The organism is Sphingomonas radicis (genome assembly GCF_051400635.1).
In the GTDB taxonomy this organism is placed as follows: domain Bacteria; phylum Pseudomonadota; class Alphaproteobacteria; order Sphingomonadales; family Sphingomonadaceae; genus Sphingomonas.
This window is the reverse complement of record NZ_JBLFFG010000004.1, coordinates 1-230686: the sequence shown is the minus strand read 5'-3', so window position 1 is coordinate 230686 and position 230686 is coordinate 1. Positions and strand designations below refer to the sequence as shown.

Sequence of the window (230686 nt, the reverse complement as noted above, 5' to 3'; positions counted from 1 at the left end):
TCGCATTCGCTTCGAATTGCTCGAGATAATGGCCGAGGTTGGCGATCACATGGTCCTTGATCGCCGCTGCACGCGTCCGCGCCGCCTCGAAATCGGGGAAGGCGGCGACCGCCACCGCGCGTTTTGCCTCGGCGGTCCCTGCGGTGCGCTCGACTGCGATCTTGAGCACCGGATCGGCGAGCGCCGCCGCCGCGCGGTCCTTAAACCCGCTCATCCTTCCTCGCCGATCGCCGGACCCGCGCCCATCCCGGCGAGCACTTCCACCGTGTGCATCGCGCGCACCGCCGAACCGCGGCGGTGGAGCTTGCCGGCCATGTTCATCAGGCAGCCGAGATCGCCCGCGAGCAGCAGCCCGGCGCCGCTCGCTTCGATCGCGGCGGCCTTCTCGTCGGCGATTGCGTTCGAGATCGCGGGGTATTTGACGCAGAAGGTGCCGCCGAAGCCGCAGCAGGTCTCCTCGCCCACCAGCGGGGCAAGCGTGAGGCCATCGACGCCGCGCAGCAGCCGGCGCGGCTGGGCCTTGATGCCCAGCTCGCGCAGCCCCGAGCAGCTGTCGTGATAGGTCGCCGTGACGGGGAGGGTGACGCCTTCGGGCCGCCAGCCGCATACCTCGTCGAGGAAAGCGAGGATTTCCCAGGTGCGTGCCGAGAGCGCTTCGGCGCGCGCGAGCCACTCGGGATCATCCACGAACAGCTCGGGATAATGGACGCGGATCGTCCCTGCGCACGACCCGCTGGGGACCACGACATGGGGATAGCCCTCCAGCGCCTCGATCGTCCGACGCGCGATTGCCGCGGCGTCACGCCGGTCGCCTGAATTGAGCGCGGGCTGGCCGCAGCAGGTCTGCGCCTGCGGGACATGAACGTCGCACCCCGCGGCTTCGAGCACGTCGATCGCGGCGAAGCCGATCCGGGGGCGCATCGCGTCCACCAGGCAGGTCACGAACAGCGCGACCTGGCGGCGCTCGCTCATCGGCAGGCCGCACTGCCCAGCGGCGTCGTCCGCGTCAGGTCGGGACGCTCGGCGAGCACCTTCTCGGCCACAGGAACCTTCAGACCTTTCAGCTCCTGCGCGACGAGATCGGCCATCGCCCGGCCGCCCAGTTCGCTGAAGTGCGTGTCGTCGTCGATCCCCTTGGGATAGGCAGCGACGCGATCCTCGGGCTTGTAGTGAAGATAAAGCGCCTTGGCCTTCTCTGGCCCGAGCCGGTCGAGCAGTGTGCGCGAGCGCGCTTCCAGATCGATCAGCGGCGTGCCGGTGGTCACCACCAGCTCGCGCATCACCTGGCTGTATTCGGCGAAGTCGGCCTTGGCCTTGCCGTCCTCGAACGAGCGGCGGGCAGGGGGCGTCACCAGCACCGGGACCAGCCCCTTGCCGCGCGCTTCCCAGATCATCCGCAGCAGATTGTCGCGATAGAGTCCCGCCGCCGGGGCATAGCGTTCGGGGCGGTTGCTGCTCGCGTCGTTATGGCCGAACTGGATCAGCACCAGATCGCCCGGCCGCGCATCGGCGACGAGCTTGGACCAGCGCTCCTCGGAGATGAAGGTGCGCGTGCTGCGCCCGCCCATCGCGCGGTTGACCACCTCGACGCCGGGCGCCAGGCCGCAACCGAGCATCTGCCCCCAGCCGGTCTGCGGATAGCGATCTGCGCCATAGCCCTGCGCGGTGGAGTCGCTCGCGATGAAGATCCGCTCATGCGCCGCCGCGGGCAGCGCCAGCAGCATCGCCGCGGCGGCCGCGAGCAGCCTCATTGCAGGTTCACGAACGCGCCGCCATCGACCAGCAGCGCTGCGCCGGTGACATAGGCCGCCATATCGGACGCAAGGAACACGATCGGCCCGGCAAGGTCCTCGGCCTGGCCCAGGCGGCCGAGCGGCACGCGGGATTCCATGTATTTGCGCTTCTCGGCGTCAGCGAGATCGTCCTTGTTGATCTCGGTCAGGATCGTGCCCGGGAGCACCGAATTGCAGCGGATCCCGTATTTGCCCAGCGCGATCGCCGTCGACTGCATCAGCGAATGGAGCCCCGCCTTGGTAGGGGTGTAGTGCGTCTGATACTCGCCGCCGACCAGCGCCGAGATCGACGACACCGCAATGATCGCGCCGCCATGGCCCTGCTTGACCATCTGGTTCGCCGCCGCCTGGCACATGAAATAGCCGCCGAGCAGGTTGACCTGCACGGTGCGCTGGACGGTCTCGACCGGCATGTCGAGGAAGCTGTGGAAGGGGCAGATGCCGGCGTTGGAAACCATCACGTCGACCTTGCCGAACGCCTCGACCGCCTTGGCCACGAACTCGGCGGCGGTTTCCGGCCGAGCCACGTCGCCCTTCACCGCAAGCCCGCGGCGCCCCGCCGCCTCGATCTCGGCGACGCAGGTCGCGGCGTCGTCGTCGCGGCTGTGATAGTTGATCACCACGTCCGCACCCGCCTTGGCGGCGCCGACCGCGGCCGCGCGGCCGATACCGGTCGAGGCGCCCGTGACGAGCACGGTCTTGCCTTCCAGAAGCTTCACTATGCTCTCCTAACTACCGTCGAACCCTTCGGGGCGCGCGCACGTCCGGGCTCCAGCCCAGGTCGCCGCTGATGCGCTGCGCCGTCTCGCGCACGTCGGCGCTGAGCTCCGCCATGCGATTGTCGTCCATATACTGCGCCGCGCTCGACACGCTGATCGCGGCGACGATCTTGCCCGAAACGTCGCGGATCGGTGCGGCGACGCAGCGGATCAGATCCTCATTCTCCTCGAGGTCGAAGGCGTGCCCCGCCTCGGCATAGCCGCGCATCCGCTCGAACCACTGCTCGCGGTCCGCCCTGGGAGCGCCGTGCGACTGGTCGGCGCGGAACAGACGATCCCATTCGGTCTCGGTCTCGTCGATCAGCAGCGCCTTGCCGAGCCCGGTCGAGGTGAGCGGCTGGCGATCACCGATGCGGCTCGAGATCTCGACGCGGCGGCGACCGGGAATCTTGTCGAGGTAGAGCGCCAGGTCGCCGTCCATCCGCCCCAGGTGCACCGTGTCTTCGGTGGTGGCGGCAAGGTCCTCCATGCGCGGGCGCGCGATCTGGACGATGTCCGCCTGGCTCTGCGCGAGGAAGCCGAGCTGGATCAGCTTGGGCCCGAGCTGATAGCCGTCGCGCGGCAGATAAGTGAGGAACCCGCGATCGATCAGCGCATTGGCGAGCCGGTGCGTGGTCGAGCGCGTCAGCCCCATCCGCTGCGAGAGTTCGGCCAGCTTGACGGGGCCGTCGACCGCCTTGTCGAGCATGTCGAGCCCGCGGACGAGCGTCTGGCTTCCCTGCACCTTGGGCGCGGTTTTTGCCTCGGTTGCGTCCGATTCAGCGTTTGACGTGTCTCGTCTCATCAAGTAACATCCTATCCCATAAAGTGAGAAAGTAAAGCATCGGAGGGGTTGAAAAGCGGCGGGCCTCTCGGTTCCGGTTCATCCCAAACATCAGCAAAGTCGGTTTGCGGTATCACATAATGGTATCGTGGGCCTGGAATTTTTCACATTGTCAATGCGCGTCCGGCAATCTGAAACGGGCGGAGCAGAAGGGGATCAAAAGAGGTGGCTTCAGCCGGGCTTCCCAAGATCAAGCAGGTTCGCGCCTTCACCGTGCGCGGCGGCGGTGCCGATTACCACGACCAGGGCGGCGGCCACTGGATCGACGACCATATCGCCACCCCGATGTCCAAATATCCCGAGTACCGCCAGTCGCGGCAGAGCTTCGGCATCAACGTGCTGGGCACGCTGGTGGTGGAGATCGAGGCTGATGACGGCACGATCGGCTTCGCGGTGACCACGGGCGGCGAGCCCGCCGCCTTCATCGTCGAGAAGCACCTGTCGCGCTTCCTCGAGGGCCGCAGCCCCACCGAATATGAGAAGATCTGGGACCAGATGTACTTCTCGACGCAATATTACGGCCGCAAGGGGCTGGTGGTGAACGCCATCTCCGGTGTCGACCTCGCGCTGTGGGACCTGCTCGGCAAGCTTCGCGGCGAGCCGGTGTATCAGATGCTCGGCGGCGCGGTCCGCGACGAGCTGCAGTTCTACGCCACCGGCGCGCGTCCGGACGTCGCCAAGGAACTGGGCTTCATCGGCGGCAAGCTCCCGCTCCATCACGGCCCCGCCGAGGGGCTGGAGGGTATGCAGAAGAACATCGAGCTGCTCGCGGACATGCGCGCCAAGGTCGGCGACGATTTCTGGCTGATGTACGATTGCTGGATGGCGCTCGACGTCGACTATGCCACGCGCCTCGCGCACCGCGCCTACCACGAATGCGGGCTCAAGTGGATCGAGGAGGCGATCAGCCCCGACGATTACTGGGGCTATGCCGAACTGAAGCGCAACGCGCCCAAGGGCCTGCTCGTCACCACCGGCGAGCATGAGGCGACCCGCTGGGGCTTCCGCATGCTGATGGAGATGGACTGCTGCGACATCATCCAGCCCGATGTCGGCTGGTGCGGCGGCGTCACCGAGCTGCTCAAGATCTCGGCGCTGGCCGACGCGCGCGGCACGCTCGTCGTGCCCCATGGCTCGTCGGTCTACAGCTATCACTTCGTGATCACGCGCCACAACTCGCCCTTCGCCGAGTTCCTGATGATGCACCCCGGGCCGACCGAAGTCGTGCCGATGTTCCACCCCCAGCTGATCGGCGAGCCGGTGCCCCACAACGGGCGCCTGCGCGCGAGCGCGCTCGACAAGCCGGGGTTCGGCGTCGAGCTCAACCGCGACCTGCCGATGCACCGCCCCTACACTCACTGAGCCGAAAGAAGAGCAAAGATGAAATTCTGCCGTTACGGCCCTCGCGGACAGGAAAAGCCCGGTCTGATCGACGCCCAGGGCGCGATCCGCGACCTGTCGGGCAAGATCGACGATCTGACCGTCGAGGCGATCGCCTCGCTCGGCACGATCGATCCGGCGACGCTCCCCGTGGTGGAGGGGGAGGTCCGCTACGGCGTGCCCGTGAAGGGCATCTGCAAGATCGTCGCGATCGGCCTCAACTATGAGGATCACGCGATCGAATCGAACCTTCCGATCCCGACCGAGCCGGTGATGTTCATGAAGGCGCTGTCGAGCCTCACGGGCCCGAACGACGAGGTCATGATCCCCAGGGATTCGACGCACAGCGACTGGGAAGTCGAGCTGGGCGTGGTGATCGGCAAGACCGCGCGCTACGTCGACGAAGCCGATGCCCTCAGCCATGTCGCCGGCTACACCATCGCCAACGACGTTTCCGAACGCTTCAACCAGAAGCAGCGCGGCTCGCAGTGGAGCAAGGGCAAGGGGCACGACACCTTCTGCCCGGTCGGTCCGTGGCTGGTGACGCCCGACGAAGTCGGCGACCCGCAGGATCTCGACATGTTCCTCGACGTCAACGGCGCGCGCATGCAGACCGGCAACACCCGCACGATGATCTTCAACGTCGCCGAGATCATTTCCTACGTCAGCCGCTATGTGACGCTCTATCCCGGGGACTTGCTCATCACCGGCACGCCGCCGGGCGTGGGCGAGGGCAAGAAGCCCGACGCGGTCTTCCTCAAGGTCGGCGATACGATGCGGCTCGGCATCGCGAAGCTCGGCGAACAGCAGCAGCAGGTCGTCGCCTGGCGCCACCTCGGTGACGAGGTGCTCGGGTGAGCCTCTACGCCGATCGCTTCGCGGGGCGGACCGCGATCATCACCGGCGGGGCATCGGGCCTCGGCCGCGCAGTCGCCAAGCGTCTGGTCGCCGAGGGCGGCAAGGTCGCGCTGTGGGATGTCAACGCTGACGCGCTGGCGGAAGCGGCGGGCGAGGTCGGCGCGACGCACACCGCGCAGGTCGACGTCGCCGATGCGGAGGGCGTCACCAAAGCCGCCGCGGAGAGTGCCGCGGCGCTCGGCCGGGTCGACATCCTCGTCTGCTCGGCGGGCATCACCGGTGCCACTGCGCCCGTGCACGAATACCCGATCGACAGCTGGCAGCGCGTGGTCGACATCAACCTCAACGGCCTGTTCTACTGCTGCCGCTCGGTGATCCCGCACATGCTGGCGAACGGCTATGGCCGCATCGTCAACGTCGCTTCGGTCGCCGGCAAGGAAGGCAATCCCAACGCCTCGGCCTATTCGGCGTCGAAGGCGGGCGTGATCGGCCTCACCAAGTCGCTCGGCAAGGAGCTGGCAGGCAAGGGAATCATCGCCAACGCGCTGACTCCGGCCACCTTCGAGAGCCCGATCCTCGATCAGCTCCCCGCGAGCCAGGTCGATTACATGCGCTCGAAGATCCCGATGGGCCGCCTCGGCGAAGCCGAGGAGAGCGCCGCCATGATCCTGTTCATGGCGAGCGAGGAATGCAGCTTCACCACGGCGTCGACTTTCGACACCTCGGGCGGCCGCACGACCTACTAGGGACGGATCGACATTTAGATTTTTGGCCCCGTTTCCCAGAATACACCGTCATCCCGGACCTGTTCCGGGGCCCACTCCGCCGCACCGGCTGCCTTGGAGCCTCTTGTCCGGCCGCTTGTCTCCCGGTGGGCCCCGCAACAAGTCCGGGGTGACGGGTGATATGGGCTGATCCGACATGCTCCGGCCTGAAGATCAATCCGCCCTGGGTCGGGTTCCAAAGACCTGGGCCCAGTTTTGAACCCCGTTATCCCCCAGCCGGCACGACAACCAGCTCGATCCGACCGCCGGCAGGCAGCGGGTTGCGCGTGTCGGTGATGAACAGCAAGCGCCCCCGGCCGTCTTCGATCCGGGCCTGAACCGCATATTCGGCAGGGCCGGAGGAACGGTCCGCAGCGTAGCGAAGCTCGAACGGGATCGGCACCTGGCGCGCCCGCGTCGGCACACGGACGCTTCCGATCGTGCGCGACGGTGCGTCCATCTTCGCCACATCGACGATGCTGACCTCGACCACCGCATCCGGCGGCAATGCAATGCGCTGCCGGTAGGTAACCGTTCCGCTGAGCTTGCCGGCCGCCAGCCCCGGCGGCAGTGTCGGGCTGCCGCCATTTTGCATGCAGGCCCCGGTCAATAGCGCAGAGCAGAGAATAGCAACGAACTGTCGACGTCCCACGGCACATCTCCCGGCTGCAAGGTCGTTTCCCGCGGCGATCTAACGACGCTTGGCCGCCGATTGCAAACCGACTGCTTCTAGAGCCCGTCCAGATCGCGGCGAATGAGCGGGAAAGGCGGAAAGCGATCATTCCCAATAGCCCGTCATGCTGAACTTGTTTCAGCATCCACCGTGCCACAAACGCCGAACCGCGATTGGAGAAGTGGACCCTGAAACAGGTTCAGGGCATGGAATAGACGCGCTAGTATCCGCGTCGTTTCCCCCAATGTCTGAGGTTGGATGGTTAGGCGACAGGCGGCTTTCGGGCGATCGGTAGAACATTGCAGACCCCCGATATGGCGCTAAGCTCGTTCAATGCGCGAGCCAGACTTCAACATCGACGGGTGGTGCCTTGATGACGGGGAGGCTTACCACGCCGAAGCACCCGACACCTTTTGGATACCTGAGCGGCATAGGCGAGAAAGCCTTGGCCCCGGTGACCTTGCCAAGCTCATCTTTCGCATCAGCATCGACAACGCGGACGAGCGTGTTTCCGTGGAACGCATGTGGGTCCTTGTTCGAGAGCGGACCCCGGACGGGTATCTCGGTGTCCTTGATAACGAGCCCGACGCCATCGCTGAAAACGACGAGCTTTGGCTTGGCACCGAGCTCCCCTTCTCCGCCAAGCACGTGATCAATATCGAACAGCGGGACGCGCACACCATTGAGCTCGCCTTGAAGGAGCCGCGCACGCGCTGGTCAGGCTGACTGCTGCTCGCGTCCGGGTTCCGGGCGCGGCGACGGGTCATTGAACGACCAGAAGTGGAGCGTAAGCAGACACCTCAAATCCGCTGGAAAAATAGGATTTGATCTGCTTTTGTTCCTGTAATGGGCAGCAAGCGGAATCCCCTCGGGCGGTACGGCGTAGCGTGGGCGGCGCCTCGGCGTCGCGTGCGTGGCGCGTCGGTGACGCGTCCCTGTCGCCTGCGTGTCGCGTGGGTGATGCGTCAGTGGCGCGTCGCTGCCGCGTCAGTGTCGCTTGGGTGTCGCCCCGGTGTCGCCTCAATGTCGCGTGGGTGTAGCGTGACTGTCGCTTCGCCGTCGCTTCGCTGGCGCGTCGCTGTCGCTTCGGCTGAAAACCCGTTATCGAGTCAACCGCGTCAACCGCCCGCCGCGGGAAGCAGCACCGTCGCCCCCTGCGTTTCGCCCGCTTCGAGTCGGCGGTGGGCCTCAGCCACGTCCTCGAGCGCGAAGCGTTGACCGATCTCGGGGCGGAGCGCGCCTGCGATGATCAGATCGAACAGGCGCGCGGTGCCCGCCTGCCGCTCCTCCGCCGTCACATAATAATCGCCCATCTTGGGACGCGCGACGAACAGCGATCCGTGCTGGTTGAGGGTCGCCAGCTTGACGCCCTCCACCGGTCCGCTCGCATTGCCATAGCTGATGACGAGCCCGCGGCGGCGCGTGGCGGCGAGCGATGCCTGCCAGGTCGCCGCGCCGACGCCGTCGAACACCACCGGCACGCCTTCGCCGCCGGTGATCTCGCGCACCCGCGCGGCGATGTCGTCGCGGCGGGAGAGGAGCAGATGGTCGGCGCCCGCGGCGCGGGCACGCTCGGCCTTTTCCTCGCTGCCGACGGTGCCGATCACCGTGGCACCGACATGCTTGAGCCATTGCACGAGCAACTGGCCGACGCCGCCCGCCGCTGCATGCACCAGCACCGTCCAGCCTGGCTCGACGCGCGCGCAGCGCTCTACGAGGAACTCGACGGTGCAGCCCTTGAGGAGCGCGGCCGCGGCAGTCTCGTCGTCGATCGCGTCGGGCAGGCGGAAAAGCCGGTCGGCGGGGACGTTGCGCTCGGTCGTATAGGCGCCGAGCCCCGCATCCCAAGCGGCGACGCGGTCTCCGGGCGCGAAGCCCTCCACGCCGGGGCCGACCGCGGCAACCACCCCGGCCGATTCCAGCCCGAGCCCGCTCGGCAGCGGCACCGGGTAAAGGCCCGAACGGTGATAGGCGTCGATGAAGTTGAGCCCCGCCGCGGTCGTGCGCATCCGCACCTCGCCCGCGCCTGGAGCGGGCAGGTCGCGCTCGACCCATTCGATGACTTCGGGGCCGCCGGTGCGGGTGATCTGGGCGAGACGGGGCATTGCTTCGATCCTTGTTCGTTACTGCGGCAGGGAATGCTCGAGCCCGTCGAGATCCTCGGGCGTGTTGATGTTGATCGGGTGAGTGGCGGTCTTGACCATCCGCGCGCCGATCCGTTCGGCGAAGCCGTAGACCGAATGCCGGGCGTCGCTGAACAGCAGCTCCTCCAGCGCGCCGGCCGCGCGTGCGGGCCACAGCCCGATCACTGGCTGGTCGGCGAGGCAGGCGGGTGCGGGATCGAGCAGCGTGCGCAGGTCCGCGGGCAGACGGACGCAATCGACCGGGCTGGTCAGCACCTGATCGAAGCCGTGGCGCAGCGCATGGTCGAGCGCACCGCCCAGGCCGCCGAGCGGGCCCATGTCGGGGCCCGGCCAATCCTCCACCGAAGGAGCGAGCGGCGAGCGGCGGCCGACGATCACCAGCGCATCGCAGTGCGGCCGCAGCGCCTCGACTGCATGCTCGATCAGTGCGCGGCCGCGGAGCATCGCTTCGGCCTTGTCCGATCCGAAGCGGCGCGCCTTGCCGCCGGCGAGGACCGCGCCGAGCGTCCTCACCCTGGCCGTCGCTCGGTAAATCGGGGAAGGAAACGCGGCTGCATGGGTGCGCATCTAGTCCGCGCGCGGCCATATTTCGAGAGCGGGTTGCGAAAGATGCGATGCACAACGCGCTTGCATCGCTACGGCGCTGTCAAATATGGCTATCGCAGCCGTAACATTCGCCTGCGGCCGGGGAGAGCGATGTCGGGCCGTCCCACCATCAAGGAAGTCTCGAAGATCGCGGGGGTGTCGTTCAAGACGGTCTCGCGCGTGCTCAACAACGAGAAGCACGTCAGCGAAGAGACTCGCCGCCGCGTCGAGGAAGTCGTCGCGCGGCTCAATTTCCGGCCCAGCCACGCCGCGCGGACGCTCGCCGGGCGGCGCTCGTTCCAGGTGGCGCTGCTCTACGACAATCCCAGCCCTTATTACGTCTATCACATCCAGGCGGGCGCGCAGCAGCGCTGCACCGAGCTGGGGTTCCGTCTGCTGCTCCAGCCGGTGGACAGCCAGTCGCCCGATCTGGTCTCGAATGTGCTCGCGCTCATCGACGAGACGCACCTCGACGGGCTGATCCTTTCGCCGCCCGTCACCGAGGCGACCGCGCTGCTCGACGAGCTCGATCGGCGGAACATCTCTTATGTCCGGATCGCGCCGGGCATCCGCAAGGGCGCCGGGCTGGCGGCGACGATGGACGACATCGCTGCGGCGCGCGAGATCACGCGGCATCTGGTGGGATTGGGGCACCGCGCGATCGGTTTCATTCGCGGGCCCGAGAGCCATGTTTCGACTTCGGACCGGCTCGCCGGGCATCGCGCCGAGCTGGAGGCGCACGGAATCGCCTTCGACCCTGATCTGGTGGTGGCGGGCGACTATAGCTTCGCCTCGGGCGGTGAGGCGGCGCGCAAGCTGCTCCAGCGCGAGCCGCGCCCGACGGCGATCTTCGCCGGCAACGACGATATGGCCGCGGGTGCGCTCGCGGTGGCGCACGAGATGGACATCGCCGTGCCCGATGCGCTTTCGATCGTCGGCTTCGACGATTCGGATCTCGCCAAGGCGGTGTGGCCGCCGCTCACCACGATGCGCCAGCCGGTGCGCGAGCTCGCCTATGCCGCGGCGGAGCTGATGCTGTCGGGCAATGCCGAGGAACCGCAGGTCACGCTGGCGCACGAGCTGGTGGTGCGGGCGACCACCGGGCCGGCGCCCACGGGCTGAGGAGGCGGCTGTCCCGGGTTTAGACGGTGTTAACCATCATTGCGGTGATCCGAATCGTAAATGACGCGTTAACCTCCTCGCCATGCAAAGCGAGCTCCAGATCCCGGGCCCGTCCCGCCGCCACCCGATCCGCCGCCACGTCCGCCGTGCGGCGGCGATCCAGCAGAAGGCGCGCGACGACAGCGACGTGAAGCTGTTCGCGCTCAGCTTCACTGCCTTCTTCGTCTGCTTCTACACCTTCCTCCTCTAGGGGATCAGGTCCGGTCCGTGGGGCAGGCGCTCGGCCAGATGCAGGCGCCAGGCACAGAAGGCCGAGGCGAAGCAGAGCAGCACCACCACCCAGATCGCATCCTCGACGCTGACCCCGGGGATCTGCGTCACTCCCAATATGCCCACCGATCCCGCCACCATCGCCCCCGAATTGACGATGTTGTTCGCCGCCACGGTCCGCGCCGTCTGTGATTTCTCGACGGTGGTAGTGAGGAACGCATACAGCGGCACGACGAACATCCCGCCGGTGATTGCGATCATGCCAAGGTCGAACAGCACACGCCACGCGGCGGGCATGACGATGAAACGCGCCGTCTGGAGCAGCGGCCCGTCATTGACCGGCCAGAACACCGCGGCGAAGCGGAAGTCGATCACGAACACCGACATCGCAAGCACCGATGCGACTGCATAGCGCGCCGACACTTCGCCCTTGAGCAGCCGGTTGATGATCACCGATCCGATCGCAATGCCGACCGAGAAGATCGCCAGGAACACGCTCGCCACGTCCTTCTGCGCATGGAACACGTTCTTGACGAGCGGCGGGAAGAGCACGCCCAGGATCGCGGCGATCGTCCAGAAGACGCTGATCGCGACGATCGCCAGGTAGAGCCGCTTGATATGCATCGTCGCGGCGATCAGCCGGTAGGACGAGCGGAAGATGTTGAAATCGAGCTTGAGCTTGGTGAGCGGCGGCGCGGGCGGGATCTTGAGCGACGAGAACCAGCCGGTGAGCGCCACTCCGACCACTGCGAAGGCGGCGACGGTGGGGCTGATCACGCCGCCTGCGATCGTGCCGCACAGGATGGCGATATAGGTGCCCGCCTCGACCATTCCGGTGCCGCCCAGCACTTCGTCTTCGTTGAGGTGCTGGGGCAGTACCGCATATTTGATCGGCCCGAAGAAGGTGGAGTGGATCCCCATGCCGACGAGTGCGACCAGCATCAACTCCAGGCTCTTGAGGAAGATCCCCGCCGAGCCGACGAGCATGATCAGGACCTCGGCGGCCTTGATGATCCGCATGATCTTCGCCTTGTCGTAGCTGTCGGCGAGCTGGCCTGCGAGCGCGGAGAAGAGGAAGAAGGGGAGGATGAAGATGCCGGTGGCGATCGCGCTGAACTGCGTCTCCTGCTCCACCGAATTGAAAATCTGGTAGGTCGCGAAGAAGATCATCGCGTTCTTGAACAGATTGTCGTTGAAGGCGCCCAGGAACTGCGTGACGAACAGGGGGAGGAAACGGCGCTCCCTCATCAACCCGAGCGCACCGATCATTCCGCGAAACCCCTGAAGCGGCGGTTATCCCCGCCCGAACGACGCGGCCCGCATAGCCGAGGCGGGACGAGGGCGGCAACGGAAATTCCCTCCCGCTCCTGTGCGGGTGGTGCTAATGCCGGACCCGATGTTGACGCTCCCCAATATCCTGACGCTTTCGCGCATCCTTGCCGTACCCCTCCTCGCCGCCTTCCTGTGGTGGCCCGAGTGGAGGGCGGGATACGGGATCGCCTTCGCGCTCTACTGCCTGATGGGCATCACCGATTATTTCGACGGCTATCTGGCGCGGGCCAAGGGAACGGTCTCGAAGCTCGGGGTCTTCCTCGATCCGATCGCCGACAAGATCATGGTCGCGGCGGTGCTGCTGATCCTGGCAGGCCGCGGCGTGATCGCCGAGATTCACCTGATTCCGGCGCTCGTCATCCTGGTCCGGGAGATCGCCGTATCGGGGCTGCGCGAGTTCCTGGGCGGCCTCCAGGTCTCGCTGCCCGTATCGCGCCTCGCCAAGTGGAAGACGGCGCTGCAGCTCGTGGCGCTCGGCGGGATCATCCTGGCGGGGGCGCTGCCGGAGATCTGGTGGCTTGCGCACGTGGCGATGGCCGGCTTCTGGATCGCCGCCGCGCTCACGCTGATCACCGGCTGGGACTATCTCCGCGTCGGTCTGAAGCACATGGACACCTGATGGACGTGCTCTATTTCGCCTGGGTCCGCGAAGCGGTGGGAACGGGTCAGGAGCAAGTCGACCCTCCCGCGGGCGTGCAGACCGTCGTCGCGCTCATCGAATGGCTCGCGGGGCGCAGCCCTGGCCATGCCGAGGCGCTGGGCGATCCCGCCCGGCTGCGTGCCGCGATCGACCAGCAGTTCGTGCCGCTCGACACTCTGCTCGGCAGCGCGCGCGAAGTGGCGATCTTTCCTCCGGTGAGCGGCGGATGATCCGGGTTTCGGTCGATCCTGCTCCGATCGAGCTGGCGGTCGAAGTCGCCGCGCTCGAGGAGAGGGGCGCCGGTGGCGTCGCGACCTTCACCGGAATCGTCCGCGGCGACGATGGCGTCACTGCGCTCGAGCTCGAACATTATCCCGGGATGACCGAGGCGGCGCTCGTGGCGCTCGCCGAGGCTGCCACTGCCCGCTGGAACCTGCTGGGCGCGACGATCGTCCACCGCGTCGGCCGCATGGCCGTGGGGGAGCGGATCGTCTTCCTCGGCACCGCCGCGCTCCATCGCCGCGAGGCGCTCGACGCCTGCGCCTATCTGATCGACCGGCTCAAGACCGACGCGCCCTTCTGGAAACGCGAGCATCGCGGCGACGCCACCCGCTGGGTCGAAGCCCGCGCCACCGACGAGCAGGCCGCGGCACGCTGGCGCTAGCGCGGTTGACCCGGTTGACTCGATAACGCGTTTTCGGGGCGAGGCGGCAGGTACGCGGCACCTACGCAGCATCCACGCGGCAGGTACGCACCACCGACGCGGCGGGAACACGGCACCCACGCAGCAACGAAGCGGCGACGCGGCAGGCGGCACCGGCGCTTCGGTCACGCGGCACCAACTCGGCGGGGCGCGATCGATGCGGATTCTGCTGCTTTCCCGTGGCGAGAACAAAAGAAGATCAAATCCTATTTTGCCAGCGGGATTCACCGTCAACTTCAGATCCGGTCACGGATGTTGGACCGATGGGCGTTCAGGCTGGGTGCGCCCCGCTTCCTCCCGGGTCGTTCCTCCGAAAGCCGGGGTCTTCCCGCATGGTCTGGCTCCGTCAGACCACTACTCCTGATCGATATCCGCACCGATCGGGACAGGTGATGCGACTGCAACCGGGCTATCGAACAAGGTTTTCTGCGATCTCGCTGGCGACGGCGGCTCTGGTGCTGACGAGCACGGCCGGGCCCGCATGGGCGCAAGACACATCCACTGCCACGAAGGCGACCGAGCAAGTCGGGCCTGTCGATCCGAACCCGGCCGCGCAGGCCGATGCCGAAGAGAAACCGAAGCAGAGCTTCTTCCGGCAATTCTTCGACGAGGAGGATGGCAAGTTCGATTTCTCCAACATCCTCGCCAAGGGAGGCTTCCTGCCGATGCCCGTGATCATCACCGAGCCGGCGGTCGAAGGCGGGTTCGGGATCGTCGCCCAATTCATCACCATGCCGAAGGACGATCCGCGGCGCATCACTCGCCGGATGGTTGGTGCGATGAAGACGGGCAACGGCTCCTACGGCTATGGCTATTTCCAGTCGGGCCATGCCTTTGACGGCAAGCTCAACTACAAGTTCGGAGTGGGGCGCGGGAAGATCACGCTGAAGGCATTTCCAAGCTTCGCGCCCGCGGGCATCGAATACACCAACCATTATGACTATGGTATCATCGGTTCGGCGTTCTGGCGCCTCGCCGACGAGCGCTTTTCGATCGGGCCGATCATCGACTTCCGTCAGCTCAGCTCCGAGCTCGACATCGAGGGGCTACCCGATGACTTCGCTCGCGATTTCGATCGCAAGATGAACACCGGTGCGCTCGGCGCGGGATTCCACTTCGACAATCGCGACAATGCGATGACGCCGACCGAAGGCGTCAACGCCTATGTCGAGGCCAAATTCAACCGGGGCGCATTCGGCAGCGACCGCGATTTCGAAGTCTACGACCTCGACCTTTACGCCTTTCACAAGGCGTCGTCCCGCTGGCGGATGGGCATCAAGATGGAGATCGACGCCGCGCGGGGGCGCTTCCCGTCCTATTTCGCGCCCGCGATCGACCTGCGCGGCGTGGAGGCACAGCATTATCAGGGCATGGACGTATTCAGCTCTGAGATCGAAGTGACGCACCAGCTGAGCGACCGCTGGGCGCTGCTCGGCTTCGCGGGGCTGGGCTTTGCCGAGCAGGGCAGCAGGCGCCTCTTCCACGATTCGGGCGCCATCGTGGCCGGGGGCGGAGGCTTCCGCTACCGTATCGCGCGCAAGCTGGGGCTCGATGCCGGAGTGGACGTTGCCGTCGGGCCCGGCGGGGCCGTCTTCTACCTGCAGTTCGGTCATGCCTGGAGCATGGGAATGGATTGAGCGTCGTCCGTTGCCGCGGCCGCTCCTGCTCGGGTGCGGTCAGCCCTTCGACAAGCTCAGGGCAAACGGAACTTACATATGCGACAGCCCTGCCCTCAAGGGGAGAGGGAAGAGGCTATGCGTTGCCGAAGCGCTTGGGCCTGGGCCGGCGAGACATTGCCGAGCACGCCCTGCACTTCGGGAGGCAAATGGCCCATCGGATCGCCGTTTGCCCGGAAGACGAACGCATCGAACATCGCTTGCCACGCTGCGCGCTGCTCCTGGGGAAGATCACGCACGGCGAGCAGCGCGTGGAGAAAGCTGTCGAGCGCCGACGGCGCGTCGCCGCGCGCATCGTTCCACCAATAATTGACGAGGATGTTCACCGCATCGAGCGAGCGGACGTGGTGCCACCACATATAGGGAATGTAGAGAGCGTCGCCTGGGGCGAGGTCCGCGACCTGCGCCGCCTCCATCGCGGCAGCGAAGCGCGGGAAGCGCGCGAGATCGGGCGCGTCGAAATCGACGAGGCTCACCGGTGCGCCGGCCGGAGTCGATTCATAGGGGCCGATGTAGAGATTGGACACCTGATCGGGCGGAAACAGCGTGAAGCGGCGTCTCCCTGCGACCACACAGGCGATGTTGGCCGCAGTGTCATAATGGCAGGCGACGATCACGCGATTGCCGATCCACATCCGCGGCGCGACTGCCGGATCGAGCAGGTCCAGGCGGTTCTCGGCCTCGAATCCGGGAAGGACGTCGGGAATAACCAGCGCCTGCGCGGCGATCGCGGGAGGCAAATCCTCGTCTGCCGCGCGTGCCAGCCGGTCGAGCACGGCGGCGAGCGGCGCGATGCGCTCCTGGAAATTCATCACGCCGAGATGGTCGCCGTAGAAGAAGCGGCCGCCGCTGCGGGGCGATCCGATCAGTACCGCGCAGTCTTTGCCGAGATCGAAGTGAGCCAGATAGTCGCCGATCGATCCCGCACCCGCGCGGCCCACTGCGACCGCGGGCCAATCGCTCGCGAGCCCGCGCAGCACCGCCGGCGCGCCGAGCGGCCTTATCTCGTGGCGGAAGCGGTCCCGGTCCACATCATGCCATTCGCGGACGGGGCAGGCCGCAGGGAGATTCACGAGCGGGGCCCGTTGCCCGTCAGGCCGCTCTCCGAATGGGCGGAGCGCGCCTCCGCCAGTACCCCGGCGAGCAGCCGAAAATCGCGTTCGCGCGGGCTCGCTTTGCGCCAGACGAGCGCGATGTGCCGCGCGGCATTGTCCGCCTCCAGCGGGCGCGCAGTCACCTGCGTATGATCGAGGATGCCGGCGTCGACCGCCATCTCGGGCAGCATCGTCACGCCCAGCCCGTTATCGACCATCTGCACCATCGTGTGGAGCGAAGTGCCAAGCATCGTCGCCTCGGCGCGCAGCTCGGGCCGGTTGCACGCGGCGAGCGCATGGTCCTTCAGGCAATGCCCGTCCTCGAGCATCAGCAGCCGCGTCTCGTCGATATCCGCGGGCTTGATCGCAGGCGTGGGGTCCATCTCGCCGTCGCGGAACGCGACGAAAAGCCGGTCATCAAACAGCGGCGCGGCTTCGACCTCGCCGCAGGCGAAGGGGAGGGCGAGCAGCACGCAATCGGTGCGGCCGTGGTGCAGCCCCTCGCACGCCTGACCGCTCGTCTCTTCGCGCAGATAGAGTTTGAGATCGGGATAGTCGCGCCGGAGCCGAGGCAGGATGTGCGGCAACAGGAACGGCGCGATCGTGGGGATCACGCTCATCCGCATCTCGCCCGAGAGCGGCCGGCCGGCGGCGCGGGCGAGGTCGCCCAGCTCGTCCGCTTCGCGCAGCACGCGCCGGGCCTTCTCGACGATTCGCTCGCCGAGAGGCGTGAAGCGCACCACGCGGCGGGTGCGCTCGACCAGCACGACGCCGATCAGCGTTTCGAGCTCGCGGATGCCGGCGGAAAGCGTCGACTGGGTGACGAAACATGCCTCCGCCGCGCGGCCGAAGTGGCCGGCGTCGTGCAGCGCGACCAGATACTGGAGCTGCTTGAGGGTAGGGAGGTAGGTCTGCGCCACTGATCGCCCCTGTCGATGAGTGGTCGATATATAAGCGGAACGGGCGATCAATAAACCCCCGTTCGTGCTGAGCTTGTCGAAGCGCCGTTCTTCCGTCCAAGAAGAACTGCCCTTCGACAGGCTCAGGGTGAACGGGTCAAATCACGCCGCTTCCTCTAGCTCCGCGGGGAGGCGGATGAGGTAGTCGAAGGCGGACAGCGCCGCAGTCGAGCCTGCGCCCATCGCGATCACGATCTGCTTGTACGGCACCGTCGTGCAGTCGCCCGCCGCGAAGATGCCGCGCTGCGAAGTCTCGCCGCGCGCGTCGATCTCGATCTCGCCGCGGTTCGAAAGCGCGATCGCGTCCTTGAGCCACTCGGTGTTGGGCACCAGGCCGATCTGGACGAAGATGCCCTCGAGCTCGATCTGATGCTCGGTGCCGCTGTTGCGGTCCTTGTAGGTGAGGCTGGTGAGCTTCTCACCGTCGCCGGCCACTTCGGTGGTGAGCGCTGAGGTGATCACCTTGACGTTGGGCAGGCTGCCCAGCTTGCGCTGGAGCACCGCATCGGCGCGGAGTTGGCTGTCATATTCGATCAGGGTGACGTGCGCGACGATGCCCGCCAGGTCGATCGCGGCCTCGACGCCCGAATTGCCGCCGCCGATCACTGCGACGCGCTTGCCCTTGAACAGGGGGCCGTCGCAGTGCGGGCAATAGGTGACGCCCTTGTTGCGATATTCCTCCTCGCCGGGGACGCCCATCGTCCGCCAGCGCGCGCCGGTGGAGAGGATCACGGTGCGCGCATGGAGGCTCGCGCCGTTCGTCAGCACCAGCTCGTGGAGGCCACCCTCGTGCTTCGCCGGGATCAGCTTCTCGGCGCGCTGGAGGTTCATGATGTCTACGTCATAATCCTTGACGTGTTGCTCGAGCTGGGCGGCGAGCTTCGGGCCCTCGGTGTGGCTCACAGAGATGAAATTCTCGATCGCCATCGTGTCGAGCACCTGGCCGCCGAAACGCTCGGCCGCGACGCCGGTGCGGATGCCCTTGCGCGCCGCATAGATCGCCGCCGCGGCACCGGCGGGGCCGCCGCCGACCACGAGAACCTCGAAGGGCTCCTTCTTCGCGATCTTCTCCGCCGCGCGCTTCTCGGCGCCGCTGTCGATCTTGGCGACGATCTGCTCGAGCTCCATCCGGCCGCTGGCGAAGGGTTCGCCGTTGAGGAACACGCTCGGCACCGCCATCACCTTGCGCGCCTCGACTTCCTCCTGGAACAGCGCGCCATCGATCGCGGTGTGTTTGATGCGCGGGTTGAGCACCGCCATCAGATTCAGCGCCTGCACCACATCGGGGCAGTTCTGGCACGACAGCGAGAAATAGCTCTCGAACTCGTAATCGCCGTCGAGATTCTGGACCTGCTCGATCGTCTCCTGCGCGGCCTTGGACGGGTGGCCGCCGACCTGGAGCAGGGCGAGGACGAGGCTGGTGAACTCATGGCCCATGGGCAAGCCCGCGAAGCGGACGCCGATATCGGTGCCGGAGCGGCGGATTTCGAAGCTCGGCTTGCGCTTGTCGTCGCCGGCGACGACCGCGATCTTGTCCGAAAGCGCGGCGATCTCGCCCAGCAGATCGCCCAGCTCGCGCGACTTGGCGTCGTCACCCAGCGAGGCGACGAGCTCGATCGGTTCCCGGATGTTGACCAGATAAGCCTTGAGCTGTTGCGTCAGATTGGTGTCGAGCATGGGGTTACTCCTGAGAAACACGCGATTGCCGGTGTCTCTGCCGTTCGAAAACAAAACGGCCCGGGATGAACCGAAATCCACCCCGGGCCGAATGGGCGCCCCCAACAAAGGGGGAGGGGAGGGGCGCCTTAGATCTTGCCGACGAGGTCGAGCGAGGGCGCGAGCGTCTCGGCGCCTTCTTCCCACTTCGCCGGGCAGACTTCGCCCGGGTGCGCGGCGATATACTGCGCAGCCTTGATCTTGCGGAGCAGCTCGGCCGCGTTGCGGCCCACGCCCTCGCTGGTGATCTCGACGAGCTGGATCACGCCCTCGGGATCGACGACGAAGGTGCCGCGGTCGGCCAGGCCCTGACCCTCACGGAGCACGTCGAAGTTGGTCGACAGGACGTGGTTCTGGTCACCGAGCATGTAGTAGTTGATCTTGCCGATCGCGGGCGAGGTGTCGTGCCAGGCCTTGTGGCTGAAGTGGGTGTCGGTCGACACCGAATAGACCTCGACGCCCATCTTCTGGAGCTGCGGATAGATGTCCGCGAGATCTTCGAGCTCGGTGGGGCAGACGAAGGTGAAGTCTGCGGGGTAGAAGAAGAACACCGCCCACTTGCCCTTCACGTCCGCATCGGTGACCTGGACGAACTTGCCTTCCTTATAGGCCTGCGCAGTGAACGGTTTGATCGTGCTGCCGATGAGCGCCATGTGGGTGTTTCTCCATTTTGTGCGTTGCCGCACGGTTTGTTGTGCGACGCCGCATATAGGGGCGCAAGCATCCGGCGTGAAATTGGAAGCTTCGTTCGGGGTGATCGATTGTATCACTCAATAGCGGTGAATAGATCGACGCGATCGAAGCTCAGGTCAGCGCGCGATAGAGGCTGTACGCGCTGGTCAGGGTGAGCACGACGCCTACGAGCGTGAGCAATGTGCGGGTCGGCACGCGCTTGGCGAAAAAGGCGCCGAAGGGCGCAGCGATGACGCCGCCGATCAGCAAGCCGATCACCGGGTGCCAGAAATCGAGCGTGAACCCCTCCGATCCGATGTGGAACAGGAAGGTCGCCGAAATCGTGAGGGTGAGGAAGAATTCCACTGTGTTAACAGTGCCGATCGTTGTGCGCGGTTGCGCGCCCTGGACCAGCAGGTTGCTGGTGACTACCGGCCCCCAGCCGCCGCCGCCCGCCGCGTCGAGGAAGCCGCCGACGAGCCCCAGCGGCTCGACGATCTTGGGCTCGCGGTGGTGCGGCGGGAAGCGTACTGCGCGGATCAGCAGGTAGATGCCGATGCAGGCGAGATAGCCCATCACGAACGGCCGCGTGATCGAAGCGTCGAGCGAAGTGAGCACATAGGCGCCGATCACGCCGCCGATGATCCCGGGGATCAGCAGCCGGACGAACAGCCGCCAGTTCACGTTGCGGTGCAGCGCATGGCTGATGCCGGAGACGCCGGTGGTGAAGCTTTCGACGATGTGGACGCCGGCCGATGCAGTGGCGGGAGGGACCCCCAATGCGCTCACCAGCAGCGTGCTCGAGATCACGCCGAACGCCATGCCGAGCGCGCCGTCCACCAACTGGGCGGCGAATCCGACCGCGATATAGGGCAGGAGATCGATGAAATTGAGACCTTCGAACATCCAGTGCCCTCTTACCGTGCGATCGAAGCCAAGGGAAATGGCGTGCGGTTCTAACTCCCACAAGACAGATAGTGTTTAGCCGCGACAAGTGCCGAAAGGGATGTTCTGGAAAAATCGCCGCCCACGTACTAAATGTCGCGCGAAGGGGTCCGGCCATGTTCCAGCGTCTCAGGACGTATCTCGATTCGATCCGCGTGCGCGATCCCGCGCCGCGCAGCCGTGCGGAAATCCTGCTCTACCCGGGCGTGTGGGCGGTCGCCTATCACCGGATCGCGCACCGCTGCTACCGCAACGGCTGGTTCTTCCTCGCCCGCGTGGTCAACCATTGGTCGCGCTGGATGACGGCGATCGACATTCATCCGGGCGCGAAGATCGGCCGCAACTTCTTCATCGATCACGGCTTCGTCGTGATCGGCGAGACCGCCGAGATCGGCGACAACGTCACCATCTATCAATGCGTCACGCTGGGCGGTACCAGCCCGGACAATGGCGTAGCGGGCAAGCGCCACCCGACGATCCTGGACGGCGTGATCATCGGCTCGGGTGCGCAGGTGCTCGGCCCGATCACCGTTGGCGATCGCGCGCGGATCGGTGCCAACGCAGTCGTCACGCGGGACGTGCCCGAAGGCGCGGTGATGGTGGGGATCCCCGCCAAGCCGACGCTCGTCGAGGCGGGGACGTGGCAGAAGGATTTCGTGCCTTATGGCACGCCCTGCAACGAGATATTTGACCCGGCGACCCAGAAGTTCGAGATCATGCGCTGCGAGCTCGAGACGCTGCGCAAGCGGCTGGACGCGATGATCGAGGAGCGTGAGGCGCGCGAGGCAGACCGGCGCGGTCGTGGATAAGCGCGCCGACTGATGGGAACTATCACACCGCTGCCGATCGGCCGGCCGTCGCAGGTCGGCTTCGATCGCCTCGAGCTCACCCGTATCCTCGATCTCTACGGACGAATGGTCGCCGCGGGCCATTGGCGCGACTATGCGATCCAGCTGGATCATGACGCCGCGATCTTCGCGGCCTTTCGCCGCGCTGCCGAACGACCCGAGCTCCGCATCGAGAAGCGCCCCGCGCTGCGCAACCGCCAGGGCATGTGGGCGCTGGTGAACGAGGCGGGCGCGGTGCTCAAGCGCGGGCACGAACTGGGCCCGGTGCTGGCGCCGGTGGAGCGCCGGCTGATGAAGCTCGTCGGTGAATAGAGAACGGGCCCGGGAGCTGCCTCCCAGGCCCTCTCGTTGCTAGGCCGCTGTAACTCAGGCCATCGCGAGTTGCCGCGCGGGCGGCAGGCGGCCCTCCATGCCGGCACCGAGCAATCCCACCACCGCGCGGCGCATCGGCTGCCAGAAGGCCGAGAGGCTGAGCAGCGCCGATCCGATCACCAGCGCGGTGAGCGCGGCTGCGAGCTCGACCGCGCCGCTCTTCTCGAACAGCGCGTACATCGCCCAGAGCACATAGACGAGGCTCGAGACCAGCAGCGCGCGGCGATCGACCGCCAGCGCCACGAAGGCGAAGGCGACGTAGAGTGCGAGGACGAGCGCGGCCATCGGTGCGCTGACCGTCTCGTCGAACACGCCGAGCATGTGGAACACCGAATGCGCGATCAGCGGCGCGGCGCCGAGATGCAGCCAGAAGGCCACGTCCGAGCGGCGGGTGCGGCGTTCGCGATCCGACATGTCCCAGCGCATTGCGAAGAGGAAGACGAGCACGCCCGCGGCGAGCAGCATCGGGTTGATCGCATTTTCCGTGCCGGGGACCAGCGTGACCACCAGGCCCACCGCAACCGCGACCAGCGCCAGCGCGCCCACCGCGACGGTGATCGGCACCATGAAGCGGCGCCAGTGGAGCCACGTCACGCCTGCGGTGACGATGCCGGTGATCATCGTGCTCGCGCCGGCAAGCTGACGGTGCTGGAGCTCGGTGGTGGCGCCGAACTGTTCGGCGAGCCACGGCGCATTGGCGCCGAACACCGCACCCAGCCCGACGAAGAAGCCGCCCGCATAGCCGATCAGCAACAGGATGCTGGGCAGCGCCATACGGCGCCTCTTCGTGAAATATTCGGCGAGCAGCCAGCTTGTGCCCGAGACGGCGAAGGCACCGAGCGCCGCCGAGACGCCGATCTGGCGCGGGCCCTCCACGGCGTCCAAGTCCATGATCTGCGCGCCGATGTAGAAGCCGATCCAGCCTACCGCGACCAGGATCAGCGCCGCGGCGATCGCCACGAAGACGTCGTTGAAGCCGGTGAGCAGCCGGAAATGCTCTTCGTCGACGGCGGGCGTCGATCGGCCGGTGGCCACATGGTTCCGGAAGGCGTTCGCTGCCGCGGGGGAGAGCACTCCCGCCTCGACCGCATTCGCCAGGTCGCTTTCGCTGTACATCGGCAATCCTCCTTCTGCCGAGAGGATAGCACTAGTGTATTAGTGGTGCAATACAGCGTTACTCCGGCTCAATTTCGAGGCTGGTGGTGAAGCCGAGCCGCAGCGCCACCCGATCGCTGATCTTGATCCGGATCCGGCGGTCGCGCGTCATCGGATCACCCTTGGGCGGGTTTCGCCGGACCCAGGCCGCGGCGCGGTCGGCGCAGACGACGACTTCTTCCCCTGTCGACTCGCAGCTCGGCCTAGCGAACAGCCGTGAAGGGATGGGGACTTCGTCGGTGTCGACGGCCTGGACCAGGATGAGCAGTGGCAGGAGCATGGGCAGCCTCCGTCGGCGCGGCGAGGCTGCACCGTCCCGGCTGCGGTGGCAAGCGGGCTATTGCTGCAGCCGCTGCATGATCCGCATCGTCTGCTCGGCGCCGGAGCCGGGGACGGTCTCGCCCTTGCGGTCGACGATCTCGGCCCATTGCGCAGCGACGCTCTCGGGCGTGAGCTCCTGAAGCTTCGCGCCCGGCGTGAGGGTGACATAGGCGGCCTGCACCACGCCGCCGCCGGCGCCCAGGATCATGTTGCTCGGCGCATCTTCCGAGACGAGGAACAGCGCGGCCGGCGCGACATTCTCCGGCTTGAAGACGGCGAAGGCGGCCTCGGGGAAGATGTCCTCGGTCATCCGCGTGCCTGCCACCGGGGCGATCGTATTGACCTTGATCCCGTATTTCGCGCCTTCGAGGTGGAGCGTCTTGGCTAGGCCGACGAGGCCGAGTTTGGCGGCGCCGTAATTGGCCTGGCCGAAATTGCCGTAGAGACCGGTGGAGGACGCGGTCATCAGGATGCGGCCGTAGTTCTGCTCACGCATCGTTTCCCATACGGCCTTGGTGCAGTTGGCCGAGCCGATCAGATGGACCTTCACGACGAACTCGAAGTCCGCCGGCTCCATCTTGGCGAAGCTCCTGTCGCGGAGCACGCCTGCGTTGTTGATAAGAATGTCGACGCGGCCCCAACGCGCCTTCGCGGCTTCGACCATCGCGACCATCTGGTCGTAGTCGGTGACGCTGCCGGCGTTGGCGATCGCCGCGCCGCCCAGCGCTTCGATTTCCTCGACCACCTTCGCCGCAGCGTCGGAATGGCCGGTGCCGTCGCGGGTACCGCCGAGATCATTGACCACCAGCTTGGCGCCGCGGCGTGCCAGCTCGAGCGCATAGGCGCGGCCAAGCCCGCCGCCCGCACCGGTGACGATCGCCACCCGGTCCTGAAAACTGATGGTCATCGCAAACCCCTCCCCCAAAATATTTGATGCTTTCCTAGGGCGGGGAGGGAGCCGGCGGAAGCGTCAAACCGCTCCTGCCGGGAAAGGGGGGCCGATCAGCGGCCGCCGCGCTGGCGGCACTGATCCGTCACGGTCTTCGAACAGGGCGGATATTCCTTGGGAGCCGCAGTGGGCGGCGCGGGCGAAGTCGCCGTCGTGGCATCGGGTGCCGGAGGCGGCGGCGCCGGAGGCGTGGTTGGCGGCGCCGGATTGGCGGGCGGCATCGGCGCTGCCGGATCGGCCGGCGTCTGAGTGGGGGGCGGCGTCTGCTGGTCCTGAGTGGCGGGAACGTCCTGCGCTGCCGCGGTGCCGCCCAGCGCGAGCGCGGCGGCCATGATCATCCATTTCATTCACGCATTTCCTTGTGCAATCATCTGCACGAGGAACAACGTATGTGCCGGGCGGCACGTTGCGCGCCCGGCACGGTTCGGCTTGGTAACGAAGGCGTTCGTCTCAGCGCCTGCCGCGCTGCATGCAATCGTCGAACTGGCCGCGCTTGCAGATCGGATATTTGTCGAGCGGGGCCGGCGGCGGGAACGCCACGTTCGGGTCCGGCGAAGCCTGGACGGTCACCTGCTGGCCAGGGGCCGGCGGCGCGCCGGTGCTGAACGGCGAACCGCTGGGCATATAGCCGCCGCGCGGGTCCGCGCCCGGCGTCGCGGTCGTAGTGGGTGCCGCGGTCGTGGTCGGCGCCGTAGTCGTAGCAGGCGGCGTGGTCGTAGGCGCGGTGGTCGTAGTCGCAGGCGGGGCCGTGCTCGGTTCGGCAGCGGTGCCGGCGCCGGTGGTGCCGGGATCCGGCTCGGTGGGTGGCAGCGTGTCCGGGCCCGGGCTGGCCGGTTCGGACGCGGGCGGCGGAGTCTGTTGCGGCGTTTCCTGCGCGATCGCAGTCCCGCCCACGGCAAGCGCAGCCGCCAAGGCAATCAGCTTCATTGGTCGGTCTCCTGAATTGCTGTGCATGCGCATCGTTCGCGCGCACCCCAGCAACGCAGGAGCCCGGCTTTTTCTCCGGGCGGATTTCGGGCGCCGGGCCGATCGCCGGCCTGGCGCTACGGCGGGATGGGGCGGGCTGCGCCCTATGCTCGATTATCCGGGAACGCTCCACGTCGCGGTGGATAGCGTGCCGGCGAAGCTGGAGATTGACGCACTATCGGGCGGGCGAGGGATATTCAACCGGACGGTTGAGCTTTGCGCGGCGACCAAGCGGTGTGCTTGACTCGTTGGTTGTCCAAGAAACTGTTTATTTGCAGCCGCATACGGTGCTTCTCGTATCGAGGCGCGGCGCGATGTCCAACCAAATGGTTGGATGATTGGTTGACTCGTTTGCGCGTTTTTACCGGCCGCGAGTCAACCGCCGACGTAGCGCCGTGCCGTAGCGCATGTGGGAGGATCACGAGGTCAAAGAGCGGCGAGACCCTGGCCCCGCACGGCGAGCGCAGCAGGCGAAATCCTATTTTGCAAGCCAGCCATTGCCGCTTAGCGCCCCGGAGTTGCTGATCTCGAAATCCGCTGTTTGTTCATTTGGCTCGCGGCGCAGTCCGGAACAGCTGCGTGGGAACTTTGACGCTGTCAGCTATCTCTCGCTGTATGTGCAAAGGCATACTGCCCAAGTCCAACACTTAATAGGTTGACGATACAGTATATCGTCTCGTACTCGCCCGCCCGAACGAGGGTGGAGTAACAGAATCATGGGTCTTGGCATCAACCGAAGCGCAGCGGCGCTGCTGGCCACAGCGGCAATGGTGATTGGAGCGCCATTGCCTGCCTGGGGCCAGACAGTTTCGGACGAGCGAGAAGAGCGCGAACGCGAAGAGCGAGGGGCCAGCGACATCATTGTCACCGGCCGTTCGCTCAAGACCGAAGAAAGCGCGTTGCCCGTGCAGGTGCTTGCCGGCGAGGAGCTGGTGCATCGCCGCCAGGGTGGCCTGGGCGAGACGCTCGCCGGGCTTCCCGGCGTCCATCTCGACAATTTCGGCGGCGGTGCCTCGCGTCCGGTGATCCGCGGCCAAACCCTGCCGCGCATCGAAGTGCTGACCGATGGCGCCAATCTGTTCGACGTGGCCTCGGTCTCCCCCGACCACGCCATCACCACCGATCCGCTGCTGCTCGATGCGATCGAAATCCAGCGGGGGCCCTCCGCCGTTCGCTATGGGGGGAACGCGACCAATGGCGCGATCAACCTGATCGACAGCAAGGTGCCAAAGGCGGTTCCGAGCGGCGGACGGACTGGCGGGACCGAGGTGCGCTACGGCACCGGCGACGAGGAAAAGACGATCGTCGGCCGCGTAACCGCCGGTGTCGGCCAGTTCGCACTCCATGCTGAAGGCGCGCGCCGTGCGGCGGAGGATTACGACGTGCCGGACGCCTATGGTTCGGACAAGCTGCGCGACTCCTTTGCCGAGAGCACCAGCTATGCCGTCGGCGCATCCTGGATCACGTCAAAGGGCTATATCGGCGCTGCCTATTCGCGGCTGGAAAGCGACTACGGTCTGCCCGGGCATAGCCACCGGAACGGCGTCTGCCATACGCATGGCCTGGACCTGCACTGCGCAGCGCATGGTGGCTTCGACGACCCGTTCGGCGGGCCAGATGATCATACCGCATCCATCAAGCTGCGCAGCGACCGGGTTGATCTCCGTGCCGATTACAACGATCTGCTGCCGGGATTTTCCAGCACGCGCCTGCGCGCTTCCTATACCGACTATGCGCATGACGAGATCGACGGCGACCTGCTGTTCAGCCGCTTCACCAATGAGGTCTGGGACGGGCGCCTCGAGCTGACCCACAAGCCGATCTTCGGCTTCACCGGCACCGCGGGCGTGCAATATACCGACGGCAGGTTCGGCGGCATCAATGCCAACAACCTGCACAAGCCATTCCCCGAGGGCGCCTATGGCTTCGATGGGAGCCCTGAATACCTCACCGAGAATATCGGGATTTTTCTCTCCGAGCGTCGTTCGTTCGGCGCGGTCGACGTCGAAGCCGCTGTGCGCAAGGATTGGCGCAGGATCGACGTTTCGGCGCCGCCCTGGCGCTCCACGCTTGGACCGGAGACGGAGGCGCTCTTTGCCGAATGGTTGGGACCTGATTGGCAACAGGTTCTCGAAAGCGAAGACGTCGAAGCGTTCCGGTCGAGGAATCCCACCGTACGGCACAATCCATTTTCGGCGTCGCTCAGCGCCACTTGGAATGTCGGGCAGGGATATGCATTCGGGCTTTCGTTGGGGCATACCGAACGTGCGCCGAGCGTGCGCGAACTCTACGCACGCGGAAACAATCTGGCGACGAACAGCTACGAACTCGGGCTTGCAGTCGGCAATCCGATCCTGGGCGAGAGCGGCCTATCGGCTGAAGATGTCCTGGAGACCACGGACGCGATCAACCTGACGTTCCGCAAGATGGATGGTCCGCTCGAATTCGAAGTCGGCCTGTTCTACCAGAACGTCGATGATTATGTGTTTGCGCGGCTGCAGGAGACGGAAACCGAAACCGGCATACCGCACAACTTCCTCATCTACACGGCAGCCGACGCGCGCTTCGCCGGCATCGATGGGCAGGTAAGCTACGCCTTCAATCCGTTTTCGCGCATCACGGTGTTCGGCGACTATGTCGATGCCGACCTCAAGAGCGAGAATGACAATCTGCCGCGGATCCCGCCCGGGCGTCTCGGTGCGCGCTACGATCTCGCCGCGGGTCCGGTGTCGGGAGACGTGGAATATTACCATACCTTCGCCCAGAACAAGTTCGCTTCGTACGAGACGCGCACGCCGGGCTACGACATGCTCAACGCCACGCTCAGCTACCGCTTTGACCTGGGTCAGGCGAAGGCGGTGGAGCTGTACATACGCGGCACCAACCTGCTCAACGAACTGGCCTTCGCGCATACTTCGTTCGTGAAGGACCAGTCGCCGCTGCGCGGTCGCAGCGTCGCGATCGGCATGCGCCACTCCTTTTGACGCCAGCGGCCGGCGCGCACTTGCGCGCCGGCCGGAAGTGAGAGCTGAACGAACGGCCGGTTTTCAGGCGCTAAGGAAGTTTAGGTGTAACGACCTGACGCTGGTACGAAAGCTGACCGGCCGATTACAGACCTGCGTCCTAATTCCCCGAGTCGAGCGCGTAGCCGGCCGAGCGGACCGTGCGGATGATGTCGGGGCGGTCGCCCTGGTTGATCGCCTTGCGCAGGCGGCGGATGTGGACGTCGACGGTGCGGCTCTCGATGTCGCTGTCGTGGCCCCACACCGCGTCGAGCAGCCGTTCGCGCGAGAAGACCCAGCCGGGGTGCTCGAGGAAATGCTTGAGCAGGCGGAACTCGGTGGGGCCGAGCGAGATCACTTCGCCGCCGCGGCGGACCTTGTGGCCCACCGTGTCCATCTCGATGTCCGAATAGGTGAGCGCTTCGCCGGCGAGCGCGGGGCGCACGCGGCGCAGCACCGCGCCGACGCGCGCGACCAGCTCGCGCGGGGAGAAGGGCTTGGTCACATAATCGTCGGCGCCGGTCTCGAGCCCGCGGACGCGGTCTTCTTCCTCGCCGCGCGCGGTGAGCATGATGATCGGGATATTGGCGGTCTCGCTCATCCGGCGCAGGCGGCGGCACACCTCGATGCCCGACAACCCCTCGACCATCCAGTCGAGCAGCACGATATCGGGCGTCGCTTCCTTGGCGAGCAGCAGCGCTTCCTCGCCGTCGGGCGTGTGCTTGACCTCGTAATCCTCGCGCTTGAAGTGCCAGGTGACGAGCTCGGCGATCGCCGGATCGTCCTCGACCAGCAGCATCTTAACTCGGGCCATATTCTACCTCAGCTCCCAGCCGCCTCGCCCGGTTCCGCATCGCTCAGATAGCGGCCGGTGGCGGCAAAATAGACCATTTCGGCGACGTTGGTTGCGTGATCGCCGATCCTCTCGAGATTCTTGGCGACGAACAACAGGTGCGCGACCTGGCTGATCGTTCGCGGATTCTCGACCATGAAGGTCACGAGCGTGCGGAAGATGCTGTCGTAGAAATCGTCGAGCGCGCTGTCGCGCTCGCACACCGCGTTCGCTCCGTCGGCGTCGCGCGCCGAAAAGGCATCGAGCGCATCGTGCACCATGTCGCTGGCGAGCTGGGCCATCGCGGGCAGGAGCGCGATCGCTTCGATCCGGTCCTCGCCCTCGTTGTGGATCATCGGCACGCGCTTGGCGATGTTCTTGGCATAATCGCCGATGCGCTCGATCACCGCGGCGATCTTGAGCGCGGCGATCACTTCGCGCAGGTCGTCCGCCATCGGCGCGCGCAGCGCGATCAGCCGTACGACGAGCTTCTCGACCTCGGCTTCGATCGCGTCGATCTGCTTGTCCTTGCGGCGGACATCCTTCGCGAGCGCGGTGTCGCCGCGCTGGAGCGCCTTCATGGCGTCATGGATCGCCTGTTCGGCAAGCCCGCCCATCTGCGCGATCAGCCCGCGCAGCTGGCCGATGTCCTGGTCGAACGCCTTGACGGTATGCTCGTGACCGGTCGCCATCAGCCGTACCTTCCAGTGATATAGTCCTTGGTGCGCTCCTCGCGGGGCGCTGTGAAGATATTGTCGGTTTCGCCATATTCCACCAGCGTTCCCAAGTGGAAAAACGCCGTGCGCTGCGAAACGCGTGCCGCCTGCTGCATGTTGTGCGTGACGATCACGATCGCATAGCGGCCGCGAAGCTCGTGGATCAGCTCCTCGATCTTGGCGGTGGCGATCGGGTCGAGAGCGGAGGCAGGCTCGTCCATCAGGATGACTTCGGGGTCGACGGCGATCGCGCGGGCGATGCACAGCCGCTGCTGCTGGCCGCCCGAGAGCGCAGTGCCGCTATCCTGAAGCCGGTCCTTGACCTCTTCCCACAGGCCGGCGCGCTTGAGCGAGCGCTCGACGATCGCGTCGAGATCGGCCTTGGACGCGGCCAGCCCGTGGATGCGCGGGCCATAGGCTACGTTCTCGAAGATCGACTTGGGGAAGGGATTGGGCTTCTGGAACACCATGCCGACGCGCGCGCGGAGCTGCACCACGTCCATCGACGAGGCGTAGATATCCTCGCCGTCGAGCATGATCTGGCCCTCGACCCGCGCGCTCGAGATGGTGTCGTTCATGCGGTTGAGCGTGCGCAGGAAGGTCGACTTGCCACAGCCCGACGGGCCGATGAAGGCAGTCACCTTGTCCATGTCGATGTCGATCGACACGTTCCGCACGGCCTGCTTGTCGCCGTAGAAGACGCTCACGTCGCGCGCGGACATCTTGTGCTCAGTGGGAGTGGCGTCGTTCATCACCAGCGGGTCTCGAATTTGTTGCGGAGGTAAATGGCGAGCCCGTTCATGGCGAGCAGGAACGCCAGCAGCACGATGATCGCGGCGCTCGTCTTCTCGATGAAGCCGCGGCTGACTTCGTCGGACCAGAGGAAGATCTGGACCGGGAGCACGGTGGCGGGATCGGTGAGCCCGCCGGGCGGCGTGACGATGAAGGCGCGCATGCCGATCAGTAGCAGCGGCGCAGTCTCGCCCAGCGCGCGGGCCATGCCGATGATCGTGCCGGTGAGGATGCCGGGGAGGGCGAGCGGCAGGACGTGGTGGAACACCACCTGAATGCGGCTGGCGCCCACGCCCAGTGCGGCGTCGCGGATCGAGGGGGGCACGGCCTTGACGGCGTTGCGCCCGGCAATGACGATCACCGGCATGATCATCAGCGCGAGCGTGAGCCCGCCGACGATCGGCGCCGAGCGCGGCAGCCCCAGGAAGCTCAGGAACACGGCCAGCCCGAGCAGGCCGAAGATGATCGAAGGGACCGCGGCCAGATTGTTGATCGAGACTTCGATCAGATCGGTCCAACGGTTCTTGGGGGCATATTCCTCGAGATAGATCGCCGAGAGCACGCCGACCGGGAAGGCGATCAGCAGCGTGACCAGCATCGTCAGCAACGAGCCCTTGAGCGCGCCCCAGATGCCCACTGCGGTGGGATCGGTGGAATCGGCGTTGCGCAGGAAATCGGGGTTGAAGCCGCTGGTGAGCGCGCCACTCTTCTCGAGCCGCGCGACGATCGCCTCGGCCTCCGGGCTGCCGGTGCCGCGCGCGGCCTGGTCGATCTCGGTCGAGACGGGCACGTCGATGGTGGCGGGGCGGGTGAGCAGGTCGGGATCGTCCTTGATCGCCTCGCGCACGGTGAGCCAGGCCTTGTCCGAGATCACCTCTTCGCCGCTCTCGCCGAACGCCTGGGTGGCGGCGGCGCCGACGGCATTCTCCAGCCCGGCACCGGCAAGCGCCAGATCGGCGCCGCGCGTGCTGAGCTGCTCGCGCTTGACCTCGACTCCGGCAGCCGGGAGGTCGAGCGGCAGCGCCACTTCGGTGCGCATGAAGCCGCGCGCGCCGCTGGCCATCATGGTGATGATCAGGAAGGCGAGGAACGCCGCCGAGAGCACGACCGCGCCCAGCCCGACCAGGCGGAAGACGCGCTCGCGCCGATAGCGCTTGCGGATGCGGCGCTGCATCGCCGCCGCCTTCCAGTCGGTCGGCGTGCGATCGAGGGGAGCGGTCTTACTCATAAGCCTCGCGGTAACGCTTCACCACGGTGAGCGCGACGATGTTGAGGAGAAGGGTGACGACGAAAAGCGTGAGCCCCAGCGCGAAGGCGGCGAGCGTCTTCGGGCTGTCGAACTCGGCTTCGCCGGTGAGCAGGTCGACGATCTGCTTGGTGACCGTCGTGGTGCTCTCGAACGGGTTGAGCGTGATGTTGGCGGCGCCGGAGGCCGCCATCACCACGATCATCGTCTCGCCGATCGCGCGGCTGACGGCGAGCAGCACGCCCGCGACCACGCCGGGGAGCGCGGCAGGGACGAGCACCTTGGAGATCGTCTCGGACGTGGTCGCGCCCATCGCCAGGCTGCCGTCGCGCATCGCCTGGGGCACCGCGGCGAGCGAATCGTCGGCCATCGAGGAGACGAACGGGATGATCATCACCCCCATCACCAGCCCGGCCGCGAGCGCGCTCTCGGACGAGGCATAGGTATAGCCGAGTGCTACCGCGAAATCGCGGATCGCCGGGGCCACGGTGAGCGCGGCGAAATAGCCGTAGACCACGGTCGGCACGCCGGCGAGGATCTCGAGGATCGGCTTCATCCACTTGCGCACCGAAGGCGCGGCATATTGGGTGAGGTAGATCGCACTCATCAGCCCGAACGGGATGGCGACGATCATCGCGATCACCGCGCCAATGAAGAAAGTGCCCCAGAAGAGCGGGACCGCGCCGAGCGACGCGCCCGGATCGCTGGCGCTGATCACCTGCGGGCTCCAGTGGGTGCCGAACAGGAAGTCGATCGGCGAAACGATCGAGAAGAAGCGCACCGACTCCCACAGCAGCGACAGGAAGATGCCGAGCGTGGTGAGGATCGCGATCAGCGACGCGAGCAGCAGCAGCACCATCACCGAGCGCTCGACCCGGTTGCGCGCCCGGAAGGCGGGCTTGACTCGGGTGAAGGCGAAGGCGCCGCCGGCAAAGGCGAGGATGATCGCGACGATCGCGCCGATCCAGCCGTAGAAATTCTGCGCGGCGCGCATCGCCGGGGCGATCTGCTCGGCCACCGGGTTGAACGCGCCGCGGCCCGGATCGTCGGCGAGCACCCGCGCCTCGGCGAGCGCGGCGGAGCGCTCGAAGCCGAAGTCGGGCAGCGCCGCGGCGGCCGGGTGGCGCAGCACTTCCTGGGTGATGAGCTGCGGGCTGAGGATCGACCAGGCGATCAGGAACAGCAGCGGCGGGACGATCGTCCATACCGCGACATAGACGCCGTGCTGCCCCGGCAGCGAGTGCCGGCGATCGGGCCCGGCCGAGGCGAAGCGCGCGGCGCGGCCGCGGCCGACGAGCCAGCCGATCAGGCCGAGGCCGGCGACCAGGAAAAGGAGCGTGCTGAGGTTCACGGGAAGCCTTCCGCCTGCGCCGGGATCAGTGCAGCGCCGCGGGGTCGAGCGGCGTGCCCTTCTCGACGATCGCAGCCGATGCAGCGCGGATGCCATCCGGCGCAGCGATGAGCCCGCGCTTCACCAGCTCGCCGTCAGGGCCCCACATCTGGGCATATTGCCCCAGGAACTCGGACAGGCCCGGGACGGCGCGGATGTGGCGCTTCTTGACGTAGAGGTAGAGCGGGCGCGCGCCCGGATAGCTGCCGTCGACGATCGTCTGATAGCTGGGCGCGACGCCGTCGACCGGCGCGCCGATCAGCCTGTCGGCATTCTCCTCGAGATAGGAATAGCCGAACAGCCCCAGCGCATTGGGATTGGTCGAGAGGTTCTGGACGATCAGATTGTCGTTCTCGCCCTTGTCGACATAGACGCCGTCCTCGCGCAGCCGCGTGCACTGCGCTTCGTATTTTTCCTTATCACTGTCCTTCAGCGCCTTGACCTCGGGCGTGGCAGCCTCGCAGCCCGGCGTCATGATCAGCTCGACGAAGGCATCGCGCGTGCCGCTGGTCGAGGGCGGGCCATAGACCTGGATCGGAACCGCGGGGAGGGCGGGGTTCACGTCCTTCCACATCTTGGCGGCGTTGGGCTTGCCCCCCGGATTGGCGGCGAGCGCCAGATAGACGTCCTTCTTGCTGAGCTGGAGCTTGAGCCCGTTCTTGCTCTCGGCGAGGGCGATGCCGTCGATGCCGATCTGGATCTCTTCGATCTCGCCGACGCCGTTCGCCTGACACGACTCATATTCGGATTTCTTCATCCGACGCGAGGCGTTGACGATGTCGGGGTGCTGCGAGCCGACGCCCGCGCAGAATAGCTTCATGCCGGCGCCCGTGCCGGTCGATTCGACCACCGGCGCCTTGCGGGCGGAATCGCGGTTTACAAAGGCTTCGGCGACCGCGGTGGTGAAGGGATAGACAGTCGAGGAACCAACGATCTTGATCTGGTCGCGCGAGGCGCCCGAATCCTGGCAGCCCGCGAGCGCCGCCGCCGCGGCCGTCACCAGAAGAATGCTGCGAAGCATCGAAGTCCCTTTGTCAGAGCGAGTCGTGCGGAGGGGCTAGTCCCCCGTCAAGCCGCCCCTGTTACAGGACCGTTGCGCTTTTATGACACGCGCTTCGCCGGCAGCAGGATCGTGACCGTCGTTCCCTTGCCCACGCTGCTGACGATATCGAGGCGGCCGCGATGACGCTCCACCACATGCTTGACGATCGCGAGCCCGAGGCCGGTGCCGCCGAGCGAGCGGCTGCGTCCCGAATCGACACGATAGAATCGCTCGGTGAGCCGCGGGATGTGCTCGGCCGGGATGCCTTCGCCTTCGTCGCTGACGCTCAGCCGCACCATCGATTCGCCCTCGGGCGCGAGCGTGACGGTGACCGGGGTGCCTTCGCGCCCGTATTTCATCGCGTTGCCGATCACATTGTGGAGCAGCTGGCTGAGCTGGGTGCGGTCGCCGAGCACCGGCGACACGTCTGATACCTGGGTGACCAGATCGCCCGCGCGCTTGCTGCCCGAAAGCTCCGTACGGACTTCCTCAATCATTGTGCTGAGGTCCACCGACTGATCGGGGACGCGATATTTCTCCGCCTCGATCCGGCTCAGCGAGATCAGGTCGTCGATGAGCCGCTGCATCCGCCGCGCTTCATCGTGCATGATCCGCAGGAAGCGGCTGCGCGTATCGGCATCATCCCCGGCGTCGTCGCGCAGCGTCTCGACATAGCCGAGCAGCGCGGCGAGGGGAGTGCGCAGCTCGTGGCTCGCATTGGCGACGAAATCGACGCGCATGCGCTCGGCCGCATAATTGCCGGTGCGATCGATCAGATGGACCACGCTGCGGCCGTCATCGAGCTTGCGCACGCGCATTTCCCAGCGCTGGTCGCGCGCGCCCAGGCCCACCAGATGGATCGGCGCGCCGGTGGCATCACCCGGGTTCATCAGCTGCTCGGCTGCGGCAGGGTGGCGGATCGCGACGCGGACGTCCTCGCCCAGGATATGCTCACCCAGAAGCTGGCGTGCGCCCTGGTTGGCGGCTTCGACGCGGTTGTGCGCGATCACGAGCAAGGGCTCGGCCACGGCTTCGATCACGTCGCCGATCGGCGGCTCGCGGTGGGTGCCCGGCAAGGGCGCGACCGCCGAAGCCGGCTCCGCGCCGCCCGTGTCGGCGGCGATCAATACCGCGGCGACGGCGCATACCAGCACCGCGAGGCAGGCCTGAATGTCACCGGTGATCAGCAGGGCCGCCAGCGCTGCCAGCGCCGCGACGCCGAACGCAAGTAGAGTGCGCGTGCCGAAAAGGTTCATGCATCTGTCTTAGGCGGGGAAACCCGAATACGAAAGCCGCGCCATCAACCGCCCAGCAGCTGGTGATCGACCCAGATCTTGGCGCCGATGGCGATCAGCATCAGTCCGCCGGCGATCTCCGCCTTGCGGCCGATGCGTGCGCCCGAAGCCGCGCCGATCAGCACCCCGGCGAAGCATAGCGCGCCGGTCACGATTCCGATCGCCGCGCATGCGAGCAGCACCGGCGCGCCGAGCACGGGAAGCGTGATCCCGGCAGCGGCGGCATCGACGCTGGTGGCGATCGCCGCGCTGAGCAGTGCCCAGCCGAACAGCGGGCGGGCTTCGCCTGCTTCGTGCAGCCCCTCGCGGATCATCTTCGCGCCGAGGAAGGCGAGCAGCGCGAAGGCCACCCAGTGATCGACGTTGCGGATCGTGTCGTCGAATGCCGTTCCCAGCGCCCAGCCGCCGAGCGGCATCACGCCCTGCGCGACGCCGAAGGTCAGCCCGATCCGCGCGGCGTTGCCGGGCCCGGGCCGGCAGCATGCACCCTGCGCCACCGAAACCGCGAAGGCGTCCATCGCGAGGCCGAACGAAAGCGCGGTGAGCGACAGGAAGGGGAAGTGCGCCCAGTCGATCATGATTTCCCCAGACGCCGCAGGGTCGGGACGAGCTCGTCGAAGCGATCGATCACTGCGTCAGCCGTCAGCTCCTCCACCGGCTGCATCAGGAAGCCGAAGCTGACCGCCACCGCGGGGATGCCCGCCGCGTGCGCCGCCTGAATGTCCAGGATCGAATCGCCGACGAAGGCCGCGCGCCCGCCGCCGCAGCGGCGGATCATCTCGCGGATCGGGGCGGGCGAGGGCTTGGCGTTGCCCGGCCCCATGGTGTCGCCCCCGATCACGGCGGCGAACCGGTGCTGGAGCGCGAGCTCGGCGACCAGCTTCGCCGCGAGGCTCTCCAGCTTGTTGGTGACGATCGCGAGCTTGACCTCCTTCGCCTCCAACGCGTCCATTGCTTCGATGAGTCCGGGGAAGGCCCGGGTCTCGCGCGCGATGTTCGCTTCGTAGAAGCGCAGCAGCTCGGTGAAACAAAGGTCGAGCTCGGCGGGCTCGAAGCCGCCCGACACAGCCAGCCCGCGTTCGAGCATGTGGCGGGCGCCGCGGCCGATCATCGGCCGCACGGCGTCCACCGCCAGCGGCGCGCGGCCGAGCCCCGCCAGCGCATGGTTGAGCGCGGCCGCCAGATCGGCGCTGGTATCGAACAGCGTACCGTCGAGATCGAAGCCGACGATGTCGAAAGGGAAGTCGGTCATTGCCGCGCCCCGCTGCCAGCAACGCTATGGAATTGGCAAGGCAATCATGGCAGGGGCAGGCGCAAGGAATGCGTTTTTCCAGCCGCCCGGCGGCTGGACAAGGGGATGTTCGTCACGGTGCCCGATCGATCGATTGCCGCGATAATCCTTGCCGCGGGCAAGGGCACGCGAATGAAATCCGACACGCATAAGGTGCTGCACCCGATCGCCGGGCGGCCGATGCTCCTCCACCTGATCGACAGCGTCGCGGCGCTCGCACCCGCGCGGACGATCGTGGTGGTGGGTGCCGGGCGCGAGCAGGTCGAGGCGGCAGTCGCGCCCCATGGTGCCGAGACCGCGCACCAGGCCGAGCAGCTCGGCACCGGCCATGCGGTGCGGCAGGCGGAGGCGGCGCTCGCGGGCTTCGACGGCGACGTGCTCGTGCTGTTCGGCGACGTGCCGCTGGTGACCACGGCGACGATGAAGCGCATGCTCGAAAGGCTGCACGGCAGCGACGATCCGGCGGTTGTCGTGCTCGGCTTTCGTCCGGTGGATCCGGGTGCCTATGGCCGGGTGATCGCCAATCCCGACGGCAGCGTCGTCAAGATCGTCGAGTTCAAGGACGCCACCGCCGAGGAACGCGCTGAAACCCTGTGCAATTCGGGGCTGATGGCGGCCCGCTCCCGTGATCTGTTCGCGCTGCTCGCGCGCGTGACCGACGACAATGCCGCGGGCGAATATTATCTGACGGACCTGCCGATGCTCGCCGCCGCGGACGGCCGCCACGCCGCGGTGATCGAAGTTCCGGCGCATGAAGTCAGCGGCGTCAACAGCCGCAGCGACCTCGCCCACCTCGAAGCCGAATGGCAGCAGGCCCGCCGCGCCCGGGCGATGGCCGATGGCGCGACGCTGATCGCGCCGGAGACGGTGTGGTTCTCCCATGATACGCGGATCGGCCGCGACGTGACGATCGAGCCCAACGTGGTGTTCGGGCCTGGCGTCGAAGTGGCGGACGGCGTGACGATCCACGCCTTCAGCCACATCGAGGGGGCGACGATCGGGCGGGGCGCGTCGGTCGGTCCCTATGCGCGGCTGCGGCCCGGCACGGTGCTGGGCGAGAATGCCAAGGTGGGCAATTTCGTCGAGATCAAGAAGGCGGTGCTGGGCAAGGGCGCCAAGGCCAACCATCTGACCTATCTGGGCGACGCCAATGTCGGTGCCGGCGCGAACATCGGCGCGGGCACGATCACCTGCAACTATGACGGTTTCTTCAAATACGGCACCGAGATCGGAGCGGGGGCCTTCGTCGGATCGAACAGCGCGCTGGTGGCGCCGGTGAAGATCGGGGACGGCGCGATCGTCGGCGCCGGTTCGGTGGTGACGCAGGACGTGGAGGCCGATGCTCTGGCGCTCACGCGGGCGCGGCAGGAAGCCAAGCCCGGCTGGGCACGGCGTTTCCGCGAGATGATGAAGGCAAGGAAGGCAGCCAAATGACCGATCGTTATGCCGGGAAGCCGTTCCTGAGGCTGGTCGACAGCTATGTGCTCGACGCGATCGGGCATCTCGATCCTGCGGCCGATGCGGCGCTGACTGCTAGGGAGCCCGAGTTTCACTCTATCTTCGGCGCCGAGGGCAGCTGGCGCGAGATCGTCGAAGCGCGGATGACGTTTCCTGACGGCATGCGCGGCGCGATCCGCGAGGTCTGGGACAAGGGGCGCGTCCGGTTCGTTGCGGCGCAGGGGCGCGAGCCCGATCCGATGGAATTCACCACGGCTTTCGTGGACACCAAATTTCCGCACTGATGCGGCGGAGGACTAGCCTGATATGTGCGGAATTGTCGGAATCGTCGGCAGCGAGGATGTCGCGGAGCGTTTGTTCGAGGGGCTGAAGCGGCTCGAATATCGCGGCTATGATTCGGCGGGCATCGCCACGCTGCACGCGGGTGCGATCGAGCGCCGCCGGGCCGAGGGCAAGCTGCTGAACCTCGGCAAGCGGCTGGCCGAGACACCGCTCCCGGGCAGCATCGGCATCGCGCACACCCGCTGGGCGACTCACGGCGCGCCGACCGAGGACAATGCGCATCCGCACATCGTGGGTGACGTCTCGATCGTCCACAACGGCATCATCGAGAACTTCAAGCCGCTGCGCGACGAACTCATCGCCGAAGGGCGGACCTTCCTCAGCCAGACCGACACCGAAGTGGTGGCGCATCTCGTCGCGCGTGAGCTCGAGCGCGGCAAGGCCCCCCGCGACGCGGTCGCGGCGGTGCTGCCCCAGCTCCACGGCGCCTTCGCGGTCGCCTTCCTCTTCCGCAACCAGCCCGACATGCTGATCTGCGGCCGCCTGGGCGCCCCGCTCACGGTCGGCTATGGCGAGGGCGAGAATTATCTGGGCTCGGACGCGCATGCGCTCGCGTCGCTCACCCGGCGGATCGCCTATCTGGAAGAAGGCGACTGGGCGGTCGTCACGCGCGAGAAGATCGAGATCTTCGATCGCGACAACAATCCCGTCGAGCGGCCGATCGTCCATTCGGGCGCGAGCGCCGCGCTGATCGACAAGGGCAACCACCGCCACTTCATGCAGAAGGAGATCTACGAGCAGCCGGTCGTGGTCGCGCAGACGCTGCAATCGTACATCCGCCCCGTCGAGCAGAAGGTGGCGCTCCCCGACATGAGCTTCGATCTGAGCAAGGTCGAGCGCGTCACGATCGTCGCCTGTGGCACCGCCAGCTATGTCGGCATGATCGGCAAATACTGGATCGAGCGGTTCGCGCGGCTGCCGGTCGAAGCCGATGTCGCCTCCGAGTTCCGCTATCGTGATCCGGTGCTGCTGCCCAACACGCTGGGCGTGGTGGTGAGCCAGTCGGGCGAGACGGCGGACACGCTGGCCGCGCTTCGCCACATGAAGGCGAACGGCGTCACCACCGCGGGGATCATCAACGTGCCGACCAGCTCGATGGCGCGCGAAGTCGACCTGTTGCTCTCGACGCATGCGGGGCCGGAGATCGGCGTCGCCTCGACCAAGGCCTTCACTTGCCAGCTCGCGGTCATGGCAGCGCTCGCGGTCAATCTCGCGCGCGCCAAGGGGCGGCTGAACGAGGAGGAGGAGCGCGAGATCGTCCGGCACCTGATCGAGGCGCCCGCGGGGATCAATGCCGCGCTCGCGCACGACGCCGATATCGAAGCGATGGCGCACACGATCGCCTCTGCGCGCGACGTGCTCTACCTCGGTCGCGGCCCCGACTTTCCGCTGGCGCTGGAGGGCGCGCTCAAGCTCAAGGAAATCAGCTACATCCACGCCGAAGGCTATGCCTCGGGCGAGATGAAGCACGGGCCGATCGCGCTGATCGACGAGCATGTGCCGCTGATCGTGCTCGCGCCCTCAGGCCCGCTGTTCGACAAGACGGTGTCGAACATGCAGGAGGCCAAGGCACGCGGCGCACGCGTGGTGCTGATTTCCGATGCCGAAGGGCTTGCGCAAGCGGGCGAGGACGCGATCGCCACGATCGAGATGCCGAGCGTCCACCCGCTGATCGCACCGCTGGTCTATGCCGTACCGGTGCAGCTGCTCGCCTATCACGTCGCAGTCGCCAAAGGCACCGACGTCGACCAGCCCCGCAACCTCGCCAAATCAGTGACCGTCGAATAGCCGAGCTGATCGCTCCCTCTCAGGGATCAGGAAAACCAAAAGCTGAGTCGCGCCGGCCGAAGCGATGTTCGCGCGGCCCCGCGCTGGACGTTCGCCGCGAACGTCGAGGCACAGCTTCTAAAATACAAGGTCGTGTCGCGTCGCTATCTGAACCCTGTTACAGAAGCGGCCTATGCAGGGGTGCGGGGGCGTAGTTGACGGACGATCCTGACGCGGCCCTGGTCTTTGCCGCGGCGGCGGGGGACCGCGAAGCGTTCGCTGCGCTGCTCGACCGCCATTATGACCGCATCCATGGCCTCGCGTGGCAGCTCACCGGATCGCGGGCCGATGCCGAAGATGTCGCGCAGGACGTGTGCTGCGCGCTGGTCCAGAAGATCGGCAGCTTTCGCGGGGAGGCGAAGTTCACCACCTGGCTGTGCGGCATCGTCGTCAATGCAGCGCGCGATCTGCATCGGCGGCGGCGCTCGCTGCGCGGATTGACCGAGCGGCTGGCGGTGGTGGCGGGGCTCGCCAAGGCGCCGGACGGACGCGATCTGCACGATGCGATGTGGGTGCGCAGTGCAGTGAGCCGGCTGAAGCCTGCCTATCGCGATGCCGTCGTCCTGGTGGTGGGTCAGCAACTGAGCCATGCCGAGGCCGCGGAGATACTGGGTGTCGCTGAAGCGACCATATCCTGGCGGATGCACGAGGTGCGCCGGATGCTGGCGGCCGAACCGGAAGACTGACGCCCGACCAGATTTTTTCTCGACCCTGCCCAAGGATCTGCGCGCGAGCCGCGTCGAAGGGACATGCGGGCGATTTTGCCACGCTGATCCAAGGGGAGTGTCCATGTCCCGTATCCGTCCAATCATTGTCTCCGCGGTCAGTGCCGCGGTGCTCGTCTCATGCGCAGGGACGAAGGTCGAGCAGCCGATGGCCAGCGCGTCCGCGGAGGATGCCGTCGTGGTAACCGCCACGCGCGCCGACCAGCATGCAAGAGGCGACGGCGTCGTCGCAGAGGATATCGGCGCTATTTCTTCCTATGCGAACGTGGCCGCGCCGCCGCCACCTCCCGCGCCGGTTGCGCAGGCGATGATGCGGGTGTCGGGGGCGGTGTTTGCCCCCGAACCACGACCGGTGCCGCATTATCAGGATTTCGGGCGCGACAAGTTCGCCACCGTCGCCCAGAACCCGTTCAAGGTGGTGCGAGAGGAGCCCGTCTCGACCTTCTCGATCGATGTCGACACCGCGTCCTATTCGTTCGTGCGCGCCTCGCTGACGAGCAATGTGCTGCCGCAGCCCGCGGCGGTGCGGGTCGAGGAGATGATCAACTATTTCCCGTATCAATATGCCGCGCCGCGCTCGGCCGAGCAGCCGTTCAGCACCAATGTCGCGGTGATGCCGAGCCCGTGGACGCCCGGGCGGAAGGTCGTGCGGATCGGCATCCGCGGCTATGACGTCGCACCCGCGACGCGCCCGCGTGCGAACCTGGTCTTCCTGATCGATACCTCGGGATCGATGAACGCGCCGAACAGGCTGCCGCTGGTCAAGCAGTCGCTGGGTATGCTGCTCGATCAGCTTGATGCCAATGATCGCGTGGCAATCGTCACTTATGCGGGAAGCGCAGGCACGGCGCTGGAGCCGACGCCGGCAAGCGAGAAAGGCAAGATCCTGGCAGTGCTCGACAGGCTCGGCGCGCGAGGCAGCACGGCAGGCGCCGAGGGCATCCGCCAGGCCTATGCGTTGGCCGAGCAGAACCTCGATCCGCGCGGAGTCAATCGCGTCATCCTGGCGACCGACGGGGATTTCAACGTCGGCATCACCGATCCGGGCGAGCTGAAGGGCTTCGTTGAGCGCGAGCGCGGCAAGGGCGTCTTCCTCTCCGTGCTCGGCTTCGGCATGGGCAACTACAATGATGCGCTGATGCAGACGCTGGCGCAAAACGGAAATGGCGCGGCCGCCTATATCGACACGATCGCGGAGGCGCGGAAGACGCTGGTCGACGAGGCGCGCTCGACGCTGTTTCCGATCGCCAAGGACGTGAAGATCCAGGTCGAGTTCAATCCTGCCACGGTCGCCGAATACCGGCTGGTCGGGTACGAGACGCGGATGCTCGCCCGCGAGGATTTCGACAACGATCGCGTCGATGCCGGCGAAGTGGGATCGGGGCAGACGGTTACCGCGATCTATGAGATCGTGCCGGTGGGCGGGCCGCGTGCGAATGGCGATCTGCGCTATGCACAGCCTGCGCAGCGGGTGCCGGCGAGCGCGGAGGAATATGGCTTCGTCAAGATCCGCTACAAGCTGCCCAAGGCGGAGAAGAGCCGGCTGATCAGCACGCCGATCGGCCGCACCGCCGAGTTCGCCCGCCTGGAGGATGCGCCGCAGGAGGCGCGTTTCGCGGTGGGGGTCGCGGCGTTCGCGGAGCTGCTGCGCGGCGGCAAATATAGCGGCGGGACCAGCTATGACGACGTGCTGCGCATCGCCGGCGCTGCGCGCGGGCAGGACCCGTTCGGCTATCGCGCCGAGTTCGTCCAGCTCGTTCGCCAGGCAAAGACAGCGGCGTCGATGGCGAGCATGCGGCGCTGACACGGGCGATCGGGTGCGGCGGCGCGATATGTGCCGCCGCACCTCGCCTCGCCGCGATGCTGCATTCGCGCCGCCTCCGATTGCGGCTATAGGCTTTGGGAAGATGCATCGCTTGCCTCTCCGCACCCATGAACGCCTGTCTGCTTGTCGAGCGGAAGGAGCGGTTGCGTGAACGAACGTGGCGATCTGCCGCGGGCGCTGCCCGACGCTCCACCGCCACGGCCGGCGCAGCGGCGCGCGGCGATCGAGAAGGCGATGGCCCGCTTCGACGGGCGCGAGATCGAGACGCCCGCGCATGCGGAGGCGCCGAGGGCGAGATCGAGGTTGCGCTGGCCGCAATTGTCGGCGCTGGCGACGGCGGCGCTGGTCGGCGTGGTGAGCGTGTCGCTATGGAACTCGAGCGACTATCACGGGGCGCCGCCGCCGCGTTCGTCCGCGCCTGCCGTGGAGGAGCAGGCCGCCGCGCCGGCCGAGGCGCCGGCTCCTGTACGTGAGCTCGTTCCTGAAGAGCCTGCGCCTGCGGTAGTTGCCCCGTCACTCAAACGCGGGCCCGGAATTCCCGCCGCGCCTGTCACCCAGCGGGCCGCGGAGGCGGTCGCGCCGCCGGCGCCGGCTGCCGTTGAAGTGTCGGCGCCCCCACCGCCGCCGCCAGCGCCCCCGCCGCCGGCGAGTGCTGCCCGCGCGCGCGGGGAAACGGTCGTTGCCGAAGATATCGGCTCCTTCCCCGATGCTGACGGGATAGTCGTCACTGGAACGCGGATGCGGGGCGCGTTTCGAGCGCAGTCGCAGCCGGATGAACCCATGCCCCAGGCGCGGGTCGCGTCAGGCCGCGGCGATTGGAACGCCTGCACGATCGACGATCCGGCGCGCAGTCTTGCCGCGTGCCGTTCCGTGGTCGATCCCGCCGCTCCGGGCAAAGCCGGCCGGGCGGACGCGCAGATCGCCGATGGGCTCACGCGCGCCTGGGCGGGCGACCACGACGGCGCGATTGCGGCGTTCGACCGCGCGATCGATCTCGCAGGCAAGTCGTCGTTCGCCTATCTGAACCGCGGTCTGGTGCGCGAACGGAGCGGCGATGTGCGCGGCGCACTCGGCGACCTGGACAAGGCGGTGCGCCTGTCCCCGCAATCAGCGCGCGTCTATTACCATCGCAGCCTGGTGCGAGAGCGACGCGGCGACACTGGTGGCGCGCGCGCCGATGCGAAGCGCGCGGTTGCGCTCGATCCCGCCTATCGCGCCGTGATCCGCTGACTGCGTATCCCCCTGGCATCAGGATGGCCGGATCACCTCGCCGATGCGAACGGCATCGAGCCCGAGCCATGCAGCGACCCGATCGAGTTCGACCCCGAGCCGCGCCATCGTATCGACCGGGGCGCCAGTTTCGAGCGTGATGCGGCGCGCGAGCAGGACGCCGACCTGGCGATCGGCCTTGAGATCGACGCGCGCGACGAGTGCCTCGTCCAGGAGGAAGGGCAGCACGTAATAGCCATGGGTGCGCTTGTCCGGCGGTACATAGATTTCGATGCGATAACGGAATCCGAACAGGCGTTCGGCGCGGCTGCGCTCCCAAATCAGCGGATCGAACGGAGCGAGCAAGGCCGCAGCCTGCACGCGGCGGGGCAGGCGGGCTTCGCGATGCATCCAGGCCTTCTGGCTCCAGCCTTGGACGCGTACCGGGACGAGAGTGCCCGCTTCCGCTTCGGCGGCGATCGCGTGATCCGCTTCTTCGGGCTTGAGCCGGAAATAATCGCGCAGGTCCGCGGCAGTCGCAACGCCGAGCGCACGTGCGCTGCGTTCGATCAATGTGCGCTGCGCACTCGCTGCATCGGGGGTGGGCAGATCGAGGATGGCTTTCGGCAGCACACGCTCGGGCAAGTCATAGACCCGGGCGAAGCTCCCGCGGCGGGCCGCGGTGGTGATCTTGCCCGACCAGAACAGCCACTCCAGTGCGTGCTTGGTGTCGCTCCATTCCCACCAGCCGCTTTTGCTCGACCCGTTTTCGAAATCGGCGGCGGTCAGCGGCCCCTCGGCGGCGATTCGATCGAGCACCGCCTGCGCCTCGGATCGTCGCTCGACCGCGAAGCGCTTCAGGCGCTGATAACCGATCTCGCCGCGTTCGGCGCGGGCCATCCGCCAGCGCAGCGCGGGGTGAAGGTCTAGCGGAAGAAGGGAAGCTTCGTGCGCCCAATATTCGAACAGACGCCGGCGGCGCCTGGGGCCCCAGGCATCGCGTTCGAGCAGTGCACGATCATAGCTGCCCAGGCGTGAGAAGGCAGGCAGATAATGCGCCCGGGTCAGCACGTTCACGCTGTCGATCTGGAAGAGCCCCAGGCGATCGAGGGTCTTTCGTATGTGTGTGGCGGCCGGCCGCTCGGGGCGTCGGATGCCGAAGCCCTGTGCTGCGAGCGCAATCCGCCGGGCGTCTTGAAGGGAGAGAGTGATCGTCACCAGCTGCTGCTTGAGCGCGAGGTGCCGAGAGCGTCAACCCGCGATCGGGCTGCGCGCGCGCTCGATGAATATCGATCCGGCCTCGCGGGCCCGGGCCGCCTGTTCGACGATCCAGTCGCGGAAGGCGACGATCTTGCGGCTGTGCTGTCGCGAGATGGGGTATACCAGCCAGAAGGAGCGGCCCGCGGCTACGACCACGTCATGCGCAGGCACCAACCTGCCCGCCGCGATCTCTGCGCCGAAGAGAATCGGGGAGGCGATCACGACGCCGTGCCCGGCAAGCGCCGCGGCAACATCGAGATGCTCGGCCGAAAGCCTGGTGCCGAAACGAGCGGGGGGCAGGCCGCCTGGCAGCCCGAGCTTTGCATACCAGGCCGCCCACCAGTCCTGGCGGCCGAGGAGCGGGATCGAAGGTGCAACGCCGGGCCTGCCGAGCTGCGCCGCGGCGTCTCTGAGCTCGGGCACGCAAAGCGGCATGAAGATGCTCGGAAAGAGTTCGACGGTCCTGAGCCCCGGCCAATGGCCGCTGCCGTTTCGAACCGCTGCGTCGAACCGGCCCGTGGTTAAATCCTCGGCCGCTTCGGACACGTCGAGCTCGACGGCGATGTCCGGATGGCGCGCGCGAAACAGCCCCAGCTTGGGCGTCAGCCAGCTCGTCCCGAACGTCGGCAGCGTCGTCAGCGAAAACCGTCCCTCTTCGAGATCGGCTGCGCGCGAGAAGCTCGCCCGCAGCCCGTCGAAGGCCTTCGACGTCTCGGCCGCCACTAGCGCTCCCGCCTCGCTGAGCTCTACGCGGTGCGGATGGCGCAGGAACAAGGTGACGCCGAGCTGCGCCTCGAGCCGGCGCACGTGATAGCTGACCGATGCCGAGGACGTGCCCAGTTCCTCGCCCGCACGCGTGAAACTCCCCAGCCGCGCCGCCGCCTCGAAGGCGCGGATGGCGATGAGCGAAGGGAAGCCTCGATCGAGCACAAATATGACTTAGCCTCTGGCCGAAAGCTTTGCATAGCCTGGAGTGGCCCGACCCTGTCATCTCTTCCCGGCACTTCGGCGGGAGAGAGGGATGCGGCTCGGACGAAGAGTTATGATTTTCGGCGCGGGCGCGGCCGGTCTGTCAGGCGCGATCGGACCAGCGCGCGCGGCGCGCCTGTTCCGCAGTGAAAACGGTTCCGCGCACGTGCGCGATTGGGACTGGCTGGTGGGCAATTGGGATGTATGGCACCGGCGGCTCAAGGAAAGATTGGCCGGAAGCACCGAGTGGGAGGAATTCCCCGGCAAGAGCGCGCTCTGGCTCGCGCTCGGCGGCCTCGGCACGATCGACGACAATATCGTCGACATTCCGAGCGGCACCTATCGCGGGCTCACCGTCCGCGCATTCGACCCGGCAAGCGGCAAATGGTCGATCTGGTGGCTCGACGGGCGCAATCCCACACGGATCGACGCGCCAGTCCGCGGCGGTTTCGAAGGTGACAGTGGCGTCTTTCAGGGCCCGGACGTCTTCAAGGGGAAACCGGTCCTGGTCCGCTTCCGCTGGCTCGACATCCACAGCAGCCGGCCGCACTGGGAACAGGCCCTCAGCGCCGATGGCGGGGCGCGCTGGGAAGTGAACTGGGAGAATTTCTTCACGCGCACTGCAGCCGTCCCGACTCCACTACAGAACCATGCGGATCATCAGCGGGACTTCGATTTTCTCCACGGCAGCTGGCGCGTCCGCCATCGCCGGTTGAAGCAACGCCTGGCGGGGAGCGCCGATTGGGAGGAGTTCCACGGCACGCTGGTGAACCGGCCCGTGCTGGGAGGCCAGGGCAATATCGGCGACAATCTGTTCGCGCGTGCTTCGGGCGCGCATCGCGGGATCGGCATGCGCGCCTTCGATGCGGCACGCGGGGAATGGCTGAGCTGGTGGCTGGACGGGCGTGCGCCCACCGGCTTCGGGCCGCCGCTGCGCGGCCGGTTCGCTGACGGCATCGGGACCTTCGACGGGGAGGATATGCTGGATCACCGGCCGGTGCGGATACGCGTGCGCTGGTCGCGAATCACGCGCAGCACGGCGCGGTGGGAACAGGCGATGTCCGGCGACGGCGACGCCAACTGGGAGACCAACTGGATCAGCGATTTCGTTCGTGGGGATTGAAGCGATGATCCATCTCTTCCCGCTCCTCGCGCTCATGGCAGGCGCGGCACCGGCGGCCCCACCGCAGAAAGTGGAGATCGTCGGTACGGCCGAGCCCTTCGCACCCGGTATCGCTTCGACCGGCTATTCCGAGATCCGGCTGACGCTGAGCCCCGACGGCCGCACCGCGCTGTGGTTCAGCCGCGATCGACCCGGAGGGGCCGGCGGCTACGACATCTGGATGTCGCGCCTTGGGTCCAGCGGCTGGGGACCGGCACGACCGGTCTCCTTCAACAGCGTGGGCCGCGACTTCGATCCCGCCTTCTCTGCCGACGGCAGATTCGTCTATTTCTGTTCGGATCGGCCGGGCGGAGCGGGGGGCGACGACATCTATCGCGTGCCGGTCCGCGGCGCCGGCTTCGGGAAGCCGGTCAATCTCGGCGCCCGCGTGAACAGCGCGGGCAACGAGTTCGCTCCCATGCTGTCGCCCGACGGAGCGACACTGCTCTTCTCGAGCGATCGTGCCGGGGGCGCGGGCGGCCACGACCTCTTCACCGCCCGGCAGCGCGCGCATGGATTCGCAACCGCGGTTGCGCTCCCGGGTGCCGTGAATACGATCGCGAACGAGTTTGACGCGACCTTCCTGCGCGACGGAACGACCATCGTCTTTGCGCGCGCCATGGATTTCCGGAAGGACAGGGTAGATCTGTTCCAGACGGCACTGGAGCGAGGGGGCTATGGCGCCGGCACCATCCTTCCGAACAGCGTCAATAACCAGTCGGATACCTATGGGCCGATGCTCGACTGGTCGGAGCCAGATCGGCTGACCTTCTCCGGCCAGCGAAACGGATCGGCCGGCATGGACCTGTACCGAATCCGCTACAGGCTCTAGCCTGACGACGTGCGAGCGGGCGAACCGAGCAGAAGGCGGGCCTGCGTGCCCCAGCCGCCGATGAACAGGTCCTCGGCGCCGTCGCCGTTCACGTCGCCTGCGGCCATGCTCCAGCTTCGGCCAGTGGTTTCCGCGGGGATCGTGGCGGCCGTGACATCGCGGAAGCGGCCCTGGCCGTCATTCGCATAGGCGCGAACCTGGAGCGGCTTGAAACCGGGGACTTCGATCGCGCCCACGATCAGATCGGGATCGCCGTCGCGGTCGAAGTCGGTGACGATGCCGCCCCAGCTGGAGAAGCGATTGGCGGGCAGCCGCGCTGCGGTCTCGTCGACGAAGCGCCCCGACGCGTTCTGGATCAGCAGCCGCGCCTGCGGGTCCTTCTCCCATTTGCCCGCATTGCTCGTCAGGTTGAGCAGCAGGATGTCCGGCCGCCGGTCCTTGTTGGCGTCGAATACATGGACTTCGCGCGTCTCTAGCGGTGTCACCTGATCCAGCCGGTCCGATGCTTCGGCGAAGCGGCCTTTGCCGTCGTTGATCAGCAGGCGGGTGGGCGGCGCCTCGGTGGCCACTGCCATGTCGAGATCGCCATCGCCGTCGAGATCGGCGAGCGCAACGCCCTGCGCCTTGTTGCGGACCTGGGGCAAATGCGTGGCAGTGGCGTCGGTGAACCAGCCGGGACGACGCGGATCGTTGAGCCATAGGAAATTGCGCCCGCCGTCCTCCTGCTCCTCGCCCGAGATGCCCGTGTTGCCGACGACGATGTCGGGCAGGCGATCGCCGTTCACGTCGCCCACCGCCAGCCCGTTGCCCACGCTTTTCGCGGGCAACCGGGCGCTGGCATCGATGAACCGTCCGCCGCCCTGGCCCAGGAAGAGCTGGTGCGTTCGGTCGTCCTCCGCGACGAAGACCACGTCGATGTTGCCGTCGCGATCGAAATCGGCGACGCGCACATGCTCGGTATCATGGGCAACTTGCCCGAACGCGCCCTCCTGCCAGGTGAAGCGCCCCTGGCCGTCGTTCAGATAGAGCCGGTTGGCCGCGCCCTCCACCGCCAGCGCCGCATCGAGGTCGCCGTCCTTGTCGAAATCGGCGAGTGCGATGTCTAGCGCGTGCAGCTCGGGCGCCTGCGGGAGGTGTGTGGCAGTGACGTCGCGGAACAAGGCTTGCGCGGCCGGCTCCGGGGGCGTCTGCGCGTTGCAGGCCCCCGTGCCGAGCAGCATCGCCGCCCATAGCAGCGGGAGGCGGTACCGGGGATCGTCAGCAGTCGAACCCATTTCCCGTCTCCCGTTCCGTCAGCCTCAGATCGCGCCTGCCTTCATCTGCTTGACCGCGTGGTCCGCAGCGCGCGCGGTGAGCGCCATGAAGGTCAGCGACGGGTTCACGCACGAGATCGACGCCATCTGCGCACCATCGGTGACGAACAGGTTGGCGGCATCATGTGCCTGGCTCCATTTGTTGAGCACCGACTGGCGAGGGTCGAGGCCCATGCGCGCGCCGCCCATCTCGTGGATGGCGTCGCCGGGAACGTGCTCGCTCCGGTTGCTGGTCACGTTGAGCAGGCCGGCTGCCTTGAGCATCTTCTCGCCCTCGGCCCGCGCGTCGTCCATCATCTTGATCTCGTTGTCGCGGAAGGTGACGTCGAAGCGCATCAGCGGAATGCCGAACCGATCGACCTTGTCGGGGTGCAGGCTGACGCGATTGTCCTCATAGGGCAGGCATTCGCCGAACGCACCCATGCCGAACTTCCACGGGCCGTAGCCGCGCATGCCGTGCTTCATCGAAGCGCCGAAGCCCTCCGGCGGCAGCGGATCGCGCCGCGCTCCGCCTTGATAGCCATAGCCGCGGCGGAAGCCGACGCCTTCTTCGCCGCCGACGTTGCGGAAGCGCGGGACATAAACCCCGCCCGGGCGGCGGCCGTATTCGATATATTCGGTCAGGCCCGGGATCTCGCCCGAGACGCCCACCCGGAAGATGTGATCCATCACATAGCGGCCCAGTGTGCCGCTGTTGTCGAAATGGCTCTTGCCGGTTCCGGGGATCCGCGAGTTCATCAGGATCTGGGTCGAGGCCATCGCCGAGGCGCAGAGGAACACGATCCGTGCAGGGATGATCTCGGCCTGGCGGGTCTTGGTATCGACGACGCGGACGCCCGTGACCTTCTTCGTCTTCGGATCATATTCGAGGTTGGAGACGACTGCGTCGGAGCGCAGCGTCAGCCGGCCCGTGGCGCGGGCGGCGGGGAGGGTGACCGCCTGGGTCGAGAAATAGGCGCCGAACGAGCAGCCGCGTCCGCACTGGTTGCGGAACTGGCACTTGCTGCGGCCCTGGTCCGGCTTGTCCTCGGTCATGTTGGACAGGCGGGTGTTGATCAGCTTGCGGCCCGGCGAAGTCGCCTCCAGCCGCTCTTTGAGCCACTTCTCGGCGACATTCATCTGCATCGGTGGCTGGAACGCGCTGTCCGGCAGCTGCGGCAGGTTCTCGCGCGAGCCTGACACGCCGATGTACTTCTCGACATAGTCGTACCAGGGGGCGAGGTCGTCGTAGCGGATCGGCCAGTCAATCCCGACATTCTCGCGCTTGTTGGCTTCGAAATCCTCCGGGCTCCAGCGGAAGCTCCAGCGGCCCCAGATCAGCGACTTGCCGCCCACTGCGGCGGGGCGGATCCAGTAGAATTTCTCCCCCTCGTCATATGCGTAGGGGTTCAGCCGGTCGTTGTTGTAATATTTCTGGGTGCCGGGCGAGACATAGCCGTGCTTGGCGATGAAATAGTCGCTCTCGACCAGCTGCTTCGGCATCATGTCGCGCGCCGGGATCTCGTACGCGGGCTTGCCGTCGTAGTCATAATCCTCGCCGTGCTCGACCATGATCCCCCGGTCGAGCATCAGGACCTTGAGGCCCTTTTCGGTCAATTCCTTCGCCGCCCATCCGCCGCTCACTCCTGAGCCGATGACGATCGCATCGAACATGTCCGCCATGACAATAATCCTCGAATAAATGCTACGCGCCGAGCCGGCTGAGCGTGGCGAAGCTGGTCTGAATGTCGGGAAGATAAGGCGCGGGCGACTGATCGTTCTCGACGTAGAAATGCTTCACGCCCGCGGTCTGGTTGAGCGTGAAGATGTCGGCGAAGTCGATCACGCCCTTGCCGACGCTGGTCATCTTGCCGTCGGCGGTGCGATCCTTGACGTGATAGGCATAGATGCGACCCGGGAGTCGCTGGATGATCGCCTTGGGATCCTCGCCCGCGGCGATTGCCCAGAACAGGTCGAGCTCGATCTTGACCAGCGCCGGATCGCCTTCGGCCACCAGCGTGTCGAACAGGCTCCGCCCGCCCGGCTTCACCGTGAACTCGAAATCATGGTTGTGATAGGCGAAGTCGAGCCCGGCCTTCTTGAGCCGCTCGGCATAGCGGTTGAAATCGGCCACCGCCGCCTTCCAGCCCTCGGCCGTGCGGTGCGCGTCGCCCATATACGGCACGATCACCGTATCGGCGCCGAGCGTCTTGGCCATCTTCACCGCACCGTCGAAATCGGCGGTCAGCGCTTCATAGCCGACATGGATCGAGGGGGAGGTGAGGCCCAGCCGGTCCATCGTCTTGCGGAGCGCGGCATGATCCATCTTGTCATAGCCGCCACCGCCATATTCGACTTCGCGATAGCCGATCGCCGCCACCTTCTCGAGCGTGCCCATCGGGTCCGGGGCGAAGAGCTCGCGGACAGTGTAGAGCTGCAGGCCGATCGGCCTGCGGCTCGCCTGTCCCAGGGCAGGGCCCGCCGCCAGCGCCGTCGCCAGCGCCGCGCTGCCTGCCATCCATTGCCGTCGGCTGATCATCATGACGAAAACACCTTCTTGACCTGCGAATAGGGATAGGCGCCGTCGTACCGCCCGGGGACAGGCAGATATTCGCGCTCCTGGGTGATGCCGACCTCCGACGTGAAATAGCCGGTGACCACGAGCTGGCGGAACTTCTCGAAGAAGTCCTTGCCGCCGGGCAACTTGTCTTCCATCGCCAGCGTCAGCAGCGCGTCCTGCTGCGCCGGCGTCGCCTTGGACGCTGCCACCTTGTAATCGTCCTGGCTGCGCTTCTCGATCGCATCGAGCCCGGCGAGGATCGGCTTGCGATCGTCGGGCAGCGACCAGTCGGCGAGCAGCTTCTCGATGAAGGCGGGAACGCCGGCGGTGATCGCGCCCGGCGTGTCGGTGGTCGGTATCACGCGCTCGCTGAGCGCGGACACCAGCGCGCGCTGCTCGGCGCTGAATACCGGCGAACTCGGCGGGCCGCTGCTGATCGGCGTCGCCTGTGCCCCTGCCGCGCGGGCGATGGGAGCGAACAAGCTGGCTCCGAACATGGCGACGATGCCGGCCAGCGCATCTCTGCGGTCGATGATCATTTTACGGTGCCCTCGAAGTCATAGCTCGCCGCTGCCTCGGGCAGACGGCGCACCCAGATGTTGCGGTACGATACCGGTGAATCGTGATCCTGAAGCTGGATCGGCGCGGCATCGCCATGCGGTTCATACTTGCCCACCTTGCGCCAGATCGTGCCGCCCAGCCACGGCTGGCGGTTCTGCACCAGCACGCCGTTCAGGAAGGCGGTGATATAGGCCGGGCGCAGCAGCTTGCCGTTCGCCCCGAAGCGCGGACGCTCGAAAACCACGTCGTAGCTCTGCCATTCGCCGGGTGCGCGCGAGGCGTTCACCAGCGGCGGCTTCCAGCCATAGATCGCGCCGACGGTGCCGTCGGCATAGGTCGGGTTGTTGTGCCCGTCGAGGATCTGGATCTCGTAGCGCTGCATGAACCAGATGCCGCTGTTGCCGCGATCCTGCGAGCTCTTCTCGGGAGGATTGGGCGAGCGGAACTCGAGGTGGAGCTGCACGTCCCCGAAGCTCTGCTTGCTGACCAGCGCGTTCTCGCCCGCCCCAGGTGCACGCGGCGGCACGGTCAGCACGCCGTCCTTCACCGACCACGGCCCGGCCTGCGGCTGCCATGCATCGAGCGACGTACCGTCGAACAGCACCACTGCGTCCGAAGGTGGGGCGCCCAGCACGGGCCCCGGCGTCACCACTTCCGGATAGGGCCGATCGGCATCATGGACTCGCCATTTGCCGCCGGGCAGCATCGGTGTGTCCTTGAACCCCGGCTTCTCCTGCGCCGCGGCGGGGCTCCCCGCCGCGCAGGCGACCGCGATTGCGGCGCCCCATGCGATACGCTTCACTCGTTCCTCCCTCATGCCGCGTCGATCTCGCGATAGGCGGCGACCAGCCGCTCCTCGCCAGCGCGCCCATCTATCGAATTGCCGTGCTCCATGCCGATCACGCCGGCGAACTTCTTCGCGCGCAGCCAGCGGACCACGTTGCGATAGTTGATCTCGCCGGTGCTCGGCTCCTTGCGGCCCGGATTGTCGCCAAACTGGATGTAGGCGATCTCGTCCCAGCAGCTTTTCAGCGTATTGATCAGGTTCCCGGCCTGGATCTGCTCGTGATAGAGGTCCGCCAGCACCTTCACCGCCGGGCTGTTCGCGCCTTTGGCGACGGCGAAGCCCTGGGGAATGGTCTGCAGGAACACGCCCGGATGGTTCACCAGCGTGTTGAGCGGCTCCATCACCATGACCAGCCCGTGCGGCTGAACGATCTCCGCGGCGCGGCGCATCGTATCGACGATCCGGCCGGTTTGGATCTCGACCGGCAGCTTGCGGTCGAGGAAGCCGGGGACCACCGTCATCCACTTGGCATTGATCCGCTTGGCGACGTCGATCGAGGCGCGGACATCGGCGAGGAACGCCTGGCGATCGGCATCGTCGTCGACGCCGAGCAGCGGGCGGAAATCGGCCCATCGCGGCATGCTCGCGACGAACACGCCCATCGTCATGTTCCGTTGCTGGAGCGCACGCGCCATCGCGGTCTGCTCCGCCACCGTGCGGCCCGCCGCCTCATTGTCCTCCCAGGCGGTGAAGCCCATGTCGGCTGCATACGCGATCTGCTCGAGCCGGTTGCCGCGGCTCTTGAAGCTGCCCTCGTGCGGCGCATAGCCGAGCGAGAAGCGCGCGGCGTTCTGCGCACGCGCCCCGTTCACCACCGTCGTCGCGGCAGCGGCCACCGCCGCGCTACCGGCCAGCACGGTGCGACGCGAGACGCTCATGCCGCCTCACCCGCGAGCGCCGCCCGCGACTTGCCGCGCTCGCGCAGCCAGATGAAGCCGAACACCGCGAGCAGGATCACCGGCAGGATCGCCAGCCGCTGGAACGAAACCGACGCCGCCGCGTCCTCGACCGCCAGCTTCGCCGCGCCGGTCAGCTGCGCAAAGGCTTCGGGCCCGCCGGCGAACTCGATCTTGGCCTGATCGAACATCGCACCGAGCCGCGGCAGCACGAAGAAGCTCGCGAGCGCGCCTGCCGAACCGACCAGCCCCATCGCCCAGGACCCGCCGCGCGGATAGCGCTCGGCGACCGAGGCGAGCATCGTCGGCCACATCACGCACACGCCCAGGCCCCACACCGTGGAAGCGAGGATCGCCGCCACCGGCGACTGCGCCTGGCTCAGCATGAACAGTCCGATCGCAGCGAGCAGGCTCGACACCCAGAGCAGCCCCGGATTGGAGATCTTGTTGGCGAGCCGCCCCGCGAAGTGGCGGAACACGAACATCAGCGCGTTGACGTAAACGAGCAGCAGGATGCCGCGCATGCCCACCCGATTCGACAGGGCGACGTCGATCCACTGGCCAGGCGCCAGCTCGGACGCGGCGGTCAGGAACATCGCGCCGAACCAGATGAAGAAGCTGGGGCGGCGGAACACTTCGCTCACCATCTCGCCGAAGCTCACGCCGCTCTCGCTGCGGAGCGGGGGCGGGAAGGTGGTGGTCGCGGCGATCACCACCGTCGCGACGGCGGGGATCATCACCAGCGCCATGATGCCCTGCCACGGCAGGGTCGCGGAGAGGAAGAAGCCGGCGAGCCCGCCGATGATGATGCCGCCCGGGAACCAGGCGTGGAGCACGTTGAGCCGGTGAGTGGTGTCCTCGGGATAGAGCTGCGCGGTCAGCGGATTGATCGCCGCCTCGGTCAGCCCCCAGCCGATGCCGCTGAGCAGCATGCCGAGCCAGACCAGGGTGTAGACGGTCATGCCGGTCGCGAGGTTGCCCGCGGTGATGATCAGCAAAGGACCGAAGACGAAGCACAGGCCCGCGCCCAGCAGGCAGCGCTTCATGCCGATCTGGTCGAGGAACGCGCTGGCGACGAACAAGGTGATCGCGAAGCTGAGGAACGCCGCGCCGAGCGCGGCGGCGAGCAGCTCGCCCGCCTGCAGCGGCGCGATCGGATCGATCCATTCGGCCTTGAGCCCGCTGGCGATCGCGCCGCGGATCGCGAGGCTGGAGGCGGCGGTGAACAGCGCCAGCACGCCCAGCCAGAACAGCCTTGCCTTGTTCAATGTCGTGGCCATTTGGCGCTTCCCTCCCCTTATCGTTCTTGCCCGCTCGGTCTTGCCGTCAAGTCAGGCCCAATAGCTTGCGGTTGAGCCCCGGATCGCCGCCGCCCGCGAAATCGTCGAATGCCTTGTCCGCCCGGCGGATCATATGCGCCGCGATGAACGGGGCACCCTCGCGCGCGCCATCCTCGGGATGCTTGAGGCAGCATTCCCATTCGAGCACTGCCCAGCCTTCGTATCCATACTGTGTCAGCTTCGAGAAAATTCCGCCGAAATCGACCTGCCCGTCACCGAGCGAGCGGAAGCGGCCGGGGCGGTCGACCCAATCCTGGAAGCCGCCATAGACGCCCGAGCGCCCGGTGGGGTTCAGCTCCGCGTCCTTGACGTGGAACATCCGGATCCGCTCGTGATAGATGTCGATGAACGACAGGTAATCGAGCGCCTGCAGCACATAATGGCTGGGATCGTAGAGGATGTTGGCGCGCGGATGGTTGTCCACGCCCGCCAGGAACCGCTCGAACGTCACCCCGTCGTGCAGGTCTTCGCCCGGATGGATCTCATAAGCCACGTCGACGCCCTGTTCCTCGAACGCGTCGAGGATCGGCCGCCAGCGCTTCGCCAGCTCGCTGAACGCCTCTTCGACCAGCCCCGCCGGGCGCTGCGGCCAGGGATAGAGATAGGGCCAGGCGAGCGCACCCGAGAAGGTCGCATGGGCCTTCAGCCCCAGCCGCCGGCTCGCCTTGGCGGCGAGATGAAGCTGTTCGACCGCCCATGCCTGACGCTCGCTCGGCTTGCCGCGAAGCGCTTCGGGCGCGAAGGCGTCGAACGCAACGTCATAGGCCGGGTGCACCGCGACCAGCTGTCCTTGGAGATGCGTCGATAGCTCGGTGATCTCGACGCCTGCCTCACGGCAGATGCCGGCGAGTTCGTCGCAATAATCCTGGCTTTCCGCAGCCTTGCGCAGATCGATGCAGCGGCTGTCCCAGGTCGGAATCTGGACGCCGACATAGCCGGCATCCGCCATCCAGCGGGCAGCGGAGGGCAGGGTATCGAATGGCGCCGAATCGCTCATGAACTGCGCGAGGAAAACCGCCGGACCCTTCATGCCGCCGCTCCTTTTCGATCCCAGCTCACTTCGCGGTTTCGGCCTTGAGATAGGCGATCAACGCAGCGCGCTTGGCGGGGTCGGACACCTTGATCACCATCCGCGTGCCGGGCACCTTCTGCGTCGGCGCGGCGAGATACTGATCGAGCGTCTTCGCGTCCCAGACGATGTTCGATTTCTTGAGCGCCGGGCTGTAGTTGAACCCGGCGACCGAGCCTGCCTTGCGGCCGAACAGTCCGTGGAGATTCGGGCCCATCGGACTCTTCGTGCCCGCCTGAAGCGTGTGACAGGCGCGGCACGCGGCGAATGCCTGCGCGCCGGGATTGGCTTGGGGCTGCGCCGCAACGGACGGCAACGCTGTCAGGGCTACTGCAGAGAATGTTGCCGCCACCGGCAGCAACGCGATCAGAGATTTCATTACCCTCTCCGGTATGGCAACGATCGGTCGGCGCCCATCTAAGCGGTTGCCGGCGCGCGGCGCAACCATTTATCAGATATGAAAGCGACCGGCCGTTGGTCGCGAACATCCAGGAGCGGACCCCAATATGGCGACGAGCACGCAACCGAAGATTCGATATGGCATGGTCGGCGGCGGCGAAGGCGCGTTCATTGGCGCGGTGCATCGCATGGCGGCCGCGCTCGATGGGGAATATGCTCTGGTATGCGGCGCGTTCAGCAGCGATGCCGGTCGCAACGCGCGGAGCGCCGCGGCGCTGGGTCTCGATCCGTCGCGCGCCTATCCGACGCTCGAGGCTCTGCTCGCCGGAGAGGCCGCGCTGCCCGAGGATCAACGGATGCAGGCGCTGGCGATCGTGACGCCGAATCACCTGCACGCGCCTGCGGCGATCGCCGCGCTCGATACCGGCTTTCACGTCTTTTCCGAAAAGCCGATGGCGCTGGATCTCGCCGAGGCGCTCGCGATCGAGGCAGCGGTTGCGCGCAGCGGCAAGCTCTATGGCCTCACTTTCACCTACAGCGGCTATCCGCTGGTCGAGGAGGCGCGGGTGCGCGTCGCGCGCGGCGACTTCGGCACGATTCGGCTGGTGCAGGCCGAATATTGGCAGGGCTGGCTGAGCCAGCCGATCGACCGCGACGGCCAGAAGCAGGCCGAATGGCGCACCGATCCGGCGCGTGCCGGGCTCGGCGGCTGCCTGGGCGATATCGGCACCCACGCCTTCCAGCTCGCCGAGCATGTCTCCGGCCTGGCGGTCGAGGCGCTCAGCGCGGACCTCACCATCCATGTTCCGGGCCGACGCCTCGACGACGATGTCGCGGCGCTGCTGCGATTCGAAGGCGGCGCGCGCGGCGTGCTCAAGGCGACGCAGGTCGCCGCGGGCGAAGAGAATGGGCTGCGCCTGCGCGTCTATGGCGAGAAGGGGGGTCTCGAATGGTCGCAGATGGAGCCCAACACGCTCACGCTGCGCTGGCTCGACCGTCCGGCCGAGATCGTCCGCGCCGGAGGTCCCGGCCTCGATCCGCTGACAATGGCGCGGCTGCGCACCCCCTCCGGACACCCTGAAGGCTATATCGAGGCGTTCGCCAACCTCTACCGAAGCTTCGGGCAGGCGATACGATCCGGTGCGGAAAGCCCGCCGGCGCGCGGCGTGGCCGGCTGGTTCCCCGGCATCGGCGATGGTCTCAGGACGATGACCTTCGTCGAGGCGATGATCGAGAACAGCGGCGGCGCGGCCAAATGGACGTCGCTCGCAAGCGTCCTCGATGCGCGCCGCGGCCAGTCCTAACGCGATTCGCCGAACAGGCTGGCGGCGGGCAGCACCTCTGACGCGCCTGAATGGCGCGTCACGGCATAGGTGAAGCCGGGCAGCAGCGCATAGGCGCCGATCCGGCCATCGTGGCCGAGCGCGAGGAAGCCGACCTGCAGCCCCTTGATCGCATCGCCGCGCAGGGTGGCGATGTGGCGGACCGCTTCCTCGCACGCCGCCTGGGGCGACAAGCCGGCGCGCATCGAAGCGACGACGCGGGCGGTGCCGGCGATGCGAGTCACTTCCTCGCCGACACCGGTCGAGGCGGCGGCGCCGACCTTCTTCTCGATGAACAGTCCGCTGCCCGCCTGCGGCGAATCGCCCACGCGCCCGCGCATCTTGAATGCCATGCCCGAGGTAGTGCACGCCGCGGCCATGCTGCCGTCGAGCCCGCGCGCGAGAATGCCGATCGTGTCGTGGTTGAGCGATGAACCCGGCGGCCCCGGCAGCTGGTTCTCGATATTGGCGACGGGCCGGTAGCGCGCGGTCTTCAGCCATTCGCGCCATGCCTTCTCGGCCTCCGGCGTCAGCAATTTCGTCCGCTTCATCCCCTGATCGAGCGCGAACCGCGTCGCCCCTTCGCCGACGAGAAGCGTGTGCGGGGTCTTCTCCATCACCAGCCGCGCGACCGAGACCGCGTGGACGACGTCCTCCAGCGCGGCGACCGCGCCCACGCCGCCGTGGTCGTCCATAATGATCGCGTCGAGCGTTACATGCCCGTCGCGATCGGGATAGCCGCCATAGCCCACCGAATGATTGGCCGGGTCCGCCTCGGGCACCCTGGCGCCGGCCTCGACTGCGTCGAGCGCGGAACCGCCGGCCTTGAAGCGCGCCAGCGCCGCCGCGTTCGCTGCCTTGCCGAAATCCCAGGTCGAAACGACTGCGACCGGATCGTCCCCGCCAGCCGCTCGGGCCGTGCCCGCGCCCAGCGCCGCCGCGGCGCCCAGCCCCAGCGCACCACGCCTTGAGATTCGCTCGCTCATCTTCCTCCCTCTTCGGCAAGCGCCGCGCGCAGCCGCGCCACGGTCGCGCGGTCGGTTTCGCGCCGCGGACCGGTTGCGAACCCCAGCCGCAGCGTCGCCGCATCGGGCAGGGGGCCGGAACGGCTCGCCGATCCGTGGACTTCACGCACCCCGGTCTGCGCGACGATCTGCGCAACATTCTCGGGAGTGACGCCCGAACCGGCGATGATCGACAGCCGCTCCCCGGCCGCGGCGACCATCGCGGCAAGCGTCGCCATGCCCTCGGCAGCAGTGGCAGCGCCGCCCGAGCTGAGGATCTTGTCATAGCCCAGCGCGACGGCTTCGCGCACCGCGCCAACGGGATCTGCCACGAGATCGATCGCGCGATGGAGCACGATCACGGCGTCACGTGCCGCCTCGCGGAAACGGCCGAGCGATTCCTGATCGAGCTCGCCATCGGGCCGGAGCGCGCCCACGACCACCCCTGCAACGCCGCGCGAAACCGCGTGGCCGATCTCCGCTGCCATCAGCGTGGCCTCGCCCTCCTCGAGCACAAAGCCGCCCGAACGGGGCCGGATCATCATGTGCACCGGGCAGCCGCTTCGCACCGCCTGCTCCACCAGCGCAGCCGAAGGCGTCAGCCCGCCCAGCTCCAGCGCCGAACAGAGCTCGATCCGGTCGGCGCCGCCCGCGATGGCTTCCCGAAACCCTGCCGGCCCGTCGACGCAGATTTCCACGATCGCCCGCACGGTTCTGCTCCCAGTGGTTGCTTCTTCGTCGAAGCGTCAGCCCAAAATCGTCACTTGCGCGACGATTCGGTGGAAAATGGCCGCGCGCTCTTTGCCGTAGCCCATTTCCGGTTCGGCTGCGCCTGCATCCGGAAGCGCAGCTCGCCGCCCGCCGTGATTTCCTGATGCCGCAGATAGCTGCGATCGAGCGGCCGTCCATTGAGCGACACCGAGCCGACATAAGGCCGCGCGCTGTCCAGCCCCTCCGCGACGATAGTGAAGCGCTTGCCGTTGGGCAGGTTCAGCACCGCCCGATCGACGAACGGCCGGCCGATGACATACTCCAGGCTCCCTGGCGCCACCGGGTAGAAACCGAGCGAGGTGAACAGCAGCCAGGCCGACATCTGGCCGAGATCGTCGTTGCCCGAAAGCCCATCGGGCGTGGGCTTGTACTGGCTCTCCACGATCTGCTTGAGCCGCTCCTGCGTGCGCCACGGCGCGCCAGCATAATTGTAGAGATAGGCAACGTGGTGGCTCGGCTCGTTGCCGTGGATATATTGGCCGATCAGCCCGGCGATATCCTCGGCATGGCTGTAGTCGATCTTCGAATTGTCGAACTCGAACATCCGGTCGAGCTTGTCGATCACCGCCTTGTCGCCGCCCATCAGGCGGAACAGCCCGGCCTGATCGTGCGGCACGAACCAGCTATATTGCCAGGCGTTGCCCTCGGTATAGTCCGACCCATAGTTGATCGCGGTCGGATCGAACGGCTCGCGGAAGCTGCCGTCTGCCTTGCGCGCGCGGACGAAGCCGGTGCCCTTGTCGAAGCTGTTGCGCCAGTTGCCGGCGCGCTTCTCGAACTGGGCGGCGACGTCGGTCTTGCCCATCGCGCGCGCCATGCGGGCGATGGTCCAGTCGTCATAGGCATATTCGACGGTCTTGGACGCGGCTTCGGGTTCGCGGTCGATCGCGACATAGCCGTTCGCCATATAGTCGCCGAGCCCGCCATAAGGGGCGTAGCTGGCGCTCTTGACCATGGCGTCGAGCGCAGCCTCTGCGTCGAAGCCGCGAATGCCCTTTAGATAGGCGTCCGCGATCACCGGTACGGAATGATAGCCGATCATCGTCCAGGTCTCGCGCCCCTGAAACTGCCAGACCGGCAGGATGCCGTGCGGGCTCGCCTGCTGGCTGGCGAGCAGCGAACGGACCATGTCGCTGTTGACCTTCTCGGGCTGGATCAGCGTGAGCAGCGGATGCTCGGCACGGAAGGTATCCCAAAGCGAGAAGGTCGAGCGGAAGGTGAAGCCTTCGGCCTTGTGGACCTGATCGTCCGGCCCGCGGAAACGTCCGTCGGCGTCCCCGGCGATCGAGGGGGCGATCAGTGTGTGATAGAGCGCCGTGTAGAGCATCCGGCGCGTGGGCGCGGGGGCGTCGATCTCGATCTCGCCGAGCTCGCGCTTCCATGCCGCCGCCGTGCCTTGACGGATCGCGTCGAAATCGCCCGGTTCGGCGGCAAGATTGGCGAGCGCGCCGGCTTCATCGACCGACGAGAGCGCCACCTTCACTTCGAGCGGGCGATCGAGCTTGCCGAAGTCGAGGCGCGCCACCAGTGCGCGGCCGGCCTTCTCGGGCAGCACGTCCGATCCGCGGCCGGGGCCCTGGAATCCCTTGTATTCGACCTTCTCTTCCTTGTTGAACAAGGCGTGGCCGGCGAGCGGTGCCGAGAAGCGCATCGCGAAATAGAGCTTGCGCCCGGCCGCCCAGCCGCGCGTCTCGCGCATGCCGGTGACCGTGCCGTCCGGATGTACGCGGAGCGACGACCAGAGGATCTTGCCGGGATAATTGTAGAGCGACGAGCGAAGGTCGAGCACGAGGTGCGCGTCATCGGTGGGGCGGAAGGTGTAGCGATGGACGCCCACGCGCGTACCCGCGGTCATCTCTGCCCGCACCTGCGGATCGGCGAGCGTCACGGCATAATAGCCGGGGGTCGCGGTTTCCTCGCTGTGTGAGAAGCGCGAGCGATAGCCCGATCCCGGCGTCTCGGCGTCGCCAGGTTCGAGCGGCACCGAATCGCCGCTCACCGGCATGACCAGGAAATCGCCCAGGTCCGAATGGCCTGCGCCCGAGAAATGGGTATGCGAGAAGCCCTGGATCGTCGGATCCTCATACCGGTAGCCCGCGGCGTGATCGTAGCATTCGCGGATCACGCACGTCGTGTCGGTATCGGGGCTGAGCTGCACCATGCCGAACGGCGCGACGGCTCCGGGAAAAGTATGTCCTTCGCCGCCGGTGCCGATGAACGGATCGACGTCCGCCGTTCCGTCACGGGCGGGCTGCGCCGCGTCATCGGAGCCGGGCGCTGCGGCGATCAGGCCGAAGGCGAGGGCGGCGATGCAGAGCTTGCTGGTGACACGCATGCAGATCAGGACCTTTTGCGATTCGAGGATGCGGGGTGGCAGGCCGGCGATGTAGCCGGCGGGGTCAGGCGCGTCACGGTGCGCCGGCAGGGCTGGGGCAAACTATCGAAGGCATATGCGATGCACTGCGGGGGCGGTGATTCGTCCGGGAATGGGCGGCGCAGATACTCGTGACCTCCGGTTCGCTGTCATTTTCCCCTCCCGCCGGCGCAGTCGTGCTGTTTGGTTTCGAACGCTGGCACGGCTGTCGAATTCACCAAATTGCTTTCCCAATTGCGCCTGATCCTCCTGTCCCCGCGGCAGCCGCATCGACATTTCTTCTTTCCGGAGAGGCGTTGAATCCAGGCTAACGAAGCCCGGCGGCTTTTCAATTGACAAAATGGTTTATTTAAATGATTTCTCCCGGCAAGGATCGCTTGAACCGGCATGTGGCCGCGCAGAAGACGATCCGGGGAAGGGGAGGCGGCACTCCCCTCGACATTGTGGGGAGGGACTGATGGGTTCGCGGCGGTCGCAATTCTCTTCTTTGACGGTGGCGGCGCGCTTGTGCCTGCTCGCGTCGGCAGCGGTGGTGCTCGCCGGCGGGCCGGTCTCGGGGCAGACGCGCCCCGCTTCTGACAAGTCGAACGAGCCAGTCGACCAGGCCAATCCGCTGGTCGGCACCGCGCCGCTCGACAGGCCCGAGCTGATCGGCAATGCGCCGCCTGCTGGCGAGCCGCTCTATTCGGGTATCACGTCGCCGGGCGCACGGCTGCCGCACAGCGCGGTCGAGGCGGCGCCGGTCAATCTCAACGTCGAGCTGAGCTACCCGACCGGCGTTGCGACGCCTTATTATTACACCAACCCCACGATGATCGGCTTCACCGGCGGCGGCGGGCCGACTTATGGCGCGCGCGCCACGCCGATGCTGATGCCGGTGGTCGGCGACTGGACGGTGCCGCCGGTCTATACCCAGGCTTGGTACGACAAGGCGCACGAAAAGGCGGCGCCCGGCTATTATTCGGTCTTCCTCGACAGCTTCAAGACCAAGGTCGAGCTGACGGCGACGCAGGCGACCGCGCTGATGCGCTTCACCTTCCCGGCGACCGAGCGCGCGCACGTGATCCTCAACCTGCAGGGCCGCGGCGGCGAAGTGGAGATCGTCGGCGACCGCAAGGTGCGCGGCGTGATCGCGAACCGGAACGACAACGAAGCGCGCGATGGGCGCTATTTCGTCGCCGAGTTCTCCAAGCCCTTCAAGAGCTACGGCACCTTCCGCAAATCGCCGGGCAACGCCCGCGGCTATGGCATCGGCGACAAGGACGTGCTGCCCGGCGAGCGCAAGATCGAAGGCGGTTTTGCGGGCAGCTATCTCGATTTCACGACGCGCCAGGGCGAGGAAGTGCTCGTCAAGATCGCGCACGGCGCCAGCTATGAAGTCGCCGAGGCGCGGCTGCGGACCGAAAGCCCGGGCTGGGACTTCGACGGCATGCACGGCAAGGCGCGTGCCGCATGGGCGGAGCTGCTCAATCGCGCGCAGGTGAGCGGCGGCACCGACAAGCAGCGCATGCTGTTTTATTCGACGCTGTTCCAGTCGTTCGCCAGCCCGCGGCTGGTCGCGCGCAAGGGCGAGCAATTCACGACTGCGAAGGGCGCGGTGCAGACCGCGGCCTATGACCGCTACGGACCGGTGCCCTTCTGGGATACCGGGCGCAACCAGATCGTGCTGCTCGAGCTGATGGAGCCCGAGACGGTGCGTGACATCATGCAGTCCGAGCTCGACATGGCGCGCGAGCGCGGCTTCATGAACACCTCGTTCCACGCCGACAACGCCGTGTTCCTGTACCTCGGCGCGATGCGGCGCGGCATCCCGTTCGATTACACCGCGGCCTACGAGTATCTTCGCAAGAACGCGACCGATCCCAAGGGGCCGCGCGACTTCCTCGCCGAATATGACAAGCAGGGCTGGATCTCGGACGAGATTCCGAAGGGCAATCCGAGCCCGCCCTATGCCGGCGGTAAGGCGGGTGTCGCCAAGACGATCGAATATTCGTGGGACGATCATGCGATGGCCGAGATGGCCGAGCGGCTCGGCAAGCACGACGACGCCCGGCTGTTCCGCAAGCGCGCGGGCAATTGGCGCAACGTGTTCGATCGCTCGATCGGCTTCGTTCGCGGGCGTACTGCCGACGGCAAGTGGATCGCGCCGTTCGACCCGGCCGAGCCCTATTACAACTTCATGATGAAGGAGGCCTCGGGCTGGTCGACGCTGTGGCTGGTGCCGCACGACGTGCAGGGGCTGATCGATGCGCTCGGCGGGCGGGCGGCGTTCAACGTCAAGCTCGATGAATTCTTCACCAAGCCCTACAACCCCACGGGCATCTGCCGCGATTGCACCGGCATGATCGGCCAGTACGTCCACGGCAACCAGCCCGACCAGCAGGCGCCGTTCCTCTATGCCTGGAGCGGCCAGCCATGGAAGACGCAGGAGCTGACCCGGCGCATCCTGGCCGATCTCTATGGCAGTGACGCCAGCGGCTACGGCTATTCGGGGATGGACGATCAGGGTGCGACTTCGTCCTGGTATGCGATGGCCGCGCTCGGCTTCTATCCGGTCGATCCGTCGAGCGACGAATATATCATCGGCAGCCCGATCTTCGATCGTTCGGTGCTCCAGATGGGCAACGGTAAGGCGCTCGAGATCGTCGCGCGCAACAATTCGGCGAAGAACCTCTACATCCAGTCGGCCACCCTCAACGGCCGGCCCTGGACCAAGCCGTGGTTCCGCCATTCGGACATCGCGAACGGCGCGAAGCTGGTCCTGGTGATGGGGCCGAAGCCCAGCACCTGGGGCAGCGCACCCGGCGATGCGCCGCCATCGATGTCGCAGCGTTAAGGGGAACAAGCATGCACAAGATGATCCTGGCTTCGATGCTGGCCTTCCTTCCGGCGACTGCGGTGCTGGCGCAGGAAGCGCCCGCCCAGCGCGCCGACGCCGTCTACACCGGCGCGATCACCACGCGCTGGGGCAAGGCGGTCACGCCCGAGAACGCGTGGCGCAGCTATCCGCGTCCCCAGCTCCAGCGCGACAAGTGGCTCAACCTCAACGGGCTGTGGGATTACGCCATCGTCAAGGCCGGTACGCCGCAGCCGCAGGCGATGGACGGCAAGATCCTGGTACCTTTCCCGGTGGAATCGCGCCTCTCCGGCGTCGCGCGCCGGGTGCTGCCCGAGGATCGCGTCTGGTATCGCCGCGAGTTCACCGTGCCCGCCGACTGGGCCGGTCAGAACGTCAAGCTCAACTTCGGCGCCGTCGATTACGAGGCAGTCGTCTGGGTCAACGGCGCCGTGGTCGGCGCGCACAAGGGCGGATCGGACAGCTTCGGCTTCGACATCACCTCGGCACTCAAGCCCGGGACCAACGAAGTCGTCGTCCAGGTCGCCGACCCTACCAGCGCGGGCAGCCAGCCGCGCGGCAAGCAGATCCTCGAGCCCGACGGCATCTGGTACACTGCGTCGAGCGGCATCTGGCAGACGGTGTGGCTCGAGCCGGTCTCCAAGCTCCACATCGCCGACGTCCGCGCGACGCCCAACATTGATACCGGCAGGATCGAAGTCGATGTCGCGCTGAGCGCCTGGGCGAACGACACCGATGCGGTGCGGCTCAGCGTCAAGTCCGGCGGGCAGACGATCGCCTCGACGATCATCCGCGCCAACCGCCACGCCAGCATCGCAATCCCGAGCGCGCATCTCTGGTCGCCCGAGGACCCGTTCCTCTACGATCTCGTCGCCGAGCTGGTGACGGTGAAGGACCCCTATGCCGGCAAGCCGGAGCGCGACCGCGTCGCTTATGACTCGCGCTTCACCACCGGCGAAGTCGATGCCTATGCGAAGGCACAGGTCGATGGCGCCCCGCGCGACACGGTCAAGGCCTATTTCGCGATGCGCAAGATCTCGGTCGGGCCGGGCCATGTGACCGGCCAACCGATGCTGCTGCTCAACAACAAGCCCTATTTCCAGAACGGCACGCTCGATCAGGGCTGGTGGCCGGACGGGCTGCTGACGCCGCCCTCCGAAGAGGCGATGCGCTACGACCTCGAGTTCCTGAAGAAGGCCGGATTCAACATGGTCCGGAAGCACATCAAGATCGAGCCCGCGCGCTATTATTACGACGCCGATCGCATGGGCATGCTGGTGTGGCAGGACATGCCCTCGGGCGGCGGCGAGGACCAGTTCCTCGCCGGCACCAGCCAGAGCCAGGCCGTGCTCTCGTCCGACGTGATGAGCGATCAGCAGGTCGAGCTCTCGCAGATGATCGGCGATCTGCGCGCCTTCCCGTCGATCGTGATGTGGGTGGTGAACAATGAGGGCTGGGGCCAGTATGATTCCGCCACCCTGACCAAGCTGGTGAAGGGCATGGATCCCAGCCGGCTGGTCAATTCCGACAGCGGCTGGCTCGATGTCGCCGGGCGCGACTCCGACGTGTTCGACATCCACACCTATGAGGATGTCCCGCGGGTTCCGACGCGCAGCAGCGAGCGCGCCATCGTGATCGGCGAATATGGCGGCGTCGGGCGGCCGATCGAAGGCCATCTGTGGCGCGCGGGCAAGCGCAACTGGAGCTATCAGGTCGCGAAGGACGCCGACGACTATGTCGCGCGCTACCGGCGCAAGTTCGACGAGATCGTCCGCCAGGCGAAGGTCCACGGCCTCAGCGCCGCGGTCTACACCCAGACCACCGACGTCGAAGGCGAGATCAACGGTCTGCTGACCTATGATCGCGCGGTCGCCAAGGCCCCGGCCGAGGCATTCGCGGCAATGGCCAGGCCGCTGTGGGAAGAGGAGGAGGGCGCCGCCGCGCAGCGGCCAGCCCCCTGACGAGAAGCTAAAAATCCGCGCCCGGCGACGGCTTGTTCAACGAGTCGTCGGGGGCGCGGCACAAATTGCCCCGATCCAATTGACAAATTGCTTTTTATATTCAGGATTGGTCGGGTGAGTGCGTAGCGGCGCGTGAGCCGCACAGTCGAAAACAGGCCGAAGGCGAGAACGCCACGGCACAGGGAGGAGAGACGAGATGAAGTTTCAGCAGATCGAGGGGTCGAGCAGCGCACGCAAGCGAATCGCGCGTGACCTGATGGTTTCGGCCAGCGTGCTGGTCGTGATGTGTGGTACGGCGCATGCGCAGGACGCGGCGGCGACGCAGGGTGCGGGCACTGCCCAGCCCGCGGTGCAGGACCCGACAGCGGCCGAGGCGCCGCAGGAAGACATCGTCGTGACCGGTTATCGCCGGTCGATCGAGGAGAGCCTCCAGCAGAAGCGCGAGTCGAATTCGATCGTCGACGTGATCACGGCCGAGGACATCGGCAAGTTCCCCGACAAGAACGTGGCCGACGCGCTCCAGCGCGTGCCGGGCGTGGTCATCACCCGTGACGGCGGCGAAGGCAGCCGCGTCAGCATCCGCGGCCTTCAGCCGGGGCTGACGCAGACGCTGCTCAACGGCAATTTCATCGCCGGCGCCGACAGCGGGGATCCCCAGCGTTCGTTCAACTATGTGATGCTGCCGTCGAACTTCATCGCCAGCACCGAGGTCTACAAGTCCTCGGAAGCGCGGCTCGAGGAAGGCGGCGTCGGCGGCACGATCATCCTCAACACCCGGCGTCCGTTCGACGTGCCCTCCATGTCGGGCTTCATCTCGGCGGAAGGGACCTATTCGGACACCACCGAGAAGTTCGAGCCGCAGCTCGCCGGCCAGTTCTCGTGGAAGAACGAGGACGAGACGCTCGGCTTCCTCGTCGGCGGCGTCTGGCAGAAGCGCTCGAACCGCGAGCTGCGCTCAAACACCGAGACCTGGCGCTGGTGGAGCGACCGTGACGCGGACGGCAACGTCATCACGCCCGCGACCGACGTCAACGGCAATCCGTTCGAGAACGACGACGCCATTTCCTATTGGCCCGGCGAAGGCGTGACCGCACAGGACGGTACGCATTATTCGGGTCATTGGGCGCCGCAGTCGGTCAATGCCGAAGTGTTCAACCAGGAGCGCGAGCGCTACGGCATCCAGGCGACCGCGCAGATGCGGCCGTTCGACAACCTCACCGTGACGTCGAACTATTTCCGCTTCGAATATACCAGCGACTTCACCAGCAACGTGCTCAAGATCCCCGAATGGGGCTATGGCAACTTCTTCACCGGCGCGACCTTCGACAAGAGCGGGACGATCTTCCAGTCGGCGAATTTCCAGGTGCCGGCCGCAGGCACGGCCTGCCTTGCCAATACGCCCCCGTGCACGATGGAAACGCCGCAGATCGCCGGCACCTACAGCCGCGAGAAGCAGACTTCGGACACGTTCGAGACCGAGGTCAAGTACGAGCAGGACAGCTTCGAGGCAGTGCTCAAACTGGGCAAGACCAGCGCGCGAGGCGGTCCGTCGATGCGGTTCGGCGTTGCCGCCAAGCCGCGCCTGACGGTCACCGGCGCCGAGCAGAACGGCAACTTCCTGAGCTCGTGGGACATTTCTGACGGTATCGCCAACTTCGAGTTCTCGCCGGAGCTTCAGCAGAACATCAAGAACGGCATCGCGCAGATCGACGTCGGCTCGACGGGCTCCAGCTTCACGAACAGCGAGCTCAGCCAGCGCTATGCGCAGCTCGATCTCACGAAGCGGTTCGAAGGCAGCTTCATCAGCTCGGTCCAGGTCGGTGCAAAGTGGCGTGATCTCAGCATCCATCGCGAGACCGGCCGTAACGAATGGTACGCCGATCCGGCCACGCAGCTGCGCTATCAGGATACGCCGGCCGGCGCAGTGGCGCGTCCCGAGTATTTCTACGATCAGCCGATCGACAACATCCCGGGCGGCTTCAACGCCAATGTCGTCCCCGGCATCGATTTCGAGCGGTATCTCGCCTACATCAACTCGACCTATGGCCCCTCGGTGCGCGTCCCCGAGCCGAACAACGTCTACAATATCGGCGAGCGCGTCTGGGCGGGTTATGCCCAGGTCAATTTCGAGACCGGCGGCCTCCGCGGCAACATCGGCCTGCGCGTCGCCAACACCCGGCAGGACGGCGTTACTTCGGATCGCCTCCAGTATCTGAACGACTATTGCGTGGACGGTCCCGAGGGACCCTTCGATCCCGATCGTCCGGTGGGGCCGGACGGCAACTGCCAGGTGCGGCCGCTCGACGACCGGGAAGATATCGTCAACACCCGCGTCGAGCAGACCAAGACCTACACCAATTGGCTGCCGAGCTTCAACATAGCCTATGAAGCCACGCCCAACCTCGTGTTCCGCGGCGCGGTCGCCAAGGTGATGGCGCGTCCCTCGATCAACGATCTCGGGAGGCAGCGTTCGCTCACTTATCGCTCGGCGGCCTATGCCTTCGATCGCGGTCAGTTCGGCGAGTTCGAGGGCTGGTCGGGCAGCGGCGGCAACGCCGATCTCAAGCCCTTCTCGGCGTGGCAGTATGACGTCGGTGTTGAGTGGTATTTCAACCCGGGTTCGGTCGTGGGCGCCACGCTGTTCCGCAAGGACGTGTCAGACTTCGTCGTGCCGCTGGTGCTCGACGTAACTCGCGAAGTGGCCGGCGAGCAGGTGCTGATCCAGCCCTACGACACCGTCGCCAATGGCTCCAACGCCCGCTCGCAGGGCATCGAGCTCTACGCGCAGCATACCTTGTCCTTCGGCCTCGGCGCGCAGGTGAACTTCACCTACAACGATACCTCGGTGGCCGAAATCTCGCTCGATGGCGAGAATGTGGGCAGCTCCGCGCTGGTCGGCAGCGCGAAGACGCAGATCAACGCCTCGGTCTTCTACGAGAATGACTCGATGCTGCTGCGCGCTTCGTACAATCGTCGCGGTGAAGTGGTCGGTGGGCTCGCCTCGGGCCTGAACGAGTATACCGCCCCGTATCAGCAGATCGACCTCAATGCTTCCTATGCGATCACCGACAAGCTCAACCTGACGGCTTCGGTGATCAACCTCACCAAAGAAGAGGAGCGGCGGCACCTGGGCAACGATACCGACGCCCGGTTCACCTACCGCAACTATTTCGGTCGCCGGGCATACATCGGTCTGACCTACAACTTCTAAGCGTATAACTGACGCGCCTGCGAAGCCCCCTCCCAGGCGTCTTTGGAGGTGACCCTTCCCCCAGGGTCACCTCCACCTTTCTTTGGTCGCGAGCGGGTTGGTTGACGACGCGGAACGCGGCACATTGGGGGCAGGAAGAGAAGCGGCATGAAACGATTGATCTATACCGGGCTCACCGCTGCGGCGGCGCTGCTGGTCGCGGGCTCCGCGCCTGCACCGAACCCGGTTGTGCCGGGCTGGTATGCCGATCCGGAGATCCATGTGTTCGCCGGCCGCTACTGGATCTATCCGACCTATTCCGATCATTTCGGCGAGCCTGCGACCCCGTCGCGCATCTCGCCGGCGCAGGCGGAGCTGCGCAAGCAGAAGATGGTCCGCCCGTCCTACGGCTATCAGACCTTCTTCGATGCCTTCTCGTCGCCCGATCTGGTCCACTGGACCAAGCACAGCCGCGCGTTCGACATCGAAAATGTCGCCTGGGCCGCCTTCGCGATCTGGGCGCCCTCGGTGATCGAGGCGAACGGCAAATATTACATGTTCTTCAGCGCCAACGACATCCAGAAGGATGGCGAGCTCGGCGGCATCGGGCTGGCGGTGAGCGACAAGCCCGGCGGTCCCTTCAAGGACGCGATCGGCAAGCCGCTGATCGGCCAGTTCCATAACGGCGCGCAGCCGATCGACCCCTTCGCCTTCCGCGACAAGGACGGGCAGGTCTATCTCTATTACGGCGGCTGGAAGCACTGCAACGTCGTCAAGCTGAGCAAGGACCTCAAGTCGATCGTCCCGCACGAGGACGGCTCGCTCTTCAAGGAGATCACGCCGCCCAATTATGTCGAGGGCTCGTTCGTGATCGAGCGCAAGGGCGTCTATTATCTGATGTGGTCCGAAGGCGGCTGGACCGGCCCAGACTATAGCGTCGGCTATGCGATGGGGCCGAGCCCGGTCGGGCCGTTCAAGCCGATGGGCAAGATCCTGGCGCAGGACTTCAAGATCGCGCGCGGGGCGGGGCACCATTCGGTGGTCAATGTCCCCGGCACCGACGAATGGTACATCGCCTATCACCGCCGCCCGCTCGATACCGATCGGGGCGAGCATCGCCAGGTCGCGATCGACCGCATGGTCTTCAACGCAGACGGCACCATCCGCCCGGTCGTGATGACCAACGAAGGGGTGGCGCCGCGGCCGCTCACGGCCGCGCGCGCGAACAAGCACTGAAAGGGAGCAGGACTTTGAGGACCAATATGGGGAAGCTTCTGCACGGAGCCTCGGTCGCGCTGCTGGCGACGAGCTTGTGCCTGCCGATGCCGGCCGCGCTGGCGCAGGAAGGCGCGGCGCCGCAGGAAGGCGAGGCACTGGTCGACCTCGTCAACCCGCTGATGGGTACCGATTCCAGCTTCGAGCTTTCCTACGGCAATACCTATCCCGCGGTCGCCGTGCCCTGGGGGATGAACTTCTGGACGCCGGTCACCGGCGAGATGGGCAGCGGCTGGGGCTATACCTATGACGCGCACAAGATCAGCGGGATCAAGCAGACTCACCAGCCCAGCCCGTGGATGAACGATTATGCCGCCTTCGAGCTGATGGCGGTCACCGGTCCGCTCCGCATCAAGCAGAAGGAGCGCGCCTCGTGGTTCAGCCACAAGGCCGAGGAGAGCAAGCCCTACAAATATCAGGTCTATCTCGCCGATCACGATGTGACCGCGGAGGTGGTCCCCACTAGCCGCGCCGCGCAGTTCCGCTTCACCTTCCCCGAGAGCGACGACGCGCACATCGTCCTCGATGCGTACAACGAAGGCTCGATGGTGACGGTGGACGCCAAGCGCCGCCGCATCACCGGCTATGTCCGCAACAACAGCGGCGGCGTGCCGGCCAATTTCCACAATTACTTCGTGCTCGAGTTCGATCACGACTTCACTGTCTCGCGCACCTGGGACGAGAACTGGCAGCTTCGCGATACCCCCAAGAGCGAAGGCGCGCATGTCGGCGCGGTAGTGAGCTTCAAGACGAAGAAGGGCGAGCAGGTCGGCGTCAAGGTCGCCTCGTCGTTCATCAGCCTCGAGCAGGCCGAACGCAACCTCGCGCGCGAAGTGGGCGGGGACAGCTTCGCCCAGACCGAGGCCAAGGCGCGCCAGGCATGGGAGACCGAGCTTTCGCGCATCCGCGTTACCGACGCCGACCTGCGCAACCGCCGCATCTTCTATTCGGCGCTCTACCGCATGCTCCAGTTTCCGCGCCCGCTTCATGAGATCGATGCCGCGGGCAAGACCGTCCACTACAGCCCGTATGACGGCAAGGTGCACGACGGCTATCTGTTCACCGACAACGGCTTCTGGGACACCTGGCGCGCGGTCTTCCCCTTCTTCGCGCTGATGTACCCCGAGCTCGACAGCCAGATCATGCAGGGGCTGGTCAACACCTATAAGGAGTCCGGCTGGCTCCCCGAATGGGCGAGCCCGGGCCACCGCAACGTGATGATCGGCTCCAACTCGGCGATCCTCATCGCGGACGCCTATTTGAACGGCGTCCGTGGCTTCGACGTCGAGACGCTGTACGAAGCGATGGTCAAGAACGCGACCACTTCAGAGGGCCGCCCGCGCGACGAGCGCGGCCGGGTGCTCACCGCGGTCGGCCGCGAAGGCGTCGAATATTACAACCGCCTCGGCTATGTCCCCTATGACGTGGGCATCAACGAGAGCGCCGCGCGCACGCTCGAATATGCCACCGCCGATTTCGCGCTCTCCCGCCTCGCCGCCGCGCTCGGCAAGAACGAGGATGCGAAGAAATACGCGGCCCAGGCGCAGAACTATCGCAAGCTCTACGACAAGCAGTCGGGCTGGATGCGCGGCCGCAACCAGAACGGCAGCTGGGCGACGCCGTTCAACCCGCTGAAGTGGGGCGATGCCTTCACCGAGGGCAATTCGCTCCACTACAGCTGGTCGGTGATGCAGGACGTGCAGGGCCTCGCTGACTTGATGGGCGGGGACAAGGCGTTCGTCGATCGCCTCGATTCGATCTTCACCACGCCGCCGCTGTTCGACGACAGTTATTACGGCCAGACGATCCACGAGATCCGCGAGATGCAGATCGTCAACATGGGCCAGTATGCGCACGGCAACCAGCCGATCCAGCATATGCCCTATCTCTACGACTGGGCCGGCGCGCCGTGGAAGACGCAATATCATGTGCGCAACGTGATGGCGAAGCTCTACTCGCCCGAGCCCGACGGCTATCCGGGCGACGAGGACAACGGCCAGACTTCGGCCTGGTACGTCTTCTCGGCACTGGGCTTCTATCCGGTGACGCCGGTGGTCGGCCAATATGCGATCGGCAGCCCGCTGTTCCGCAATGCCGAGCTCAAGATGCCGAACGGCAAGACACTGAAGATCGAGGCCGAGAACAACGGCCCCAAGAACGTCTACATCCAGTCGGTGACCTTCAACGGCCAGCCGCACGACAAGACCTGGCTCGATCGCGCGGCGCTCCAGCAGGGCGGAACGCTCCGCTTCGTGATGGGGCCGACGCCCAACAGGGCATGGGGCGCGAGCAAGGGTGCCGCACCCTTCTCGATGAGCGCACCGGGAGAGGCTAAATGAACCGTCGTGAAGTGATCGCGGGCGCAGGGACGCTCGCGCTGGCGGCCGGGCTCCCCGGCGTGGCGTTCGCGCAGCAGGCCACCAAGCGGCCCCCCAAGGCCGAACGCCGCTTCACCAGCAAGGCGGTCGAGGCCGAGATCGTTCGCGTAAAGAAGAAGATCGCCGACCCCGAGCTCGCCTGGCTGTTCGAGAATTGCTACCCCAACACGCTCGACACCACCGTCACCCTCGGCGAGGTGGACGGAAAGCCCGACACCTTCGTGATCACCGGCGACATCGATGCGATGTGGCTGCGCGACAGCTCGGCGCAGCTTCAGACCTATGTGCATCTGACGCCCAGGGACGCGGACCTGCGCCGCCTCTTCCATGGCGCCATGCAGCGCCAGGCGCGCTGCATCCTGCTCGATCCCTACGCCAACGCCTACACCCGCGACCCCACTGCCAAGTCGAACCTGCCGGCGATCAACGACAAGACCGACATGAAGCCGGGCGTCGCCGAGCGGAAGTGGGAGATCGACTCGCTCTGCTATCCGATGCGCCTCGCGCATGCCTATTGGACGGCGACGCGCGACAATGCGCCCTTCGACGATCTCTGGGCCAAGGGCATGGCGCTCGCCGTCGCGACCCTGAAGGAGCAGCAGCGCAAGGATGGTCCCGGCGGCTATCATTTCCAGCGCGTCGATCCCTCGCCCACCGAGACCTTGATGTTCGGCGGCTATGGTGCGCCCACTAGGAAGGTAGGCCTGATCCACTCGGGCTTCCGCCCCTCGGACGACGCCTGCGTCTTCCCCTTCCTGATCCCGTCCAACCTGTTCGCGGTCTCGGCGCTCAGGATGCTCGCGACCGTGCTGCGCGAGGCACGCGGCGATGCCGCCGGCGCACAGGCCGCGGAAGCGCTCGCCGCCGAAGTCAAGCAAGCGCTCGATGCGCACGGCAAGATGCCCGACGGGCAGGGCGGCGAAGTCTGGGCCTTCGAAGTCGACGGCTACGGCAACGCGATCTTCATGGACGACGCCAACGTTCCCAGCCTTTCGGGGCTGCCGCTGCTCGGCTCGGCCGACCGCAACGATCCGCTCTACCGCCGCACCGCCGCGCTCGCGTGGAGCCCGCGCAACCCCTATTTTTTCTCCGGCACCGCGGGCGAGGGGATCGGTGGGCCTCACATCGGCATGGACATGATCTGGCCGATGTCGCTGATCACCCGCGCGCTGATCAACGACGACGAGGCAGTGGTCCACCAGTGCCTGCGCACGCTCAGGAACACCCACGGCGGCACCGGCTTCATGCACGAGAGCTTCCACAAGGATGATCCAGCGAAGTTCACGCGCAGCTGGTTCGCCTGGGCCAACGGCCTGTTCGGCGACCTAATCCTCGACATCGAGAAGCGCCGTCCCACGCTGCTCGCCCAGCGCTATTGACCGGCAGGAGAAAGCCATGATCGCCGCCAATCGCCGCCAGCTGCTTGCCGGCGCGGGGTTCGCCGCGCTGACCTCCGCGGCGCCGGGGTTCGCGCGGGGGCAGGGGGCGGCCACCTCCGCCAAACCCAATCTGTTCATCGGCACCGGCGGGCATGGCCATACCTTCCCCGGCCCGTCGCTGCCGTTCGGCATGGTCCAGCTGGGTCCGGACACCGACAACAGCCGCTGGGACGCCTGCTCGGGCTATCACCGGACCGACGGCTCGATCATGGGCTTCTCGCACACCCATCTCTCGGGCACCGGCATCGGCGACATGCTCGACGTGCTGGTGGTACCCACCCGCGGCAAGCTCGAGCTCGATCCCGGCAAACTCGACAACCCCGACCTAGGCTATCGCCAGCGGTTCTCCGAGGAGCATGCCGAGCCGGGCTATTATCGCGTGAAGCTCGAGTCCGGGGTGCTCGCCGAGCTCACCGTCACCGAGCGCGCCGGGCTCCACCGCTATCACTTCCCCGCGGGTCCCGGGCACATATTGATCGATTTCGCGCACATGATCCTCGACGTGTGGGACAAGGGCACGATCGTCGACCAGGCCTCGCTGGCGATCGACGCGAACGGCCTGCTCACCGGCAGCCGCCGCGTGCATCGCTGGGCCAAGGGCCGTCACGTGCATTTCGCGATGCAGCTCTCACGCCGCCCGAGCCGCGTCCAGTTCTTCGGCGACGACAACAAGCCCGCCCCGGAAGGGGCGAGGGGCGTCACCGGCAACAAGCTCAAGGCGGCGCTGTTCTTTGACGATGCGGGCGGCGATCCGATCCTGATCAAGACCGGCATCTCGGCGATCGATGTCGCGGGTGCCAAGGCCGCGCTGGCAGCCGAAGCCCCGGGCTGGGGCTTCGACGGCGCCGCGACTGCCGCGCGCCGCGCCTGGGCGAAGGAGCTGGAGTGCGTCCGTGTCGAGGGCGGCACCGCGGACCAGCGCACGATCATGGCGAGTGCGCTCTACCATTGCTTCCTCGCGCCCACGCTCTTCACCGATCGCGATGGCCGCTACGTCGGCATGGACAAGCAGGTGCATCAGGCGGGCGCCGACACGCCCGCGTTCAGCACCTATTCGCTGTGGGACACCTATCGTGCGCTGCATCCGCTGCTCACGCTGGTCCAGCCCGAACGCGCGGCGATGTTCACGCGGGACCTGATCCGCCAGACCCAGCAGAGCCCCTATGGCCCGCCCGTCTGGCAGCTTCAGGGGGTCGAGACCGGTTGCATGATCGGCTGGCATTCGGTCTCGGTGCTCGCCGAGGCCAAGGTGAAGGGCATCGAGGCGGACTATGCCGCGGCATGGCCCAACATCCGCCGCCGCGCCTTCGATCGCGACTATAAGGACAGCGACGGCTCGCTCGGCCGCGGCTATTATTACGACCTCGGCTACATCCCCGCCGACAAGATCTGGGAGTCGGTCAGCCGCACCCAGGAATATGCCTATGACGATTGGGCGATGGCGGTGCTCGCCGAAGCAGCGGGCGCGCAGGACGACGCCGCGGCGCTCCGCAAGCGCAGCCGGAACTACCGCAACGTGCTCGATCCGAAGACCCGCTTCGCGAAGCCGAAGTTCTCGGACGGAAGCTGGTGGGCGGATTATGACCCGATCCAGATCGGTCACGACGTCAAGAAGCACCGCGATTATACCGAGGCGAACGGCTGGCAGGCGACCTTCCTCAACCAGCACGACGTCTATGGCCTGATCGAGCATTTCGGCGGTGATGCCGCGTTCGAGAAGCAGCTCGACGCGCTGTTCAACGCACCTTCGACGCTGCCCGAGAACGCGCCGCCCGACATCTCCGGGCTGGTGGGCCAGTATGCGCACGGCAACGAGCCCAACCACCACGTCGCCTATCTCTATGCCTATGCCGGTGCGCCGTGGAAGACCCAGGCGATGATCCGCCGGCTCTGCGTCGAGATGTACAAGAACGATCCCGACGGCGAGATCGGCAACGACGATTGCGGCCAGATGAGCGCCTGGTTCGTGCTGAGCGCGCTGGGCTTCTATCCGGTCGATCCGGTGAGCGCAGTCTATGTCTTCGGTTCGCCGTTGTTCGATTCCGGCGAGATGCAGCTGGGGCAGGGCAGGACGCTCCGCGTCGTCGCCCGCAACAACGGTCCGGACGCGCCTTACGTCCAGTCGGTGCGCTGGAACGGCAAGCCCTGGACCCGCAACTGGATCAGCCATGCCGATCTGGCCAAGGGCGGAGAGCTCGAATTCGTGATGGGAACCAGGCCCTCCCGCTTCGGCACCGCCAAGGCGGACCGCCCGCCCTCGTTCGGGCGGACGCCAGGCTAGGCGCGACACGGCCGCTGTTGGTGGTCGACCGCCGTCCCAACGATCCGTCATGCTGAACTTGTTTCAGCATCCACCGTGTCACAAGCGAAGACATCGCGAGTGGAGGAGTGGACCCTGAAACAAGTTCAGGGCGACGAAAAGAAGGGCTGATAGCGCGGAAGTTGGCCACAAGCGGGCCGGCTATCGTCGGCGGCGGAACGGCCCAACGCCGATCAGGCGGCGAGTATCGAAAAGATCAGCGGCAGGTTGAGCCGCTGCGGGCAATAGGGTTCGACCTCCCCCGCCTCTATGCGCGCTTCCAGTCCGTCCAGGAACCGCATCGGGTCGGCGCTATCCAGACCGGCGAAGTCTGCGACATGATATTGCCACCAGGCGACCCTTTCGATCCGCTCGATCACTTCCTGCGGGAATCGATAGCGTATCAGTCGCGCCGGCGTACCGCCGACGATCGCGAATGGCGGCACGTCCTTCGATACCACGGCACCGGCAGCGATGACCGCGCCATTGCCGATGGTGATGCCTTGGCGCAGCAGCACATTATGGCCGATCCAGACGTCGTTGCCGATGACGACGGGTCCGCGATCCGGTTCGAACGGCGGCGGTTCGGGAGCACGGCCGAAGCGTCGTTTGATGTCGTCGGTGAAATAGCTCCGATAGGTGAACAGATGCGTGCTGATGTGGTCGAGCGGATGCTCGTTCCCCATCACTTCGCATCCTGCCGCGACGCTGCAATAGCGGCCGATCACCGTCCTCTGCGGCAGCGCCGCATAGCTGTACGAGAAGGCACCGGAATTCCAGAAACTCGCGCCCTGAAAGGTCGCGAACGGCTCCACATAGATCGGCCGTTCGAAGCGCAGCGTGCTCCCCATCGCAATCAGCCCGTCGACCGCATTGTGGTTGCGGAGGAACAGGGGAGTCTCATGCAGGAACCGGCGCATGAAGTCGTTGTACTGCACTTCCAACGGATACTGGATCTCAGGTACCATCTTCGCTCCCAACGGCCGCGGGCTCGATCGCAGCGCACGGGGCGACAACCGAATTCCAGTGCTCTCTTGAAGTTTAGAGGGCGGGAGCCCGGGACCCAAATTGGCGGGGGCTTCTCCGGCAGCGAACCCGGTCTTCTGGCCCAGCTTGGAAAGGGCCATCCTTGAGCTGCGCCACCCATTTCCGCTGGAAAAGTAGGATTTGTTCTGCTTTCGTTCGAATGTGCGCAAGCAGCAAAAGCCCCTTCCTCAACCCGCGTCGCAGAGCTGCCGCGCGGCTGCCGCGACGATGGCGCGAAGGCGGTGCGTCGGTGCCGCGTGCGCGTCGCGTTGGTGGCGCGTCAGCGCAGCGTCACTGCTGCGTCGACGCCGCGTGGGTGTAGCGTCACTGTCGCGTCGGTGGCGCGCCAGTGTCGCGTGGCTGCCGCGTGACTGCCGCTTCGTGGCTCGTCGCTGCCGCTTCGGCCGAAGAAACGCGTTATCGAGTCAAGCAAGTCAACCAACCGAGTCAATTTCGGCCTGCACTTCTTCCGTTCCACCGGAAATTGGTCGTTGCCGTGCCAAGGTCGCGGCTCACCTCTACTCAGGTCGGTGCCTTCCACAGCGCCGCCTGCTTCGGCAGCAGGAAGTGGCTGAACGGCAGGATCGCCGCGCCCACCGCGGGGGCATCCTCCGAGAGCGCGGCGCGAATCACCGGCGCGACGGTCGGCAGGATGCTCGTGCGTTCCTTCATCAGCTCGTTGGCACGCGCCGCGAGCCGGTCGAGGATCGCCGTTGGCAGCCTGCCGCCGACCAGCACCGCGGCTGGATTGATCAGGCAGTTGATCGCGTCGAGCGGCACGATCAGCTGGCGTGCGGCATCTTCGATCCACGCGCTGACGCAGGCCGCGGTCGCCTTGTCCGGGTCGGTGCCGCGCATCACGTCGGCGAGCCTGCACCCGTTGCGTTCCAGGTGGCGCGCGAGGCCGGAGAGCGAGACCATCCGCTGGATCTCTTCGCCCGGCGCGGCCCCGTCGCCTGCGCGCATGAAGCCCAGCTCGCCGCTGCGCCCGTCCGCGCCGCGCAGGTACGAGCCGTCGACCACCAGCCCGCCGCCCAGGCCCGAGGAGATCAGAACGTAGAAGAAGCTGTTGTTCTTCTGGCCGAGCCCCAGCTGCATCTCGCCCATCGCCGCGGCGGCCGCATCGTTCTCGACGAAGACCGGCAGGTTGAGCGGTTCGCGGAACAGCTCGGCGATGTCGATGCTGTCCCAGGTTGCGTAATCGGTGGGGCGGCCGGGCAGGTCGACAAGCCCGAGATCGTCGGGGATCGCCACGCCCACGCCCACCACCTTGGCCACGTCCACGCCGGCCTTGCGCAGCATGTTCTTGATCGAGCGGCGATAGAGCGCGCGGACATGGTCGGGCAGTGCGAAGTCGACTTCCTCCGAGACGCGCATCAGCGTCTCTCCGGAGAAGTCGACCAGCACGAGCGTGATGTGATCGCGGTCGATGTTGACGCCGATCGAATAGCAGGCATCGGGGCGCACCACGAGCTTGGTGGGCGGCTGGCCGCGCCCGCCGCGGCGCTGGCCCGCTTCATCGATCAGCCCGTCCTGGAATAGCCGCTTAGTGATGTTGGCGATCGCCGGGCCGGTGAGCCCGGTGATCCCGGCGAGCTCGACCCGGGTGAGCGGGCCGAGCACGCGGATGGCGTGGAGCGTCACGCGCTGGTTGTGGTCGGCGGCACGCTCGAGGTTGGTACCGGAGAGGCGGGGGCGGGTGCGGGGCGTGGCCGTCATGCGATAGCGCTACCAGCGGTCGAAGCCGTATTTTTCATGCCTGTCATCCTCGGCCCTCGACTGTCCTTTCCATGGTTTCCAGCGCGACACCGCGGGTCTCGGGGAAATAGCGCCAGATCACTACAGCCTGCACCAGCATCGCGCCAGCGAACAGCCAGAATGGCAATGCTTGGGTATATTGTGCCACCACGGGAAAGCCAAAGGCGATCAGCGCATTCATGCCCCAGTGCGTGGCGCTGCCGAGCGACTGGCCTCGCGCCCGCACCGCGGTCGGGAATATCTCGGACAGATACACCCAGATCACCGCGCCCTGCGACACGGCGAAGAACAGGATGAACCCGATCAGCGCGAGGAGCAGCCATGCCTGGCCCTGGCCCGACGAATAGATGCCGGCGACTGCCGCGAGCGCCGCGGCGGTGCCCACTGCACCGACCAGCAGCAGTGGCTTGCGCCCGACCCGGTCAATGATCGCCATGCCCAGGATCGTGCCGAACAGGTTTGCCACCCCGATCGCCACCGCCTGGATATCGGCAGAGACCGTATCGAAGCCTGCCGCCGCGAAGATGTCGCCCAGATAATAGAGAATCGCGTTGATGCCGGAGAGCTGGTTGAACATGGCGAGCGCGATTGCGAGCAGGATCGGCCGCCGGTGCTGGCGCCAGCTGAGCTTGCCGCTGCCCGGCTCGCCGGCGCCCTCCGCAAATTGTGCGAACAGTGCGTCGGGGTCGCCCATCGACAGCGTCTCGATCGCTTCCCTGGCCTCGGGTACCCGGCCGCGGTGGAAGAGCCAGCGCGGGCTTTGCGGAATGCGCACCATCAGGGCCAGGAATATGAGCGCGGGGACCGCCGCGACGCCGAGCTTCAGCCGCCACGCCAGCTCGCCGCCGCTCGCCAAGCCTATCAGGAAGTTGCTGACATAGGCGCCTAGAATGCCGAGCACGATGCTGAGCTGGAAGAATCCGACCAGCATGCCGCGCCGCCGGGCAGGACTGATCTCGGCGATGTACACCGGTGCCAGCACCGAAGATCCGCCGATCGCAAGCCCGCCGAGGAAACGGAAGGCGACGAGCATGGCAAGGTCGCTGCTCAGCGCCGAGCCGATGGCGGAGACAATATAGGCAACGGCGATCCAGAGGAGGATGGTGCGGCTGCCATAGCGATCCCCGGGCCGGCCCGCCCCCAGCGCGCCGACCAGCGTACCCACCAGCGCGGCGGAGACCGCGGCGCCGAGCTGGGCCGGCGAGAGGCCGAAGCTGGTGCGCAGCGCATCGGTCACCCCGGCGATCACGGCGGTATCGAAACCGAACAACAATCCGGCGAGGCTCGCCGCAATTATCGCCGAGGGGTTCAGCTTGCCGTTCAATGCGCTCACCGCAATCCTCCCATCGACCGTTGAATTATGTAATTTGGATTATTAATGCCGATCGAGGGCCGCACAAGCCCAAGGTTTTCACACGCGGGTACGGCCGCAAGGAGGGGGAATGGCGAAAGGTTTCGGTTCGTCGGAGCAGGCGAGTGCGCCGCGTGACGCTTCGGACGAACGGCCTTGGGCGGGAGTCGAGCTGGGCGGCACCAAATGCGTGTGTACGCTCGCCTTCGGACCCGACCGCGTGGTCGACCGGCATACCGTGCCGACGACCAGCCCGGCCGAGACACTCCCGGCGCTGCTTGAGGTGCTGCACGAATGGAAGCGGGAGCATGACTTCACGGGGCTGGGTATCGCTTCGTTCGGTCCGATCGAGCTCGATCCCCGCTCGCCGCGCTATGGCCAGATCCTCGCGACCAACAAGCCGGGCTGGCCCGGCACCGACGTGCGCGGCGTGCTCTCCGCGCCTTTCGCGGTTCCGGTCGGCTTCGACACCGACGTCAACGGCGCAGCGCTGGCCGAGATCGCCTGGGGCTGCGGTCAGGGTATGGACGATTTCGCCTATGTCACCATCGGCACGGGCATCGGCGTGGGGCTGATCGTCCACGGGCGTCCGACACGTGGCTTCGCACATGGCGAGTGGGGGCATATCCGCCTGCCGCGTGCTGCATCGGACGATCACCCCAGCGTCTGCAAATACCATACGGATTGCGTCGAGGGATTGGCCTCGGGCACGGCGCTCGTGTCGCGGCTGGCCGGGCGGGCCGTGCACGAGCTGGACGCGGACGATCCGGTCTGGGAGCCGATCGTCGGCTATATCGCCGCAATGGCGCATGCGCTGGTCTGCGGCGCCGCGCCGCGCCGTATCGCCATCGGCGGCGGGGTCCTGACCGCCCAGCCGCATCTGCTCGCCCGGATCGAGCAGGCGCTGGTCGATAGCCTCAACGGCTATATGCAGCTGCCCGACGGCGAAGCCTATGTCACCAGCCCCGCCCTGGGCGACATGGCGGGCCCCCTCGGCTCCATAGCGCTCGCGGCGGCAGCGGCTTCGGCGGAGGCCTAGCAGGGCCGCCACCTCATCGCGCGAGCAGCACCTCGAGGACGGCTTTCACATCGTCCTCGCGATAGGGCTTCTCGATCAGCGGCGCCTCGTCATAGCCCTCGGGCGGCGCGCCATAGCCGCTCGCGAAGCTGAAGGGCACGTCGCGCAGCCGGAGCAAATCGGCGACGGGAATGCTCGTGTCGCGCCCCAGATTGATGTCGAGGATCGCGGCGTCGAGCGGTTCGGTCTCGGCCAGCGCCAGCCCCTCGGCCAGCCGGGACGCGGGACCGACGATCTCGCAGCCCAGCGCCGCGAGCATGTCCTCTAGCGCCATCGCGACAACCGGTTCGTCCTCCACCACCAGGATGCGGCGCCCGGCGATTTCAGTCACGCGCGCTCTCCGGCAGCGGCGCGTCGACCGTGCAGACCAGCCCTTCCGGGCGGAAGTCGATCTTCACCGTCCCGCCGAGCTCGGACGCGAGGCCGCGCTCGATCATCCGCGTGCCGAAGCCGCGGCGCGTGGGCGCCTGCACCACCGGCCCTCCGCGCTCCTCCCAGACCAGCGAGAATCGGGGAACGTCGCTGGCCTCGCTGCGGCCCCAGCGGATCCGCACGCGGCCTTCGGCTCGTGAGAGCGCGCCGTGCTTCACGGCGTTGGTCGCCAGCTCATGGATGGCGAGAGCGAGGCTGATCGCGGTCTTGGGCTGGATCGCCAGATCCGGCCCCTCCAGCTCGAAAAGCCCGGCATCGCCGCCGTGCGGCGCCACGGCATCGCCGATGATCTGCGTCATCGAGACCGCCCCCCAATGCTCGCGCGTCAGCAGATTGTGCGCATTGGAGAGCGCAGCCAGCCGCCCTTCGAACGCTCGACGCGCTGCGGCGGGGTCGACCTGCCCCTTGAAGCTCTGCTGGGCGATTCCCTGGACGATCGCCAGCATGTTCTTCACGCGGTGGTTGAGCTCGTCGATCAGCAGCCGCAGATGCGTTTCCGAGCGCTTCGCCTCGGTCATGTCGCGTCCGATCGCGTGCAGGCCCTGGGGGTGGCCCTGCTCGTCGAGGCTCAGCCAGGAATTGATCTCCCAGATCCGCTCGCGGCCGTCCTTGGCGCGGACCTTGAGCGTGAAGCGCGTGGTCCCGCCTTCGACGAGCTTCTGCTGAACCGCCGCGCGCGTGATCTCATATTGACTGGGGTCGATGAAGTCACGGACATGGCGCCCAACCATCTCCTCGGCAGTATAGCCGAGCGCGGCCGACACGGCGGGGTTCACCGAAGTGATGTGCTGGTCGATCGTCGTGGTGATCAGGAAGTCGTTCGCCTGCTCGAAGATCGTGCGGTAGCGCGCCTCGCTCGCGCGCAGTTCCTCTTCGGCACGCCTGCGTCCGGTGATGTCGAGCGCCACCGCGAGCACCCCGAACGGCTCGCCGTCGGGCCGCCGGATCACCGACACCGAATTATTGACCCACACGATGCCGCCGTCCTTGCGGATGTAGCGCTTCTCGTGCGTGTAGGGCGTGCCTTCGCGCACCGCGCGCTCGAACAGCGGGATATTGGCGGCAAGATCGTCGGGATGCGTGATGTCCTGCATCCGCTTGCCCATCAGCTCCTCGCGGCTCCAGCCGGCGATCTCGCAGAAACGATCGTTCACCAGCGTGAAGCGGCCCTCCAGATCGACCTGGCCGAACCCCGCGGTCGCCTGGTTGATGAAGGCCGAGAGCTGCGCTTCGCGCTCGCGCAGCGCCAGCTCGGCCTCCTTGGCTTCGGTCACGTCATGCGCGACGCCGATGAAGCCGATGTGCTTGCCCTGCGCGTCGCGCCGCGGCGAGGAGGTGGAGTGGAGCCACCGCCACTGCCCGTCGGCGCGGCGATAGCGGCCCTCGAGCTCGAAGGTCTCGAGCCGCGCCTCGCCCGCCACCGACTCTGCCAGGATCCGCGCCGCGTCATCCGGATGGATGATCTGGCGCCAATCGAAACGCAGCGCCTCTTCATAGGAGACGCCCAGGAACTCGACATAGGCGCGGTTGACGAAGCTGCGCGTGCGATCGAGCCGCGTGACCCAGACGGCGACCGGCGCGCTGTCCGCGATCAGCCGGAACTCGTCCTCCCCCACGGGAAGCGATTCACGCCCCGTCTCGGCCTCGATCATCGGGATAGCACGCCCCCTTTTGAACTCGTTCCAGAACCTAGCCGTAACTATCTGGGAATCAACTCGGGTCTCTCCGCATCGCCAACACTGCCTGCGCGCGCTTGAGATGCGGCATGTCGAGCATCGCGCCGTCGAGCCCGATTGTTCCAGCCCCAGGGCTGGCGGCGAAGGCGGCGACGATCCGCTCGGCGCGCGCGATCTCGGCTTCGGAAGGCGAGAAGGCGCGATTGATCACCGGCACCTGATCGGGGTGGATCGCCATCATCCCGCGGAAGCCGGCGCGGCGTGCCTTTGCTGCGACCTTCTCCAGCCCGGCGAGATCGCGGAAGTCGCCGTGGATCGTCTCAATCGGCGTCACCTGCGCCGCCGCCGCGCCCGCGAGGCACAGCGCGCGGAAGAGCTGATAGGGGAAGTCGTACTCGCCGCTCTCGTCGCGGTTGTCGGTCGCGCCGAGCGCCGTCGCGCTGTCCTCGGCGCCCCAGGTGAGCGCGGCAAGGCGCGGGCAGCCGGCGTAGTCGCCGAGGCCGAACAGGGCCGGGGCAGTCTCGGTCGCCACCACGATCGTGCGGATGCCGCCCTGGGGAAGGCCGGAGGCTACCTCCAGCGCCGTCAGATAATGGTGGAGCCGCTCGGCCTCGGCGCGGGTCGCCTTGGGCAGCATGATGCCGTCTGGCCGCGCCGGCACCACCGCGGCGAGGTCGGCCAGCGCATGTTCGGTGTCGAGCGGATTGATCCGCACCCATTGCGGCTGGACGCGTTCGGCGGTGCGCAGATGCTCCGCGACCAGCCGCCGCGCCTCGGCCTTGCCGGCTTCGGCGACTGCGTCCTCCAGATCGAGCAGCACCAGATCCGCGCCGCTCGCACCCGCCTTGGCCAGCTTGCGCTCCGAATCGCCGGGCGCAAAGAGCAAGGATCGGGCGATCAGCGGGTCGGTCAATGCATCCTCCTGTTTTCGGGAAGCAGGGGTAGTGCGCGGGGGCGCGGGGGTAAAGCGGCGCGGCGCGGCCCGACAGGGCGCCGCACGGCCTGCGATCGGATGCGGGCGCCCCCGAAATTCACTCGATTGGTTGACTTGCTTGACTCGATAACGCGTTTTTCGGCGAAGGCGACAGGGAAGCGACAGCGAGGCGACGTCGAAGCGACAGTCAAGCGACACCGGCGCGACACGCGCACTACATCGGAGCGACATCCACGCGACGCTGGCGGCACAGCGAAGCGACAGCGAGGCGACACCGACGCGCCATGCACACGACAGCGACACGCCACCCGCGCCGCATTTCCCAACCAAAAGGTTCGATGCTGCTTCTTGCTCACGACGAGAACAAAAGCAGGTCAAATCCTATTTTTCCAGCGGATTTTGCGATGTAGGATTCGCCTAGTTTTTGCCGTTCAGCGCGTTTGCGGCGATGCCCCGCAAGCTGCCGTTTGTTCAGCTCAGTGGGAGATCAGTCAGCGGACATCGCTTTCAGCCGGCGGGCAGCGGTGCCAGGATGAAGTTCAGTACTTTCTGACCGCGCGCATTAGTCTGTTCGGAGACGAGTAAGTATTTCTTCTGCTTCGGCACAGCCCACATTTTGACAGCCGCGCCGTCGGGTCCCTTCGCCGCTCCTCTTATCGCGCCCGGATGACGCGCAGCCCAAGCATCGACCAAGGAAACCCCCTGTGTAAACGTCATACTGGGCGGAGACTGAACCAAGCACACCCGAGGCGCATCCGACACGCCTAGGATAAGTTCGCCCTGAACCAAGACAGGGTGCCCGCCTACTTGATCACTTTTGAAGCCGTCAGCCTTGGCAGCTTTCGTGATCTGCGCTGCCGTTGATCCTGCAATCAGCGGTTCGCAGTATTGGTTCAATGCGCTCTCTGCCGCGATCGGCGGAGAGCCAGGTGAGGGCATGCCACTTGCTATAGTCAAGCTAAGAACCGAGGCGCTTAGAACGAATGTCATGAGCGGTTCCATGCAAAAGGATCGCCCGACATTAGCGGCGGACCCGCTAAAGCAAACTTAATCTCCCGCCGTCTGATCGAACGCTACCGTAACCCTTGACCCATGCGAACAGAAATCCTGGCAGCTACCGGCCTCCAGCTTCCAGAAGCAGCCCGTCTGAAAACCAGCCAATCCGGACGTTGGGAAAAGGGACGCCGAACGCAGTCGGTCGCCGATGTGCCAATCGCGGTATAAAGCCCTTTTCCGCAGCGGGAGAGGGAATGGACGCGAGCGGCCGATAGCCCCTTATAGCCATCATGGCGTGCTCCTGCGAAAGCAGGAGCCCAGGATAGCGCAGTACACAACCACCCTGGGCTCCTGCTTTCGCAGGAGCACGAGAGAACCAAGGTCCGCTATCTACCAATAGCGTCCGACCGGATTATCCCAAGTCGCCAACAGCGCTTTTTTAACCTTGAGTTCGTTCAGGGTCCGATTCTCCGCTCGCAATCCCATTGCTCGTGACACGGTGGATGCTGAAACAAGTTCAGCATGACGGGTCATTGGAGATGGCGGCTGGCGGCGCGGTTGCGGACCTGAGCCCCTCCCCTTCAGGGGAGGGGTTTGGGGTGGGGCATGTAAGCCTCACCGGATCGCTGTCTGTGTTGACAGGCCCCACCCCCAACCCCTCCCCTGAAGGGGAGGGCTAGGCAAGGGTATGAGCGTTTCCCGCTGATCTGGCCTCGTACTTATCTAGGTGCGGGCGGGCTCGCACGCCTGGATGGCGTGCAGCACCGGTTCGGCCCATTCCTTGCGACAGATCAGCAGGTCGGGGATGCTGGTCGCGCGCTGGTTGTAGACGAGGGGCGATCCGTCGATGCGCGAGGCGTGGAGGCCGGCGGCGAGGGCGACGGCGGCGGGGGCGCAATTGTCCCATTGGTGCTGGCCGCCGGTGTGGAGGTAGATCTCGGCCTCGCCGCGTACCACTGCCATCGCCTTGGCGCCTGCCGAGCCCATCGCCACCGGCTCGGCGCCGATCCGATCGGTCACCGAAGCGCAGAGCTGGCTCGGCCGGGTGCGGCTCACCAGCAGCCGCGGGGGCGTGTGCGCCGGGGGCAGGGGCGGCGGGGCGTCGGTTGCGAGCGTGAGGCCGATCCGGGGAAGCGCCACCGCGCCGGCGACCGGGGCGCCGTCGATCGCGATCGCGACATGCACGGCCCAGTCGGCACGGCCTTCGGCGAACTCGCGGGTGCCGTCGAGCGGGTCGACGATCCAGACGCGGCGGCGGTCGAGGCGGACCAGGTCGTCGGCCGATTCTTCCGAGAGGATCGCATCGTCGGGCCGCTCGGCGCGCAGCCGGGCGAGGATCAGCGCATTGGCCTCGCGGTCCCCGCGTGCGCCGTCCGCACCGTCGGCCTGGACGGCGAGAAGGAGTGCGCCTGCCTCCTCGGCGATGGCATGCGCCAGTTCGGCGTCGGTCAAATCACCGGGCTCCAGCTTCCCATGATCGTCTCCACGATACGTTCGGCCGCTTCTTCGGGCGTTTCGCGCGTCGTGTCGATCCGGATCTCGGCGCTCTCGGGCCGCTCATAGGGGCTGGAAATGCCGGTGAAGTTGGCGATCTCGCCCGCGCGCGCCTTGCGATAGAGCCCCTTGGGGTCGCGAGCCTCGGCGACTTCAATCGGGGTGTCGACGAAGATCTCGACGAACTCGCCCTCGGGCAGCATCGCGCGCACCATCTCGCGCTCGGCGCGGAAGGGCGAGATGAAGGCAGTGAGGACGATCAGCCCCGCATCGGTCATCAGCTTGGCGACTTCGCCCACGCGGCGGATGTTCTCGACCCGATCGGCATCGGTGAAGCCCAGGTCGCGGTTCAATCCGTGGCGGATATTGTCGCCGTCGAGCAGGAAGCTGTGCTTGCCGAGCGTGTGCAGCCGCTTCTCGACCAGATTGGCGATCGTCGATTTGCCCGAGCCGGAGAGGCCGGTGAACCAGAGAAGCTTGGGCTGCTGGCCCTTTTGCGCGGCATGCGCCTCACGCGTGACTTCGATCGCCTGCCAATGGACGTTCTGCGCACGGCGCAGCGCGTGGTGGAGCATGCCCGCGGCGACGGTGGCGTTGGTCGCCTTGTCGATCAGGATGAACCCGCCGAGATCGTGGCTCTCGGCATAGGGTTCGAAGACCAGCGCGCGATCGGCAGCGATCTCGGCGACGCCGATGTCGTTGAGGCCCAGCGTCTTGGCGGGAGTCTTCGCGAGCGTGTTGACGTCGATCGTGTGCTCGGGCTCGCGGATCACGGCGCTCACCGTCTGGGTGCCGAGCTTGAGCCAATAGGCGCGGCCCGGGAGCAGCTCCGCCTGGTCCATCCAGACGATCGTCGCCTTGAACTGGTCGGAGACTTCCGGCGGCGCGTCGGCTGCGGCGATCACGTCGCCGCGCGAGCAATCGACTTCGTCGGCGAGGGTGAGGGTGACCGATTCGCCTGCGACGGCCTGCTCGCGGTCTCCGCCGAACGCGACGATGCGCGCGATCCGGGTGGTGCGGCCCGAAGGCAGGATGCGCACCGGGTCGCCGGGGCGGACGGTGCCGCTCGCGATCAGCCCTGCGAAGCCGCGGAAGTCCAGGTTGGGGCGGTTGACCCATTGGACGGGCAGGCGGAAGGGCCTGGCCTGGTCGGCATCTCCATCGACCTCGACGGTTTCGAGATGCTCGACCAGGGTCGGCCCGGCGTACCAGGGCATCGCATCGGTGCGCGCGGCGATGTTGTCGCCCTTCAGGCCCGAGAGTGGGATCGGAGTGAAGCCGGCGATGCCGATCTCGTCGGCAAAGGCGCGGTAATCGTCCACGATCGCTTCATAGGCAGCGCGATTGTAGCCGATCAGGTCCATCTTGTTGACCGCTAGCACGATGTGCCGGACCCCGAGCAGGTGCGCGAGATAGGAGTGGCGCCGGGTCTGGGTGAGCACGCCCTTGCGCGCGTCGATCAGGATCACCGCGAGGTCGGCGGTCGAGGCGCCTGTGACCATGTTGCGCGTATATTGCTCGTGGCCGGGCGTGTCCGCGACGATGAACTTGCGCTTCTCGGTCGCGAAGAAGCGATAGGCGACGTCGATCGTGATGCCCTGCTCGCGCTCGGCGGCGAGGCCGTCGACGAGGAGGGCGAAGTCGATCTCCTGGCCCTGGGTACCGAGGCGTTTGCTGTCGGCTTCGAGCGCGGAAAGCTGGTCCTCGAAGATCATCTTCGAATCGTAGAGCAGCCGCCCGATCAGCGTCGACTTGCCGTCGTCGACCGATCCGCAGGTGATGAAGCGCAGCAGCGACTTGTTCTGGTGGAGCGCGAGATAGGCCGAGATGTCCGACGCGATGAGGGCGTCGGGCACATAAGCCCTCTCCCCCCCGGGGAGGGGGTTGGGAGAGGGGGAGTGCGAGGCGGAGGCGTTCGGCGACTGCCCCTCTCCCCGACCCTCTCCCCGGAGGGGAGAGGGAGAAGTAGCCGTGGAGGTCATCAGAAATAACCCTCCTGCTTCTTCTTCTCCATGCTCGCGGCCTGGTCATGGTCGATCGCGCGGCCCTGGCGCTCGGAAGTGGTGGTGAGCAGCATCTCCTGGATCACTGCCGCGAGCGTGTCCGCCTCGCTCTCGACTGCGCCGGTGAGCGGGTAGCAGCCGAGGGTGCGGAAGCGGATCGAGCGCTCGACCGGAGTTTCGCCGGGGAGGAGGCGGAAGCGCTCGTCGTCGACCATGAGGATCAGCCCGTCGCGCTCCACCGTAGGGCGCGGCGCGGCGAAATAGAGCGGGACGATCTCGATCCCCTCGGCAAGGATATATTGCCAGATGTCGAGCTCGGTCCAGTTCGAGATCGGGAAGACCCGCATGCTCTCACCCTTGTTCTTGCGGGCGTTGTAGAGATGCCAGAGCTCGGGGCGCTGGTTCTTGGGGTCCCAGCGGTGGCTGGCGGTGCGGAAGCTGAACACGCGCTCCTTGGCGCGGCTCTTTTCCTCGTCGCGCCGCGCACCGCCGAAGGCCGCGTCGAAGCCATATTTGTCGAGCGCCTGCTTGAGCCCTTCGGTCTTCCACAGATCGGTGTGGAGGCTGCCGTGGTCGAAGGGATTGATCCCTTGGCGCAAGGCATCGGGATTGCGGTGGACGAGCAGCTCCATGCCGGCGTCGCGCGCGGCCTTGTCGCGCAGATCGTACATCGCGCGGAACTTCCAGGTCGTGTCGACATGGAGGAGCGGGAAGGGCGGGGGGGCGGGGTAGAAGGCCTTTTTGGCAAGGTGCAGCATCACCGCGCTGTCCTTGCCGATCGAATAGAGCATCACCGGCCGCTCGGCCTCCGCCACCACTTCGCGCAGGATGTGGATGCTCTCGGCCTCGAGCCGCTGGAGGTGCGTCAGGCGCGCAGGCGTGATCGCGCCGCTGGTTTCCACGCGATCTCGTCCGCCGGTCAAGGTGCTCGATTGCAGCATGACGAGGGATTTAGAAAGGGACGCGCGCGGCTGCGATCTAGTTATTGTTTAGCGCGTCATACCCTCAGGCTGCGCGGGGCTTGCCCACGCCCACCAGCCGGAGCCCGGCGCGTTCGGCTTCCGCCGGCGGATAAATGTTGCGCAGGTCGACCAGTAGCGGCTCCTTGAGCGTGCCAGCGATCCGCTTGAGGTCGAGCGCGCGGAATTCGTCCCATTCGGTGACGATCACCAGCGCATCGGCGCCCTCGGCGGCGACATAGGGGCTCGGGCAGAACTCGACGTCGCTGAGCAGCGGCCGGGCCTGCTCGACGCCTTCGGGATCATAGGCGCGCACCTTGGCGCCCGCGTCCTGCAGTGCCGCGATCACCGAAAGGCTGGGCGCGTCGCGCATGTCATCGGTATTGGGCTTGAAGGTGAGGCCGAGCACCGCGACCGTCTTGCCATGCGCGTCGCCGCCCATTGCCTTGATCACCTTGCGCCCCATCGCGCGCTTGCGGGCGTCGTTCACCTGCACGGTCGCCTCGACGATACGCAGCGGCGTCTCGTTGTCGGCCGCGGTCTTGAGCAGCGCGAGCGTGTCCTTGGGGAAGCACGAGCCGCCATAGCCCGGGCCGGCGTGGAGGAACTTGGATCCGATGCGGTTGTCGAGCCCTATGCCGCGCGACACTTCCTGCACATCGGCACCCACCGTCTCGCACAGGTCGGCGATCTCGTTGATGAAGGTGATCTTGACCGCCAGGAAAGCATTGGCGGCATATTTGATCAGCTCGCTGGTGCGGCGGCCGGTGAAGACGATCGGCGCGCTCTGGTTGAGCGAGAGCGGGCGGTAGATCTGCCGCATCACCTCGCGCGCATCTTCGTCGTCGGTGCCGACAACGACGCGGTCGGGCCGCTTGAAGTCCTCGATCGCCGCGCCCTCGCGCAGGAATTCGGGGTTGGAGACCACTTTGGCGCCGCTCTGGGGCGCGACTTCGGCGATGATCCGCTCGACCTCGTCGCCGGTGCCGACCGGGACCGTCGATTTGGTGACGATCACCGAAGCCTTGGTGAGGTTCTCGGCGATCTCGCGCGCGGCGGCGAAGACATAGGAAAGGTCGGCGTGGCCGTCGCCGCGGCGGCTGGGGGTGCCCACAGCGATGAAGATCGCATCGGCGTCCTTCACGCCCTCGGCCAGATCGGTGGTGAAGGTGAGCCGTCCCGCGCGGACGTTCGACGCCACGAGCTCGGCAAGGCCCGGCTCGTAGATCGGCATCACGTTCTGATGCAGCAGCTCGATCTTGCGCGCGTCCTTGTCGACGCAGACGACCTCATGGCCGAAGTCGGAGAAGCAGGCGCCGGAAACCAGGCCCACATAGCCGGTGCCGATCATTGCGATACGCAAGGCAAATTCCCCTTCGGGTGAACGATGGAAGACGCCTTAGCGAAGCGCGCCGCGGGAGCAAGGGCGGCGCCCGTGGAGACGGTGCCGAGCGGCGCAATAAAAAAGCGGCCGCGAGGCCGCTTCTTGCGTTTGAATTATCCGGACCGACCAGCGCCCTCTTGCGAGGCTGCCTCACCGGCCCGGAAATCGCGAAAGCTCAGAAGGGGCGAATGTTGTCGCCGCCATTGTCGCGAAAAAGAAGGTTGAAAACTTGCATTAGAGGTCTCCCCGTCGTGCGACCCGGTCGGACGCGGGTGAATGGTTAAAACTTCGTTAAACATGAATCAATCAGGATTTCTGCGGAATATCTTTCGTTCGAAGTGCCTTCCGCACACTGCTTAACGGTTCCTTCAAGGGTAGCCGCTATCGCTCGGAACGATGTCGGCACGAACCGGACTTCCGGCGCATTTGGCGCCCGTCACCGCGGAAGCGGTGGTAAGCGTCGGCGAATCCATCGGATTCTCCGGAAGTGCGGAAGTGCATCCGGTATTGGGGGCAAATGATCGTGCCGCATCTTCAAGGCGCGAAGCGGCATCTGCGCCCGGCCAGATAGGCCCGGGCGACCGTCCCAAAGCAAGACGCACCGATGTGGATTGCGACGACGCGGGCGTCTGGCGTATTCTCTGCCTTTGCGAGGTAATGAATTTCGCGGCGCTTCGCCGCCATCTCGGCCGGCCGCGCGCGGATCTGCTGGCCGCGGACATCGCGCTGCGTCTTGTCGAGCATTGTCCCGACGCGCGCATTGTGTCGGCGGGGCGAAACCTGGTCGAGATTGCATTCGAGCGCGAAACCGCCGCTGCTGCGGGCGCTGAGGTCGAAATGCTGCGCGAGGCGATGCACCTGCCATTCGATCTCGAGGGCGAGCAATTCTATCTGGAGATGCAGTTCGGATTCGCCGTGGCCCCTGCGGGTGACCATGACGAGGTTCGCCTGAGCGAGGCAGCTGAATCGGCGCTCGCCGAGGCGCGCGCCGAGCGCCGCGTGGTGATGCTCGATCTTTCGCGCGACGATCTAGCTTTCGATCGCCTGGCGTTGATGCGCGAGCTGCCCCAGGCGATCGCGAACGGCGAGATGTTCCTTCAGTACCAGCCCAAGGTACACGTCCGTCGCCAGGCAGTCGCGAGCGCCGAAGCGCTGGTGCGCTGGCAGCATCCCACCCGCGGCCTGATCCTGCCCGGCGACTTCGTCTCGGCGGCCGAAGAAGCCGACGAGATCGCGTCGCTCACGCTCTGGACGCTGCGCCAAGTGATCGCGGACCAGAAGCTGCTCGCCGCCGACGGATACGACCTGACGCTGTTCGTCAATATCTCGGGCACGCTGCTCGCCGATGTCCGCTTCGTCGAGGAAGCCTGCACGATCGTTGCCGAGAGCGGCGCCCGTCTGGGGTTCGAGATCACCGAGACCGCGGTGATCCGGGACCCCGAGGTGGCGATTCGCCACCTTCAGCGCTTCGCCGATATCGGCGTCTCGCTGGCGATCGACGACTATGGCGCCGGCCTCTCCTCGCTCGCCTATCTCAAGCAACTGCCGGCCAAAGAGCTCAAGATCGACAAGATGTTCGTGCTCCAGCTCACGAGCAGCAATCGCGATCCGCTGATCGTCCGATCGACGATCGATCTCGCGCATGCGCTCGAAATGGAAGTCACGGCCGAAGGTGTGGAGACTCCCTCTGCGCTTGCGCTGCTCAGCGTGATGGGGTGCGACATGGTGCAGGGCTTCCTCATTTCGCGGCCGCTCGGGATCGCCGCGCTCCGCACCTATCTCGCCGAGGATGGGCAGGTCGTTTCCACCGCGAACGCGCATGCCCTCTTCCACCGTCCCGAGAGCTTTTGGAAGCGCGCATGAGGCGCGCTGCCCCGTTCATTCTTCTAATGACGATCCTGGTGTTCGGCAGCATTCCATTCGCCTGGGGAGCGCCGACCAAAGACGCTGCAGTAGGTAAGACCCAGGACATCGTCGCGCATATACGGCAGGCAATGGTGGGATCTCCGAGAGAAGCGGAGCGCCTCGCGAAGGAGGGCGAGCGTCTCGCGGCGAAGATCATCGACCCCGATCAGCGGCAGCTTACGGCTATCACCTTCAAATGGATGCGGGGTGAAGCGCTCGTCCGGCTCGGCAAGCCGGCCGCGGCGCGCCCGATACTTCACCAAGCACTCGCGCTGATCGAACCCGTTCAACGGCCGGTGAAATTGCGTGGCGACATCCTGATGTCCATCGCCAATCTTGATGAGGCCGAAGGGCGTGCTGCCGGCGCGCTAGAAAAATACCAGCAGTCGTTCGAAATCTTCCGGGTGCTCGGTGAACGTCGTTCTCAGGCTATCGCGCTCCAGAACATCGCCATGCTGTATTATTCGGCGAATGACCCGTCGCGGGCCGAGCGCTACTACCGGCAAGCTGCGGAGACGTTTGAAGGCGATCCCGTTCTGTCGCTCTCGCTGCACAACAACAGAGGCAACGTCCTGCTCGGGCTCGAGCGGCACAAGGAAGCCGAACGCGAGTATAATATGGCGCTCGCCGCGGCCCGTACGCTCGCGAATCCGCTTCTTGAAGCCAGAGTGCTCGGAAATCTCGCTCGTACGTACGTAGACCTGAAGGATTTCTCCGCAGCGGAGCGCGTCCTGACCCGCGGCTTGGCGCTTGTCCAAGATGCCGGATCCGGCATGGTGCGCCGCAACTTGCTTGCAACCGCGGCCCGTGTGGCAATGAACCGGGGCGACTTTTCCGAGGCCTCCGCGCTGATGCGTCAGTGCTTTGAAGGTATCGACCTTGCGACCACATCGACCGAATTCCGCAGCGCCCACATCTACGCTCATGAAATCTTCGGCAAGACCGGCAACAACGGCCTGGCGCTCAAGCACCTCGAAGCCCTGAAACGCCTCGATGACGAATCCGCCAAGGTCGCCACTACCACCGGCGCGGCGCTGATGGCGGCGCGCTTCGATTATGCGCAGCAGGAAGCGAAGATCGCCAATCTGCGGGCCGAGGAGGCGCGGCGCACTGCGGCGTTCCAGCGCACGCTTTTCCTCATCATCGGCGGCGCGGCGCTGCTTGCGGTGGTGCTGCTCGTGATCGCGCTCGTCACGATCCGCCGCAGCCGCAATCAGGTGCGTGCCGCGAATGTGGTGCTTGCCGATACCAATATCGCGCTGGAGAAGGCGCTCAAGGCCAAGACCGAGTTCCTGGCGACGACCAGCCACGAGATCCGCACGCCGCTGAACGGCATCCTGGGGATGACCCAGGTGATGCTCTCCGATGCGCGGCTCGATCCGCTCGTGCGCGACCGCATCAGCATTGTCCATGGGGCCGGCGTCACGATGCGCAGCCTGGTTGACGACATCCTGGACGTCGCCAAGATGGAGACGGGCAACCTCACCGTGGAGGCCGCGCCGGTGGACCTGTGCGCCACCCTCCGCGACGTCACACGGCTGTGGGAGGAGCAGGCACGCGCGAAGGGGCTGGGCTTCACGCTCCATCTCAGCCGCGCGCCGCAATGGATCGTCAGCGACGCGGGGCGGCTCCGCCAGATCGTCTTCAATCTCCTCTCGAACGCAGTGAAGTTCACTGAGAAGGGCAGCATCGCGCTGCGCGCTCTGGAAGAGGGAGAGGGCCCCGCGCGGCGCCTGCGGATCCGCGTGACCGACACCGGCATCGGCATCCCGGCCGACAAGCTGGAGGCGATCTTCGAATCCTTCCGGCAGGTGGACGCCAGCACCACGCGGCGGTTCGGCGGCACCGGCCTGGGGCTCACGATCTGCCGCAACCTGGCGCAGGCGCTGGGCGGCGAGGTGACGGTGGAAAGCCGCGAAGGCGAGGGGGCCTGCTTCACGCTCGATCTGCCGCTGGTTCCTGCCGAGGCGCCCCTGGCGCCCGAAGGCGGCGGGAGCTCGGGCGAGGACATGCTGATCGTCGAGCGCAATCCGATCGCGCGGAGCATGCTGCGCACGCTGTTCGAGCCGCACATGGCGACGCTGCGCTTTGCGGCTTCGCCCGCCGAGGCGCAGGAAGCCCTTGCAGCTGCACCGGCGGCGCATCTTCTGATCGACGAAGCGACGCTCAAGGCGGCGGGAGGGGACATGTTCGCGGCTCTGCGCGAGCTCGTGTCGGCTGCCGGTCCCGGCACAGCTGGCGTGCTCTGGAGCGGCCCCGATGTGGACACGCGCGAAGCGATTCTGGCGGCGGGCATCGGCCATCTGCTCGAAAAGCCTATCTCGGGCGGGGCGCTCCTCGCCGCGTTCGTTCCGAAGACCCAACAAAAATCCGCGCCGGAGGGTGCGGACCCGCTTGTGTCTCGGGCGGCATAGGGCGATAGCACACTTCAAATGATAAATATGGTCGCTACCCCGCTCTCTCACGGCTTCGGCTGCGGACGATGAACATTCTCTTCATCGAGGACGATCCGATGAACCGTCGGGTCGTGAAGGACATGCTCGACGTCGCCGGCGCGACGATGGCCGAGGCTAGCTGGGCCGAGGAAGGGCTGGCGATGATCGACGCCGATACTTTCGACGTGATCCTGGTCGACCTGCGCATGCCCGGCACCGATGGTTTCGAGACGATCCGCCGCATCCGCGCGCGAGGTGACACGAAGGGCGAGCTGCCGATCATCGTCGTGACCGCCGACACTGCGGTGGACCTGCGCGAGCGTTGCCTGGCGATCGGCGCCGACGACGTGCTGTTCAAGCCGGTGGCGATGGACGCGTTGTTCGATTCGATCGGCCGCGTGCTCGCGATGCGCGGCGGGGGCCTGATCGCCTAATCCTCGACGATCTTCGAGTGCAGCCGCGTGTCGCGCATCATCAGATAGGTGACGAGCGACACGCCGATCATCCCGGTCACATACCAATAGAAGCCGCGCTCCCAGCCGGCATCCTTGAACCAGAGCGCGACATATTCGGCGGTCCCGCCGAATAGGGCGTTGGCGAGCGCATAGGGCAGCGCCACGCCCAGCGTGCGGATGTGCGCGGGGAACATCTCGGCCTTCACCACTGCGTTGATCGAAGTGTAGCCGGTGACGATCACCAGCGCGCCGAACATCAGCAGGAAGGCGAGCCAGGGGCTGCGAACACCCTCCAGCGCGGTGAAGATCGGGTAGGTGAGCAGCACGCCCAGCAGGCCGAATGCCACCATCAGCGGCTTGCGTCCGATCCGGTCCGAAAGCGCGCCCGCGAGCGGCTGGAGCAGCATGAAGCCGAACAGCGCGGCGGCGTTGATCTGCGACGCGGTCTCGCGGTCGAAGCCCGACGTGTTGACCAGGAACTTCTGGAGGTAAATCGAATAGGCGTAGAAGGCGAGCGTGCCGCCCGCGGTGAGCAGCATCACCACCGCCGCCTCGCGCGGATGCTCGGTGAGCAGCGCCCAGAAGCCCGATCGTCCGCCTGCCGCCTTGGCATTGTGGAAGCTCTCGGTCTCCGCCAGCCGTCGCCGCAGCCAGAAGACGACCACCGCCAGCACGCCGCCGATCGCGAAGGGGATGCGCCAGCCCCAGGCCTCCAGCGCCGCCTCGCTCATCGCCGACTGGAGGACCAGCAGCACGAGCAGTGCCACCAGCTGTCCCGAGATCAGCGTGACATACTGGAAGCTCGAGAAGAAGCCGCGGTGCCGCTTGCCCGCCATCTCCGAAAGATAGGTCGCGCTCGCGCCATATTCGCCGCCGACCGACAGCCCCTGCATCAGCCGGGCGACCACCAGCAGCACCGGCGCGAGCGTCCCGATCGTCTCGTAGCCGGGGGTCACCGCGATCAGCAGCGATCCGGCGCACATCAGCGAGACCGAGAGGGTGAGCCCGGCCTTGCGGCCGTGACGATCGCCATAGACGCCCATCAGCCAACCGCCGATCGGGCGCATCAGGAAACCCACCGCGAACACCGCCGCCGTGTTCAGCAGCTGCGTGGTCTGGTCGCCCTTCGGAAAGAAATGCGGTGCGAAATAGAGGGTGAAGGCGGCATAAGCGTACCAGTCGTACCATTCGACCAAGTTGCCGGCGGAGCCGCCGAGAATCGAGCGCAGCCGGTGGCCCGCGAGTGGTTTCGATGCCATCGGCGCCTTATAGCGGTGCGCAGCCGGTCGGGAAGGGACCAGGCTGCGGAACTGTGGCAGCGCCGCCACACTGTCGCGGACTCCTCCGGGTCGCGGGGCTAAAGGTACAGATTCTGCGGTCGGCGAGCGTTGCACACCTTGTAAAATGGGATTTCCGCTGATAGGTGGCCGCAACGACGCCGCAACCCATGTTCCGGCGAACCCTATTCTATTGTATCGAGATCGGAGCTGTACGGCCTTATGCAAATCATCGTTCGCGACAACAACGTCGACCAGGCGCTGCGGGCGCTCAAGAAGAAGCTGCAGCGTGAAGGCGTCTATCGCGAGATGAAGCTCCGCCGTCACTATGAGAAGCCAAGCGAGAAGCGTGCCCGCGAGCGTGCCGCAGCGGTTCGCCGCGCGCGCAAGCTCGAGCGCAAGCGCGTGGAGCGCGACAGCGCCCGCTGATAGCGATCCGGCGCGCTCCCTCTAGAGCGCGCTGGACGATGTTTGTTGCTTTCCGGCGGGGTCCTCCCGCCCCTCGGGTGAGACTGCCATGTCCGTGACCGCCGTTCCGCTCCAGCCCGTCAAGCGTGCCTACAAGGTCTGGTTGTGGATCGGCGTTCTCGCTGCCCTCGCGCTCGCCTTCGCCCTGGCCTGGATGGGTACGCGCACCGCAGTCGTGGCGCGCTACACGCCGGAAGAGTTTCTTGCCTGGCACAAGGGACAGGCGGGCGTCCAGACGACCGCATCGGGCCTGCAATATCAGGTGATCCAGGCCGGAGAGGGGCCGACCGCGGCCGAGCAGGACGGCGTTGTCCTCGAAATCCAGGGCAAGCTGCGCGACGGCACCGAGTTCCAGCCCAAGACTCCGATGCGCTTCCAGATCGGTCAGCCGATGATTCCGGGCTTCACCGAAGGCGTGAAGCTGATGAACAAGGGCTCGAAGTACCGCTTCTGGCTGCCGCCCAAGCTCGGCTATGGCGCCGAGCCGGGCGGCCAGAACGAACTCGCCAAGGAAGTCCTGATCTTCGACGTGGAGATGAAGGAGCTCGTCCCGGCATCCGTTATCCAGCAGATGATGATGCAGCAAATGATGCAGCAGCAGATGCAGGGTCAGGGCGGCCAGGGTGGGGCGCCGGAGGGCGGCGCACCGCAGCCCTGATGTTGCTTACTGCCGGTCGCCTTGGCGCGGCCGGTCTGGCTGGCCGGATCGCAGCAGGCCGAGCCATCTGATAGCCAGCTTGAATCCGGTCGTGCTGATCCGTGCGCCAGGCGCCGGCCACGACCAAAGCGTTGCCGCTTTCGGAACCCCGATCAGCAAGGGGGAAGTGCCGCTAGCATTTGGTCCACCCGAGTTGAAGCAAGCGTTTCCCAGGCGAAGGCCCAGGCCGGCCGGTATCGTCATGGTCTCGAGAGCACCCCGCGTTTCGTTGAGGGGCATTGCAACTGGAGCCCGGCCTTCGCCGGGGAGCCGCTCAAATCAAATGAATCCGATTCTAAGCGGCTGAGCGGCTCTCGTCGCTCGTGTCGAGTACCCACCGCATGCCTCCCTCGAAGCCCATCGCCGTGAGGTTGCCGCTCGCATAGGCGCCGGTGTCGAGGCCGATCCGATGCGGCTTCAGCTCCACTTCCTCGGCGACGGTGTGGCCGTGCACGATCACCTTCTCGAGCGTCCCGCGATGATCGAGGAATTCGGATCGGATCCATCGCAGGTCACTCGTCCGCTGCTCGGCGAGGGGCTGCTCGGGACGAATCCCGGCGTGGACGAACGCATAATCGCCGATGACGATCAGGTCCTCGAAGCGGTTGAGGAACGCGACATGCTCCGCAGGAACGCGGCGCAGCAAAAGCTCCAGCAGGGTGGGGTAATCGCAGTCGCGATATTCCTGTTCCGAGACGCCGTAGCTCAGGATCGTCTCGCGGCCGCCGATGCGGCAGAAGAAGGCGAGGGACTTGAGATCGCCGCTCAGCGCCTTGAGGAACACTTCTTCGTGGTTCCCCAGAAGGAAGCGGCAATTGTGGTCGCTGTGGTCGAGTTCGATCGCGCGGGCGATCACCTGTGCAGATTGTGGGCCGCGATCGATGAGATCGCCGAGCAGGATGATCTCGGTTTGGGCGGGGCCTCGCGCCCCGTCGTCACGATCGATCTTCGCAAGCAGGCTATCAAAGAGATCGAGCCGTCCGTGAATGTCGCCGATTGCATAGACTCTCTTCCCGGGAGGGGTCGAGGTTTGGAGGCGACGGGAAGCGGCGCGAGTTCGAAGAAAGCGCGCGATCATGTCCAGAGAAATCCAAAACGCAGGGTTGGCACGCGATTACCTGTTCTCAACCCAAAACAAAAGTGGCGGCCCTTCCGGGCCGCCACTCGTAACTTCGGAAACCGAACAGCTACTAGGGGCTGTCGGGATCGTCGTCGTTGTCGGCCAGAACGACCGCGCCACCAATGATCGCGACCGTGGCGAGCACGCCAATGATCACGGCCGGTGCCAGCTCGCTATCCTTCTCGCTGGCGGTCGCAGCGCGCGACAGCGACAGCATGGAGGCCGGGGCCGCAACGACCGGGGTCGCCGCCATGGTGACGACGGCAGCTGCCGTCAGAAGCTTTGACAACATTCTTCTACTCCCTCTTCAAGCTCCGGTGCTCTCGTCCGATGGTCCTATGACACAGGAGCCCCCGTACAGCAACACCTCAAAACTCAAGCCACGACAAGAAAATTCTGCCGTTGCCTGAACGCAACACCGGGTTCGGTTGAGCCCCGAACTTCTCTGCTCACAATCACGACCCGTGCTGCGAGCGCTCGGTGTCTATAGCGCGGCGCACCATTTGAGCCAAGTGGGTTAAGGAAACATGTTCAGATCGCTCCAGTTGCGCATAGAAGGGCGTCGTTCTGCCGGAGAGTGAAGGAAAACGCAGGAATGGGCACTTTGCCGAGAAGCTGGAAGGAATCGGGTCGTTCGCTTGCGCGGATGGTTGGCGCGGCGGTCGCCAGCGCGATTCTTTTCGCAGCCGCACCAGAATCAGCGGCGCAGTCCGGCGCGAGCGAATCATCCAAGTTGCTGGAGTCGGTTCGCGAAGCGGATGTCAGGCTGGCGCGGATCGGCTGGCGGCTCGCGGCAGCCAATGCCGCGCTTTGCGACAGGCTCGAGCCGGGGACCGGCCTTCAGCTCCACACGCTCGATCAGTTCGATTCTGCCAATCGGTCGGATGCCGAGAAGCATTTCGGCTTCGCCACCGGCGTGGCGATAGAGGGCGTGGTTCCTGGAAGTCCCGCCGAACGGGCGGGACTTAGGCCCGACGATTCCCTGGTCCGCATAGGCCCGGTGCGGATCGATGCCATCGAAGGCAAGCCGGGAACCACGCAGCGCCTGGTCAACACACAACTGGCGATTGCTGCGCTGCCGCTCGACACGCCTATCGAAGTGGAAGCCATCCGCGGCGGTCAACCGATCAGCGTCGCGATCCAGCCAATCCCGATATGCAAGTCTCGGTTCGAGCTGCGGTTGGCCGATGATTTCAACGCCTCGGCGGACGGAACGATGGTCCAGATCAGTTCGCGCTTTCTGGAGGACTATTCGGAGGAGGAGCTTGCGGCCGCGGTAGCGCATGAATTCTCGCACAATATTCTCCACCATCGCGATCGGCTGGAGGCTCGCGGTGTGGACTGGGGCTTGCTGTCGGGCTTCGGCGCCAACGTCAAATACTTCCGCCAGACGGAGGTCCAGGCGGATTTGCTCTCGGTCTATCTGCTCGCGAATGCCGGCTATTCGCCGCGCGCTTCGATCGCCTTCTGGCGCAGGTTCGGGCCGAGCAATGCCGGCGGAATCTTCCGCAGCCGCTCGCATCCGCACTGGCGCGACCGTATCGCCACGCTCGAGGCGGAGATCGCGCGGCTCGAAACCATGTCGGTCCGCCCCATGGTTCCGGCGCTGATCGCCGAGCGCGATCAGCCTTTGAGCGGGGACTGGCAGTCCATCCTCGTGCGGAGCCGCTGATCCACCCGAGCATTCCTCAGTGGTCGAAGCTCTTCGCGATGATCGCGGCTATCCGTGGTGCCGCCGCGCCGTCCCCGAACGGATTGTGCGCCCGTGCCATGGCGGAATAGGCCGGGGGCTCGTCCAAGAGCGTGGAGACTTCGGAAACGATCCGGTCGGGATCGGTGCCCACTAACCTGGCGGTGCCCGCGGCGACGCCTTCCGGGCGCTCGGTGGTTTCGCGCATCACCAGTACGGGCTTGCCCAGGGCGGGAGCTTCTTCCTGCACGCCGCCTGAGTCGGTGAGGACGATGTCGGCCATGCCAAGCGCGCGGATGAAATGCGGGTAGTCCAGCGGCTCGACCAGCGCGATCTCGGTCCGCCCACTGAGCATTTTTCTCATGACCGAATCCACGTTCGGGTTGGGATGCACCGGAAAGAGGATTGCCGTGTCGCCGCGATCGGCAATGCGGCGGATCGCCTCGGCAATGTTCGCCATTCCGTCGCCGAAATTCTCGCGCCGATGTGTGGTGACCAGCAACAGCCGTTTGCCCGTGAAACGTGCCGCAACCGGGTCCAGACCCGCCGCGAGCGCCGGATCGGCCTCGATCCGCGCGCGCGTGGCGTGCAGTGCGTCGATCACGGTGTTGCCGGTTATATGGATCGCCGCCGGATCGACATTCTCGCGGCGCAGCGTCTCCGCGGCAGCGGTTGTAGGTGCGAAATGCTGATCGGCGATCTGTGTGACGATGCGGCGGTTTACTTCCTCGGGCCAGGGCTGATGGATGTCGCCGGAGCGGAGGCCGGCTTCCACATGGCTCGCCGGGATCCTGCGATAATGCGCAGCGAGTGCGCCCGCCATCGCTGTGGCAGTGTCGCCCTGCACGATCACGCGGTCCGGTTCCTCGGCGTCGAGCACTTCGCCCAGCCCGATCATGAGCCGCGCCGTGAGTGCGTCGAGCGACTGGCCCGGGATCATCAGATCAAGGTCGACCTGGGGCGTGATACCGGCAATCGCTAGCACCTGATCGAGCAGGCCGCGATGCTGCGCGGTGACGCAGCTGCGCACGTCCAGCCCCCGCTGCTCCTTCAGCGCCCGTATCACCGGGAACAGCTTGATCGCTTCCGGGCGGGTTCCGAAGATGACGAGGATCTTGCCCAGCGTGGTGCTCCGTCGGCCCGGGGAAGGCTTGGGACAGCTTCTGCGTTTGTGGCGTGCGGGTCTAGCTTGATCGTCGCGGCGCCACCGGGCATGGCGGCCCACAACAGGACGCGCGAGGCGCAGGAGAGAGACGAATGATCAAGCCGCTTCGCAAGGCAGTTTTCCCGGTTGGTGGCCTTGGCACGCGTTTCCTTCCCGCGACCAAGGCGATGCCCAAGGAGATGCTGCCGATCGTCGATCGCCCGCTGATCCAATATGCCGTCGAGGAAGCGATGGAAGCGGGGATCGAGCAGATGATCTTCGTCACCGGTCGCGGCAAGAGCGCGATCGAAGATCATTTCGACATCGCTTTCGAGCTCGAGGCGACGATGAGCGGGCGCGGCAAATCGCTCGACATCCTGGATGCGACCCGGCTCAAGCCAGGCGCGGTCGCCTATGTCCGCCAGCAGGAGCCGATGGGCCTCGGCCACGCCGTATGGTGCGCGCGCGACATCGTCGGCGATGAGCCGTTCGCGGTTCTGCTTGCCGACGATTTCATGCTCGGGAAACCCGGCTGTCTCAAGCAGATGGTGGAGGCCTATAACAAGGTAGGCGGCAACCTGATCTGCGCCGAGGAGGTGCCCGAAGATCAGACGCATCGCTACGGCATCATCACGCCGGGCGCGCGCGAAGGGGCTCTCACCGAAGTGAAGGGGCTGGTCGAGAAGCCCGCCCCGGGTACTGCGCCGTCCAACCTCTCGGTGATCGGCCGCTACATTCTTCAGCCCGAAGTGATGCGCGTGCTCGAAGGGCAAGAGACGGGCGCGGGCGGCGAGATTCAGCTCACTGACGCGATGGCGCGGATGATCGGCGACCAGCCCTTCCACGGCCTGACCTTCCAGGGCACCCGGTACGATTGCGGCGACAAGGCGGGCTTCATCCAGGCCAATATCGCCGTCGCACTCTCGCGTACGGACATCGGTCAGGCGGTGCGGGAGTTCATCGCGCGCAGCGTGTGAGGCCGGGGCTCAGACGCGGTAGTGCTTGCGGTACCAGTCGACGAAGCGGGGCACGCCTTCGCTGGGCGGGGTCGACGGCACATAGCCGGTCAGGCGCTGCAACAGATCCGATGACGCCTCGGTCGCAACCAGATCGCCTTCCTGCAGCGGCAGGAAGGTCTTGGCCGCCTTTCGGTCGAGTGCCTTCTCGAGCTCTGCGATATAGTCCATCAGCTCGGTCGATCGGCCGCCGCCGATGTTGACGATGCGGTGCGGGCTGACAGGGGACAGGCTGTCGCCTTGCGCGGTATCACTGCCGGGGATTTTGTCGGCGAGCAGCAGAATGGCTTCGACGAGGTCGTCGACATAAGTGAAGTCGCGCTTCATCCGGCCATCGTTGTAGACCTCGATCGGCTCGCCCGCGAGGATCGCGCGGGTGAATTTGAACAGCGCCATGTCAGGCCGTCCCCACGGGCCATAGACCGTGAAGAAGCGGAAGAAGGTCATCGGGATGCCGAACAAATGGCTGTAGCTGTGGCCCATCAGCTCGGTCGCGCCCTTGGTGGCGGCATAGAAGCTCAGCGGCGTTTGGGTGCGCTGAGTCTCGGTGAAGGGCATTTCGGTGTTCGCGCCATAGACCGAGCTCGTCGACGCGATCAGCAGATGCTCGACCGGATGGTGCCGCGCGAGCTCGAGCAGGTTGAACGTGCCGACGATGTTCGCGCCCACATAGCTGCGCGGTTCTTCCACGCTGTAGCGGACGCCAGCCTGGGCGGCGAGATGGATGACACGATCGGGGCGGAATGCGCGCCAGACGGCACCGAAGGCGTCGGCGTCCTCGATCGAGAGTCGGGCCAGCTCGAAACTGGGATAGGCCTCCAGGACGGCGTTCCGGGCCTCCTTGAGCGCGACGTCGTAATAGGAAGTGAAGGCGTCGAGGCCCAGCACGGTCGCGCCTTGTTCGAGCAGCCGGCGGCACGTGTGGAATCCCACGAAACCGGCCGAACCGGTCACCAATACGCGTTTTCCGGTACCGTTCATCTGTTCCGCCTGCTTCGCGACTTCCGCATCTGGACCGCGCTACCAGCCCTTGCGGGGCAATGTGTCAACTGGTCCATTCCGACTCCCGTGATCGTCTCGGATGGTTTAACGGGCAAGTAACTGAGAAAAGAGGGGAGACGGCCATGAAGGAGCTGTCGAACGAAACGCCTGCTCCGCGGGCGCTTGCCCAGATCGAGGAGCGCGCGGAAGCGCCGGCTGTCGGGCAAGAGAACCGTGAGAGCCAATCCGAAGTATATTCCTTCGACGGCTGGGGCCTCGTCCCGCTCGATCTTCACCCGCACTGAATCAGGCTCGGGCGCTGCAAGCGGGGCAGCCAGGGTCCTTCGGCAGCTTGAGCGTGCGGAACCGGAGCGCCAGCGCGTCCACCAGCAGCAGCTTGCCGGCGCTGTCCTCACCGAAGGGCACGCAGGCGCGGATCGCTTCGAGCGCGGCGAGGCTGCCCATCACTCCGGTGAGCGCCCCGAGGACGCCCTGCTCAGCACAGGTCATCTCCGGCCGCTCGGGATCGGTGCCCACGAAGCAACGGTAGCAGGGCTTGTCGGCTTCCCAGCCGCGGAACACGCCGAGCTGGCCCTCGAACTCCGCCACGGCCGCGGACACGAGCGGGATGCACAGGCGCAGCGCGGCATCGGCCACCGCCAGTCGTGTCGCGAAATTGTCCGAGCCGTCGAGGATGACCTGGGGCGCCAAGTCCGGGAGCAGCGCTTCTATATCGTCTGCGCTGATGCGTTTCCGGATGCTTTCGAAGCACACGCCGGGATTGAGGCGCTGCACTGCCTCCGCCGCGGCGACCACCTTGGGTATGCCTATCTGTCCGGTGGCGTAGAGCGTCTGGCGCTGGAGGTTCGATAGCGCCACTTCGTCGTCGTCGATCGCAGTGATCCGGCCGACGCCCGCTGCGGCGAGATACTGGATTGCCGGCGATCCGATGCCGCCGGCACCGATCAGCACGGCATGAGCGCCGCGCAAGCGCATCTGCCCCGCACCGCCGATCTCGCGCAGCACGATATGGCGGGCGTAGCGCTCCAGCTCCTCGTCAGTGAGGCTCATTGGCGCCAGGTGAAGCTGAGATTGGTGCGATACCAGCGGGATTCGCTCGAGGTGCGCGGCAAAAGATTGTTGCGTGCGAACCCGGCCGCGAGTGCGGCGCCATATTGCTCGATGGTGGGGCAGTCGATCGCGCGCGGCACGACGGTGCGGATACCGCCGCTCTCGTCGACCAGGATCGCGATCTCCACTCGCAGCGTCAGCACGCCCGCGCGTGGTTCAGGGGCGGGGCATTTGCGCTCCCGCACCTCGCGCCCGACGAAGGCATGCATGTCGGGGGTGATGATCGGTGGCGTGCGATAGGGAAGGGGCGGCAGCGCGTCCCAGTCGATCGCGCCCGTCTGGAGGGCGGCAGCGATGGCGAACGCTGCGATCATGTACCGGTCGAGCCGAAACCCCCGCTGCCCCGTTGGGTGTCGTCGAGCGATTCCACTTCCACGAGCGCCGCATGCTGCACGGGGGCAGGCACGAGTTGCGCTATCCGGTCGCCGCGCGCGATGGCGAAGGGCATGTCGCCCAGGTTGGCCAGAATCACCTTCACTTCGCCGCGATAGTCGCTGTCGATCGTCCCGGGCGTGTTGAGGCAGGTGATGCCGTGCTTGAGCGCGAGGCCCGAGCGCGGGCGGACCTGCACTTCGAACCCTTCCGGTATGGCCATCGCAAAGCCGGTCGCGACTGCGTGGCGAGCGCCTGGCGCCAGGGTCAGCTCCTCGGCCGCGACGACATCCATGCCGGCGGCACCTGCGGTCGCATAGCTGGGTAGCGGGAGCCCTTCGCCGTGCGCGAGACGGCGGAGCGCAATCCGTATCGGAGGGAGCATCAAATCTTCCCTTGCAACGCCGCGGCTAGACGTTCTGTGGCGGCGAGCACCTCGGGATCATCGAGAAGCCCGTGGCCTTTGCCCGGAACGATCCGATAGTCGGTAGCGACACCGCGAAGCGCAAGGGCTTCGGCATAGGCGCGCGAGAATTTGACTGGAGTCACGGCGTCGTCGGCGCCGACGACCACGGCCGCCCGCAGCGTAGGCGCGATGCCGCCCGCAGTCTTGAGCGGATCGAGGCCCGCGGACGTCGCCGCCGAAATCATGTTTGATCCCTGCCCCTTCATGTGGGCGCGCCATTCGGGGAGCGCACACGGGCAGGATACCAACACGATCCCGTCGACGAGCTGCGGCTGGACCCCTGCCAGATTGGCGGCGAGCGCGGCGGCGCCTGAATCTCCGACGATTACGATCCGCGCCTTGGGATACCGCGCGCGCAGCGACACGATCGACTCGCCTGCTGCGGCGACGACGCGGGTGCCATAGCCGTCCGCAGCCGGATCGAGCCCGTCGATCGGCGGCAGCGCGACGGCGGCGCTGGTGGGAATCGCACGGGCGGCGGCAGCGGCGAAGCTCCGGTTGTGCGCGGGCGTGTCCAAGGTATTTGCCTCTGCGAGCACGACGATGACCGTCTCGACTCTGGTTCCGCGCGCAGGTCCGTAGACATCGCCGTCAACTTTGGCGGTCTGCGGGCCTGGGGAGCCGGTGGCGCAGGCGGCCAGCAGGAGCGGGAGCGCGATCGACGCCGGACCTCGGCGGCACGCCTTTGCTGCCGGAAGGGTGGGAGTAGAGGTCATTGCAAACCGCAAGCAGAAGAAATCCCAAATTGGAAGCCCCGGCACTATAGCGCGCCAGCGATCCGCTCGGCCAGCCGGGCCGCCACTTCGCCCTTGGGCAGCCGTTCCCAGCTTTCGACGCCCTGGGCAGTGACGAGGTGGATGGCGTTGCTCCCGCCCCCCATAACATCCCCCGAAACGTCGTTCGCTACAATCCAGTCTGCGCCCTTGCGATTCCTTTTTGCGGTGGCGTGCTCGATCACCTTCTCGGTTTCGGCCGCAAAGCCCACCACCAGGGTCGGCCGATCCGGCCGGGCCGCGACGCGCGCGAGGATGTCGGGGTTCTCCGACAGGCGCAGCACAGGAGGCGAATCGCCCTTTTTGATCTTCTGTCCAGCAGCTTCCGCGCGCCAATCGCCGACCGCTGCGACCATCACCGCCGCATCGGCAGGAAGCGCTGCATCGACCGCATCGGCCATCTCGCGCGCAGTTTCGACGTCGATCCGCGTCACGCCCGCAGGCGTGGGCAGCGCTACCGGCCCGGATACCAACGTCACCCGGGCGCCGAGCCGCACAAGCGCCTCGGCAATCGCATAGCCCTGACGGCCCGACGAACGATTGGCGATGTAGCGCACCGGATCGATTGGCTCGTGCGTGGGACCGGCAGTGACGAGGATGTGCTTGCCCGCGAGGCTCGGACCGGTGGGCGCGAGCGCACGCTGGATCGCGGCGAGGATCGCCTCGGGCTCGGGAAGGCGGCCGGGGCCGTATTCGCCGCAGGCCATCGGCCCTTCATCGGGATCGAGGACGGTGACGCCGTCCGCGCGAAGCTGCGCGACGTTGCGCCGCGTCGCCGCATGCTGCCACATCCGTACGTTCATCGCCGGCGCGGCGAGCACCGGTTTGTCGGTCGCGAGCAGGAGTGTGGTCGCCAGATCGTCCGCCATTCCGGCCGCCATCTTGGCCAGCAGATCCGCGGTGGCAGGCGCGACGACGATCAGATCGGCCTGACGGCTGAGCTGGATGTGACCCATCTCGGCCTCGTCCTTCAGATCCCACAGCGTCGTATAGACCTGGTTCTCGGAGAGGGCCGCGAGCGTCATCGCAGTGACGAAATGCTGCCCCCCTTCGGTAAGCACACATGTCACTTCGATCCCGGCCTTGCGGCACAGGCGAACGAGCTCGCATGCCTTGTACGCGGCGATGCCGCCCCCGACGATCAGCAGGATGCGCTTCATCGCGACACTATCTGGACGCGCAGGCGCCGCCTGTCGAGGGCTGCGGCCAGCAGGTCGCGAAGCGCGTCGGGCACGAAAACCAGCCCGACGAGGAAGGCCGGGGCGATCATCAGCGCCCAATAGAAAGTATCGGTGCGCGCGAAGACGCCGAGCAGGACCGCAAAGGCCGCGAACAGCAAAACGGTGCGGGTCGCCAGCGGATCGCGCCACGCAGTCCAGCCGAACAGCGCGAGGCCCACGAGAATCGCCTCGAACCAGCCGGGCAGGATCATCAGCGCGGTAGACGCAGCGATCGCCCTGACGAAGAAACCCAGTCCCAGCAGCCCGGACCAGCCCGGCGACACCGTATCCAGCGAGGTGACGACCTTGCCGACGGCCGCCGCGTGGAAGCCGAGCACGATCCCAAATAGTGCGAGCGCGAGCACCCAGCCGAACGCTTCGCGACGCGCGCCGTCACGCCAGGCGAGCACGGCCATCAAAAGCAGGTAGATCGCCGCGGTTTCGCGCACCAGCGCGGCGATGAGCCCGATCGCGACGGCATCGATCCAGCGCGTCGTCCGCCGCAGGGCCAGCGAAAGCGCCACCAGCAGCCCGGCCCATATCTCGTGGAAGGGCCAGAGCGCGCTCTGGACGAACACCGCCATCCCGCCCGCCAGAAAGAGGAGCGCCGCAACGCGCGCCGGCCATCCGCGGAGCACTTCGATCAGCCGCACCGACCAGGCGAGCGCCGTGATCGCGGCAAGCAAATAGAGGCAGATGGGAATCGCGATCGGGGGGATGTGCGCCTGCACCATCGCAAGCGTGGGCAGGCGGAAGGTGATGAACGGCCGCAGCGGATAATTGCCCTGGCGCAATTTCTCCGCGGTGACGCTGTAATATTCGCCGCCATGGCGCACCGAGGCGACGATCGATTCATAGAGCAGCACGTCACGCTGCTCCTCGCTGCTCGCGCTGGTTGCCGGCTGCGCGGTCGACAGCGGGCTGCTCCACAAGGCGCTGAGCGAGGTGAGGAGGAGCAGCGCCAGCAAGGCGAGGACGAGCCGCGCACGACTGCGCGGAAGTCCGGCATAGCGGCTGGGCTGTGCAAGCCAGTGGAACGCTCGCCTGCCGGCCGCGGCCGACGCGTGCTGCCTGCGCGGCCGCTTCACACGACCACCAGCACCGCGGCCGCGCCGACCGCCGCGGCGAGCACCGCGACCAGCGCATAGCGCCAGCCGCCGCCGACGCGCACGACTTCGATCTCGCGAAGCGGGGGGGCAGGGGGGGCGCCGCCGGGGGCGGGGTAGCGCAGCTCGATGTTGCGGATGAGCTGGGGAAGGCGGGCGAGGGTGCGCAGATCGGTGATGATCCGGTCGGCGACCGCGGCCTCCGGGCCGAGCTCGGTGCGGATCCATTCGCGGACGAACGGCGCCGAAGTCTCCCAGAGATTGATGTCGGGATCGAGCCCGCGGGCGACGCCCTCGACCATCACCATCGTCTTCTGGAGAAGGAGGAGATGGGGTTGGGTCTGCATGTCGAAGTCGCGGGTGATGTTGAACAGCCCGTCGAGCATCGCGCCGACCGACATGTCCTTGACCGGAAGCCCGCGCATCGGCTCGCCCACCGCGCGCAGCGCAGTCGCGAACTCGTCGACATTGTGGTGCGGGGGAACATAGCCCGCCTCGAAGTGGATCTCGGCGACGCGCTTGTAGTTGCCGGTGATCAGTCCGTAGAGAATCTCGGCGAGCCATACGCGCGCGCGCCGATCGATCCGGCCCATGATGCCGAAGTCGATCGCGGCGATACGGCCGTCGGGGAGTGCGAAGAGGTTCCCCTGGTGCATGTCGGCGTGGAAGAAGCCTTCCGCTATCGCCTGGCGCAGGAAGGCGCGGATCAGCTTGCCGGCAAGCGCGGTGGTGTCGTGACCGGCGGCGATCAGCGCGGTGCGGTCCGAGAGCTTGATGCCGTCGAGCCATTCGAGCGTCAGCACCTTGCCCGTGGTGCGCTGCCAATCGATTGTGGGCACGTAGAAATCGGGCTCGGCGGTCATGCCTTCGGCGAGCTCGGAGGCCGAGGCGCCTTCGCGGCGTAAGTCGAGCTCGCGTGCGGTCCAGCGTTTGAAGGTCTCGATCACCAGGCGAGGCCTCAGGCGTGCAACTTCCCCGCCGAAGCTCTCGACCTGGGCGGCCGCCCATTCATAGGTGTCGATTGCCCTGGCGAACTCGCCTTCGATCCCGGGGCGCAGGACCTTGACCGCGACGCTGCGGCCATCGGTGGTGATTGCGCGATGTACCTGGGCGATCGAGGCGGCGCCGACCGGAGCTTCCTCGATCTCTGCGAAAAGCGCGTCGAGCGGACGATCGAAGCTGGCCTCGATCCGCTGGCGGATCACCCCGAAGGGGAGGGGGGGAAGCGCGTCCTGCAGGCGTAGCAGATCATGCGCGGCGGCGTCCCCCACCAGATCGGGGCGTGTCGCGAGCGTCTGCCCGAGCTTGATCGCGGCGGGGCCGATTGCCTGAAAGGCATCGGCGTAGCGGGGCACTTCCGGCACGCGTGCGCCGAAACGGGCGACGCGGGCGAGCCGCCGAACAGGCCTGGGCGTGTTGGGATCCCGCTCGATCCCGCGCAGCGCGCCGTGACGCGCGAGGATGCGGCCCCATTTGAGCAGGCGCCAGAGATGGATGGCGGGGGCGGTCATGCGGAGCAGCCGTCATCCCGGCGAAAGCCGGGATCTCGTGCCGCAAGCTGCTCGCTCCACTTCATGAGATCCCGGCTTTCGCCGGGATGACGGAAATCGCTCAAACGCGGCACCGGACTCAAATCTTCCAGCCGCTGTGGATCGCGACGAGGCCGCCGAGCAGAGGCTCGACTTTGGTCTGAGTGAAGCCGGTCTCGCGGATCATCGCTTCGAATCGCGGCATGTCCGGGAAGCGGCGGATCGATTCGATCAGGTAGCGATAGCTTTCGGCATCGCCCGCGAGCAGCTTGCCGAGCCGCGGCACGAGATGGTGCGAATAGGCGTCATAGGCCTGGCCGAAGCCCGGCCACTGCGTCGTCGAGAATTCGAGAACGAAGAAGCGCCCGCCGCGCTTGAGTACGCGGTGCGCTTCGCGGAGCGCCGCGGGGATGTCGGTGACGTTCCGGATGCCGAAGGCGATCGTATAGGCGTCGAAGAACTTGTCGGGAAACTGGAGCGTCTCGGCGTTGGCCTCGGTCCACACCATCCCGTCTATCCCGCGCTGCGCGGCGCGCTCCATGCCCACCGCGAGCATCTCGGGATTAATGTCGGCGACGGTGATCGCCGCGCCCGAGGGCGCCATGCGGAAGGCGATGTCGCCGGTGCCGCCGGCCATATCGAGGATATGCTCGCCCTCGCGCGGCTTCACGCGGCGAACGAACAGGTCCTTCCAAAGCCGGTGCAGGCCGCCCGACATGGCGTCGTTCATAAGATCGTAGCGCGAGGCGACATTGGAGAAGACCGCGCGGACGCGGCGGGTCTTCTCTTCGGGGGCGACGTCTTCGTAGCCGAAGGAGACAGTGTCGGGCATGGGGGGTGCTCTAGGGTCCAGACCCATAAACCGCAATGGCCGGGACCGAGCGGATTTTGGCGCATGGGTAGGAGCGAGGAGGGAGCGATGCCGAAGCATCGTGACCGACGAGCGACGCCCTCCATGCGCCAAAATCCGCCCGCCACTTCGTGGTTGCCCTGTCGCGCCCGCCGGCTGCGTCGCGGCACTTGCGCGTAGCGCCGCTACGCGCTGCGCACCGCTCCCTGCCGGACGAACACGACAGGGCAATCACGACCGTTGCCGCTTATGGGTCTGGACCCTAGCGGGGGCGGCGGACGGCGGCTAGTGGGTTGGCATGCCCGAGCTCCCCGAAGTCGAGACCACCGTCCGCGGACTGACTCCCGTGCTGGCGGGGCAGGAGATCATGCGCGTGACGCTGCGCCGTTCCGATCTGCGGCGGCCGTTTCCCGACGATCTGGGCCAGCGGCTGACCGGTGCGCGCGTGACTGCGCTGGGGCGGCGCGCCAAATACGGGCTCATCGACACCGATCGGGGCGATACGCTGGTCTTCCATCTCGGCATGTCGGGGCGGTGGCGAATCGATCCGGCGGAGCTTGAGAAGCACGATCATTTCGTGATCGAGACCGCGGCGCACCGCCTAGCGCTCAACGACACGCGGCGCTTCGGCTCGCTCGACCTGGTGCCGACGGCGGCGCTGGAGCAATGGCCGCCCTTCGTCGCGCTCGGCCCCGAGCCGCTGGGACCCGATTTCACGGCAGCCCATCTTGCAAGGATGTTCGAGGGGCGGACCGCACCGGTGAAAGCGCTGCTGCTCGACCAGCGAATCGTGGCGGGTCTGGGCAACATCTATGTGTGCGAGGCCCTTCACCAGGCCGGGATCGCGCCGTCGCGCGTGGCCGGCACGATCGCGAAGCAGCGACTCGGCAGGCTTGTCGATGCGATTCGCCAGGTGCTGGGGGCAGCGATCGTGGCGGGCGGATCGACGCTGCGCGACTATGCCCAGCCCAGCGGCGAGCTCGGCTATTTCGCCAGCCAATGGCGCGCCTATGGCCGCGAAGGCGAGGACTGCGTATGTGGCGGGACGCTCCGGCGGTCGGTCGATGCCGGTCGCTCGACTTTCTGGTGCCCGAAATGTCAGCGGTAGAGCTTCCAGCTTCGCTGGATCGGAACCGGCCCGCTCCCCCATCCGACCACCCAGAGGATACTGGCGTGGGTGGCCGGGTGGGGAGCGGGCCGGTGCCGGCTTTGCTGAAACTAACTCTAGCGGTTGACCCGAATCACCTCGGGCGTTAAGGGGCCCGTCTTTCCGGGCGTGGGCTAATACCCGCGCCTTCCCAATTTCGAGCAGGAACGAGACACGGCATGGCGAATACGCCGCAGGCGAAGAAGCGTATCCGGCGGAACAACCGCCGCGCGGAGATCAACGGTGCGCGCGTGAGCCGCATCCGCACCTTCATCAAGAAGGTCGAGTCGGCGCTCGATTCGGGCGACAAGGCTGCTGCTGCCGCCGCGCTGAACGAAGCGCAGCCCGAGCTGGCGCGCGGCGTCGCAAAGGGCGTGCTTCACAAGAATACCGCTTCGCGCAAGTTCTCGCGTCTCAACAAGCGCGTCCAAGCACTCGCGTAATAGTCACATTTTCGTAACGATCACCCCGTCGGAGCCTCTCCGGCGGGGTTTTTCGCGTGTGCACAAAGCAACTTGGACTGCACAGTTCAGCAGGTTCGGGTAAGTGGCGGGAATCCCGCGATTCGCATCCCGTCGAAGCCGAGTCATCGGCATAAGTTATTGATTTTAAAGTATCGAAATTGAAAATCCACGGTTTTCCGCGGGTTGTGCCGAGTCAACAAAACTATTTCAGTTTCTTTGCACGTCGGCCACTTGATCGACTCGATTTTGCGTCCCTAAAACGTCTCTCCCGGTCGCGTTTCATACCGGGCGTTTAAGCTCAATGCGCCTGCCCGCGGGGGGCAGATCCGGCAGCGGCGAGCCTTTGTTCGAATCGGATTTACGCGCGGGAAGGCTGCTTCCCGCGATGGAGAGGTGCGTCGTCGTGACTCAGGTGCAGGCCGTAGAGCGGAGCGAGATGGAGGCGGTCAGCAAAGCCTGGAATCATGTTCGCGGTAATCTGCGCCGGTCTGCCGGGCAGCGGCTGTTCGATCAGTGGCTGAAGCCGGTCGAGCTGATTCGCGGATCGACCGCCGAAGCGATTCGGCTGGGCCTGCCGTCGGCCTTCATGACCCAATGGGTGAAGAGCCATTATTCGGAGCGGCTGCTGCTCGAGTTCCGCAGCGTGCTCCCCGAAGTGGCGAGCGTGACGATCGAGACGCTGGCGGAGGAGCCGCAGCGCGTGCTGAGGGCCGAGCCGGTCGCGGCGCCTGTCGCCGAGCGGCCGGCGGCGGAACGCCCGGTCTTCGACGCGCGCTTTACCTTCGAGCGCTTCGTGACCGACACGACCAACCGAGTCGCGTTCAACGCCGCGAAGGCGATCGCGCAGCCGGGCGTGCCGCAGTTCAGCCCGCTCTACCTCCACGCCGGGACGGGCCAGGGCAAGACGCACCTGATGCACGCGATCGGCCAGGCGTTCCTCGCGGCGAATCCGAATGCGACAGCGATCTATGTGACTGCCGAGCGCTTCATGTTCGAGTTCGTCCAGGCGCTGCGCAACAGGGACACCCACGCGTTCAAGACGCGGCTGCGCTCGGTCGACCTGCTGATGATCGATGACCTGCAGTTCATCGGCGGCAAGGACGCGACGCAGGAAGAATTCTTCCACACGGTCAACGAGTTCATGGCCTCGGGCAAGCGGCTGGTGGTCGCCGCCGATCGCGCGCCGCAGTCGCTCGAGGGCTTCGAGCCGCGGCTCGCGGGCCGGCTCGGCTCGGGGCTGGTCGCCGACATCAAGCCCGCCGACCTCGACCTGCGTCGCCGCATCGTCGTGCGCAAGCTCGAGGACATGCCCGCGGTCGCGATGCCGGATGAAGTCATCGACCTGCTGGCGGCGCGGATCACCTCGAACGTTCGCGAGCTGGAAGGCGCGCTCAACCGGCTGGTGGCCTATGCCAATCTGTCGAATGAGCCGATCACGATCGACTTCGCCGTCGCGACTCTCGGAGAGGTGCTGCGCAGTGCCCAGCGCCGGATCACGATCGACGAGATCCAGCGCGCGGTCTCGACCCATTTCGAAGTCAAGCAGATCGACCTGATCTCCGAACGGCGCGCGGTGGCGATCGCACGGCCGCGCCAGATCGCCATGTATCTGGCCAAGCGGCTGACGACGCGCTCGCTTCCCGAGATCGGCCGCAAGTTCGGCAACCGCGATCATTCGACCGTGATCCACGCGGTGCGCCGGATCGAGGAGCTTCGCGGCAAGGATATAGAGATCGACGGAGCCGTCCGCGCGCTGATGCGCACGCTGGAGGGCTGAGGACGACAAGCTTCCCACCCATGTGGTGGGCGGGGTGGAGGAGCCGAGAGCGGGGCAACGCCAAGGTCACGCCTCCACCCCGATGGCCTCCTCAGGGCACGATCCGGAACCAATAGCTGTAATCGGTCGAGACGCCGCCGACGCTCACGCGCGCGATGCTGACGTCGTAGATCGTGTTCGCCTGCAGTCCGGTGACGAAGAACTGCAGGTTGTTGGGCAGGCCATAGCCTTCGTTGTCATGGGCAACGCGCGAGACCGTGAGCGTGCCGCCGCCGCGCTGGCGCACAGTGACCGCTGCGTTGGCGAAGCTGACGTTCTGGTTAGCCCAGCGGTTCGAAGGATTGGCGACCACGCCGAACGAAAGCAGCGCGCGGGTATCGAAGAGCCGCGCCGGATAATCCTCGAACGGATAGGCGACATAGGCGGGTAGGGCGCCGCTCGGCCCCGCGGGGCCGGCGGTATCGAACACCTTGATCACGGCAGCGTCGGTGCGGGTGTAAGTGTCATGCCCCCCCGCCACCCGGCCATAGGCCACGGAGCCGAGGAACGGATCGAGCAGCCACCGGCGATGCCCGACATTCTCGGCGGTGAGATTGTCGATCTCGGTGAGCCAGCCTGCGAAGACCTCCTCGTCGCTGAGCAGCCGGAGGCCGGATCCGAGCCCGCCGTAGAGGTTGCTCGCACCGGCGGCAGCGGCACCCGCGGCGGTGTAGCAGCGCCAGCTGGTGGGCGGAGTGTGGCTGAGCTGGGCGTTCGCGGCCATCATCAGTGCCGCCTGTTGCGCGCCCGGCTCGTCGGCGCTCGAATAGGCGACCGGGGGCAAGCGGTGCAGCGCGCGGATCGCGTTGAGCGTCTGGAGCGTGCGGGCAGTGATCTGCGCCGACAGCTGTCCGGGCTGGCACGCCGCGACATCCGGCTGGGCCGCATACATCGCCGCGACCTGCTGGAAGAAATCGCCGCTGCCCGGGGCAGGCGCGGGGAAGGGGACCGGCGCAGGCGCGGGGGCCGGTGCCGGCGTGGGGGCGCCAGTGGTGGGCGGCGGCGTGTTCACCGTCCCGCTCCCGCCGCCTCCGTCGCACGCGACCAGAGCCAGCAACGGGAGCATCGTCAGGGCGGCTAGTTTACGCATCGCGATACCTCGACTGGGGAAGCGCATCACGCTGCCCGGCCTCGGGGGTAACGCCGCGCACAGTGCAGCGTTTCCGTGGAAGCCCCCGTTTGCGGGAGAGTGGCACTCAAAATCGTCCCCCGCCAGTGGGAGGTGTCGCAAGACGACGGATGGGGGCGGAGGCGCGACGAGAGTTGGCCGCCGCCCTTCCTCTGGCGAGAGACGATTGAGAGAAGCTAGACCTGCAGCCCCACTGCCTGCTGCGCAGCTTTGAGAGTGGGTGCCGCGAGCGCGTTGGCGCGTTCGGCTCCGCGGGCGAGCGCTGCGCCGACCGCGGCGCGATCGTCGAGCAGCTTCACCAGCCGTTCGCGCACGGGGCCGAGCACCGAGACGGCCAGATCGGCGAGCGCCGGCTTGAATGCGCCGAAGCCCTTCCCTGCGAATTCATCGACCACCGATTGCGGCGTGCGATCGGCGAGCGCAGCGAAGATCGTCACGAGATTCTTCGCCTCGAGCCGCTCCGCGAGCGCGTCGAACGATTCGGGCAGGGGTTCGGGATCGGTCTTCGCCTTTCGCAGCTTCTGGGCGATCGTGTCGTCGTCGTCGATCAGGTTGATCCGCGACATGTCCGAAGGATCGGACTTGGACATCTTCGCGCTGCCGTCGCGCAGGCTCATGATCCGCGGTGCTTCCTTGCTGATCATCGGCTCGGGCAGCGTGAACAGCTCGACACCGAAATCGGTGTTGAACTTTGCCGCGATGTCGCGGGTGAGCTCCAGGTGCTGCTTCTGGTCCTCGCCCACCGGCACGTGCGTGGTCTGGTAGAGCAGGATGTCGGCCGCCTGGAGCACGGGATAGGTGAACAGGCCCACCGCGGCGCCCTCGCGGTTCTTGCCGGCCTTGTCCTTCCACTGGGTCATGCGATTGAGCCAGCCCATCCGCGCAGTGCCCTGGAGGATCCAGCACAGCTCGGCATGTGCGGGGACACGCGCCTGGTTGAACAGCACCGAGCGCTCATCGATCCCGGCGGCCATCAGCGTGGCGGCCATTTCGATGGTGGAGTTGGTGAGCTCGGCGGGGGTAATGTTGCCGGTCAGCGCATGGAGGTCGGCGAGGAAGAACAGGCACTCCCCCGGCTGCTGCGTCTCCTGCATCGCCCCCCACTGCTTGATCGCGCCGAGATAGTTGCCGAGGTGCAGGTTGCCGGTGGTCTGGATGCCCGAAAGGACACGCATCGTCGTTCACTCCACGCGCCCGGGTTGACCGTTCGGCCGTTGGACGGGCCGCGGGTCCTGGACGGCGGGAGCGCTGCCGCACGATGATGTCGAGGACAGGCGCGGCACTAGCGGGTGCTGCCGCGGATGAACAGCCTCAGCGGACGGCGCGGCGGCGGATGAGCGCCTTGAGATCGGAGAGCAGGAACGCGCGGGTGACGAAGCACGCGACGCCATAGATCGCCACGCCCGCGCCGACGAGCACCACGAGCGCCGCATAGCGCTGCCAGATCAGCCCGTTGAGCCAGGGATCGAGCAGCCGATCAAAGCCGAAGATCGCCGCGCCCATCAGCACCGCGGCGAGCGCGAGCCGGGGGAGACGGCGCTTGAGCTGCGCGTCGGCGACGAAATGGCCGCGCTGCGCGAGTGCGCGGTAGAGCATCCACACATTGACGGTCGAGGACAGCGCCGTCGCCAGCGGCGGGCCGATATGGCCGATGAGCGGAATCAGCGCTAGGTTCGCGGCGATATTCACCACGACCGATATCGTCGCGAACCGCACCGGAGTCCGCGTGTCCTGTCGCGCGTAGAAGCCCGGGGTCAGGACCTTCACGAGCACATAGGCGGGCAGGCCGATCGAAAAGCCCGCGAGCGCCCACGCGCATTTGACCGTGTCGTCGGCAGTGAATTCGCCATATTGGAAGAGGCCGCGGACGATCGGCTCGGCTGCGACGATCAGCGCCACCATCGCGGGGATGGTGAGGAACAGCGCCAGCTCCATGCCGCGGTTCTGCGTCTCCATTGCCTGCGCTTCCTCTCCCGCGCCGAGCAGGCGCGAGAGGGTGGGGAGCAGGATCGTGCCCAGCCCGATGCCGATCATGCCGAGTGGGAGCTGGTTCAGCCGATCGGCATAATAGATGTACGAGATCGAGCCCTCGGCGAGCAGATAGCCCGAGAGCGCAGTGGAGATGACGAGATTGAGCTGCACCGCGCCGGCACCGAGCGCCGCCGGCAGGATCAGCTTCATCAGCCGCCGAACTTCAGGATCGAGCCTGGGCAGGCGCGGGCGCAGCGACACGCCGGCGCGGCGGCAGGCGGCCCAAAGCCAGGCGAGCTGGAGCAGCCCGCCCAAGGGAACCGCGATCGCCTGCGCACGCGCAGTTTCCTCGGGCGTGCCGTGGAAGGCGAAAAGCGCCGTCACCATCGCGATGTTGAGCAGGATCGGCGCGGCGGCATTGACCCAGAATTTGTCGAGCGAGTTGAGAATCCCGCCGAGCAGCGAGGCGAGGCAGATCAGCATCAGATAGGGGATGGTGATCCGCGAAAGCTCGACCGCGAAGGCGAACTGCTCGACCGTCGGCTGCTGCTCGTGGAAACCGCCGGAGAGCAGCCACGTCAGCGGCCACACGGCGACGAGCATCACCACCGTCATGACGAGCAGGAAGGCGAAGAGCACCGCCAGCGCGCGCTCGGCGAAATCGAGCGCGGGCGCGCGCTCGCCGCCGCTTTCGGCGAGCTTGCGGTTGAACATCGGGATGAACGCCGACGAGAATGCGCCTTCGGCGAAGAAGGCGCGGAACATGTTGGGCAGGCGGAAGGCGACGAGGAAGGCGTCGGACGCGAAATTGGCGCCCACGTAACGCGCCTGGAGCGAGTCGCGCACCAGCGCGAGCACGCGGCTCGCCAGTGTCAGGCCACCGATCGAACCGAGGCTGCGGACGAGCTTCATCGCGGCGTCAGCATCTCATCGAGTGGGGTAAAGGGGGAGAAGCGGCCATGGTGCGCGCTTGCTCCCCCCGGATCCGATGTCAGGCTTCGCCCGCGGGCTGGCCGTCGGCCAGGCTCTGCTGCTGCGCGCGCTGCGCCATGTAGATGCCGCCGAAATCGATCGGCTCGAGCATCAGCGGCGGGAAGCCGCCGTCACGGACCGCGTCGGCGAGCACACGGCGCGCAAAGGGGAAGAGAATGCGCGGCGCTTCGCCGAGCAGGAAAGCGTCGAGCTGGTCGGCCGGGATGTTGCGCAGCCCGAACAGGCCGGCGTAGCTGAGGTCGACGAGGAACGCGGTCTGGCTCTCCGCCTGCGCCTTCACTTCGATCTTCAGCACCACCTCATAGACGTCCTCGCCCACCTGGCCCGAGCCGATGTTGAACTGAACGTCGATCGCCGGTGCGACCTGCGACTGGTAGATCGCAGGCGCGTTGGGGTTCTCGAAGGACAGGTCCTTCACATATTGCGAGATCACCCCTGCGGCCGGCGCAGTGTCCGCGCCGTTGCTCGCGGGTTCGCCGAATTCGGCAGGGGTGTCGTTCTCAGCCATCGAAGATTCCTCGTTCATCGGAAAGTTTCGCGCGTCTGGCGCGTTGGTTCGAGTGCGCGCCTAGCAGGGGCGTCGCAGCAGTTCAATCGGCGGCGGTGGCGGCGATTTGAAACCGGCGGCACTAAGGCCTATGTAAGAGTGCAAAGCTCTGGAGGCTCAGTGTTCTACGTTATCCTGTTTGCGATGATCGCCGGTTTCCTGGCTCTCCGACTCTATTCGGTGCTCGGGAAGCGCACGGGCCATGAGCAGCCGCTTCCCAAGCCGGCGGAAGAGCGCGTTGCGCCCGCGCCGCTGCCGCGCACGATCGACGTCAAGCCCGAGGTTCGCGAAACCGGCGGCCGCACGATCGAGGCGGGCGCAGAGAACGGGCTGCGCGCCGTGGTCTCCGCCGATTCGAGCTTCGACGTCGCCCAGTTCCTGGAAGGCGCCAAGGCGGCCTATCGCATGATCCTCGAAGCCTATTGGAAGGGCGATGAGGAAACGCTCGGCTGGCTTGCCCAGGAGGATGTTCGCAACGCCTTTGGCGAGGCGATCCGCGCCCGCAACGAGGCTGGGCATGTGCTCGACAACCGCCTGATCACGATCGAGCGGGCGATGATCTCCGACGCTGTGGTGGAGGGCAAGACCGCCCGCATCACCGTGCGTTTCGACGCAGACATCGCCGCAGTGACGCGCGATCAGGACGGCAATGTGATCGCGGGCTCGCTGAGCGACGCGGTGGAGACGCACGACGTCTGGACCTTTGCGCGCAACCTGCGCAGCGACGATCCCAACTGGAAGCTGGTCGAAACCGACGAAGCATAAGGAGAGCGGCTGGATGCGCGTTTGGGGGGGAGGCGCGTCCGCGCGCCTTGGAGGCATTGCCGCGCTTGCGTTGCTCGGGGCTTGTTCGGGGAGCATCGTGCCGCCGGGATCGGCCGGAACCCCCGGCACGAAGCCTGCGCCAGCCGCCAGCCCCACGCCTGCACCCCGGCCATCCGCACTCCCTGAGACGCCGGCGCACCTGCCTGCGCGTCAGCCCACCCCCGCCACGCCGTTGCCGGCGGCACCGGCTCCCGTCGTAGCGCCGGGCGCGACCACCGCGGCTGCGGCGGGTATCGCAGCGGGTCCGGCGGTCGACCGGCTCCCCATCACCCAGGAGGCGGCGGAGCGTGCGTTGGCGGCATTCCGGCTGAGCTGCCCGGGCCTCCAGCGCCGGACCGACGGGAGCGGGCTCACGCGTGGGGCCGATTGGGGGCCCGCATGCCAGGCTGCGGCGAACTGGCCCGCGCGCGATGCGCGTGACTTCTTCGCCGAGCATTTCAGCGCTGTGCAGATCGGTGACGGCCAGGCTTTCGCCACGGGCTATTACGAGCCCGAGATACACGGATCGCGCGAGCGCCGCTCGGGTTATGAAGTGCCCATCTACGGCATTCCGAGGGATCTGATCGAAGCCGATCTGGGCGATTTCTCCGACGATCTGAAGGGCAAGCGCATCCGCGGCCGCGTCGATGGCACCAGCTTCGTCCCCTATTTCGATCGTACCGCGATCGAAGAGGGCGCGCTGGACGGCCGCGCCGAGATCATCGCCTGGGCGGCGGATCCGGTGGAGATATTCTTCCTCCAGGTCCAGGGTTCGGGTCGGCTGCGGCTGCCCGACGGCGGCGTGATGCGGATCGGCTACGCCGGGCAGAACGGGCGCGGCTACACCGGCATCGGCAAGCTGATGCGCGACCGCGGGCTGCTGGGGCCGGGGCAGGCATCGATGCAGGGCATCATGGCGTGGCTGCGCGCGAACCCCGAAGAGGGGCGCAAGATCATGCGCGAGAACAAGAGCTTCGTCTTCTTCAAGGAACTGACCGGGGCCGGTCCGCTTGGAGCGATGGGCTATCCGGTGACCGGCTGGACCAGCGTTGCAGCGGACCCCAAGTTCGTGCCGCTGGGGGCGCCGGTGTTCCTGTCGATGGACCGGACCGACGCGACGGGGCTGTGGGTGGCGCAGGACACGGGCGGCGCGATCAAGGGCGCCAACCGGTTCGACACCTTCTGGGGCGCGGGTGACGACGCGCGGGCGATAGCGGGCGGCATGTCGGCGCGCGGAACGGCCTGGCTGCTGCTGCCCAAGGCCGCTGCGGCGCGGCTCCAGGCGGCTGCGCCCATTCCTGCACAGTGAACGGGCGGGGCCCCGGTTCCAAGGTTCGCGCGCTCGCTCCCGAGGAAGCGGCGCTGTGGAAGCGGGTGATCGCGACGGTGAAGCCGCTGAGCTCGGCGCGGGTTCCGGCGCGGCCTGCGGCTGTAGTAGACGTCGCTCCGACTGTTGTTCCGACCGAGGAGGTAAAGGCGCGCCCTGCGGCGAAGCCGGCCCGACCGGTGCGGCCAACTCCGCCGCCGGTTCCCGCGCCGCCGCCGCAGACGCTCGACGGCTCGTGGGACCGCAAGCTGGGGCGCGGAATGGTCGCGCCGGAATCGAGCATCGACCTTCATGGCCACACGCTTGCTTCGGCCTATGATCTGCTCGACCGCGGCCTAGATGCCGCAATCCACCGCGGGGACCGCGTGCTGCTGCTAATCACCGGCAAGCCGCCGCGGCCCGAATCAGAGCGGCCCCACGCCCGCGGGGCGATCCGCGCCGCGGTGGGCGACTGGCTGGCGGCGTCGCGCCATGCCGATCGGATCGCGGCGATACGGGGCGCGCATCCGCGGCACGGCGGCAGCGGCGCGCTCTATATCGTGCTGCGCCGTCCCCGCACGCCCGCTCAACGAAATTATTAACTTCTCTCTGACAAGTTGCTGGTGATTCGAGGCGTCGGGGGGCGCCCGCTGGTGGGGATCGGCAGCCGAGGTGGAAGGGGTTACGCTGAAAAGCCGCGCAATCGTATTTGCGATTTGCGCCGGGGCGACGGCGTTCATCCTCGCGCTGACTGCGGCTTCGCCTGACCATGTGACCGTGGAAAGTGCCACCAGCGCGCTCGTGGCGGCGATCGTCTGCGGCGTGCTGAGCTGGGCGTCTGCCGAGCGTAGCTTGGCGTCCACCGCCGGCGCGATCGATGCCGCGATCGATCGGATGGCGATTGCCGCCAAGGGCGACCTGAAGGGTGGCACCCCCGCGGAGGTCCGCGATTGCGTTCCCCAGCTCGCCGATGCCATGGACGCGCTGTTCAGCCAGCTGCACATGCATTTCGATCATGTGCAGCGGCTGGCGATGTTCGATCCCGTCACGAACCTGCCCAACCGCAGCTATTTCCGCGAGACGGCAGAGGCGGCGCTTGCCGATCTGCCGCGCGACCATGAGGCGGTGCTCTATTTCATCGATCTCGATCGCTTCAAATCGATCAACGACACGCTGGGGCACGCACAGGGTGACGTGCTGCTCGGCATGGTTGCTGCGCGGCTCCGCGGGTTCGTCGAGCAGCTGGCGGCGGGGGAGCCCGGCTATGCGGCGCTTGTCGGACGGCTCGCGGGCGACGAATTCACGCTGTTCGTGCCGCGCCTTCCGAACCGGGTCGCCGCCGACCGGATCGGGCAGGGCATCCTGCTGGAACTCTCCCGGCCCTTCGAGCTCGCCGATCAGCAGGTGACGATCGGTGCGTCGATCGGTATCGCCACCTGGCCGCGCCACGGCACCACGCTTCACGAGCAGATGCGTGCGGCGGATGCTGCGATGTACCATGCCAAGTCGCTGGGTCGCGGCCGGGTCGAGCATTTCACCGAGGCGCTGGCGGCGCGGATCGAGGAGCAGGCACAGCTCGAGAGCGAGCTGCGGACAGCTGTCGAGAAGGAGGAGTTCTCGCTGGTTTTCCAGCCGCAGGTGAGTGCGCAGGATGGCAACATCGTCGGGGCGGAGGCGCTGCTGCGGTGGCGGCACCGGGACGGAATCAAGCTGCCGGGCAGCTTCATCGAGCGGGCCGAGGAGACCGGGCTGATCGTCGAGATCGGCGCCTGGGTGGTGACGCGTGTGGCGCAGACGATTGCCCGCTGGGAGCGGCTGGGGATCGAGCAGCGGCTGGCGGTGAACATCAGCCCGCGGCAGATCGACCATGCCGGCTTCTTCCGCCAGCTCCGCGCCGCGATGCACGCCGCCCGGGCGCCCGCTTCGCTGCTCGAGCTCGAGATCAGCGAGACGCTGGCGATGCACTGTTCGAGCGAAGTGCTCGACGCGATCGCCGCGCTGCGCGCCGACGGCGCCAGCATCGCCATCGACGATTTCGGCACCGGCTACTCCAACATCGCCCGGCTGCGCGAACTGCCGGTGGACCGCGTCAAGCTCGACCGGTGCCTGGTCGAGCATGTCGTCTCCCAGCCCGAGGCGCGGACGATTGCCCAGGCGATCGTCGGGCTGATCCACGGTCTCGGTTGCCAGGCAGTGGCCGAAGGCGTGGAGAGCGAGGACCAGGCCGCGGTGCTCCGCGTGATCGGCTGCGACGTGCTCCAGGGCTATGCCGTGGCCGCGCCGATGGCAGAGGCCGAGTTCCTGGACTGGACGCACCGGTTCGAGCCGCGCCGCGCCACCTCCTAGGCGTAGACTCGCTTCAGCACCTCCTCATACACATCGGCGAGCGCCGTCAGGTCGGCGAGCGCCACTGCCTCGTCGAGCTTGTGCATCGTTGCATTGAGGAGGCCGAACTCGACCACCGGGCATAGCTTGACCAGATAGCGCGCGTCCGAGGTGCCGCCACTGGTGGAAAGCTCGGGCACCACGCGCAGCTTGGCCTCGATCGCCCCGGCCACGAGCGAGGAGAGGCGACCCGGCTCGGTGAGGAAGGCTTCGCCATAGACGCGGCCGTGGACGCTGCTGTCGGGCGCATGGCGGCGGACGATTTCCTCTATCCGGGCAATCAGATCGGCGCCCCTGTGGGCGTCGTTGAAGCGGATCGAGAGGCGCGCGCGCGCGATGCCGGGGATGACGTTGGTGGCGGGATTGGCCACGTCGATCATGAGCGGTTCGATGTTCGAGGGCTGGAACCAGGCATGGCCCTGATCGAGCTCGATTGCGTCGATCTCGGCGAGCGCCCGGACCAGACGCGGGACCGGATTGTCGGCGAGGTGCGGATAGGCGACGTGGCCCTGACGGCCGCGCACTTCGATGTCGATCACCGTCGAGCCGCGGCGGCCGATCTTGATCGTGTCGCCAAGGCGGTGGGCAGAGGTGGGCTCGCCGACGAGGCACAGCTCGGGGCGCAGGCCGCGCTCGGCCATGCGCTCGATGAGGCGCTGGGTGCCGAAGGTGGCGGGCCCTTCCTCGTCGCCGGTGATGATCAGGCTGAGCGTGCCGGCGTCGGCCGGGACGCGCGCGGCGGCGGCGGCGAAGGCGGCGATCGCGCCCTTCATGTCGACTGCGCCGCGGCCGTAGAGCAGTTCGCCGCGGACCTCGGGATCGAAGGCGCCGCTGACCCAGCCGGGGCCGGGGGGCACCACGTCGAGATGGCCGGCGAAGGCGAAATGCGTGCCGCCATCACCACGGACGGCGAGGAGGTTCTCGACCGGGCCGTCGGGGGCGTCGCCCTCGATGAAACGCTCGACCGTGAAGCCGAGCGGGAGCAGCGCGGATTCGAGCACGTCGAAGACGGCGCCGCGGGCGGGTGTGACGCTCTCGGCGGCGATCAGCGCCTTGGTTAGTTCGACGACGTCGGGCACAGTGCCTCCCTGCAATGATGGAGGCGGCATTGCCCAAGCTCGATCTCGATACAATCCCGCAGACGAACGCGACGGGCTATCCGGCGGAATATGCGGATGTGGTCGAGGGGCGCTGGTATCGCCGGCTGGCGCCCGCCAGCGGGATCACCGATTTCGGATTCAGCCATGTGACGCTCGAGCCCGGCGCCTGGTCCGCGCAGCGCCACTGGCACGAAGGCGAGGACGAGTTCGTCGTGATGCTCGCGGGCGAAGCGGTGCTGGTCGACGATTCGGGCGAGACGGTGATGCGGCCGGGCGATGTGGCGGCATTCCCCAAGAACGACGGTAATGGGCATGTGCTGCAGAACCGCAGCGACGCCGAGTGCGTGTTCATCGCGGTGGGACGGCCCGGCACGACCGACTGCCATTATCCCGACATCGACCTGCATCTGTTCGCCGGCGAGGGATTTCGGCGGAAGGATGGGAGCGCGTTCTAGCGAAATCCTCCCCGGCAAGGGCAGGGCTATCGCATATGGAAATACCGTTTGCCCTGAGCTTGTCGAAGGGCCTTTTCCCTCGCTGCCGGCGCCCGGCCGGAAGCGAAGGACGTCCTTCGACAAGCTCAGGACAAATGGAGATTTTGCCAAACCCTGTTCCCGGACCGGCAACATATTCCAGATGCAATTGCCCCGTCCTTGCAGGGAAGGATTGGAGTGGGAGCAGCGGGGCTCGTAGTTCCTTAGGCCTGATCCTCGCCGGACCCGTCGTCCTTCTTGCGGGAGCGTGCGATGCCGCCCATCGCGATGCCGAGCGCTATTCCGATCGCAATGCCGACCGCGAGATTGTCCATCGCCGCACCGATTCCTGCGCCGAGGGCGATTCCGATGGCCAATCCGCTTCCGGCATTCATCCGCGCCTCCTAGTTCGTAGCGGGTGCCTCGAACTGCTCGATCACCCAATCCTCTTCCTGCGCCGCGGCGATCCAGTCCTGCATGAAGGGGTGCTTGATCAGCGCCATGACATAGGCCTGGGCGAAGCGCGGGACGGGGAGCGAATAGGTGACGATGCGGGTCGCGACTGGCGCGAACATGATGTCCGCCGCGCCGAACGCGCCGAACAGAAAGTCGCCTTCGCCGCCATAGCGCGAGCGGGCCTCGGCCCAGAGCTCGACCAGCCGGGCGAGATCCTGCGCGACGTCCTCGTCGGGGGTCTTGGGCGCATAGATCTGGCGGACGTTCATGCTGTGCTTGCGGCGCAGCGCCGCGAAGCTCGAATGCATCTCGGCAGCCATCGAGCGCGCCATCGCGCGCGCGCCGATATCCTGCGGCCAGAAGCGCGCGTTGCCGGTCTTTTCGTTGAGATATTCGACGATGGCGAGGCTGTCCCACACCACGATCTCGCCGTCCCACAGGATCGGCACCTTGCCTGACGAAGGCGCGAACTCGTCGCCCTCGCGGCGCTGTTCCCAATCCTGATCGTAGAGCGGGACCACCACCTCCTCGAAGGCGAGCCCCGAATGCTTGCAGGCGAGCCAGCCGCGGAGCGACCAGGACGAATAGGCCTTGTTGCCGATGATGAGCTTCATGGGGGCGGGATAACGGGCCGGGCGCGGCGGGGCAACGGGCCGCGAGGCGATTCGTGACGCCGTTGTGCAATTGACTCTGCTTGACTCGTTTGCGGGTTTTTGAAAGCGGGCCAGGCGGGAACATAAAGAGAACTTAACACCGTTTCGCAGCTGTAGGACAGTAGAAAAAATGCCGTATAGTCAAAGTGATAGCGGCGCACCGCGCACGACCGTGGAGCATCGCGGCGGCACCGCGGGAGGGAATTGCACCATCCGCGTGTGATGCATATACATCATGTATATGCATCAAGATTCGCCGCTTCCGTGCATCTGCACGTCGATCCGAAAGACGGCGCGCGTCGTGGCCCGCGCCTATGACGAAGCGTTGGCGCCGCACGGCATGACGACCGCGCAGTTCGCGATCCTGCGGCACGTGATCCGCGGCGAGCCGCTGGCGCTGAGCCGGCTGGCCGAGGAACTCGTGATGGACCGCAGCTCGCTCTACCGCGCGCTGACCCCGATGGAGACGCGCGGCTGGGTGCAGGTGGAGCCGGGCAAGGGGCGCGCCAAGCTCGCCCGGCTGACCGATGCCGGCCGCGCGGCGCTGGCCGAGGCGACCCCGGCGTGGAATGCGATTCAGGGCAGGCTGGAGCAAGGAATGGACAGGGACTTCTGGGTGGGGCTGGGGCGTGCGCTGAGCTTCGTCGCGCGCGTTGCAGAGGACAGGGCTCCAGGCAAGGGAGCGGCGCGGTGAACGCGCTGCTGCGGCGCCTGCCGCTCGGCGCGGGCGGCTATGCGACGATCGTGGTTGCGGTGACCTTCGTGGCGCTGCTCATCTCGGCAGGGCTGCGATCGGCGCCCGGCGTGATGATGCTGCCGCTCGAGATGCATTTCGGCTGGGACCGCGCGACGGTCTCGTCCGCCGCCGCGATCGGGATCATGCTCTATGGCCTCGTCGGTCCGTTCGCCGCGGCGCTGATGCTGTCGGTGGGGATCAAGCGGACGATGCTGGGCGGGCTGGTGCTGATGGCGCTCTCTACGCTGGCGAGCCTGTGGATGACCGAGCCGTGGCAGTTCGTGCTGAGCTGGGGCGTCTTTTCCGGCGCGGGAAGCGGAGCGGTGGCATCGGTGCTCGGCGCGGCGGTGGTCAACCGCTGGTTCGCGACGCGGCAGGGGCTGGTGATGGGGATGCTCACCGCGAGCACCGCGACCGGCGCGCTCGTTTTCCTGCCGCTGCTCGCCTGGCTGGCGGAAGGCGGCGCATGGCGGCCGGTGGCGCTGGCGGTCTCGATCGCGAGCATCTGCGTGATCCCGCTCGTGCTGCTGTTCGTGCCCGAGCGTCCGCAAGACCTGGGCGTGCGCCGGTTCGGCGAGACCGAGGATAGCGCGCCGCCGCCCCCGCTCAAACAGGCGGCGAGCCCGGCGCTGGCGTTCACGGCGCTGTTCCGCGCGAGCCGATCGCCGATGTTCTGGCTGTTGTTCGGCACCTTCTTCGTCTGCGGGCTCACCACCAACGGGCTGGTCGGCACGCACATGATCGCGTTCTGCGGCGACCACGGCATCGCGCCCGTGCAGGCCGCGGGGCTGCTGTCGCTGATGGGACTGTTCGACCTGATCGGCACCACCGCATCGGGCTGGCTCACCGACCGCTACGATCCGCGCAAGCTGCTGTTCGTCTATTACGGGCTGCGCGGGCTTTCGCTGCTGGCGCTACCGTTCCTCGATTTCGGCACTGCGAGCCTGCTGGTGTTCGCGGCCTTCTATGGGCTCGACTGGATCGCGACCGTGCCGCCGACGGTGAAGCTCGCCAACCTGCATTTCGGCGAGCGCGATGCGCCGATCGTGTTCGGATGGGTGATGGTGGGGCACCAGCTGGGGGCAGCGACCGCGGCGTTCGGGGCGGGCGCGGTGCGGGCGTGGACGGGGACCTATACGCCGGCCTTCGTGGTGGCGGGCGCGTTCGCGCTGGTGGCGGCGGTGGCGGTGCTTGGCTGGCGTGGCGAGCGGCGTGTGGCGGGGGTGGCGGCTTAGCGCTCCACGACATTCGGCTTGCGAGACGAACAGGCGCGAAACGGAAGGAATTAATCCTCCCCCGCCAGGGGGAGGTGGCGCACGAAGCGCGTCGGAGGGGGAGGAAGCACGCCGCCCACGTTCTTGCATCCGCCCCCTCCGTCAGCCTACGGCTGACACCTCCCCCTGGCGGGGGAGGATTTGCTTGCGTGCTGGAGGCGATCCGCCTTCGATTGGCTGCGCTGCCTGGCTTCTACGACTCACCCTCACCCAACCCCCTCCCGCAAGCGGGAGAGGGCTAGAAGGGGATCGCTTCGCTCGCCAACCCACCCCCAACCCCTCCCTTGCAGGGAGGGGAGTTTAGAGGTGTGGGCTCAGCCGATGGCTTCGAGCACTGCGGCGCGGAGTTCGGGGATGCCCATGCCCTTCTCGCTCGAGGTGGCGAGGATTTCCGGGTGGGCGGCGGTGCGCTTGCGGGCTTCGGCGACGGTGCGCGCGTGGACGTCGGCAAGCTCGGTCGCCTTGATCTTGTCGGCCTTGGTGAGGACGATGCGATAGCTGACCGCGGCATCGTCGAGCATGTCGAGGATCTCGCGGTCGACATCCTTGATGCCGTGGCGCGAATCGATCAGCACGAGCGCGCGCTTGAGCACCTGGCGTCCGCGCAGGAAATCGTTGACCAGATAGCGCCACTTCCGGACTACGTCCTTGGGCGCCTTGGCGAAGCCGTAGCCGGGCATGTCGACCAGCCGGAACAGCAGCGGATCGCCGACTTCGAAGAAGTTGAGCTCCTGTGTGCGCCCCGGGGTGACCGAAGTGCGCGCGAGGCTGTTGCGATTGGTGAGCGCGTTGAGCAGCGACGACTTGCCGACGTTCGAGCGGCCCGCGAACGCGACCTCGGGCACCACCGGATCGGGGAGGTGCTTGAGCTCGGGGGCCGATTTGAGGAAGCCGACCGGGCCGGCGAAGATCTTTCGCGCGGCCTCGATCTGGTCTTCGGTGAAGGCTTCGGTCACTTCGCCTTCGCTTCCTTCTTGATCGGCTCCTTGAGCGCCGGATGCTGGCGATAGAGCAGCCATTGCTGCGCCATCGTCAGCACGTTCGACGTGATCCAGTAGACCTGGAGACCCACCGCGAAGGGCGCCATCAGGAACATCAGCATCCACGGCATGATCGCGAAGACCTGCTTCTGGATATCGTCCATCGGCGCCGGATTGAGCTTGAACTGGAAGTACATCGACAGGCCGAGCAGGACCGGGACCACGCCGATCGCGAGGAACGACGGCGGCGTGAAATCGAGCAGGCCGAACAGGTTGAACACCAGCAGCGGATCGGGCGCCGAAAGGTCCCTGATCCAGGCGACGAACGGCTGGTGGCGCATCTCGATCGTGAGCAGCAGCACCTTGTAGAGCGCGAACATGATCGGAATCTGCAACAGGATCGGCAGGCAGCCCGCGAGCGGGTTCACCTTCTCGTCCTTGTAGAGCTTCATCATCTCCTGCTGCTGGCGCGGCTTGTCGTCCTTGAAGCGCTCCTGGATCGCCTTCATCTTGGGCTGCACCGCGCGCATCGCCGCCATCGAGGCGAACTGGCGCTGCGCGATCGGGAAGAGCAGCAGGCGGATCGTGATCGTCAGCAGGATGATCGCGACGCCGAAATTCTTAACCAGGCGGAACAGCCAGTCGAGATAATAGAAGATCGGCTGTTCGATGATGCCGAACCAGCCCCAGTCGATCGCGCGATCGAACTGCACGATGCCGAGCTTGTCCTGATACGCCTCGAGCAGCTTCACTTCCTTCGCGCCGGCGAAGAAGTGGCTGGTGTAGGTGATCTTCTTGCCTGCGGGCACGGTGAGCGGCGCGGCGAGCTGGTAATCGGCCTGATAGCCCTTGGTCGGGGTGGGACGCTGCTGGAGCTGGACGCCCAGCCGCTGGTCCGGGATGACCGCGGTCAGCCAATAGTGATCGGTATAGCCTGCCCAGCCGCCGGTGGTGGGGAAGCTCTGCGCGGCTTCGTCCAGGTCCTTGTAGTTGATGTAGTCGGCGGCGCCGTCATAGACTGCGATCGGGCCGACGTGCGCGGCCCATTGGTCGACGTCGGTCGATTTTTCGGCGCGGGTGACGAGCGCGTAGGGAGTCACCGCGACCGGGGTGCTGCCGGGATTGGCGACGCTCTGGCGGACGGTGAACATATAGTTCTCGTCGACCGCGAGCTCGATCCGGAAGACCTGGCCGCTGGGGCTGCGCGCGCTGAGCGTGACCGGTGTGGTGGGGGTGAGCTTGCCGCCGCTCGCCTGCCAGACGGTGTTCTGGTCCGGCGCCTGGACGCCGGCGCCGTGCCAGCCGAACTGGGCGAAATAGGCGCCCGCCGCGCCGCCCGGCGAGAGCAGGCGGATCGGCGGCGAATTCTTGTCGATCGTCTCGTCGTACTTGGAGAGGACGAGATCGTCGATGCGCGCGCCCTTGAGGTTGATCGAGCCGCGGAGCGCCGGAGTCTCGATCGCGACGCGCGGGCTCTCGGCCAGCACGATCTCGCGGGTGCGCAGCGCAGTGGGCGAATCGGCGGCGGGATCGGCCGAAGGATTGGGAACCGGCTGGGTCTTGCCGCCCTCGATCCGGGTGGGCGCGGGCTGCTGCTGCGGGAACACCCAGTGCATGATCTGCGGCCATCCGAACAGGATGAGCGCAGCGAGCACTGCAAAGATCAGGAAGTTCTTCTGGTCGTCTTTCACCGATGTTCCCCGGAAATACCCGTCATGGCACGGGATCGTAGCCGTGCCCGCCCCATGGATGGCAGCGCAGGATCCGCCTGACGGCGAGCCAGCTGCCCTTCACCGCCCCATAGCGGCGAAGCGCCTCGATTGCATAGGCTGAACAGCTGGGCTGGAAGCGGCAGCTGGGCGGAAGGATCAGCGAGGGGCCGAGCTGCCAGCCCCGCGCGAGAAGGATGAGGAGGCGGGCGATCATCTGCGCACCTTGGCCAGCGCCTTGGCGAGCTCCGCCTTGAGATCGGAAAAGGGGCGCGCGTTGCCGCCGTTGCGACCGATCAGCACATGATCGGCGCCTGCGATGCCGTGCACCGGCAGCACTTCGCGGGCGAGTTCGCGGAAGCGGCGCTTCATCCGATTGCGGACGACGGCGTTGCCAACTTTCTTGGATACGGTAATGCCGACCCGAATCGCCGGATCGGCATCGCCGCGATCGCGCACGATGAGGACGAAGCCGGGCATGGGCGCCCGCTTCCCCGCATTCGCCGCGAGATATTCCTTGCGCTGCGTGAGCCGCGCGAGCGGTACGGCAGTTACGCCGACAGCTTCTTGCGGCCGCGGGCGCGGCGGGCGCGGATCACGTTGCGACCGCCGACGGTCGCCATCCGCGCGCGGAAGCCGTGCCGGCGCGCACGCACCAGGTTGCTCGGCTGAAAGGTCCGCTTCATCGCTCATCCTCAAGAATCTAGAACGTAAAAGGGCCGCCACAGGGGCGGCCGCGTGTCGGGTGCCCATAGGGGCAAGCCGCGCACGAGTCAACGCGTCCGATCGGTATTGCCGGGCTCCGTGGCGAGCGCAGCCTCCTGCTCGCGCGCGCGGCGGCGGCGGAAGCTCGGGCGGCGCAACGCCAGGTCGCTGTAGTGGCCGAGCCGGGGCCAGCGCTTCTTCAATCGGGCGAAGCGCTTGCGCGCCCAGGCCGAGTTGCGCAGCACCAGGATCAGCCCCGCCGCGAACAGCAATATGCCGCCGGGCCCCGGGATCGGGCCGGCGATCGGCGCCGCGGCGATGAGCAGCAGCCCGAGGCCGAAGAGCAGCTTGCGGAGCAGCGGATGGCGCGCGCGTGGCATGCAGCGAATGTGGGAACCGTGTGTTGCCTGTGCAAGACAGGGACACGCAGTTGCTCCGTTCCGGAGGCGATCCGTTCCACTATGGCGAAAAGCCGCTATGGTCCTGCGCGGGGGGACGGGAGAATGGTCGCGAGCGTTTCGACGGTGGCCTATCTGGGGCTGGAGGCGCGCGCGGTGGAGGTGCAGTGCAACCTCCTGCCCGGCGTGCCCAAGTTCGTGATCGTCGGGCTTCCCGACAAGGCCGTGGGCGAGAGCCGCGAGCGGGTGCGCGCGGCGATGGCCGCGATCGGGCTGTCGCTCCCGCCCAAGCACATCGTGCTCAACCTCTCGCCCGCCGACCTGCCCAAGGAAGGATCGCATTTCGACCTCGCCGTGGCGCTGGCGCTGCTGGGCGCGATGGGCGTGGTCGATGCCGAGACGCTCGCCGGTTACGTGGTGGTGGGCGAGTTGGCGCTCGACGGCCGGATCGCGCCTTCGCCCGGCGTGCTGCTCGCGGCGCTCCATGCTTCGGAGATCGGCAAGGGGCTGGTGTGCCCCGCGGCACAGGGGCCCGAGGCGAGCTGGGCGGGGCAGGGCGAGGTGGTCGCGGCAGCCGACCTGATTGGGCTGCTCAACCATTTCAAGGGCAACCAGCTGCTGCCGGCACCGCCCGCCGGTGAGGCGGAGGAGCCGGGCCGAGGGCCGGATCTCGCGCAAGTGAAGGGGCAGGAAACGGCGAAGCGCGCGCTCGAGATCGCGGCGGCGGGCGGGCACAATCTGCTGATGATCGGGCCGCCGGGCGCGGGCAAATCGCTGCTCGCCTCGTGCCTGCCGGGAATATTGCCGCCGCTCGATGCGGCCGAGGCGCTGGAAGTGTCGATGGTCGGCTCGGTCGCGGGCACGCTGAACGGCGGGCGGCTGACGCGGACGCGGCCGTTCAGGAGCCCGCATCATTCGGCGTCGATGGCGGCGCTCACCGGCGGCGGGCTCAAGGTCAAGCCGGGCGAAGTGAGCCTCGCGCATCTGGGGGTGCTGTTTCTCGACGAGTTGCCCGAATTCCAGCGCGCGGTGCTCGATTCGCTGCGCCAGCCCCTGGAGGCAGGCGTGGTGAGCGTCGCGCGCGCCAATGCGCACGTCACCTTTCCGGCGCGCGTCCAGCTGGTCGCGGCAATGAACCCGTGCCGCTGCGGGCATCTGGGCGACCCGGCGCTCGCCTGCGCGCGGGCGCCGCGCTGCGCGGCGGATTATCAGGCCAAGGTTTCAGGGCCTTTGCTCGACCGCATCGACCTGCACGTCGAGGTCCAGCCGGTGACCGCCGCCGATCTGGTGCTGCCGCCGCCCGCGGAAGGATCGGCCGAGGTGGGCGCGCGCGTGGCGGAGGCGCGCGCGATCCAGACCGAGCGCTATCGCGACGTGCCCGCGCGGACCAACGCCGAAGCGGACGGGGAGGTGCTCACTGCCTTCGCCGAGCCCGACGAAGCCGGCCGCAAGCTGCTCGCCCAGGCAGCCGAAGCGATGCGGCTCTCGGCGCGGGGCTATACGCGGGTGCTGCGGGTGGCTCGGACGATCGCCGATCTGGCGGGTGCGGAGGGCGTGGGACGCGTCCATGTTGCCGAGGCGCTGAGCTACCGGCGGCAGGCGCCGCGGAGCTAGGGCGCTGGCGGCGTCTCACCCCCATGTCCGCTGTTATCGGCAGCACGCCGCCCCAATCCCGGTCGTTTAGCGGCTTTAAGCTGAGACTTCCTCGATCTCCGGCAGTCTATTGCGTTTGGCCGGAGTGAGCCCGAAGGGAGACCCATGCGGTTGCAGCTTCTTTTCACGATAGCCCTGGCCATGGGAATTATCGCACCAGCGCAAGGCGCCGGCGCCAGTACGACTACATCTCCGGCAGATGCGGGCCGCGTCGTGACTTCACTCGACGCTGGCTGGCGCTTCTTCCGTGGAGACGTCGAACGCGGCGACGAAGCGGATCTCGACGATACAGGGTGGGATCAGATTACCTTGCCGCACACGTACAACGGCGCCGACGGCGACGATGGCGGGGGTTATTACCGCGGACCCGCTTGGTACCGCCGGACGCTGACCTTGACCACCGCACCGCGAGGGCGCGCTTTCCTCCAGTTCGACGGCGCTGCACTGGTGACCGAGGTGATGGTCAACGGCATCAAGGTCGGCCGGCACGCGGGAGGACATGCGCGTTTTCGCTTCGACGTCACGCGGGCGCTGCATGCCGGGCGCAATCTGATCGCCGTTCGCATCGACAACAGCAAGATTTCCGACGTAACTCCGCTCGGAGGCGATTTCACGCTCTTCGGCGGGATCTACCGCAGCGTCGCGCTCGTGGAGACCGGCGACCAGCATGTCGAGCTGCTCGATCATGGCAGCCCGGGGCTGCAGGTCGTTACTCGAAGCCTGACCGATGACGCGGCTCGCCTCGACGTGCGCGTCAAACTGCGTAACGACGGCCGCAAAGCAAGCCGGTTCCGCCTCGCAATTGTGGCCAAGGATGCGGGGGGTAGCCCCGTCGCGCGCATCGAGCGGCCGGTGAGCCTCGCCTCCGGCGGAACCGGCATGGAAGTCGTCCCGCTCGTGATTTCGCGGCCCAGACGGTGGAACGGACGCAGCGATCCCTATCTCTATCGTGTCAGCGCCGAACTTCGCCGCGTCGACGGGGCACCGCTGGACACAGTCACCGTGCCGCTCGGCCTTCGCACCGCACGCTTCGATCCCAAGCGCGGCTTCCTTCTCAACGACGCGCCCTATCCGCTTCACGGCGTCAATCTGTTCCATTCGGGACGGCCTGGACGAGGGCTCGCAGTGACACCCAACGAAATCGAGGCGGACATGAAGACGCTCGATGAGCTTGGTGTGACCGCGGTACGCTTCGTCCACTTTCAGCATCCGGAGCGCGCCTACGAGGAAGCGGATCGGCGAGGCTTGGTCGTGTGGACCGAGATCGGCCTGAATGGCCAGAGCGATCCGGGCGCAGCATTTGCCGAGAACGCCGCGCAACAGATGCGCGAGCTGATCCGGCAGAACTACAATCATCCCTCCATCGTGGTCTGGGGGCTGGGCAACGAAGTCTATGCGACGACGCCGGACGTCACGCGCGTTCTGGCCGGGCTTCAGCAGGTCGTGAAACAGGAAGATCCTTCACGCCAGACGATTTATGCCCATTGCTGCCAGGCTGACGATGTCGACAAGGCGCGCGTCAGCGACCTCATCGCGTTCAATCGCTATTTCGGGTGGTATGCGGAGCAGAAGGGGACGATCGGCGAATGGGCGGACGGGTTTCACGCCCGATATCCTGACAAATCTTTCCTGGTCGGAGAATATGGCGCCGGAGCGAGCATTCGCCATCAGCAGCTACCTCCCCCAGCCAATATCGTAACGACCAGCGGTTGGCATCCCGAACAGACCCAGACTGCGTATCACGAACTGAACTGGCCGCAGCTTGCCGCGCGGCCCTATCTGGGGGGAAGCTTTGTATGGGTCGCGTTCGACCTGGCATCCGATGGAAGGCGCGAGGGAGATCGGCCAGGGATCAATGACAAGGGTCTCGTCAGCTACGATCGTCAGGTCAGGAAAGACGCATTCTACTGGTATCAGGCCAATTGGTCCAAGGTCCCTATGGTGCACGTCGCTGATCGGCGCCTCAACCGGCGCACAGAGGCGAGTACCGAAGTGAGGGTCTATTCCAACGTGCCCGAACTGGAGCTCATCCTGAACGGCCGGTCGCTGGGTAAGCGCCCGGTCGAGAGCCACATTGCCCGCTGGCTCCTGGAACTCGAACCCGGGGTAAACCGCATCGAGGTAAGCGGGTCTGGTGTCATCGATACAGTAGAATGGACGCTCGCTAGCAGGTCACCCAGCGGTGCGAGCCCCATCCCCGACCCTGTCGCGCCAAAGCGCAGTAACGGGCCGCAGAAGGCACCTCCGGGGCAATGAAGACATCACCCTTACCCTCGCGCGCATAGCGGCTGCTGCAGGGCGGTTCCGCCGCTTATGCCCCGCCCGCAGCGCTCACCGGCTGGTCCTGGATGCTAGCGGAGGTTCGCCCGCAGCGGTGCTTCATCCCGACGCAGGGTCAGCACCTCGACCCCCGTGCTCGTGACCGCAACCGTGTGTTCGAACTGGGCGGAGAGCTTGCGGTCGTTGGTCACCACCGTCCAGCCATCGTCGGTCGTGGAGACTTTGCGGGTGCCCTGGTTGATCATCGGCTCGATCGTGAAGACCATGCCCTCGCGCAGCTTCAGGCCCGTGCCCGGGCGACCGAAATTGAGCACCTGCGGTTCCTCGTGCATCTCGCGGCCGATGCCGTGGCCGCAATATTCGCGAACGACCGAATAGCCGTTCCGCTTGGCGTGCCGCTCGATCGCGGAGCCGATGTCGCCCAGATACGCGCCGGGCCGGACCTGACCTATGCCCTTCCACATCGCTTCCTGGGCCACCCGCACCAGCCGGCGCGCGGCGGGCGGGACATTGCCGACCAGATAGGTCTTGCTCGAATCCGCGATGAAGCCGTTCTTCTCGAGCGTGATGTCGAGATTGATGATGTCGCCATCGCGTATGATCTCGCCCGCGTCGGGCACGCCGTGGCAGACGACGTGGTTGATCGAGCAGTTGAGGACATATCCGAAGCCATATTGGCCCTTGCTTGCCGGGCGCGCGGCGAGGTCCGTGGTGATGAAGCGCTCGACCAGATCGTTGACCTGCAAGGTCGACATGCCGGCGAGATCCATAGAATCAAGCATCTCGAAGACCGACGCCAGCAGCCTGCCCGATTCGCGCATGAGCGCCAGCTCGTCGGGAGTCTTCACCATGTCAGGCGGCGGCCGCCTCGGGGAAGCGGACATGCGCCGATGCGAACTGCATCTTCACGATATCGTTGAAGGAGAGGCTGGGGTTGGCCTCGGCGAGCATCCCGATCTTCATCCAGAACTCGGCCTGCGCATTGATCGAGCGGCACATGACCGTGCTGGCCCGGCGGACCTCCTCGTGCAGTTCCTCGTCGATTTTCACGATGCCCATTAGGAGTCCTTAGAGAAATAGAATATATGAAACGTATATGAATCGTATGCCGACCAGTCAATCCTGCATAGGCTTGCAGCCGGATAGTGACGACCGGAGCGCCGCGGATTAGGTGAGGCACATGGTCCACCCGCTCGACAATCCCGCCTGGTCTGCGCTTCGGGGACCGCAGGCGTATCTCGCGCGGGGGGAAGGGGACGCGCTGCGTTATGACGCCGATCATGCGATCTTCGCCGCTGTCCGCGACCACGCGCCTGCTTCGCTTGAAGCGCTCGGGGCGCTGATCGCGGCTACCGGCCCTGCGATCGTGCTTGCGCGCGGCGTGCTGTCGCCGGTCCCGGGCACGCGGATCGAGAAGCGGCGCGAGGGGGTGCAGATGGTTGCCGCGGCGCTCGCACCGGCGCGCAAGACCTGCGATTTCGTCGAGCTGGGGGACGCCGATGCCGCCGAGATGCTGGCGCTGGCGACTCTCACCGAGCCGGGGCCTTTCTTTTCCAGGACGCACCGGCTCGGCAATTTCATCGGCGTGCGCGAGGGCGGCAGGCTGGTCGCGATGGCGGGCGAGCGGATGAAGCCGGCGGGCTTCACCGAAGTGAGCGGTGTGTGCACGCATCCGGATCATCGCGGTCGCGGGCTCGCCGGTGCGTTGATGGCGGTGGTGGCGCGGCGGATCGCCGAGCGCGGGGAGACGCCGTTCCTACATGCCTATGCCGACAATCGCGGCGCGATCGCGCTCTACGAGGCGCTGGGCTTCCGCATCCGCTGCGACGTCGATGTGACGGTGCTTCAGCCTGGCTGACGTGCGGGGCGGCAGCCCGGGGGCGCTCAGCGGCGGCGCTGGACCGGCTCGATGTTGAGCACCCAGGTATGGTCTTCGATGATATAGGCGGGGACGGGGCGGCCGCGGGCATCGCGTGAGGGCCAGTAGCGGAAGCGCTGCTCGATCAGGCGGCAGGTGGTCTGATCGAGGATGCGGCTGCCGCTGGAGCGCTCGATCTCGCACTCGCGGACGCTTCCGTCGGTCCACACGAGATAGCGGACCGATACGGTGCCGGACTCTCCCGCTTCCATCGCAGCCTCAGGATAGTCGCGGTCGCTGAGCCGGCCGCTGCGCCGCCGGGGCGGGGAGTCGCCGCCGCCGCCCGTTCCGTCGCCTGCGCCGCCGCTGCCGCGCCCGTCGCCGACGCCGCCCGCGCCGGTTCCGGGGCCGACGATGTCGGCGCTGCCCGCGGTCGGCGCGCTGCCGGTGCCTGCGATCGGAGCCGCGACGACGGGCGGCGGCACGGGGACCGGAATCACCGGCTCGGGCGCGACGACCTGCGTGGGCTCGGAGCGCAGGTTCGGCGGGGCGGCGCGCCCCTCGGGACGGCTGCTGCGGACTTCGTGCGGCTGCGTCTTCTCCTCGGGCGGAGGAGGGGGCTCGGGCCCGATCTCGAACAGCTGAAGCGCCTCGCCGGGCGCGCGCACGATCTGCGGGGCGAGGCCGAGCACCAGCGCGTAGCCGACCACGCCCATGATCCCGGCAGAGATCGCTGCGGCTCGGGTCCGATCGGCGCGGTTTATATGCCCATACATGCGCGGTTCTGACGCAGCCTCACGCTTCCCGCCGCGTCAAACTCCCGAAGGCCGGATTTGGCCGCATGGGGAAGCCGAGCCGATTCGAAGGCGGCTTTTATGGTATTGCTAATCGTTAGCGGCTCTTGCGAGCCGATGTCGTCGCGCCGTTGCAAGCGGATCGCGAGAAGGGGCTGGGTTGAACGCGAGAAATCCTCCCCCGCCAGGGGGAGGTGGCATGCGAAGCATGACGGAGGGGGAGGAAGCACGCCGCTCACGTTCTGGCATCCGCCCCCTCCGCCGCCTTCGGCGCCACCTCCCCCTGGCGGGGGAGGATTGAGGCGGGGGCAGGTGCCACTCTCGCGGCTGAATGCCGCCGCCCTCTAGACGCCTTCGCGGATCAGCATGCCCTTTTGGCCGGGGACGCTCACTTCGAAGCGGAAGAGGTCGCCGGCGTGCGGCTCCTTCGAAAGGTCGCCGGGGGCGATGTGCTTGTTGGCGGTGGTGGCGAACACCGTCTTGAGGTCGGGTCCGCCGAACGCGATCTTGGTGATCGCGCTCACCGGGAACTTCACTTCCTCGAGCAGCTCGCCTGCGGGCGAATAGCGGCGCACGCCCCAGCCAGCGTAAAGGCCGACCCAGACGCAGCCCTCGCTGTCGACGGTCGGGCCGTCGGGGAAGCCTTCGCCATAGGGGATGCGGACGAACTCGCGGCGGTTCACCAGTATGCCCGCGGCATCGATGTCGCAGGCGTAGATGATGCCGCCCAGCGTATCGACGTGGTAGAGCGTCTTGCCGTCGGGCGAGACTGCCGGGCCGTTGGTGATCGCGACGAGCGGGCTGGTGGCGACGCAGCTGCCGTCGGCGCCGAGCCGGTAGATCGCGCCGGTGATCGCCTCTTCGCTGTCGTCCATGCTGCCGAACCAGAGCCGGCCCTGCGGATCGACGGTCGCGTCGTTGAGGCGATTGCCGGGGTGGTCGGGCTCGGGGGTGCAGATGGGGGTGAAGCTGCCGTCGCGCTCGTCGAAGCGCGAGAGGCCGGATTGCAGGCCCGCGACGAAGCCGCCGCTCTCGACGGGCAGGATGAACCCCACCTGGCCGGGCGCGTCCCAGCTCCGCGTGCCGCCGCTGGCGGGATCGTAGCGGTGGATCTTGTGGCTCTTGATGTCGACGAACCACAGCGCCTGGTCGCGCTCGACCCAGACCGGGCCTTCGCCCAGCGGTGCTCCGAGCTGCCAGATGCTGACGGGCTCGGAAACCGCTACCTTGGTCATCTCAACGCCACCCTGCATCCACGAAGAATTCGTGGCCGGTTACCAGCCGGGCGTCGTCCGAGGCAAGGAACAATGCCATCGCGGCGATATCGTCGGGCACCAGCCGGCCCTTGAGGCACTGCGCCGCGACGATCTCGGCCTCGCCCTCGGGCGTGTACCATTTCATCTGGCGCGGCGTCTTGACGTTGCCGGGGACGATGCAGACCGAGCGGATGTTGTCCGGCCCCAGCTCGCGGGCGAGGCTGCGCGTCAGGCCCTCGATCGCTGCCTTGGCGGTCTGGTAGAGCGCCAGCCCCTCGAGCGCGAGGTGCCAGGAAATGGAGCCGAGGTTGACGATCACGCCGCCGCCCTGAGCCTTCATCCCCGGGATCACGGCCTGGGCCGCAAAGAACAGATGCTTGAGATTCACGCCGATGCGATTGTCCCAATATTCCTCGGTGACTTCCTCGATCGAGTGGCGATCGTCGTTCGCGGCGTTGTTGACCAGGATGTCGAACGGGCCGTTGGCGTCGATCAGCGCCTGGATGCTCGCCTGGACGCTCTTGATGTCGGTAAGGTCGAGACGCTGGAAGACCGGCGGCCGCTCGGCGCCCTTCAGGCTCTCGACCAGCGCCTGCGAGTCCGCTTCGGCGATGTCGAAGAAGGTGACGTCGGCGCCCTGCCGGACGAAGCCCTCGACGATGCCGGCGCCGATGCCCGAGCCGCCGCCCGTCACCAGGACGCGCTTGCCCTTCAGGCTGGGATAGACGGCTCGCTGATCGTGCGCGAGAGGCATGTGCTTGGGATCAGCTTCCGACACCAGGGTTTCGCTTTCGTACATGGGCTTCCGATTTCATTGAAGGCGGAAGCGCGCGGCGATCGTGCCGGGGCGCGCTTCCCGCCGGGATCATGCAGTGGCTTTCGACGCGAGCAGGCCGCGTTCGGCGAGGTTGCGCATCAGATCGCGGATGCCGAACTCCCAGGGCGCTGCCGCCTTGGAAGTGGTCACGCGGTTGACCAGCGCACCAAGCCTGGGCGTGGAGATGCGGACGACGTCGCCCGGCTTGTGCGTGAAGCCGCGGCCCGGGTGATCACGGTCCTGCACCGGCGCGAACAGCGTGCCGAGGAACAGCGCGAAACCGTCCGGATACTGATGCTCGCTCAGCGCCTGGCGGACGAGCTCGGTAGGATCCCGGCTGATCTCGCTCATCTTGTTGGTGCCGGCGAGGCGATAGCCCTCGGGCCCGACGATCTCGAGGTCGACCACCGCCGAGCGGATATCGTCCATCGTGAAGCCCTCGTCGAACAGGCGGATGAAGGGGCCCAGCGAAGTCGAGGCGTTGTTGTCCTTCGCCTTGCCGAGCAGCAGGGCGCTGCGGCCCTCGAAATCGCGCAAATTGACGTCGTTGCCGAGCGTCGCGCCGCGCGGCCGGCCGCTGCTGTCTACCACGAGCACGACTTCGGGCTCAGGGTTGTTCCAGTCGCTGTCCGAGCGGATGCCGATCTCGTCGCCCCAGCCGACCGAGGAGAGGACCGGCGCCTTGGTGAACACTTCGGCATCGGGGCCGATCGCCACTTCGAGATATTGCGACCACATGCCGGCATCGATCAGCGCGGACTTGAGGCTGGCGGCTTCGGCGCTGCCGGGGACGACCGAGCGGATGCCCGAGCCGACGCGCGCTTCGAGATCGCCGCGGATCGCCGCGGCCTGATCGGCGTCGCCGCGCGCGCGCTCCTCGATCACCCGCTCGATCGCCGAAACGGCGAAGGTGACGCCGCATGCCTTGATGCACTGGAGGTCGACCGGCGCGAGCAGCCGCGGGCCGGAACCGGTTCCGAGCGCCTCAGCGCTGCAGATCACGCTGCCCTGCACTGCGCCGGGATCGTCGCGTTCGAGCAGATCGGCGACGGTGGGGGCAATTGCCGACACATCGTACACGGTACCCCCGCGAACCACCACGGGTGTGGGGCCTTGCGGGAGGAGAACGCGTCCGATCAGGGTTGCCTGCGCATGATCCGCAGGAAGCAAAGCAGCAGAAGAGCCGTCCAAGACCTCTCGCCCGTAATTAGTTTTGATAGCGCTACCATGCGGCCGGACCGGCCATGCTGTCAAGCCGCACCAGCGCAGGTTGTATATATATGATTTTTACAGATGACTCGCAATTTCGTCTACGATCATCTTGGGATCGCGCATGGCGCCGCCTTCGCTTGCCCGGACGATCTTCCAGGGCCCGAGCAGATCGGCCGCGACAATCGCCTCATAGTTGGCGCGGACGCGCTGCTGGAGCGCGATATCGGCTTCATATTCGTCGAAGCTCTTGTCGGTGTAGCTGCGCTGCGCCTTCCTGAGGATCAGCTCGCGCGCCAGCTCCCAGGGCGTGTCGAGATAGACCGAGAGAGCGGGACTGGGCAGGGCGAATTGCCCGATTTCGAGCGCGAGGATCCAATCCATCATCGGGCGCGCTTCGTGGGCGTCGAGCCGTGCGGCCTGATAGGCCATGTTGGAAGCGACGTAGCGATCGAAGATCACGACATCGTGGTTCGCCTGTGCCTCGAGGATCGCGTCGCGCCATTCTAGCCGATCGAGCCCGTAGAGAACGGCTGCCGCGCGCGGGCTGACCGGCACGCCCATCTCGCTGGCGAGAAAGCGCCCGATGGTGACTCCGCCGACCGTCTCGCCATAGCGCGGGAAGCCGATCACCGTGGCTTTGCGGCCGCGGGCGTTCAGCGCATCGCAAAGGCCCCGGCACGCAGTGTTCTTCCCGACGCCGTCCGCGCCCTCGATCGCGATCAGTTTTCCCATGGGTGTTGCCTTAGCACGGCGGGGGACGATGTCACGGCGGCGGGTAGCCGGTCAGACGTAGACGGCGGCGATCACCCGGGCGAGCCGGGAGGGATCGAATTCGTCGAGCGTCAGCGCAAGCTCGGGATTGAGGCTGTAGCCGATCATCCGGCCGTCCCGATCCGAGCCCACGGACAATAGGCGCCACCCGGCGCCCTCATGCAGCGCGGCGAGTCCGCCCGGGACGGGGAACTGGTCCGGATCGACGATCACGGTCGCCTGCGCCGGCAGCCCGGCGCCGAGCGTGGCGCGGCAAACCTTCAGCGCGAAAGCGCGCGGACCGGCGGCCGGGGGCGCCTCGATCGTCCGGTCGGTGGGAGTTCCGGAGATCAGCCCGTCGGCGAGCGCGGTGCCGAGCACCGGGAGCAGGCGCCCGCCCACGCCCGTCGATGGGATGATTGCGAGCGCGGGGCGGGGAAGCGGATCGGGATCGGGCTCGGCGAGCTCGGCGGCAAGCTGGGCGATGCGCGCACGCATCCGATCGCGACGTGCGGCGGGATCGGCGATGGCGGTTACGAAAGCATCGAGTGCGCCTGCATCGCGCCTTGCCTCGACTATCGCGCGCAGCTCGGGTTCGCCCTGCACGCCGAAGAAGCGGAGCAGCGCCTGGCGGGTCGCCGCGTTCCAGCGATCGAAGGTCTTCAGCGCATTCTCGATGCGCGAGAGATTGACCGGCGGGATGCCGAATTCGCGCCCGATCGCTGCGATGGTGAGGACGGGGTCACCCGTGCGCCGCGCCCGCACTGCGGCGCCGAGATAGACTGCGAAATGCTCCTCGGCCTCGTCGGTCTTGCTGCCGTCCTCGAACGGCTGCGCCCATGCAGCCAGGCTGAATTCGGGCGCATCGACGTCGATGAGAAGCTCGGCGGGAGCGAGATCCAGCGCGCGGGCGACGCGGCGCAGCTCGTCCGCGCGGGGGACGACTTCGCCGCGTTCGATCTTGGACAGCCGGATATAGGGAATCTCGGGGATCGTGACCGAAAGACGGAGCAGCTTGGGAAAGCCGCGCGCGCGGCGATGCTCGCGCATCCGGTTCGGAAAGACGATCGTTCGGCGCAGGTCTATAGGCATGCCCCCGCGCCGCGCTGCGGCATCGGGCACGTCGCCCTTGTCCCCGGCCTTCATATCCTGTCCCCCAAACGGTTCGTCCGACCGCTCCCCGTCGAGGACAAAGAATTAATCCGCACAAAATTGCAAGTCTAACTATAGGCGGATTTAATGGAGCAGTGTCCCGCAATCAGTCGCCGCAAGCAGCGCGCACGGCCCGTTCGGGTCCAGCGGCAATATCGCAAGCAGGCCGGACCTGCCGCTTGCCTGCTGCAACAGCCAGCCTTCGACCGAGGGAGAGGGATGATTTGGCGCGAAGGCCACACCGATACCGTCGGTGATCACACCGTAATCGGCGGGAGGAGTCGGCCAGCGGCCGGAAAGATAGGCGAGGAGTTCGGCGGCGGCTTCCTGGAGCGCGCCTTCGTAGCTGTCCTCCGGGCAGAAGCCCTCGGGGGTGGCAGCGATCCGGGCAACCTGCCGGAAATCGCGGCGCCACCAGATCAGGCGAAGCTCTTCGGTCGCGTCGGTCTCCAGGCTGAGGAACAGCCCGCTACCCTCGGGAAGCAGCGGGCGTGCGCAGCGGGCGGCCTCGGCGGCCAGCGACGTCAGCCGCCGGTTGGGGCGGGGCAGCATCGTCCAGCCCGCATCCTGCTCCGCGCCATCGCCCTCAATCGCCATCACCATCCCTCTCGCTGGTGATTGATTTATAGGATGCAAGTGCGACCCGCGGGGTCGCACATCCGCAAAATCATGCAGCGAAGATCAATGCAGCGAAGCGCTGGGAGAGACGGCGGGTCCGGGAAGGTGGATCGCCTCGACCGTTTCGGCCTCAGCATCCTTGGATGCGGTAGCGGCCGCCTGCGCGAGCGCGGCCGGGCCGACTGCCTCGACGCGGGCGAGCCGGTTGTGCGGCAGCTTGGGATCCGGGAGGATCGAGGCGGCCGGCGCAGCCGCGGGCTGGCGGCGCCTGGCCGTCGCGGGCTGGCCATATTCGGCCATCACCGAGAAGCGCGGATCGGCGATGGCGATCTCCGCAATCGTCTTGGCGGCGCGCTTGGTGATCTGGCGGATGCGCTCCTTGGTGATCCCGGTCTCGAGCGACAGATCGTCGAGCGTCGACGCCTGGAACACGCGGCGGGCGACGATCTCGCGATCGCGCTGCAGCTTGGCCTCCAGCTTCTCGAGCTCGGCGGGATCGATGCCGTGGGTGGCGAGGCGGAGACGCGGACCTTCGCGGCGGAGCGCGGCTTCTTCGCGCTTCGGCCGCGGGCGGCGGCGAAGCTGCTCGATGCCGACCGTGCGGAGATGATCGACATAGGCATCGATCAGCGAGCCGATCGCGCCATCGGCGAGATAGTCGGAGGCGGCGGCCTCGGTGCGGGCGAGGGCGTCCTCGTCCTCGATCATCGCCTCGGGCGACATTTCCTCGCCGTCGGGCGAGATCGCGATGGCGCTGAGCGAGACGGTGGTCGCCTCGACCTTCTTCGCCGAAGGGCGCTGATCGGTCATCAGGCGGAAGCGCAGGCTCTGGAGCTCGCCGCGGATCTGCCAATTGACGAAGGTGGTGAACTGGGCCTTCTCGGGCTCATAGGCCTGAATGGCGCGGTGGACTGCGATCGCGCAGCACTGCTCGGCATCGTCCCAGTGCGCCGTTAGGCCGTACTGACGAATGAAGTGACGGATGCGCGGCGCAATCAGCTTGAGGATACGAGCGAAGGCGCGATCGACCTCGGCGCGCTGGCGCGCAGTCTGCTTGGCGTCCTTCGGCGTGTTCTCGATTACGATGGTGACGGCGGCTTCTAGCGCAATCGTGGTCTTCGACATTCGATGTCCCCTGGTTGGACCGGACTGCAGGCTCCCCCCCGCCGTCCGTGGACATCCTTTGCCGCCGCTATTCCTAATAGAATCTAACTAATCCGATATGGAAAGCTACATAGTCCTAAATTTCGGCCGTAAACCCACGAATTTCCGCGGCTTTCTAGGGTTAAGATTTTTTTGGCCATACGCGCAAGGTGGGAGCAAACGGCATATGGTTAGGGGTTCATCCGTAGTACCATTATAGGATTGGATATGCCGCGCCGGGACGCGTCCGGCGAAAAATCAGCCGGCGAACTGTTCGGGCCGAATCCGGCGATCGATGAAGCCCAGCAGCCACTGGCGATGAGCGTGGGTGGCGCCGCCTGCGCTGGCGATGCGCTGCTCGGCCGCGGCCGAGCCGATCTGTGCCGAAAGCAGCATCCGCGCCCGGCTGGGCTCGATCCCGCCGCGCAGGAACTTTTGGGCGTCGCCCAGGCCGAGGTGATGGCTGAGATAGGCCGCCTTGGCGAGCGTCTCGGCGTCGGTGCGCACGCGCACGCCGCATTTCTCGAGCCGATCGAGGTTGAGCTTGGCGAAGTCGGCGATGCTCAGGATCGACGCCTGGGGATCGTAGCGCAGCGCGAGCAGCGCGGCGCGGTTCCCGGTGCTCAGCCGGCCGCGGCCGTCGAGCCAGCCGCGCTCGGCGGCATGCCCGTTGAGCCAGGTGCCAGGCGTCTGCGCGAGATCGGTCCAGGTGCCGCTGAGGAACTGGCCGAGCCCGGCGGCGCTCGAACGCGGGTTGCGCGAATGCGGGTTCCAGCGGCCGTCGCTGGTCTTCGCCGCTTCGGCATCGACGATCGCTGCGATGGTGGTGGCGGGGAGGCCGGTACGGGCCTCCGCGGCGGCAAGGACAGGCGCGTAACGCGCGTTGGCGCCGAGCGCGAGGCTGCCGACCGAAGCGCCGCCGGTGGCCGAGACGGTCTCGACCGGCTCGGCCGCAGCCGAAGCATCGCTGCGGCCGGAGCCGCCCTGGCGGCGTCCTTCGTCCGAGAGCGCGTCGCCCAGCTGGGGCTTGGCGCCATGGCAATTGCATGCGCACTGGCAGGCGCAGCCATGCGCGCCGGCGACCCCGCCCGGAAGCTGGCTGCCCAGCAGCTCGAGCAACGAATCCATCTTCATGTTCCCGCCGCCGAGCGGAGAAGCGTCGCGGTCATTGCGGTCAGTGTCGCCCAGCGCGGCGCGCCACAGCCGGTTCGACAGCGACGACTGCGCTTCGGCGAAGATCACCTGCGCGCGCTGGGCGGGGGTGAGCGCGGCGAGTTCGGCGCGCTGGATCATGCGCTGCCTCCCGCTTCCTTGCGGCTGTCCTTGCCGCGCAGCTTGAGGAAGCGCGCGGCAGCGAGATCGTCGATGGCGCCCTGCTCGGCGAGGGCGGCGACGCGCTCGGTTTCGTCGCGATAGCGTTCAGCGGCGCCTTCGATCGCGCGCATCGTGCCAAAGGCCTCGAGTGCCTGGACGCGCAGCTTGCCGAGCCGCGCCTCGGCGAGTGTCGCCGCCTCCTGCAGCCGTGCGCGGTCCGCCTTCATCCGCGCGGTCCATGCGTCGGAGGAGAAGGGCAGGGCATGGGCGAGCGCGCGTTCCTCGCGCATCTGGGCATCGTGCGCGCGTGCGTGCGTTTCGATCGCCGTGATCCGCTCGACCTCGGCGCCGATCGCTACCTTGACGGTGTCGACCTCGCGGCGGTGGATGCGCAGCGCCGTATCGAACGGAGTCATTCGCCGGCCTCCGCAGGGGCTTCCGCGACCTCGGTTTCGATGCCGACGATCGCGGCGAGCGCGGCGAAGGCCGCCTCGGCGTCGCCCTGATCGTTCTTGCCCTGGTTGATCAGCGCCTCGATCTGCGGCGCGAGCGCGACTGCGCGGTCGACCTCGGGCGAGGACCCGGCCTTATAGGCGCCGAGCCGGACCATCTCCTCCATGTCGGCATAGGTCGAGAGCAGCTTCCGTGCGGCGAGGCGCGTCTCGTTCTGCGCATCGGTCATGCAATGGGGGAGGGTACGCGACACCGACTTGAGCACGTCGATCGCGGGATAGCGGCCGCGCTCGGCGATCGCACGACGCATCACGACGTGGCCGTCGAGGATGCCGCGGACTGCGTCGGCGACGGGCTCGTTATGGTCGTCGCCGTCCACCAGCACGGTGAACAGCCCGGTGATCATGCCCTTGCCGGGCTCGCCCGGGCCGGCGCGCTCGAGCAGGCGGGGCAGTTCGGCGAAGACGGTAGGGGTATAGCCTTTGGTAGCCGGCGGCTCGCCCGAGGCGAGGCCAATCTCGCGCTGCGCCATTGCGAAGCGAGTGACCGAATCCATCAGGCAGAGGACGTTGAGGCCCTGGTCGCGGAAATGCTCGGCGATGGCGAGCGTGGTCCAGGCGGCCTGACGGCGCATCAGCGCGGGCTCGTCCGACGTGGCGACGACGACGACCGAGCGTGCCATGCCCTCGGGACCCAGATCGTCCTCGATGAATTCCTGCACTTCGCGGCCGCGCTCGCCGATCAGGCCGATGATGGCGACGTCGCACTGGGTCCAGCGCGCGAGCATCGAGAGCAGCACCGACTTGCCGACGCCCGATCCCGCGAACAGGCCGAGCCGCTGGCCGAGGCACAAGGGAACGAAAAGATCGAGCGTACGTACACCGGTGTCGATACGATGGCCGACGCGGGCGCGGTTGGAGGCGGCGGGCGGAGAGGCCTTGATGGGCTGCGGATCGGCGCCGGGCGGCAGCGGGCCGAGCCCGTCGACAGGGCGGCCGAGCCCGTCGATCATCCGGCCGAGCCAAGCGGACGACGGGCGGACGCTGAACTGGCCCGCGGCGAGATCGGCGCGCGCGCCGAGGCCCACGCCCTGCGGATCGGTGAAGGGAAGGCAGAGCGCCACGTCGCGGTCGAGCGCGGTGACTTCGGCCTGGACTTGGCCGTTCGGCGAAGTGATCTCGACGCGGCTGCCGATCTGCGCGACGCCCGCCAGTCCCTCGACTTCGATCAGCGCACCGCGCACCGCGACCACCCGGCCGAAGCGGCGATCGGGCAGCATCTCGCGGATCGCGCGGGCAGCACTCGCCAGCGTCTGCATGGAAGCGGCCTCAAGCAGCCTGCGCGGAGGCGGCGGCTTCGCTCTCGAACGCGATGATCTCGCGCGCCGAGGAAAGCGCCTTGTAATAGTCGCCGAGCGCCATGTCGTGCGCGAAGCGGATGCAGGCCTCGCGCGCGTCGGGGGCGGGGAGGGCAGCGACCAGCGTGCCGACCAGCGCCACTACATTATCCTGATGCTGGGCGCGATTGGCGGGATCGATATAGGCGAGCATCGCGGCGAAATAGAGCTGGCGGGCGGGCGTGGTCGCCTCTTCGGGCTGCATGACCTCGCGGCCGCGCAGGATCGAGACCTGGTTCTCTACGGCGATCTGCGTGCGGCCGACCGCGCGCAGCACCGCGCCGTTTACGATCGCCTTCTCGCCGTCGCGAAGCGTGATGCGGAGCATGGATAGATGCCTTTCGTGAAGCTTTGCCCGCATTATAGGAAGAAGTTTCCGCTTCGAGCGCGGGCACCCGGCAAATTTTGCCCAGCATCAAATTTCCTGCGGCATTTCGGCCCGGCCGCCGTTCGGCATCCTACAATATCCCCGTGGCCTGCGTGATCCATCCGCGGGCGTCCTGGGGAGTTCAAGTCTTGAGCCTTTATTCCGCTCTCTATGCCGGCGTGTCCGGCCTCAGCGCCCAGTCCAGCGCGATGGCGACCGTCGCCGACAACATCACCAACATCAACACCATCGGCTACAAGGGCGTCGAAGCCCAGTTCCGCACGCTGGTGACCGATGGCCGCGCCAAGAGCAGCTATTCGGCCGGCGGCGTCGCCGCGGCGCCGATAACGATGGTCTCCAAGCAGGGCCTGCTCCAGGCCTCGGGAAGCAGCACCGACATTGCGATCGACGGCGGCGGCTTCTTCGTCACCAAGACCAGCGCCGGCGCGGACGGCGACGTCGCCTTCACCCGCGCGGGCAATTTCCGTCCGGACGAGGAAGGCTTCCTGCGCAACGCATCGGGGCTCTACCTCTACGGCTGGCGCCTCGACCCGTCGGGCAACTTCACCAACACCGGCAACCTCAATTCGCTCGAGCCCGTGCGCGTGAGCGACCTGACCGGCACCGCTTCGCCGACCTCGCGCATCCAGGCGCGCATCAACCTGCAGTCGAGCACCACGGCCTACACCGGCGCCTATGCCGCGGGCGATCTGGCCGACGGCACCGTGGAGCCCAGCTTCACGCGCTCGTTCGACGTCTATGACTCGCAGGGCAGCGCGCACCGGATCACCATGGCCTTCCTCAAGACCGGGCCGAACACCTGGCAGGCGGAGACCTATTCGGATCCGGCGAGCGACGTGACCGCGGCCGGCGGCCTGCTCGCCAGCGGCGAAGTGAGCTTCAATCCGGACGGCAGCCTCGATCGTGCAGGCTCGACCGGCAATTTCTTCGATCCGCTCACGCCGGAATGGACCAATGACGCCGCCTCGGTTCCGATCCAGCTCTCGCTGGGCAGCGACGACGGCATCGACGGCCTGACCCAGTTCGGCCCGGAGAGCTCGCTGATCTCGTCGAACGTCGACGGCGGCATGCTCGGCAACCTCTCCTCGGTGGAAATCACCAAGGAAGGCACCGTCAACGCGATCTTCGAGGACGGCAGCACCCGCGCAGTGTTCCAGCTGCCGATCGCCACCTTCCAGAACCCGGACGGGCTCACCCGCATGTCGGGCAACGCCTATATGCCCAGCCGGGCTTCCGGCGGTTACACGCTCAACACCCCGGGTGCGCTGGGCGCCGGCGCGATCGCGGCGAATTCGCTCGAGGCATCGACCGTCGATCTGGCGGGCGAGTTCACCAATATGATCCGCTTTCAGCGCGCCTACAGCGCATCGTCCAAGATCATCACGACCGTGGACGACATGCTGCGCGAAGTCAGCGACCTGAAGCGCTGATTTTCACGCAGACCGGGGGATCCTGAAGAATGGCGCTCAACGACATATTGGGGTCGGCGGTATCGGGCCTGTCTGCCGCGCAGGCAGGCCTCCGCGCGGTCTCGAACAACATCGCCAATGTCGGCGTGTCGGGATATGCGCGCGAGCGCGTCAATCTCTCGACCGGCGTTACTTCGGGCAAAGTCAACGGCGTGGTGGTCGGCGAGCCGACCCGTGTCGCGGACCGTTTCCTCGAAGCGACGGTCTATCGCCGCGCAGGCGATTACGGCCGGGCGGAAGTGAGCGCCAATTATCTCGACCGGCTCCAGGCATTGCTGGGGGAGCCGGGCGCGGACTCGGGACTTCCGGCGCGGCTCGACGCCATCGCGGCCTCGGCTGTGGCGATGACGGGCTCGCAATCTTCCGAGCAGACAGTCGCGTCCTTCACTGCCGACGTGCAGGACGCGATCTCGTCGATGCAGCAGCTCGACAATGACGTGGCGGGCCTGCGCGGCGATGTGGAGTCCGAGGTCGGCTATACGGTCGACAAGATCAACAGCCTGCTCAAGCGCATCCACGAACTCAACGGCACCGTGGCGCAGGCCACCGGACTGGGCCGCAGCGTCAGCGGCGCCGCCGACCAGCGGATGAAGGCAGTCGAGGAGCTGAGCACGCTGGTTGCGGTCAACGTCCGTGAGCAGCCCGATGGCCGCATCACGCTGGATACCGCATCGGGCGGTGTGCTGCTCGACCGGCGGCTGCGCCAGCTCTCCTATCCGATCTCGGGCCAGGGCGTTTCGCTGCCTAGTTATCCGAGCATCGAGATACGTTTCGCCGACAACAACGGCACGATGGGCGCGGCGACGGGCGAGAAGCTCGATTCGGCTGCGGTGGGCGGCAAGCTGGGTGGCCTGCTCGACCTGCGCGACCGCGCGCTGCCGCAATTCTCCGAAAAGCTGGGCGTGCTGTTCGGCGGGCTCTCCGAAGCGCTCAATGCCGTCAGCAACGAAGGCACGACGGTTCCCGCGCCCGCGAGCCTGGACGGACGCAACACCGGCCTGACCGGCACCGACCGGCTGGGCTTCATCGGCGCGGCGACCTTCGCGGTCACCAAGGCGGACGGCACGCTGGTCGCCAAGACGGTGATCGATTTCGGCGCGATGCCCGCCGGCGCGACCGTGGACGACATGGTCGCTGCGATCAATGCAGGGCTGGGCGGCAATGCCATCGCGAGCTTCGCCGACGGCAAGCTCAGCTTCTCAGCGACCGGCGCCGGCAACGGCGTGGTGGTGGCGCAGGACAGCGCCAACCCGAGCGCGCGGGCGGGCGTGGGCGTGTCGCAATATTTCGGCCTCAACGACGTGATCCGCAGCGACAACAGCACGCTGGTCCCGTCCGGCTTCACCGAGACCGATGGCCACGGCTTCACCACGGGGCAGACCACCGAGATCGTGCTGCGCGATGCATCGGGCCGGGCGCTGACGAGCTACACGCTCAGCCCGACCACGGGAGGCAGTGTCGGCGATCTGGTCGATGACCTCAACGCCAGCCCGCTATCCAACTTCGGTAACTTTTCGCTCGACGATCGCGGCCGGCTGCGCTTCGAGCCGACGGCCTCGCTTTCGGGCGCGGTGCTGTCGATCCCGTCGGACTCGACCGACCGCGCGGGCACGGGGCGCAACTTCACGCAGCTCACCGGGCTCACCGGGGCGTCGAGCGGTCTGGGCAGCAGCGAAGTGCGCCCCGACGTGCTCACCAGCCCGTCGCGCCTGCCGCTCGCGCGCTTTCAGGAGAATGCGGCGGTCGGCGCCAAGGCGCTGGGGGCGGGCGACACGCGCGGCGCCACGGCCTTCGTCGACAAGCTCTCGTCGACGATCGATCTGGGCAAGGACGGCGTCACCACGATCGAGCGCTTCTCGAGCCTGTTGCTCGGGCGTACCGGTCTCGAAGCCAATCAGGCACAAGGCAATCTGGCCGATGCCGCCGCGCGCCGCGACGATGCAGTGAACCGCCGCGACAGCTTCTCGGGCGTCAACATCGACGAGGAGCTCGCGCAGATGGTGGTGCTCCAGAACAGCTATTCGGCCGCCGCGCGCGTGATCAGCACCGCCACCGAAATGTACGACACGCTGCTCGGCATGATGCGCTGAGTAAGGAGAATTAGATGACTCGCGTAGCCACCATTCCGCTCCAGCGCTCGATGTCCGATGCGATCCAGCGTTCGCAGGAGAAGCTGGCCGTCACGCAGCAGCGGCTGGCGACGGGCAAGCGCGCGGTCAACTTCGCCGATCTCGGTACCGAGACGGTGCGCAACCTCTCGGCGCACACGCTGCTCGCGCGACAGGACGCGCAATCGACCGTCTCCAAGCGCGTCGGCACCACGCTCTCGCTCTACCAGGGGCATCTGGAGGGCATCGAGGAATCGTCGATGGACCTGCGCCAGCAGATCCTCACCGCGGTGGGGACGGGCAAGGCCGCGGGCCTGCAGGAGGCGATCGAGACAGCCTTCAACCAGTTTCGCACTTCGCTCAACGCCGCGGAGGGCGGCACGCCGCTGTTCGGCGGCGCGCAGACCGACAGCGCGCCGTTCGCGCCTGCCACGCTGGCCGACGCGGCGACGGTCGATGCCGATGCCGCCTTCCGAGACGATGGCGTGCGCGCCACCGCGCGGGTGGCCGACGGAATCGACGTGGCCTATGGCATCACCGCGAGCGCGGTGGGCAAGGATCTGTACGAAGTGTTCCGCACCCTAGCCCAGGCGGGCACGATCGGCGAGGAGCCGACTGCGGCGCAGATGGACGCGCTCAAGGCCGCGGTGGGGCAGCTCGATACCGGACTCGGCAGCCTGCGCTCGGTCAACGCCGAGAACGGCCGCAAGCAGACACAGGTCGAGACGCTCACCACGCGCGGCGAGGAGCGCGCACTGCTTCTCAATGGCGTGATCGAGAGCAACGAGGACGCCGATCTGGGCCAGGTCGCGATCGACCTGGCGACGCAGAAGGCGATGCTCGAGGCGAGCTATTCGGTCTTCTCGCAGCTCTCCAGCCTGAGCCTGGTCAACTTCATTCGCTGAGCCGGTCGCCGCCGGTGAAGCCAGTTTGCGTACCCAGTAACCGCGTACCTAGTAACCTGCGTATTTAGTATCTGCGTACCTAGTATTGCGTATCTCGTGACTGCGTACAAAGACGGCCGCTCCGCTTTCCGCGGGCGGCCGTTTCTGTTTTTCTGGGCAGGAACCGCGTCAGTTCGAATATACTTTGACGTCCTTCACGATCATGTCCGGTGAGCCGTCGGTATAGTCGCTGAAGGTCTTCACCGCGACGTTCATGATCGGATACCAGCGGAACCCGGCGAACGGATTCACCGTCTGATAGGTCTCCTGACCATCGATGAACCAGGTGATGAAATCGGGCTGGATATCGATCGCGAAGGTGTGGAAATCGTTGGTGAAGCCGCCGATGCCATAGATTTCCTGGGTGTCCATGAACGTGCCCACCTGGAAGGTGCGCGTGATGTTGGCGCCGCCGTGGAGCGTGGCGGCGGTGTGGCGATCGAAGTTCCACCAGCTTTCGAAGCCGAACCCTTCGTAGATGTCGATCTCGGGCGGCCAGCCCGAAGTGGAGATCAGCCAGAAGGCCGGCCAGGAACCGCGCCGCGTCGGCATTTTGGCGGTGAACTCATATTGGCCGAAGCCGATCTGCAAAGGCCGCGTGTTGTGGCCGCTGAGCGCGATCGCGCCGTAATTATAGCCGACGCCGTCCCAATACATCGGCTCCTTGAGCTTTTGCGTGTGCATCACGAGCCCTTCGTCGGTGTATCGAAGTGGCGCCTCGATGTCGTAATCGCGGTACACCCACCCGTCGAGGTACATGCCGGTCTCCTGGTTCCCCGGCTGCGAGCGGCCGTTGGGGAGCTTTGTGGACCAGGCCTTGTCATGGCCCGCGTCGGACCATTTCATGGTTTCCCGGCTCATCTTCCATTGGAGCGTGCCGGTCGGCTGGAATGTCCGGGGCGCGCGGCCCTCGATCTGCTCCGGGGTGGGTTCCTGGAGGAAGTCGCATTGAACGGCGGCGCGGTCGGTTCCCATCTTGCCGCCCCAGGGCGCCTCGACGAAACGGACGGTGAAGTCGGCCTGGGGAACGCCGAGCAGGATCGGCACTTCGACGGTCTTGGTGAGCGGGTCGCCCGGACGGAAGATCACCGACTTGTAGATGCTCTCGTAATTGACGCCCGCCACGCCGCGGACCGGCCCCGTACCGTCTTCCGTCGTCACTCGGGCGATGACGGTGTTGGGCGTGGGCCGATCGAGCGAGATGGGAACATAGGCGATCGTGGATCCCGGTCGGTAGAAGGCCGGGCCTACCGACGCGGTCGCCTGCTCCGGATATTTGGTGCCGTTCGCAAAATCGAAGTCGGCGAAATCGGCAGGCGCAGTGCTCGCGAGGGGGCCTGCGACCCGGGTCGTCTGTTGCGAGGCGCTGGAAATGTCCGAAGCCGTGGTCGGGGGCGCCGCGACCACGACCTTGCCTTCATTCTCGGCAGCCTCAGTGGAGTCGCCCGCACCTGAGCATGCCCCAAGCACGCAAGCAGACATGGCGATTATAAGCGAACGCAAACATAAGATACGCATAGCACACCTCCTGTTGTTCACGGCTAATCAGCCGTGTATCCAGCCTCTCCTTTTCGCTTCATTATTGCGAATATATTGAGACTTCAGATCAGGTGTGCAGCAGCATCATCAATGACATTGCTGGAATTTACCTTTATCTCTTCAGGCGACCATTCGATCCACGGTTCGTCGCAAAAATCTCGGCCCGACGCAAAATGATGGAACCGATCCGCACTTGTGGTGTGCGCAGCAGGCGCTGGTCATGGTGCAGCGTCGAGCAGATCGCCGACCCCGGCGATCGGGCTTGCCTGCGGGATCGCGGCCATGGCGGCGCTCAGCTTGGCGGGATCGACGCTGCCGGGACGGTCGGTGAGCGCGTCGAACGCCTGCGCGCTGGGCAATTTGCTGAACGCGGCGCCATAGCGGGCGCGCAGCAGCTGGAGCCTGTCCTCGCGGCCTAGCATCGCCAGCGCGACGGCTTGGCGGAGCACCGCCGTCTGCGCCGGCTCGGTCAGCGATTTGGCCTGGGGCAGGTGAGTCTCGTTGTCGGTGGCGAAGGCATTCCAGTCCTTCGCCCGCCAATGCAGCTCGGCGCGGATCGCGTCGGCGTCGGGCAACCCGTCGAGCGCGGCTTCGGCCGCCTTCTCCTTGCCCAGCTTGTAGAGCGCGATCGCTTCCATCCGCTTGCGATCGTGGCGCATCGAATCCGGATAGTTCGCCTGCTCGGTCTCGCGCAGCGCCGCGAGTGCACGGTCGGGACGGCCGGCGAGGATGTGGAGCGAGGCGACCTTGACCGACATTGGCCCCTGCGCAACGTCCTGCATCCGCTGCATGAGCTGATATTCGAGCAGCTCGGCGGCGCGGGCATAGAGGCCCGCACCCTCGAGCCGGTTGGCGAGGCGGAGCACCAGCGCGTCGCCTTCGGCGCCCGCGGGCGAGAGCTCGCGATAGTCCCAATAGAGGCCGGCGGCTTCGGGCAGCGGCACGCCGCTGTCGGGTGCGAGCGCGTCGGCGAGCGAGGCCTGGAGCGTCGCGAGCATCGGCGCGGCTTCCTGGCCGAGCTTGAAGTAGCGGAACAGCGTCGCCCCCGCGCGGAGCTGGCCGCGCATGTCGCCGGCCTCGGTGGCGAGACGGAACTGGAGCCTGAGCGCGCGATGCTCGACGGGGCCGCCGCGCCAGGTGAAGCGCAGCGCGTCGAGGCGCTTGATCGCCTCGGCGGGAGGAATCGCGCCCCCGGCGAGATCGGCCTCGATCATGCCCAACCGGGCATCGGCCTTGATCTGCGGCGTGCCGCTGACCCGTGCGCGATCGAACCGGAGCCGTCCGGCCTGCTGGTCACCCTTGGCGATCAGCGCGCGGCCGCGCAGCAGATTTGCAGCGGGGTTCTGGTCGCCGAACAGCTTGAGCCAGCCGAGCGCCGGATCGGGCTTGCCGGCGTCGACCGCGGCCGATGCGGCGGCGAGCACGAACGGCGTGCGGTCCACCGGCGCACGCGCATTGATGGCGGGAAGCGCGCAGTTGACCTGGCCCAGCGCCTCTTCGACGGCGCCGGTGAGCACGAGCGCGCGCAGGCGCCAGGCGCAGGCCTCGGCATTGCCGGCAAGATCTTCGCTGGCGAAGGCGACGACCGCGTCCTCGCCGCGGCCGAGCAACGTGAGCGCCGCCCCGCGCGCGAGCCGGAAGGGCGCGACCAGATCGAGATCCGCATCGGCGAGGCGCATCGTTTCGAGCACGCCGAGCGCATCGCCGCCGCGGCCTTCGCCGATCAGCCCGAGGGCGAACTGCCAGCGTGCGAACTGGCGGCCGGTGGGCCTGGCGACCGCGAGCTTCGCCCATGCGGCGCTGCCGGTTTCGCCGTGCCAGCTCGCGGCGCTGGTGATCATCGGCATCTGCGCCAGCTCGGCGGCAAAGGGCGGGAGCGCCTGGGAAAAGGCCGCGGGTGCCGCTGCCGGCGCGGCCGGAGGTACAGTCGGCACGGGATGGGGCGCGGCGCTCGCGGTGCCGGCGAGCAGCGCGATCAGCGCGGTCCGCATCAGCTGTTCCCGAACGGGGTCAGCAGCACGACGGCGATGCCGCCACCGATGCAGGCGAGAAGGAAAAGCAGCGCAGGGACCAGCGGCAGCCCGGCGGGAGCGGCGGCGGAAGAATTGGAAGCCGCTGCGTTGGCGATGGCTTCGGCGACGCCCTCGATCGTCACCGCCTCTCCGCGGCGGCGCTGCTTCGGCTGCGCCGATGCGTCGCCGACGACGCGAATTCTTCCGGGACGCTGATCGTGGCTCAACTCGACACCTTCTGGCTGATTTCCTCCTATTATAGAGGGGAGGCGGCCGCGGGCGGCATCGCGTACGGGAGATTCGAGTTGCGTAGGGGAAGCTTCGCGGCGCTCGCGCTGACGACGGCGCTGGTGCCCTTTCCGACCGGCGGCGCGCAGGCGTCCGGCGGCGAAGGGGCCGGCGTCGGCGAGAGCTTGCACCTTGTTCCGATGAACGAAGTCTCGGTTCCGATCATCGATGCCGATCGCGCCAACGGAGCGCTCCGCTTCAAGCTGGTTCTCGAAGCCAGGGACGCCGGCACCGCCGCGGGAATGACCGCGCGCCTGCCCGAGCTGCGCGCCGCGACGGTGGCGGCGGCGCTCGAATTCGCGCGGCTGAACGCGTCGGGCCTTCGCGCGGTCGACGCGGCGCGGCTCGACCATGATCTGACCGCCGCGCTCAAGACGAGCGAACCGGGGCTCTCACGCCTGCTGATCGTCGAAGTGGCGGCGAGCCGGAGCTAGTTCAATCGCGTCTGGAAATCCGCCCGGCACCGACATATAGGCGCTAAGGCGCGGCCACCTTTGTGTGCCGGACGGCGTGCGGGTGTGGCGGAATTGGTAGACGCAGCGGACTCAAAATCCGCCTCTGAGTGATCAGATTGTCGGTTCGAGTCCGACCACCCGTACCAATTTTCCTTTTTTCAAAGTTTAGCGGCTTCGCCCAAGGCGCGCGCGCGCGGCCGGGTCGGTCGGCCTCTCAGGGACACTGTCACTGTGGCCGGACCGAAGCCCGGGGGAATAGGGAGTTCCCGCAAATGGCACCGTGGAATCCCTGAAGAACCCTTGCGCTCCACCCCTAAGGAAGTGGCTGTCTGCGGCTGCTGCGATTGCGCGCCGGCTGCGCTAGGGTGCGCGGATGCACATATCCGATCCCGACAATGCGCTGGGCCAGGGCCTTGCTGCGATCCGCAAGCGCTTCAGCGTGCCTGCGTCCTTCCCTCCGCAGGTGCTCGATGCCGCCGACAAGGCCGCAGCGCGGGCGCCCGCCGAACACGCGGATCGCACCGCCATCCCCTTCGTCACTCTCGATCCGGCGTCCTCGACCGACCTGGATCAGGCCTTTGCGATCGAGCACAGCGGAAGCGACCTGCTGCTCCATTATGCGATCGCGGACGTGGCGTGCTTCGTCGATGACGACGATCCGATCGATCGCGAGGCATGGCACCGGGGCGGGACGCTTTACCTGCCCGACGGCAAGGCCGGCCTCTATCCGCCGGTGCTGAGCGAAGGCGCGGCGAGCCTGCTCCCGGCCGGGCCGCGACCCGCAGTGATCTTCACAGTCCGCGTGGCGCCAGACGGCGGCGTTCGGCTCGACGGCGTAGAGCGCGTGGTGATCCGCAGCCGCGCAAAGCTCGCCTATGACAGCGTGGGCGATGCGGACCTTCCCGACGGGTTCGCGGAACTTTCCGCACGCATCCAGGCGGCCGAGAACCGCCGTGGCGCCGCCCGCGTCGATCCGCCCGAGCAGGAAGTCGCAGCGCTGGGGGAGGGGCGATACGGGCTGGTCTTCCGTCCTCGTCTTGAATCCGAAGCGCGTAATGCCGCGCTGTCGCTCGCGACCAACATGGCAGTCGCAGAGGCGCTGCGCGCGCACGGCACCGGACTGTTCCGCGTGATGGCCGAGCCCGATGCGCGCGGCGTCCGCCGGCTGCGCGAGACCGCCCGGGCATTCGGGCTGGCGTGGCCGGAGAAAGCGACGCTCGCGCAGTTCGAACGGATGCTCGATCCCGCCGATGCCAAGCAGGCGGCCTTCATGCTCGCGATCCGGCGCGCGGGAAACGGGGCCGGTTACGAACCTTACCGGGCGGGCGTGGTGCCGTGGCACGCTGCGGTGGCGGCCACCTATACCCATGCGACTGCGCCGCTGCGCCGGCTCGCGGACCGCTATGTCGTGCGCGCGGCACTGGCGGTGGCGAACGGCCGGTCGGTGCCGGCGGCGGTCAGCGAAGCTTTCGGCAAACTCCCTGCGGTGATGCAGCGCGCGGACGCGATTGCAGGCCAGATCGAGCGGGCGGTGATCGACCTGGCCGAGGCGGTGATGCTGCGCGAGCGGGTCGGCGACGTGTTCGGTGCGGTGGTGACCGACGTCGACGAGCGCGGCATCCGGCTCCAGCTTCGCGAGATGCCGGTCGTGGCGCGGCTCGCGACCAACGGCATGGAGCCGGGCGACACGCTCCAGGTGCGGCTCGCGGAGGTCGATACGGAGCGCGGAACGCTGCGCTTCGAGCGCGCCGGCTGAACGGCGCGGACGGCTTCAGGCTGTATCCGTTGATCGGCCTCAATCCTCCCCCGCCAGGGGGAGGTGGCAGGCGCAGCCTGACGGAGGGGGAGGAAGCACGCCGCTCACCTTCTGGCATCCGCCCCCTCCGACGCCTTCGGCGCCACCTCCCCTGGCGGGGGAGGATTAAAGACCCAACCCACCCCTCAGCCTCGGGCGCTGAACATCACTCCGCGGGCGGGGCCACCGAAGCGCGACGGATCAGCGTGGACACGAACAGCGATGCCTCGCCTTCCTCGTCATCGTCGACGGGCGAACCCACCAGCTTGAGCGCAGCGGCGCGGGCCATGGTGATGATCGGCCACCGTACCGTGGTCAGCGGCGGCCAGAGGTGGGCGGCGATCGACGTGTCGTCGAAGCCGATGATCGACAGGTCCTGCGGCACGTTGAGCCCGCGTTCGCGCGCAACATGGAGCACGCCGGCCGCCATCTCGTCGTTCGAGGCGAAGACTGCAGTCGGCCTCGGCGACAGGTCGAGCAGCCGCTCGGCCGCCCGCATTCCGGATTCGAAGAGATAGTCGCCACCCACCATCAGCGTGCGCAGCACCGGCAGGCCGGCAGCCTCCAGCGCCTCCTCATAGCCTTTCTGCCGCTCGATCGCGGAGCGGAAGCCGTGCGGTCCCGTCACGAAGCCGATCCGGCGATGGCCCGCGGCGATCAGATGCTCGACTGCGCCGCGCACTGCCTCGCGGTCGTTCGATGCGACCATATTCTCCGGCTCGGCGAAGACTGCCGATCCCATGCGGACATAGCGGCAGCCGATCCGTTCGCAGAGCTGGGCGAGCTGCTCGTTCTCGGAGATCGGCGGCAGCAGCATCACGCCATAGGGGCGCTGCCGCTCGAGGAAGTGGCTCACATCCTCGAGCATCGTCGGCGATCCGCGGTCGACCGGGTGGACGATCAGTTCGAATTCGGTGTCGCGCAGCACTTCGAGCATGCCTTGCTGCACGTGGAGCACCATCTGCGCGTTGGGATTGTCGTGGATCAGCCCGATCAGGAAGTTGCGCCGAAGCGCGAGCGCGCGCGCCTGGGGATTGGGGACATAGCCGAGCTCGGCTATGACCTTCTCGACACGCTGCCGCGTGTCGCCGTTGAGCAACGGCGACTGGTTGATGACGCGGCTCACGGTCTTCTTCGAAACGCCGGCGATGCGCGCGACGTCGTTGATGGTCGGCTGGGCGGATCGGCTCATCGCGCAGACATACCCCGCCGCCACGCGGACGCCAATGGGCGCCGCGATCGACTCCGGGCCAAATTGCTACCGGTGGACAAGTACGACGGTGCTGAGGGTCCCGCGTCTGGGACACTGCAATCGCGGCTATTCTATAAATACATGATATAGATAGATAAATTCTACGGAAACTCCTCATCCATGTAGGGCTTGTGCCGCGCCTTTGGCGATGATACCGGTGTCAATAGAACAGCTGGCGACAGGCTGGCGGACATTGGGGGAGAGATGAGATGAGCAGGCGCAAGTCTGAGGTACTTCGTGGTGCCTCGCGTGGCGTAATCGCCTTCATGGGCGCGATCGCATTGATGCCGGGAATGGCGCAGGCCGAGGACCGCATCATGCTTCCCGAAGCCGCGCGGCCCCTTGCCGCTCCGGAAACGCCGCCAGCGAACTCGCCGCAGGATGGCGCCTCTGCCCAACCTGCATCGAGCGACGAAGAAGTCGTCGTCACCGGCTTCCGTGCGTCGCTGCAGAATTCGCTCAACGTCAAGCGCACTTCGAACCAGATCGTCGATGCGATCACCGCGGAAGACATCGCCGACTTCCCCGACGCGAACCTGGCCGAATCGATTCAGCGCATCCCGGGCATTTCGATCGACCGCGACAACGGCGAGGGACGCTCGATCACCGTGCGCGGTCTGGGCGGCGACTTCCAGGCGGTACGGCTCAACGGCGCCGACGCGCTGAACGTGGCCGGCGGCAACCAGTCGGATGCAGGCGCCAATCGCTCGCGCGGATTCGACTTCAACACCTTCGCCTCCGAACTGTTCAGCTCGATCAAGGTGACCAAGTCGACGGCGGCCGAGAACGACGAAGGGTCGCTCGGCGCGATCATCGATCTCACCACCGGGCGTCCGCTGGCCTATAAGGGCAATCGCTTCGCGCTCGGCGCCGAGGCCGAGTATCGCGAGAACGGCGAGACCTGGAACCCGCGCTTCACTGGCCTCGCCTCGGTCAAGGTCGCGGACAATTTTGGCCTGCTCGTCTCGGGCGCCTATCAGAAGCAGAAGCAGCAGATCGATTCATACCGGCGCGGCATCGGCGCGTTCGAATACGCCTATCGCAATTCGCAGCTGAACGGCGTGACGCCGATCACCTATGGCTTTGCGCGGCCGGGCGGCACCGGGCCGACCTTCGGCTCGGATCCGGCGGCCTATGCGCTGGTGACGCCGACCACGATCATTCCGACTCTGCCTTCGGTCGGCCGCCAGTTCCTCGATTACGAGCGGATGGGCTTCACCGCGACGGCACAGTGGAAGCCGACGGAAGGCACCGAGATCATTCTCGACGGGGTCTATTCGAAGTACGATCAGAACAGCGATTCGACCGGCATCACCACGATCGGCCTCAACCGCAACGGCACAAATGCGCGCGCCGCGCAGACCGGCTCGGCGGGCTTGCGGCCGTTCGGCAACGCCAATTATTACAATGATCGGGTCGCGCTCTATCCCAATTGCGTGCCGAGCGCGATCGTCGACTGCAATGGCGAGGCGGCCGGAAACGGCGTCGGCGGCACACCGCTGCCGAGCTATTTCAACAGCCAGAATCCGAACAATCTCAATCCGTTCGACTATTACAACAACCCGGCGTCGCCCGGCTATGTCGCGACTCCCAATGGCACCGGCATGTATGCCGAGCTGATCGGCCGGCCCAACACCCAGATCCGCGCCGCGCACGTCAACGATGCCAACCAGGCCGACTATCTGGTGCTCGACAATGTCGACTGGCGCAGCTTCGCGGACTCGCAATACGGCACCACCGAGTTCAAGCAGCTAACCCTGAACTTCCACCAGGATCTGGTGGACGGCTTCTACGTCGACATCACCGGCGGCTGGTCCAAGTCGGAATTCCGCGCCCACGGCCTGCTCGCCGAATTCAACACGCTCGATCGCGACGGCTATACCTTCGACGATCGCGACGGCGGCGAGATGCCGGTGTTCAACCCGGGCTTCGACGTCGCCAATCCGCAGAGCTGGTCGCTGGTCAAGGGCCTGTCGACGATCCGCTACTTCACCAATTTTGTCGAAAACGAGTTCAAGGTAGCACGCGCGAACTTCACTTATGAAGCGCTGCCCGAGATGGCGCTCAAGTTCGGCCTGACCGCCAAGCAGTTCGACTATGCCGGCGACCAGGGCCGTCGCAACCAGTCGATCGAGGCGATCAATCCTACGCTGCAGGAAGCGGGGCTCGCGATCACCGATCTCGGCCAGACGATCGGCTTCGGCCAGGGGCTCAGCGTCACCCCGGGCACGCCGACCAGCTATTATGCGCCCGATCTGAACAAATTCGTCAACCAGTTCGGCATCGACTGCAATTGCGTCAACCAATGGGGTGACTATCGCGCCGTGGTCGACGGCCGTCAGCGCGCCGCGGTCTCAGAGCGTGACATCTCGGGTTATTTCCAGGTCGATTACGACGTGAACCTGTTCGGCCGGCCGCTGCGCGGCAACGTCGGCATGCGCATCGCCAACACCCGCGTCGACGGGCAGGGCAATATCGGTGGCGCCGACGGTGTCGCCGGCCTGCCGGTCACTGCGCACAACGAATATTGGGACTGGCTGCCTGCGATGAACGCCAATTGGGAGGTCGCCGACGGCTTCCTGATCCGCTTTGCTGCATCGAAGGTGATGTCGCGGCCGCAGCTCGCCGCGCTGACCCCGGGCACCACGTCGTTCTCGAGCGGCCTCAACGCGAACGGTACGGCGCCGGCGCTCACCGTCGGCAATCCCTATCTCGACCCGTTCCGCGCGACCAATCTCGACCTCAGCTTCGAGAAATATTTCTCGCACAACGGGCTGATCGGGGTGAACTTCTTCAAGAAGAACATCGACAGCTTCCCGCAGCAGATCGCCGCCGAGGCGCCGCTGTCGAGCGTGTTCGAGCCGGCGGTCTACGAACAGGTGGTCGCATCGATGACCAGCCCGACGCTTCAGGCCTACACCCGCGCGGGCGGCGTGTGGGCGGTCCGCCAGTTCGCCGATGCGCCGGGCGGCGAGATCAAGGGCATCGAAGTCAATCTCCAGACCGATTTCTATTTCCTGCCCGCGCCGTTCGACAAGCTCGGCATCACTGCGAACTATACGCACATCGATTCGAACCTGAGCTACCTGACGGGCACGGTGCTCAGCACCACCCAGACGGGCGGGGCCTCGACCGCGCAGAACACCTATGCCGAAGGCCCCTTCCTCAACACTTCGCCCGACGCGTTCAACGCCACGCTCTATTACGAGAACAGCGTCTGGTCCGCGCGCGTGTCGGGGGCGTACCGCACCCGGTACGTCAATCGCTTCCCACTCGCGAGCGGCACCTGCTCGGTGGGCACGACCACCAACGGCGGCGCGGCCTGCAACTCGCCCGTAGTGGCCGATTTCGGCTACAACGAGGACACGCTCAACATCGACGTGGCGATCGGCGTGAACGTCACCGACTATGCCAAGCTCACCCTCGAAGCCCGCAACCTGACGAACGAGCGGCAGTATCGCACCATGTATGCGGACAACCCCGTGACACAAACCTATGCCAGCACCGGGCGGATCGTCACCGCCGGTTTGCGGCTGTCGTTCTAAAAGGGGGACAGGCGGCAGCGAGGGTCGCACGCTGCCGCCTGCTTTTAGTCCGCCGCCCTTGGAGAGGAGCGAGACGATGCTGATCGGGATGGGCCGGCGAGAGCTGCTTCAGGCAGCGGCGATTGGCGGAGCGGGGCTGGTGCTGCCGCGCGCCGCATGGGCGGCCGCTGCCGATCCCTGGAACCGCGCCGCGACGATCGCGCGCACCGTCCGCGCGCCGCGCTTTCCCGCGCGCAGCTTCCCCATCACCGATTTCGGCGCGCGCGGTGACCGCACCACGCTCAACACCGATGCGATCGCCAGGGCGATAAAGGCGTGCACCGCCGCGGGCGGCGGCCGGGTGCTCGTGCCCGCCGGCGATTTCCTCACCGGCGCGGTGCATCTCGAGTCCAACGTCGAGCTGCATCTCGCCGAGGGCGCGACTCTGCTCTTCAGCACCGATCCCGCGCACTACCCGTTGGTCTTCACCCGCTGGGAGGGGATCGAGCTGATCAACTATTCGCCGCTGGTCTATGCGTACAAGGCGAAGAACGTCGCGATCACCGGCAAGGGCACGCTCGACGGGCAGGCCGGCGCCGAGCATTGGTGGTCGTGGAAAGGCCCGTGGGGCGGCACCGTCCCCTATGGCTGGCGCGAGGGCATGCCCAACCAGCGCCCGGCGCGCGCCAGGCTGTTCCAGATGGCCGAAGACCGCGTGCCGGTGGAGAAGCGGGTGTTCGGGCCCGGCAGCTATCTGCGCCCGCCCTTCATCCAGCCCTATCTCTGCGAGAATGTGCTGATCGAAGGCGTGAAGATCCGCCGCTCGCCCTTCTGGAACGTCCATCCTGTGCTCTGCCGCAACGTGATCGTGCGCGGGATCGACGTGATGGGGCACGGCCCCAACAACGACGGCATCGATCCGGAATCGGTCGACATGATGCTGATCGAGGATTGCGTGTTCGACACCGGGGACGATTGCATCGCCGTCAATTCGGGCCGCAACGAGGACGGCCGGCGCCTCGCCACGCCCGCGCAGAACATCCTGATCCGCAATTGCCGCATGCGGGAAGGGCACGGCGGTGTCGTGGTCGGCTCGCAGATTTCGGGCGGCGCACGCTGGGTGTTCGCCGAGAATTGCGTGATGGACAGCCCCGATCTCTGGTACGCGATCCGCTTCAAGAACAACGCGCTGCGCGGCGGGCTGCTCGAGAATTTCTACTATCGCGACATCAGCGTGGGGCAGGTGGGCCGCGCCGCGGTGACCTGCGACTTCAACTATGAGGAAGGTGCCAACGGCCGCTTCGTGCCCCGGTTGCGCAACGTCGTGATCGAGCGGCTGAAGGCGAAGCAGGCGGTCCGCGTGCTCGACAGCCAGGGCCTGCCCGGCGCCCCGGTGACCGACATCACTCTGCGCGACTGCAGCTTCGACGGCGTCACCCAGCCGAGCATCGTCCGCCACACCGAGCGGCTCGTGCTCGACAATGTGCAGGTCAACGGCAAGCGCGTGGAGACGCTCGGCTGAGCCCGAACGCGGTCCACCGGCACATTCCACAATCAATGCTGGCAAAGTAGGATTTGTTCTGCTTTCGTTCGCATATGCCCGAGCAGCGGAATGCCCCTCCCTCAACCCGCGCCGCAGAGCTGCCGCGCGGCCGCCGCGTGGATGACGCGTGGGCGCTGCGCCGGTGCCGCGTCACTGCCGCTTCGGCGCCGCGTGGGTGTAGCGTCGCTGCCGCGTCGGTGCCGCGTCGCTGTAGCGTCGCTGCCGCGTCGGTGCCGCGAGCGTGTAGCGTGAGTGCCGCGTCAGTGTCGCGTCGCTGTAGCGTCGCCGCCGCTTCACTGCCGCTTCGCTGGCGCGTTGCTGTCGCTTCGGCCGAAAAACGCGTTATCGAGTCAACCGAGTCAACCGGGTCAACCGGCTTTCGCTGGGAAACGGATCCCGTCCCGCCGAACTCGGCGCTAGCGGCCGGCCTGATAGGCTTCGACTGCCTCCGACCGCCTGAGGATGCGCGCCCAGGGGTCGATCACGACATGCGCGTCGCGGCCGACCGCGATGCTTCCGCGGCCGCCGGTCATCGCCAGCTTCTCGATCCTACCGTCCACTTCGACTTCGACCGGGAGCGGGAAGGGCTTGCCGCCGGGTGCCTTCCATTCGAGCGTCAACCGGTCGCCGGTGCGCGTCTGGACGAGATCGGGCAGCGCAGCCTCGCGAAGATAGACGTCGAAGAACCAGTTGAGGTCCTTGCCCGATACCTGATTGACGATCTCGATGAACTCGCCGGTGCTCGAAAAGCGCGGCTTGAAATTGCCAGGCCTGGGATCGGGGCGGCCATAGACCAGCCGCCGCGTGGCTTCCCAGAAGGCCTTGTCGCCGATCAGGTTCCGCAGCGTGTGGAGCACCCAGGCGCCCTTGACGTAGATGTCGCCGCCGGGGCCGCCCTTCTCGGCCTGATAGACTTCTTCGGTGGTGCGGACCTTGCCCGATACGATGGGCGCGTCGTTGGCGATCTGGTTGCGGAACTTCTCCATCATGCTGGCGTAACGCGCCTCGCCTTCGCGCCAGCGGCCGTAGAGCGGCTGCATATATTGGCCATAGCCTTCGTGGAGCCAGAAATCGTCCCAGTTCGCCGCCGACATCTGGTTGCCGAACCATTCGTGCGCGAGCTCGTGCTGGAACAGCCAGTCGAACCCGTCGGGGTCCTTCTTGTAGTTGTTCCCATAGGCGTTGATCGTCTGGTGCTCCATGCCCAGATGCGGCGTCTCGACCACGCCCAGCTTCTCGTCACCCCAGGGAAACGGGCCGACATTGGCCTCGAAGAAATCGAGCGTCGGCGCGAACTCGGCGAACAGGCCCTGCGCCTTCTCGTCCCGGCCGGGGAGATGCCAGTAATGGAGCGGGATCACGTTCCCGAAGCGGCTCTTGTAGCTGCCCTTGATCTCCCGATAGGGCGCGACGTTGAGTGCAACCGTATAGGGATTGGGGCTCTTCGCGTGCCAGTTCCAGGTCGTGCGTCCGTCGGCCAGCGTGTCGATCTTGCGGAGCACGCCGTTGGACGGAGCCGACAGGCCCTTGGGCACGGTGATGTGGAGGTCGATCGCTGCCGGCTCGCCCGCGGGGAAGTCGAGGCACGGCCAGAACAGGTCGCAGCCATAGCCCTGCGCGGTGGTGGCGACCCAGGGTGCACCCTCCGGCGTCTTGCTCCAGACGATGCCGTCGTCCCAGGGCGCGCGCACCGCGACGTGCGGCGTGCCGCCATAGACGATGCGGACCACGGCCTTGGCGCCCGCGGCGACCGGGCGGGGAAGGGTGATCGCCAGCCTGCCCTCGGGATTGGACCAGCTGCCCTTGCGGAGCTCGGCCCCGTCGACGCTCACTGCGCTCACCGGCAAATTCTTGTCGAGGTCGATCAGCAGCCGGGATTGGGGCGCAGCGGTGCGCAGCGTGAGCGTGGCGGTGCCCTGCAGCCGCTGGGTGGCAGGGAGCACTTCGATCGCCAGGTCGACATGCTCGAGCCGCAGCGCCGCGCGCTCGGGCTCGACTTGCCCTCCCGAGGCTTCGGTGAGCGCAGTGATCGGCGGCTCGCCGGGCTTGACCTGGGCCAGGGCCGGCATGGCCAGCGCGAGCGACGAAGCTGCGAGAAGCAGACGCGTGGGAATGATTGTCTCCATCATGCGAATTCGTGGATGAAGCCGTTTGGAATGGCAATGGGAGCGAAGGCGGCCGGCACGGATCGACGGCGGGCTCCGGCGTGAACCGGCGCGGCGCCGTGCGTGCGCGGGAGCATCAGTCCACAACCAATCAAGCTATGGCGATTGATGCCGGTGGCGCCGGCCCCATATATAGTAGAGATTGAGGGTCGTTGGGGCCCAGGAGTGTTCATGAAGCAGTCTTATCCTGTCCTGCCGCTTCGGGATATCGTCGTCTTCCCGCACATGATCGTGCCGCTGTTCGTCGGCCGCGACAAGTCGGTAGCCGCGCTCGAGGCCGCCATGGCCGACGACAAGGAGATATTCCTCGTCGCGCAGCTCGATCCGGCCGAGGATGATCCCGGCCGCGAGGATCTCTACGATACCGGCGTTTCCGCCGAGGTGCTCCAGCTCCTCAAGCTGCCGGACGGCACGGTGCGCGTGCTCGTTGCGGGCAAGGAGCGCGGCGCGCTCGAGACGGTTGACGAGAGCGGCGCCTATCTCACCGCCACCGTGAGCCCGGTCGAGGAGGCCGAGCCCGAGGGTGCCGAGGTCCAGGCGCTGATGCGCTCGGTGGTCGAGCAGTTCGAGAACTACGCCAAGCTCAATCGCAAGCTGCCGGCGGAGACTGCGGTCCAGCTCGCCGAGCTCGACGATGCCTCGCGCCTTGCCGACGCGGTCGCGGCCAACATCGCCGTCAAGGTTGCCGACAAGCAGTCGCTGCTCGTCGAGAAGGATCCCCAGAAGCGGCTCGAGATGGTGTTCGCCTTCATGGAAGGCGAGCTCGGCGTGCTCCAGGTCGAGAAGAAGATCCGCTCGCGCGTCAAGCGCCAGATGGAGAAGACCCAGCGCGAATATTATCTCAACGAGCAGTTGAAGGCGATCCAGCGCGAGCTGGGCAACGAGGGCGAGGAAGGTGAGGGCGACGAAGTCGCCGAGCTGACCCAGAAGATCGCCACGCTCAAGCTCTCGAAGGAAGCGCGCGCCAAGGCCCAGGGCGAGCTCAAGAAGCTCAAGACCATGGCCCCGATGAGCGCCGAAGCCACGGTGGTGCGCAACTATCTGGACGTGCTGCTGGGCCTGCCCTGGGGCAAGAAGTCGAAGCTCAAGAAGGATATCGGCGAGGCGCAGAACGTCCTCGACCAGGACCATTATGCGCTCGAGAAGGTCAAGGACCGGATCGTCGAGTATCTCGCGGTCCAGGCGCGCACCAACAAGCTCAAGGGGCCGATCCTGTGCCTCGTGGGTCCGCCGGGCGTGGGCAAGACCTCGCTGGGCAAGAGCATCGCCAAGGCGACGGGCCGTGAGTTCATCCGCCAGTCGCTGGGCGGCGTGCGCGACGAGGCCGAGATCCGTGGCCACCGGCGCACCTATATCGGCTCGCTGCCGGGCAAGATCGTGTCGAACCTCAAGAAGGCTGGCACCAGCAACCCGCTGTTCCTGCTCGATGAGATCGACAAGCTCGGCCAGGACTTCCGCGGCGATCCCGCCTCGGCGCTGCTCGAAGTGCTCGACCCCGAGCAGAACAACAAGTTCAACGACCATTATCTGGAGATCGACATCGATCTCTCGGACGTGATGTTCGTGTGCACGGCGAACTCGTTGAACCTGCCGCAGCCGCTGCTCGATCGCATGGAGATCATCCGGCTCGAAGGCTATACCGAGGACGAGAAGGTCGAGATCGCCGAGCGGCACCTGATCGCCAAGCAGATCGATGCGCATGGCCTTAAGGAAGGCGAGTTCACGCTCACCAACGCGGGCCTGCGCGACCTGATCCGCTATTACACGCGCGAGGCGGGCGTGCGCACGCTGGAGCGCGAGATCGCCAAGCTCGCGCGCAAGGCGCTCCGCAAGATCCTCGAGGGCAAGGAGACTCAGGTCACCATCACGCCCGAGAACCTTCACGAATATGCCGGCGTGCAGAAGTACCGCTTCGGCGTGGGCGAGGAGGAGCACCAGATCGGTGCGGTCACTGGGCTCGCCTGGACCGAAGTGGGCGGCGAGCTGTTGACGATCGAAAGCGTGACCGTGCCGGGCAAGGGCGCGATCAAGACCACCGGCAAGCTCGGCGACGTGATGAAGGAATCGGTCGAAGCCGCATTCAGCTTCGTCAAGGCGCGCTCGCCCAGCTACGGGATCAAGCCAAGCCTGTTCCACCGCAAGGACATCCACGTCCACCTGCCCGAAGGTGCGGTGCCGAAGGACGGGCCCTCGGCTGGCATCGGCCTGGTGACGTCGCTCGTCTCGACGCTCACCGGCGTCGCGGTGCGCAAGGACGTGGCGATGACCGGCGAGGTCACGCTGCGCGGCCGGGTGCTGCCCATCGGCGGGCTCAAGGAGAAGCTGCTCGCGGCGATGCGCGGCGGCATCAAGACGGTGCTGATCCCGATCGAGAACGAGAAGGACCTGGCCGAGATCCCCGCCAACGTCCGCGAGGGGCTGGAGATCGTGCCGGTCAAGCACGTCGATGAGGTGCTGCACCTCGCGCTCACCGAGCCGCTGAGCGCGATCGACTGGACCGATGCGGATGAACTGGCCGCCCAGCCGCCCGCGCCGGTCCCGGGGATCGGCGACGCGGTCCATCATTGAGGAGGCGTTACTTTCCGGCACGTAAGCGCCGGAAAAGCCTTTGACAGCGGCGGCGGTCGCGTGCTGACTGGCTCGCCGCCGCGACTCGATCTGAAATCGAAACGGACAAACTTTTAGGGGGTTCACCAGCAAGATGAACAAGCAAGAGCTGATCGCACAGGTCGCCGACAATTCGGGACTGGGCAAGGGTGACGCCAGCAAGGCCGTCGAAGCCGTGTTCGATGCGATCTCGAGCGCGCTCAAGAAGGGCGACGAGGTCCGTCTCGTCGGGTTCGGCACCTTCTCGGTCAGCAAGCGCAAGGCCTCGACCGGCCGCAACCCCCGCACCGGCGAGGAAATGACGATCAAGGCGTCGAATCAGCCGAAGTTCAAGGCCGGCAAGGGCCTGAAGGATTCGGTCAACTGATCCTTCGGGAATGCCGGGCCAAGGGGCTGGACAGCGCGTTCATCGCCGCTTAAAGGCCCGCTTCCCGTTTCCGCCGAAAGGCGAATGGGCGCGTAGCTCAGTGGTAGAGCACTGTGTTCACACCGCAGGGGTCGCAAGTTCAATCCTTGCCGCGCCCACCATGTAGCAAAGCCCGCCGGTCCCCGCGACCGGCGGGCTTTTTGCTGCCCGGCAAGCGGTTTACCCACGAAGGCGCGGCTGATACGGTCCCGATTGCATGGAGCGTATCGCCAGCCACCGCCTGAACCTGGTCTTCCAGCCGCTGCACTATGCTGCGCTGGTGTGGGGCGTGGTGCTCACCGTGCTGGTCTGCGCACTCGCCCCCGCCGGGCTCCCGCACACCGCGACGCAGGGATCGGCGTTCAACCCCGCCACCACCAGCGTCGCGCTGCACGCCAAGGCACCCCGCGAGCGGCTGCTGGGCAAACATGCAGTTGAGCCGGCAAACCCCGATCCGGAAGCGCGCAAGCAGGTGTCGCACGTCGCAGCGATCGTGCCGATTGCTCCACTTGCACACCGTCCCGCACCAAACCTCGCTCAGCCACCGAGTGCGAGCGCATTTCCATCGCGCCCCGCATCCCCTCACGCCGTTCCCTGGGCGCGCGGACCTCCCGTCGCCTGATCATGGCGGGGCACGCACGCCACGCGCAGCCCCGGGCGAACTGCCGCATTGGAACGCCAGTGAGCGCGAAGCGCCGACGCGCCGCGCCGGGAGGCAGCTTTGATGAGGAAAACAGCCAAGAACAAACGGCCGCCCTGGTGGTTTGCTTTGGCAGTATGGACGGCGATAGCCGGCGTCGCGGGCCTGCTGGCCGCGGTGCTTGGCCCCGCCTCCTCCTGACGAAACGGTGAGAGGCCGGGCACGACTGGAGCCCGGCCCCTTGCACAGAACAGATATTATCCACCGGAGGCGCCATGATGCACCACACGCCGCTGATCGCCACCATCGTCGCGGGCCTTGTCGCGGCCTTTGTAATGGGCGCGATCGCGCATCGACTGAAGGTCTCGCCGATCGCCGGCTACCTCCTCGCGGGTGTGGTGGTGGGGCCGTTCACGCCCGGCTATGTCGCCGACGCAGGCCTCGCCAACGAGCTCGCCGAGCTGGGCGTGATCCTGCTGATGTTTGGCGTGGGGCTGCACTTTTCGCTGCGCGACCTGCTTTCGGTGCGCAAGATCGCCGTACCCGGCGCGATCGTCCAGATCGCCGCGGCAACCGCGATGGGCATGGCGCTCGCCTGGATCGTGGGATGGGGCCTCCTCGCCGGGTTCGTCTTCGGCCTCGCACTTTCGGTGGCGAGCACGGTGGTGCTGCTCCGGGCGCTGCAGGCGCGGGACATTGTCCAGACCGAGCGCGGCCGCATCGCCGTCGGCTGGCTGATCGTCGAGGATCTGGTGATGGTGCTCGCGCTGGTGCTGCTGCCGGTACTGGCCGAGATGATGAACGGCGCGGCAGAGGGCGGCGGCGCAGCGATCGTCCAGCCGCTGCTGGCTACCTTCCTCAAGGTTGCGGGATTCCTGGCAGTGATGCTCGTGGTCGGCCGGCGGGCCATTCCCTGGGCGCTGCAATGGGTGGTCGGAACCGGATCGCGCGAGCTCTTCCGCCTCGCCGTGCTCGCGATCGCGCTCGGCGTGGCGTTCGGCGCGGCGCTTGCCTTCCAGGTCTCGTTCGCGCTGGGCGCGTTCTTCGCCGGGATGATCCTGGGCGAGACCTCGCTCAGCCGGCGCGCAGCCGAAGAGACCTTGCCGCTGCGCGATGCCTTTGCCGTCCTCTTCTTCGTCTCGGTGGGCATGTTGTTCAACCCGAGCGTGGTCGTCGAGCAGCCGCTCGTGCTGCTCGCCACGGTGGCGATCATCGTGCTCGGCAAGTCGTTGGCGGCCTATCTGATCGTGCAGGCCTTCGGCTATCCGCGCCAGACCGGGCTCACCGTCGCGGTGAGCCTTGCGCAAATCGGCGAATTCTCGTTCATACTTGCAGGGCTGGGGACCGAGCTGGGGATACTGCCACCCGACGCGCGCGACGTGATCCTTGCCGGCGCGATGATCTCGATCTTCGCCAATCCCTTCCTCTTCTCGTTCATCGCCAACCGCTATGCCGAGCGTGAGCCCGAGCGCGGACCCGTCGCACCGGCCGATCTGCCGGCAGGGCACGTTATCCTGGTAGGTTACGGCAGGGTGGGGAGCATGATCGCCGCCGAGTTCAAGCGCCGCGGCAAGGCCTTCGTGGTGATCGAGGACCAAGGAGACGTGGTGGCGCGGGCGCGGGCGGACGGAGCCGCAGTGATCGAGGGCAATGCGCTCGAGGCGCGGACGCTGGTGACCGCCGGAATCGGCATTGCGGCCAAGCTGTTGATCGCCATCCCCGCGGGCTTCGAAGCCGCGGCCATCCTGCAGCACGCACGCATCCTGAATCCTGCGCTCCCGGTGATCGCGCGCGCGCATTCGCAGGATGAAGTCGAGTATCTGGAGAGCGTCGGCGTCGATCATGTCGTGATGGGCGAGCGCGAGATCGCCAACGAAATGATGCGCCTGTCCGCAGCGATGCGAGCCGCAGGCGACGGGTCTGCGTCGTCCCAGCCCGGGTCTGTCACGCAAACGTAACCAAAGAGTCCCTGAAAATTCTCTGAAACCCAACACTCCCGTCACGGGCAGCGCCTAGCGCGGCGCTGCGGCCGACAGGGGGTTAAGCCGAGTCGATCCCGCAAAGTTTCGAACCCGCGCAACCCGGCGTCCGCCGGAATCGGAGAATTTATGGCCAGCTTCCAACGCCTCAGCCTCATCCTCATGACGACCGCCGCGTCTGCCGCGCTCTCCGCATGCAACGGCGCGGACAATGTGGCCTCGCCGGGCGCCGGCAGCGTCGTCATCGTCACGCCGACTCCCACGCCGGCTCCGTCGCCCACGCCGACCCCGAGCGCGCCGATCACGGCTGCGCAGTTCGCGGCGGTAACGACGCAGAGCGGCATCACCGTCACCGCCGACGAGCAGCTCGCGGTGGTAAACGCCGGCACCAACAACAACGTCAACGGCACCAATGTGCTGAACGGCATTTATCCGACGAGCGCGACGTCGGCGACGACTGCGGCCGATCCGTCGGCGCTCAACGCCTTCTTCACCAGCACCAACTACGTCGGCGCGCTCAATGGTCCGACGGACACCTCGTTCCAGGATTGGACCTGCAACTCGACCTCGGCAAACTTCGGCGGCACCACCGCGGCCTGCACCGCCGTGCCGAACATCGGAGCCTATAGCGCTTCGACGTCGGTTTGCCCGGCGGGCACGACCGATGATGGTACGAACAGCAGCAGCAGCCCGACGCTTCGCTACTGCCGTCTGCCGACCGCAATTGCGGCCAATCTGACGCTGCCGAAGATCGCCGGCGTGGTGTACCGCCTTCGCGGCCAGACCGAAGTCGGCACCGATCTGGGTGCGACCGGCGGCACCGGCGTGACGCTGACGATCGAGCCCGGCGTCGTGATCGCCGCCGACTCGAGCGAAGCCACCAACGACCTGCTGCTCGTCAACCGCGGCTCGAGGATCATGGCAGTCGGCACGCGCGCCGCGCCGATCATCTTCACCTCGCAGCAGAATCTCGCCAGCAACGGCGTGAGCGATTCGACCCAGGGCCAGTGGGGCGGCGTCATCCTGCTCGGCCGCTCGACCACCGCAGTCTGCGCCAGCGGCACCGGCGGCGACACGGGCACGCCCTGCCAGCAGGCGATCGAAGGCGTCACGGGCCGCTTCTACGGCGGCACCAACGAAGCCGACAGCAGCGGCCAGATGTCCTATGTCCAGATCCGCTACAGCGGCATCGCCATCTCGGACGGCAACGAGCTGCAGGGCCTGACGCTGGGTGCGGTCGGTTCGGGCACGGTGCTCGACCATATCCAGAGCCACAACTCGGCCGATGACGGCATCGAGATCTTCGGCGGCACCAGCAACATCAAGTATATCGCTATCACGGGTGCGGACGACGACGGCTTCGACGTCGACAACGGCTGGCGCGGCTTCATCCAGTTCGCGATTGCCGCACAGAAGGTTTCGGGTGCGACCGCCGACTCTTTCTCGACCGAGATCGACTCGAACGGCGCCGAGGACCTGATCCCGCGCACCTGGGGCCGCTACGCCAACTTCACCTTCGTCCAGACGGCGAATGCGCCGGCGGCCATCCGCCTGCGCGGCGGTGCGGACTTCAACTTCGTCAACGGCATCGTGAAGACCCCCGCCGGCGTGGCCTGCGTCAACATCGTCGCGGGTGCGACCAGCGCGACCGACAAGTCGACGATCCGCCCGGCCAACCCGGCGTTGCAGGACCAGGGCCCGCCGGTGTTCAACTCGGTCTACTTCAGCTGCCAGGGCCGCTGAGGCTTACCGAGCGCCATGCAAATCCTGTCGGGGCGGCGCGAACCGCCGCCCCGGCATCGCTCATATAACTGACTGGATGACACGGCCATGCAGCGACGCCTCGCCTATGCCACGCTTCTTCTCCTGACCTCGCAGCTCGTCTCGCCGGCGGTGCTCGCGCAGACTGCCGGCGGTTCAACGGAGCCGGCGCCAGCGCCCGTGCCGCAGCCGGGCGATGTCGCACAGGGCCAGACCGGCACCACGGAGCAGGATGTCGAAGTTTCGGCACCCGGCGTCGATACCGAGAATATCGAGGACATCGTCGTCGTCGGCCGGCACATCCCCAACGCGGTTCGCGCCACGCCGCAGATCATCTCGGTGCTCTCCACCGAGGACATCGCACGCACCGGCGAAGGCGATATCGCGGGCGCGTTGACCCGCGTCACCGGCCTCAGCGTCGTCGGCGGCGGCTTCGTCTATGTCCGCGGCCTCGGCGACCGCTATTCCTCGTCGCTGCTCAACGGCTCGCCGCTGCCGAGCCCCGAGCCGCTTCGCCGCTCGGTTCCGCTCGACATCTTTCCGACCACGATCGTCGGCTCGGCGCTCGTTCAGAAGACCTATTCGGTCAACTATCCGGGTGAGTTCGGCGGTGGCGTGATCAACCTCACGACCAAGGCGATCCCGGACAAGAATTTCGTGACGATCGGCGGCTCGATCGCAGCCGACAGCGTGACCACGAGCGAGCTCGGTTACACTTATTACGGTGGCGACACCGACTGGCTCGGCTTCGACGACGGCACCCGCAACGTGCCGGACTTCATCCGCAATGCGCCTGATGGGACCGGCCTCATCCCGGCCGAGCAGGTGCTCCAGCTGTCGAACGCGTCGACCACGTTGATGCAGAGCAACTATCAGCTGCCGGCCAACTGGTCGGGCGAACTCAGCACCGGCATGAAGTTCGACATCGGCAGTGATCAGCTCGGCCTGATCACTTCGGTGGGCTACAGCAACACCTGGCGCACGCGCTCGATCATCCAGCAGGATTCGGTCACCGAGGAAGGCGCGCTGCGCAACGACTTCCGCACGCTGATCACCGACAACCGCATCATCGGCAACGCGCTGATCGGGCTTGGCTATTCGTTCGGCGAGAACACGCTGCGCTGGACCAACGTCTATATCCGCGACGTGCTCAAGCAGGCGCGCGGCTCGGCCGCCGAAGTCTATAACAACGCGAGCGGGCTGCGCTTCCAGCAGAACACCAACTGGTTCGAACGCCAGCTGTTCGAGAGCCAGGCTGTGGCCGAGCTGCGCTTCTCCGACGCGCTCCGGCTCGATCTGCGCGGTGCCTATGCCAATTCGAAGCGCAACGCGCCCTATGAACGGCAATTCGACTATCTGTGCTCGGATCGCACCACCACCGGATCGCCGATCGAATATGACGGCGGCAACGGCGCTACCGGCTTCCAGTGCGACGGCGCCTATCAGGTGACGCAGCGGTTCTCGCCCTTCGCCTCGATCATCTTCTCGGACTTGAACGAAGATCTTTGGACCGGGCAGGCCGACCTCTCCTACAAGGTGCAGGACCTCGCGACGGTTTCGGCGGGCTATTATTATTCGGACACCCAGCGCTTCTCGCGGCGCCTGCAGTTCAACTATCAGACGAGCGCGGGCGGCGGCACGGCGCCGGGCTATCCCTACAACCTGCTCCGCCCGGATTATCTGCTGAGCCCGGACGTTGTGAACAACGCCTGCCCGCAGTCCGGCACCGGTGCGTGTACGATCCAGCTGCAGTTCAACACGCCGCTTGGTGCCTACGCCTATGACGCGGGGCTGCGCATCCACGCGGGCTACGCCCAGGTGGAGGTCGAACCCTTCACCAGCCTGCGCGCCGTGGCCGGCGTCCGCTACGAAAAGGCCGATCAGTTTGTGACGCCGATCGGTGCGACGACCACCGAACTGGAGAACGACTATTGGTTGCCCGCGGCGACGGTGACCTGGAACTTCGCCGAGGACATGCAGCTGCGCGGCAGCTTCGCCAAGACGATCTCGCGGCCGCAGTTCCGCGAACTGGCGCCGCAGCAGTTCCGCGATCCGGATTCGGATCGGCTGTTCTTCGGCAACCCGCTGCTGCAGGACTCGGAACTCTATAATTTCGAGGCGCGTTACGAGTGGTTCTTCGGGCGTGACGAGCGCTTCACGCTGGCCGGCTTCTACAAGCGGATCGAGAATCCGATCGAGCAGGTCGGCTTCTACACCGGCGCCGACGATCGGCTGCAGACCGGCTTCACCAACCTGCCCAAGGCGAAGCTCTACGGCGCCGAGGTCGAGGTGCAGAAATACTTCCCGCTCGAAGGGTTGGGCGGCGGCTTCTTCGCCACCCGACGCTTGGTAGCGATCGCGAACTACACCTATACCAACTCGGAGATCACGGCGGACGACAGCTGCGTGCCGAACGTTTTGAACCAGACGATCGGCGGCTGCGCTGCCGGCTTTGGCCCGGCGAACCTCCAGTTCAACGATGGCGCGCCGCTCACCGGCCAGTCGGACCATCTGGTCAACCTCCAGCTCGGCATCGAGGACACGGAAGCGCTGTCGCAGCTCACCTTCCTGTTCAACTATGCGAGCGACCGCGTGACCAACCGCGGCCCGTCGAACCTGTCGGGCCAGGGCTTCCAGCCCGATATCATCGAGCGCCCCGGCATCCGCTTCGATGTCGTCGCGCGGCAGGGCTTCGAGATCGGCGGGGGCGCGTTCGAGCTCAAGCTGGAAGCGCGGAACCTGCTCGGCACGCGCTATCAGGAGAGCCAGAGCTTCGACAGCGGCAACGTGGTGTACGTGAACCGCTACGACATGGGCCGGATCTTCTCGCTGGGGGTCAGCGCGACCTTCTGAGGCTTTCGCGCTTCAGTTAAGGAAAGGGCTCCGGTGCTGCGTGCCGGGGCCCTTTTCGTTCAGCCCCAGGGACGCTCGCGGAACCACTGGGTGACGACGTATTTGGTCCCTGCCCGAACCTTCATCGCGTGATGGATCGTCGACGGGTTGGGCGAGCCGTCGGGGCGCAGGTTGTTCCAGGCGAGCAGCTTGCCCGTCTCGGGCTGGACGATCTTGTCGACAGCCTTGAAACGCGTGGCGCCGCCCGCCTCGACTTCGTTGAGATAGAGCATCACCGTCCAGGTGCGCTGGCCGGCGACGCTGCAATATTTGGCGAAGTCCAGTCCGGCGGGTTCGAAATAATCGGTGTGCGCCTTGAACTCCTGGCCGATGGCATAGCGCTGCCCCTGCATCGGTTCGCCATGCGCCGGATCGAGGCCGGTGAGCTCCACGATGCGGCGCTTGAGCTCGATCACGAGGGGCTCGTCAGCATCGAGGTCGCAGGTCTCGCTGGTGCGGAAGGCATAGTCGCCATTGGGGTCCGCGATGGTCGAGGGGCGGCGCTTGACGTCGATCTGGCGCATAAGCTGCCGGCAAATCTCGGGATCGAGGAAGTTCCTGACGATGAACATCGCGACCTTGGGGTGCGGCACGCGCTGCACGCCCGGATGGCACATGATATGCTCGACGACGGGTTCGGACGGGTGGCCCGAACCGAAGTTGGGAACGGCGGGAGCGGAGAGGGGGGCAGTCTGCATGGCGGCGATTCTGCCAAATCGCGGCGCGGCATGCCAGCTTCGATCGAACCAGACTGTAGACATGAAAACGTCATGAAAATGAAGCGCGTGCGTCACATTGCCTCGGCAGTCCGCTCGTGATGAGCACCGCGGCAGAGCTCGAGACCGAAGCGCCCTCCGGCGGCGTCGATGCACCTGCGCTCCTGCAGCTCGGCATGCCGTCGCGATTGCGGGCAGCGGTGGCGCGGGCACGCTCGCGGCTCACGGGTCTGTGGGTGATCACCGGTAGCGAGACGGCGGATACGATCGCCACGCTGGCAGGGGAGATCGGCGCGGTGCACGCGCCTCAGCTCGACGATCGCGCCGCAGTCAACGCCGCGCTCGAGGCGGCCGAACGGGGAATAGTGCTCGCCGGCGCGGCGGGCGGCGACGCGATCCAGTCCATATTGATGCTGCGCCGACTGGCGAGCGATCGCTTCGCACTTGCCGCGATGCTGCGGCTGCTGATCGCGCAGCGCGTCGCGCCCGGGCTCTGCGGTGCCTGCCGGCGCCCCGAGCAGGCCTATGGCTCTCTGGCAGCATTGCTCGGGCTCGATCCGGGAGCGATCCTATGGGAGGCGCCGGGATGCGAATCGTGCGGCGGGACCGGAAGCGCGGGGCGCGTGCACGTGTTCGAGGGGGTAGAGGTCGATTCGGCGATGCGCCGGCTGATCTATGATGGTGCCGACGCACCACTGCTCGCGCGGCATGCCTTCCTCAACACGCCCAACCTTGCGTCGGCGGCACGGCGGCTCGCGCGCGAGGGCTTGATCGCTCCCGAAGCGGCGGTCCAAATCTCGCGCAGTTGAGACGGTAATCATCTTGCGTTCGGGCCGAGCCGCGGCTAAGCGCGCAATCCTTCACGGCGGTCGTAGCTCAGTTGGTTAGAGCATCGGTTTGTGGTACCGAGGGTCGCGGGTTCAAGTCCCGTCGTCCGCCCCATTTCCCCTTCGCCAGCGCGCGGGAGACAGCTGCGCGGCGACCGCAGGATTTACGGCGTGATCACCGACTGGGGCTTCCCTGATTTCGACGACCATGAAGGCGTGCACTTGTTCTCGGACCGCGCGAGCGGGCTAAGCGCAATCATCGCGGTGCATTCCACGGCGCTGGGCCCCGCTGCGGGGGGCGTGCGCTTCTGGCACTATGCCGATCATCGCGCCGCCATCACCGATGCGCTGCGGCTCTCGCGGGGCATGAGCTACAAGAACGCGATGGCCAATCTGCCGATGGGCGGGGGCAAGGGCGTGGTGCTCGCGAGCCGGCCCGGCGAGGAGATCAGCGCCGCCCAGCTCGAAGCGTTCGGCCGCGCGGTCGAATCGCTGGACGGGCGCTATGTGACTGCCGAGGATGTCGGCATGTCCGAAGCGCGGATGAAGCTGGTGGCGACGCAGACGCGACACGTCTCGGGCCTTCCGGCCGAAGCGGGCAGCGCGGGCGGCGACCCAGGCCCGGTGACTGCGATGGGCGTCTATCTGGGGATCAAGGCGGCGGCGAAGCGTGCGCTCGGCGCCGATACGATGGCTGGCGTGCGCGTGGCGATCCAGGGTGTGGGTTCGGTCGGCGGCGGAGTGGCGCGGCTGCTCGCGGCGGAGGGTGCGAGCCTCGCGCTGGCCGACGTCAATGCTGAGCGTGCGAAGGCGCTTGCGGCCGAGCTCGGCGCGGCGGCCGTGGACGCCGACGCGATCCTCACGCGCGAGACCGACGTGCTGAGCCCCTGCGCGCTCGGCGCGATCCTGAGCGAGCGCTCGATCCCCGAACTCAAGTGCAAGATCGTCGCAGGCGCCGCGAACAACCAGCTCGCGACGCGCGAAGACGGACACCGACTCCACGACCGCGGCATTCTCTACGCGCCCGATTACGTGATCAACGCCGGTGGCATCATCAACGTGGGCCTGGAGTATCTCGGCCACGGCGATCGCGCCGAAGTCGATGCGCGCGTCGCCAAAATTCCCGAGCGGCTGATCGAAGTATGGGACGAGAGCGGCCGCACCGGCGATCCCGAGAGCGAAGTCGCTGATCGGATCGCCCAACGGCTGATCGGGCGGGGCTGAGACCCGGTATCCCCTCCCTGGCGAACAGGGAGGGGAGAGCGCATCACTTGCGGATGAACGCCAGAAGGTCCGGATTGATGATCTCCGGGTGTGTGGTGCACATGCCGTGCGGCAGGCCCGGATAGACCTTCAGCTCGGCGCCAGGCACCAGCTTGGCCGCGAGCAGCGCCGAATCCGCGATCGGCACGATCTGATCGTCTTCACCGTGCATGATCAGCGTCGGCACGGTGATCGCCTTCAGATCCTCGGTGAAGTCGGTCTCCGAAAAGGCCTTGATGCATTCGTAATGCGCGTTGGCCGCGCCCATCATGCCCTGGCGCCACCAATTGTCGATCATGCCCTGCTTCACTTCAGCGCCGGCGCGGTTGAAGCCGAAAAACGGGCCAGCCGGTACATCGACGAAGAATTGCGCGCGATTGGACGCAGTCTGCTGGCGGAAGCCGTCGAACACTTCGATCGGCAGGCCACCGGGATTCGATTCCTTCTTGACCATCACCGGTGGCACCGCGCCGATCAGGACAGCCTTGGCGACCCGGCTGCTTGCCTGGCCATGCCGGGCGACATAGCGGGCGACTTCGCCACCGCCGGTCGAGTGGCCGATGTGGATGGCACCCTGCAGATCGAGCGCGTCGGCGAGCGCCGCAACATCGGCGGCATAGGTGTCCATCTCGTGCCCGCCCGAAGTCTGGGTCGACCGGCCGTGACCGCGGCGATCGTGCGCGACCACGCGGAAGCCTTCGCCCAGGAAGAACATCATCTGGGCGTCCCAGTCATCCGCGGAGAGCGGCCAGCCGTGGTGGAAGACGATTGGCTGAGCGCCGTGCGGCCCCCAATCCTTGTAGAAAATCTCGGTACCATCGGCGGTGGTGACGAAAGGCATGGCGTGCGCTCCTGAAATGAGGATGGGAAGCGCTGCAGCGCTCGTCTGCGCCGGTGTGCACGCCTCTCCCCGAAGCCCGGTGCAGTCGCGATCTGTTCTCGCGCGTCCGTGCCAAGCCTAGGCAGCCGACGAGACGGAAAAAAGACATTTCGCTACCGGTCCAGAAAATTTCCGTGTGCGGCAGCGGCCGGACGTCAGCCGTCCGGCCGGCGATCCGGTCTTCTCAGCGGTTTCAATCGTCCCAGTCGCGATCCCAACCATAGGACCAGTCGCGATCACGCTTCCGCCAATCCTTGCGGGCCTCGCGCATGTCCTTCCAATATTCGCGCTCGGCTTCGCGCCGGTCCTTTTCAAATTCGCGGCGCGCCTCGTTCCGGTCCTTCCAATATTCCCGTTCGGCTTCGCGCCGGTCCTTCCAATATTCGTGTGCATCCTCATAGGATTGTGCGGCAGCGGGCGACGCGGCAGCAACTCCGGTGAGCGCGACGGCGGCGGCCAGGATGAACTTCATCATCGTTCGGCTCCTTGAAGGCCCGGCTTCTCGGGCGTGGGACGAATGATAAGGCCGCATGCCTGAACCGGGCGCGACACCGCCGTTCATCATCCGGACAGACCCAGGAACCTGTCCGATCTGCGGGGCGGCTCGCCGTAGGAACGTGGCGAGCATAAAAAAATCGCACGCCATGTCACATCCGGTCCGCCCACCTCGTCATGTCATCACCACCCAATGGAGATGACCGATGACCCAGCGTCTTGATCCCTTCGCCGCCGCGCCCGCCCAGATGAAGGCGTGGCTCGACATGTCGCTCAAGATCGCGCCTTCGATCGAGCAGAGCCTGCTCGAGCTGGTGAAGATCCGCGCCTCGCAGATCAACGGCTGCGCCAACTGCCTGAAGATGCACACCGCCGAGGCGCGCAAGGCCGGCGAGAGCGAGGAACGCCTCTATCTGCTGAGCGCGTGGCGGGAGGCACCCAGCTTCACTGCACGCGAACGCGCGGCGCTGGCATGGACCGAGGCGCTGACTCTGGTATCCACCGAACGCGCGCCGGACGAGGTTTATGCCGAGTTCGCGTTCGAGTTCAGCGAGGAGGAGCAGGTGCAGATCACGCTCATGATCAACGCGATCAACGGTTGGAACCGTCTCGCGGTGGGGTTCAACCTCTTCTACGACGAGAAGCCCGCCGTCGCGCGCGAGACCGTGGCCGCGTGAGCGAGGACGCGGCAGCGTCTTTCGATCCGCTGCGTCCGCGGCTGACCCGCATCGCCTATCGCATGCTGGGGTCGGTCGCGGACGCCGAGGACATGGTGCAGGACGCCTTCGTGCGCTGGCTCGGCACCGACCGAGCCGAAGTGCACGAGCCCGAGGCGTTCCTGCGCCGGGTCGTCACGCGCCTGTGCCTCGATCAATTGAAGTCGGCTCGCGCGCGGCGCGAGACCTATGTCGGACCATGGCTGCCCGAGCCGGTAGTGGAACCAGAGGACGGCGAAGTGGACGATGTCACGCTGCCGCTGATGCTCGCGCTCGAACGGCTCTCGCCGCTGGAGCGTGCGGCGTTCCTGCTCCACGACGTGTTCGGGCTGGGCTTCGACGAGATCGCCGAAACGATCGGGCGCGATTCCGCTGCGTGCCGCCAGCTCGCCAGCCGCGCGCGTACGCACGTTCGCGCAGCCCGGCCCCGGTTCGATGTTCCCAAGGAGCGCGGGCTCGAGATCGCTGCGGCATTCTTTCAGGCGTCGCGGAGCGGTGACATGGCGGGTCTGCGCACGCTGCTGGCGAACGATGTCGCGGTCCATTCGGACGGCGGCGGAAAGGTGCCTGCGGGGTTGCGCCCGATCATCGGCATCGACGATGTGATGAAGCTCCAGACATCGCTCGCGCGCTTCTTCGCCAAGGATATGTCGCGGGTGGTGCGCTACGGCTTCGTCAATGGTCTGCCGGGTTTCGTCACGATGGAATCGGGCGGCGTGCTGCAGACCACCGCGCTCGCGATCGCGGACGGCCGGATCGTGGGCATCTATGTGATGCGCAACCCCGACAAGCTGCGCCACCTCGGTGCCGTCCACTAGCGATCTTCGCGGGCGCGCAGTTTCGATCAAAGCACTTGCCCACACAACGATTAGGAGAGAAACCGGACGGAAAGTGCACCAAGGATCAGATGTACCATGCACAACCCCGGGGAAATCGAAGTGTCGAGGCGCGAGTTGCTCGCAGGAGGTGCTGCGATCGGCGCGGTGACGGCAGTGCCTGCTGCCGAAGCCAAGGCCGCGCTGCCGCAGGCGCAGCCGAGCGTGACTCGGGTGGCGTTCGAAGTGAACGGCAAGCCCCAGGCGCTGGATCTCGACACGCGCACCACCTTGCTCGACGCGCTGCGCGAGCATCTACACCTTACCGGCACAAAGAAGGGCTGCGACCACGGCCAGTGCGGCGCGTGCACCGTGATCGTCGACGGGCGCCGGATAAACTCGTGCCTGAGCCTGGCGGTGATGCACGAGGGCGACAAGATCACCACGATCGAAGGGCTCGGCACGCCCGAGAACATGCATCCGATGCAGTCCGCCTTCGTGCGGCACGATGGCTATCAGTGCGGCTATTGCACGCCGGGGCAGATCTGCTCGGCGGTCGCGGTGCTCGACGAGATCGCGGCGGGTGTTCCCAGCCATGTGACCGAAGACCTGAACAGGAAACCCAGGTTCAGCAACGCCGAGCTGCGCGAGCGGATGAGCGGCAACATCTGCCGCTGCGGCGCCTATTCGAACATTGCCGAAGCGATCGCCGAAGTCGCGGGGAGGCGCGCATGAAGCCGTTCACGTACGAGCGCATTTCGTCGCCCGCCGAAGCCGCGGCGGCGGCCGCGCGCACCCAAGGCGCCAAGTTCATCGCGGGCGGAACTAATTTGCTCGACCTGATGAAGCTCGAGATCGAGGCGCCGACGCACCTGATCGACGTGAACGGCCTGGGCCTCGACAAGATCGAGAAGACCAGCGACGGCGGCCTTCGCATCGGCGCGTTGGTGCGCAACACCGATCTCGCGGCCGACAAGCGCGTGCGCAAGGATTACGCAGTGCTCAGCCGCGCGCTGCTCGCCGGCGCCTCGGGCCAGCTCCGCAACAAGGCGACGACCGCGGGCAACCTGCTCCAGCGGACGCGCTGCCCCTATTTTTACGACACCAACCAGCCCTGCAACAAACGCCGCCCCGGAAGCGGCTGTGCGGCGATCGGTGGCTACAGCCGGCAGCTCGGCGTGATCGGGGTGAGCGATGCGTGCATCGCGACGCACCCGAGCGACATGGCGGTGGCGATGCGCGCGCTCGACGCGACGGTGGACACGGTGAAGCCCGACGGGGCGGTTAGGGCGATCCCCATCGCCGACTTTCACCGGCTTCCCGGCGACACGCCGCATATCGAAACCGCGCTCGAACCCGGCGAGCTGATCACTGCGGTGACGCTGCCCAAGCCGGTGGGCGGCAAGCATTTCTACCACAAGGTGCGCGACCGGGCTTCCTATGCCTTCGCGCTCGTCTCGGTCGCCGCGATCGTCCAGCGCGACGGCAGCGGGCGCGTCGCCATTGGCGGCGTGGCGCACAAGCCGTGGCGCGTCGAGGCGGCCGAGACCTCGTTGCCCAAGGGAGCGAAGGCGGTTGCGGCGCAGCTCTTCGCGGGAGCGCGGCCGACGCACGACAATGCGTTCAAGCTGGTGCTGGCCGAGCGCACGCTCGGTGCGGTGCTCGCCGAAGCGAGGGGGTGAGGCCATGAAGTTCGATACGCCTGCCGGCACCAACCCGATCGACCAGCTCAAGGTGGTAGGCCGGCCCACCGACCGGATCGACGGTCCGCTCAAGACCACGGGCACCGCGCCCTATGCCTATGAGCAGCATGCCGCCGCGCCCAATGCCGCCTATGGCTATGTCGTCGGATCCGCGATCGGCAAGGGGCGGATCGCCTCGATCGACCTCGCCGACGCCAAGGCTGCGCCGGGCGTGCTCGCGATCGTCACGGCCGAGAATGCGGGCAAGCTCACCAAGGGCGATTTCAACACCGCCGTCCTGCTCGGCGGGCCCGAGATCCAGCATTACCACCAGGCCGTGGCCGTGGTGGTCGCGGAGACCTTCGAGCAGGCGCGCGCCGCCGCGCAGCTCGTGCGGGTGGACTATGCGCGGGGCAAGGGCAGCTTCGATCTTTCCGCGGTGCGCGACAGCGCGAAGCTGCCCGAGCGCAGCCGCGGCGATACCAAGGTGGGGGACTTCGACACTGCCTTCACCGCCGCGCCGGTCCAGCTCGACGCGACCTACACCACACCCGACCAGAGCCATGCGATGATGGAGCCGCACGCTTCGATCGCGGCATGGGAAGGTGACAAGCTCACAATCTGGACCTCGAACCAGATGATCGACTGGGGCAAGGGCGACGTCGCCAAGACGTTGGGAATCCCCAAGGACAATGTCCGGCTGGTCTCGCCCTTCATCGGCGGCGGGTTCGGCGGGAAGCTGTTCGTTCGCTCGGATGCGATCCTTGCGGCGCTGGGCGCGCGGGCGGCGAAGCGGCCGGTCAAGGTTGCGCTCCAGCGGCCGCTGATGGCGAACAACACCACGCACCGCCCGGCGACGATCCAGCGGATCCGCATCGGTGCCGACCGGCAGGGCAAGATCAGCGCGATCGCGCACGAGGAATGGTGCGGCGACCTGCCCGGCGGCGGGCCCGAGAATTCGGTGGCGCAGACGCACCTGCTCTATGCCGGCGCCAACCGGCTGATCCGGCAGCGGCTCGCGGTGCTCGACCTGCCCGAGGCGAATGCGATGCGCGCGCCGGGCGAGGCGCCGGGGCTGATGGCGCTCGAGATCGCCATGGACGAGATGGCCGAGAAGCTCGGGATCGATCCGGTCGAGTTCCGCGCGATCAACGACACCCAGGTCGATCCGGAGAAGCCCGGGCGGACCTTCTCGCAGCGCCGGTTGATCGAGTGCATGCGCACCGGCGCGGCGCGGTTCGGCTGGGACAAGCGCAATCCGAAGCCGGGACAGGTTCGTGACGGCCGCTGGCTCGTCGGGCTCGGCATGGCGGCGGCGTTCCGCAACAACATCAACATGAAGTCGGCGGCGCGGGTGCGGCTCGACAGCCGCGGCGTGGTGACGGTCGAGACCGACATGACCGACATCGGCACCGGGAGCTACACCATCCTCGCCCAGACCGCGGCGGAGATGATGGGTGTGCCGCTGGAGCGGGTGGTGGTGAAGCTCGGGGATTCGGACTTTCCGATCTCGGCCGGGTCGGGTGGGCAGTGGGGTGGCAACAGCGCCAGCGCAGGTGTCTATGCTGCCTGCGTCAAGCTTCGGGAGACGGTGGCGCAGAAGCTGGGCTTCAACACCACCGAGGTCGCGTTCCAGGACGGCAACGTCATTGCCGGCGGGCGCCCCGTGCCGCTTGCCCAGGCGGCGGCGGGCGGCGAGATCGTCGTCGAGGACGTGATGGAATATGGCGACTTGGCCGAGAAGTACCAGCAATCGACCTTCGGCGCGCATTTCGTCGAGGCGGCGGTGGACGGCTGGACCGGCGAGATCCGCGTCCGGCGGATGCTGGCGGTGTGCGCCGCGGGCCGCATCCTCAACCCCAAGGCGGCGCGCAGCCAGGTGATCGGGGCGATGACGATGGGCGTCGGCGCGGCGCTGATGGAGGAGCTCGCGGTCGACAAGCGCTTCGGCTTCTTCGTCAACCACGACCTCGCGAGCTACGAAGTCCCCGTCCACGCCGACATCCCGTACCAGGAAGTGATCTTCCTGGAGGAGACCGACCCCACCACTTCGCCGATGAAGGCGAAGGGGGTGGGCGAGCTCGGCCTGTGCGGCGTGGGCGCGGCGATCGCCAATGCGATCTACAACGCCACCGGGGCCCGCGTTCGCGACTATCCGATCACGCTCGACAAGTTCCTCGACAAGCTGCCGGCGGTCGCCTGAGGGAAAGCGGCACGACCGGCGGCACTCGATCCGTTCGCCCTGAGCTTGTCGAAGGGCGCCTACCCCCAGGCGAACCGCATTCGGGAACCGCCCTTCGACAGGCTCAGGGCGAACGGGGAGGGTTGGTCTGCCTGAGCCTCTTACTCCGGCCGTCCGCCGCGGGGGCTTACTCCGGTCGTCCGCCCTCCTTCCATTCGGGCCGTGCGGTGCTGTTCGCGAGGCTGCGCAGCGGCTTGACCAGCGATTGAATCGCGCGGGTCATGAACGCGGTGTCTAGATTGGCGACGGTATCCTCGGGGGTGTGATAGGTGGGGATCACCGCCCAGCCCGAGACGGTGTGGGCGACCACGCCCTTGAGCGCCAAAGCGTAATTGTCCGAGCGCTGGAAGAAGTTCTGCTCGGGATAGGGATCGGCGGTCACCAGCGCGCCGTGTGCCTTGAGCGTCTCGCCGAAGGTCGAGCGCTCGAACCCGGTCATCATCATCGTGCCGGCGGGAAGCTTGGGGTCCTGCGCGCCTATCATCTCGAACTCGAGGTTGGCGACGATCTGGTCGAGCGGCACCGGCGGATGCTCGGCGAAATAATGCGCGCCGAAGCCGCCGGCCTCCTCGCTGCCATAGGCGACGAACAGGATGCCGCGCTTGTTGCGCTTACCGACCGCGAGCGCCTGCGCCAGCTCGAGCACCGCGGTGGTGCCCGAGGCGTCGTCGTTGGCGCCGTACATCACCTTGCCGTCCGGCCGGACGCCCAGATGATCGACATGCGCGCTGAGCAGGATCACGCCCCCCGCGGGATCGGTGCCGGGGAGATAGCCGACCGCGTTGGTGGTGATCCGGGTTTCCTCGACCAGGCCGGGAAGCTCGAGCGCCACTTCGGCGCCCTGCTGCGCGGCCAGCTTGTCGAAGCTGGCGTCGTCGAGCGCGATCACGCTGGTGCGCGGATCGGGCTGGTCGCCCTTCAGATAGCGCGGCAGCCGCGGCGCACCGCCGAGCTTTTCGTAGAGGTCGCGCGCCTCCGCGGTCGCGCGCACGATCACCAGCCGCGCAGTCGCCGGCTGCACCCGCGCCGCGGCGCGGACCGCGCCTGCCTGCGGATCGGTGAGCATCACCACCTCCGCGGCGGGGATCTGCGCGGGATCGCTGCCGCCATAGACCGCGAGCTTGCCGCGGACCGGCTGGCCCGAGGAGAAGAACAGCAGCGGCGCCGCCAGCTGCTCCCCGCCGACGCTGAGCACCGGCGCGCCGTTCAGCCGCATCCGGACGATCTCGATCGGCTGGGTGTAGCCGGTCATCCCCGGTGCGGGCTGGAGGCCATAGCCGCGGAAGGCGGCGCCGACATAGGCGGCGGCCATCGCCTCGTCCGGGCTCGCGCTCTCGCGCCCCCGCAGCGCCTCACCCGCCAGATAGGAAACGTGCCCGCGCACCGATTCCTCGCGGACCGTCTGGGCCTGTGCCGCAGGAACGAGGAGGCCGGCCGCCAGCGTGCCGGCGAGGAGGATGGTCTTCAGCTTGTGCATGTTGCCCCGGTGGTTGGAATTTCGGCGAAGCTTAGGAAGCGGCGGGGCGGAGGGCAACCGGCGCGGCCGATTTGGGGCGGGAGGCGGCGCGCGCGATAAAGCGGCCGCGACGTGATCGTTGCGCGCCAGGGGAACGCCATGGAGATCGCGCCGAGATGCCCCGAAGTTGACACTAAGTTTACACTGTCGCGCCTGTATCCAGCACATCGCGCCGTCACCGTGATGTGACGATCGGCGGAGCTTGGGAAGCGGCGGGGCGAGGGCAAGGGGGCGCGGGTGACAAGACCCGATCTGGTTGACTCGGTTGACTCGAAACGGGGTTTTGTGGGCGGCGTTGACTCGCCAGGATATTGAAACGACGTGATAATTTTTTTGGCGTGGTTGGCACACGCGCCGGGTTCGCGCCCGTGACGCGACACCCACGCTACACATACGCGACACGCACGCGCCACCGACGCTACAGCTACGCGCCACTGACGCGACACCCACGCTACAGCTACGCGCCGCTCACGCGCCACCGGCGCGACACCTAAGCGACGGCCTGGCGGCGCCGAAGCCGCAGGCGCGCGCCATGCGCGTTGACCGGATGTTGCGAACTGGATCAATCCGAGGAGCCCCGATAGGCCGACGGCAAGGCCGACCGCCCGAGGCAAGCAGACGAAATCCTACATTGCAAGGGAGGATGGCGGAGATTGGCCGATTGCTGACAGCGGCTGTCGACGACAGATTGCGCAAGCCGCCATCCGTTCATGATAGCCAGTTCGACGAATTAGTAGGGGTCTCGGTCAATCTATTCCAAGATGCTTAAAGAAAGCCTGGTTGCGTGCTTTCGCAGAGGATAGCACTTCGCTGAAAGACGCAATCTCAATGAACGTCTTATAGTTCGAGTCCCACCAATAGTATGACGCGCTACCAGCTCTCTGGCTGAACTGTCCGAGGTCTCTCATCACTTGCCGGAGGGACTTCGTGATGTCGGCAACGATATAGCAGGTGAATGGTGTGTCTTCTGATATGTTCCTAAGCGGACTGCCGTCGAACTTTATTGCCTCTCCCGAGTCTCTGAGCTGCTGCACATAGCTGCGAACTTGAGAAATCGGATTGTCCGTCAGCGTGTAGTCGTCACGCTTGGGCCGCTTGAACTCCACGATCGTAATCGGCTGGCTGTGATCGTCCGAATTGAAGCCAAGTCCGAGATCGAACAGGGTGATATCCGGCCGGTCTTTAGCCGAAGCATCGGCAGTAACCTGACTCTTCATTTTTCGGTCGGAGTTGAAATACGTGTAAAATGCCAAGCGATCATCTATCAGCCAAAGGTTGTGGTCCTCGTATCCGAGTTCCTGACTCGTAGAATTTAGCGGACATATGATACCGTGTACGATTTTCTCGTAGTGAGAGGTCTCGTCTTCAATGTCCTTATATCGAAGCCCCGCCTCAAAGATCTCCAAGATGGACTTTCTGCGCGCGACGTATTCTGCCAAGGAGGACATTGCGTCCTCCTTGAGCTTCTGCATGAACTCCTCCGTCTGCTGCTCGACGTCGGGGAGCTCATTTTTATAGGCCTCGGAGTAGCCACGCTTCCGTCTCTTATAGTCCCGAAGGGAGCTCCGAGACAGCTCCACGAAAATCTCCTCCTCGCTCTGGTTGGAGAGGTGCAGACTCTCCGCGACGTCGTTCGCGTGGCGTGCAGCGTAGAAGAAGCGCGGGTGCTCACGACCGATTGCGACGATCCGATCGGCTTGTTTCTGCCTGATCTCCTTGATCTCCGGATCAAGGAACTCCTTCGCCCGCTGCTTGGCAGCATCGACGATTGTAGCAATCTGTTCTTCGTCGAGCGAGAAGGCGGTCCGCATGTCGTTCGCGTTGCTATCAAGGAATTGCGACTCGACATAGCCAAGGAAGGCGTACTTCGAGTCGATGGCCTTCATGCCCAGAACGCTGTCGAGCTCATGTCGTGTCACCGCCCTTCCATTCGCCCCGAGATACAGCGCATTCACGCTTCTTTCGTCGTCGGAGATACTCTTCGGCAGCAGGAAGCAGTGGATCGTGAACGTTTCCGGAATCGAATCGACAGAGAACGTGAAATCGCTGTCACGCTCGACCTTCTCGCTGAAGATATCGAACAGATCGATTGCGTCGGCCTGGGGATCCGTCTCATCGACGATCACGATCTCCGGATGGGAGATGTTCGTAAAGTAGCTCACGAAGTGCGCGATCAGCCTGTTCGCGAACGTGTCCGCCTTCTTTGGGAGCCGAGACGCGAACACGCTCTTGAAAGGGTTGATCGTGATGGAGGTCCCGATCTCCTCCCGCCCCGAGGCGATTTCGGTATAGTCCGCAACTGGGTCGGTCACGGTGAACCGGAACGTACACGTCCGAACTTTATCGTCGAGGCCGATGAAGCTACTCCTAATGGCCGCCTCATCCGATACCTTGAGCCATAGGAGGCGGCCGACGCCCTTTCCTCCCAACTTCGCCTTCTTGCGACTGTCGAACTTCCTGAGTGAGGTGAGGTTGTCGCTGGTGAAGCCGACTCCGTTGTCCGCGACCGTGAAGCCGGTGTATTCAGCCCGCTGATCCCCATGCAGCGTAATGTTGATGCGGCCCCTTGCGAGTCCGTCCGGACCGAAGCGCTCCTCGATCGCGTGGATGGAATTCATCACGGCTTCGAACAGCGGATAGATTGCATTTTTCACGTTGGGCGCGAGCGAGATGTTCTCAATTCGCCCGGCGTTGTCGCTGAGCCACCCACCTTCGAACACGTCAGACTTCCCCCCGGTCAACTACCCGCCACCAACCTACCGGGCGCGATCATTGAGAGCAACGTGCCTCCGTCGATCTCACAAGAAGCGGACGGATACGCCTCAGGAGGAGGAAAGTGACTAACGACCATCTCCCGTCGCAAGCGGATACTGCTCGATCCCTGCGAATCGCCGGATCAAGCATTCCCGTGAAGTATGTGCCGCTATTCTTCCCGGTTCGTGACTAGTCTGCACCGACCGCAGCTTGCAGGACGCTTGGTCCGGGGCGCTAAATGTCCCTAGCCGCCGGCTATGTCGTCATCCGTAACAGCGCAGCCCCGCTACCGCCCCCGCTTGACCGCCACCACCGCCGCATCCAGCGCCTGCAGGAACCGCGAGCGGTCCGTCGCGGCGAAAGGCTTCGGCCCGCCGAGCTGATCGCCGCCCGCGCGCAAGTCCGCCATGATCGCGCGGGTGGCGATCGCTCCGCCGATCGAGCTGGTGGTGAAGGGCTTGCCGGTGGGGGAGAGGACGCGGGCGCCGGCTTTCAGGGCGCGGTCTGCCAGCAGGATGTCGGCGGTGATCACGATCGCGCCGGGGCCGGCCTGCTCGGCGATCCAGTCGTCGGCGGCGTCGAAGGAGTCGCTCACCACCTGGCGGGTGACCAGCGGGTGGGCGGGGACGCGGAGGTGCTGGTTGCTGACCACCACCACGGGGACTTCGTGGCGCCAGGCGACCTTGTAGATCTCGTCCTTCACCGGGCAGGCGTCGGCGTCGACCAGGATGCGGGGGGTGGGCATCTGGGGGTTCCCTTTGTGCGAAGCGCGTTTTCCTGGCGCTGTATCGACGTTCAGGCGAACGAGGGTTTTCGATCCTCCCCCGCAAGGGGGAAGTGGCACGCGCAGCGTGACGGAGGGGGCGGAAGCGCTGCGCTCAATTGGAGAGTACGCTGCTTGCCTCCCCCTCCGACGCCTTCGGCGCCACCTCCCCCTTGCGGGGGAGGATTTGAATGTCGATGCGACCTAGTGTCGATGACAATCCTTTCGGACCGCATTGCAACTGGGCCTCGGCCTTTGCCGGGGTGCAGTGTGGTTCGGGCTTCAGCGCTGCGGCGGGCCCTTGCGGTGAGGTTTGGCCTTGTAGGGTGTCTGCGGGCGGCTGGGGTCCTGGCGGCGCAGTGTGGGGCGGCCTTCGCCCTGGTGCGGGGGACGGGGGCCGCTGTGGTGCGAGGGGCGGTTGGGACCGCCGCGCTGGGGGCGTCCGCCTGCGCCGCCGCCGTGCTGGGGCGGGCCGTCGCGCGAGGGCTCGATGCGGACGTCTTCCTCGCCTTCGTGGGTGCGGGCGATCGCCGCGGCGAACTTGCCGGCGATGGCGCTGGGGACCTGGAAGAAGGTCTCGTTGGGGCCGATGCGGATCGCGCCGATCTCGTTCTTGGTGATGTGGCCGCGGCGGCAGATCAGGGGGAGGATCCAGCGCGGATCGGCGTTCTGACGGCGGCCGATGTCCATGTGGAACCAGGCGATGTCGTCGAAGCCCGGGCGGTGGCGCTCCTGCTGCGCGGCGCGGCGCCCTTCCGGAGTCTGCTCGATCATCTCCTCGGGCGCGGGCATCGCGGCGCGGTGGGCGTGGACGAGCGCGGCGGCGATTTCCTGCGGGGTCTTCTCGGCAAGCAGGCGCTCGGCGAGGGCGGCGTCCTCCTCGTCGGTCTCGACGGGGGCGAGCAGCTGGGCGAGCAGGCGCTCGCGATCGTTGGCGCGGATCGCCTCGGGAGTCGGTGCCTCGATCCACTCGGCGTTGATGCGCGCGCCCTTGAGCATCATCTCGACGCGGCGGCGGCGCGGATAGGGGACGAGGAGGACGGCGGTGCCCTTCTTGCCGGCGCGGCCGGTGCGGCCCGAACGGTGCTGGAGCGCCTCGGCGTCGCGCGGCAGCTCGACATGGATGACGAGGCTGAGGGTGGGGAGATCGATGCCGCGCGCGGCGACATCGGTGGCGACGCAGACCCGGGCGCGGCGGTCGCGCAGGGCCTGGAGCGCGTGGTTGCGCTCGGACTGGCTGTGCTCGCCGGAAAGCGCGACGGCGGAGAAGCCGCGCTCGACCAAAGTGGCGTGCAGGTGGCGGACATTGTCGCGGGTGGCGCAGAACAGGATCGCCGTCTCGGCCTCATGGAAGCGGAGCAGGTTGATCACTGCGTGCTCGATGTCCGAGGGGGAGATGGTGACGCACTGATAGGCGATGTCGCCGTGGCCGCGATCCTCGCCGACCGTGGAGATGCGCAGCGCGTCCTTCTGGTAGCGGCGGGCGAGCGCGACGATCGGCTTGGGCATGGTCGCGGAGAACAGGAGGGTGCGGCGCCCGTTGGGCGTGGCATCGAGGATGTGCTCGAGATCGTCGCGGAAGCCCATGTCGAGCATCTCGTCGGCCTCGTCGAGCACGGCGGCGCGGAGGGCGGAGAGGTCGAGCGCGCCGCGTTCGAGATGGTCGCGCAGGCGCCCGGGAGTGCCGACTACGATGTGCGCGCCGAAATTGAGCTGGCGGCGCTCCTTGGACGCGTCCATGCCGCCGACGCAGGTGGCGATGCGCGCGCCGGTGGGGCCGTAGAGCCAGATCAGCTCGCGGCTGACCTGGAGCGCGAGTTCGCGGGTGGGGGCGATGATCAGGGCGAGCGGCTCGCGGCTGGAGACGACGCGTCCGTCCTCGCCGATGAGCTCGCCGGCCATGGCTAGGCCGAAGGCGACGGTCTTGCCGGAGCCGGTCTGCGCGGAGACGACGAGGTCGCGGCCCTGCGCTTCGGGCTCGAGGACGGCGGCCTGGACGGGGGTGGGCGCGGCATAGCCACGCGCGGCGAGCGCTTCAGCGAGGAGCGCGGGAAGATCTGCAAATGACATGAGCCCTCGCAAATGGGGGCGAAGCGGCTCCGGAGCAAGCGCTAACTTGTCCGGCGCCGATCCTCAGCAGGCGGCATGCCCGCCCGCGCCGTTCAGCCGGTGGAGCAATGCCATCATGTCCGCGGGCATTTCGGGCTCCTCGTCGAAGGCATCGCGCAGCGCCGCGGCGACCGCATCGCTGGCGCGCGGGCGCTCGACGCGATAAGCGCGGTCCTGGGCCTTGGGGCCGAAATTTGAATATCCGTGTGCCACGCGGCTAAAACGACGTCCGGCCGAATTTGTTGCTTGACATTTATTTACAGTTCTTGGGTGCCGTCGAGTCGATGTTGCTACAGCCCTCTCCGCAATTGCTCACCGAGGCACTGGAACGCGCCCGGACACATGCGCCTTTCCTTGCCATGCTGGCCGATCGCGAGCCGGAACTGATCGAGGATTTGAGCGCGGCGCTCGCCGATCCGCTGGCGCGCGCGCGGGCTTTCGAAGGCGCCGCCGGGGAGGGGCAGCGGCTGCGGATCGAGCGGCGGCGGCTGGCGCTGCTCGTCGCGCTGGGCGATCTGGCGGGGGTGTTCGACCTCACGCGGGTCACGCGGCTGCTCTCCGATTTCGCCGACGATGCGCTCGATCGCGCGATCCGCGCCGCGATCCTGGAGCGCACGCCCGATGCCGAGCCGCGCGGCTTCGCGGCGATCGCGCTGGGCAAGCAGGGGAGCCGCGAGCTCAACTATTCGTCCGACATCGACCCGATCCTGATCTTCGATCCACGGGCCCTGCCGTGCCGCCCGCGCGAGGCCGTGGAGGAAGCGGCGGTGCGGATCGGGCGGCGCGTGGTCGAGCTGCTCCAGACGCGCGACGCCGACGGCTATGTGATGCGCGTCGACCTGCGGCTGCGGCCCTCGCCCGAAGTGACGCCAATCGTGCTGCCGGTGGAGGCGGCGATCTCCTATTATGAATCCCAGGCGCTGCCGTGGGAGCGGGCTGCCTTCATCCGGGCGCGGGCTTGCGCGGGGGATCTGGCGCTGGGGCAGGGCTTTCTGGAAGCGATCCGGCCGTTCGTGTGGCGGCGCGCGCTCGACTATGGGACGATCCGCGAGATCCGCGACATCTCGCGCCGGATCCGCGATCATTATGCGCAGGCGCAGAAGTTCGGCCCCGGATACGATCTCAAGCGCGGGCGCGGCGGCATCCGCGAGGTGGAGTTCTTCGCGCAGATCCACCAGCTGATCCACGGCGGGCGCGAGCCCGAGCTGCGCGTGCCGGCGACGCGCGATGCGCTGGCCGCGCTGGCGGCGGCGGGACGGATCGATGCGGGTGACGCGGCGGCACTCACCGAAGCCTATGTCCAGTTCCGCACGATCGAGCACCGGCTCCAGATGGTGAACGATCTCCAGACGCACACGCTGCCCGCCGATCCGGGCGCGCTCGACAATGTCGCGGGGCTGCATGGGCTGGCGGACGGGACCGTGCTGATCGAAACGCTGCGCCCCCATGTCGAGCGCGTGGGGAGCGTCTATGATTCGCTGGCGGGCGAGGAGGATGCGCGCCTGCCCTCGGACAGCGACACGCTCCAGGCGCGGCTCGCCGGCTGCGGCTTCGAGAACGCGGGCGGGGTGCTGCGGATCGTCGAGGGATGGCGCGGGGGCTCCTATCCGGCGCTGCGCACGGCCCAGGCGCGCGAGGCGCTGGAGGCGGTGCTGCCGGGGCTGCTCGATGCCTTTGCGCACGCGCCCGACAGCATCCATGCGGTCACGCGGTTCGACGCGATGCTCTCGCGGCTGCCGAGCGCGATCAACTTCTTCCGGCTGCTCGAGGCGCAGCCGGGGCTTGCCAAGCTGCTCGGCGCGATCCTGAGCCACGCGCCGACGCTGGCCGACCAGCTCGGGCGGCGGGCGGAGCTGCTCGACGGGCTGATCGATGCGAGCGCATTCGATCCGGTGGCGGAGGTGCCCGTGCTGATGCGCGAGATGGCGGCGTGCGAGCGCGGCGCGGACTATCAATGGCAGCTCGAGCATGTCCGCCGGCTGGTCAACGAGAAGAGGTTCGCGCTGGGGGCGCAGATCGTCGCGGGGGCGAGCGATCCGCTCGACGTCTCAGCCGGCTACGCCCGTGTGGCGGAGGCCGCGGCTGCGGTGCTCGCCGATGCGGCGGTGGAGGAGTTCGCGCGCGTTCACGGCCGGGTGCCGCAGAGCGAGCTGGTGATCCTCGCGCTCGGGCGGATGGGCGGGCAGGCACTCACCCACGCCTCCGACCTCGACCTCGTCTATCTCTTCACCGGCGATTATGCCGCGGAATCGGACGGGGCGAAGCCGCTAGGCGCAGTGACTTATTACAACCGGCTCGCGCAGCGCGTGACTGCGGCGCTCTCGGTGCCGACCGCGGCGGGGCCGCTCTACGAAGTCGATACGCGGCTGCGCCCCTCGGGCGCGCAGGGACCGCTCACGGTCTCGTTGGACGCGTTCGCACGCTATCAGCGCGAAGACGCCTGGACCTGGGAGCATATGGCGCTCACCCGCGCGCGGCCGATCTTCGGTTCGGATGCGGCGCGGGGCGCGGTGGCGGGCATCGTCGATGCGGTGCTCCACGGCGCGCGGCCCGAGCGCGACATTCCCGCGGACGCCGCGAAGATGCGTGCCGAGATGGCCGCGCACAAGCCGGCGGCGGGGCCGCTCGACGCCAAGCTGCTCGACGGCGGACTGGTCGACCTGGAGTTCGCGGTCCACACGCTGCAGCTCCAGCACCGGACGGCGTTCGAGCCGCGGCTGGCGCTGGCGATCGACCAATTGGCGGCGCAGGGGCTGATGCCCGCGGCGATGCGGCCCGCGCATGACTTCCTCACCCGGCTGCTCGTTACGATGCGGCTCGTCGCGCCCGATGCGCAGCCGCCGGGCGCCGCTACCCAGGCGCTGGTCGCCCGCGCGCTGGGGTTGGCGAGCTGGGATGAGGTGGTTGCCACGCTGGAGCAGACCCGGCAGGAGGTTCGCGCCTGCTGGGCGGCGGTTCGGGGGCATTAGGTAGGCCCTTCGACAGGCTCAGGGCGAACGGATAGGAAATCACGCATGGCAATTGAGCAAGGCGACCAGCTCCCCGCGATCGAACTCGGTGGAGCGGACGGCGGCAGGATCGCGCTGCGCGATTTCGCCGGGCAGCCTTTCGTCCTCTATTTCTACCCCAAGGACGACACCACGGGCTGCACGCGGGAGGCGCAGGACTTCTCCGCGCTGATGCCCGAATTCGCGGCGCTCGGCGCGCGCGTGCTGGGCGTATCGAAGGACACGCCGGCCAAGCATGCGAAGTTCACCGCCAAATACGACCTCACCGTACCGCTCGCGAGCGACCCGGACGGAGTGGTGCTGGAAGCGTTCGGCGCCTGGGTGGAGAAGCAGCTCTATGGCCGGCGCTACATGGGGATCGACCGCTCGACCTTCCTGTTCGACGCGGACGGCAAGCTGGTCCGCGCGTGGCGCAAGGTGCGCGTGCCCGGCCATGCCGCCGAGGTGCTTCAGGCAGTGAAGGAGCTCGCGGCCAAGTGACCCGCAGCGTCGCCGAGGCGTGCCGCGCGGTGCTCGATGCGGCCGATCCGCGCGCCAAGGTGAAGGCCGCGCGGGCGGCCGCGCGCGACTGGCGGCTGGGCCGGCTGGCCTTCGCCTTCGATGTTCCGATGCCCGATCGCCCGGCGCGTCCCGACCAGCCCGAGCTGCTGCCGCCCAACCGCATGCCCAAGCGCGGCAAGGGCGGCTCCGAGCGCGGCAGGATCGCGCTTATCCACGCGCTCGCGCATATCGAGTTCGCCGCGATTGACCTGGCGTTCGACGCCGCGGGGCGGTTCGGCGGCGCTTTCCCGCGCGGTTTCACCGACGATTGGATGAAGGTGGGCGCCGACGAGGCGATGCACTTCGCGCTGCTCGACCGGCGGCTCCGCCAGCTTGGCAGCTTCTATGGTGCGATGCCTGCGCACGACGGACTGTGGGACGCCGCGGCCGCGACGGCACACGACCGGCTCGCGCGGCTTGCAGTGGTGCCGATGGTCCTCGAAGCGCGCGGACTGGACGTCACGCCTGCCACGATCGAGCGCTTCGCTGCGGCCGACGACAGGCCGACGCGGCGGATTCTCGAACGAATTCTGAAGGATGAAGTCAGCCATGTGCGCGCGGGCACAATCTGGTTCGAATCAGCGTGCGCGGAAGACGGTTTCGTTCCCGAAACAACCTGGCAAGCGCTTGTTCGGACGCATTTTCGCGGCGCGTTGAAGGCTCCGTTCAACGACTCGGCGCGCGACTCAGCCGGTCTGACGCGAGAATATTACGCGGCTCTTGCCGTTTCCTGACTCCTCTGAGCACAAGCAGCTTCGTCCATGCGCGGAGGGGCTGTTGCTGGACCTGTAGAAGTTTTTGTCGGAGCGGACACCGGGTCGCAACGCGGTGCGCTTCCATGATTTGCCGGGGATTCATGGCCAACGCATCGAACGTCAAGAATGCAGGATGGGGACGGAAGTTCCGCCGATTCTTCACAACTCGCGATTTCATCCTGCACGACGGACGTGACCTGCGCCGCTTCAGCATCGGCGGACGCACCCAGGCGCTGCTCGCCGGCGTGGCCACCGTCACACTCGTCTTTTCGGGCTATGGCGTCTCGCAGGCGATGGTCGGCGCGATCGCGATCAGTGGCGTCGCCGCCGAGCCGGGCTCGCCTGAGGCGCAGGTCGCCAAGATGCGCGCGCAGGTCGCCAAGATGCAGGCCGAAGTCGCTGCCGCCAAGCAGGCCGCCAAGCTCCACGCCGCGCGTGTCGAGCAGCGCCAGGCGATGATCGCGGCGATGCTTTCCGGCAAGATCGACCGTGTCGCGTTGATGAGCGAGCTCCCCGAGGGCGCGCCCCAGATGAGCGCGGTGGCCGAAGAGGTCGTCGCGCCGTTCCGCGCGATCGAAGCGCGCCAGCTCGCGCTCGCCGGCAAGGCGATCGTGGCGGGCGAGGCGCGCTACCGCCAGACTGCCGACCAGTTCCGCCGCCTGGGCCTTGCTCCCGAGCGCTACGTCCGCGTCACCGGCGCGATGGGCGGCCCTTATGAGCCGCTCGACGAGGGCGATGCCGGCGCAGCCTCCGCCGAGAACGCCGATGCGCAGTTCCGCGCGCTGTTCCAGACCTGGAAGAAGCTCGACATGCTCGAGCAGACCGTGATCTCGATCCCGTCGATGAAGCCGGTCGACAACCTGACCTTCACTTCGAACTTCGGGGTCCGCTCGGATCCGTTCCGCGGCACCGCCGCGATGCACGCCGGCGTCGACATTCCCGGCGCGGTCGGCACGCCGATCTATGCGACCGCCGACGGCATCGTCTCGCACGCCGGACGCCAGGGCGGCTATGGCAATCTGGTGCAGGTCAACCACGGACGCGGCATCGAGACCCGCTACGGCCACCTTTCGAAGATACTGGTTCCCGACAACAGCCGCGTCCGCCGCGGCCAGATCATCGGCCTGATGGGCTCGACCGGCCGTTCGACCGGCAGCCATCTCCATTATGAAGTCCGGGTCGACGGCAAGGCAGTCAATCCGATCCCGTTCCTGCAGAGCGGCGAATATCTCGTCGCGGTGCAGGACCGCGTGCAGGGCGGCGTCGGCGGCCCCGCCAAGTAAGCGAAATCGCAGACGCAGGAGAGGAGAGGGGTCGCCCGTGAGGCGGCCCCCTTTCTTTTGTGCGATTGGCACGGGCGTTCCAGCCTTCCAATCCTCCCCCGCCAGGGGGAGGTGGCACGCGCAGCGTGACGGAGGGGGCGGATGGCGATCAACCATCGTCGTGCTTCCTCCCCCTCCGTCGCCTTTGGCGACACCTCCCCTGGCGGGGGAGGATTGATCGCTCGCACCTTCTATGACTTCGCCCGGGGAGGCGAAGTGACGTTGCTTCGCGACCCGCGGCTCACTATCTCGGCCCCATGACGACGATCACTCAGTCCGAGGTCGCGCTTACGCCAGCCGCAGCCGCGCGCGTCGCGGCAATCGCGGCGAAGCAGGGCAAGCCGGCGATGCTGCGCCTCTCGGTCGAAGGCGGGGGCTGCTCGGGCTTCCAGTACAAGTTCGCCATGGCCGACAGCGTGGGGGACGACGACAGCGTTGCCGAAACCGATGGGGTGAAGCTGGTGGTCGATTCGATCAGCCTCGATCTCGTCCGCGGCGCCCAGGTCGATTTCGTCGACAATCTAGGCGGCGCGCATTTCGCGGTGACCAATCCCAACGCGCAATCGGGCTGCGGCTGCGGCACCAGCTTCTCGGTCTGACGCGCCTTGCCAAAGATCGTCAGCTACAACGTCAACGGGATCAAGGCGCGCATGGAGCGCCTGCTCGAATATCTCGACGAGCAGAAGCCCGACATCGTCTGTCTCCAGGAATTGAAGGGCGCCGATGAGACGCTGCCGGTCAAGGACATCGAAGCCGCCGGCTATGGCGCGGTGTGGCACGGGCAGAAGGGGTTCAACGGCGTCGCGGTGCTCGCGCGCGGCACGCAGCCGGTCGAGCGCCAGCGTGGGCTGGCGGGCGATCCCGAGGATGCGCACAGCCGCTATATCGAGGCCGAGGTAGGCGACCTGATCGTCGCCTCGATCTACCTGCCCAACGGAAACCCGCAGCCTGGCCCCAAGTTCGACTATAAGCTCAAGTGGATGGAGCGGCTCGCGGACCGCGCCCGCACGCTGCTCGCCGAGGAGCGGCCGGTGGTGCTCGCGGGCGATTTCAACGTCATCCCCAACGACGATGACGTCTTCTCGGTCCGGGCGATGTCGACCGACGCGCTGATGCAGCCGGAATCGCGCGAACGCTACCGCACGCTGCTCGCGCAGGGCTGGACCGATTCGCTGCGCACCCGCTTTCCGCAGGGCGGCGTCTGGACCTTCTGGGACTATCAGGCGGGCTGCTGGCAGCGCGATGCCGGCTTCCGCATCGATCACCTGCTGCTCAGCCCCCAGGCCGCGGACCGGTTCGCGGGCGCCGGCGTCGACAAGGACTATCGCGGCCGCGAAAAGGCCAGCGATCACGCGCCCACGTGGGTCGCGCTGCGCTAAGGTCGTTTCAAGCTTCGCTAAAGCGCCACCTGACCTGCCCGCAGCGTTCGTTTCCGGACAGATCGACTGTTCTCTTTCGGACAGTGTCTTGCGCAATCCGCCAATACTTGGCCGGTCTTGCTGTATTATGGCAGTGTCACACTGACGTAGTATCGTCTAAGTGTTTGATATTGCTGAGATGACGGAAGTTGGCACGCCCTCTGCAAGGACATGGAGGCAGGCGGAACGAAGGAGCGCCTGGCATGTCTCAGTAGGGAGTAAGGATATGATCAGCACTCGCACCATCGCATTTGCCGCCGCAGCGGCTTTCGTTTCGCTCGCCGCGGTTCCGGCCTCGGCTACCGATCCAAAGGCGCCCAAGCCGCAGGAAACGCCCAAGGCCGCGAAAGAGAAGCTCTATTGCGTGAAGGGCACCACGACCGGGACGCTCATCCCGAAGAAGGTCTGCAAGACCCGTGACCAGTGGATCGAAAGCGATGGCTTCGATCCGCTCGAAGCCAAGCAGAAGTAAGCCAGATCGCCCGCGCCGGTTCCCCTGCCGCCGCGGGCGCATCCTTTTCTATCCTCCCCCGCCAGGGGGAGGTGGCGCGCGCAGCGCGGCGGAGGGGGAGGAATCACGCCGGCAATGTTCTGGAATCCGCCCCCTCCGACGCCTTCGGCGCCACCTCCCCCTGGCGGGGGAGGATTAGGATCAGTCTGCGTTTGCCTTCGATGCCACCGCCCTACAGCGGCTTCTGGTAGATCACATATTCGCGGTTTACGCGGCTCTCGATCGTCTCGGCGATCGCCACCATCCCCTGGTTGTCCTCCAGGATCCAGCCGATCTCGCCGCGTTCGGCGTGATAGCGGGGAACCGCGGCGCGGCGGATATATTCGATCATCATGAAAGCCAGCTGGCTCGCCATGCGCGAGCTCTGCAGCCGCTTGACCACGCCCATCAACGGCACCCGCATCGTCCGCGCTTTGGGCTTGCGCAACCACAGCAGCAGCTTGGCCCAGCCGAAGGGAAACAGCTTACCCTTCAAGGGCTTGAGCGGCTCGTTGAAGTCGGGAAGGGTGATCATGAACGCCACCGGCTCGCCGTCGAGCTCGGCGATCATGATCAGGTCCTCGAAGACCAGCGGCTTGAGCTTCTTGCCGACGTCGTCGATCTCGGGCTGGGTGAGGGGCACGAACCCCCAATTGTCCGACCATGCGTCGTTCAAAATTCCGAGGATGATCGCGGCTTCCTCGTCGAACCGGGCCTTATTGACGTTGCGGATGCGGATCCGCGCGTTCTTCTCGCCCGCCGCCACGATGCGCTGGACCAGCGGGGGGAAGCCTTGGGTGATATCGAGCTCATAGGTCAGCAGCCGCTTGGCGGGCCTGTAGCCCAGCGCCTCGATCCAGCCCTGATAATGCGCCGGATGATGCCCCATCAGCACCGTGGGCGGGTGATCGTGCCCCTTCACCAGCAGCCCGGGCTCCTCCCAGATCGACAGGCTGACCGGGCCGAGTGCGCGAGTCATGCCCTTGTCCTTCAGCCATTGCTCGGCCCGCGCGATCAGCGCCGCGGCGGTCTCGGCATCCTCGGCCTCGAACATGCCCCAGAAGCCGGTGCCCGGGCCGAAGCCCTGCTCGGGCGGCATCTCGAGCGCCAGCCGGTCGATGTGTGCGGAGATGCGCCCCACCACCTTGCCGCCGCGCTCCGCCAGGAAAAGCTGCGCCTCGGCATGGCTGAACCAACCGTTCTTCTTCGGATCGATCGTCGCGGCGACTTCGTCGCGCAGCGGGGCGACCCAGTTGGGGTCGTTGCCGTTCAGCCGGTAGGCGAGGTCGATGAAGGCCTTGGTGTCCGCCTTGGAGGATATGGGGCGGACAGTGATCGCGGGCATGCGGGAGCGCCTCTTCTCAGAAAGTGCGTGCAGTCCCGCCTGAGGCCCGGCCTTGTCAAGCGGAACCTAGCGTTTCCGCGCGTGACCCGTTCCGGCCCCTGTTCGTGCCACCATCTAGCCACTATCTCCGGGCAATGGGCCAGCTTATGAACACGAGTATTGCTCTGAATCTGCGGGAAGCGTCGGCGCCGGCGGCTTCCGCTTCGCGTCCGAATATCGCCGATGACAAGGCGATGCTGCGCGCTGCGTCCGAAATCGCACGCGACCTGCACAAGCCGCGGCCGGCGATCTACTGGACGGACCTGATCGCATCGTCGGTGGTCGGCTATGGCGCGCTTTTCCTGGCGATGACGCTCGCCGTCCCTGCCGAGGCGTTGCTCGCGGCCGCGGTGGCGGTGCTCGCGCTCTATCGTGCGGGCAGCTTCATCCACGAAGTCAGCCACATGAAGCATTCGTCGGTGCCGGGATTCCGGCTCGGCTGGAACATCCTGATCGGGGTGCCGCTGATGGTGCCGTCGTTCATGTACGAGGGCGTCCATAATCTCCACCACGCGCGCACGCGCTACGGCACGGTCGAGGATCCCGAATATCTTCCGCTCGCGCTGATGAAGCCCTGGTCGCTGCCGCTGTTCGTGCTGGTCGCGGCGCTGGTGCCGATCGGGCTGGTGATCCGTCACGCTATCCTGGCGCCGCTGTCGCTGGTGATCCCCGCGCTGCGCAGGCTGGTGGTCGCGCGCTATTCGGGGCTCGTCATCAACCCCGAGTTCCGCCGCCGCCCGGCCGAAGGCGAACTGCGCAGGCAGTGGATCGCGCAGGAAATCGCGGCCAGCCTCTGGGTGCTCTCGCTGCTGGCGCTGGTGGTGACCGGTGTGGTGCCGCTCGGCGCGTTCCTGATCTACCTGGGCGCGATCGGCGCGATCACCGTCATCAACCAGATCCGCACGCTCGTCGCGCACCTGTGGGAGAATGAGGGCGAGGCGATGAGCGTCACGGCGCAGTATCTCGACAGCGTCAACGTGCCGCCGCCCGCGCTGCTGCCCGTGCTATGGGCGCCGGTAGGCCTGCGCTACCATGCGCTCCACCATTTGCTGCCGAGCGTGCCCTATCACAATCTCGGTGAGGCGCACCGCCGCCTGACCGCCATGGTGGAGCCCGATTCGCCCTACCACAAGGCGAGCTACAAGGGCTTGCCGGGGCTGATGGGCCGGCTCGTGCGGAGCACGATGGGGATTCGCTGAGCCCCGGCGATCCGCGTGTTTACGAGATATGGTGCGAAACCCTGACCTCTGACGGACGTTTTCAGCCCGACCGAGCCGGAGATAAGCGGATGCGACCGCGCCTGTCCGTCCTGACGCTGGCCGTCGACGATCTCGAAGCATCGCTGCGCTTCTATCGCGACGGGCTGGGACTCCCAACCCAAGGGATCATCGGTCGCGAATTCGAGCATGGCGCAGTCGCGTTCTTCGACCTCGCCGGTGGCGTGAAGCTCGCGATCTGGAAGCAGGAGGATCTTGCGCACGACACGGGGCTCACCCTGAGTCCGCGGTGCCCGACTGCATTCTCGATAGGCCACAATGTCGCAGCGCGCGAGCAAGTCGATCAGGTGATGGCGGACGCGCGCGCCGCGGGGGCAGACATCGTCAAGCCGGCTCAGGACACGTTCTACGGCGGCTATGCCGGCTACTTCCGCGATCCGGACGGTCATCTGTGGGAAGTGGTCTGGAACCCGGCAAATCTGCCGGACGACGGCTGAACCGCCCGGCTATTCCTCCGTCCGCAGCAGCACCGCCTCGCCGATCATGAAGAACAGCAGGAACGGCGCCCAGGCGGCGAGGAAGGGCGGGTAGGCGCCGAGATTGCCCATCGCGAGCGCGAAATTGTCGGCGACGAAATAGAGGAAGCCCAGCGCCATGCCGATCACGGCGCGGACGAACAATTTGCCCGATCGCGCTATGCCGAACGCCGCGACTGCGCCCAGCAGCGGCATCAGTATCGACGAGAGCGGGCCCGAGAGCTTGTGCCACAACGAACCCTCGAGCGCCTTGGTCGGGCGGCCGGCTTCCTTGAGATCGTGGATCACTTCGTTGAGCGCGCCGAAGGAAAGGCCGTCGGCATTGACCTGGCTCAGCGTGAACTGATCGGGCCGCACGCCGCCTGCGACGCGGATCGTTCCCAGCTTCTTGATCGTGCCCGATGCGACGTCGAACCGCTCGGCGCCCTCGACTCGCCATCCATTGCCGTCGCGAATGCCGCGCGTCGCGGTGACCATCGAGCTCAGCGTGCGGCCCGAGCGCTCGTAGACGGTGATGCCATAGAGCTGCACCGCTTCGCCTTTGCCGCGGACCTGCTTCACTTCGATCAGGTGATCGCCGTCGCGCACCCACACGTTTGCCCGGTCGCCGCGGTCGATCGGCATCGGGCCGTAATCAACCTTCTTCCATTGCTCGAGCGTCGCGGTGGCGCGCGACACCACCCGGTCGTTGAACGCGAAAGAAACCGCGGCGACGCCCAGCGCGGTGAGGATCAGCGGCGCGAGCACCTGGTGCGCGGAAAGGCCCGAGGCCTTCATCGATATCACTTCGCTGTTCTGGTTCAGCTGTGACAGCGTGAGGATCGTGCCCAGCAGCACCGAGAACGGCAGGAAGCGCGCGATGATCTCTGGCGTGCGCAAGCCCACATAGCGCCAGACCTGGGCGTCGCCGTTGCCGGGATAGGCGAGGATGCGCCCCGACTCGCTCAGCAGGTCGAGCGCCTGGAGCACCAGCACCAGCGCCGCCAATATGGCGAAGGTGCGCACCAGGAACATCCGCCCCATGTAGAGCGACATCGTTCGCGACGGGAAGAAGTTGACGAAGCTCACGCCCTGGCCTCCCTGCGGCGGCGGCCGGGCAGATAGCGGACGATCGCCTTCCACGCCTTTGCGAAGACGCGTTCGAGCGCGCCGATCGGTTGGCCGCCGGGAACGTTGGCGACGGTGTGGTACATCCAGATCGTCAGCCCCGCGAAGATCGCGAAGGGCACCCACAGCGCGATGATCGGATCGATCCGTCCCAGGCTGCCGATCGCCTGCGCATATTCGTTCACCTTGTGATAGGTCACGATCATCACGATCGACAGGAACACGCCGAGCGCCGAGGTCGATCGCTTGGGCGGGATGCCCAGCGCAGCAGCGAGCATCGGCAGCAGGAACATCGAGACGACTTCCGCCAGCCGGAAATGGAAGGCCGCGCGGCTCGTGTGGCGCTGCTCGTCGCTCGCCTCCGGGCTCTTGCCGATAATCGCCAGCTCGGGAAGCGTGAGCTCGAGGTTCTTGTCGCCGCGCGCGCGGAACTGCTCATATTTCGGCAGCGGGATCGGCAGATTGTGCACGTCGAAGGTGAGCACGCGCGGCACCGGCGAGCTCTTGTCGCGGTGGATCAGCGTTCCGTTGGTCAGCCGGAAGATGATCGTGTCGGGATCGTCGGAGCGCAGGAACTGGCCCTTCTCGGCGGTCACCGCGAGCGGCCCTTCCTTGGTCGTCATCTGGACGAAGATGCCGGTGAGCTCGCGTCCTTCCTTCTGGCTGTCCTCGATGCGCAGCGTCATCGCCGAGCCGAAGTTGGTGAACTCGCCCACTTTGATCGACGCGCCGAGCGCGCCCGAGCGCAGCTCGAAGCGAAGCTGCTCGTAATTGTAGCGCGCCCAGGGCTGGACGAAGCCCACGATCGACAAGTTGAGCACCGCCAGCGCGAACGCGAACATGAACGGCACCTTGAGCAGGCGCGTGTAGCTCACCCCCACGGCGCGCAGCACGTCGAGCTCGGAAGATGTTGCGAGCCGCCGGAACGCCAGCAGCACACCCAGCATCAGCCCGATCGGGATGCCGAGGCCCAGATATTCGGGGAGGAGATTGGCGAGCATCCGCCACACCACGCTCACCGGCCCGCCTTCGGTCGCGACGAAGTCGAACAGCCGCAGCATGCGATCGAGCACCAGCAGCATCGCGGAGATGAGCAGCGTCGAGATCAGCGGAACCGCGATCAGCCGCGCCATGTAGCGATCGATCGAATTCATGGGCGTTTGCTACGGCTGCCTTGCTCTGGTCTGGTCGGCACCGCGGCGCCGTCTTTTCCTAAAGACAAAGCCTATAGCCGCGGTTCCGGCGCTTGCCAGCACGAAAGTGTCGGGCCGCGGATGCTACGGGGTGACGTGTGCGTGTCATTCTCTATATGGCGGACCATGCATTTTCTGGATCAGGCCAAGATTTTCGTCCGTTCGGGCGCCGGCGGCCCCGGCGCAGTGAGCTTTCGGCGCGAGAAGTTCATCGAATACGGCGGCCCCGACGGCGGCAACGGCGGCAAGGGTGGCGACATCGTCTTCGAAGCGGTGGCGGGGCTCAATACGCTGATAGATTTCCGCTACACCCAGCATTTCCGGGCACCGCGCGGGCACGGCGGCTCGGGCTCGAACCGCACCGGCGCGGGCGGCGACGATCTGGTGATCAAGGTGCCGGTGGGCACGCAGATCCTGGCCGACGACGAGGAGCGGACGCTGCTCGCGGACCTGACCAAGGTGGGCGAGCGCATCGTCTTCCTGCGCGGCGGCGACGGCGGGCGCGGCAACGCCAGCTACAAGACCTCGACCAACCGCGCCCCGCGCCAGCACGGCACCGGCTGGCCGAGCGAGGAGGCCTGGGTGTGGCTGCGCCTGAAGCTGCTCGCGGACGCCGGGCTGGTGGGGCTTCCCAACGCCGGCAAGTCTACCTTCATCAACCAGGTGACCAATGCGCAGGCCAAGGTCGGCGCCTATGCCTTCACCACCACGCGCCCCCAGCTTGGCGTGGTGCGGCACAAGCAGCGCGAGTTCGTGGTCGCCGACATCCCCGGCCTGATCGAAGGCGCCGCGGAAGGTGCGGGCATCGGCGATCGGTTCCTGGGGCATATCGAGCGCTGCCGCGTGCTGCTCCACCTGGTCGACGCCAATGACGAGGACGTGGCCGAGAGCTACCGCGTCGTCCGCGAGGAACTGGACAATTACGGCGCCGGGCTCACCGACAAGCCGGTGGTGGTCGCGCTCAACAAGATCGACACGCTCGACGACGAGCTGATCGAAGCACTCTCGGCCGAGCTCGAGGAAGCGAGCGGTGCCAAGGTGATCCCGATGTCCGGCGCGAGCGGGACAGGGGTCGATTGGGTGCTCGACGAACTGCTCGAAGCGATCGGCCCGGGACCCGCCACGCCCGAGGTGCCCGCGGATGATCAGGGCGAGGATCCGGTGGAATGGTCGCCGGTCTGAACGCGGCCTTCGCTCCCGAATCCTGCCCCCGCCTCGTCGTGAAGGTGGGATCGGCGCTGCTCGTCGCTCCCGACGGGCATGTGCGGCGCGAATGGCTCGCGAGCCTGGTCGAGGACCTCGCCGGGCGCGCGCGCGCCGGCCAGCAGATCGTGATCGTCTCCTCCGGCGCGATCGCGCTCGGGGCACGCCGGCTCAACTTGCCCAAGGGGGGGCGCGCGAGCCTGGAAGACGCGCAGGCGGCTGCAGCGACCGGCCAGATCGCGCTCTCCGGCACCTGGGCCGAGCTGCTGCATGCGCAGGGGCTCACCGCCGCGCAGATGCTCGTGACGCTCGACGATCTCGAGGATCGGCGACGCTATCTCAACGTCTCGGCCACCCTCGACCGGCTGCTCAAGCTCGGCGTGGTTCCGGTGATCAACGAGAACGACAGCGTCGCGACCGAAGAGATCCGCTTCGGCGACAACGATCGTCTCGCCGCACGCGTCGCCGGTGCAGCGGGTGCCGACGGGGTGATCCTGCTTTCGGACGTCGACGGGCTCTATACCGCCAATCCGACGACCGACGCTAGCGCGCGGCTGATCCCGCTGGTCGAGCGGATCGAGGATGTCGCCGGCATGGCGGACGGCAATTCGGCCTCCGGCATGGGGTCGGGGGGCATGATTTCCAAGGTCGAGGCCGCGCGGATCGCCACCAGCGCCGGCGCGCACCTCGGCATCGCCACCGGCCGGGTCGAACATCCGCTGCGCGCGCTGGAGCAGGGCGGGGGGACGCTGTTCCTCGCGCAGATGAGCGCCCCGGCACGCAAGGCGTGGCTGCGCGGTGGGCTCACAGCCAAGGGTGAGATCCATATAGACCTCGGTGCCGTCGAGGCACTGCGCGGCGGCCGCAGCCTGCTCGCCGCGGGCGCGACGCGGGTGGAAGGGCGTTTCGCGCGCGGCGACCTGATCGTGGTCGTCGGTCCCGATGGACGTCAGATCGCGCGCGGACTGGCCGAATATGCGAGCGAAGAGGCCGCGCAGATCGTCGGCCGGCGCAGCGAGGAATTGCCGGAGATCCTGGGCTATGCCCCCCGTGCCGCGCTGGTCCACCGCAGCCACATGGCGCTGCTGTGATGGGGCTTTTTGTTCTCACGCGAAGGCGTGAAGGCGCGAAGGATTATCGTTCACGCGGAGGCGCGGAGGCGCAGAGCGTTTGCACTGACAGGTGGCGTAAGCCGCCTTCGAAATCGACAATGGCTTGGCGAGCGGGTGGATTGAAGCGCCGCTGGCGCGGCGAGGCGAGTGTCTCCGCGCCTTCGCGCCTCCGCGTGAACCAAGCTGGGTCGCTTCGCGCCTTCGCGCCTTCGCGTGAGCAAAACCCATGACCACGCTCGCCATCACCGGCGGTACCGGCTTCGTCGGTTCGCGGCTGATCGCGCTGGCGACCGAGGCCGGGCACCATGTCCGCGCGCTCACCCGGCGCGAGCAGGCCGAGCGGGCGAACATCGCCTGGGTGCGCGGCGACCTCGATGCGACCGACGCGCTCGCAGAGCTGTGCAGCGGCGCCGACGCGGTGATCCACGTCGCGGGCGTGGTGAACGCCCCCGACCGCGAGGGCTTCGCTCGCGGCAATGTCGAAGGCACGCGCAACATGCTCGACGCCGCGAAGGGCGCAGGAGTCGAGCGCTTCGTCCATGTCTCCTCGCTCGCCGCGCGCGAGCCCGGAATGTCCGCCTATGGCTGGTCGAAGGCCGAGGGCGACAAGCTGGTTAAGGCGTCTGGCCTCGCATGGGACATCGTCCGCCCGCCTGCGATCTACGGCCCCGGCGATATGGAGATGCTCGAGCTGTTCAAGCTGGCGAAGCGCGGCCTCGCGCTGCTTCCGCCGGGCGGGCGGCTTTCGGCGATCGAAGTCGGCGACCTCGCCCGGCTGCTGCTGACGCTCGCCACTCACGAAGCCACCGCACGCATCTACGACGCGGACGACGGCACCGAAGGGGGCTGGAGCCATGAGGATTTCGCGCGGGCGATCGGCACTGCGGTCGGCAAGCGCGTAGCCGCCTTCGCGCTGCCGCGCCCGCTGCTGATGGCCGGTGCGCAGCTCGATCGGCTGGTCCGCGGCAAGAGCGCCAAGCTCACGCCCGATCGTGTCGCCTATTTCTGCCACCAGGACTGGGTGATCGACGCCGCCCGCCGCCCACCTGCCGATCTGTGGCAGCCGCAGGTCGAAACCCCCGCCGGCCTCGCCGCCACCGTCGCCTGGTACCGCGAGGAGGGGCTGCTCTGAGCCGAGGAGGGCGGAACGATATTGGTCCGCGCGCGCCCCGCCAGCGGCGCGTTTCCGCCGCATTTCCTTGGCACCGCTCGCCGATGCCACTAAGGGACCGCCCATGACTGACCGTGCCGAGGTCTTCGAGACCGTCAAAGCCCAGATCGAGCCCTTCAACAAGAAGGGCGTGACGCTCACCGAGAGCACCACCTTCGCAGGCGATCTCGAATGGGACAGCCTGACCGTGATGGATTTCGTCGCGGCGATCGAGGACGAGTTCGACATCCTCATCACGATGAACATGCAGGCCGAGATCGAGAATGTCGGCCAGCTCGTCGACGCGGTGCAGAAGCTCAAGGGCTGAGATATTTCCCGTTCGCCCTGAGCTTGTCGAAGGGTGGTTCTTCTTCTGCCGACGAGCGAACAAAGAGCGGTGCTTCGACAAGCTCAGCACGAACGGGTCTTTGGGAAATTATAGAATGACGGATTCGATCCAGACCGCCGACGCGCTGCCCGAGAACCCCTCGCCGGTAACGCCCGAGCGTGACCTTATGTCCAAGTTCGACGCCCTGATCGCCGAGCGCCAGGCGCTGCTCGACAGCGGCGTGACCGATCCCTTCGCGATCGTGATGGATCAGGTGAAGTCGCCCACCGAGGCGGTGATCGCGGGCAGGGACACGATCCTGCTCGGCACCTACAATTATATGGGCATGACGTTCGATCCGGACGTGATCCAGGCCGGCAAGGACGCGCTCGACCAGTTCGGATCGGGCACCAACGGCAGCCGCATGCTCAACGGCACCTTCCGCGACCATATGGAAGTCGAGCAGGCGCTGCGCGAATTCTACGGCGTCTCGGGCGCGATCGTCTTCTCGACCGGCTATATGGCCAACCTGGGCATGATCTCGACGCTGGCGGGGAAGGGTGAGTACGTCATCCTCGACGCCGACAGCCACGCCTCGATCTACGACGGCTGCAAGCAGGGATATGCCGAGATCGTCCGCTTCCGCCACAATGACGTGGCGGATCTCGACAAGCGTCTCGGCCGCCTGCCTGCCGAGGCGGGCAAGCTGGTGGTGCTCGAGGGCGTCTATTCGATGCTCGGCGACATCGCGCCGCTCCGCGAGATGGTAGCGGTCGCCAAGAAGCACGGCGCGATGGTGCTCGTCGACGAGGCGCATTCGATGGGCTTCTTCGGCCCCAATGGCCGCGGCGTCTATGAGGACCAGGGGCTGGAGGGGCAGATCGACTTCGTCGTCGGCACCTTCTCCAAGTCGGTCGGCACCGTCGGCGGCTTCTGCATCTCGGACCATCCGAAGTTCGAAGCGATCCGGCTCGCCTGCCGCCCCTATATCTTCACTGCCTCGCTGCCGCCCTCGGTGGTCGCGACCGCGGCGATGTCGATCCGCAAGCTGATGCACGCGCACAACAAGCGCGCGCACCTGTGGGAGAATGCGCGCACGCTGCACGGCGGGCTCAAGGCAATGGGCTTCAAGCTCGGCACCGAGACGCCGGACAGCGCGATCATCGCCGTGATCTTGGAGGATCAGGAGCAGGCGGTGGCGATGTGGCAGGCGCTGCTCGATGGTGGGCTCTACGTCAACATGGCCCGCCCGCCCGCGACGCCGGCCGGCACATACCTGCTGCGCTGCTCGCTTTGCGCCGAGCACACCAGTGAGCAGGTGGAACGAGTTTTGAAAATGTTCCATGCTGCGGGACGAGCCGTTGGGGTTATCGGCTGAACCGAAAGGTTTTGCTTTTGTAAGTCGCCAAGCTCCCCTAGATTCAACGGGATGAGCGAAGCGCCCGCCAATGTGCTCGACCGCGTCGTCAGTACGACGAACTGGCGGGTCTGGATGCTCGGCCTGCTGACATTGCTCGGCGTGGGCGTGCTGGCGGCGATCATCATCCTCCAGCAGCGCACCGATCACGAGCGCGACCGCGCGCTGGCGCTGCAGCAGCGCAGCTTCGAGATCATGCTGCGCGCCAACCAGCTCTCCGGCGCGGTTTCCGCCGCGGAGGCTGCGCTTGGCCGCTATGTCGTCAGCGCCGACAAGCAGCTCGGCCAGCAATATGCGGCGCATTGGAGCCGCGCTGCCGAGCGGCTGAACCGCCTTCGCCAGGCGTCGGGCGACAATCCAGCCCAGCGCGAGCAGGTCGTGGCGCTGCAGAAGGCGTTCGAAGAGCGCGGCCGCGAGCTGAACGAGACGGCCGCCTATTCCGCATTCGGCCGCGATCGCGACGCCTGGGGCAGCTATTACCGCGTCCGCCAGAGCGAAGCGCGCGAGCGAGTCGAGAATCTGCTGGAGCGCGTCGTCGACCTCGAACGCGGAGTGCTGCGCGAGCGTACCCAGGCGGCGGGCAACCTCATCGAGAATTCCAACCTCGCGTCGCGAATCCTGATGGGGTTCGGCATCTTCATCGTCCTCGGCGCGGTGGCGCTGGGCTGGCTGGCGATCGAGGCGCACGGCCAGCGCGCCGTCGCCGACGCGGAGGCGATCGCCCAGCGCGAGCGCGCCGCCGAGCTCCAGCAGGCCGTCGACGCCGCGACTGCGCAGCTTCGTGCGGAAGCGCGCGATCGCGCGCAGGCGGAGGCGCAGCTGCGCCAGATCCAGAAGATGGAGGCCGTCGGCCAGCTCACCGGCGGCATCGCGCACGATTTCAACAATATGCTGGCGGTCGTGCTCGGCGGACTCGAACTCGCCAAGCGCCACCTGCACATCGGCGGTCCCGACACGCACCGGCACATCGAGAACGCGATGGAAGGCGCCAACCGCGCCGCGGCGCTCACGCGCAGGCTGCTCGCCTTCTCGCGCGCCGAACCGCTGTTGCCCGAGCCCGTGGAAGCGGGCGTGTTGATCGACGGCATGTCCGATCTGCTCGATCGCACGCTGGGGGATGCGATCCGGGTGAGGACCAAGGATGCGGGCAAGGGCTGGTGCGTCTGGGTGGACCGTCACCAGCTCGAGAATGCCCTGCTCAACCTGGCAGTGAACGCGCGCGACGCAATGGAAGGGCGCGGGACGCTGACCATCAGCACCGGCGGCGTGGCGCTTTCGGAGGGCCAGGTCGGCGAATGCGCTGCGGGCGACTATGTCTCGATCACCGTGAGCGATACCGGCTGCGGCATGGCGGCAGACGTGCTCGAACGCGTGTTCGAGCCTTTCTTCACCACCAAGCCGGTAGGCAAGGGCACCGGGCTCGGGCTCAGCCAGATCTTCGGCTTCGTCCGTCAGTCGGATGGCGAGATCGCGATCGAGACCGCGCCCGGCAAGGGAACGAGCGTCACCCTCTATCTCCCGAGGCACATCGGGGAAGCAGTGGCGAGCGCCGAGGCCGAGCCGATCGCGTCGATCATTGATGCTCCCGTGCGCAGCCTCGACGTTCTCGTGGTCGAGGACGATCCCCGCGTGCTCACCGCGACGGTCAGTGCGATCGAAGAGCTGGGGCACCGTGTCACTGCCTGCGACGATCCGCTCGCGGTGCGCGCGGTCGTGGCGCGAATGGAGGCGCTCGATCTGATCGTCACCGACGTGCTGATGCCCGGTCAGACCGGCCCTGAGATGATTGCGGGGCTGGGCGAGAGCATCGACGGCGTGGCGGTGCTGTTCGTGACCGGCTTTGCGGGTGAGGCCGATCCGGGCGCCTTCTCGGGCCATTCGGTGTTACGCAAGCCCTATACGCTCGCCGGCCTGGCCCGCGCGATCGCCGAAGCAATGGAAAGCGAAGCACGACGCACCCGCGCAGCAGCCGAGTAGCTGGAGTCGGCTCATTTGACTCGAATCGGTTCCCCGGCGAAGGCCGGCGCCAGTTGCAATGCCGCCAACGAAGCGCCGGGCACTCTCAAGACCGCTGCGATACTGGGCCCGGCCTTCGCCGGGGAACCGATTGCTTCAACTCGGGCGGATCAAACTCTAGTTTTGGTTCACCACGGAGCTCCGCAGCTGAGCGGCGGCAAGCTCGCGTGCCTTGTTCCGCGGCAGCCCCAGCGCACGGGCCATAGGCGCGCCGAGCAGCGCGTCCCCAAGTGCCATCAATGTCAGCTGGAGCGTCTCTTCGTGCAGCGAAGCGGCCTGTTCGCTGTGGCCATCGGCGATCTCGTCGACCAGCCGGTGGATCGCTTCCAGGATGGGGTCGAGTGCGTCCTCGTTGCCGTTCAGGATCATCCAGCTCGCCAGCGCTCCCGCGCCTTCCTCGCCGAACGCATCGAAGGTGAGGTCCACCACTTCCCGGGGGTCATGGTCGCCTTCGCGCGCCCGCACCACTGCCGCGACGATCTTGGCAGTAACCGAATCGGCGATGCGTGCGGCGAGCGCCTTCTGCAGCCCCGCGGCCGAGCCGAAGTGATGCAGCAAGTTCGCGTGCGTCCGCCCGATCTGCGCCGATACCGCCTTGAGCGTCACCGCCTGCGGCCCCGCTTCGAGCAGCAACGCCCGCGCGGCTTCGAGCGCGGCATCGCGCGACTGTTCGGGAGAAAGGCGCTTGCGTTTATCGGCGGACATGGATGGAAATGACTGCGAAATTGCCTCGGTGCTCCTCGACCTAGTGGAGGAAAGCCACGGCGAAAGCAAAGACTCCGGCGCGGCCGGAAAGCCGACCGCGCCGTGTCAGGCCGCCATCATCCCTCGCGCGGGGTCGTCGCAGCTGTCCTGCGCGGTGAGATCCATCTCGAACTTCACCGTGGACACCATTTCCCCGCGCGCGCGGCAGGGGGTAGGCACCACCTTGCCCGTCGGCCGGAAGCCGAGCTTACGCAGCACGCGTGCCGAAGCGGGATTGTCCACGAAATGCCCTGCGGTGAGCTTGCGCAGCCGCAGCGTGTGGCGCGCATTGGCGATCACCGCTCGTCCGGCCTCGGTCGCATAGCCGCGGCCCCAGGCACCCGGCGTCAGCCAATAGCCGAGCTCATGATTGCCTTCCTCGTCGAGGTGGATTCCGATGCCGCCCACCAGCCGCACCGCATCGGGATGGTGCGCGCAGATCAGCATCGCACTCTCGGCTGTGCCGGGCACGCGCTTCAGGAAGTCGAGCGCGTCGCCGAGCGTATAGGGCCAGGGCGCGCGGCTGAGCTTGGTGACGACCGATTCATGCGCGATGGCGCGCACCAGATCGTGCGCATCCTCGGGCCATCCGGGCCGCAGGGTCAGTCTCTCGGTACGCGCGAACATGTCACTCTCCTCGTATCGGCCAGCGCCATGGCGCGTCTCGATGACACGTCAGGGACACTAGGGTAGGGAGGGAGCATGAAAAAAGGGAGCCGGGGCGACCCGTCTCCCTTTCAAGCTGGTCCGATTCGGACCCGGGTCACCCTGGTGGGCAACCCGGCTGGCTGCCCGATGTTATTCGGCTGCTTCCATAATCGCGTCGACCGAACAGAACTTACGTCCAAGCTTGCCTTCCTTGAACGACACGCGGCCGTCGACGAGCGCGAAAAGGGTATGGTCCTTGCCCATGCCCACGTTCACGCCCGGATAGAATTTGGTGCCGCGCTGACGCACGAGGATGTTGCCGGCAATGGCGACCTCGCCACCGAACTTCTTTACGCCGAGACGACGGCCAGCAGAGTCGCGACCGTTGCGGGACGAGCCGCCTGCCTTCTTATGTGCCATTGTCTATACTCCTCGAATCTCTTGCTTACGCTTCCGCGGCCGGGGCTTCTGCCTCGGCGGGGGCGGCGGCCTTCTTCGCCTTGGGCGCGGCCTTCTTCTTCTCTTCCTGTGCACCGATGGCAGTGATCTTCAGGATCGTGTGCTGCTGGCGGTGGCCGTTCTTGCGGCGATAGTTGTGCCGGCGGCGCTTCTTGAAGACGATGACCTTCTCGGCCTTCGCCTGCGCGATGATCTCGGCCGAGACGGTGAGCCCGTCGGTCGGCTTCAGCTCCGAACCCTCGCCGGCGAGCAGAACGTCGCCCAACGTGACCGTCGAACCGGCCTCACCGTCGAGCTTCTCGACGACGATCTTGTCTCCGGCGGCGACGCGATACTGCTTGCCGCCCGTGCGCACGATAGCGAACATGGCTCTGTCTCAACCTACAAATGCTTATGCCCGCCAGGGAACGCCCCGGCAGGAGGAAGCGCGCAGCTAAGGGAGGAGGATGCGGAAGTCAACCTCGAGTTGATGATTCCAGCAAGTTTTGCCGCCGAGAAGCGAGCTGAATGCAGGCTTAGTGCCGGTGCTCGCGCTTCAGCTTGTAGCGGCCGCCCGAATAGCGCTCGAACAGCCCGGCGATCGCGGGATGGTCCACCGGCTCCTCGCTCTCGTCCACCACCAGATTCTGCTGGCTGACATAGGCGACGTAGCTCGAATCGGCGTTTTCGGCGAGGAGATGGTAGAAGGGCTGGTCCTTGCGCGGGCGCACGTCCTCGGGGATCGCCTCATACCATTCGTCCGAATTGGCGAACACCGGATCGACATCGAAGATCACGCCGCGGAAATCGAACATCCTGTGACGCACGACATCGCCGATGGCGAAGCGCGCCGTTGCCACCGCGGGCATCGGGACTGCGGCTGCGAGAGGGGCGGAAGGCGTTGGGGCACGAGGCATGGCAACAATTTAATGGCCCCGCGGTTTCGCACAAGGACCCCGCTTGTGCCGCTCGAATCATTGCGCTAATGGCCCGCCTCCATCGATCGGGCGTGCCGTCCCCCGCGGGACAAATGCGCGCCGCCCCCCTGCGGAGAGGTGCCAGAGTGGTCGATTGGGACGGTCTCGAAAACCGTTGTGCCCGCAAGGGTACCGTGGGTTCGAATCCCACCCTCTCCGCCACTGGGGCTTGGGCCCATCCTCTAGCGACGGGCAGTCGCCCCGGGGCTGGCGGCGATACTGTGCAGGCGCCATGATCGGCTCGATTCCCGCACGAATGGGAATCGAGAGGAGCGCCGCATGACCCAGGCTTTCATTTGCGATGCCGTCCGCACGCCGATCGGGCGCTTCGGCGGTTCGCTTGCTTCCGTTCGGGCGGACGATCTCGCCGCGGTGCCTATGCGTGCGCTGGTCGAGCGCAATCCGGGCGTGGACTGGCAGGCTGTCGACGACGCGATCCTCGGCTGCGCAAATCAGGCAGGGGAGGACAATCGCAACGTCGCGCGGATGGCAGTGCTGCTTGCGGGGCTGCCGGAGCAGGTTCCGGGATCAACGGTCAATCGGTTGTGCGGGTCCGGGCTCGATGCGATCGGCTCTGCCGCACGCGCGATCCGCGCCGGCGATGCGCAGCTGATGATCGCCGGCGGTGTCGAGAGCATGAGCCGCGCGCCCTATGTGATGGGCAAGGCCGACAGCGCCTTCGCGCGCGGGCAGAAGCTCGAGGACACGACGATCGGCTGGCGTTTCGTCAATCCGGCGATGAAGGCTGCGTACGGCGTCGATTCGATGCCGGAAACCGGGGAGAATGTCGCGCAGGAGTGGGGCGTTTCCCGCGAGGATCAGGACCGGTTCGCGCTGCGCAGCCAGGAAAAGGCGGCGGCTGCCCAGGCCAAGGGCCGGCTCGCGGCTGAGATCGTGCCGGTGATGGTGCCGCAGAAGAAAGGCGATCCGATCGCCGTCGACACCGACGAGCATCCGCGCGCGACCAGCCTTGATGCGCTGGCGAAGCTCAAGCCGGTGGTGCGCCCGGACGGCACGGTTACCGCGGGCAATGCCTCGGGCGTCAATGATGGCGCCGCGGCGCTGCTCGTAGCCTCCGAAGCCGCCGCCGCTGCAAACGGACTCGTCCCGCGCGCTCGGATCGTGGCCATGGCCTCGGCAGGGGTCGCGCCGCGGGTGATGGGAGTCGGCCCGGTGCCCGCGGCGCGCAAGCTGCTCGCGCTCGGCGGAATCACGATGGATCAGCTCGACGTGGTCGAGCTCAACGAAGCTTTCGCCAGCCAGGCGATCGCAGTGCTGCGCGACCTGGGGCTCTCGCCGGACGACGACCGCGTCAACCGGAACGGCGGCGCGATCGCGCTCGGCCATCCGCTCGGCATGTCGGGCGCGCGGATCACGATGACCGCGGTCGAGGAGCTGCACCGCACCGGCGGACGCTATGCGATGGCGTTCATGTGCATCGGCGTGGGGCAGGGGATCGCGCTGCTGCTCGAGCGGGTCTGAGGCGGCTTCGCGCGCAATTCCGAACGGGGGAGTTCGGCTGTTCCCTCACATTGCGTCGCGGATCGTCTCCATCGCGACGAAGGTGGAGGTGCTGGCGACGTGGGGCAGGCTCGATATCCGCTCGCCCAGCACCTCGCGATATTTGCGAATGTCGGACGTGCGGACCTTGAGCAGATAGTCGAAGCTGCTCGCGATCATGTGGCATTCCTCGACTTCGCGGATCCTGAGCACCGCGCGGCGGAACTCCTCCAGCGCCGTCTCGCGCGTGTCGGAAAGCTTCACTTCGGTGAAGGCGATGTGATCGAGCCCCAGCTTCGCCGGATCGATCACCGCGCGGAAGCCCAGGATATAGCCTGCGTCGATCAGCCGCTTGAGCCGCACCTGGCACGGCGTCTTCGAAAGCCCCACGCGTCGCGCCAGCTCGGTCACCGACATCCGGCCGTCCTCGCGAAGCGCATCGATGATCTTGCGGTCGAACAGGTCGATTTCACTATCGAGTGACTGTTTGACGGCCATATGCGCTGCTCCTGCGGCAGAATAAGGATCGATCGGCCCACAAAACTAGCATCATTGGGCGGATTGCCAAACTGGGGCGTTGTAGGGGGCGAAGAGATCCCTTGCAGTGCGAGTCCACCATGTCTGATTTCCCGCCGCTCTTCGCCGAATTCGCGCCGCCGATCCGCGAGCAGACTCCGCTCCGCCAGGCGATCACCGCTGCCTGCCGCCGGCCCGAGCCCGAGTGCGTTGCCGCGCTGCTCGATCAGGCGTCGCTGCCCGAGGCCATCCGTGCCGCCGCAGCGCGCACTGCCACTGCGCTCGTCACCGGCCTGCGCGCGGGGCGCCGCGGTGGGGGCGTGGAGGGGCTGGTGCAGGAATATGCGCTTTCTAGCCAGGAGGGCGTGGCGCTGATGTGCCTGGCCGAAGCGCTGCTCCGCATTCCCGACGACGAGACCCGCGACGCACTGATCCGCGACAAGATCGCGGGCGGCGACTGGCGCTCGCATGTGGGCGACGGCCGCTCGCTTTTCGTCAACGCCGCGACCTGGGGGCTGGTGGTCACCGGCAAGCTCACCAGCAGCGTCAACGACAGTGGGCTCGCGGCGGCGCTGACCCGGCTGATCGCGCGCGCGGGCGAGCCGGTGATCCGCCGCGGCGTCGACATGGCGATGCGGATGATGGGCGAGCAGTTCGTCACCGGCGAGACGATCGAGGAAGCGCTCAAGCGCGCGAAGCCGCTCGAGGCGCAGGGCTTCCAATACAGCTATGACATGCTCGGCGAGGCTGCGACGACCGCGGCCGACGCGGCGCGCTATTACCGTGATTATGAAGCGGCGATCCATGCGATCGGTGCTGCCTCGAACGGGCGCGGCGTCTATGGCGGCCCCGGCATCTCGATCAAGCTCTCGGCGCTCCATCCGCGCTATTCGCGTGCCCAGGCAGCCCGGGTGATGGGCGAGCTGCTGCCGCGCGTGAAGGCGCTGGCGGTGCTCGCCAAGGGCCACGACATCGGGCTCAACATCGATGCCGAGGAGGCCGATCGGCTCGAACTTTCGCTCGACCTGCTCGAAAGCCTTGCGCTCGATCCCGATCTCGCCGGCTGGAACGGGCTCGGCTTCGTCGTCCAGGCCTATGGCAAGCGCTGCCCGTTCGTGATCGACTGGATCGTCGATCTCGCGCGCCGCGCCGAGCGGCGGATCATGGTCCGGCTGGTCAAGGGCGCCTATTGGGATGCCGAGATCAAGCGTGCGCAGCTCGACGGGCTCGCCGACTTCCCGGTCTATACGCGCAAGATCCACACCGATGTCGCGTATATCGCCTGCGCGCGGAAGCTGCTCGCCGCCACCGACGCGGTCTTTCCCCAGTTCGCGACGCACAATGCCCAGTCACTCGCGACGATCTACGAGATGGCCGGGCCGGACTTTGCGATCGGCGACTATGAGTTCCAGTGCCTCCACGGCATGGGCGAGCCGCTCTATGAGCAGGTCGTCGGCAAGGACAAGCTCGATCGCCCGTGCCGCATCTACGCGCCGGTCGGCACGCACGAGACCTTGCTCGCATATCTCGTTCGCCGCCTGCTCGAGAACGGCGCCAATTCGTCCTTCGTCAATCGCATCGCCGATCCCGAGGTCTCGGTCGCCGAGCTCGTCGCCGATCCGGTCGAGGCGGTGCGGGCGATGCCGGTAGTGGGCCAGAAGCACCCCCGCATCGCGCTGCCGGGCGATCTCTATGGCTCCCGCCGTAATTCCGCGGGGCTCGATCTTGCGAGCGAAGCCACGCTGGCGATGCTGAGCGGCGCGATGCGCGAAGGGGCGCACGGCGACTGGACCGCGGCGCCCGGCGACGGCACCGGCGCGCCGCGCGCCGTGCTGAACCCCGCCGACCACCGCGACAAGGTCGGCACCGTATTCGAAGTTTCGCCCGGGCAGGCGCAGGCTGCCGTTTCCAAAGCGGCGGCCGCGGCGTCCCGTTGGGCGGCGGTCGCGCCGGCCGAGCGCGCCGTCTGTCTCGAACGCGCCGCAGACCTGATGCAGGCGCGCATGCCCGCGCTGCTCGGCCTGATCATGCGCGAGGCAGGCAAGTCGCTCCCCAATGCGATTGCGGAGGTGCGCGAGGCGATCGACTTCCTGCGCTACTATGCCGAGCAGGCGCGGCGCACGCTCGGGCCGGCGCATCCGCCGCTGGGCCCAGTCGTCTGCATCAGCCCGTGGAACTTCCCGCTCGCGATCTTCACTGGCCAGGTCGCCGCCGCGCTGGTCGCGGGCAATCCGGTGCTCGCCAAGCCCGCCGAGGAGACCCCGCTGATCGCCGCACAGGGCGTTGCGATCCTTCACGAGGCCGGCGTCCCCGCGGAAGCGCTCCAGCTGCTCCCCGGCGACGGTGCGATCGGGGCTGCGCTGGTCGCGGCGCCCGGAACCGCGGGCGTGATGTTCACCGGCTCGACCGAAGTCGCGCGGCTGATCCAGCGCGAGCTGGCGAAGCGCCTTTCGCCCCAGGGCACGCCGATTCCCTTCGTCGCCGAAACCGGCGGCCAGAATGCGATGATCGTCGATTCCTCCGCCCTCGCCGAGCAGGTGGTGGGGGACGTGATCGCCTCCGCCTTCGACAGCGCGGGCCAGCGCTGCTCGGCACTGCGCATCCTCTGCCTTCAGGAGGAAGTCGCCGATCGTATCCTCGCGATGCTCAAGGGTGCGCTGCACGAGCTGTCGATCGGCCGCACCGACCGGCTGAGCACCGACATCGGCCCGGTGATCACCGCCGAGGCCCAGGCCAATATCGAAAAGCACATCGATCGGATGCGAGGGCTGGGCCGTGCGGTCGAGCAGATCACGCTCGCTGGCGAGACCATGCACGGCACTTTCGTGCCCCCGACGATCATCGAGCTGGAGGGCATCACCGACCTGGAGCGCGAGGTGTTCGGTCCGGTCCTCCACGTCGTTCGCTATCGTCGCGACGGGCTCGACCGCCTGATCGACCAAATCAACGCGACGGGATATGGTCTGACTTTCGGTCTCCACACCCGGCTCGACGAGACGATCGCGCACGTCACCGAGCGCGTGAAGGCCGGCAATCTCTACATCAATCGCAATGTGATCGGCGCAGTGGTGGGCGTGCAGCCGTTCGGCGGCCGCGGGCTCTCCGGCACCGGCCCCAAGGCCGGCGGCCCGCTCTACCTCGGGCGGCTCGTGCACGGCGCACCGGTGCCGCCGCAGTTGAGTTCCACCGCCGCCGATCCCGCCGCACGCGATCTTGCGCTATGGTTGGAGGCCAATGGGGACGCCAGCGGTGCTGCCCGAGTCCGCGCCGCCGTCAGCGCCTCGTTGCTCGGCGGCGAGGTCGAGCTTCCCGGCCCCGTCGGCGAGCGCAACCTTTATGCACTCCACCCCCGCGGCACCGTGCTCGCGCTCCCTGCGACGCGGGACGGGCTGGTCGCCCAGCTTGCGGCGAGTCTCGCGGGCGGCAACACGCTTGTGGTGCACGCTCCCCCGGCGCTCCGCTCCGGCTTCGCGGGGCTGCCTGCCAGCGTCGCCGCGCGCATCCGTTGGATCGAGGAATGGGCAGGGCAGGGGCCATTCGCCGGCGCGCTGATCGAAGGCGATTCCGCGCAGGTGCGGGCTGCGCTGGAGGCGATCGCCGCGTTGTCCGGCCCGATCATCCTCACGCAGGCCGCCGGTGCGGGTTATCGTCTCGAATGGCTGGTCGAGGAGGTCTCGACCTCGATCAACACCACCGCAGCGGGGGGCAATGCGAGTCTGATGGCGCTGGTATGATCGGGCATTGTTGAACCCGGAGGCTTCTGGGGGGTTTTCGATTCTCGATCATCCCCAAGCGAGCATTTCCGAAGCTATGGAGCCCGATATTCCGACCAACCCGATTATCCCGACGCTTTCCCGCCGCCTTTCGAGAGGCATGGCCGCGGCCTCGCTCGCATTGCTGCTCGGCGCCGCTTTTCCCGATGCCGCCTTCGCGCAGGCTGCCGCGCCGATCACTGGCGAAGAGGTCAGCGAAGCATTGGGCAAGGGTGCCGGGCTCGATCGGGACCTGCGCGCCTTCTACGCCGCGCGCAACTATCGCCCGATCTGGATCACTGCCGCCGGCCCCCGACCCGAGGCTCGCCAGCTGCTCGACATCCTCGAATCCGCCGATCTCGACGGGCTCGACCCGGACAAGTTCCGCGTCCGCTCGATCCGCGACGCGTTCGACGATCTGGCAGAGGAACCGAGCCCCAAGCGGCTGGCGCGCGCCGAGGCGCTGCTCTCGAACAATTTCGTCGGCTATGTGCGCGCGCTGCGCCGCGTGAAGAAGCCTTCGCTCGAGTTCGCCGATCCGGAGGCCCGCCCGCCCGTGCCCGAGGAGGAGGATGTGCTGCAAGCGGCGGTCTCGGCGCCGTCGCTCGCCAAATATGTCGCGGGGCAGGGCTGGATGCACCCGCTCTATGGCCAGCTCCGGAACGCGCTTGCTGCAGCCGGACCCGATGCGCTGAGCGCACCGATCATGCGTGTCAACCTCGAACGGCTACGCGTGCTGCCGGCCAATCCTGAAGGCCGCCATGTCGTCGTCGACGCCGCGGGCGCCCGGTTGTTCATGTACGAGGGGCAACGGCAGGTCGACAGCATGAAGGTGATCGTCGGCCGCCCCGAAACCCCGACGCCGATGATGGCGGGCGTGATCCGCTATGCGACGCTCAACCCCTATTGGAACGTGCCGACGGATCTGGTGCGCGACCGGATCGCACCCGAAGTGACGAGCGCAGGCCCCACCTATCTGCGGCGGCATAATTATGAAGTGCTGGCGGACTGGTCGGCCGAGGCCGCGGCCGCCGATCCGACGCTGGTCGATTGGCAGGCGGTTGCCTCGGGGTTCCGCACCGTGCGTGTGCGCCAGCGCCCGGGGCCGGGCAACGGCATGGGGAAGGTCAAGTTCATGTTCCCCAACGACAAGGACATCTACCTGCACGACACGCCCGACAAGGCGCTCTTCCGCACCGCCGACCGGCATTACAGCGCCGGCTGCATCCGCCTGGAGGATGCGGCGCGGTTCGGCCGCTGGCTATTCGGCAAGCCGCTTCGCCCCAAATCACGCAAGCCGGAGCTGCGCGAGGAAGTGCCCGAACCGGTGCCGGTCTATGTCACCTATCTCACTGCCTTCCCCGAAGCGAAGCGCGTGGCTATTCGTGAAGACAGCTACGATCGCGATGGGCTGGAGAACAGCCCGAGCCGGCAGGCGGCATTGGTCGGAGGCTGAGGGAAGGAGCCGCGCCGCGCTTCGCCTGCAGGATCAGCTAATAAAATAGCGCCTGGCCGTGAATACGGGCCAGGCGCTATTGGGATCAGCCGCGTTCGGCAGCCGGCGGGGCCGACTGATAGGACGGCGGGACGCCTTCGTAATATTGGCCGTTCTGGGTATAGCCATCGGCGCAACCGTCGTTGTTGGCATCGGCCCAGACCGCGCCACCGACGCCGCCGACCAGCGCGCCGATCACCGCACCCGCGAGCACATCGCCGGCCAGCGCACCGACGCCCGCGCCTGCAATGGCGCCCACGCCCGCGCCGGTGGCGGCGGTTCCGCCCACGCTGCGGCAGTTGCGAGTCGCAGTATAGCCTGCCGGGGCACCCGGATAATATTGCCCGTTGCTGACATAGCCGTCGGCCTGGCCGTCGTTGTTGGCATCGGCCCAGACTGCGCCGGCGATCCCGCCGACGGCCGCACCGATGACTGCGCCTGCGATCGGAGCGCCGGCGATTGCACCGACCACGGCGCCACCGGCACCGCCTACCGCAGCGCCGGTGCCTGCCGCGGCGAGCGTGCTATCATCGGTCGTGCTCGTACAGGCGGCGAGCGACATCGAGCCGGCTAGGAGCACGGCTGCAAGAGACTTCTTCATCTGGCTTCCTCCTCTAAACTAGCGGGCGAGCCGCATCAGGGGTGCGGCGAATCACCGCATCCGCTTCGGCCAAACGAGGGAAATGGTCGGTACGTTCCGGAAACGGCCTCTCGGAGCGCCCGAAGCAACAAGGATGGCGCGAATCGGGCGCGACGCGGCATCCGGCGAAACAATGATGCGTTTCGTCTCTTTCCTGCGACTTTTCGGTTCAATATCCCATTTGCCAGGTATAGATTGAGTCGCTTTTCATGATGGAGAATACCCGATGGGTGCGCTCGCTCTTCCCGACGGTCTCTCGCTGGTGACGATTGGCGGTAACGGCCGTGCGCCCTGGGCGTCGCTGCTGCATTGGCCCGAACGCGGAGAGGCGCATGTCCCGTTGCGCGCACGCACGCTGGGCGAACGCAACCTATTGGGGGCGAAGCTCGACGCCGCGGTCACGCAGGCCGATCGCGCGGTGCTGTTGCTGGCGCAGGGTGCGGGCTGCTTCGCCACGGCATGGTGGGCGCGGTTGTCGCCGGCTTCCTATGTCTCGCGCGTCGCGGGTGCGATCTTCTTCCAGCCCGACGAGTCGCGCGACGATGACGGTGAGCTCAGGGACGCTTTCGCGTCGCCGCGAATCCGTTTGCCCTTTCCCTCGGTCGTGGTGGGGGCGGGCGCGTCGCGCGGCGGCGTGCTCCCCGATCTGCGCGCACTCGCCGACAGTTGGGGAAGCCGCGTGGTGGTCGAACGCGGCGCGCGGGCCGAAAGCGCCTTCGATCGCACGCGCCGCGCGATCGCGCGCTTCACCTCGGGGGTGATCGAGCGCGATCTCGATACCGCCGCCCGCCTGGTGGGGCAGCGGCAGCCGGCATCGCCGCTGCGGCTGCTCAGGCGCCAGTCCTGATGCGCGGTAGAGAATCCGTTTTCCGGGCGCGCGACGATCTTTTTTGAAGTTTTTTGAAATCCGGTGTTGACGACTCAGATCGCCGCCCATAGATGGCGGCCTCCCGGCACGGTGCAGCAGCGCCCGCCGCTTCCTCGGACCCGCGAATGCAGGCTTCGAGGTGATCAGCTCTTTCGATTTTGGCGAAGCCTCAGCGGCTTAGCCGATTTGTGTGGCGAAAGCCACGTGGCGCCGCTTCGGCGGGGCCAGAAAGACTGCGCTCTTTGAAATTGTTGAATAGATGAAGGGACATGTGGGCGGCGGCTCGGTGTCTGGGCGGCTTCTGGGCGTCT

The 230686-nt window shown here is 66.7% G+C and carries 206 protein-coding genes and 4 tRNA genes (1 of these 210 cut by a window edge); 94 read left to right on the top strand and 116 right to left on the bottom strand.

Features of this window, described 5'->3' with window-relative positions:
• The 5 genes in view from ACMGDH_RS15340 to ACMGDH_RS15320 are tightly spaced (at most 13 nt apart) and all read right to left on the bottom strand, a layout consistent with a single transcriptional unit that may run on beyond the window.
• Positions 1–214 carry the 5' portion of a LutB/LldF family L-lactate oxidation iron-sulfur protein gene (locus ACMGDH_RS15340; RefSeq protein ID WP_436828841.1) on the bottom strand. It extends 1178 nt beyond the left edge of the window, so the window shows 214 of its 1392 coding nt (coding positions 1–214); the start codon lies at positions 212–214; its stop codon lies off the left edge, out of view.
• Complete coding sequence (locus tag ACMGDH_RS15335; protein ID WP_436828840.1) at positions 211–972, bottom strand: (Fe-S)-binding protein; 762 nt, start codon at positions 970–972, stop codon at positions 211–213. Before ACMGDH_RS15335 ends, ACMGDH_RS15340 begins: the two co-directional genes overlap by 4 nt.
• A complete protein-coding gene (locus ACMGDH_RS15330) occupies positions 969–1751 on the bottom strand; it encodes a rhamnogalacturonan acetylesterase (RefSeq protein ID WP_436828839.1) in 783 nt (260 codons plus the stop codon). Before ACMGDH_RS15330 ends, ACMGDH_RS15335 begins: the two co-directional genes overlap by 4 nt.
• On the bottom strand, positions 1748–2512 hold the full coding sequence (gene lra1 / locus ACMGDH_RS15325) for an L-rhamnose 1-dehydrogenase Lra1 (protein ID WP_436828838.1): 765 nt from the start codon (positions 2510–2512) through the stop codon (positions 1748–1750). Before lra1 ends, ACMGDH_RS15330 begins: the two co-directional genes overlap by 4 nt.
• A gap of 13 nt (positions 2513–2525) precedes the next feature.
• Positions 2526–3356, bottom strand: a complete 831-nt coding sequence (locus tag ACMGDH_RS15320) for an IclR family transcriptional regulator (RefSeq protein ID WP_436828837.1) — start codon at positions 3354–3356, stop codon at positions 2526–2528.
• A 204-nt stretch (positions 3357–3560) separates the two neighbouring features.
• On the opposite strand from ACMGDH_RS15320, the gene rhmD reads away from it, so the two are divergent.
• The 3 genes from rhmD to ACMGDH_RS15305 are packed head-to-tail and all read left to right on the top strand — an operon-like array spanning position 3561 to position 6379.
• Positions 3561–4757, top strand: a complete 1197-nt coding sequence (rhmD, locus tag ACMGDH_RS15315; protein WP_436828836.1) for an L-rhamnonate dehydratase — start codon at positions 3561–3563, stop codon at positions 4755–4757.
• A gap of 18 nt (positions 4758–4775) precedes the next feature.
• Positions 4776–5633, top strand: coding sequence for a 2,4-didehydro-3-deoxy-L-rhamnonate hydrolase (locus tag ACMGDH_RS15310; protein ID WP_436828835.1), 858 nt, complete (start codon positions 4776–4778; stop codon positions 5631–5633).
• Positions 5630–6379: an SDR family NAD(P)-dependent oxidoreductase gene (locus tag ACMGDH_RS15305; RefSeq protein WP_436828834.1), complete on the top strand. Its 750-nt coding sequence runs from the start codon at positions 5630–5632 to the stop codon at positions 6377–6379. Before ACMGDH_RS15310 ends, ACMGDH_RS15305 begins: the two co-directional genes overlap by 4 nt.
• Before the next feature lie 244 nt (positions 6380–6623).
• Here the strand turns inward: ACMGDH_RS15305 and ACMGDH_RS15300 are convergent, their stop codons facing one another.
• Positions 6624–6992, bottom strand: coding sequence for a YbaY family lipoprotein (locus ACMGDH_RS15300; protein WP_436828833.1), 369 nt, complete (start codon positions 6990–6992; stop codon positions 6624–6626).
• Between the two features lie 411 nt (positions 6993–7403).
• On the opposite strand from ACMGDH_RS15300, the gene ACMGDH_RS15295 reads away from it, so the two are divergent.
• The gene (locus tag ACMGDH_RS15295; RefSeq protein ID WP_436828832.1) at positions 7404–7796 is read left to right on the top strand and encodes a hypothetical protein; all 393 of its coding nucleotides are present in this window, start codon (positions 7404–7406) and stop codon (positions 7794–7796) included.
• Positions 7797–8188: 392 nt separating this feature from the next.
• Here the strand turns inward: ACMGDH_RS15295 and ACMGDH_RS15290 are convergent, their stop codons facing one another.
• Positions 8189–9175 carry a quinone oxidoreductase family protein gene (locus tag ACMGDH_RS15290; RefSeq protein WP_436828831.1) on the bottom strand — a complete coding sequence of 329 codons (987 nt, stop codon included), beginning with the start codon at positions 9173–9175 and terminating at the stop codon, positions 8189–8191.
• Between the two features lie 18 nt (positions 9176–9193).
• On the bottom strand, positions 9194–9727 hold the full coding sequence (locus tag ACMGDH_RS15285) for a molybdenum cofactor guanylyltransferase (RefSeq protein ID WP_436828830.1): 534 nt from the start codon (positions 9725–9727) through the stop codon (positions 9194–9196).
• Positions 9728–9910: 183 nt separating this feature from the next.
• Between ACMGDH_RS15285 and ACMGDH_RS15280 the strand changes: the two genes are divergently transcribed.
• Both ACMGDH_RS15280 and ACMGDH_RS15275 read left to right on the top strand, forming a co-directional pair.
• Positions 9911–10921 (top strand): LacI family DNA-binding transcriptional regulator, encoded by a 1011-nt coding sequence (locus ACMGDH_RS15280; protein WP_436828829.1) that lies wholly within the window; start codon positions 9911–9913, stop codon positions 10919–10921.
• Between the two features lie 82 nt (positions 10922–11003).
• Positions 11004–11171, top strand: a complete 168-nt coding sequence (locus ACMGDH_RS15275) for a hypothetical protein (protein ID WP_436828828.1) — start codon at positions 11004–11006, stop codon at positions 11169–11171.
• On the opposite strand, the gene ACMGDH_RS15270 is transcribed toward ACMGDH_RS15275, so the two are convergent.
• Positions 11168–12460, bottom strand: a complete 1293-nt coding sequence (locus ACMGDH_RS15270; RefSeq protein WP_436828827.1) for an MFS transporter — start codon at positions 12458–12460, stop codon at positions 11168–11170. The genes ACMGDH_RS15275 and ACMGDH_RS15270 overlap by 4 nt on opposite strands.
• Positions 12461–12587: 127 nt before the next feature.
• Here ACMGDH_RS15270 and pgsA point away from each other — a divergent pair, with 127 nt between their 5' ends.
• From pgsA to ACMGDH_RS15250, 4 genes are all read left to right on the top strand, one after another.
• Positions 12588–13142, top strand: coding sequence for a CDP-diacylglycerol--glycerol-3-phosphate 3-phosphatidyltransferase (gene pgsA, locus ACMGDH_RS15265; RefSeq protein WP_436828826.1), 555 nt, complete (start codon positions 12588–12590; stop codon positions 13140–13142).
• Positions 13142–13393, top strand: a complete 252-nt coding sequence (gene moaD / locus ACMGDH_RS15260) for a molybdopterin converting factor subunit 1 (RefSeq protein WP_436828825.1) — start codon at positions 13142–13144, stop codon at positions 13391–13393. The genes pgsA and moaD overlap by 1 nt, the downstream gene beginning before the upstream one ends.
• Complete coding sequence (locus ACMGDH_RS15255) at positions 13390–13827, top strand: molybdenum cofactor biosynthesis protein MoaE (RefSeq protein ID WP_436828824.1); 438 nt, start codon at positions 13390–13392, stop codon at positions 13825–13827. The genes moaD and ACMGDH_RS15255 overlap by 4 nt, the downstream gene beginning before the upstream one ends.
• Positions 13828–14321: 494 nt before the next feature.
• Complete coding sequence (locus ACMGDH_RS15250) at positions 14322–15503, top strand: BamA/TamA family outer membrane protein (RefSeq protein ID WP_436828823.1); 1182 nt, start codon at positions 14322–14324, stop codon at positions 15501–15503.
• A 95-nt stretch (positions 15504–15598) separates the two neighbouring features.
• On the opposite strand, the gene ACMGDH_RS15245 is transcribed toward ACMGDH_RS15250, so the two are convergent.
• The 5 genes from ACMGDH_RS15245 to ACMGDH_RS15225 all read right to left on the bottom strand — a co-directional run bounded on the left by ACMGDH_RS15245 (position 15599) and on the right by ACMGDH_RS15225 (position 20889).
• Positions 15599–16615, bottom strand: coding sequence for a cupin-like domain-containing protein (locus ACMGDH_RS15245; protein ID WP_436828822.1), 1017 nt, complete (start codon positions 16613–16615; stop codon positions 15599–15601).
• Complete coding sequence (locus tag ACMGDH_RS15240) at positions 16612–17556, bottom strand: hydrogen peroxide-inducible genes activator (protein WP_436828821.1); 945 nt, start codon at positions 17554–17556, stop codon at positions 16612–16614. The genes ACMGDH_RS15245 and ACMGDH_RS15240 overlap by 4 nt, the downstream gene beginning before the upstream one ends.
• A gap of 141 nt (positions 17557–17697) precedes the next feature.
• Positions 17698–19272: an alkyl hydroperoxide reductase subunit F gene (gene ahpF, locus ACMGDH_RS15235; protein WP_436828820.1), complete on the bottom strand. Its 1575-nt coding sequence runs from the start codon at positions 19270–19272 to the stop codon at positions 17698–17700.
• Between the two features lie 128 nt (positions 19273–19400).
• The gene (gene ahpC, locus ACMGDH_RS15230) at positions 19401–19964 is read right to left on the bottom strand and encodes an alkyl hydroperoxide reductase subunit C (protein ID WP_436828819.1); all 564 of its coding nucleotides are present in this window, start codon (positions 19962–19964) and stop codon (positions 19401–19403) included.
• Between the two features lie 151 nt (positions 19965–20115).
• The gene (locus ACMGDH_RS15225) at positions 20116–20889 is read right to left on the bottom strand and encodes a sulfite exporter TauE/SafE family protein (RefSeq protein ID WP_436828818.1); all 774 of its coding nucleotides are present in this window, start codon (positions 20887–20889) and stop codon (positions 20116–20118) included.
• A gap of 155 nt (positions 20890–21044) precedes the next feature.
• Here ACMGDH_RS15225 and epsC point away from each other — a divergent pair, with 155 nt between their 5' ends.
• Together epsC and ACMGDH_RS15215 are read left to right on the top strand one after the other, a co-directional pair.
• Positions 21045–21737 carry a serine O-acetyltransferase EpsC gene (gene epsC / locus ACMGDH_RS15220; RefSeq protein ID WP_436828817.1) on the top strand — a complete coding sequence of 231 codons (693 nt, stop codon included), beginning with the start codon at positions 21045–21047 and terminating at the stop codon, positions 21735–21737.
• Between the two features lie 12 nt (positions 21738–21749).
• Complete coding sequence (locus ACMGDH_RS15215) at positions 21750–22088, top strand: DUF2794 domain-containing protein (RefSeq protein ID WP_436828816.1); 339 nt, start codon at positions 21750–21752, stop codon at positions 22086–22088.
• Positions 22089–22142: 54 nt separating this feature from the next.
• Here the strand turns inward: ACMGDH_RS15215 and ACMGDH_RS15210 are convergent, their stop codons facing one another.
• The 5 genes from ACMGDH_RS15210 to ACMGDH_RS15190 all read right to left on the bottom strand — a co-directional run bounded on the left by ACMGDH_RS15210 (position 22143) and on the right by ACMGDH_RS15190 (position 25500).
• Positions 22143–23264 (bottom strand): hypothetical protein, encoded by a 1122-nt coding sequence (locus ACMGDH_RS15210; protein ID WP_436828815.1) that lies wholly within the window; start codon positions 23262–23264, stop codon positions 22143–22145.
• A gap of 58 nt (positions 23265–23322) precedes the next feature.
• Positions 23323–23583 carry a hypothetical protein gene (locus ACMGDH_RS15205; RefSeq protein ID WP_436828814.1) on the bottom strand — a complete coding sequence of 87 codons (261 nt, stop codon included), beginning with the start codon at positions 23581–23583 and terminating at the stop codon, positions 23323–23325.
• 57 nt (positions 23584–23640) lie between these two features.
• Positions 23641–24531, bottom strand: coding sequence for an SDR family NAD(P)-dependent oxidoreductase (locus tag ACMGDH_RS15200; protein WP_436828813.1), 891 nt, complete (start codon positions 24529–24531; stop codon positions 23641–23643).
• 95 nt (positions 24532–24626) lie between these two features.
• Entirely contained in the window at positions 24627–24920 is a 294-nt protein-coding gene (locus ACMGDH_RS15195; RefSeq protein ID WP_436828812.1) for a hypothetical protein, read from the bottom strand.
• 103 nt (positions 24921–25023) lie between these two features.
• Positions 25024–25500, bottom strand: a complete 477-nt coding sequence (locus ACMGDH_RS15190; protein WP_436828811.1) for a hypothetical protein — start codon at positions 25498–25500, stop codon at positions 25024–25026.
• A gap of 755 nt (positions 25501–26255) precedes the next feature.
• On the opposite strand from ACMGDH_RS15190, the gene ACMGDH_RS15185 reads away from it, so the two are divergent.
• Complete coding sequence (locus ACMGDH_RS15185) at positions 26256–28523, top strand: TonB-dependent receptor domain-containing protein (RefSeq protein WP_436828810.1); 2268 nt, start codon at positions 26256–26258, stop codon at positions 28521–28523.
• A gap of 139 nt (positions 28524–28662) precedes the next feature.
• Here ACMGDH_RS15185 and phoB read toward each other — a convergent pair whose 3' ends face one another.
• The 9 genes from phoB to ACMGDH_RS15140 all read right to left on the bottom strand — a co-directional run bounded on the left by phoB (position 28663) and on the right by ACMGDH_RS15140 (position 37106).
• Positions 28663–29355 carry a phosphate regulon transcriptional regulator PhoB gene (gene phoB, locus ACMGDH_RS15180; protein WP_436828809.1) on the bottom strand — a complete coding sequence of 231 codons (693 nt, stop codon included), beginning with the start codon at positions 29353–29355 and terminating at the stop codon, positions 28663–28665.
• 8 nt (positions 29356–29363) lie between these two features.
• Positions 29364–30065, bottom strand: coding sequence for a phosphate signaling complex protein PhoU (gene phoU, locus ACMGDH_RS15175; protein WP_436828808.1), 702 nt, complete (start codon positions 30063–30065; stop codon positions 29364–29366).
• Entirely contained in the window at positions 30065–30841 is a 777-nt protein-coding gene (gene pstB, locus ACMGDH_RS15170) for a phosphate ABC transporter ATP-binding protein PstB (RefSeq protein ID WP_436828807.1), read from the bottom strand. Before pstB ends, phoU begins: the two co-directional genes overlap by 1 nt.
• On the bottom strand, positions 30841–32109 hold the full coding sequence (gene pstA / locus ACMGDH_RS15165) for a phosphate ABC transporter permease PstA (RefSeq protein ID WP_436828806.1): 1269 nt from the start codon (positions 32107–32109) through the stop codon (positions 30841–30843). Before pstA ends, pstB begins: the two co-directional genes overlap by 1 nt.
• Positions 32102–33478, bottom strand: coding sequence for a phosphate ABC transporter permease subunit PstC (gene pstC, locus ACMGDH_RS15160; protein WP_436828805.1), 1377 nt, complete (start codon positions 33476–33478; stop codon positions 32102–32104). The genes pstA and pstC overlap by 8 nt, the downstream gene beginning before the upstream one ends.
• A gap of 25 nt (positions 33479–33503) precedes the next feature.
• Entirely contained in the window at positions 33504–34538 is a 1035-nt protein-coding gene (locus ACMGDH_RS15155) for a substrate-binding domain-containing protein (RefSeq protein WP_436828804.1), read from the bottom strand.
• A gap of 80 nt (positions 34539–34618) precedes the next feature.
• Positions 34619–35815 (bottom strand): ATP-binding protein, encoded by a 1197-nt coding sequence (locus ACMGDH_RS15150; protein WP_436828803.1) that lies wholly within the window; start codon positions 35813–35815, stop codon positions 34619–34621.
• 44 nt (positions 35816–35859) lie between these two features.
• Positions 35860–36432 (bottom strand): manganese efflux pump MntP, encoded by a 573-nt coding sequence (locus ACMGDH_RS15145; protein WP_436828802.1) that lies wholly within the window; start codon positions 36430–36432, stop codon positions 35860–35862.
• A complete protein-coding gene (locus ACMGDH_RS15140) occupies positions 36429–37106 on the bottom strand; it encodes an HAD-IA family hydrolase (protein ID WP_436828801.1) in 678 nt (225 codons plus the stop codon). Before ACMGDH_RS15140 ends, ACMGDH_RS15145 begins: the two co-directional genes overlap by 4 nt.
• 105 nt (positions 37107–37211) lie before the next feature.
• Here ACMGDH_RS15140 and glmU point away from each other — a divergent pair, with 105 nt between their 5' ends.
• The 6 genes from glmU to ACMGDH_RS15110 all read left to right on the top strand — a co-directional run bounded on the left by glmU (position 37212) and on the right by ACMGDH_RS15110 (position 44552).
• Complete coding sequence (gene glmU, locus ACMGDH_RS15135; protein ID WP_436828800.1) at positions 37212–38579, top strand: bifunctional UDP-N-acetylglucosamine diphosphorylase/glucosamine-1-phosphate N-acetyltransferase GlmU; 1368 nt, start codon at positions 37212–37214, stop codon at positions 38577–38579.
• Entirely contained in the window at positions 38576–38887 is a 312-nt protein-coding gene (locus tag ACMGDH_RS15130; RefSeq protein ID WP_436828799.1) for a hypothetical protein, read from the top strand. The genes glmU and ACMGDH_RS15130 overlap by 4 nt, the downstream gene beginning before the upstream one ends.
• Before the next feature lie 22 nt (positions 38888–38909).
• A complete protein-coding gene (gene glmS, locus ACMGDH_RS15125) occupies positions 38910–40733 on the top strand; it encodes a glutamine--fructose-6-phosphate transaminase (isomerizing) (protein WP_436828798.1) in 1824 nt (607 codons plus the stop codon).
• Positions 40734–40927: 194 nt separating this feature from the next.
• Positions 40928–41458: an RNA polymerase sigma factor gene (locus tag ACMGDH_RS15120; protein ID WP_436828797.1), complete on the top strand. Its 531-nt coding sequence runs from the start codon at positions 40928–40930 to the stop codon at positions 41456–41458.
• Positions 41459–41561: 103 nt separating this feature from the next.
• Complete coding sequence (locus ACMGDH_RS15115; protein ID WP_436828796.1) at positions 41562–43301, top strand: vWA domain-containing protein; 1740 nt, start codon at positions 41562–41564, stop codon at positions 43299–43301.
• Positions 43302–43469: 168 nt separating this feature from the next.
• Positions 43470–44552, top strand: a complete 1083-nt coding sequence (locus ACMGDH_RS15110) for a tetratricopeptide repeat protein (RefSeq protein ID WP_436828795.1) — start codon at positions 43470–43472, stop codon at positions 44550–44552.
• Between the two features lie 18 nt (positions 44553–44570).
• Here ACMGDH_RS15110 and ACMGDH_RS15105 read toward each other — a convergent pair whose 3' ends face one another.
• Positions 44571–45749 (bottom strand): winged helix-turn-helix domain-containing protein, encoded by a 1179-nt coding sequence (locus ACMGDH_RS15105; RefSeq protein WP_436828794.1) that lies wholly within the window; start codon positions 45747–45749, stop codon positions 44571–44573.
• Positions 45750–45782: 33 nt separating this feature from the next.
• Positions 45783–46721 (bottom strand): LysR substrate-binding domain-containing protein, encoded by a 939-nt coding sequence (locus tag ACMGDH_RS15100; RefSeq protein WP_436828793.1) that lies wholly within the window; start codon positions 46719–46721, stop codon positions 45783–45785.
• 112 nt (positions 46722–46833) lie between these two features.
• Between ACMGDH_RS15100 and ACMGDH_RS15095 the strand changes: the two genes are divergently transcribed.
• Both ACMGDH_RS15095 and ACMGDH_RS15090 read left to right on the top strand, forming a co-directional pair.
• The gene (locus ACMGDH_RS15095) at positions 46834–47883 is read left to right on the top strand and encodes a hypothetical protein (RefSeq protein WP_436828792.1); all 1050 of its coding nucleotides are present in this window, start codon (positions 46834–46836) and stop codon (positions 47881–47883) included.
• A 4-nt stretch (positions 47884–47887) separates the two neighbouring features.
• On the top strand, positions 47888–48754 hold the full coding sequence (locus tag ACMGDH_RS15090) for a TolB family protein (RefSeq protein ID WP_436828791.1): 867 nt from the start codon (positions 47888–47890) through the stop codon (positions 48752–48754).
• On the opposite strand, the gene ACMGDH_RS15085 is transcribed toward ACMGDH_RS15090, so the two are convergent.
• The 9 genes from ACMGDH_RS15085 to ACMGDH_RS15045 are packed head-to-tail and all read right to left on the bottom strand — an operon-like array spanning position 48751 to position 57698.
• Complete coding sequence (locus ACMGDH_RS15085) at positions 48751–50028, bottom strand: FG-GAP repeat domain-containing protein (protein WP_436828790.1); 1278 nt, start codon at positions 50026–50028, stop codon at positions 48751–48753. The genes ACMGDH_RS15090 and ACMGDH_RS15085 overlap by 4 nt on opposite strands.
• Before the next feature lie 24 nt (positions 50029–50052).
• A complete protein-coding gene (locus ACMGDH_RS15080) occupies positions 50053–51729 on the bottom strand; it encodes a GMC family oxidoreductase (RefSeq protein ID WP_436828789.1) in 1677 nt (558 codons plus the stop codon).
• A 22-nt stretch (positions 51730–51751) separates the two neighbouring features.
• Entirely contained in the window at positions 51752–52588 is an 837-nt protein-coding gene (locus tag ACMGDH_RS15075) for a sugar phosphate isomerase/epimerase family protein (RefSeq protein WP_436828788.1), read from the bottom strand.
• Positions 52585–53142, bottom strand: a complete 558-nt coding sequence (locus ACMGDH_RS15070; RefSeq protein WP_436828904.1) for a gluconate 2-dehydrogenase subunit 3 family protein — start codon at positions 53140–53142, stop codon at positions 52585–52587. The genes ACMGDH_RS15075 and ACMGDH_RS15070 overlap by 4 nt, the downstream gene beginning before the upstream one ends.
• Positions 53142–53969, bottom strand: coding sequence for a 3-keto-disaccharide hydrolase (locus ACMGDH_RS15065; protein ID WP_436828787.1), 828 nt, complete (start codon positions 53967–53969; stop codon positions 53142–53144). Before ACMGDH_RS15065 ends, ACMGDH_RS15070 begins: the two co-directional genes overlap by 1 nt.
• An 11-nt stretch (positions 53970–53980) precedes the next feature.
• On the bottom strand, positions 53981–54892 hold the full coding sequence (locus ACMGDH_RS15060) for a hydroxypyruvate isomerase family protein (RefSeq protein WP_436828786.1): 912 nt from the start codon (positions 54890–54892) through the stop codon (positions 53981–53983).
• The gene (locus tag ACMGDH_RS15055; RefSeq protein ID WP_436828785.1) at positions 54889–56190 is read right to left on the bottom strand and encodes an MFS transporter; all 1302 of its coding nucleotides are present in this window, start codon (positions 56188–56190) and stop codon (positions 54889–54891) included. Before ACMGDH_RS15055 ends, ACMGDH_RS15060 begins: the two co-directional genes overlap by 4 nt.
• Before the next feature lie 46 nt (positions 56191–56236).
• Positions 56237–57280, bottom strand: coding sequence for a sugar phosphate isomerase/epimerase family protein (locus tag ACMGDH_RS15050; RefSeq protein WP_436828784.1), 1044 nt, complete (start codon positions 57278–57280; stop codon positions 56237–56239).
• Between the two features lie 25 nt (positions 57281–57305).
• On the bottom strand, positions 57306–57698 hold the full coding sequence (locus ACMGDH_RS15045) for a c-type cytochrome (RefSeq protein WP_436828783.1): 393 nt from the start codon (positions 57696–57698) through the stop codon (positions 57306–57308).
• Positions 57699–57825: 127 nt separating this feature from the next.
• On the opposite strand from ACMGDH_RS15045, the gene ACMGDH_RS15040 reads away from it, so the two are divergent.
• The gene (locus tag ACMGDH_RS15040; RefSeq protein WP_436828782.1) at positions 57826–59022 is read left to right on the top strand and encodes a Gfo/Idh/MocA family protein; all 1197 of its coding nucleotides are present in this window, start codon (positions 57826–57828) and stop codon (positions 59020–59022) included.
• On the opposite strand, the gene ACMGDH_RS15035 is transcribed toward ACMGDH_RS15040, so the two are convergent.
• Genes ACMGDH_RS15035 through ACMGDH_RS15025 form a run of 3 tightly spaced genes read right to left on the bottom strand, consistent with a single transcriptional unit; the run spans position 59019 to position 63150 of the window.
• Positions 59019–60026, bottom strand: a complete 1008-nt coding sequence (locus ACMGDH_RS15035; RefSeq protein ID WP_436828781.1) for a glycosylasparaginase — start codon at positions 60024–60026, stop codon at positions 59019–59021. The genes ACMGDH_RS15040 and ACMGDH_RS15035 overlap by 4 nt on opposite strands.
• A complete protein-coding gene (locus ACMGDH_RS15030; protein WP_436828780.1) occupies positions 60023–60754 on the bottom strand; it encodes a copper homeostasis protein CutC in 732 nt (243 codons plus the stop codon). Before ACMGDH_RS15030 ends, ACMGDH_RS15035 begins: the two co-directional genes overlap by 4 nt.
• Positions 60755–60804: 50 nt before the next feature.
• Positions 60805–63150, bottom strand: coding sequence for a GH92 family glycosyl hydrolase (locus ACMGDH_RS15025; protein ID WP_436828779.1), 2346 nt, complete (start codon positions 63148–63150; stop codon positions 60805–60807).
• Positions 63151–63646: 496 nt separating this feature from the next.
• On the opposite strand from ACMGDH_RS15025, the gene ACMGDH_RS15020 reads away from it, so the two are divergent.
• The 7 genes from ACMGDH_RS15020 (at position 63647) to ACMGDH_RS14990 (ending at position 78570) form a co-directional block, all read left to right on the top strand.
• Positions 63647–66025 (top strand): GH92 family glycosyl hydrolase, encoded by a 2379-nt coding sequence (locus tag ACMGDH_RS15020; protein WP_436828778.1) that lies wholly within the window; start codon positions 63647–63649, stop codon positions 66023–66025.
• A gap of 11 nt (positions 66026–66036) precedes the next feature.
• Positions 66037–68007 (top strand): glycoside hydrolase family 2 protein, encoded by a 1971-nt coding sequence (locus ACMGDH_RS15015; RefSeq protein WP_436828777.1) that lies wholly within the window; start codon positions 66037–66039, stop codon positions 68005–68007.
• 196 nt (positions 68008–68203) lie between these two features.
• Positions 68204–71218, top strand: coding sequence for a TonB-dependent receptor (locus ACMGDH_RS15010; RefSeq protein ID WP_436828776.1), 3015 nt, complete (start codon positions 68204–68206; stop codon positions 71216–71218).
• A gap of 147 nt (positions 71219–71365) precedes the next feature.
• On the top strand, positions 71366–72433 hold the full coding sequence (locus ACMGDH_RS15005; protein WP_436828775.1) for a glycoside hydrolase family 43 protein: 1068 nt from the start codon (positions 71366–71368) through the stop codon (positions 72431–72433).
• A gap of 86 nt (positions 72434–72519) precedes the next feature.
• Complete coding sequence (locus ACMGDH_RS15000; RefSeq protein WP_436828903.1) at positions 72520–74811, top strand: GH92 family glycosyl hydrolase; 2292 nt, start codon at positions 72520–72522, stop codon at positions 74809–74811.
• Positions 74808–76229, top strand: coding sequence for a glycoside hydrolase family 125 protein (locus ACMGDH_RS14995; protein WP_436828774.1), 1422 nt, complete (start codon positions 74808–74810; stop codon positions 76227–76229). Before ACMGDH_RS15000 ends, ACMGDH_RS14995 begins: the two co-directional genes overlap by 4 nt.
• Positions 76230–76245: 16 nt before the next feature.
• Positions 76246–78570: a GH92 family glycosyl hydrolase gene (locus tag ACMGDH_RS14990; protein ID WP_436828773.1), complete on the top strand. Its 2325-nt coding sequence runs from the start codon at positions 76246–76248 to the stop codon at positions 78568–78570.
• Between the two features lie 212 nt (positions 78571–78782).
• Here the strand turns inward: ACMGDH_RS14990 and ACMGDH_RS14985 are convergent, their stop codons facing one another.
• The 3 genes from ACMGDH_RS14985 to ACMGDH_RS14975 form a co-directional block, all read right to left on the bottom strand.
• A complete protein-coding gene (locus tag ACMGDH_RS14985; protein ID WP_436828772.1) occupies positions 78783–79556 on the bottom strand; it encodes a CatB-related O-acetyltransferase in 774 nt (257 codons plus the stop codon).
• Between the two features lie 580 nt (positions 79557–80136).
• Entirely contained in the window at positions 80137–81333 is a 1197-nt protein-coding gene (locus ACMGDH_RS14980) for an ROK family protein (RefSeq protein ID WP_436828771.1), read from the bottom strand.
• A gap of 43 nt (positions 81334–81376) precedes the next feature.
• Positions 81377–82705, bottom strand: coding sequence for a sugar porter family MFS transporter (locus ACMGDH_RS14975; protein WP_436828770.1), 1329 nt, complete (start codon positions 82703–82705; stop codon positions 81377–81379).
• Positions 82706–82814: 109 nt separating this feature from the next.
• Here ACMGDH_RS14975 and ACMGDH_RS14970 point away from each other — a divergent pair, with 109 nt between their 5' ends.
• Positions 82815–83762 (top strand): ROK family protein, encoded by a 948-nt coding sequence (locus tag ACMGDH_RS14970; RefSeq protein ID WP_436828769.1) that lies wholly within the window; start codon positions 82815–82817, stop codon positions 83760–83762.
• Positions 83763–83775: 13 nt separating this feature from the next.
• Here ACMGDH_RS14970 and ACMGDH_RS14965 read toward each other — a convergent pair whose 3' ends face one another.
• The 7 genes from ACMGDH_RS14965 to ACMGDH_RS14935 all read right to left on the bottom strand — a co-directional run bounded on the left by ACMGDH_RS14965 (position 83776) and on the right by ACMGDH_RS14935 (position 93658).
• On the bottom strand, positions 83776–84132 hold the full coding sequence (locus ACMGDH_RS14965) for a response regulator (RefSeq protein WP_436828768.1): 357 nt from the start codon (positions 84130–84132) through the stop codon (positions 83776–83778).
• A complete protein-coding gene (locus tag ACMGDH_RS14960) occupies positions 84125–85885 on the bottom strand; it encodes a PAS domain S-box protein (protein ID WP_436828767.1) in 1761 nt (586 codons plus the stop codon). The genes ACMGDH_RS14965 and ACMGDH_RS14960 overlap by 8 nt, the downstream gene beginning before the upstream one ends.
• 58 nt (positions 85886–85943) lie before the next feature.
• Positions 85944–86822 (bottom strand): HpcH/HpaI aldolase/citrate lyase family protein, encoded by an 879-nt coding sequence (locus ACMGDH_RS14955; RefSeq protein WP_436828766.1) that lies wholly within the window; start codon positions 86820–86822, stop codon positions 85944–85946.
• Positions 86823–88562: 1740 nt separating this feature from the next.
• Positions 88563–89291, bottom strand: coding sequence for a 3'(2'),5'-bisphosphate nucleotidase CysQ (locus ACMGDH_RS14950; protein WP_436828765.1), 729 nt, complete (start codon positions 89289–89291; stop codon positions 88563–88565).
• The gene (gene cysN, locus ACMGDH_RS14945; protein ID WP_436828764.1) at positions 89288–91189 is read right to left on the bottom strand and encodes a sulfate adenylyltransferase subunit CysN; all 1902 of its coding nucleotides are present in this window, start codon (positions 91187–91189) and stop codon (positions 89288–89290) included. The genes ACMGDH_RS14950 and cysN overlap by 4 nt, the downstream gene beginning before the upstream one ends.
• 125 nt (positions 91190–91314) lie before the next feature.
• The gene (cysD, locus tag ACMGDH_RS14940) at positions 91315–92277 is read right to left on the bottom strand and encodes a sulfate adenylyltransferase subunit CysD (protein ID WP_436828763.1); all 963 of its coding nucleotides are present in this window, start codon (positions 92275–92277) and stop codon (positions 91315–91317) included.
• Between the two features lie 64 nt (positions 92278–92341).
• On the bottom strand, positions 92342–93658 hold the full coding sequence (locus tag ACMGDH_RS14935) for a UDP-glucose dehydrogenase family protein (protein ID WP_436828762.1): 1317 nt from the start codon (positions 93656–93658) through the stop codon (positions 92342–92344).
• 678 nt (positions 93659–94336) lie between these two features.
• Between ACMGDH_RS14935 and ACMGDH_RS14930 the strand changes: the two genes are divergently transcribed.
• The 3 genes from ACMGDH_RS14930 to ACMGDH_RS14920 all read left to right on the top strand — a co-directional run bounded on the left by ACMGDH_RS14930 (position 94337) and on the right by ACMGDH_RS14920 (position 98453).
• Positions 94337–95542, top strand: coding sequence for an EAL domain-containing protein (locus ACMGDH_RS14930; RefSeq protein WP_436828761.1), 1206 nt, complete (start codon positions 94337–94339; stop codon positions 95540–95542).
• Entirely contained in the window at positions 95539–97998 is a 2460-nt protein-coding gene (locus ACMGDH_RS14925; protein ID WP_436828760.1) for a tetratricopeptide repeat-containing sensor histidine kinase, read from the top strand. Before ACMGDH_RS14930 ends, ACMGDH_RS14925 begins: the two co-directional genes overlap by 4 nt.
• Before the next feature lie 68 nt (positions 97999–98066).
• Positions 98067–98453: a response regulator gene (locus ACMGDH_RS14920; protein WP_436828759.1), complete on the top strand. Its 387-nt coding sequence runs from the start codon at positions 98067–98069 to the stop codon at positions 98451–98453.
• On the opposite strand, the gene ACMGDH_RS14915 is transcribed toward ACMGDH_RS14920, so the two are convergent.
• Positions 98450–99733, bottom strand: a complete 1284-nt coding sequence (locus ACMGDH_RS14915; RefSeq protein ID WP_436828758.1) for an MFS transporter — start codon at positions 99731–99733, stop codon at positions 98450–98452. The two genes, ACMGDH_RS14920 and ACMGDH_RS14915, sit on opposite strands and share 4 nt — an antisense overlap.
• 240 nt (positions 99734–99973) lie before the next feature.
• On the opposite strand from ACMGDH_RS14915, the gene rpsU reads away from it, so the two are divergent.
• Positions 99974–100180, top strand: coding sequence for a 30S ribosomal protein S21 (gene rpsU, locus ACMGDH_RS14910; protein WP_019368605.1), 207 nt, complete (start codon positions 99974–99976; stop codon positions 100178–100180).
• Between the two features lie 88 nt (positions 100181–100268).
• Positions 100269–100877 (top strand): FKBP-type peptidyl-prolyl cis-trans isomerase, encoded by a 609-nt coding sequence (locus tag ACMGDH_RS14905; RefSeq protein ID WP_436828757.1) that lies wholly within the window; start codon positions 100269–100271, stop codon positions 100875–100877.
• 334 nt (positions 100878–101211) lie between these two features.
• On the opposite strand, the gene ACMGDH_RS14900 is transcribed toward ACMGDH_RS14905, so the two are convergent.
• A complete protein-coding gene (locus tag ACMGDH_RS14900) occupies positions 101212–101994 on the bottom strand; it encodes a metallophosphoesterase family protein (protein ID WP_436828756.1) in 783 nt (260 codons plus the stop codon).
• A gap of 112 nt (positions 101995–102106) precedes the next feature.
• Positions 102107–102328: a hypothetical protein gene (locus ACMGDH_RS14895; RefSeq protein ID WP_436828755.1), complete on the bottom strand. Its 222-nt coding sequence runs from the start codon at positions 102326–102328 to the stop codon at positions 102107–102109.
• 441 nt (positions 102329–102769) lie between these two features.
• Between ACMGDH_RS14895 and ACMGDH_RS14890 the strand changes: the two genes are divergently transcribed.
• Entirely contained in the window at positions 102770–103708 is a 939-nt protein-coding gene (locus ACMGDH_RS14890; RefSeq protein ID WP_436828754.1) for a M48 family metalloprotease, read from the top strand.
• A gap of 16 nt (positions 103709–103724) precedes the next feature.
• On the opposite strand, the gene wecB is transcribed toward ACMGDH_RS14890, so the two are convergent.
• Entirely contained in the window at positions 103725–104849 is a 1125-nt protein-coding gene (gene wecB, locus ACMGDH_RS14885) for a non-hydrolyzing UDP-N-acetylglucosamine 2-epimerase (RefSeq protein WP_436828902.1), read from the bottom strand.
• A 134-nt stretch (positions 104850–104983) separates the two neighbouring features.
• On the opposite strand from wecB, the gene galU reads away from it, so the two are divergent.
• On the top strand, positions 104984–105847 hold the full coding sequence (gene galU, locus ACMGDH_RS14880; RefSeq protein WP_436828753.1) for a UTP--glucose-1-phosphate uridylyltransferase GalU: 864 nt from the start codon (positions 104984–104986) through the stop codon (positions 105845–105847).
• Between the two features lie 9 nt (positions 105848–105856).
• Here the strand turns inward: galU and ACMGDH_RS14875 are convergent, their stop codons facing one another.
• Entirely contained in the window at positions 105857–106867 is a 1011-nt protein-coding gene (locus ACMGDH_RS14875) for an NAD-dependent epimerase/dehydratase family protein (protein WP_436828752.1), read from the bottom strand.
• A 143-nt stretch (positions 106868–107010) separates the two neighbouring features.
• On the opposite strand from ACMGDH_RS14875, the gene ACMGDH_RS14870 reads away from it, so the two are divergent.
• Entirely contained in the window at positions 107011–107172 is a 162-nt protein-coding gene (locus ACMGDH_RS14870) for a hypothetical protein (RefSeq protein ID WP_436828751.1), read from the top strand.
• Between the two features lies 1 nt (position 107173).
• On the opposite strand, the gene ACMGDH_RS14865 is transcribed toward ACMGDH_RS14870, so the two are convergent.
• The 8 genes from ACMGDH_RS14865 to ACMGDH_RS14830 all read right to left on the bottom strand — a co-directional run bounded on the left by ACMGDH_RS14865 (position 107174) and on the right by ACMGDH_RS14830 (position 114296).
• Entirely contained in the window at positions 107174–107938 is a 765-nt protein-coding gene (locus ACMGDH_RS14865) for a HesA/MoeB/ThiF family protein (RefSeq protein ID WP_436828750.1), read from the bottom strand.
• Positions 107935–108312: a hypothetical protein gene (locus tag ACMGDH_RS14860; RefSeq protein ID WP_436828749.1), complete on the bottom strand. Its 378-nt coding sequence runs from the start codon at positions 108310–108312 to the stop codon at positions 107935–107937. Before ACMGDH_RS14860 ends, ACMGDH_RS14865 begins: the two co-directional genes overlap by 4 nt.
• Positions 108309–108755, bottom strand: a complete 447-nt coding sequence (dut, locus tag ACMGDH_RS14855; RefSeq protein WP_436828748.1) for a dUTP diphosphatase — start codon at positions 108753–108755, stop codon at positions 108309–108311. Before dut ends, ACMGDH_RS14860 begins: the two co-directional genes overlap by 4 nt.
• Entirely contained in the window at positions 108755–109552 is a 798-nt protein-coding gene (locus ACMGDH_RS14850; protein ID WP_436828747.1) for an alpha/beta hydrolase family protein, read from the bottom strand. Before ACMGDH_RS14850 ends, dut begins: the two co-directional genes overlap by 1 nt.
• Positions 109553–109596: 44 nt before the next feature.
• Positions 109597–110769: a bifunctional phosphopantothenoylcysteine decarboxylase/phosphopantothenate--cysteine ligase CoaBC gene (gene coaBC, locus ACMGDH_RS14845; protein ID WP_436828746.1), complete on the bottom strand. Its 1173-nt coding sequence runs from the start codon at positions 110767–110769 to the stop codon at positions 109597–109599.
• Positions 110766–111797 (bottom strand): hypothetical protein, encoded by a 1032-nt coding sequence (locus ACMGDH_RS14840; RefSeq protein ID WP_436828745.1) that lies wholly within the window; start codon positions 111795–111797, stop codon positions 110766–110768. The genes coaBC and ACMGDH_RS14840 overlap by 4 nt, the downstream gene beginning before the upstream one ends.
• 116 nt (positions 111798–111913) lie before the next feature.
• Entirely contained in the window at positions 111914–113446 is a 1533-nt protein-coding gene (gene ubiB, locus ACMGDH_RS14835; RefSeq protein WP_436828744.1) for a 2-polyprenylphenol 6-hydroxylase, read from the bottom strand.
• A gap of 118 nt (positions 113447–113564) precedes the next feature.
• Positions 113565–114296, bottom strand: a complete 732-nt coding sequence (locus ACMGDH_RS14830) for a class I SAM-dependent methyltransferase (protein WP_436828743.1) — start codon at positions 114294–114296, stop codon at positions 113565–113567.
• Positions 114297–114612: 316 nt separating this feature from the next.
• Here ACMGDH_RS14830 and mutM point away from each other — a divergent pair, with 316 nt between their 5' ends.
• The 3 genes from mutM to dnaA all read left to right on the top strand — a co-directional run bounded on the left by mutM (position 114613) and on the right by dnaA (position 117702).
• The gene (gene mutM, locus ACMGDH_RS14825) at positions 114613–115422 is read left to right on the top strand and encodes a bifunctional DNA-formamidopyrimidine glycosylase/DNA-(apurinic or apyrimidinic site) lyase (RefSeq protein ID WP_436828742.1); all 810 of its coding nucleotides are present in this window, start codon (positions 114613–114615) and stop codon (positions 115420–115422) included.
• Positions 115423–115640: 218 nt separating this feature from the next.
• Positions 115641–115904, top strand: a complete 264-nt coding sequence (rpsT, locus tag ACMGDH_RS14820; protein ID WP_436828741.1) for a 30S ribosomal protein S20 — start codon at positions 115641–115643, stop codon at positions 115902–115904.
• 406 nt (positions 115905–116310) lie between these two features.
• Positions 116311–117702, top strand: coding sequence for a chromosomal replication initiator protein DnaA (gene dnaA / locus ACMGDH_RS14815; RefSeq protein WP_436828740.1), 1392 nt, complete (start codon positions 116311–116313; stop codon positions 117700–117702).
• Positions 117703–117793: 91 nt separating this feature from the next.
• Here dnaA and ACMGDH_RS14810 read toward each other — a convergent pair whose 3' ends face one another.
• The 4 genes from ACMGDH_RS14810 to secB form a co-directional block, all read right to left on the bottom strand.
• Positions 117794–118831, bottom strand: coding sequence for a CAP domain-containing protein (locus ACMGDH_RS14810; RefSeq protein WP_436828739.1), 1038 nt, complete (start codon positions 118829–118831; stop codon positions 117794–117796).
• A gap of 215 nt (positions 118832–119046) precedes the next feature.
• Entirely contained in the window at positions 119047–120045 is a 999-nt protein-coding gene (trpS, locus tag ACMGDH_RS14805; protein WP_436828738.1) for a tryptophan--tRNA ligase, read from the bottom strand.
• Between the two features lie 136 nt (positions 120046–120181).
• A complete protein-coding gene (murJ, locus tag ACMGDH_RS14800; RefSeq protein ID WP_436828737.1) occupies positions 120182–121753 on the bottom strand; it encodes a murein biosynthesis integral membrane protein MurJ in 1572 nt (523 codons plus the stop codon).
• Between the two features lie 79 nt (positions 121754–121832).
• The gene (gene secB / locus ACMGDH_RS14795; protein WP_436828736.1) at positions 121833–122342 is read right to left on the bottom strand and encodes a protein-export chaperone SecB; all 510 of its coding nucleotides are present in this window, start codon (positions 122340–122342) and stop codon (positions 121833–121835) included.
• A 159-nt stretch (positions 122343–122501) separates the two neighbouring features.
• Here secB and ACMGDH_RS14790 point away from each other — a divergent pair, with 159 nt between their 5' ends.
• From ACMGDH_RS14790 to ACMGDH_RS14775, 4 genes are all read left to right on the top strand, one after another.
• Positions 122502–123146 (top strand): Tim44/TimA family putative adaptor protein, encoded by a 645-nt coding sequence (locus ACMGDH_RS14790; protein WP_436828735.1) that lies wholly within the window; start codon positions 122502–122504, stop codon positions 123144–123146.
• 13 nt (positions 123147–123159) lie between these two features.
• Complete coding sequence (gene mltA, locus ACMGDH_RS14785) at positions 123160–124494, top strand: murein transglycosylase A (protein WP_436828734.1); 1335 nt, start codon at positions 123160–123162, stop codon at positions 124492–124494.
• The gene (locus ACMGDH_RS14780) at positions 124491–125093 is read left to right on the top strand and encodes a Smr/MutS family protein (RefSeq protein ID WP_436828733.1); all 603 of its coding nucleotides are present in this window, start codon (positions 124491–124493) and stop codon (positions 125091–125093) included. The genes mltA and ACMGDH_RS14780 overlap by 4 nt, the downstream gene beginning before the upstream one ends.
• A gap of 70 nt (positions 125094–125163) precedes the next feature.
• Positions 125164–126837: a putative bifunctional diguanylate cyclase/phosphodiesterase gene (locus ACMGDH_RS14775; RefSeq protein WP_436828732.1), complete on the top strand. Its 1674-nt coding sequence runs from the start codon at positions 125164–125166 to the stop codon at positions 126835–126837.
• Here ACMGDH_RS14775 and dapE read toward each other — a convergent pair.
• Positions 126834–127985: a succinyl-diaminopimelate desuccinylase gene (gene dapE / locus ACMGDH_RS14770; protein ID WP_436828731.1), complete on the bottom strand. Its 1152-nt coding sequence runs from the start codon at positions 127983–127985 to the stop codon at positions 126834–126836. The genes ACMGDH_RS14775 and dapE overlap by 4 nt on opposite strands.
• On the opposite strand from dapE, the gene ACMGDH_RS14765 reads away from it, so the two are divergent.
• On the top strand, positions 127985–128431 hold the full coding sequence (locus ACMGDH_RS14765; RefSeq protein ID WP_436828730.1) for a cupin domain-containing protein: 447 nt from the start codon (positions 127985–127987) through the stop codon (positions 128429–128431). The genes dapE and ACMGDH_RS14765 overlap by 1 nt on opposite strands.
• Before the next feature lie 242 nt (positions 128432–128673).
• Here the strand turns inward: ACMGDH_RS14765 and ACMGDH_RS14760 are convergent, their stop codons facing one another.
• Complete coding sequence (locus ACMGDH_RS14760) at positions 128674–128844, bottom strand: glycine zipper domain-containing protein (RefSeq protein ID WP_436828729.1); 171 nt, start codon at positions 128842–128844, stop codon at positions 128674–128676.
• Between the two features lie 9 nt (positions 128845–128853).
• Positions 128854–129519, bottom strand: coding sequence for a glutathione S-transferase family protein (locus ACMGDH_RS14755; RefSeq protein ID WP_436828728.1), 666 nt, complete (start codon positions 129517–129519; stop codon positions 128854–128856).
• 274 nt (positions 129520–129793) lie between these two features.
• On the opposite strand from ACMGDH_RS14755, the gene ACMGDH_RS14750 reads away from it, so the two are divergent.
• Together ACMGDH_RS14750 and ACMGDH_RS14745 are read left to right on the top strand one after the other, a co-directional pair.
• Entirely contained in the window at positions 129794–130252 is a 459-nt protein-coding gene (locus tag ACMGDH_RS14750) for a MarR family winged helix-turn-helix transcriptional regulator (protein WP_436828727.1), read from the top strand.
• Entirely contained in the window at positions 130249–131529 is a 1281-nt protein-coding gene (locus ACMGDH_RS14745) for an MFS transporter (RefSeq protein WP_436828726.1), read from the top strand. Before ACMGDH_RS14750 ends, ACMGDH_RS14745 begins: the two co-directional genes overlap by 4 nt.
• A 353-nt stretch (positions 131530–131882) precedes the next feature.
• Here ACMGDH_RS14745 and yihA read toward each other — a convergent pair whose 3' ends face one another.
• The 6 genes from yihA to ACMGDH_RS14715 all read right to left on the bottom strand — a co-directional run bounded on the left by yihA (position 131883) and on the right by ACMGDH_RS14715 (position 135342).
• Entirely contained in the window at positions 131883–132524 is a 642-nt protein-coding gene (gene yihA / locus ACMGDH_RS14740; RefSeq protein ID WP_436828725.1) for a ribosome biogenesis GTP-binding protein YihA/YsxC, read from the bottom strand.
• The gene (gene yidC / locus ACMGDH_RS14735) at positions 132521–134239 is read right to left on the bottom strand and encodes a membrane protein insertase YidC (RefSeq protein ID WP_436828724.1); all 1719 of its coding nucleotides are present in this window, start codon (positions 134237–134239) and stop codon (positions 132521–132523) included. Before yidC ends, yihA begins: the two co-directional genes overlap by 4 nt.
• 22 nt (positions 134240–134261) lie before the next feature.
• Positions 134262–134474 (bottom strand): membrane protein insertion efficiency factor YidD, encoded by a 213-nt coding sequence (gene yidD, locus ACMGDH_RS14730; RefSeq protein ID WP_436828723.1) that lies wholly within the window; start codon positions 134472–134474, stop codon positions 134262–134264.
• Entirely contained in the window at positions 134471–134737 is a 267-nt protein-coding gene (gene rnpA, locus ACMGDH_RS14725; RefSeq protein ID WP_436828722.1) for a ribonuclease P protein component, read from the bottom strand. The genes yidD and rnpA overlap by 4 nt, the downstream gene beginning before the upstream one ends.
• A gap of 71 nt (positions 134738–134808) precedes the next feature.
• Entirely contained in the window at positions 134809–134943 is a 135-nt protein-coding gene (gene rpmH, locus ACMGDH_RS14720; protein WP_135983209.1) for a 50S ribosomal protein L34, read from the bottom strand.
• 87 nt (positions 134944–135030) lie between these two features.
• Positions 135031–135342: a hypothetical protein gene (locus ACMGDH_RS14715; protein ID WP_436828721.1), complete on the bottom strand. Its 312-nt coding sequence runs from the start codon at positions 135340–135342 to the stop codon at positions 135031–135033.
• A 123-nt stretch (positions 135343–135465) separates the two neighbouring features.
• Between ACMGDH_RS14715 and ACMGDH_RS14710 the strand changes: the two genes are divergently transcribed.
• Positions 135466–136974, top strand: coding sequence for a YifB family Mg chelatase-like AAA ATPase (locus ACMGDH_RS14710; protein ID WP_436828720.1), 1509 nt, complete (start codon positions 135466–135468; stop codon positions 136972–136974).
• 144 nt (positions 136975–137118) lie between these two features.
• The gene (locus ACMGDH_RS14705) at positions 137119–139269 is read left to right on the top strand and encodes a glycoside hydrolase family 2 protein (protein ID WP_436828719.1); all 2151 of its coding nucleotides are present in this window, start codon (positions 137119–137121) and stop codon (positions 139267–139269) included.
• Between the two features lie 95 nt (positions 139270–139364).
• Here ACMGDH_RS14705 and map read toward each other — a convergent pair whose 3' ends face one another.
• A complete protein-coding gene (gene map / locus ACMGDH_RS14700; RefSeq protein WP_436828718.1) occupies positions 139365–140144 on the bottom strand; it encodes a type I methionyl aminopeptidase in 780 nt (259 codons plus the stop codon).
• 1 nt (position 140145) lies between these two features.
• Positions 140146–140352, bottom strand: a complete 207-nt coding sequence (locus ACMGDH_RS14695) for a ParD-like family protein (RefSeq protein ID WP_436828717.1) — start codon at positions 140350–140352, stop codon at positions 140146–140148.
• 121 nt (positions 140353–140473) lie between these two features.
• On the opposite strand from ACMGDH_RS14695, the gene ACMGDH_RS14690 reads away from it, so the two are divergent.
• Complete coding sequence (locus ACMGDH_RS14690) at positions 140474–141151, top strand: GNAT family N-acetyltransferase (protein WP_436828716.1); 678 nt, start codon at positions 140474–140476, stop codon at positions 141149–141151.
• A gap of 26 nt (positions 141152–141177) precedes the next feature.
• On the opposite strand, the gene ACMGDH_RS14685 is transcribed toward ACMGDH_RS14690, so the two are convergent.
• The 12 genes from ACMGDH_RS14685 to ACMGDH_RS14630 form a co-directional block, all read right to left on the bottom strand.
• The gene (locus ACMGDH_RS14685) at positions 141178–141927 is read right to left on the bottom strand and encodes an energy transducer TonB (protein ID WP_436828715.1); all 750 of its coding nucleotides are present in this window, start codon (positions 141925–141927) and stop codon (positions 141178–141180) included.
• A 362-nt stretch (positions 141928–142289) separates the two neighbouring features.
• Positions 142290–143180 carry an SMP-30/gluconolactonase/LRE family protein gene (locus tag ACMGDH_RS14680; RefSeq protein WP_436828714.1) on the bottom strand — a complete coding sequence of 297 codons (891 nt, stop codon included), beginning with the start codon at positions 143178–143180 and terminating at the stop codon, positions 142290–142292.
• Between the two features lies 1 nt (position 143181).
• Positions 143182–143955, bottom strand: coding sequence for a D-xylose 1-dehydrogenase (gene xylB / locus ACMGDH_RS14675; protein WP_436828901.1), 774 nt, complete (start codon positions 143953–143955; stop codon positions 143182–143184).
• A gap of 111 nt (positions 143956–144066) precedes the next feature.
• Positions 144067–145209, bottom strand: coding sequence for a fumarylacetoacetate hydrolase family protein (locus ACMGDH_RS14670; RefSeq protein WP_436828713.1), 1143 nt, complete (start codon positions 145207–145209; stop codon positions 144067–144069).
• A gap of 96 nt (positions 145210–145305) precedes the next feature.
• On the bottom strand, positions 145306–145962 hold the full coding sequence (locus ACMGDH_RS14665) for a dTMP kinase (protein WP_436828712.1): 657 nt from the start codon (positions 145960–145962) through the stop codon (positions 145306–145308).
• Between the two features lie 51 nt (positions 145963–146013).
• The gene (locus ACMGDH_RS14660) at positions 146014–147126 is read right to left on the bottom strand and encodes a helix-turn-helix domain-containing protein (RefSeq protein WP_436828711.1); all 1113 of its coding nucleotides are present in this window, start codon (positions 147124–147126) and stop codon (positions 146014–146016) included.
• Between the two features lie 90 nt (positions 147127–147216).
• Positions 147217–147729, bottom strand: a complete 513-nt coding sequence (locus ACMGDH_RS14655; RefSeq protein ID WP_436828710.1) for a hypothetical protein — start codon at positions 147727–147729, stop codon at positions 147217–147219.
• Between the two features lie 84 nt (positions 147730–147813).
• Positions 147814–148875, bottom strand: a complete 1062-nt coding sequence (locus ACMGDH_RS14650; protein ID WP_436828709.1) for a sigma factor-like helix-turn-helix DNA-binding protein — start codon at positions 148873–148875, stop codon at positions 147814–147816.
• Positions 148876–149151: 276 nt separating this feature from the next.
• Entirely contained in the window at positions 149152–150186 is a 1035-nt protein-coding gene (locus ACMGDH_RS14645; protein WP_436828708.1) for a lysozyme family protein, read from the bottom strand.
• Positions 150183–150623 (bottom strand): hypothetical protein, encoded by a 441-nt coding sequence (locus tag ACMGDH_RS14640; protein WP_436828707.1) that lies wholly within the window; start codon positions 150621–150623, stop codon positions 150183–150185. The genes ACMGDH_RS14645 and ACMGDH_RS14640 overlap by 4 nt, the downstream gene beginning before the upstream one ends.
• The gene (gene fliI, locus ACMGDH_RS14635) at positions 150620–151978 is read right to left on the bottom strand and encodes a flagellar protein export ATPase FliI (RefSeq protein ID WP_436828706.1); all 1359 of its coding nucleotides are present in this window, start codon (positions 151976–151978) and stop codon (positions 150620–150622) included. The genes ACMGDH_RS14640 and fliI overlap by 4 nt, the downstream gene beginning before the upstream one ends.
• A gap of 10 nt (positions 151979–151988) precedes the next feature.
• Positions 151989–152384, bottom strand: coding sequence for a flagellar biosynthesis repressor FlbT (locus tag ACMGDH_RS14630; RefSeq protein ID WP_436828705.1), 396 nt, complete (start codon positions 152382–152384; stop codon positions 151989–151991).
• A 188-nt stretch (positions 152385–152572) separates the two neighbouring features.
• Here ACMGDH_RS14630 and ACMGDH_RS14625 point away from each other — a divergent pair, with 188 nt between their 5' ends.
• From ACMGDH_RS14625 to ACMGDH_RS14615, 3 genes are read left to right on the top strand one after another with little or no spacing between them, the layout of a single operon-like run.
• A complete protein-coding gene (locus ACMGDH_RS14625; protein ID WP_436828704.1) occupies positions 152573–153874 on the top strand; it encodes a flagellar hook protein FlgE in 1302 nt (433 codons plus the stop codon).
• A gap of 29 nt (positions 153875–153903) precedes the next feature.
• Positions 153904–156003 (top strand): FlgK family flagellar hook-associated protein, encoded by a 2100-nt coding sequence (locus ACMGDH_RS14620; RefSeq protein WP_436828703.1) that lies wholly within the window; start codon positions 153904–153906, stop codon positions 156001–156003.
• A gap of 14 nt (positions 156004–156017) precedes the next feature.
• Positions 156018–156926 (top strand): flagellin family protein, encoded by a 909-nt coding sequence (locus tag ACMGDH_RS14615; protein WP_436828702.1) that lies wholly within the window; start codon positions 156018–156020, stop codon positions 156924–156926.
• Positions 156927–157094: 168 nt separating this feature from the next.
• On the opposite strand, the gene ACMGDH_RS14610 is transcribed toward ACMGDH_RS14615, so the two are convergent.
• The 3 genes from ACMGDH_RS14610 to ACMGDH_RS14600 form a co-directional block, all read right to left on the bottom strand.
• Complete coding sequence (locus tag ACMGDH_RS14610; protein ID WP_436828900.1) at positions 157095–158447, bottom strand: family 16 glycosylhydrolase; 1353 nt, start codon at positions 158445–158447, stop codon at positions 157095–157097.
• Between the two features lie 275 nt (positions 158448–158722).
• Positions 158723–160495, bottom strand: a complete 1773-nt coding sequence (locus ACMGDH_RS14605; RefSeq protein WP_436828701.1) for a hypothetical protein — start codon at positions 160493–160495, stop codon at positions 158723–158725.
• Positions 160495–160743 carry a hypothetical protein gene (locus ACMGDH_RS14600; protein WP_436828700.1) on the bottom strand — a complete coding sequence of 83 codons (249 nt, stop codon included), beginning with the start codon at positions 160741–160743 and terminating at the stop codon, positions 160495–160497. The genes ACMGDH_RS14605 and ACMGDH_RS14600 overlap by 1 nt, the downstream gene beginning before the upstream one ends.
• On the opposite strand from ACMGDH_RS14600, the gene ACMGDH_RS14595 reads away from it, so the two are divergent.
• From ACMGDH_RS14595 to ACMGDH_RS14585, 3 genes are all read left to right on the top strand, one after another.
• Positions 160735–161238, top strand: a complete 504-nt coding sequence (locus tag ACMGDH_RS14595; RefSeq protein WP_436828699.1) for a hypothetical protein — start codon at positions 160735–160737, stop codon at positions 161236–161238. The genes ACMGDH_RS14600 and ACMGDH_RS14595 overlap by 9 nt on opposite strands.
• A 78-nt stretch (positions 161239–161316) precedes the next feature.
• Positions 161317–161405 (top strand) — tRNA-Leu (locus ACMGDH_RS14590).
• A gap of 227 nt (positions 161406–161632) precedes the next feature.
• A complete protein-coding gene (locus tag ACMGDH_RS14585) occupies positions 161633–163015 on the top strand; it encodes an RNB domain-containing ribonuclease (protein ID WP_436828698.1) in 1383 nt (460 codons plus the stop codon).
• A 205-nt stretch (positions 163016–163220) separates the two neighbouring features.
• Here the strand turns inward: ACMGDH_RS14585 and ACMGDH_RS14580 are convergent, their stop codons facing one another.
• Positions 163221–164246: a LacI family DNA-binding transcriptional regulator gene (locus ACMGDH_RS14580; protein ID WP_436828697.1), complete on the bottom strand. Its 1026-nt coding sequence runs from the start codon at positions 164244–164246 to the stop codon at positions 163221–163223.
• Between the two features lie 269 nt (positions 164247–164515).
• Between ACMGDH_RS14580 and ACMGDH_RS14575 the strand changes: the two genes are divergently transcribed.
• Both ACMGDH_RS14575 and ACMGDH_RS14570 read left to right on the top strand, forming a co-directional pair.
• The gene (locus tag ACMGDH_RS14575; RefSeq protein WP_436828696.1) at positions 164516–167851 is read left to right on the top strand and encodes a TonB-dependent receptor domain-containing protein; all 3336 of its coding nucleotides are present in this window, start codon (positions 164516–164518) and stop codon (positions 167849–167851) included.
• A gap of 76 nt (positions 167852–167927) precedes the next feature.
• Complete coding sequence (locus tag ACMGDH_RS14570) at positions 167928–169352, top strand: glycoside hydrolase family 28 protein (RefSeq protein WP_436828695.1); 1425 nt, start codon at positions 167928–167930, stop codon at positions 169350–169352.
• Positions 169353–169523: 171 nt separating this feature from the next.
• Here the strand turns inward: ACMGDH_RS14570 and ACMGDH_RS14565 are convergent, their stop codons facing one another.
• Both ACMGDH_RS14565 and ACMGDH_RS14560 read right to left on the bottom strand, forming a co-directional pair.
• Positions 169524–169670 (bottom strand): hypothetical protein, encoded by a 147-nt coding sequence (locus tag ACMGDH_RS14565; RefSeq protein WP_436828694.1) that lies wholly within the window; start codon positions 169668–169670, stop codon positions 169524–169526.
• A 119-nt stretch (positions 169671–169789) separates the two neighbouring features.
• Positions 169790–171502 carry a M1 family metallopeptidase gene (locus ACMGDH_RS14560; protein ID WP_436828693.1) on the bottom strand — a complete coding sequence of 571 codons (1713 nt, stop codon included), beginning with the start codon at positions 171500–171502 and terminating at the stop codon, positions 169790–169792.
• Between the two features lie 207 nt (positions 171503–171709).
• Here ACMGDH_RS14560 and lon point away from each other — a divergent pair, with 207 nt between their 5' ends.
• From lon to ACMGDH_RS14525, 7 genes are all read left to right on the top strand, one after another.
• On the top strand, positions 171710–174106 hold the full coding sequence (gene lon, locus ACMGDH_RS14555; RefSeq protein WP_436828692.1) for an endopeptidase La: 2397 nt from the start codon (positions 171710–171712) through the stop codon (positions 174104–174106).
• A gap of 133 nt (positions 174107–174239) precedes the next feature.
• A complete protein-coding gene (locus ACMGDH_RS14550) occupies positions 174240–174512 on the top strand; it encodes an HU family DNA-binding protein (protein WP_436828691.1) in 273 nt (90 codons plus the stop codon).
• Positions 174513–174598: 86 nt separating this feature from the next.
• Positions 174599–174673: transfer RNA gene (locus ACMGDH_RS14545), tRNA-Val, on the top strand.
• A 95-nt stretch (positions 174674–174768) separates the two neighbouring features.
• Positions 174769–175173, top strand: a complete 405-nt coding sequence (locus ACMGDH_RS14540) for a hypothetical protein (RefSeq protein WP_436828690.1) — start codon at positions 174769–174771, stop codon at positions 175171–175173.
• A gap of 293 nt (positions 175174–175466) precedes the next feature.
• Entirely contained in the window at positions 175467–177149 is a 1683-nt protein-coding gene (locus tag ACMGDH_RS14535; protein ID WP_436828689.1) for a cation:proton antiporter domain-containing protein, read from the top strand.
• Positions 177150–177299: 150 nt separating this feature from the next.
• Entirely contained in the window at positions 177300–178913 is a 1614-nt protein-coding gene (locus tag ACMGDH_RS14530) for a beta-helix domain-containing protein (protein ID WP_436828688.1), read from the top strand.
• 87 nt (positions 178914–179000) lie between these two features.
• Complete coding sequence (locus ACMGDH_RS14525) at positions 179001–181784, top strand: TonB-dependent receptor domain-containing protein (RefSeq protein WP_436828687.1); 2784 nt, start codon at positions 179001–179003, stop codon at positions 181782–181784.
• Positions 181785–181843: 59 nt separating this feature from the next.
• Here ACMGDH_RS14525 and ACMGDH_RS14520 read toward each other — a convergent pair whose 3' ends face one another.
• Complete coding sequence (locus tag ACMGDH_RS14520; RefSeq protein ID WP_436828686.1) at positions 181844–182521, bottom strand: prolyl hydroxylase family protein; 678 nt, start codon at positions 182519–182521, stop codon at positions 181844–181846.
• 119 nt (positions 182522–182640) lie between these two features.
• Here ACMGDH_RS14520 and ACMGDH_RS14515 point away from each other — a divergent pair, with 119 nt between their 5' ends.
• From ACMGDH_RS14515 to ACMGDH_RS14505, 3 genes are all read left to right on the top strand, one after another.
• Entirely contained in the window at positions 182641–183348 is a 708-nt protein-coding gene (locus ACMGDH_RS14515) for an ATPase, T2SS/T4P/T4SS family (RefSeq protein WP_436828685.1), read from the top strand.
• A 56-nt stretch (positions 183349–183404) separates the two neighbouring features.
• Positions 183405–183481: transfer RNA gene (locus ACMGDH_RS14510), tRNA-His, on the top strand.
• 56 nt (positions 183482–183537) lie between these two features.
• Complete coding sequence (locus ACMGDH_RS14505; RefSeq protein WP_436828684.1) at positions 183538–184590, top strand: Leu/Phe/Val dehydrogenase; 1053 nt, start codon at positions 183538–183540, stop codon at positions 184588–184590.
• A gap of 43 nt (positions 184591–184633) precedes the next feature.
• Here ACMGDH_RS14505 and ACMGDH_RS14500 read toward each other — a convergent pair whose 3' ends face one another.
• Together ACMGDH_RS14500 and ACMGDH_RS14495 are read right to left on the bottom strand one after the other, a co-directional pair.
• Complete coding sequence (locus ACMGDH_RS14500) at positions 184634–185470, bottom strand: alpha/beta fold hydrolase (RefSeq protein WP_436828683.1); 837 nt, start codon at positions 185468–185470, stop codon at positions 184634–184636.
• Positions 185471–185702: 232 nt separating this feature from the next.
• Positions 185703–185984 carry a hypothetical protein gene (locus ACMGDH_RS14495; RefSeq protein WP_436828682.1) on the bottom strand — a complete coding sequence of 94 codons (282 nt, stop codon included), beginning with the start codon at positions 185982–185984 and terminating at the stop codon, positions 185703–185705.
• Positions 185985–186210: 226 nt separating this feature from the next.
• On the opposite strand from ACMGDH_RS14495, the gene ACMGDH_RS14490 reads away from it, so the two are divergent.
• The 5 genes from ACMGDH_RS14490 to paoC all read left to right on the top strand — a co-directional run bounded on the left by ACMGDH_RS14490 (position 186211) and on the right by paoC (position 191420).
• The gene (locus tag ACMGDH_RS14490) at positions 186211–186681 is read left to right on the top strand and encodes a carboxymuconolactone decarboxylase family protein (RefSeq protein ID WP_436828681.1); all 471 of its coding nucleotides are present in this window, start codon (positions 186211–186213) and stop codon (positions 186679–186681) included.
• A complete protein-coding gene (locus ACMGDH_RS14485; protein ID WP_436828680.1) occupies positions 186678–187538 on the top strand; it encodes a sigma-70 family RNA polymerase sigma factor in 861 nt (286 codons plus the stop codon). Before ACMGDH_RS14490 ends, ACMGDH_RS14485 begins: the two co-directional genes overlap by 4 nt.
• A gap of 96 nt (positions 187539–187634) precedes the next feature.
• A complete protein-coding gene (gene paoA / locus ACMGDH_RS14480) occupies positions 187635–188270 on the top strand; it encodes an aldehyde dehydrogenase iron-sulfur subunit PaoA (protein ID WP_436828679.1) in 636 nt (211 codons plus the stop codon).
• Positions 188267–189217 (top strand): FAD binding domain-containing protein, encoded by a 951-nt coding sequence (locus ACMGDH_RS14475; RefSeq protein WP_436828678.1) that lies wholly within the window; start codon positions 188267–188269, stop codon positions 189215–189217. Before paoA ends, ACMGDH_RS14475 begins: the two co-directional genes overlap by 4 nt.
• Positions 189218–189221: 4 nt before the next feature.
• Entirely contained in the window at positions 189222–191420 is a 2199-nt protein-coding gene (gene paoC, locus ACMGDH_RS14470) for an aldehyde oxidoreductase molybdenum-binding subunit PaoC (RefSeq protein ID WP_436828677.1), read from the top strand.
• Between the two features lie 166 nt (positions 191421–191586).
• On the opposite strand, the gene ACMGDH_RS14465 is transcribed toward paoC, so the two are convergent.
• The 5 genes from ACMGDH_RS14465 to ACMGDH_RS14445 all read right to left on the bottom strand — a co-directional run bounded on the left by ACMGDH_RS14465 (position 191587) and on the right by ACMGDH_RS14445 (position 198814).
• Positions 191587–192936 carry a M28 family metallopeptidase gene (locus ACMGDH_RS14465; RefSeq protein WP_436828676.1) on the bottom strand — a complete coding sequence of 450 codons (1350 nt, stop codon included), beginning with the start codon at positions 192934–192936 and terminating at the stop codon, positions 191587–191589.
• A gap of 785 nt (positions 192937–193721) precedes the next feature.
• The gene (locus ACMGDH_RS14460; RefSeq protein ID WP_436828675.1) at positions 193722–195695 is read right to left on the bottom strand and encodes an ATP-binding protein; all 1974 of its coding nucleotides are present in this window, start codon (positions 195693–195695) and stop codon (positions 193722–193724) included.
• A 320-nt stretch (positions 195696–196015) separates the two neighbouring features.
• Positions 196016–196474, bottom strand: a complete 459-nt coding sequence (locus ACMGDH_RS14455) for a YaiI/YqxD family protein (RefSeq protein ID WP_436828674.1) — start codon at positions 196472–196474, stop codon at positions 196016–196018.
• Between the two features lie 300 nt (positions 196475–196774).
• Entirely contained in the window at positions 196775–198562 is a 1788-nt protein-coding gene (locus tag ACMGDH_RS14450; RefSeq protein WP_436828673.1) for a DEAD/DEAH box helicase, read from the bottom strand.
• Between the two features lie 63 nt (positions 198563–198625).
• Positions 198626–198814 (bottom strand): hypothetical protein, encoded by a 189-nt coding sequence (locus ACMGDH_RS14445; RefSeq protein WP_436828672.1) that lies wholly within the window; start codon positions 198812–198814, stop codon positions 198626–198628.
• Between the two features lie 71 nt (positions 198815–198885).
• Between ACMGDH_RS14445 and ACMGDH_RS14440 the strand changes: the two genes are divergently transcribed.
• The 7 genes from ACMGDH_RS14440 (at position 198886) to ACMGDH_RS14410 (ending at position 206116) form a co-directional block, all read left to right on the top strand.
• Positions 198886–201570, top strand: coding sequence for a bifunctional [glutamine synthetase] adenylyltransferase/[glutamine synthetase]-adenylyl-L-tyrosine phosphorylase (locus ACMGDH_RS14440; RefSeq protein ID WP_436828671.1), 2685 nt, complete (start codon positions 198886–198888; stop codon positions 201568–201570).
• A 45-nt stretch (positions 201571–201615) separates the two neighbouring features.
• Entirely contained in the window at positions 201616–202089 is a 474-nt protein-coding gene (locus ACMGDH_RS14435) for a peroxiredoxin (RefSeq protein WP_436828670.1), read from the top strand.
• On the top strand, positions 202086–202883 hold the full coding sequence (locus ACMGDH_RS14430) for a ferritin-like domain-containing protein (protein WP_436828669.1): 798 nt from the start codon (positions 202086–202088) through the stop codon (positions 202881–202883). Before ACMGDH_RS14435 ends, ACMGDH_RS14430 begins: the two co-directional genes overlap by 4 nt.
• 122 nt (positions 202884–203005) lie before the next feature.
• On the top strand, positions 203006–204187 hold the full coding sequence (locus ACMGDH_RS14425; RefSeq protein WP_436828668.1) for a M23 family metallopeptidase: 1182 nt from the start codon (positions 203006–203008) through the stop codon (positions 204185–204187).
• A gap of 296 nt (positions 204188–204483) precedes the next feature.
• Positions 204484–204825, top strand: a complete 342-nt coding sequence (gene erpA, locus ACMGDH_RS14420; protein ID WP_436828667.1) for an iron-sulfur cluster insertion protein ErpA — start codon at positions 204484–204486, stop codon at positions 204823–204825.
• A 6-nt stretch (positions 204826–204831) separates the two neighbouring features.
• A complete protein-coding gene (gene xth / locus ACMGDH_RS14415) occupies positions 204832–205605 on the top strand; it encodes an exodeoxyribonuclease III (protein WP_436828666.1) in 774 nt (257 codons plus the stop codon).
• Positions 205606–205870: 265 nt separating this feature from the next.
• Positions 205871–206116 (top strand): hypothetical protein, encoded by a 246-nt coding sequence (locus tag ACMGDH_RS14410; protein WP_436828665.1) that lies wholly within the window; start codon positions 205871–205873, stop codon positions 206114–206116.
• A 211-nt stretch (positions 206117–206327) separates the two neighbouring features.
• Here ACMGDH_RS14410 and ACMGDH_RS14405 read toward each other — a convergent pair whose 3' ends face one another.
• Positions 206328–207479: an N-acetyltransferase gene (locus ACMGDH_RS14405; protein WP_436828664.1), complete on the bottom strand. Its 1152-nt coding sequence runs from the start codon at positions 207477–207479 to the stop codon at positions 206328–206330.
• 146 nt (positions 207480–207625) lie between these two features.
• On the opposite strand from ACMGDH_RS14405, the gene ACMGDH_RS14400 reads away from it, so the two are divergent.
• Both ACMGDH_RS14400 and ACMGDH_RS14395 read left to right on the top strand, forming a co-directional pair.
• Positions 207626–208717, top strand: coding sequence for a fatty acid desaturase family protein (locus ACMGDH_RS14400; RefSeq protein WP_436828663.1), 1092 nt, complete (start codon positions 207626–207628; stop codon positions 208715–208717).
• Between the two features lie 89 nt (positions 208718–208806).
• A complete protein-coding gene (locus ACMGDH_RS14395) occupies positions 208807–209232 on the top strand; it encodes a VOC family protein (RefSeq protein ID WP_436828662.1) in 426 nt (141 codons plus the stop codon).
• 9 nt (positions 209233–209241) lie between these two features.
• Here the strand turns inward: ACMGDH_RS14395 and lptG are convergent, their stop codons facing one another.
• Both lptG and lptF read right to left on the bottom strand, forming a co-directional pair.
• A complete protein-coding gene (gene lptG, locus ACMGDH_RS14390; RefSeq protein WP_436828661.1) occupies positions 209242–210339 on the bottom strand; it encodes an LPS export ABC transporter permease LptG in 1098 nt (365 codons plus the stop codon).
• Complete coding sequence (lptF, locus tag ACMGDH_RS14385; RefSeq protein WP_436828660.1) at positions 210336–211532, bottom strand: LPS export ABC transporter permease LptF; 1197 nt, start codon at positions 211530–211532, stop codon at positions 210336–210338. The genes lptG and lptF overlap by 4 nt, the downstream gene beginning before the upstream one ends.
• Before the next feature lie 165 nt (positions 211533–211697).
• Here lptF and obgE point away from each other — a divergent pair, with 165 nt between their 5' ends.
• From obgE to ACMGDH_RS14355, 6 genes are all read left to right on the top strand, one after another.
• On the top strand, positions 211698–212753 hold the full coding sequence (gene obgE / locus ACMGDH_RS14380) for a GTPase ObgE (protein ID WP_436828659.1): 1056 nt from the start codon (positions 211698–211700) through the stop codon (positions 212751–212753).
• Positions 212738–213865, top strand: a complete 1128-nt coding sequence (proB, locus tag ACMGDH_RS14375; protein ID WP_436828658.1) for a glutamate 5-kinase — start codon at positions 212738–212740, stop codon at positions 213863–213865. The genes obgE and proB overlap by 16 nt, the downstream gene beginning before the upstream one ends.
• 247 nt (positions 213866–214112) lie before the next feature.
• Positions 214113–215018 carry an NAD-dependent epimerase/dehydratase family protein gene (locus tag ACMGDH_RS14370; protein WP_436828657.1) on the top strand — a complete coding sequence of 302 codons (906 nt, stop codon included), beginning with the start codon at positions 214113–214115 and terminating at the stop codon, positions 215016–215018.
• A 103-nt stretch (positions 215019–215121) separates the two neighbouring features.
• Positions 215122–215364 (top strand): acyl carrier protein, encoded by a 243-nt coding sequence (locus ACMGDH_RS14365; protein ID WP_436828656.1) that lies wholly within the window; start codon positions 215122–215124, stop codon positions 215362–215364.
• 115 nt (positions 215365–215479) lie between these two features.
• On the top strand, positions 215480–216742 hold the full coding sequence (spt, locus tag ACMGDH_RS14360) for a serine palmitoyltransferase (protein WP_436828655.1): 1263 nt from the start codon (positions 215480–215482) through the stop codon (positions 216740–216742).
• Positions 216743–216793: 51 nt separating this feature from the next.
• A complete protein-coding gene (locus ACMGDH_RS14355; RefSeq protein WP_436828654.1) occupies positions 216794–218758 on the top strand; it encodes an ATP-binding protein in 1965 nt (654 codons plus the stop codon).
• A 156-nt stretch (positions 218759–218914) separates the two neighbouring features.
• Here the strand turns inward: ACMGDH_RS14355 and ACMGDH_RS14350 are convergent, their stop codons facing one another.
• The 5 genes from ACMGDH_RS14350 to hspQ form a co-directional block, all read right to left on the bottom strand.
• Complete coding sequence (locus tag ACMGDH_RS14350) at positions 218915–219502, bottom strand: TetR family transcriptional regulator (RefSeq protein ID WP_436828653.1); 588 nt, start codon at positions 219500–219502, stop codon at positions 218915–218917.
• 105 nt (positions 219503–219607) lie between these two features.
• On the bottom strand, positions 219608–220168 hold the full coding sequence (locus ACMGDH_RS14345) for a GNAT family N-acetyltransferase (protein ID WP_436828652.1): 561 nt from the start codon (positions 220166–220168) through the stop codon (positions 219608–219610).
• Between the two features lie 171 nt (positions 220169–220339).
• Complete coding sequence (rpmA, locus tag ACMGDH_RS14340) at positions 220340–220609, bottom strand: 50S ribosomal protein L27 (RefSeq protein ID WP_436828651.1); 270 nt, start codon at positions 220607–220609, stop codon at positions 220340–220342.
• Between the two features lie 25 nt (positions 220610–220634).
• Positions 220635–221015, bottom strand: a complete 381-nt coding sequence (gene rplU / locus ACMGDH_RS14335; protein WP_436828650.1) for a 50S ribosomal protein L21 — start codon at positions 221013–221015, stop codon at positions 220635–220637.
• Positions 221016–221163: 148 nt separating this feature from the next.
• Positions 221164–221544, bottom strand: a complete 381-nt coding sequence (gene hspQ / locus ACMGDH_RS14330) for a heat shock protein HspQ (RefSeq protein WP_436828649.1) — start codon at positions 221542–221544, stop codon at positions 221164–221166.
• Between the two features lie 132 nt (positions 221545–221676).
• Between hspQ and ACMGDH_RS14325 the strand changes: the two genes are divergently transcribed.
• Positions 221677–221766 (top strand) — tRNA-Ser (locus ACMGDH_RS14325).
• A gap of 117 nt (positions 221767–221883) precedes the next feature.
• A complete protein-coding gene (gene pcaF / locus ACMGDH_RS14320; RefSeq protein ID WP_436828648.1) occupies positions 221884–223086 on the top strand; it encodes a 3-oxoadipyl-CoA thiolase in 1203 nt (400 codons plus the stop codon).
• Positions 223087–223131: 45 nt separating this feature from the next.
• Here pcaF and ACMGDH_RS14315 read toward each other — a convergent pair whose 3' ends face one another.
• Positions 223132–223602 (bottom strand): Lrp/AsnC family transcriptional regulator, encoded by a 471-nt coding sequence (locus ACMGDH_RS14315; RefSeq protein WP_436828647.1) that lies wholly within the window; start codon positions 223600–223602, stop codon positions 223132–223134.
• Positions 223603–223721: 119 nt separating this feature from the next.
• Between ACMGDH_RS14315 and putA the strand changes: the two genes are divergently transcribed.
• Both putA and ACMGDH_RS14305 read left to right on the top strand, forming a co-directional pair.
• On the top strand, positions 223722–227354 hold the full coding sequence (gene putA, locus ACMGDH_RS14310) for a trifunctional transcriptional regulator/proline dehydrogenase/L-glutamate gamma-semialdehyde dehydrogenase (RefSeq protein WP_436828646.1): 3633 nt from the start codon (positions 223722–223724) through the stop codon (positions 227352–227354).
• Between the two features lie 139 nt (positions 227355–227493).
• A complete protein-coding gene (locus ACMGDH_RS14305) occupies positions 227494–228828 on the top strand; it encodes a L,D-transpeptidase scaffold domain-containing protein (protein ID WP_436828645.1) in 1335 nt (444 codons plus the stop codon).
• An 85-nt stretch (positions 228829–228913) separates the two neighbouring features.
• On the opposite strand, the gene ACMGDH_RS14300 is transcribed toward ACMGDH_RS14305, so the two are convergent.
• Positions 228914–229468 carry a YMGG-like glycine zipper-containing protein gene (locus ACMGDH_RS14300; protein ID WP_436828644.1) on the bottom strand — a complete coding sequence of 185 codons (555 nt, stop codon included), beginning with the start codon at positions 229466–229468 and terminating at the stop codon, positions 228914–228916.
• Positions 229469–229733: 265 nt separating this feature from the next.
• On the opposite strand from ACMGDH_RS14300, the gene ACMGDH_RS14295 reads away from it, so the two are divergent.
• Positions 229734–230354, top strand: a complete 621-nt coding sequence (locus tag ACMGDH_RS14295) for an alpha/beta hydrolase (RefSeq protein ID WP_436828643.1) — start codon at positions 229734–229736, stop codon at positions 230352–230354.
• The last annotated feature ends 332 nt before the right edge of the window (positions 230355–230686 follow it).

Coding starts and splice junctions, on each gene's coding strand:
- ACMGDH_RS15270 (WP_436828827.1), bottom strand. CDS start 12,460: ATGATCGGTGCGCTCGGGTTGATGAGGGAGCGCCGTTTCCTCCCCCTG.
- ACMGDH_RS15000 (WP_436828903.1), top strand. CDS start 72,520: ATGCCGGCCGCGCTGGCGCAGGAAGGCGCGGCGCCGCAGGAAGGCGAG.
- ACMGDH_RS14970 (WP_436828769.1), top strand. CDS start 82,815: ATGGCGAAAGGTTTCGGTTCGTCGGAGCAGGCGAGTGCGCCGCGTGAC.
- ACMGDH_RS14440 (WP_436828671.1), top strand. CDS start 198,886: ATGTTGCTACAGCCCTCTCCGCAATTGCTCACCGAGGCACTGGAACGC.
- ACMGDH_RS14860 (WP_436828749.1), bottom strand. CDS start 108,312: ATGATCGCAGCGTTCGCCATCGCTGCCGCCCTCCAGACGGGCGCGATC.
- spt (WP_436828655.1), top strand. CDS start 215,480: ATGACGGATTCGATCCAGACCGCCGACGCGCTGCCCGAGAACCCCTCG.
- ACMGDH_RS15295 (WP_436828832.1), top strand. CDS start 7,404: ATGCGCGAGCCAGACTTCAACATCGACGGGTGGTGCCTTGATGACGGG.
- ACMGDH_RS14850 (WP_436828747.1), bottom strand. CDS start 109,552: ATGACCTCTACTCCCACCCTTCCGGCAGCAAAGGCGTGCCGCCGAGGT.
- ACMGDH_RS15155 (WP_436828804.1), bottom strand. CDS start 34,538: ATGCTTCGCAGCATTCTTCTGGTGACGGCCGCGGCGGCGGCGCTCGCG.
- ACMGDH_RS14465 (WP_436828676.1), bottom strand. CDS start 192,936: ATGCACAAGCTGAAGACCATCCTCCTCGCCGGCACGCTGGCGGCCGGC.
- ACMGDH_RS14435 (WP_436828670.1), top strand. CDS start 201,616: ATGGCAATTGAGCAAGGCGACCAGCTCCCCGCGATCGAACTCGGTGGA.
- lon (WP_436828692.1), top strand. CDS start 171,710: ATGAAGCAGTCTTATCCTGTCCTGCCGCTTCGGGATATCGTCGTCTTC.
- ACMGDH_RS14575 (WP_436828696.1), top strand. CDS start 164,516: ATGAGCAGGCGCAAGTCTGAGGTACTTCGTGGTGCCTCGCGTGGCGTA.
- ACMGDH_RS15215 (WP_436828816.1), top strand. CDS start 21,750: ATGGGAACTATCACACCGCTGCCGATCGGCCGGCCGTCGCAGGTCGGC.
- ACMGDH_RS14695 (WP_436828717.1), bottom strand. CDS start 140,352: ATGGGCATCGTGAAAATCGACGAGGAACTGCACGAGGAGGTCCGCCGG.
- ACMGDH_RS15085 (WP_436828790.1), bottom strand. CDS start 50,028: ATGGGTTCGACTGCTGACGATCCCCGGTACCGCCTCCCGCTGCTATGG.
- ACMGDH_RS14530 (WP_436828688.1), top strand. CDS start 177,300: ATGGCCAGCTTCCAACGCCTCAGCCTCATCCTCATGACGACCGCCGCG.
- ACMGDH_RS14585 (WP_436828698.1), top strand. CDS start 161,633: ATGCACATATCCGATCCCGACAATGCGCTGGGCCAGGGCCTTGCTGCG.
- paoA (WP_436828679.1), top strand. CDS start 187,635: ATGCACAACCCCGGGGAAATCGAAGTGTCGAGGCGCGAGTTGCTCGCA.
- ACMGDH_RS14895 (WP_436828755.1), bottom strand. CDS start 102,328: ATGTTGTCAAAGCTTCTGACGGCAGCTGCCGTCGTCACCATGGCGGCG.
- ACMGDH_RS15335 (WP_436828840.1), bottom strand. CDS start 972: ATGAGCGAGCGCCGCCAGGTCGCGCTGTTCGTGACCTGCCTGGTGGAC.
- ACMGDH_RS14580 (WP_436828697.1), bottom strand. CDS start 164,246: ATGAGCCGATCCGCCCAGCCGACCATCAACGACGTCGCGCGCATCGCC.
- rpsU (WP_019368605.1), top strand. CDS start 99,974: ATGCAAATCATCGTTCGCGACAACAACGTCGACCAGGCGCTGCGGGCG.
- ACMGDH_RS14515 (WP_436828685.1), top strand. CDS start 182,641: ATGAGCACCGCGGCAGAGCTCGAGACCGAAGCGCCCTCCGGCGGCGTC.
- ACMGDH_RS14810 (WP_436828739.1), bottom strand. CDS start 118,831: ATGCGTAAACTAGCCGCCCTGACGATGCTCCCGTTGCTGGCTCTGGTC.
- erpA (WP_436828667.1), top strand. CDS start 204,484: ATGACGACGATCACTCAGTCCGAGGTCGCGCTTACGCCAGCCGCAGCC.
- ACMGDH_RS14680 (WP_436828714.1), bottom strand. CDS start 143,180: ATGACCAAGGTAGCGGTTTCCGAGCCCGTCAGCATCTGGCAGCTCGGA.
- putA (WP_436828646.1), top strand. CDS start 223,722: ATGTCTGATTTCCCGCCGCTCTTCGCCGAATTCGCGCCGCCGATCCGC.
- ACMGDH_RS14410 (WP_436828665.1), top strand. CDS start 205,871: ATGATCAGCACTCGCACCATCGCATTTGCCGCCGCAGCGGCTTTCGTT.
- moaD (WP_436828825.1), top strand. CDS start 13,142: ATGGACGTGCTCTATTTCGCCTGGGTCCGCGAAGCGGTGGGAACGGGT.
- galU (WP_436828753.1), top strand. CDS start 104,984: ATGATCAAGCCGCTTCGCAAGGCAGTTTTCCCGGTTGGTGGCCTTGGC.
- paoC (WP_436828677.1), top strand. CDS start 189,222: ATGAAGTTCGATACGCCTGCCGGCACCAACCCGATCGACCAGCTCAAG.
- rpmA (WP_436828651.1), bottom strand. CDS start 220,609: ATGGCACATAAGAAGGCAGGCGGCTCGTCCCGCAACGGTCGCGACTCT.
- lptF (WP_436828660.1), bottom strand. CDS start 211,532: ATGAATTCGATCGATCGCTACATGGCGCGGCTGATCGCGGTTCCGCTG.
- ACMGDH_RS14355 (WP_436828654.1), top strand. CDS start 216,794: ATGAGCGAAGCGCCCGCCAATGTGCTCGACCGCGTCGTCAGTACGACG.
- ubiB (WP_436828744.1), bottom strand. CDS start 113,446: ATGACCGCCCCCGCCATCCATCTCTGGCGCCTGCTCAAATGGGGCCGC.
- ACMGDH_RS15060 (WP_436828786.1), bottom strand. CDS start 54,892: ATGAGCGTCTCGCGTCGCACCGTGCTGGCCGGTAGCGCGGCGGTGGCC.
- ACMGDH_RS14925 (WP_436828760.1), top strand. CDS start 95,539: ATGAGGCGCGCTGCCCCGTTCATTCTTCTAATGACGATCCTGGTGTTC.
- ACMGDH_RS15080 (WP_436828789.1), bottom strand. CDS start 51,729: ATGGCGGACATGTTCGATGCGATCGTCATCGGCTCAGGAGTGAGCGGC.
- ACMGDH_RS14615 (WP_436828702.1), top strand. CDS start 156,018: ATGACTCGCGTAGCCACCATTCCGCTCCAGCGCTCGATGTCCGATGCG.
- pgsA (WP_436828826.1), top strand. CDS start 12,588: ATGTTGACGCTCCCCAATATCCTGACGCTTTCGCGCATCCTTGCCGTA.
- ACMGDH_RS14520 (WP_436828686.1), bottom strand. CDS start 182,521: ATGCAGACTGCCCCCCTCTCCGCTCCCGCCGTTCCCAACTTCGGTTCG.
- ACMGDH_RS15300 (WP_436828833.1), bottom strand. CDS start 6,992: ATGCAAAATGGCGGCAGCCCGACACTGCCGCCGGGGCTGGCGGCCGGC.
- epsC (WP_436828817.1), top strand. CDS start 21,045: ATGTTCCAGCGTCTCAGGACGTATCTCGATTCGATCCGCGTGCGCGAT.
- ACMGDH_RS14900 (WP_436828756.1), bottom strand. CDS start 101,994: ATGATCGCGCGCTTTCTTCGAACTCGCGCCGCTTCCCGTCGCCTCCAA.
- ACMGDH_RS14980 (WP_436828771.1), bottom strand. CDS start 81,333: ATGACGGCCACGCCCCGCACCCGCCCCCGCCTCTCCGGTACCAACCTC.
- ACMGDH_RS15330 (WP_436828839.1), bottom strand. CDS start 1,751: ATGAGGCTGCTCGCGGCCGCCGCGGCGATGCTGCTGGCGCTGCCCGCG.
- ACMGDH_RS15090 (WP_436828791.1), top strand. CDS start 47,888: ATGATCCATCTCTTCCCGCTCCTCGCGCTCATGGCAGGCGCGGCACCG.
- dnaA (WP_436828740.1), top strand. CDS start 116,311: ATGGAGAGGTGCGTCGTCGTGACTCAGGTGCAGGCCGTAGAGCGGAGC.
- ACMGDH_RS14405 (WP_436828664.1), bottom strand. CDS start 207,479: ATGCCCGCGATCACTGTCCGCCCCATATCCTCCAAGGCGGACACCAAG.
- ACMGDH_RS14370 (WP_436828657.1), top strand. CDS start 214,113: ATGACCACGCTCGCCATCACCGGCGGTACCGGCTTCGTCGGTTCGCGG.
- ACMGDH_RS15195 (WP_436828812.1), bottom strand. CDS start 24,920: ATGAAATGGATGATCATGGCCGCCGCGCTCGCGCTGGGCGGCACCGCG.
- ACMGDH_RS14525 (WP_436828687.1), top strand. CDS start 179,001: ATGCAGCGACGCCTCGCCTATGCCACGCTTCTTCTCCTGACCTCGCAG.
- ACMGDH_RS14830 (WP_436828743.1), bottom strand. CDS start 114,296: ATGCCCGACACTGTCTCCTTCGGCTACGAAGACGTCGCCCCCGAAGAG.
- ACMGDH_RS15040 (WP_436828782.1), top strand. CDS start 57,826: ATGGCGACGAGCACGCAACCGAAGATTCGATATGGCATGGTCGGCGGC.
- ACMGDH_RS14990 (WP_436828773.1), top strand. CDS start 76,246: ATGATCGCCGCCAATCGCCGCCAGCTGCTTGCCGGCGCGGGGTTCGCC.
- ACMGDH_RS15005 (WP_436828775.1), top strand. CDS start 71,366: ATGAAACGATTGATCTATACCGGGCTCACCGCTGCGGCGGCGCTGCTG.
- ACMGDH_RS14300 (WP_436828644.1), bottom strand. CDS start 229,468: ATGAAGAAGTCTCTTGCAGCCGTGCTCCTAGCCGGCTCGATGTCGCTC.
- ACMGDH_RS15280 (WP_436828829.1), top strand. CDS start 9,911: ATGTCGGGCCGTCCCACCATCAAGGAAGTCTCGAAGATCGCGGGGGTG.
- ACMGDH_RS14365 (WP_436828656.1), top strand. CDS start 215,122: ATGACTGACCGTGCCGAGGTCTTCGAGACCGTCAAAGCCCAGATCGAG.
- ACMGDH_RS14540 (WP_436828690.1), top strand. CDS start 174,769: ATGGAGCGTATCGCCAGCCACCGCCTGAACCTGGTCTTCCAGCCGCTG.
- ACMGDH_RS14425 (WP_436828668.1), top strand. CDS start 203,006: ATGGCCAACGCATCGAACGTCAAGAATGCAGGATGGGGACGGAAGTTC.
- ACMGDH_RS15145 (WP_436828802.1), bottom strand. CDS start 36,432: ATGATCGACTGGGCGCACTTCCCCTTCCTGTCGCTCACCGCGCTTTCG.
- ACMGDH_RS15025 (WP_436828779.1), bottom strand. CDS start 63,150: ATGCGTGTCACCAGCAAGCTCTGCATCGCCGCCCTCGCCTTCGGCCTG.
- ACMGDH_RS15185 (WP_436828810.1), top strand. CDS start 26,256: ATGGGTCTTGGCATCAACCGAAGCGCAGCGGCGCTGCTGGCCACAGCG.
- ACMGDH_RS14450 (WP_436828673.1), bottom strand. CDS start 198,562: ATGTCATTTGCAGATCTTCCCGCGCTCCTCGCTGAAGCGCTCGCCGCG.
- ACMGDH_RS14750 (WP_436828727.1), top strand. CDS start 129,794: ATGTATATGCATCAAGATTCGCCGCTTCCGTGCATCTGCACGTCGATC.
- pcaF (WP_436828648.1), top strand. CDS start 221,884: ATGACCCAGGCTTTCATTTGCGATGCCGTCCGCACGCCGATCGGGCGC.
- ACMGDH_RS14400 (WP_436828663.1), top strand. CDS start 207,626: ATGAACACGAGTATTGCTCTGAATCTGCGGGAAGCGTCGGCGCCGGCG.
- ACMGDH_RS15020 (WP_436828778.1), top strand. CDS start 63,647: ATGGGTTCGCGGCGGTCGCAATTCTCTTCTTTGACGGTGGCGGCGCGC.
- ACMGDH_RS15130 (WP_436828799.1), top strand. CDS start 38,576: ATGACCGATCGTTATGCCGGGAAGCCGTTCCTGAGGCTGGTCGACAGC.
- ACMGDH_RS14350 (WP_436828653.1), bottom strand. CDS start 219,502: ATGTCCGCCGATAAACGCAAGCGCCTTTCTCCCGAACAGTCGCGCGAT.
- fliI (WP_436828706.1), bottom strand. CDS start 151,978: ATGCAGACGCTGGCGAGTGCTGCCCGCGCGATCCGCGAGATGCTGCCC.
- yidD (WP_436828723.1), bottom strand. CDS start 134,474: ATGATCGCCCGCCTCCTCATCCTTCTCGCGCGGGGCTGGCAGCTCGGC.
- ACMGDH_RS14475 (WP_436828678.1), top strand. CDS start 188,267: ATGAAGCCGTTCACGTACGAGCGCATTTCGTCGCCCGCCGAAGCCGCG.
- ACMGDH_RS14570 (WP_436828695.1), top strand. CDS start 167,928: ATGCTGATCGGGATGGGCCGGCGAGAGCTGCTTCAGGCAGCGGCGATT.
- ACMGDH_RS15290 (WP_436828831.1), bottom strand. CDS start 9,175: ATGCCCCGTCTCGCCCAGATCACCCGCACCGGCGGCCCCGAAGTCATC.
- ACMGDH_RS14315 (WP_436828647.1), bottom strand. CDS start 223,602: ATGGCCGTCAAACAGTCACTCGATAGTGAAATCGACCTGTTCGACCGC.
- ACMGDH_RS14660 (WP_436828711.1), bottom strand. CDS start 147,126: ATGAAGGCCGGGGACAAGGGCGACGTGCCCGATGCCGCAGCGCGGCGC.
- coaBC (WP_436828746.1), bottom strand. CDS start 110,769: ATGAAGCGCATCCTGCTGATCGTCGGGGGCGGCATCGCCGCGTACAAG.
- ACMGDH_RS14630 (WP_436828705.1), bottom strand. CDS start 152,384: ATGCTCCGCATCACGCTTCGCGACGGCGAGAAGGCGATCGTAAACGGC.
- ACMGDH_RS15310 (WP_436828835.1), top strand. CDS start 4,776: ATGAAATTCTGCCGTTACGGCCCTCGCGGACAGGAAAAGCCCGGTCTG.
- ACMGDH_RS14455 (WP_436828674.1), bottom strand. CDS start 196,474: ATGCCCACCCCCCGCATCCTGGTCGACGCCGACGCCTGCCCGGTGAAG.
- ACMGDH_RS15055 (WP_436828785.1), bottom strand. CDS start 56,190: ATGGCCACGACATTGAACAAGGCAAGGCTGTTCTGGCTGGGCGTGCTG.
- ACMGDH_RS14640 (WP_436828707.1), bottom strand. CDS start 150,623: ATGACTCCGTTCGATACGGCGCTGCGCATCCACCGCCGCGAGGTCGAC.
- ACMGDH_RS14550 (WP_436828691.1), top strand. CDS start 174,240: ATGAACAAGCAAGAGCTGATCGCACAGGTCGCCGACAATTCGGGACTG.
- ACMGDH_RS15205 (WP_436828814.1), bottom strand. CDS start 23,583: ATGCTCCTGCCACTGCTCATCCTGGTCCAGGCCGTCGACACCGACGAA.
- dut (WP_436828748.1), bottom strand. CDS start 108,755: ATGCTCCCTCCGATACGGATTGCGCTCCGCCGTCTCGCGCACGGCGAA.
- ACMGDH_RS15225 (WP_436828818.1), bottom strand. CDS start 20,889: ATGTTCGAAGGTCTCAATTTCATCGATCTCCTGCCCTATATCGCGGTC.
- ACMGDH_RS14560 (WP_436828693.1), bottom strand. CDS start 171,502: ATGATGGAGACAATCATTCCCACGCGTCTGCTTCTCGCAGCTTCGTCG.
- pstB (WP_436828807.1), bottom strand. CDS start 30,841: ATGAACGACGCCACTCCCACTGAGCACAAGATGTCCGCGCGCGACGTG.
- ahpF (WP_436828820.1), bottom strand. CDS start 19,272: ATGCTCGACACCAATCTGACGCAACAGCTCAAGGCTTATCTGGTCAAC.
- ACMGDH_RS15255 (WP_436828824.1), top strand. CDS start 13,390: ATGATCCGGGTTTCGGTCGATCCTGCTCCGATCGAGCTGGCGGTCGAA.
- ACMGDH_RS14495 (WP_436828682.1), bottom strand. CDS start 185,984: ATGATGAAGTTCATCCTGGCCGCCGCCGTCGCGCTCACCGGAGTTGCT.
- ACMGDH_RS14960 (WP_436828767.1), bottom strand. CDS start 85,885: ATGATCGAGGCCGAGACGGGGCGTGAATCGCTTCCCGTGGGGGAGGAC.
- glmS (WP_436828798.1), top strand. CDS start 38,910: ATGTGCGGAATTGTCGGAATCGTCGGCAGCGAGGATGTCGCGGAGCGT.
- pstA (WP_436828806.1), bottom strand. CDS start 32,109: ATGAGTAAGACCGCTCCCCTCGATCGCACGCCGACCGACTGGAAGGCG.
- ACMGDH_RS14490 (WP_436828681.1), top strand. CDS start 186,211: ATGACCCAGCGTCTTGATCCCTTCGCCGCCGCGCCCGCCCAGATGAAG.
- ACMGDH_RS15045 (WP_436828783.1), bottom strand. CDS start 57,698: ATGAAATCTCTGATCGCGTTGCTGCCGGTGGCGGCAACATTCTCTGCA.
- dapE (WP_436828731.1), bottom strand. CDS start 127,985: ATGCCGCCTCCATCATTGCAGGGAGGCACTGTGCCCGACGTCGTCGAA.
- ACMGDH_RS14705 (WP_436828719.1), top strand. CDS start 137,119: ATGCGGTTGCAGCTTCTTTTCACGATAGCCCTGGCCATGGGAATTATC.
- ACMGDH_RS14985 (WP_436828772.1), bottom strand. CDS start 79,556: ATGGTACCTGAGATCCAGTATCCGTTGGAAGTGCAGTACAACGACTTC.
- ACMGDH_RS15200 (WP_436828813.1), bottom strand. CDS start 24,531: ATGACCATCAGTTTTCAGGACCGGGTGGCGATCGTCACCGGTGCGGGC.
- ACMGDH_RS14610 (WP_436828900.1), bottom strand. CDS start 158,447: ATGTCTGCTTGCGTGCTTGGGGCATGCTCAGGTGCGGGCGACTCCACT.
- rplU (WP_436828650.1), bottom strand. CDS start 221,015: ATGTTCGCTATCGTGCGCACGGGCGGCAAGCAGTATCGCGTCGCCGCC.
- ahpC (WP_436828819.1), bottom strand. CDS start 19,964: ATGGCGCTCATCGGCAGCACGATCAAACCGTTCACTGCGCAGGCCTAT.
- ACMGDH_RS14915 (WP_436828758.1), bottom strand. CDS start 99,733: ATGGCATCGAAACCACTCGCGGGCCACCGGCTGCGCTCGATTCTCGGC.
- phoB (WP_436828809.1), bottom strand. CDS start 29,355: ATGGCCCGAGTTAAGATGCTGCTGGTCGAGGACGATCCGGCGATCGCC.
- ACMGDH_RS14685 (WP_436828715.1), bottom strand. CDS start 141,927: ATGTATGGGCATATAAACCGCGCCGATCGGACCCGAGCCGCAGCGATC.
- ACMGDH_RS14500 (WP_436828683.1), bottom strand. CDS start 185,470: ATGCCTTTCGTCACCACCGCCGATGGTACCGAGATTTTCTACAAGGAT.
- ACMGDH_RS15035 (WP_436828781.1), bottom strand. CDS start 60,026: ATGAGCGAGCGAATCTCAAGGCGTGGTGCGCTGGGGCTGGGCGCCGCG.
- ACMGDH_RS15095 (WP_436828792.1), top strand. CDS start 46,834: ATGATTTTCGGCGCGGGCGCGGCCGGTCTGTCAGGCGCGATCGGACCA.
- ACMGDH_RS15190 (WP_436828811.1), bottom strand. CDS start 25,500: ATGAAGCTGATTGCCTTGGCGGCTGCGCTTGCCGTGGGCGGGACTGCG.
- ACMGDH_RS14305 (WP_436828645.1), top strand. CDS start 227,494: ATGGCCGCGGCCTCGCTCGCATTGCTGCTCGGCGCCGCTTTTCCCGAT.
- ACMGDH_RS14650 (WP_436828709.1), bottom strand. CDS start 148,875: ATGTCGAAGACCACGATTGCGCTAGAAGCCGCCGTCACCATCGTAATC.
- ACMGDH_RS14345 (WP_436828652.1), bottom strand. CDS start 220,168: ATGTTCGCGCGTACCGAGAGACTGACCCTGCGGCCCGGATGGCCCGAG.
- ACMGDH_RS14715 (WP_436828721.1), bottom strand. CDS start 135,342: ATGCCACGCGCGCGCCATCCGCTGCTCCGCAAGCTGCTCTTCGGCCTC.
- murJ (WP_436828737.1), bottom strand. CDS start 121,753: ATGAAGCTCGTCCGCAGCCTCGGTTCGATCGGTGGCCTGACACTGGCG.
- ACMGDH_RS14620 (WP_436828703.1), top strand. CDS start 153,904: ATGGCGCTCAACGACATATTGGGGTCGGCGGTATCGGGCCTGTCTGCC.
- mltA (WP_436828734.1), top strand. CDS start 123,160: ATGCGCGTTTGGGGGGGAGGCGCGTCCGCGCGCCTTGGAGGCATTGCC.
- mutM (WP_436828742.1), top strand. CDS start 114,613: ATGCCCGAGCTCCCCGAAGTCGAGACCACCGTCCGCGGACTGACTCCC.
- ACMGDH_RS14690 (WP_436828716.1), top strand. CDS start 140,474: ATGGTCCACCCGCTCGACAATCCCGCCTGGTCTGCGCTTCGGGGACCG.
- ACMGDH_RS15075 (WP_436828788.1), bottom strand. CDS start 52,588: ATGATGATCAGCCGACGGCAATGGATGGCAGGCAGCGCGGCGCTGGCG.
- ACMGDH_RS15015 (WP_436828777.1), top strand. CDS start 66,037: ATGCACAAGATGATCCTGGCTTCGATGCTGGCCTTCCTTCCGGCGACT.
- ACMGDH_RS15210 (WP_436828815.1), bottom strand. CDS start 23,264: ATGTACAGCGAAAGCGACCTGGCGAATGCGGTCGAGGCGGGAGTGCTC.
- proB (WP_436828658.1), top strand. CDS start 212,738: ATGGTCGCCGGTCTGAACGCGGCCTTCGCTCCCGAATCCTGCCCCCGC.
- glmU (WP_436828800.1), top strand. CDS start 37,212: ATGTTCGTCACGGTGCCCGATCGATCGATTGCCGCGATAATCCTTGCC.
- ACMGDH_RS15140 (WP_436828801.1), bottom strand. CDS start 37,106: ATGACCGACTTCCCTTTCGACATCGTCGGCTTCGATCTCGACGGTACG.
- trpS (WP_436828738.1), bottom strand. CDS start 120,045: ATGCGTGTCCTTTCGGGCATCCAGACCACCGGCAACCTGCACCTCGGC.
- cysD (WP_436828763.1), bottom strand. CDS start 92,277: ATGCTGCAATCGAGCACCTTGACCGGCGGACGAGATCGCGTGGAAACC.
- ACMGDH_RS14295 (WP_436828643.1), top strand. CDS start 229,734: ATGGGTGCGCTCGCTCTTCCCGACGGTCTCTCGCTGGTGACGATTGGC.
- ACMGDH_RS14710 (WP_436828720.1), top strand. CDS start 135,466: ATGGTCGCGAGCGTTTCGACGGTGGCCTATCTGGGGCTGGAGGCGCGC.
- ACMGDH_RS15275 (WP_436828828.1), top strand. CDS start 11,004: ATGCAAAGCGAGCTCCAGATCCCGGGCCCGTCCCGCCGCCACCCGATC.
- ACMGDH_RS14665 (WP_436828712.1), bottom strand. CDS start 145,962: ATGGGAAAACTGATCGCGATCGAGGGCGCGGACGGCGTCGGGAAGAAC.
- ACMGDH_RS14535 (WP_436828689.1), top strand. CDS start 175,467: ATGATGCACCACACGCCGCTGATCGCCACCATCGTCGCGGGCCTTGTC.
- ACMGDH_RS14875 (WP_436828752.1), bottom strand. CDS start 106,867: ATGAACGGTACCGGAAAACGCGTATTGGTGACCGGTTCGGCCGGTTTC.
- rnpA (WP_436828722.1), bottom strand. CDS start 134,737: ATGCCCGGCTTCGTCCTCATCGTGCGCGATCGCGGCGATGCCGATCCG.
- ACMGDH_RS14645 (WP_436828708.1), bottom strand. CDS start 150,186: ATGATCCAGCGCGCCGAACTCGCCGCGCTCACCCCCGCCCAGCGCGCG.
- ACMGDH_RS14920 (WP_436828759.1), top strand. CDS start 98,067: ATGAACATTCTCTTCATCGAGGACGATCCGATGAACCGTCGGGTCGTG.
- phoU (WP_436828808.1), bottom strand. CDS start 30,065: ATGGCGACCGGTCACGAGCATACCGTCAAGGCGTTCGACCAGGACATC.
- ACMGDH_RS14930 (WP_436828761.1), top strand. CDS start 94,337: ATGAATTTCGCGGCGCTTCGCCGCCATCTCGGCCGGCCGCGCGCGGAT.
- ACMGDH_RS14755 (WP_436828728.1), bottom strand. CDS start 129,519: ATGAAGCTCATCATCGGCAACAAGGCCTATTCGTCCTGGTCGCTCCGC.
- ACMGDH_RS14905 (WP_436828757.1), top strand. CDS start 100,269: ATGTCCGTGACCGCCGTTCCGCTCCAGCCCGTCAAGCGTGCCTACAAG.
- xylB (WP_436828901.1), bottom strand. CDS start 143,955: ATGCCTCTCGCGCACGATCAGCGAGCCGTCTATCCCAGCCTGAAGGGC.
- ACMGDH_RS14655 (WP_436828710.1), bottom strand. CDS start 147,729: ATGGCGATTGAGGGCGATGGCGCGGAGCAGGATGCGGGCTGGACGATG.
- ACMGDH_RS14605 (WP_436828701.1), bottom strand. CDS start 160,495: ATGCGGACCGCGCTGATCGCGCTGCTCGCCGGCACCGCGAGCGCCGCG.
- map (WP_436828718.1), bottom strand. CDS start 140,144: ATGGTGAAGACTCCCGACGAGCTGGCGCTCATGCGCGAATCGGGCAGG.
- ACMGDH_RS15010 (WP_436828776.1), top strand. CDS start 68,204: ATGAAGTTTCAGCAGATCGAGGGGTCGAGCAGCGCACGCAAGCGAATC.
- ACMGDH_RS15115 (WP_436828796.1), top strand. CDS start 41,562: ATGTCCCGTATCCGTCCAATCATTGTCTCCGCGGTCAGTGCCGCGGTG.
- ACMGDH_RS14865 (WP_436828750.1), bottom strand. CDS start 107,938: ATGAGCCTCACTGACGAGGAGCTGGAGCGCTACGCCCGCCATATCGTG.
- ACMGDH_RS14395 (WP_436828662.1), top strand. CDS start 208,807: ATGCGACCGCGCCTGTCCGTCCTGACGCTGGCCGTCGACGATCTCGAA.
- ACMGDH_RS14870 (WP_436828751.1), top strand. CDS start 107,011: ATGAAGGAGCTGTCGAACGAAACGCCTGCTCCGCGGGCGCTTGCCCAG.
- hspQ (WP_436828649.1), bottom strand. CDS start 221,544: ATGCCTCGTGCCCCAACGCCTTCCGCCCCTCTCGCAGCCGCAGTCCCG.
- rpsT (WP_436828741.1), top strand. CDS start 115,641: ATGGCGAATACGCCGCAGGCGAAGAAGCGTATCCGGCGGAACAACCGC.
- secB (WP_436828736.1), bottom strand. CDS start 122,342: ATGGCTGAGAACGACACCCCTGCCGAATTCGGCGAACCCGCGAGCAAC.
- ACMGDH_RS15050 (WP_436828784.1), bottom strand. CDS start 57,280: ATGAAGGGTCCGGCGGTTTTCCTCGCGCAGTTCATGAGCGATTCGGCG.
- obgE (WP_436828659.1), top strand. CDS start 211,698: ATGCATTTTCTGGATCAGGCCAAGATTTTCGTCCGTTCGGGCGCCGGC.
- ACMGDH_RS14760 (WP_436828729.1), bottom strand. CDS start 128,844: ATGAATGCCGGAAGCGGATTGGCCATCGGAATCGCCCTCGGCGCAGGA.
- ACMGDH_RS15320 (WP_436828837.1), bottom strand. CDS start 3,356: ATGAGACGAGACACGTCAAACGCTGAATCGGACGCAACCGAGGCAAAA.
- rpmH (WP_135983209.1), bottom strand. CDS start 134,943: ATGAAGCGGACCTTTCAGCCGAGCAACCTGGTGCGTGCGCGCCGGCAC.
- ACMGDH_RS15150 (WP_436828803.1), bottom strand. CDS start 35,815: ATGAACCTTTTCGGCACGCGCACTCTACTTGCGTTCGGCGTCGCGGCG.
- ACMGDH_RS14995 (WP_436828774.1), top strand. CDS start 74,808: ATGAACCGTCGTGAAGTGATCGCGGGCGCAGGGACGCTCGCGCTGGCG.